Raw genomic sequence first — 224,998 nt, forward strand, 5'->3', positions numbered from 1 at the left:
CGTCGGCTGCGTTATCATTCTTGTGAATTTCGCGATCCGTGCCTCGTTCGGCGTGTTTCAAATCCCCATCGCGGCTGAATTCAACTGGATGCGTTCCGAATTCTCGCTTGCAATTGCGATCCAGAACCTCGCTTGGGGGGTCGGCCAACCCATTTTTGGCGCTTTGGCGGAAAAGATCGGTGATCGTAAAGCCATTATTATTGGCGCGTTCATCTATGCGGCAGGGCTGGTGCTGTCGTCGTTTGCCGTCACGCCAGAAGCGCATCAAATGCTCGAAATCCTTGTGGGCTTTGGGATTGCCGGTACGGGCTTCGGAGTCATTCTTGCGGTTGTCGGGCGCGCAAGCTCTGATGCGAACCGCTCCATGTCGCTTGCGATCGCCACCGCGGCTGGTAGCGCAGGCCAGATTGTCGGCGCGCCGACTGCGGAATTTCTCCTCTCGATGATGCCATGGCAAAACGTTTTCATCATTTTTGCAGCCGCGATCCTCGCGGTACTGATGTTGCTGCCGTTCATGCGCGCACCGCAAACCGCTGGCCGCGCGGAACTTGAGCAAAGCATGGGCGCGGCTCTGCGCGGTGCGTTCAAAGATCCGACCTATACGATGATCTTTCTGGGGTTTTTCAGCTGCGGTTATCAACTTGCTTTCATCACCGCGCATTTTCCCGCCTTCGTGACCGAGATGTGTGGCCCGATCTTGCCGGGCGGTGCGCTGCATGCGGCTGGTATCACGACCACCTCCGCGCTGGGCGCGCTCGCAATCGCGCTTATCGGCGCGGCCAACATCGGCGGCACGCTTTTCGCAGGATGGCTGGGCAATCGCTACTCCAAGAAATACCTGCTCGCGGGCATTTACACAGGACGCACGATTATCGCTGCGATCTTCATCATGCTTCCCATCACGCCCACCTCTGTCATCGTCTTTTCGGTCGCGATGGGCTCGCTCTGGCTCGCCACTGTACCGCTCACCTCGGGTCTCGTCGCGCATATCTACGGTCTTCGCTATATGGGTACGCTCTACGGCATCGTCTTCTTTAGCCACCAACTCGGCAGCTTCCTCGGCGTGTGGCTCGGAGGCCGCATGTATGACATCTATGGCAGCTATACCGCTGTTTGGTGGGTCGGTGTCGGCGTGGGTGCATTCAGCGCAATCATCCATCTGCCGATAAAAGAACGCCCCTTGGAACGCCCCCTCGCGGCATAGTGCTTCTTCGGTCTTGAAATACCTCGGGGGTCTGGGGGCTGGCCCCCAGCCTCAGCCTGTGTAGCGCCCCAGAACATATCGGCTTACCATCAGGTCCAAATGGGCGCCTCCGCCGTTTTTGAAAAGTGTGATCTCGTCATTTGAGTGACGCTCGAAGCCATCTTCTGAGTAATAATCCGCTATCAAATCGGACCGCTCGATCGCGCCGCTCTCAAGCGGGATTTGCACTTCGCCGATATGCCCGATGGTCGTATCGAAACTGTCCACGAACACGCGCGCGCGCTGGAGAGCGACGTCATCTGCCTCGCGCATGTCTGGGCGGTATGCACCGATCAGATCGACGTGTTGACCCGATTGCAGCCATTCGCCCTTAATCACAGGAGTAGTGCTCATCGTGGCGCTGGTTATGATGTCAGCGTCGCGCACCGCCGCTTCCAAATCATTGGCAACCGTTGCCTCACGATCTTGCGCAAACGCATCTGCGTTCGCACGGGTTCTGCTCCAGACGGTGAACTCAGCATCCCCGAAACCAGCGCTATAGGCATCATGCAAAGAGCGCGCGACGGTGCCGGAGCCGATGATCAAAACTTTGCGGCTCTCGGGGCGGGCTAGCCGCAAAGCGCCCAGCAAGCTATCGCCAGCGGTTTTCCATTTGGTGATCAGATGAAAATCGATGATTGCTTCAAGCCGCCCGTGTGCGTCGTCAAACAAGGACACAGCGCCGTTGATCATCGGCACGCCCGCGCTCGGATTGCCAGGAAACACGGTGGCGCATTTGACGGCAAGGCCAAGCCCGTCGATCCACGCCGAGCGGTTCAAGAGCGTGTCCTTGCCGCGATAAAGGAAGGTATCGGCGATCTCCGCTTTGGGCAGTGTGTGCCCTTGTCTAAGCGCCTCTGTCAGCCCGATCCAATCGAGGTTCGCCTCGCCATCGTCAAAACCGATCTGAATACTCATGTCGCGTCTTCCTCGCTCAGTAGCCCCGCCTTGACCAAGCGCTTGGCCCAGCCTTGCGGTCCCTCGAATAGATGGGTTTGCCAGCCGCGCGCCGCGGCGGCCTCGATGTTATCGGCCCGATCATCGGCAAAGAGCAAGCGTTCAGGCGCAACGTCGCAATCGGCCTCAAGCTGCGCATAGATACCCGCGCCGGGCTTGATCACTTTCATATGGCCGGAAACGTAAGAGCGATCAAATTCGCTTAGAAAATCGTATTTGGTTTGGGCATAGGCGAAACTTTCGACGCCGAAATTGGTTAATGCGAAAACAGGCACGCCTTTCGATCGCAGTTGGCGCAGTAAGCGCACGGAAAGGGGGATTGCAGGGCTGGCCATTTCAATCCAATTGTCATGCCATTGGCGGATTTCGCTACGAAAGTCTGGGTAGCGATCTGCCGTTTCATAGATCACATCCCGAAAATTCTCACCGCGATCAACACGGTCATTCATCGCATGCAAATCGACGGTATCAAACATCACCCGGCGGCGTGCCTCGCCTATCACGCGGTCATAATAGCGCTCTGGCTGCCATTCGATCAGCACGTTGCCGATGTCGAAAACAACAGCATCAACGCTCATGCGCCTTTTCCTTTAGCAGCTCTTAATGCGCGTTCAAGCGAATCCAAGAAGCGGGATTTGTCTGCTTTAGAGAAGGGTTTCCCCCCGCCACCAGCACCCAGTGGATTTGCTTCGCGCAGGTCCGACATCAAATCACGCATCGCTAGCCTTTGCCCGATGTTGGCGGTCGTGAAACGATCTCCGTTGTGCTGCAACACTTCTGCGCCGGCCTCGACGCATTTTGCGGCTAAGGGGATGTCGCCTGTGACCACTACATCGCCCGGACCGCAGCGATCCGCGATCCACATGTCGGCCACGTCAGGGCCGGCATCGACGATGATATTCTCCACCAAAGGGTTGGGCGAGGGGCGCAAGCCACCATTCGAGACGACATACATCGTCGTGCCGTGGCGCGTTGCCACTTTCTCTGCCTCAGCCTTGACCGGGCAGGCATCGGCATCGAGGTAAACGCTCACGCGTAGAGCGCTTCGGCGTGGAACGTCACATGATCTTCCATGAAGGTCGAGATGAAGAAATAGCTGTGATCATAACCGGGCTGCATGCGGAAATTCATGTTTTGGCGACGTTTCGCAGCGGCCTGTGCCAAGGTTTCGGGCTTGAGCAGATCGAGGAACTGATCCTTGGTGCCCGTGTCGATCAACATCGGCCCGTCAAATCCCTTTTCCTTCATCAAGAGCGCCGCGTCATGCTTGGTCCATGTGCTTTCATCGCGGCCCAGATAAGCGCCAAGCTGCTTGCGGCCCCAATCCGAAGCGGTGGGATTGCAGATCGGCGCAAGCGCGGAAACAGAGCGGAAACGCCCTTCAAGGTTCATCGCGAGCGTCAGCGCGCCGTGACCGCCCATGGAATGCCCCATGATGCCTTGGCGCTCCATATCCACCTCGAATTGATCCTCGATCAGCGTGGGAAGTTCATCGGCGATATAGCTCCACATCTTGAAATGCGGTGCCCAAGGTGCCTCTGTCGCGTCGACGTAGAAACCAGCCCCTTGGCCCAGATCATAAGCCTCGTCATTGGCGACGCCCTCCCCGCGCGGGGAGGTGTCGGGGAAAACCATCGCGATGCCTTGCTCGGCGGCCCAGTTCTGCGCACCGGCTTTGACCATGGCATTTTCATGTGTGCAGGTCAGGCCAGAGAGGAACCAGAGCACGGGTACCGGGCCATGTTCGGCCTCGGCAGGCATGAACAAACCGAAGGTCATATCGCCGCCGCAGACCTCGGAATTATGGGTGTAAACGCCTTGGGTGCCGCCAAAACAGGCATTCTCGGAAACGGGGGACATGGTGCTCATGGGGGCAGGCTCCTTAAAGGGGTTGAAATCCGCTGACCCAGCCGATCACCAAGGACACGGTGACAATGCTGATTGCGGTCGAAACGAGAATGGCGGCCGACACACGTTGCGGCGCTGCGCCGTAGTGCTGCGCAAGCATGTAGACATTTCCTGCCACTGGCAATGCGGCGGCGGCGATGATCACGCCTGCGGAATAGGGATCGAGTGGGAACAGCCAGATTGCGGCCACCGCGACCAGTGCGGGATGCAGGACGAGTTTGCAAAACGAGAGCCACACGGCGACTTCGATCCGCTCAGTGGATTTACCAGCAAGCGATGCGCCGATCGCAAAGAGCGCGCCGGGCGTGGCGGCGGCGCCCAAAAGTGTGACGAACCCGTTGACAGGCGTGGGCAGGGCTACGCCCGTGGCGGACCACGACAGGCCTAGAACGATGGAAGCGATCATCGGATTTTTAACGAGTCCAATGCCGATAGTCTTGAAAACCGCAGGCTCGAAGCGGCCGTCTTTTGCGATGGACATCAAGATGACGATCAGGCTGGAAAAGACCACAAGATCAATCGCCAGCACCAGCATGACAGGGCCGATTGCCTGCTCTCCGAGCAGCAGCACCAACATGGGCACGCCCAAAAAGCCGGTATTGCCGATAGCGGCGCATTGCGCTTCGATGGCGGTGGTCTTGATGCCTTGATTGCGCAGCAGCGCGACGATGGTAGCGATGCCATAGACAAAGGCCGTGCCCCACAGATAAGCGGCCACCAAACGCCCGTCCCAGATATCCGCCAAGGACAGGTTCGCGGAAAAACGGAATAGCATTGCCGATAGCGCGAAGTAGAAGACGAATTTCGTTAGATAGGCTGTCGCTTCGGGGGTGAAAAATCCCGTGCGTCCCGCGCCGTAGCCCAGAGCAATGACCGCGAAGAACGGCAGCGTTTGAAGGAAGATATCCAGCATCGCACATAGGGGTAGCGCGGCGGGATCGGCTGGGCAAGGCGCAAGCGTGCTTTATAAAAGCGAAATTGCGCACCTAGCCGCTACCGATCAACACGCCCGCGGCAAGGACCAAAGCGCCGCCCAGAACAACCTGAAACGCAGCGCGAAAGAACGGCGTTTCCATGTATTTGTTCTGAATCCATGCGATTGCCCATAACTCGATGAAAACGACGATGATGGCGATCACCGTGGCGGTCCAGAAATCGGTGATGAGATAGGGCAGCGCGTGGCCAAGGCCGCCCACAGTGGTCATCACGCCCGATGAAATGCCCCGTTTGATCGGCGATCCACGCCCGGACAATTGCCCGTCATCGCTGGCTGCTTCTGTAAAGCCCATCGAAATGCCTGCGCCGACAGAGGCGGCGACTCCGACGAGAAAGGTTGTCCAGGTGTTCTGCGTGGCGAACGCCGTCGCAAAGATTGGAGCGAGCGTCGAAACCGAGCCGTCCATGAGGCCCGCAAGTCCGGGCTGTATCCAAGTGAGCAGGAACTGGCGTTTCGCTGCGCGCTCCTCACTTGCCTCTGTGTCATCGTCGAGGTGCTTTTCCTCAAGCTCTTGGGCATAGGTTTGATGTCCCGCTTCGGCGGCAGCCAGATCACCCAGAAGTTTGCGCGTGGAGGCATCGGTGCAGCGCTTGGCGGCTTCGAGATAGAACCGCTCGGCGTCGCGCTCCATGTTTTCCGCTTCAAGGCGAATCCGCTCGAGCGTGAGGTTCTTCACCAGCCAGACGGGGCGGCGTGCGTAATAGCCAGCAACATGTTCGCGGCGGATCAGCGGGATCACATCGCCGAAACGGTTGCGGTGCAATTCGATCAGGCGTTGACGGTGACCGTCCTCTTCAACCGCCATTTCGTCAAAAACGACGGCGCTGGCTGGAAAATCCTTACGCAGAATTTCCGCGTAGGAGCGGTAGATGCGTGCGTCGTCCTCTTCGGAGGAAATGGCGAGGGCAAGGATGTCTTGCTCTGACAGATCGCGGAACCGGCGGCGTTGATATAAAAAGCGCATATGAGAGTCACCTATTTAGAACAATTCTAAATATAGAAACTCTTGCCTGGAAGGGCAAGGTGGCTTGCTTCGCCTGTGCCACAAACGCTAGCATTGATCGATCTCAGGAGCGCATGATGAACTTGCAAAATACCAACATTCGCAAAGGGCGAAAATTCGATCAGGCGTTGCAAGGCGCGCGCGAGGTGTTTCTGGCCGAAGGCTTCGATGCGGCGAATATGGATCACGTCGCTAAGGCGAGCGGCGTGTCGAAAGCCACGCTTTATAGCTATTTCCCCGATAAAGAGAGCCTGTTTATCGTCGTTGTTCAAAGCGAATGCGCGCTGCAAGCAGATCTGGCGATGCAGCAAATCGATCAGGGTGCGAAGCCTGCGGTCGTGCTGCGCGGTGCAGCGCGGCATCTGCTCGGCTTTATGACGTCGGATTTCGGTCAGCGCATGTTTCGCATGTGCATCAGCGAGGCAGAGCGGTTTCCCGAGCTTGGAGAGGCCTTCTACGAAAGTGGCCCGCTTGTGGTACGTCAAAAACTTAGCGAATATTTGGAAGCGGCTACAGCGCGCGGCGAGTTGGATATTGCCGATGTGACAATGGCTGCAGATCAGTTCGCCGAGTTGTGCAAAGCCGACGTTTTTGCGAAAATTCTATTCGGCGTGCAAACGAGCTTTGCGGCGGAGGAGCTAAGCCGCGTCATCGATGCCGCCGTTTCGACCTTTCTGGCGCGCTACGGCGTTAACGGCGCAGCGTAAAGCGCAGGCATCGGCGTGACGTCCACGCCGTGCGGCATGGTCGTCAACATGCGTCCGCGCGGTGTGTCGCGGTAATTGTAGCCAAGCCGCACCAGCCGCTGTTGCAAATCCGTACCGCAGGTCGCGTGCTGCAATTCGGGACCGATCAGCGCCAAGGCCTGACGCGCGATGATGGAGTTTGAAAAATGATAGATCATAGCCTGCCTTTCAATCGGGTTGGTTTGGCTTACGCTGGACCCTGAATATGGCAAAGTCTGTCCCGAAACGGGGCATTATCATGCCAAAGGGAAACGCTTAGGCACTCGTCTATCAGTCGAAACTTTAGAAAGGATTAAAGCCCGGCGTCCGCTGCGATCTGCTTGCGCGATTTGCGCGCGCGCTCTGTTGCGGATTTCAGTTGGCCGCAAGCTGCCATAATATCCTCGCCGCGCGGTTTGCGAATGGGCGACGCATAGCCGGCCTTGTAGATAATATCGGCAAAGCGGTGGATGCGATTACCGGACGAGCGTTTATAAGGTGCGCCGGGCCATTCGTTAAAGGGGATCAGATTGATTTTTGCGGGGATGCCTTCGATCAGTTTCACGAGGCGGTGCGCATCTTCTTCACTATCGTTCACGCCGTCCAGCATCACGTATTCAAAGGTGATGCGTTCTGAATTGGACACGCGTGGGTAGGCGCGCAGGGCCTCAACGAGAACTTCGATATTCCAGCGTTTGTTGATTGGAACCAGTTTGTCGCGCACCTCGTCGGTGGTCGCGTGAAAACTGATCGCAAGTTGGCAGCCGATTTCCTGTGCCGTGCGCGCAATTTCCGGCACAACGCCAGACGTGGATAGCGTGATGCGGCGGCGCGAAAGCTGGATGCCCTCGGGGTCCATTGCGATCTTCATCGCATCGCGCACGTTCTCGAAATTATAGAGTGGTTCGCCCATGCCCATGAGCACGATATTGCTCAAAAGGCGGGTTTCATCCTTGGGTGCGCCTTGCTCTGGCCACTCGTCAAGGTCGTCGCGTGCGATCATGACTTGGCCGATAATCTCGCCTGCGGTCAGGTTGCGCACCAGTTTTTGTGTGCCTGTGTGGCAGAAGGAGCAGGTCAATGTGCAGCCGACTTGGGACGAGACGCAAAGCGTGCCGCGTCCCTCTTCGGGAATATACACCACCTCAACCTCATGGCCGCCCGCGATCTTCACGAGGTACTTGCGCGTGCCGTCTTCGGAGACTTGACGCGTCACGACTTCGGGCACGGCGATCACGAATTTCTCAGCTAATTCAAGGCGGAAAGCCTTGGAGAGGTTGGTCATCTCCTCAAAGTCGCGCTTGCCCCACTGATAGATCCACTGCCAAATCTGGCCGACGCGCATCTTGGCCTGCTTTTCCGGCGTTCCGGCGTCGATCAAGGCCAGACGCATGCCCTCTCGGGTCAAACCGACGAGGTTGGTCAAGCCTTCCGGCATTTTGCGCGGAATGGTAAGAAAATCTTGCGCGATCGGAGCAGATGCCGTCATGGGTTTACGCCTTTAAGTGGGTTGGCTTGCCTATACACCGGATTCGCCCGAAATTGAAAGACGCCGCACCATCCAGTGCGACGTTCTGCAAATCAGGAAAGGGCAGTGCTTACTGGCAGCGCTTCTCGGATTCTTCGACGGAGGCGGTGAACCCCAGCAACGAGAAGGTGTCCTTCGTCTCTGTGCCGCGTCCGGAGCGAGCGGTCAGAACGGCGCTGCTGCCGCGCTTCATCGCTGTGATGATCTTGGCATCATCGGCGGACGTTGCGGGCCAAGCCCATTCGCCGTCTGTGAATAGTTCAAATTCTGCACCGTTCACATTCATGTTGACGGTCGATCCGCTGGCAAAGGGATAGCCGCCGGTGAATGTCACTTGCCCAGACACGCCAGAGTCGGGGCGATTGAAGACAAAGAGCAGAATATCCCCGCGGCGCACCGCCACGACGCGTCCACCGCGTGTGTTGACGGTTTCCTTGGGTGAGGACACGCTCCAGCATTCCTTGGGGCTAGCTTCAACAAAAACGCTCCAATCCGTGTTCGCGCCGACGCGATTTGTGCTCGGTGTCTGAGCAAAGGCAGTACTAGCCGCAAAGGTCAACGCTGCCGCAAACCCTATGCGCGTGATCCATGAATTCATCTGTCCAGCCTCCAGCTGTCCTTAGCCTCAATCTCGGTCCGTGCGCATATGTCTGTAACCGACTGTTCTCGCGCGCGGCATTTTCTTCTCGACAAAACCACACTAGCCTGAAATCCACCACAGGTGAATGCCCGCTTGGCATTTTTTCGCCGTTCAAATTTAGGAGAGCAGTATGACCGGACCCGTCCCTTTGGCTGAAATCTGGCGTGGAGAGTTTCTGGAAAGTCTGCATTTGGGTCATGCGGTCATTTGCGATGGCGCTGGCCAGATCGTGCAGGCCTGGGGCAATCCTGATCAAGTGGTGTTGCCGCGTTCCTCCTCCAAGATGTTGCAAGCGCTTCCCTTGATCACTTCGGGAGCCGCAGACGCGGCGGGCCTTGGCACCGAACAATTGGCCTTGGCTTGTGCGTCGCACCAAGGCGCAGCGATTCACACGCAGCGTGTGACGCGGTGGCTGGATGATCTGGGCCTTGGCGAGAGCGATCTGCGCTGCGGTCCGCAATTGCCTGACGATTTGCCGGCAAGGATGCAGATGATCAAGACCGACACCAGCCCGTGCCAGATTCACAATAATTGCTCTGGCAAACATGCAGGGTTCCTGACGTTGGGCAAACATTTGAAGGCGGGGCCGGAGTACATTGATCCGTCTCATGCTGTGCAAAAGGCCTGCCTTGACGCTTTTGAGGATGCCACGCAACTGACTTCCCCGGGCTATGGGATCGATGGCTGCTCTGCCCCCAATTACGCAACGACACTGCATGGAATGGCGCGCGCGATGGGGTTTTTCGCCTCTGCTCACACGCGCTCCGACAGTGTCAGCACGGCGGCGGTGCGCCTGCGCGAGGCGATGGCGCTGCATCCTGAATTGGTGGCCGGCGAAACCCGCGCCTGCACGGAATTGATGCGCGCGATGAACCATAAGGTCGCGATCAAGACTGGTGCGGAGGCATTCTTTGTCGCGATCGTTCCCGAAAAGCAGATGGGCATCGCGCTCAAGGTTGCGGATGGCACGACGCGCGGCGCGGAATGCGCGATCGCGGCCCTTTTAGTGCGCCTTGGTGTTCTAGACGCGGATCATCCCACGACGCTGAAACGCATGAACGCCCCGATCATCAATCGGTGTGGGACGCTCACGGGGTATATCCGGCCCGCACGCGGCCTTGTGGCTTAAGCGCTTGTCGCAGCGCTGAGCGCGGCGTCCATCAGTTTCTTGATGCTGCGCTCGGAAGTATCTGCGACGATGCGGCCGATCTCTTCCTTGCCCTTTAGAACGACAAGCGTCGAGCGGCGCGGTATCTTCATGCGCTCCGCCATTTGCGACGTGCCGTAGGTGTCCCAATCGACGTTGATGAAGGTGATGTTTTCGTCGTAGGCGGGGTTTTGTTGCTTGAGGCTTGTCAACACGCGTTCCTGCGCACGGCAGGTGCCACACCAGCTTGCCTTGAAATCCAGAAACACGGTGTCGCCCGCCTCGATACGTTCCTTGAGCAGGCCCGGCGTGTAATCGAGTGGCGCTGCAAAGGCTGGCAATGCTGGCAACGCCAGTGTGGCTGCGCCGGATAGGATCATAGTTCTGCGGTTCATGTGTAAGCTCCCTTGAAGGTTGGACTTATAGTACGACGGATAGGTCTTGTAGCCAGATCGGCATGATGTCGAGGAGCCAGCTTTCAATGACGTAGTGCCATTTGAAGAACAGCATGAGGCCCACTGCGATAAAGATTGCCCCGAGCAGCGGGCGCGCAGAGACGGCAAGGCGGCGCATCGCCGCTTGGCGCTTTTGCAAGGCGGATCGCGCACCATAGCCAAGGGCGAGGATGATCGAGGAAACGCCAAGTGCGAAGAAGATCATGATGAACGTTGCGCGCAGCAGGCTCTCGCCTTGGCTGGCCAGCGAAATCGCACCGCCAAGTGTGGGGCCGACGCAGGGGGACCAGACCGCGCCAAGCAGCATGCCGCCGACGAATTGCCCGCTGACGGAACCGGTGTCGATTTCGTCGATACCGCTGTCGGCGCGCGCAGCGACCCCCGCGGTCGCGGTGGAAAATACGGCAGAGGCACGTGGCACCAATAGAACGATACCGAACAGCACCATGAGGATTGCGCCTGCCTGTGCGATGCTGTCTGCGTTCAGCCCGATTGCGCGGCCAAAGGCGGTGACGGCGACGCCGAGCACGACAAAAGACAGGCTCATTCCCGCGGCGAGGGCGAGGGGACCCCAGCGGCTTGCTTGCAAAGCTGTCGCCAGAACGATGGGCAGCACCGGCAGAACGCAGGGGTTGATCAGGGTCAAAAGCCCCGCGCCATATGCAAAGACGAGTTCCATAGAAGCGAGTTAGAGCGCTTTGATCGCCCCTGTCACCCCAAGAAGCACTGCCGCGCGTTCAACTCCCCGTGGGTTTTTGTTTCGAAAGCTGCACAAGAAGGATGCCAATGGTGATGACGGTGACACCGATCACATCCATGATTCCGAGCGCTTCGCCTAGTAGCAGCGCCGCAATGGCCACACCGAAGAACGGATTGAGAAAATGAAAAGTCGAAGCGCGCACAGCGCCGATGCGCTCGACGAGGCTGAACCATACGAAAGTGGCAAGCAGGCCCGGCACCAACGTTGTATAGGCGAAGGCCAGTGTGAGTTTTAGCGATGGCGTATAGGTCAGCGTTTCGCTCGCTGCGGAGACGACGCCGAGGATGATTGCGCCGACGAACATTTGCAGGCCGACGATCATCAACAGATTGCCCCCCGAGGACGCCCCGCGCATCGTTAGTGTTGCCACGGCAAGCGCAAGCGCACCTGCGACGCAAAGCGCCATGCCCAAAATGCTGGCCTCGCCGCCAAAGCGTGCACCCATGATGATCACCACGCCAACCACGCCAAGCACCAGGCCGATCACGCCTTGGGTTGGCAGGCGATCCTTGAGAAACAGCCAGCCCGCGCCAGCCACGATGAGCGGCATGCTCGAAGCGATGATAGAGGCAAGAGAGGCTTCTACAGTTTGCATCGCGACGAAGTTCAAGCCCAGATAAAGCGCGTTCTGGCACAGGCCGAACACGAAGACTGCGCGCCACTGCGCCCGCGTCAGGTTCCAATGCTGCCCAAGCGCGCGTGCGATGGCGACGCCGATAAGCCCGGACAGGAAAAACCGCAAGCTAAGCGATGCCAATGGCGGCGCGTCCTGCACGATGATACGAGCAGAGGTGAAGGCACTCGACCACATTAGGGCAAAAGCCAGTCCCATCAGCATTGCGCGAATATCCATCGTCTCGTCTCCAAAGTGAAAAGGGCCGCTCAATCAGAGCGACCCTTTCCGAAAATCATTGCAAGAGCAAGATTAGCCGTTCACGCTGTCCTTCAACGCTTTGGCAATTGTCATTTTAACGACCTTGTCCGCTTCTTTCTTGATCTGCTCGCCCGTTGCTGGGTTGCGGACCATACGCTCAGGACGCTCACGGCAGTAGATTTTGCCGACGCCTGGGAGTGTGACCGCGCCGCCGCCGGAAACTTCGCGGGTGATCAGCGCACATACTGCGTCAAGCGCTGCGCCGGCAGCTTTCTTGTCTGCGCCCATCTCATCAGCGAGTGCAGCGACCAGTTGAGTTTTTGTCATCGGTTTTGCCATGTTCATGGTCTCCCTTTACTGCCCGCATATTGGGCCTCTAAGGCGGTATGTAACGGTATCTTGATCCTGAGCACAACGGATAGTGGCGCAAAAAATTGGAAAAATCAGGTGTTTTGGCGAGTTTCCGCAGGGTCAAAGGAACGCAGTCTCGTGAAAAGAGCGTAATTTGCGACTATGGATGCGTTCCAGCGGCATTTCACTCAGTGTTTCCATCGCCTTTATCCCGATCATCAAATGGCGTGCAACCTGCGTTGTATAGAAGTCCGAGGCCATGCCTGGAAGTTTCAATTCGCCATGTAGCGGCTTGTCCGAAACACACAGGAGCGTGCCGTAAGGAACGCGAAAGCGAAACCCGTTCGCCGCGATCGTTGCGCTTTCCATATCAAGCGCGACAGCGCGCGATTGCGACAGTCGCTGAACGGGCCCCTCTTGTTCGCGCAATTCCCAGTTGCGATTATCGACGGACGCCACAGTGCCCGTACGCATGATCTGTTTCAGGTCATACCCTTTGAGTTCAGTGACCTCTGCCACCGCGGCTTCCAGTGCAATCTGGATCTCGGCCAGAGCTGGCACAGGTATCCAGACCGGCAGGTCATCGTCGAGCACGCGGTCTTCACGCAGATACGCGTGGGCGAGCACAAAATCCCCAAGGCTTTGCGAATTGCGAAGGCCAGCGCAATGTCCGACCATGATCCACGCATGGGGACGCAACACAGCAATGTGATCTGTTGCTGTTTTCGCATTTGAGGGACCGACACCGATATTTACCAAAGTAATGCCTCCGCCATCTGGTTTTTTAAGATGATAGGTCGGCATTTGAGGTGTCTTGATCGTCGGTTCTATATGCCCGTCTGCATCAGTGATTTCAATGTTACCTGTGCTGACAAAGCTGGTGTAGCCGCTTTTCGGGTCTGCAAGCTGCGTGCGCGCGTAGGCCTCGAATTCGGAGACGTAAAACTGATAGTTGGTGAACAACACGTGGTTCTGGAAATGGATCGGATCAGTCGCCGTATAGTGCGACAGACGTGCCAGCGAATAGTCGACGCGCTGGGCGGTGAAGGGTGCAAGGGGTTCGCGGCCTTCCTTGCCGACTTTATAGGTGCCGTTCACGATATCGTCGTTTGTCGTGCTCAGGTCTGGCACATCAAAGACATCGCGCAATGTAAATTCGGCGGCGCCATCTTGGGGGACTGAAATGCTGGCATCATTGGCAACAGCAAAATGCACTGGGATGGGCGTTTCAGAAATACCGATACCCACGGCAACATCGTGGTTTTCAATCAGCAGCCCGATTTGTTGTTCAAGATAATTCCTAAATAGGTCGGGCCGGGTGATTGTTGTCGCGTGCGATCCGGGCGAGGAGACGTGTCCAAAGCTCAAACGGCTATCTACTTTGGCAAAGCTGGTCGTCGTGATCCTGATCTGCGGGTAAAATGCACGGTAGCGATGACCAGGGTGTCCATTTTGCATCGTTTCCATGAATTTCTTGCACAAGAAATCGGTTGATTGCTCATAAATCTTGATAAGCTGGGCAACCGCTTTTTTGGGGTCGCGAAACGCCTCGGGATGGGGGGCGTGTGGTGTGAGGATGGATTGGTGATTCATGTTAACCTCAAGCGCCGCCGCTTTCAAAGAGCGGGGTCAGTTCAAATTTAGTGACATCCACAAGGCCCAGATCGGAAATCCTGATTTCGGGGATCACGACAAGGGCAAGCAGTGAATGCTGCATGTAGGCGTTGTTCAATGTGCAGCCGCAGTCCTGCATGGCCTGCACCATAGCGTCCGCTTTACGCGCGACTTCTTTTGCAGGTCGATCGGACATAAGCCCTGCGATGGGCAGTTCAACCAGCGCAAGTTCGCGGCCGTCTTTCCAAACGGTTATGCCGCCGCCGACGTCGGCAAGGCGGTTCGCCGCCGCCGCCATCATGGCGCGGTCCGTGCCGACGACGATCATGTGGTGGCTGTCGTGCGCAACAGTTGACGCCATGGCCATCGGCCCTTCATATCCGAAACCGGAGACGAAGCCGTTGACGACACCGCCTGTGGCGCGATGCCGCTCGACAAGGGCGATCTGGCAGATATCGCCTTGGCCAGCGGTTTCGACCAAGCCGTTCTGCACAGGCAGGTCTGCCTTGAGCGCTTTTGTCGGCGCTTGGTTTTCCACTACGCCGATCACATTGGCGCGCACTGTGTTGGCCCCTTCGGGCGCTTTGATTTCAAACGCTGCTGCGTTTTTCAAAGCCCCCATGTTGACCGTGCCGCGCGCGTGGCGGGGCCAGTCGTAGTGGGGGCAGTCTACCTCGCAAATGCCCATGCGCGCAACGGTTTGGCCGCGTGCGATTACGTGCTCGACGGGGAGTGTTTTCAGATCAGATGTCAGGAACACATCGGCGCGCCGACCGGGCGCGATAGAGCCAAGCTCGCGCTCCAGCCCGAAATGCGTGGCGGTGTTGATCGTCGCCATTTGCAGCGCGATCACAGGGTCGCAGCCACATGCGATCGCATGGCGCACAACGCGGTTCATGTGGCCCTCATTCACGATGGTGCCGGAATGACTGTCGTCCGTGCAAAGGATGAAGCTGCGCGGATCGAGGCCTTTTTCGGTGACGGCTGTGATCTGGCTTTCCACGTCATACCACGCAGAGCCAAGCCGCATCATGTGGCGCATCCCTTGGCGCACGCGCGCGATTGCATCGGCCTCGCAGGTGCCCTCGTGATCATCCGCAGGGCCGCCAGCGGCATAGGCGTGAAACGCATGTCCCAAATCGGGGGAGGCATAGTGCCCACCAACAGTCTTTCCCGCATTCTGCGTTGCCGCGATTTCAGCGAGCATTTGAGGATCCCCATTCACGACACCCGGGAAATTCATCATTTCACCTAGGCCAATGATACCGGGCCATTGCATCGCTTCTGTGACATCCTCTGCTGAAATCTCAAAACCCGTCGTCTCGAGGCCCGGAGCAGAGGGTGCGCAGGACGGCATTTGTGTGAAAATGTTAATCGGCTGCATTAAGGCTTCGTCGTGCATCATGCGCACGCCTTCAAGCCCAAGCACATTGGCGATCTCATGTGGGTCGGTGAACATGGATGTTGTGCCGTGGGGGATAACAGCGCGCGCAAATTCGGCGGGGGTAAGCATGCCGCTCTCTATGTGCATATGTCCGTCGCACAGGCCGGGGATCATGAAGCGTCCATTGGCCTCAATCACCTCGGTGTCAGTACCGATGCAATGGGAGGCGTCTGGCCCGCAATAGGCAAAACGGCCATCCGCAATCGCAAGGTCGTGGTTTTCTAGAAGCTCGCGGGTGTGCACATTGACCCATGTGCCGCCCTTGATCACAAGGTCCGCCGCTGCGCGCCCCGCTGCAACGGCGACCAGTCTCGGCGCACTTTGCGCCCATGTTTTGAAATGTGTTTGGCTCATGTGCAAAGTTGACACGAGCCAATGCGATGTTCAAGCATCTGATTTAGCGCAAGCAGGAAGGCACATGATGAACTATGAGACGGTAAGCGCAGATGACTTTGGCGCGTCCCTGTGCGGTCTTGGGCTTAACATCCTAGTGCGTGATGTACTGGTTCAAGCGGAATTCTTGCACGCAGTCTTTGGTATGAAGGTGCACCGTGCCAATGCGGATTTCGCGATCATGACTTATGGCGATCAGCTGTTCCAGATCCACAGCGATGGCACATATCATTCCCACCCGCTACCAAGCCTATTGCCCGATGCAGGCGCGCGCGGCGCCGGCGCTGAATTTCGCCTCTACGCCAGCGATCCCGATGTCGCCGTCGCCAAGGCCGAATCGATGGGGGGACATATCTTGCAAGCACCGAGCAACAAGCCACACGGGCTTCGCGAGGCCTATATACTGTGCGAAAATGGCTATGCGTGGGTGCCCTCGCGTGTCCTGACGCCTGAAGAGAGGGAAGTAAAATGAGCACCACACGCCCCAATATGGATTACTGGCAGGAGCGGGTCGATCTTGCCGCCGCATTCCGCTGGACCGCGCGCCTGAATATGCACGAAGCGGTGGCGAACCATTTCTCCTTTGCCATCAACGGTGATGGCACGCAGTTCTTGATGAACCCCAACCAGATGCACTTCAGCCGGATCAAAGCATCTGATCTGATCGTGGTCGATGCGAATGATCCAGAGACCTTGAAGGGTCCCGATGCGCCTGACGCGACCGCTTGGGGATTGCATGGTGGCATGCACCGTCATTGCCCACATGCGCGTTGTGCGATGCACGTGCATTCGCCCTTTGCGACGGTGTTGGCGTCTTTGGCGGATAGCCGCTTGCCGCCGATCGATCAGAACTCTGCAACGTTTTATGATCGTGTGGTCATAGATGAGAATTACGGTGGTCTCGCCTTCGAGGAAGAGGGGACGCGCTGCGCGCAGCTTTTTGATGATCCGAAGAAAAAGGTCATGGTGATGGGCAATCACGGCATTATGATAATCGGCACGACCGTCGCCGAAACCTTCAATCGCCTGTTCTATTTCGAGCGCTCTTGCGAGACCTATATTCGCGCTTTGCAAACGGGCCGGCCCTTGCGCGTTCTGCCCCACGCAATCGCGGAAAAGACCGCGCAGGAACTTGAGACATATCCAGAGCAGGACGCACGGCACTTGGCCGAGCTTAAGGCGATCCTTGACAGCGAGGGAAGCGATTACGCGCGTTAACGGGTTCGGGTGAAATACATCTTGAAAGCAACGCCCCGCGCGCGCAGATAGGGCGGATGACACATAAACATCTCCTTTCGCTTGGCCACGGATACTCCGCAAGCGCGCTTGCGCCGCATTTGCTTGCGCAGGGATTTTCCATCACGGGAACCACGCGTTCAAGCGATAAAATCGCGGCGCTCGAGGCGGCGGGCGTTACGGGCGTTCTCTGGCCGGGCGGCGATCTGGACGCAGACATCACGCGCGCGACGCATCTCCTTATCTCCCCTGCGCCCACTGGCGATGGCGATCCGGTTCTCGCCGCGTTTCGCGACCAGATCACGGCCCAAGCGCCCAATCTGGAGTGGGCCGGGTATTTATCGACCACAGGCGTTTACGGCGATGCGCAGGGCGGCTGGGTCGATGAGACAAGCCCGCTGAAACCCTCGACCAAGCGCGGCCAGATGCGCGTCGATGCGGAGGCTGAGTGGCAATCCATCGCGGGTCTGCCGCTTCATATTTTCCGTCTTGCCGGCATCTACGGTCCGGGGCGCGGTCCTTTTGCCAAAGTGCGCGCAGGCACGGCGCGGCGCATCCTCAAAGAGGGTCAGGTGTTCAGCCGCATCCACGTGGAGGATATCGCAAGAGTGCTGGCCGCGTCCATCGCGCAGCCCCGCCCGGGCGCTGTCTATAACCTGTGCGATGATGATCCCGCCCCGCCACAGGACGTGATCGCCCATGCGGCAAAACTGCTTGGTCTGCCGCTTCCTCCCGAGGCGGATTTCGAGAGCGCCGATATGACCCCCATGGCACGCAGCTTTTATGCAGAAAGCAAACGTGTACGCAATGACCGTATCAAGGACGAGCTGGGGGTGCGCTTGCGGTATCCTGATTACCGCAGCGGCCTTGCGGCCTTGCTCGCGCTAGAGAGCGCGCCGCGCTAAACTTGACAGTTCGGGGCGCGCCAAGGCATCCAGCGCCTGCATCACTGCTGCGCGGCAGGTGGTTCCGGCAAAATCCTTGCCGAAAAGCGCATCGGGGGCGTTCGGCAGTTTTAGGACCAACTTGCGCCAGCGATGCACGATTAGCGCGCGCAGCGTCGCGATCTCGATCTGGCTGAGGGATTTGAAGCCGCTCGCGTCAAAATCGATCGCGTTCAAACGCGCTGATAGCTCTGCAAAGGCGTCTATTAGAGCGCTGGGCACCAAGGTTTTGCTCAGCCAATCGGGCACGTCGCCGATAACGCCTTGCACCACAAATGCGCCGGTGGCCTTGCTGCGTAAAATGCCATTTGCAAGGTAGACGCCGGGGGCGACAGTGACATAGCCCTCCTTGCTGCGCTGCGCGGCTCTTTGGTGTTCTTCGCTGGAAAGAACTGGGGGATAGCATAGCACATGCCAACGTGGGTCTTCGCTTTGTGCGCTTGCGTAAATTCTGCGGCTGGCGCTGGCGCTTTGTGTGCGCCCCGAAGCGCTCAGGTGGTGCAGGGCTTCGCGTCCGCGCTTTGTTGTCTCCAGCCAGCCCTCGTTGCGCAAGCGATAAAGCGCGACGCGCATCGCTTCCGGGCGCACCCCTACGGGCGAGAGGATATCGCCAAGCACAGGACCTGAAATGACGTCGCCGGGATCCAGCGCAAGATCGCCGAATATGGTGACAATCAGTGACCAAACGCGCAGAGAATCCTTTTCAGTGAGGATCTGGATCGCGCTTTGAAAAGCATCCTGCTTCATCTTGCCTCTTAAACTCTCCCCGAAGGGCCGGGTCGCAATATGCGATTAGACCGACATGCAGATATATTTCATCTCTAGATAGTCTTCGATTCCGTGATGGCTGCCCTCGCGTCCAAGGCCGGATTGCTTGACCCCGCCGAAAGGCGCGACTTCGGTCGAAATGATGCCCGTGTTCACGCCGACGATGCCGTATTCAAGCGCTTCGGCTACTTTGTAAACGCGGCTGAGGTCTTTGGCGTAGAAATAGGAGGCAAGCCCGAAGATTGTATCGTTGGCCAGCGCTATCACCTCGTCTTCGTCCTCGAACTTGAACAGAGGCGCGAGGGGTCCGAAGGTTTCTTCGGTAGAAACCGCCATCTCTTTCGTTGCACCTGTTACGATCGTTGGGGCAAAGAAGTTGCCATCCAGCTCTGCGCCATTGTCGCCCAGAATGACTGTCGCGCCTTTGGCTTTCGCATCTGCGATATGCGCGCGCACTTTGGTGGCTGCCTTGGGATTGATGAGGGGGCCAAGGTCTGTGCCATCCTCGAAACCGTCGCCGATCTTCATCGCACCGACGCGCGCAGCGAGCTTTTGCGCAAAGGCGTCATAGACGCCCGCTTGCACGTAAATGCGGTTGGCACAGACGCAGGTCTGGCCGTTGTTGCGAAATTTGCACATGATCGCGCCCTCGACGGCGGCGTCCAGATCGGCGTCATCGAACACGATGAAGGGCGCGTTGCCGCCCAGCTCCATCGAGCATTTCATCACTTGATCTGCCGCCTGGCGCAACAGGATACGGCCCACTTCGGTCGAACCTGTGAACGTCAGCTTGCGCACTGCGGGGTTTTCGCAAAACTCTTTGCCGATCTCGCTCGATAGGGTCGAGGGCAGGATATTCAGAACACCCGCAGGAATACCTGCACGCTCGGCCAACACGCCCATCACGAGCGCGGAAAGCGGGGTATCCTCAGCGGGGCGCGCGACCATGGCACAGCCAGCGGCGATTGCTGGCGCGGCCTTGCGCGCGATCATTGCGTTGGGGAAATTCCACGGCGTGATCGAGGCGGCAACGCCGATGGGCTGTTTGATGACCGTGATGCGTTTGTCAGGCTGATGGCCCGGAATAGTCTCGCCGTAGATGCGCTTGGCCTCTTCTGCGAAAAACTCAATAAAGGAGGCACCATAAGCGATTTCGCCTTTGGCTTCGGCCAGTGGTTTGCCTTGCTCTGCGGTCAGGATAATGCCCAGATCGTCTTGGTTGGCCATCATTAGATCGAACCATTTGCGCATGATGCCCGATCGTTCCTTGCCGGTCTTCTTGGCCCAGTCCTTTTGTGCGACTTGCGCCTGTGCAATCGCGCCGGCGACCTGTGCGCGGCTTAGATCGGCGACCTTGGCGATCACATCGCCGCGCGCGGGGTTGATTACATCAAACGTCGCGCCGTTTTCGCCGTCGACCCACTGCCCGCCGATATAGGCTTTGGTCGCCAGCAGGCTGGGGTCTTTGAGCAGCGAGGCAAGGTTCGTAGGTGTGTCGAGCATGATATTCTCCCAAAGCATGATTGCGGCAGGCAAAGCATGCGCGCACGATCTTGTCCAGAGTGTCGGATTTGGAATGGTCTGCGCCGCGAACTGGCGTGCTACGCTGCGCGCAGCTATGCGATGCGTGTTGCGGGCGATGGCGTCGCTCCGTTCGAAACCCGAACGATCCCGCATAACTCCTGTCCTGAACGCCGGGACCTCTCTTTGATGCGTCAAAATGGAGGTCACACCATGACTGCACGTCCCGATTTCTACCGTTTTCACAACGGCGAAAAAGCCCCCCTGCAATTTTCTGATGCCGAGTATGAAGCGCGTCTAAGCAAGCTGCGCAAGATCATGTCCGATATGGACGTTGATGCGGCTGTCTTTAGCTCCATGCACAACATTTCTTACTATTCTGGCTTTACCTATTGTGCGTTCGGCCGCCCCTATGCGCTGGTTGTCACGCAAGAAACCTCCGTCACTATTTCCGCCGGAATCGACGCTGGCCAGCCTTGGCGGCGTTGCTTTGGTGACAACATCACATACACGGATTGGCAGCGCGACAACTACTGGCGCGCGATCAAGTCCGTCGCTGGGACAGGCAAGTCCATCGGCTTCGAGAGCGATCATCTGAGCCTGCTGCAAAAAGCCAAGCTCGACAGTTTTCTTGCGCCCTCTCAGTCTGTTGACCTCTACGAGGCGACAATGATCCAGCGTATGCACAAATCGGACGCTGAGTTGACCCTGATCCGCGCGGGCGCGGCTGTTGCCGACGTTGGGGGCTTTGCGATCAAGGATGCGGTGCGCGTTGGCATTCGTGAAATCGACGTCGCTATGGCAGGCCGCGATGCGATGGAAGTGGAAATTGCGAAACGATTTCCCGACGCGGAGTACCGCGATACATGGGTTTGGTTCCAGTCCGGCATCAACACGGACGGCGCGCATAACCCTGTCACTTCGCGCAAGCTGGAACGGGGCGATATCCTCTCGCTCAATACCTTTCCGATGATTTCTGGCTATTACACAGCGCTGGAGCGCACGATGTTCGTGGGCGAAGTGGATGATGCTTCCTTGAAAATCTGGGAGGCAAACGTGGGCGCGCATGAGCTGGGTATTTCCCTGCTCAAGCCCGGTGCAAGCTGCGCGGAGGTAACGAACGAGATCAACGAATTCTTTGCCGAGCGTGATCTGCTTCAGTACCGCACGTTTGGTTACGGTCACAGCTTTGGCGTTCTGTCACACTACTATGGCCGCGAAGCGGGACTGGAATTGCGCGAAGATATCGGCACGGTTTTGGAAGCGGGTCACGTGATTTCGATGGAGCCGATGTTGACTATCGCGAGCGATCAGCCGGGCGCAGGCGGGTATCGCGAGCATGATATCCTGATCATTCACGAGGACGGCAACGAGAACATTACGAAGTATCCGTATGGACCGGATTTCAACGTGGTAGGTTGATTGGAAAAGGTAGTGTGCGTGATATCACGCACACCACTGCGCTTACATATTCGGGAAGTAATCTTCGCACTCGCCATCGCGGTAGACATCCGCCGTGCAGCAATGCAGGCCGCCGCCGAACGCATAGGCATCGCGTAGCTCGACCTCGACCACTTCCATGCCCAGCTTATCCATTTGCTCGGCCTGATAGACCTCGGATTTTTCGACGCAGACTGTCTTGGGATCAAGCACCAGCACGTTCATCGAAAGCCATGTGGATGAATAGCACAGCGGCGGTGGGGCGTTGTGCGCGGGCTGTGCGGCATCGACAATTTCCCAGCCGTTCCGCTCGAACATTGCGCGTTGATCCGCAGGCAAGCGGCGCTGCGGGTTGTTCAGGATCAGACCCGGGCGCAGTGGCGTGAAAGTCGCGTCGATGTGAATCGGATAGGGATCACCGGGGAAGTTCACCGTGTGAACACGGTGATCAGGAAAGTGACGGCGCAGCCACTCGATGCCTTTTTCGTTGGTCGTGAAACCATGCTGCACCACGAGGTCTTTACCAAAGCGTAACACGTCGGCGGCGTCGAAAAGTGGCTCTTCTTCAGTTGTTACGAAAAACTTCGCGGCAGCCCATTCAAGTCGCTTTGCATCGCCGATCTTTTCGGACAGGTAGTCAGGGTGATAATCCGCGTCCGTCAAGCGCGGCTTAGGCGCGCTTTCGTGGCGAAACTTGGGGTCTTCGTTGAAATATTGCTGCATGAGTGGGCGGTAATTCAGATACTCGAACCAGCGGCAGCGATAGGACATCGTCGCCTCCAGCATTTCACGGCCAACGGTTAGCAATACATCGCGGGGCGGCATACAGCCGAACTGGCTTTGCGTGTGAAAATCAGGCGTTGTCGCGGGCAGCGAATGGTCAATGCAGGTCGGGCGATCCACGCGCAGGCCGCGCTTTGCCAGCATGCCTGCAAAATTGTCCAAGAGCTCGTTTGCGCGATCAATCGTCTCTTGTGGGCGGCGTCCCCATTGACCGCGCATATCGCTGTCCTCGGGCACTTTTGCGTCCAGTGCGGGTTCTGCAGGCGGAATGTGGCAATCATCGGCGCGGCCCACGATTACATGCCGTAGCGTGTCCCATTCATTCCAGCTTTTGACTTCGGTTTTGTCTGGTGACCAGCTCATTGCGCGCGTTCCTTCTTGTTTTAACGGGCCTATTTAGCCATCCGACTTCCCATCCGCCATGACATTTGCGACAGTTACGGAAAATCTTGCAGCAATGTAGATGTAAGCCACATTCACATTGCCTATATCTTAAGTAACGCATTGTAAAACGGGAGAATTTTTATGTCAGATTTTGCAAGCCAAGTGGCCGAGTCGCAAAAACAGGTGGCCGAGGCACAATCCAAAATATCAGAACTCAGCAGCCGGATCGAAGTTGCGCGCCAAAAAATGAAGGCGGGCGATGACGCGATGATCGACATCGAGAACGCCAATCTTGAAGACGTTCATGCCCACACGGACGTGATGAACGCCAATATAGCTGAGCTGATTATGGGGCTGGATGATGTCACGGCGGCGTTCTCAAAAGACTTTGACGAGATGCGCAACAAGACGGGTTGGGAAAGCTTTGTCGGTATTTTTGCGGGTGCGAAGTCTGACGCAATGCGTCAGGATCGCGTGCGCTCTGCTTCGATTGATGACAAATTGCAGGACCTGATTTCGAAGTCCGATGTGATTACCAAATTGCTAGAGGGTCAGTTGGCGGTTTTGAATGATCAAAAGACCAAGGTTGAAGTGAATTTGTCTGAAACGCTGGACGAGCGTGAATTCACTGTGGGTGAGTTGGAGGATGTGAAGTCCCAGATCATGGCGATGGACCCAAAGATTATCGCGCTTGAGGGCAAGATCGCGGTGGAGCAAGATGCCGCCGCGCGCACCAAGCTGGAAACAGAGATTGCGGATCTGAACGCCAAGTATAACGAGCTGGTGCAAGAGGAGCAGGTCAAGCTCGCGAAATCCCAAACGCTGGAGCGGTATATCGAAAAGGGCAAAACCTGGATCGATTCATTGCAGAACCAAGCAGCGACGCAGATGGTACTGATCAACAAGCTGCAAACAGACACGAAGCAGCGGGTTGTTTTGTATGATGCTCTGACCAAGTCCTTGAAAACCGCGCAGCAGCAGGATGTAGCGCACCGCATCAATGAAATTGGCGTTGAGACAGATCAAGAAGCGCAAACCGCGATGGCCGCGATTGGCACGGCGACGAACCAGCGTATGGCCGACATGATGGAAGCGCATGAGGATCACATGGTCTTTGCTCGCGATGTTTTGGAAGCCAAGGCGAAGGCGGACGAGCGTTTCGCACGCCGCTTTGCGCAGATCGTCGAGAAGCATGATAGCAATGCGTATGGTGGGTAAATGAGCGATACCGTCGACGTCAGCGGCGATCATGCAGGGCTCCTCGATACTTTCGCGTCTCGTCGCTATTTTCGTAAATTCGAGAGGATCACCCAGCACTTGATGCGGGTCTCTGCGGTGATGCAGGCGGAGGGGCGGTTGTCCAATGCGGACGTTGAAGTCATCACGCGCTATGTGAGCAAACTCTCGTTCACGTTTCGCGCGCTTTCGATGAAATATCTGCTCGTTGGGCGCGATACGGGACAGTTCTTTGGCTCGCTCTCTATGGACACACGCGAAAGCGGGTTTCCAGTGCACCGCGAATTGCTGACCATGGCGAATGATGCGGCACAGGCGGAAAAGCATCTGGCGAATATGCCCTCGGTCGAGCAATACAAAGAACAAATGGTGCGCCGCATTGTTGGTGATCAGGAATTACCGACAAAGCTGCAATTCGCATTGTCCCAGCGGCTCTATTACGAAGAACTCGCGCGCGGGGAGTTGTTCTGGGCGCAGAATGATCCAGAGTGCCTTTGGGTCGAAAACCTAGCCAATGGGCGGCGCAAATTTCTGATCCATTGGGCCGTCTATGACAGTCAAGTGAACCTGCCGGTGGTCTATCTGATGGAGCTTGAGGACAGCGGCAAAACAGCCCTACCCAAGGATCAGTATCGCTGGCCAGAAGCGCAAGCGCATCTTATGGGACAAGCGCTCGCTGGGCTGAAACTGCTCACGATTGCAAAAGGCTTTGACGAGAGTTTTCAAGATCTACACCCCAAAAGCCTGCGGCGGTTCCACCTTGGGCCAATGTATTCCCACGGTTACACCCGCCAAACCGGCCCTTTACGGGAGGTCTTGGAGGAGGCTCGCTCGCCCGAGGGCGAGGATTGGGCGCTCGCGTGGACGCGCGAAGAGCTGGAGAGTGAGCGCGTCGAGCAAGAGCGCGCAGGCTGGTTCGGCACGGTGGATCGCGAGGTGTTTGCGCTCGATCCTTTTGCGGGTCGCGGGGCAGACACGGGGGCCACGCGGATGGAGCGGAGCATTATTCTGCCTCAGCGCCCCTATCAGGTTTTGGAAGAGAAGAACCCGCCGGGATTTTCATCTGTGCGTAAATTTGTGGTGGGCGCTGGCGGGCGCGTGCTCAGTTATCGTTGAGCTTCTTGGCCGACCGTCCCTTCGGGGAAAGTTTAATTCGGAAGATGAAGATATTTGGAGTGATTTAGATGAGCGTGACAGCGGATCAAATGGAGCTGCGTGAGGCGGATATTCAGAAACATTACAGCGCGGCATTGGCGCTGTTGCAGGGGTTTGACCATGCGCCGCGTGTCGCGAAGCCGCGCGAGGCGGCGGTTGAGAAATCTGCGGGGCTTGGCACGCGGCGACGGTTCAGATCGACAACACCGGGTTTGGTGACACGCTCGACTGCCCGCGCTGAAGGGGTTCAGTTGCTCGCAAGGATCGAAGGAGCTGATGAGGGCGATGCGTTGGTCTCGCCTTTGCAGGCGAGCGTGATGAATGCACTGCGCCGTGCTTTGGCGATTTCGATGGCTGTGGCAGAGAATTACGCAGAGCAGGTTGGCTTGTCTGATTTGAAACGTGCCAACCTGGAAGGGGGCGTTGCAGCTGCCAGAAAGGCGGAGTTTTCCGAAATGCTGACGGCGGAAGCGCTGATTTCTCTTTATGTATTTGCATCTGCATCTTCGTTTTTACTGTCCTCTCATGCGAGCGAGGTGTCTGTGATTTTGGGCGAGGTTGAAGAGGTGCTGACTGACAATGCGCCGCTGGCTTTGCATGGCGCTTTATGGGAGCTTGATCAGAACATCGAGCATCACGCGGATGATGATCCTAAGTTGATCGCGGTCGCCCTCGCCTATGCCGAAGGCTTGATGGACAAGGTCGCCGCGCGCACGGGAAGTGCGGGGCGTTTGGAGGCGTTTACATCGGCGACTTGGAAGGTCGAGGCGGACGATTTCGTGGTGAACGGCTTTACACCTGCGTCGAAGGGGAAGTCGTCAAAGTTGACGATGATGTTTAAGAAACCCAACGAGGTCGTTGGCAACCACATCGCTAAATATCAGTCGATGAAGCTGGCAAAGATGCTCATGGCATATGATTTCGAGCGCCGTTTGAACCCGTTTGCGGACCTTGGTGGGTTCATCTTTACCTTTATGGGCGACGGCGCACCGGGGACGGGGAAGACCACGCTGATCCAGATGATGGCGGGGCTTATTTCGGGTTATTGCGAGACGGCGGGATATCCGTTTCGCTATCAGAACCTTTCGACGGATAATATCGACAGCTACCAAGGTAAATCGGGTCAGAACGCGAAGGCGTTTATCAACAATATCATCGACCCGTCTGTGATCGGCTTTGGCACGATTGACGATATTGATCAGCTTGCGGGCAAGCGGGGGGATCGTCAGTCTTCGGCAGGGCAGCTCGAAATTACCGCGGTGCTGATGGAAAGTTTCGCAGGCGCGAACACCGTTGTGCGCGGGAATTGTACGTTCGGCATGTTCTCGAATTACCCCGAGAATGTCGACGATGCTTTGCGCCAACGCGCCGGTGCGCGCTTCCTCGTGGATGGACCGCAAACGCGCGATGACTATATCGACATCCTTTATCTGTTGATGGGCAAGAACCACGATATTCCGCTTGGACAGCATGATGTGTTCGAGGCGCAAGCGATCCAGAAGGCAGTTGCTGCGTCCTTTGCCAGTCATGGGCGGCCGCATGAGGAAGGGTTGGCAGTGGTCTTTGACTCTGTGCAGTCGCAGTTCGGTGAGTTGGATACGATTGCGAAACTTGGCACCTATTTGAAGGGTATTCAGGAGGCGGATGAACGCTTCACAGGGCGTGCGATCAAGAACATCACGGACGCCGTGAAAGTGCGCGCGATGGACTTTGAATTGCCCGATGAATGGATGGAGGAGCCTGATCTGTTCCTGTTCAAAGATTACGACGCCAAGAAAGGCATGATTTCCGAGCTACGCAAGCCGATCACGGTGGACATGGTCGTGCAAGAGATCAACCGCTACGCTGATAGTGAGTTCCGCTATGCTGATAAATCCGACGAGATCGCGATTGACGGGATGGTGCGGGATTATGAGCGGACGGAAATTGCGAAGAAGCGGTATTTGGATGGGGTGAAGGCCGGCTAGGAAACGCTCTGGAAGAGCGTTTCGAACCTGAATGGGCGAAGCCCAATGGAGGTGAGATGAAAAGAACGAGAGATATTCTTGGCTGGCTCTTTCTGGTGACGCCTGTGATTTGGGTGGTGCATTGGTGTATGTCAAAACAGGTTAAGGTATGATGTTTTGCCGAGCACGTTTTCAGCAGAGTAGCACCTTCGCCTTGGGGGCAAACGGGTGCTTTCTGCGATGACAAATCAGCCAATCGACGCTTGGGATGTAGCTACTTATCCCAAGAACATCCTTGAGTTGCTTGCTAACACAAAGCCTGTTCTTGACGCTTACTATTTACGCAAAACAGAATTGGACAACGCGGACGATCCCGATAGCTCGTCAGCGATTGTTCGTGAGAACGAGCTCGCCGTGCGATTTCACAGCTTTATCGAGGATGACCTCATGAGGTGCCTTGGTTCGGAGCTGATCAGAGGTTGGCACTATTGTCGTTTGACTGATCAAGAAACGCAGGCGATGGAAAATGGGACCCTAATATCGGCTTCGAAAGCAAGTCTGAAGCAACGGCTGGAAAATCTACCTGAAGAATTCCGGTTGAGTGGCCAAGACATTGAACTAATCTGTACCCAGAGCCCGTTAAATGACGAGCAGCAAAGAAAGGTCAGGTCACACCGTTTCTTTATGGTGTCTAAACCACTAGCGCTTGTCGATCCGAGCGTGAGGCCTCTGACAACTTACTGGGGCGGGGAGATTACATACTTCTGGCTGCAATCGGAGTGTTTGAAAGAGAACCTTTCAACTATAGGAGCGCCGCGGATCGTGGAGTGCCATGTTCCGGTGAGGGGTACCCATCTTGCGTATCGTGCAGCGATAAGCATTGTAGAAACCTATTGCAATGTCTCGCAAGCCGGTTCCCCATTTGATTTCCACGCCTCGCCCAAAGGGAAGTCACTGGAGATCGTCAGGGTTCACTCCGAGGGTGATCCGGTATTTGACAAGTTACGCGGGAAGGAAGCAAAATGATCCGCCTCATCCAACGCGGCCTTATGTTTGGCAATCTCATCCACATCGCCTCACCGGCGCTGATCGAACGCTATAACCGTGCGCTAAAGCATCTGACGAACCATCAAACCAAACTCACTGATTTTCACATAGATATCTCTGGCTACTCGCCCGAGATCGGCGATGAGTTGGACGACCCTCTCTACCTCAACCATGCGGGGGTGAACCGGCAGTTTATCTTGCTCACGACCGATCAAAAACACGCGCCGCTGCTGAATGCGAAATTTTCGACCTCGCGGGAGATACTCAAGAAGTTCATCCAAAAGAACGAACCGCAGCTTTTTGCACTCACTGCGCGCGATGCGGTAGCGGGGGAGTTGGTGAATTCGGTTTACAGCGTCGATGGGCCTGCGAAGCTCTTTGATATTCGACGGGTCAAAATCGAGGCGGACACGACGAGCGGCACAGTGGCCGAGGCGCAGGCGCTGGCGGATAATGTGGACCGTTTCATGCGTGAAGAGGACGCTTGGTTCGATGATCTGCTGATCGCGGACATGATCACATCGGCCAAGCGCACGGGTGACGTAACGCGCAATCCTGTGCGCCTTGATCTGATGGAATTCGAGCAACGCAATTTCTGGACGGCGCATTTTGGCGGGCTTTATGTGTTCCAAGGAATGGATCATCCGGCGGTGATCTCTAGCGACGCGAAAGAGGCGCTGGGCGCATTGCCGATCAAATATGTGTTCGACACAAAGGACCGCAATCAAATTGCGAAGTTCCTGGAATATAATGATCTGGTCGAGCCAATTGTGAAGGCACGCGGCATAGATGCGGCGGCGATCCTGCGTCAGAAGATGGATTTCATTGTGATTGATATCGCGCAGGAAAGCGGGATTGATCTGGCAGGGGCGACGCGGCGCGATATACGCGCTTTGGCACGTCTTCACGCCACTGATTTGCCGGAGGAATTTCATGGCCTCGCCGATCTGCTGCGCTGGGCGGAGGAGGGTGGCAAGTGGCCGAGGATCACTTCGGATCATCCCGCGTATTTCTACACGCTGCGCAGTGCCGACCACGGCGATCGGGACTTGGTTAATATGCTGCTATCGCAGCTTAGCCCCAAGGATATCCGCCAGTTGTTCATTTGCCACAAGGAATTGTTCTATACGCTTTACGCGACGTGGCATGATACCAAGAAATCCTATGTGGCAGATTTTCTGGATCGCGAGTATCAAGTGGATAAAGCTGGTGCGCGCGAGGCGCTGTTCGGGCATGAGCCCGAGATGGCGCCGTCAGCGCCGGCCAAGCGCGAGGGGCCTTGGAGCGTCAGCGCACAAAAGATTGCTACCGTTGGCCCTTGGGGCGCGGTGAGGGGGAGGTGATATGTTAGCACTGGCACGTTTACTGGTTTTCGGGTTTCTGGTGCTCTCGGTAGTCTACGTGTGTCTTTCGCTCTATTCGCGCTCCGTGCGGAGCGACAAGCTGGAAGCGGAATGGGACGAAGAAATCAAGGACGGCGATCGCGAGGCGTTTGTTCAAGAAGGGCTGCAGGAATATGACGGCTCCTTGCGGCGCAAGCTGATCTTGGGGGTCTACGTGATCCCGATCGGTATTGTTTCGTTCATCATTTATGCCACGAATTTTATGTAAGGGAGCCTGAGAGATGGGCTATATCAAATTGGCGTTCTGGATCAGCTTTTGGGTACTGGTCGCGGCGTTTTTCCACTACACGCTGCCGCAACACGATGTGGCGCGGATCACAGACACCTACGAAAAGCGGGTCGATTTCGGCGAGAATTCGATCTTCTGGGCGAGCGCGGATGTGGGCAGTGACGGCGCGGCGGTGAACCGTGATGTGTTCTTTATTCAGGCGAAATACCCCAATGATAAAGTCATGGTATACCGCAACGAGGACACGGGCTGGGGCTGGCCGCCCTATTTCAAGTTCGACACATCGAATTTGCAGGCAGAAGCGTCTGATTTGAAGTCCGTGGCAGCTGATCCGCAGTGGGTTGTGATCAAGCATTACGGCTGGCGCAACGAGTTCATGACCATTCACCCCAACGCTATAAGTGTCCGCGCAGTTGACAGTCCGGATGTGCGGATCATTCCTTGGCTGAACATCGCTATCCTGATCGTGTTTTTTGCCTTTGTGTGGGCGATTTGGGTGCGTTGGCGGCGGTTTCGCGAGGCGCGCATCGATCCTGTGATGCAGGAGATGGGCGACAGTTTGGCGGATGCAGGAGACAGCATTTCGCAGAAGCGGCGAAAATGGCTCGGACGGTGATCCGAATTCCCTAGAAAATTTGCAAGTTCCGGTCTCAGGGGGCCGGGAGTTTAACGGGCAAGATGAAGCGGGGCATCGAAATTTCCGACATAATGTGTTTGCGTGGCGATTCACTCTCCGCCCTGTTCGAGGATGATGTTTCTGCCAAAGAACAGCAGGGCACGGCGGTGCAGACCTGTGAAGGACTCATGTAGAAGCGTCAAAACCGCATCATGGATCGCATCGCTGTCATGCTTTGCGGGGGGGGGGGCGGCCAAGCCAGATCGAACTGTGCCGTCTCGTCAATGCAGGCGGTGAAAACGGTGGTGCGCTTCGGGGGATGCCTTGGACATGACACTAAAGCGAGCATTTGCGTGCTGGCGGCAGGGCCGAACGATGCGGATATCCGGGTGAACGTTCCGTTCGGGCCTTGGCCCCTCTTTCCATTTGCGCGAACACGGCATCGACGTGCAGCGCGATATCGCGAGTGTTGTCGCGAACCTGCATGATCATCCCGCGTCGGGCTATGACATCACCCTGCGCCAAATGCCCATTGGGCGGTCTCGCCTGTTCGCTATCAGTTTGGGCGAAAAGGTGTCCTTGCGTCGCCCACGGTCGAGGCCACCGCCTATCATCCGGTTGGCAGCGTTGCGATGGAGCCGACAGGGGTCCCTCGACAGTCATTTGAGGTTGAAGGGCGTGTAGTGGCTTTATGTGGCGGATGCCTCGGTGATGTCGAGCGTGACCTCCGTCAACGCTAATGTGTCTTCGATGATGGTCGGATGGCGCGTCGGTGGATTCATCGCGCAGGAACACGTTTTCCTGCGAAAAACGACTATTCGCCAGAATAATCAGGGCGTCTAAATCCTTTTCAAAAGGATTTTCTATATGTCGCCGGTTTGCAGCAAGATTTGCTTCCAGATCGCAGTTTCATCGACGAGCGCCCATTCACGGCGCACTCCGCGCGGACCAAATTCGGCGTGCGCGATGCCCATCACGAATACTTCTGCTCCAGTGGGCGCACCAAACATACCGTGACCATCGTGCGTGCCGTGCAATGAGAACCGGACGGCTGCACGCGGGGAATTGAGCGGGTCGTCGTTGCCGATGACGTGATCAATGCTGACCTTGGCCGATGGAAATGCGGCGCGCAGGCCAAGCCAGAATTTGTCTGCTGCTGCATGGCCATGGGCAGCTGTATGGCTGGGGTAGGCGAGTTCAACCGCACGGTCATATGCGCCGGTGATGACGGAAAATTCGGTACTTAAAATGCGCTCTAGAATGTCCGCATAAATCTTGCCCCACTCATTGTCGTTGCCCCGCCCTTGGTAGGGGCCGACGATGTCATTGGCGGGGGTATAAGGGCGCACGCAATTCTCTGGCCCCCCTTCGCGGGCAATCAATTCGCGGGTCCATTCGGGGATATCGCGGCCCATTTGACGCACGACCGCGCCTTGATCGCGCACTAGCCATTCATCTTTGATGGTGTTTTCCTTGCACCAGCAGTCCGCCAGAATGCGGTAGGCCAGTGTGCGCCCGGTCGGTGCGCCGTACATGCCGGGATGTGTGTGCGTCGCAGTGCAGAGCAGGCGGTGCGACGACAGAAAACTATCATCCCCCGTCATGCACCAGATCACATCTTCTCCCGGCAATTCACGGTCAGGAAATTCAGCGAGCGTAGCCTGCGTAGCGGCGATGATGCCTGCATTGCCTTGCACGACGGAAGCAGAGGAGCGCACAATCAAATCCTCGCCGTAATAATCATGCAGCGAGTGGATTTCGCGATCTTCCCAGATTTGTTTGGTGATGCCTATGATGTAGTCTGGCACATCGGCCCAGCGTTCGTCAAATCCGGGAAGAAAGGGCATTAGCGTTTTCCGTAGTAGAGTCCCACCACATGTTCGGCCTGCGCAAAGAACAGCCAACGTGAGACGAATATGCCCGCAACGTGGCTCAAGACGGCGACGAGTGCAAGCATATGCCCGAAGGGCAGCAGCAGCGCGATCACGGGGATTACGAACCCAAGCCCAAGCGCGATAATGCGCAGCTTTTGCGCGTGTTTGCGCCCGACAACATGGATGAATTCGCGCATCAGATAATTGGTGCCGGTGTGGGGCGGCTCGAAGGCTTTGACCTTGCCGATGTGGCCGAGGCCCGTCGCGCTTTCCAATGTGGAGCCGGATTGTGCGAGGCGTTTGTCACCCAAGAGCCAATAGGCGATTTGGACGATCCCTGCGACGATCAGCAGGGGCAGGGCGATCTGCACTTGCCCTGCAAGCAGCGCGCCGCCTGCGAGGGAAAAGGCCATAAACAGTAGGCTTGTGAGTGGCATGTGCCAGCGCGGAACGGTTTTGAGCTGTGCGTAAATCATCGAGGTGGTGTAGACGGTTGCAAGCGATAGTACCGCGCCAATGCCGCCGATCAGGCCCCAATGTTGATCCATGAAGACGCGGCCAAAGCCGTAGATCGCCATGACGATCAGAGCGGCGACGGCGCAAATTCCTTCGCGTGAAAGCCAGCTGGAACGCCACTGGCTGAACGCTTTCAACGCGCGTTCGGGGTGGCCGAGATGGAAGGTGGAGAACAACAGACCACCGACTGCGAGCACATAGGCGATTGCGAAAAAGACAAAGGCGATAAAGCCGGTGGAGCCGGGCATGTTGATGCCGAGGAACGCAAGCAGGCCAAAGCCGAGACCAGAGAGCGTGGTGAAAAGGATAATTGATGGTGCTGGGTGCATTACTTCGCTCCTCCGGCAGAGTTGCCGGGCAGTTTGTCGAGCGCTTTGTCGAGCCATCCGAGAAAGCCGCCTGCGTCTTTTGCAACAGGCTCTAGGTAGGGCGCGAGGATGTTGAACTCTTCCATCGTGTCCTTGGGGCGTGGGGGCAGGTATTGGTTCACAGGTTTGGTGCCCATCTCTGGCATCAGATCAAAGCCACCGCGCTCGGCGACAAGGATGCTTACGTCGGATGTTTCATCTGCAAGATCACCGAAGTGACGCGCGCCTGACGGGCATGTACGCACACAAGCAGGCTGGCGGTCTTCTTCGGGCAGGTTTTCGTTGTAGATACGGTCCACGCAGAGGGTGCATTTCTTCATCACCTTCTCGGAGGCATCCATTTCACGTGCGCCGTATGGGCAGGCCCATGCGCACAACCCGCAGCCGATGCAATCTTGCTCGTTCACCAGAACGATACCGTCCTCGACGCGCTTGTAGCTCGCGCCAGTCGGGCAAACGGTGACACAGGGCGCGTCTTCGCAGTGCAAGCAGGATTTGGGGAAGTGGATCAGCTGGGCAGCCCCTTCATCGGGCTGAACCTCATAGCTGTGAACGCGGTTGAGGAAGGTGCCTGATGGATCACCGCCGTAAGGATCTTGATCGCTAAGCGGAGCGCCGTAGTTTTCGGTGTTCCAGCCTTTGCAGGACACAACGCAGGCATGACAGCCTACGCATGTATCAAGGTCGATGACGAGGCCGAGTTTCTTTTGGGTGCTGGTGGGCAGTGTGGTCATGATCTGGCCTCTGCGTTTTGTGGTGCGGGCAGGACTGGGGCGCTGCCCCAGACCCCGGAGTTTACGGGCAAGATGAAGGGAGGGGTCATTTCTTTGTCTGCCACTTCAATTCTTTGGGGCCAGTGCCGACCGGTGACTTGATCGGCGGGAAGGCGGGTTGGCTTTCGCTTGGGGGCGTTGCCGCCTTGGCGATTTTGACCCGCAGGTCGAACCATGCGGCTTGGCCTGTGATTGGATCGGAGTTTGACCAACGCAGGCCATCGCCCTTTGGCGGCAGCAATTCGTGGATAAGGTGGTTGAGCAAGAAGCCTTTGGTGACTTCTGGCGCGTCTTCTTCCAGTGCCCACGCGCCTTTGCGTTTGCCGATGGCGTTCCATGTCCAGACGGTATTCGCATTCAGCGCGGCCATTTCCATGACAGGCACTGTGATAGAGCCATGCGTAGAGGAAACCGTCGCCCAGTCTTCATCCTTGAGCCCATGCTTCTGCATCAGGTTTGTTGGCAGATAGAGCGGATTGTGACCGTGGATCTGACGCAACCAAGCGTTCTGGCTGCCCCATGAGTGATACATCGCCATAGGGCGCTGCGTTAGCGCGTGGACGGGATACTCATTCACATCGACTGCGCTGTCCTCGAACGGTGCGTACCAGATCGGCAGTGGGTCCATGGTTTTCTTGACGCGTTCGCGCAGATGCTCTGGTGGTTGGCGCTCGCCATGTCCTTCGGCCGCGCGCTGGAATTTGCGCATGGGTTCAACGTAGAGCTGGAACAGATAGGGTTCAGGCTTGTCGATGATGCCCATACCAACGGCCCATTCTTGATAGGCCATGTTCCAGGGTTTGTAGTAGTTCGCGCCTGCCGGAATGTGCTCCACAAAGAAGCCGCCGTTTTCGATATAGGCATCAAGCTGCGCCTCGTTCGGATCGCCGCGACCGTTTTGCAGACCTTTTTCACCCATGCGCCACCCCGCAAGTGGGCCAATGCCCGGCTTGCGGATGTGGTTGGTGATGTAATCGGCATAATCGGCATATTTCTGGCTGCCGTCCTCGTTGATGAAGCCCGGCAGATCAAGACGCGCGCCAAGTTCGCAGAGTACGGATTGGAAGCCGCGCACATCGCGATCAGGTTCAATCACAGGCCAACGGATTGCGTCGGCGGCTGCATCCGCTTCGCAGATCGGGCGATCAAGGAGCGAGATGCAGTCGTGACGCTCAAGGTATGTCGTGTCTGGTAGGATCAGGTCCGCGTAAGCGACCATCTCGGAGCTATAAGCATCCGAATAGATGATCCGCGGGATTACATATTCGCCTGTCGCCTCATCCTTATCCGTCAGCATGTCGATCACGCCGCGCGTGTTCATCGAAGAATTCCACGCCATGTTCGCCATATACATGAACAGCGTGTCGATCTTGTAGGGATCACCCGCATGCGCGTTGGAAATAACCATATGCATCATGCCATGCGCAGACATGGGGTTGTCCCATGTGAACGCCTTGTCGATGCGCGCGGCAGTCCCGTCTGGCTTGAGCGCGAGGTCCTCTGGGCCGTGTACGAAGCCGAGGTGTGGACCATCGAGCGGCTTGCCCGGTGTCACGCCATAATGCGGCTTTGGGTGGATTGTTGCAGGCTTGGGGTAGGGGGGTTTGAAACGGAAACCACCCGGGACTTCGACCGTGCCGAGCAGGATCTGCAAGACATGCAAAGAGCGGCAGGTTTGGAAGCCATTCGAGTGCGCAGAGATACCGCGCATGGAATGGAAACTGACAGGGCGTCCCGTCATCGTCTTATGCTTTTCACCGCGGAAATCGGTCCATTCCTGATCGAGTTCAAAGCTTTCTTCAAACGCGACGCGCGCGATTTCGTTGGCGATGCCGCGAATGCGTTCTGCTGAAATACCGCAATGCTCGGCCACAGCTTCGGGCGCGTATTCCTCGGACATGTAACGCTCTGCCATCAAGTGGAAGACAGGTTTATGCGTCACGCCTGCATGGCGATGCGTTGCCGACAGATCAGGGCGCACACCCTTTTGATCAAACGGTGTCAACTTGCCTGTATTGCGGTCGATCACCAGCTCTTTGCCAGCCTCGTCGCGCATCAAAAGGCCTGTCTCGCTATCTACCAAAACGGGGGCGTTGGTATATTGCGCGAGGTACTCAAGGTCAATTTTACCAGCCTTCATCAACTCATGCACAAGTGCTAGGATAAACAACCCGTCCGTGCCGGGCGTGATGCCTACCCATTCGTCCGCGACCGCGTTGTAACCAGTCCGGATCGGGTTCACGCCAATGATCTTGGCACCGCGTTTCTTGATCTTGCCGATGCCCATTTTGATCGGGTTGCTGTCATGATCCTCGGCAACGCCGAACAGCATAAACAGCTTGGTGTAGTCCCAATCGGGCTGGCCAAACTCCCAGAACGCACCGCCCATCGTGTAGATGCCAGCGGCGGCCATGTTTACGGAACAGAACCCGCCATGCGCCGCGTAGTTCGGTGTGCCGAAATGCTGCGCCCAGAAGGATGTGAAGGACTGCGACTGATCACGACCCGTAAAGAACGCCAGTTTCTCGGGGTTCTCTGCGCGAATAGGGGCAAGCCATTCGGTCGCGATTGTCAGCGCCTCTTCCCATGAAATTTCCTCAAACTCACCCGACCCACGTGGACCGACACGCTTAAGTGGCGCTTTCAAACGCGAGGGCGCGTTGACCTGCATGATGCCCGCAGAGCCTTTGGCGCATAGAACGCCTTTGTTCACAGGGTGGTCTTTGTTGCCCTCGATATAGGCGACCTTTTGTTTTCCATCGGGGCCCTCTTTCATATGCACGTTGATGCCGCAGCGGCAGGCACACATATAACAGGTGGTTTTGCGCACCTCGTCGGAGACGTGGGGTGACAGGTCCAGTGTGGGTTGGTCTTTGGGCATGTCAGATATCTTCCTTGTTGGGCGGGCGACTTTTAGTGTGGGTCAACGCTGTCGTCATGACAAGGTTAACCGCAGGAGACCGAAGGCTGACAGTGCGCAAAGCAGCGTCAGGCAGAATGGGCGATAATAGGGTTCGAAACGCGGCGTGAACAGTTTCATGCCAGCATATACGCCGACAATGGCGGGGATGGAAAAGATCAGGCCGCGCCAGATGGCTTGCAGGTTCATTACGTCGAACCAGAATTGCCAAACAAGCGATGTGGCTGAGCCAAGAAACAGAAACAGCGCTAAAGCAGCGCGCATTTTTCGTGCGGGGGTGTTGCTGGAGAGAACATAAATAGCAATCATCATACCTCCGACGCTGGCAAGGCCGGTGACGATACCGGCGAGCAGGCCAGAGACATATAGGCCTGCGCGCGTTTCCAGACCCGGAATGCGAATGCGGGCAAGCAACAATGCGGCTAGCGCGATGATCACGCAAAGCGCGACCAGTTTAGAGGTTTCCGCGTCAACATTCGTTGTCAGGGTTAGACCAATGGGGGTTCCAACTGCGGACATTATGACCAGCCCCCAGACGATTTTTCGATCTGCTTCCTGCCAGCCGCCGCGTGCCATCAGCACGCTTGCGGCGAGTTCCAGCCACCAGCAGATCGGGATTAGTTGCACGGGGGGCAGGATCAGTGCCGCGCTGGCCATGACGAGTGCGGAGAGTGCAAATCCGGAAAAGCCGCGCACGATGCCCGCGGCGAAACAAATGACCGCCAAAAGAGCGATTTCCGAACCGCTTAGGCCGAGCAAGTCTGTCATACGCTCTGCGCTTGAAGGGCGGTCACAGCAATCATCGCCAGAACATCGCCTGCACTACATCCACGCGAGAGGTCATTGGCGGGTTTGGCAAGGCCTTGCAAGACGGGGCCAATCGCGACCGCGCCGCCGAACCGCTGTGCGAGTTTGTAGCCGATGTTGCCCGCATCAAGGTTCGGGAAGATCAGCACATTTGCCGCACCTTTTAGGGCACCGTTTGGCGCTTTGGAGGCGGCGACAGAGGGCACAAGTGCTGCGTCCAGCTGCAATTCGCCATCCACGATTAGATCTGGGCGTGCGGCTTTGAGAGTCTCGGTCGCCTCTTGAACTTTGGTGACGCGCTCATGTTTGGCAGAGCCATGGGTGGAGAAAGAGAGCATGCCGAGTTTCGGCTCGGAGCCAACAAGGGCTGCAAAACTATCGGCGGCTTGGGAGGCGATGCCAGCCAGTTCTTGCGCATCGGGGTCGATCACCATGCCACAATCGGAAAAGACCATTGCGGGGCGATCGAGGGGATGGCCCTCAGGCAAGATCATCAAGAAGAAGGACGACACGAGCGGCGCACTTTTGGCTTTCCCGATTACTTGTAGTGCTGCACGAACCGTGTCCGAGGTGGTTGCAACCGCGCCGCCAATCGAGCCATCTGCGCGGCCTGTTTCAACCAGCAAAGCGGCGAAAACCAATGGGTCACGCGCCGCTTTTCTTGCCAAGTCTAGCGAGAGTTGCTTGTGGGCGCGCAGCTCTACAAACCGCGCGGCGAGGGCTTCGAAAATTCTAGAATTTTCGGGGTCGTGCACTTCGATACCGGCTGGGTCGCTCAAATCAAACGTAGCCAGTGTGGCCTGAATATCAGCCTCAGGCCCGACAAGATGCGCTTTTTTGATAAGCCCCGCGTTTAAAGCGGCGACAGCTGCTTCGACGATACGCGGATCACTGCCTTCGGCGAAGGCAATGGATTTAGGGGCCGCCGCCGCCCGCGTCATAAGGGACGCGAGCGGCGGGAGCTTGTTTGCTTGATCCAGCAAAGCGGAGTGGTGTGCATTGCCAGACATAAGGGTTTAGACCGACTGCGGAACCATGTCGTCCGCGCTGATGCCAGCAACAGAAACGGGCTTTTTCATCGCATCGCGGCGGAAAGGATCACCAAGTTCCTGATTGATCATCGCCTCGATGAGGGTTGTGATGCCATTCTCCATTTGATCTTTGATCGCTTGGCTCAGGGCGTCTGTCAGCTCTTCTTGGGTACGTGCAACGACGCCTTTGAGGCCACATGCGTTCGCGATACCGGCGTAGGACACATCTTCGTCCAGCTCTGTGCCAACGAAGTTGTCGTCAAACCAGAGCGTCGAGTTACGCTTTTCCGCGCCCCACTGGTAGTTACGGAAGACAACCTGTGTCATCGCAGGCCAGTCGCCGCGACCAATCGCCGTCAGCTCGTTCATCGCAATGCCGAATGCGCCATCGCCAGCAAAACCGACAACCGGAACATCTGGGCAGCCGATCTTTGCGCCAGCAACCGCAGGCAGACCGTAACCGCATGGACCGAACAGTCCGGGTGCAAGGTACTTACGACCCGCATCAAAGTCAGGGTAGGCGTTGCCGATAGCGCAGTTGTTGCCGATGTCGGACGAAATGATTGCCTCACGTGGTAGAGCCGCCTGAATTGCACGCCATGCCATACGCGGCGACATCCAGTCAGGCTTGGCGGCACGTGCGCGCACGTTCCAGTCTGTGCCCGGATCGTCGTTCTCGTCTGTCATGGATGTCAGCTCTTGCGCCCAAGACGACTTTTTCTGCGCGATGTTGGACTTGCGTGCATCGCGGCCCGCGTCGCCTGCATCGTCAGACAATTGCGCCAAGATGCCCTGCGCCACTTTCGCAGCATCGCCAACGATACCAACTGTGACCTTTTTGGTCAGGCCAATGCGGTCAGGGTTGATGTCGACCTGGATGATCTTCGCGTCTGCTGGCCAGTATTCAATGCCGTACCCGGGCAATGTAGAGAACGGGTTAAGGCGCGTGCCAAGGCACAGCACAACGTCCGCGTCTTTGATCAATTCCATACCCGCTTTTGAACCGTTGTATCCCAGCGGACCTGCGAAGAGCGGGTGTGACCCCGGGAACGCATCATTGTGCTGGTAGCCAACGCAAACGGGCGCTGTCAGGCGCTCTGCGAGCAGCTTGGACGCTTCAATGCCACCCTTGGATAGAACAACGCCTGCGCCGTTCAGGATGACCGGGTTCTTTGCTGCGGACAAAAGCGCCGCCGCTTCTGCAACAGAGTTCGTGCCGCCAGATGAGGCTTCAAATTCGATTGGGTCTGCGATTTCTACATCGATCACCTGCGTCCAGAAATCGCGTGGGATGTTCAGTTGCGCAGGACCTGAAAGTCGCTTCGCCTGAGAGATCACACGTGTCAGCACCTCGACAACGCGGGAGGGGTCGCGCACTTCTTCCTGGTAGGCAACCATGTCTTCGAACAATTTCATTTGCTCGACTTCTTGGAATCCACCTTGGCCGATCGTCTTGTTCGCTGCCTGCGGCGTGACGAGCAGCAAAGGTGTGTGGTTCCAATACGCTGTCTTAACGGCCGTCACGAAGTTGGTGATGCCGGGACCGTTCTGAGCGATCATCATGCTCATCTTGCCTGTGGCGCGCGTGTAGCCATCTGCCATCATGCCTGCGCTGCCCTCGTGGGCGCAGTCCCAGAATTTGATGCCGGCTTTGGGGAAGATGTCCGAGATCGGCATCATGGCAGAGCCGATGATCCCAAATGCGTGCTCGATACCGTGGCGTTGCAGAACCTTAACAAAGGCCTCTTCGGTGGTCATCTTCATGGATGCGCTCCTAAAGCTATCTTATGGAATGAAAAGCGCCCGCAACTAGGGCAGGCGATTTAGCGCGACTTTACGGATTGTGAGAGATTCCAGATAGGGCCAGTTCGCGAGCTCGGATAGGGCCAGCGCAGCTCAGGTGAGACTTAGCGTCTCATTAACGTACCAATGCCGCTGGCAACGCGCGCGACCCCTTCGGGAATCCTTGCCAGCGGGATAGAGGAATAGGCCAGCCTGTAGTAGTTGTTTTCGACGGCATCCCGGCGAAAGAACGAATGACCCGGCTCGATCAACACATCTTGGGCGCGCAGGTTCGTGGCAAGCTCTTGGGTGTCCACGTTTTCAGGGGCGCGCATCCAGAAGCTCGATCCGCCGAACACGCCGCGCCCTGCGATGTCCAGGCCATGATGGTTGAGCGCATGCTCCATTCCGCTGCGCCGCTCTTTGAACGTCTTGCCCATCTTGCGCACCAGCGCATCGTAATGCCCGAGCGAGAGGAAGTAGGCGGCGGTGCGCTGAATGTGCCCCGGTGGGTGGCGCAGCACAGAGGCGCGCAGCGCGCGGGCTTCGCGGATGAAAGGCTCCGAGCCGACAAGATAACCAAGGCGCAAGCCAGGAAACAGCGATTTGGAAAAGCTGCCGATGTAAATTACCCGTCCCTCTTCATCGAGCGATTTGAGCGCAGGCAGAGGCGCATCAAGAAAGGACATTTCGAATTCATAATCATCCTCGACGATTACGGCCTCAAGTTCTTTTGCGCGCGCCAGCAAGGCTTTGCGCCGCGTGTGAGGCATGGTGGCAGAGGTCGGACATTGATGACTGGGCGTGGCGAAAATGACGTCCGTGCCGTCCTCGATCAGGTGGGGCTGTAGCCCGTCGCGATCCACGGGGACTTGGGACAGGTGGCACCGTGATTGCGTCAGAATATCGCGAAGCGCGTGATAGCAAGGGTCTTCGATCGCGGCGGTGCGCCGCTGCGTCAGCAGAATTTGCGCCGTCAGCCAAAGCGCGTTTTGCGCACCGACCGTGATCAGCACTTCTTCGGGGCGGGCCACGATCCCGCGCCGCGGTAGCGTATGGCGCAGGATGAATTCGATCAGTTGTGGATCGTCCTGATCATAATAGTCCGCCGTCAGTGCACCGAAATCACGCGCGCCTAAGGCTTGCAGTGCGCAGAGCCGCCAATTGGCATGATCGAACAGCGTTTGGTCGACCTGGCCATAGATAAAGGGATACCTATATTTTGCCCAATCGGCGGGTTTGGATGGTGTCGAGCCGCCTGTGAAGCGCTGCCCGATGGCGCGGGTCCAATCGACGCTATCATTGCGCTCGGCTGCGGGTTCGAAGCGGGGTGGCTCGGGTGCGTTTTGCGAGACGAAATAGCCCGAACGCCCTTTGCTGGTCAGATAATCATTGGCCTGCAATTCGGTGTAGGCCAGCGTGACGGTAATCCGGCTAACCCCGAGGTGGAGCGCAAGTTTGCGCGAAGAGGGCAGTTTCTCGCCCTTGCGAAACCGCCCCGAAAGGATGCCCTGCGCAATCACTTGCTGGATTTGCGCTTGCAAAGTGCCTTGCGCATCAGGGTTCAGGAAAAATGTATCGATCGAAATAGCCATGACCAAGAGGATAGTCTGGCTATAGAGGCAAAGACAACTGGACATATGGATCGAAGCTGAATTGTTTGGTGTGTATTTTGTATACAACGAGTAAAAATGCACTGCATTTCTTGCCGATACTCAAAAAAAGAGGCGGTCGAGATTAGCCTCTTTCATTGTGCGCTGAGCCGCGATGAAAATAGAAACCATCGCTGGCTTTGCTCGGTACCAGATAACACCGCGCGGGGCCCACAAGAAGAGACCGCATGAATGATTTTTTGACGCGTGCCGATTATGAAGCCTTTGCTGGCAATATTGATTTTCCACGCATGATTGTCACGACCAGATGTCACGCGGAGGCGCTGACATGAGCTGCATCGGATTCCTTGGCGCAGGCCATATTGCAGCGCCTATGATGCGTTTCCTAGCGGGCAAAGGGCATGATGTGCTAGTGTCCAAGTGTGGTGCTGTCGTCGCGTCCGAGTTGGCGGCCTCGGTCGGGGCGAAGGTTATGGGCAACCAGCAGGTGGTTGATAGGGCTGAGATCGTGTTCCTTTGCCTGCGCCCAGCAGTCTGGCAAGAGGTGGTGAGTGGGCTGAATTTTTCGCGCGGACCAGCAGGTAATTTCGGTCATGGCGAACGTCCCCTTCGTATCGCTGTTAACTGCAATCGCGCCTGCACGTGATATTTATGTTACCATCCTGATCGGATTTCTGGTGCGGGGTGGATGTCCGCTTCCTGCTTTCCCGAAAGTGGAGCCATTGCGCAGTCTGTTCAGCCCTGAAAACCCCGTGATCCCCTTAAGCGCGGAGTCGCAGATTGCCGATCATTTTGCAGCCTCGGCACTGCTCTCTGCGGCGCTCACTGTGATGTAGGATGGCGCGGACTGGCTTGGTGGGCAAACGGGTAGCCGCGCCGACGCTGATGCTTATGCGGCGTCCTTGGTCGCGGGTTTCATGCGCGATATTCCCAAAGACGGTCGGGGGCGCATCCTTGAGGCGCGCTCTGCTTTGGCATCGCCTGAAACGCTGAACCGTGCAGCCGTCGATGCGATGGAGGTGGCGGATACACGCGCGACTATATGCAAAGTGATGCAAGAGCTAAGCGATAAGATGAAGGGTGGGTCATGAGGTTCAATACCGTCTGAACTGTCCGCTATGGTGGCGGTGCGCCCGGGGTATCCACTTAACGCGCGATGCGGCAATGCTGCCCGTTCTGAGATGTGGCACACCCCTGACGCAACCGATGAGCGCTAGCGAGATCAGTGGGATGAACGTGATGATCTACCAGATGGCGCGGAGCTATGGGGTTCTTTGGCGGACATGGAATAGGCTTGGCAGAACCAAGACGTGGATGCGCTGAATCAAATGTATCACCTCTTGCTAATCGGCCCTTCGGGGAAAGTTTATTACGGAAGATGAAGGCACGCGGTTTCGCTCAAGTTTGTGCGCTGCGGCGTGCAACGCTATCTTGCCTGTGCACGGTCGTTTTGGCGCGCAGGCGTGGCTGGTGTAGCGCGAAAAGAAAGCGGGAGCGGAACTATTACGCTCCGCTCCCGAGTAATTCAGGTCAGTTGTGGGAAGGTTTATACCTTCCCTTTCCATGGAACCAACCATGTTTCCAAAGCACGCACACCCACGTCGATCAAAAAGCCAATGACCCCGATCAGGATGATGCCGACGAGAACAATGTCTGTTAGCTGGAACTTGGATGCGACGACGATCATCTTGCCAAGGCCAACTTCGGCCGCAACAAGTTCCGCCGCAACGACCGTTCCCCAGCACACGCCCATCGCAACGCGCGCGCCTGTGAATATCTCAGGCAACGAGTTGGGCACGATGACCTTGCTCAGGATTTGCCACTTGGACGCCCCTAGCGAATAGGCCGCGTGCACCTTGGCGATGGCCACGCCCGATACGCCCGAGCGCGCGGCGATGATCATTATCCAGAGCGCCGCGAGGAACAGCAGGATAACTTTGGATACTTCGCCGATGCCGAACCAGATGATCATCAGGGGGATCAAGGCCAGTGGCGGTACGGGGCGCATGAATTCCACGATGGGATCGAACCAGCCGCGCGACCAGTTGGTCAGGCCCATCGCATAGCCCAGCGGGATGCCGATCAGCGAGCCGAGTAGGAAGCCCCAAAGCACGCGCGACACCGACTTCCATGTGTGCTCCCACAGGGTGAAGCCCTGATAGCCTTCCTTGTTGAGGCGGATGAAACGTTCCATCACGACCTCGGGGGCAGGTAGGTAGAGACGCGCCATGCGCAGGCCCGTCGCTGGCGCGAAGGTAGGCGTGCCCTTGTCAGTCAGACCGACCGTGCCTTCCGGGATGTCGATCTTTTCGCCTGGCGCAATGGGTATGCCGTTGATCGCCGTAACGGTCGAGCCGCCCTTCTTGGAGACCTCGTCATTGCTCCACACGTTCAGCACTTTGAAGCTGTAGCGCGCCGCAGTTAGCGTGTCGTTCTTTGCGAAACCATCACCCGGTTCGACCTCTGGCGCGTCCGGCTCGCGGCCCGGATTTCCCTCTGCATCAACGGTTTGCTGGATATCTTCGCGGTATACGCGCACGGTAACGGTGGCGTCATCGCTTGTGCCATCCTCAAGCGTGGCGGTGTAGGTGAAGGTGGCGTCGCCCTGAAACGGGCCGGGCAATTTAGGAAGCGGGATCGCGGAATTGGTGAAGGCGACCCAAAGCCAGAATACTGTTGCGACCGAGATGATCGATGCGATGCGATTGGCCTTCACGGCGCTTTCATCGCCGAATGTCACCGTCTTGAGCGAGTTGAAACCCTCGCGTTGAAAATATTTAGACAATAGCCGGGACAGGACCAGATAACTGCCGAAGAAAGCGACGAGATAGAGTGCGAATATAATGAAACCGCTCATGATGCGTCCTCCGTCCGGCCCATGATTTCTTCTTCCATGCTCCAGATCATTTCGAGAATTTCCTCGCGCGTACTGGCATAATCTTTATGCTTTTTCACTTCGCGCAAATCATTGCCCACGCCAAGATCGGCAAAGGGCAGGCGGTATTCCTTATGAACGCGGCCGGGGCGCGGGGCCATGACCAACAAACGCTCTCCCAAAAGCAGCGCCTCTTCGACGGAGTGGGTGATCAGGATGATCGTCTTGCCGGTTTCGCGCCACAGATCAAGCACGAGGCCCTGCATCTTTTCGCGCGTCAACGCATCCAGCGCGCCGAGCGGTTCGTCCATGAGGATCACATCGGGATCATTGGCCAAGCAACGGGCAAGGGCGACGCGTTGCTGCATACCGCCGGAAAGTTCGTAAATCGCCTTTTCTTTGAAATCCCCGAGGCCGACGACCTCGAGCAGATGCTCGACGTTTTCTTTGCTCTCTGCGCGGCTGACGCCCTTCATGTCGGGTCCAAAGCTGACGTTTTCGCGCACTGTCATCCACTCGAAGAGGGCACCTTGCTGGAACACCATACCGCGATCGGCGCTGGGTCCGATGACCTTCTTGTCGTTCAGAATGATGTTGCCCTCGGTCGGGGCAAGGAAGCCGGCGACGATGTTCAAAAGCGTGGTCTTGCCGCAACCCGAGGGACCAAGCACGCTCATCAATTCGCCGGATTTAATGTCAAGGGACACGTTTTGTAACGCTTGTACATGCCCGCCATTGGGCAACTCAAACCGCATGGAAACATTGTCGATCAAAAGTTCAGACATCTGTTCCTCTCCGCCCCTTTTGGAGCTGCTATTCGGGAAAAAAGAAGGCGGGCACTTTGTTCAAGCGCCCGCCTCAGATGGTTAAACCTTACTTGATTGCTTCAAGTGGGCCCGTGTTTACGTTGTCGGCATAAGATGCTTTTGCCGCGTCAATGGAACTGGCTGCAACGAAGACGTCTGCCACGCCCTTCATGAACTCTTGCGCTGTGCCACCAAGCCATGCGCCGCTCAACTGCTCTTCAACAGTCGGGAAAACGAATGTGGCCAAGCTGGAGGCCGCATCGGCTTCGGACATTCCCGCGTCTTTTGCGATCACGGGAAGCATTTTGGATTGCATGGCCTCATCCGCCCACATCGCGTTTGCGTCTGCGGTGACTTTCAGGAACTTCGCGACCATGTCTGCGTTCTCTGCAACGTAGGATGTTGGTGCCGTCGTCGCGTCAAATACCAGAATGCCGAGTTCCATCTTCTCTGCGCCCGTCAAAAGAATATTGCCGCTTTCTTTCATGCGCTTCAAAGCACCGCCCCAACCGCAAGCCATGTCGACTGCGCCCTGCGCAAGTGCCGCTTGGCCTTCTGCCGGTGCCATATCCACAACTGTCAGGCCATCAACGTCAACGCCAAAGTGCGCCATCTGCTTCAAGAAGCCGTAATGTGCCGCTGTACCAAGTGGAACGGCGACCTTCTTGCCGGCCAATTCACCCGCAGAATCTTTGTCGATCTCAAGAGCCGCAGAGACGACGCAGTTGTCATTATCTGCGTAGGAGACTGCTACGTCGACAACCTGAAGGTCTTGACCTGCAGATGTTGCAACAACGAAGGGCGGGATGCCCTGCGAGACGGAAAGCTGAACGTCGCCCGAAGCCATGGCAGCAGACATTGCTGTGCCTGTGTCAAAGGACACCCACTTTACTTCGGTGCCGAGGGCTTCGTCGTACATGCCTTCCGCTTTTGCGAACTGGAATGGCATTGGCCACTCTAGAAAGTAACCGACTGTCAGCCCGCCGTGGCCGTCGGCCATAGCTTGCGCACCCGAAAGCATCGCGACGCCGGCGACGGCACTCATCAGTTTGGATTTAAATGTCATGTTGTAATCTCCCAATTGCACGCCATTCGGCGCGTTCGACCGGCATTTTTGCCGTTTTCGTTGAAAACACGCGAGTTGCGCGTCTTTGCACTGCACAGAGCAACGCAAAATCGTGTTTGTTGCAAATCGTTTTTTGCAACGCCCGCTGCTCAGCAAGCCACGTTTGGCACTGCCAAGCAACTCACTATTTGCAGAAAAGCGCTTGGAATCCAGATGTGTAACGGGCGGCAGCGGCCTTTTGCAGCGTAAGTTGTGCATCGTTTGGACCTAATGAGCGTGATCAACTGGCCCTATTCGAACCTTAGATTTGCATATGAATTGATCACATCATGCCCCTGATTCACTGGGGTGTTCCTGTGCGCCGACGGATCGGCGCCAGCTAAATAGGATGATGGCGATGGACGGTACATTCAAAGATAATGACTACTCCAGAATTGTGGACGCGGATCGTGCACATGTCTGGCATCATTTGATCCAGCATAAAGGTTTTGAGACCGGCGAGCCGCGTATCATTATCGAAGGCAAGGACATGAAGGTCTGGGACCAGCACGGCAAAGAGCATATCGATGCGGTGTCGGGCGGTGTTTGGACCGTCAACGTCGGTTATGGCCGCGAGAGCATCGCGGACGCCGTGCGCGATCAGTTGGTCAAGATGAACTTCTTTGGCGGCACCGTCGGCTCTATCCCCGGCGCGCTTTTTGCCGAAAAGTTGATTTCCAAAATGCCGGGCATGAGCCGCGTATATTACGCGAACTCCGGTTCTGAAGCGAACGAGAAGGGCTTTAAGATCGTCCGTCAAATCGCGCACAAGCGTTATGGGGGCAAGAAGCACAAGATCCTCTACCGTGACCGCGACTATCACGGCTCAACTCTTGCGACGATGTCTGCAGGCGGCCAAGACGAGCGCAATGCGCAGTACGGCCCCTTCGCGCCAGGTTTTATCCGCGTTCCGCACTGCATGGAGTACCGCAAGCACGAGCAAGCTGGCGCACCTGATGAGGGTTACGGCGTTTGGGCGGCGAACCAGATCGAGGAAGTCATCTTGCGCGAAGGCGCTGACACGGTTGGCGCGCTTTGCCTTGAGCCAGTGACCGCTGGCGGCGGCGTGATTACTCCGCCCGAAGGCTACTGGGAGCGCGTTCAGGAAATTTGCAAGAAGTACGATATCCTTCTGCACATCGATGAAGTCGTTTGCGGCGTTGGCCGCACGGGCACATGGTTCGGTTACCAGAACTACGACATCAAGCCAGACATCGTCACAATGGCGAAGGGTGTTGCCTCCGGTTATGCTGCTATCTCTTGCTGCGTGACCACGGAGGAGGTGTTTGACATGTTCAAGGACGATTCATCAGATCCTTTGAACTACTTCCGCGATATTTCCACGTTCGGCGGCTGCACCGCAGGCCCAGCGGCGGCGATTGAGAACATGCGCATCGTCGAGGACGAAGGCTTGCTACAGAATACCCTGAATATGGGTGAGCACATGATGAACAACCTTCATGTGCTTATGGAAAAGCACGCAGTCATCGGCGATGTGCGCGGCAAAGGTTTGTTCATCGGGGCCGAACTGGTTTCGGATCGCGGCACGAAAGATCCATTGAACGAGAAGATAGTTGGCGCTGTCGTTGCGGATTGCATGGCGCAGGGCGTGATCATCGGCGCGACCAACCGCTCGATTCCTGGTAAGAACAACACGCTCTGCTTCTCGCCTGCGCTGATTGCGACGGCGGATGATATCGACCACATCACTGATGCCGTCGATCAAGCGCTGACCCGTGTCATGAACTAAGTTCGCGACTTGGTTCTTGATTGAAAGGCCGGAGTAAAATCCGGCCTTTCTTAAATTTTGCGCGCCACCACATAGCGCGAGGGCGGGCTCGCGGGGTGATTGCCGCACTCCACGATCTCGAAGCCTGCGGTCTCTATCATCTGGTCATAGGCCGTGACGGAAAAGCTCTGCACGAAGGGCGCTTTGCCAAGCAATTGGGCCAATGGGATCAATTTAAGCACCAGCTTGATTTTAAAGCTTGCATCACTCAGGCAAGGGGTTTTGCTGATCAATAGGCCGCCCGGGCGAAGCGCTTGGTGAGCGGCATCCAGCGCCGCGGGAATATCGGTAAGCAGATGCAACAGGTTGAACGCCAACACTGCATCAAGTCCTTCATGCGCGTGAATACCCTCCAAAGCGGGATGTGCCTCAAAGCTCAGGTTTGGCAGGCTCGTCTCGGACACTTTGGCGCGTGCGATCTTGATCATCTCGCTGGAAATATCCGTTCCGTGATACATGCCGACGCTTTGCGCCAGAAGCAGCGCGGTGGAGCCGGTGCCGCAGCCAATCTCCAAAACCGTATCCTCGGCGCGAAAATGGCTGCGCGTGCGCTCCAGCGTGTAGGTATATGCGGCCATGTCCCGGATCGGATCATTCGCATATTTCGCCGCTGCCTTATCCCAAAAGCGTGTTTGATCAATCATGTGGATCTCCTTCACGAGCACCCTAATTCATGCGCATAACGTGGGGAATTGCCGAAATTTGTCTTTATGGTATACGTTTTCGCATGAATTGGCAGGCGATCTCCTTCGATTGGAACCAGACGCGCGCGTTTTTGGCAGTGCTTGAGACGGGCTCGCTTTCGGCGGCGGCGCGCGAATTACGTCAGACGCAGCCCACAATAGGCCGCCAGATTACGGCGTTGGAGGCCGAATTGGGCGTTACCCTGTTCGAGCGCGCGGGACGCTCTCTCAAGGTGACGCAAACCGGGCTTGATCTGGCTGAGCACGTGCGCGTGATGGCGGATGCGGCAGGGCGCGTTTCGATGCTGGCGTCGGGGCAATCGCAGGCTGTCGAGGGGGTCGTGCGGATCACCGCGTCGGATGTGTTTGCAGCCTACCTTTTGCCGCCGATCGTCGCCAAACTGCGCGTTCTGGCGCCCAAGATTACCCTCGACATCGTCGCAACGAACGACATCAGCGATCTGGTGCAGCGCGAGGCCGATATCGCGGTGCGTCATGTGCGACCCGATGCCCCCGATCTGATCGCGCGTATGGTGCACGATTCAAAAGCGTCATTCTATGCCGCCAGTAGCTATCTTGCGCGGCGCGGTAAACCGAAAGACATCGCTGCCCTCGGCGCGCATGATTTTGTTTGCTTCGGGGATATCCCGCAAAGCATTAGCTACTTTGCGCCACTTGGCATTCCCGTCGAGCCAAGCAACTTTCGCGTCGTTTCCGCCAACGGATTGGTGGCTTGGGAAATGGTGAAGCAGGGTTTCGGGATTTCGCCCATGTCCGTCGATGTCGCTGCAATGACGTCGGGGGTCGAGCAGGTCTTGCCAGACATGGAGCCGTTTTTCTTTCCCACATGGCTGGTCACGCACCGCGAGTTGCACACTTCGCGCAGGATCAGGCTGGTGTTTGATCTGCTTGCCGCAGAGCTGCCCAAAAGCATGTCTTGACGCCCTGAAAGCCGCGGCGCAGCATGGCATATGTCAGACGCACCCATCTATCATATTGATCCGGCAAAGTTCTGGGCCGATCCCTATTCAGACCTTGCAAATATGCGCCGCGATGCACCCATCGCCTACGTGCCTGAACTGAACGCAACCTTACTGACCAAGCGTGATGATGTGTTTGTGCAGGAGAAGCGAACAGAGGTGTTCAGCTCTAAGCAACCGGGCGGTTTGATGACTCTTCTCATGGGCGAGAATATGATGCGCAAGGACGGCGCGGCGCATATGGCCGAGCGTCGGGCGATCTTCCCCACCGTTTCGCCGCGCACGGTGCGTGATGTCTGGAAAGCGCAGTTCGAGGCGGCGACGGGCGCTGTCTTGGACCGGATCGGCGCGAGAGGCAGTGGCGATCTTGTGACGGATTTTGCACTGCCGGTTGCCGCAGAAGCGCTTAAGGCGATCACGGGGCTGACCGATATGCCCTACCTCGAAATGGACCGCGTGAGCCAAGGGATGATCGACGGTATTTCCAATCACGCGGGCGATCCGGCGATTGAGGCGCATTGCCACGACTGCACGGCTTCCATTGACGCGCATATTGATGCTCGGATGCCGACCCTGAAGGCCAAGCCTGATCTGTCCTTGCTCAGCGTCGCGATGAAGGCTGATATGCCTGAAGAGCAGATTCGTGCGAATATCAAACTCGCCATATCCGGCGGTCAGAACGAGCCGCGCGATGCAATCGCAGGCACAATTGCGGCGCTGTTGGATCACCCGGACCAGTTGCAAATGGCATTGAGTGGCGATGTCACATGGCTTGCCGTGTTCGAGGAATACGCGCGTTGGATGTCACCTATTGGCATGTCTCCGCGCCGCATCGCGCGCCGTGACACGATCAATGGCGTCACGTTTGAGCCAGAGGATCGCGCGTTCCTGATGTTTGGCTCCGCAAATCGCGACGCAGATATCTTTGACGCACCCGAACGTTTCGACGTAACGCGCGACACGGCTAAAGCGGTTTCCTTTGGCGCAGGCCCGCATTTCTGCGCAGGCGCTTGGGCCTCGCGTTGCCTGATCGCCGAAGTCGCTCTGCCGATGTTTTTCGAGCGCCTCAAAAGTGTCGCGTTGAGTGAGCCCGCCATCTTCGGTGGCTGGGCGTTTCGCGGGCCGCTTTCGGTCAAGGCCAAGTGGTTGGTACAATAAATCTATTTGCGCCTCGGACATTGTGCAGTAGCGACGGGGCATGAATTATGACCTCCTTCTCGGGCTGATCCTGTTTGCGTTTGTGTCCTCGATCACGCCGGGACCGAACAATTTGATGCTTATGGCGTCTGGCGCGAATTTCGGGTTTCGCCGCACGATCCCGCATATGCTTGGCGTCGGGATCGGTTTTTCCGTTATGATTGTTCTGGTTGGCGCGGGGCTTATTCAGGTCTTCGATCTTTATCCGGTGCTGCACACTGCGCTGAGAATTGTAAGTGTGCTCTACCTCTTATGGCTGGCCTGGAAGATCGCGAACGCGGCCCCGCCAGAGGGGGAAGCCAAAAGTGATGCGACGCCCTTCACCTTTATTCAGGCGGCGCTTTTCCAGTGGGTGAACCCTAAAGCCTGGACCATGGCGCTTACTGCGATCGCCGTTTACACGGCCGATCAAAGCCTTGGTGCCGTGACGCTCGTCGCTTTGATCTTCGGCCTCGTGAACCTGCCCAGTGTATCCTCATGGACGATACTGGGGCAGCAAATGGCCCGGTTTCTGACCAGTCCCGCCAGACTGCGTCTGTTCAATTGGGCGATGGCAGGGCTGCTCGTTCTTTCGCTTTATCCTGTGGTGCTTGGCTGAAGCAACATGTGAATTTGCGTCAGCAAATCATCGGCCACGGTGTTCGGATCATCATGAAAGATCAGCGCCGAGGTTGTCGTAGTTGTATCCTAGAAAGCTCAAAATGCGGTCTTCATAGGGGTGGGATGTTACTGTGTGTTCCTTGCTTGACTGTAACCCGAGCATATTCCGGCTTGGCGGATTGATCTTGCTTTATTGCATCCGCGCTACAGCCGCGCCATATAGGCGTCTAGTTTCCAGTGAATGTGAGCGCGCGCAATGAACTATCTCGATTTCGAAAAACCACTTGCAGAGATTGAAGGCAAAGCCGAAGAGCTGCGCGCGATGGCGCGTTCAAACGAGGAAACGAATGTCGAGGAAGAAGCGGTCGCTCTTGATAAAAAGGCTGCCGACATGTTGGTGGAGCTTTATGCGGGCCTGACACCTTGGCGCAAATGCCAGGTTGCGCGTCACCCCAAGCGTCCTCATTGCAGTGATTATATTTCTGCTGTGTTCTCCGAATTTACCCCCCTCGCCGGAGATCGCGGGTTTTCCGACGATCATGCGGTCATGGGCGGACTTGCCCGTTTCAAGGATCGCCCTGTTGTGGTGATCGGCCAGGACAAGGGCAGTGATACCTCCAGCCGGATCGAGCGTAATTTTGGCATGGCCCGCCCCGAGGGTTATCGCAAGGCGATCCGCCTGATGGAGATGGCGAGCCGCTTTAACCTGCCCGTGGTGACGCTGGTGGACACGCCCGGTGCATACCCTGGCAAAGGCGCGGAAGAGCGAGGCCAGTCCGAAGCAATTGCCCGCTCGACCGAGATGTGCCTGCAAATTGGCGTGCCTTTGGTGAGTGTGATTATCGGCGAGGGTGGCTCTGGCGGCGCGGTGGCCTTTGCGACGGCCAACAAACTCGCGATGCTGGAGCATTCGGTTTATTCTGTGATCTCACCAGAGGGCTGCGCATCGATCCTTTGGAAAGACAGCGAGAAAATGCGTGAGGCGGCAGAAGCCTTGCGCCTGACCGCGCAGGACTTGCAGAAACTGGGCGTGGTCGACCGGATTGTCGATGAGCCACTTGGCGGCGCTCACCGTCACCGCGAGGTGGCGATGGCATCCGTCAGCGATGCGATTGCTGCAATGTTGGATGATCTTGCCGGCATGGACGGCAAAGCGTTGATCAAAGCGCGCCGCGACAAGTTTTTGGCGATGGGCTCAAAGGGGTTAGCGGCGTAAGGCTTAGCTTATGAAGTGGCCTTTTCGGTTTGGCTTTTTTGCTTACGATGATTGCCGCCTTGCGGCAATATTCCGTGCAAGGGCGCGCGATGCTGCCAAACTATCAGGATCATCCGTTTCATAGTGCCAACGTTGATTTCAAATCCGACGGCAAAGACGTCGGTTTCAAGATTATTAGCAATCTAGATAATGTTGATAGCTTAACCCGTCTTGGTTACGCATTTGCGCTTGCCAAATTTCCCGACGCCCAAAGCTGTTTGTCTGAACCGAGTGTGCCTCTTGGTATTGAGTCTCGATTAAATCTGAGGGCGATCAAGCGACATAGACAGGCAGCCGTGTGCTTCTTCAATATCGCTTATGAATTCAAAAGCCGGGAAAAGGTTGCTGCATGGTTGTTGAGCCGCTTAGTAGATATCACACCCGATGCGCACAGAACGTATAACGTCGAAACAAGATTGGGTACGTCAGACACGAAATACCTAACATTGACCCTCCCAGAGTTACGCCAACAGCATTGCCTACTTAACTTATACCAATGCGTCTTTGGGTTGCGTCAGGCCGTCTACATGGACATATCAGCAGAGGGTAAAATCGTGCTACTCAAAGTTTTCAAACCGCGGGTATCTCTTAACTAGCTGGATGAATAGTCGCTAGAGAGCCATCAAACTTCATACGTCGGATGAAACGTCCCTGCAGGCGAGAGCGTGAAAATCTCGTAGCCTGTCTCGGTCACGCCTATTGAATGCTCGAACTGCGCCGACAAAGATTTGTCGCGCGTCACAGCTGTCCAGTCATCCGCCAGAACCTTGGTCTCGGGGCGGCCCAAATTCACCATAGGTTCAATTGTAAAGAACATGCCCGGCTCCAGCACAGAGCCTGTGCCCGGGCGACCGTAGTGCAGAACATTGGGTGGGGCATGGAACACCCGCCCCAAACCATGCCCGCAAAAATCGCGCACGACGGACATACGGTGGCTCTCGACAAAGCTCTGGATCGCCGCGCCGATATCGCCAAACGTATTGCCCGGCTTCACCGCTTCGATCCCTTTGAACAGGGCATCATGCGTAACTTGCAAAAGGCGCTCTGTTTTGCGCGACAGCTTGCCCGCGACATACATGCGCGACGTATCACCGAACCAGCCGTCCACAATCACGGTGACGTCGATATTCAGAATGTCGCCTTCTTTCAGCTTCTTATCCCCGGGAATGCCGTGGCACACCACATGGTTCACCGAAATGCAGCTAGCGTGTTTGTAGCCTTTGTAGCCAATCGTGGCAGACGTGGCACCAGCCGCCGTCACACGATCTTCGATGAACTTATCAAGCACACTGGTGGTCTGACCTACCGTGACCAGCTCGGCTACTTCATCAAGGATTTGCGCGGCCAATTTACCAGCCGCCGCCATGCCTGCAAAATCCGCGTCCTCGTAGATGCGAATACCTTCTTTGGTCATGCGGCCTTTGGATGATCCGAACATGGCGATGCTCCTTGCGTGCGTTGCTTAATGCTTATGTAATTCGGAACGCCGCGGGCTTCTAGGGGGCAGGGCGAATTGGCAGAGGTTTGCCGATCCAAACACCCTCTGGCGTGATCTTGGTGTCAAAGCAGATCGCTTCGACCCCCGCCTTGCGCGCATCTACAAACGCCTTCGCGTAAGCAGCATCAATATCACCCGCCAAGGCCATTTCCGTGCAATCCGTGCGCTGCACCAGATAGAGCATCACCGCGCGGTGTCCCTCAGCCACCATCACGGACAACTCTGCCAGATGCTTGGCTCCGCGTTTGGTGACGCTATCAGGGAACTCCGCGAGTCCAGCCTGACGGCACAGGGTCACGCTTTTCACTTCAACATATGTATCCGGCCCACCGCCTTGCAAAAGGAAATCAATGCGACTGTTTTCACCGTATTTTACTTCGGGGCGCACGGTCTCGTAATCGCCAAGCCCCGCAATCTCATGCGCCTCTAAAGCGGTCTTCAACGCGCGGTTTGGCACAGAGGTGTCAATACCTGTGAAATGTCCGTTCTCGTGATCCACCAAGCGCCAGCCGAATTTCAGCTTCTTTTTCGGATCATCGTTCGGCTCCAGCCAGATTTTCATACCCTCGTCCGCTAGCCCCATCATCGAGCCGGGGTTGGCACAGTGCGCGGTAATTTCGCGGCCATCTTCAAGGCGTGCATCAGCCAGAAAGCGTTTATAGCGGCGGATCAGCCGCGCGGGGATCAGAGGGGTTTGAAAGCGCATGAAGCATTGCCTATACGAGGACCAAGTGCCCATCAAGGAGAGCCGCAAATGAGCAACCCCACAGCCGCCATGTTGGTGATTGGTGATGAAATTCTTTCAGGCCGCACGCGCGACGCGAATATGCACTATCTCGCCGGGGAGTTGACGACCCACGGCATTGACCTGCGCGAAGTGCGCGTTGTGAGTGATGATGCGCCTGCGATTGTCGCTGCCGTGCGCGCGCTCTCGGATGGCTATGAGCATGTGTTCACCAGCGGCGGCATCGGCCCGACGCACGACGACATCACTGCCGATTGCATCGCCGAGGCGTTCGGCGCGTCGATTGACGTGCGCGAGGACGCGCGCGCGCTGCTCGCGGCGCATTATGAACGCCAAGGCAGTGAATTGAACGAAGCGCGTTTGCGCATGGCGCGTATTCCCGAAGGCGCGAGTCTGATCGACAATCCCGTCTCCATTGCGCCGGGCTTTACCCTCGAAAACGTGCATGTGATGGCGGGCGTCCCTTCCGTGTTCAAGGCTATGGTGGCAAGCGTTTTGCCGACCCTCACGGGGGGCGCGCCGCTGCTGAGTCAAAGCCTGCGCATTGACCGTGGCGAGGGGGATATCGCGGGTCCGTTGGGTAAGCTTGCGGCGGACTTTCCTGATCTTTCCATCGGCTCTTATCCGTTTCAAAAGGACGGTGCATATGGCGCGAACATCGTGATCCGTGGCCATGACGGCGCGCAGATTGACGCCGCTATCGTGCGCCTCGCGGCGGAGATGGGGGCGTGAGCGCATTGCCTGCGATTGATACACTTTACGAGGTTTGTGCTCGAACTTGGCCCGCCGTTCGGGAACAGCGTCTTGGACCTTGGATAATCCGTGATGGCGGCGGTGGCGGGCAACGTGTGTCTGCCACCACCGCAGTGGATGCGTTTGATCCAAGCGATCTTGCGCAGGCGGAAGTGGCCATGTGCGCGCTGGGTCAATCCAGCCTGTTCATGGTGCGCGAGGGCGAGGTGGAATTGGACGCGATGCTTGCAGCCAATGGGTATGCCATCAAAGACCCGGTCAATTTCTACGCCTGCCCCGTCGCGCATCTGACCGATCTGGAAATCCCGCGCGTAACGGCCTTTACGATGTGGGAGCCTTTGCAAATCATGCGCGACATTTGGGCGAGCGGCGGCATTGACGCGGCGCGCGTTGCGGTGATGGAGCGTTCTGCCTGCACGAAGACCGGGCTTTTGGGGCGCTGGAACGATCACCCGTCAGGGACTGGCTATGTCGCTATTCATAATCAGGTTGCCATGGTGCATGCGCTTGAAATTTTAGAGCATCAACGCGGCATGGGCGTCGGCAAATGGATGATGCGCCGCGCGGCTGTTTGGGCGAGTGAGCAGGGCGCGCAAATGATGTCGGTGATCTGCACCAAAGAAAATGCCGCAGCAAACGCCCTTTACACCTCGCTCGGCATGGAGCTCATTGGTAGCTATCATTATCGTATCAAGCTCGATTGAAGGACCGATCTTATGAGTAAAATTACTGCCCTAGATTTGCCGATGGTAGAGCCGCTACCTGCGCCGACGCAGAAGTATTTCGATATTTGCCTGGACAAACTGGGGATGGTCCCGAATGTGCTTCAGGCGCATGCCTTCGATATAGACAAGTTGAACGCCTTCACGGGGCTTTATAACGATATCATGCTGGCTGACAGCGGTCTGAGCAAGTTGGAACGAGAGATGATCGCGGTCGCGGTGTCCTCGATCAACAAGTGTTTTTATTGCCTGACAGCGCATGGTGCGGCTGTGCGGCAGCTTAGTGGTGATCCGATGCTGGGCGAGGCGCTGGTGATGAACTGGCGCGTGGCTGACTTGGATGCACGCCAAACTGCGATGCTGCGTTTTGCCGAACATGTCACCAAGGAAAGCCACACGATTGAAGAGCAAGATCGCCAAGCGCTGCGCAACGTCGGGTTCAGCGATCGCGATATCTTTGACATCGCCAATGTCGCCGCATTTTACAACATGTCTAACCGCGTAGCGAGCGCGATAGATATGCGCCCGAACGACGAATATCACGCGCAATCTAGATGATCCTGCGCGCGCTCACGGTTTTTTTGGCGGTCCTTTCGCCCAGCCTTTCCGGCGCGGTCGAACTGACGCTGCCTGCCTCTGCGCGCCAAACGGCAGGGCAGGAATTGGGGATCGCCAGCTATGCGCTGCCCATCGCGCCCTATGATGGGGCGGAAATTCCGGCTCGCATGTTCGAGGGATTTGTGACGCGGCAATCCTGGCGCGTCGAAAGGGGTGGGGTCACGCCGCTGCAATTGATACAGCCGCTGCGTGATGAATTAAAAGCCAATGGCTACACGCTTTTGTTTGAGTGCGCCGATCGCACCTGTGGCGGTTTTGATTTCCGCTTTGGTACGGATGTGATTGATGCGCCTGACATGTACATCGATCTGGATGATTACCGTTTTCTTGCGGCCCTCAAAGGCGAGGCAGACGCGCCCAAGGTTGCCCTGTCCTTGATGATCAGCCGCAGCGCCGCAGCCTCCTATATCCAGATCATCCAGATCGCCGTGGACGAGCGTGCGGGCATAAGCGTTGCCAAAGGCGGTGAAATTACGGCAAGCACGCGCAGCGGTTTACCCGGAGCTCCGCTAGGCGTGCAGGCAAGCATCGCCAAGCAGCTTGATGTGGCGGGGCACGTTATTCTCAGTGATCTGGAATTCAAGACAGGCTCCTCTGAACTCGGGGATGGCCCTTTTGCATCGCTCGAGGCGCTGGCACGCTATCTGGCGAGCAATGCCGAGCGCCGCGTTGCGCTGGTTGGTCACACCGATGCTGTAGGCGGCCTCGATGGCAATATCGCGCTTTCCAAGAAGCGCGCTGCTTCCGTGCGCGCGCGCTTGATCGATGCACATCGCGCTGTGGCCGCGCAGCTTTCCGCAGAGGGGGTCGGATATCTAGCCCCCGTCGCGAGCAATCTGAGCAAAGCGGGCCGCGATGCCAACAGGCGGGTCGAAGCGGTTGTGATTTCTACAGAGTAGGGTCGTCGCACGTGCTGGTTCGGGCCCTCCTTGAGGGGATGTCACCCACAGCGAAACCACATGCGCCTCAAGGTCGGGTCCTTAAGGGGCCACGCCAAACAATGCGTCTGGCAGGCCAGAGAGAACACCGCTTGCCAGCATCACTAAGATAAGGGTGTATAGCCCGCGATGCGTCCATCGCGCGATAGTGTCTTGCCAAGGTGGGATGCTGGCGAGCGGTTTTGGTCTGTTATCGAAACGCCACCACCAGACCAGCCGCCCGTGTAAGCAGCAAAACAAATATTGCAACAGGAAGGTGAAGGCGTAGCGCTGTGGCTTTCGTTGCCGGGTCTAGTGAAAACCCGGATCTGAAACCTGATCCAATCAGGATAAGGATCAGCAAGGCGCTTAGCAAATGGATTGCAACGGAAACAGTGCCGTAGTTTTGCTTGGTGCTTTTCATATCTGGCCTACCCCGTATTTATAGATCGGGACGCAGCGCTATGCGCATTGCGAACATGATTGCGAAGCCTTGGATGCGGTGATGTATGCGTCGAGGCGGTCCTCGTTTTGCGCGATATAGGAAACTCCGGATTCCAACCGGAGAACTCTGTGTAGGTGACTTTGCCGCTGCTGTCGCAATCCACGCCGTCAAGGCTAGAGGACCGGAATTGCTTGATATCCCCCGAATGGATCATTCCGCGTCCCGCGCTGTCCTTGGATGCGAAGATTGTTTCGCCAACCACCTGGCCCGCAGTGCCGGGCGTATCGTCGCTTTGAGCAAAAGCAGGAAGGGACTAAAGGGCTGCAAAGCCAGCCAAGGTCATTGTGTGGATCAAGAGTCTCATTGCTTTTCTCCCTGTGTAACAGTCGCTTTAGTTAGATTACCCGATAATAATTTACATAGAAATTATTCATATGAAATATAAATACAACACGCCTTACTCTATCGGTCGGCAGTTGAATCTAGCAACTTCTGCTAGCAACGCGCTGGTGAGTAAGCTGTTGGAACCGCACGATCTTAGTCTCGCACAATGGACTGTTCTCTCAAGCCTTTGGCAGAACGGAGAATTGAGCGTCAAAAGCCTAGCAGAAATCAAAGGCAATGCGCCTCCTGCTACGTCCCGTATTGTGGACAGGATGTTGTCGGGTGGACTTGTCGAACGGAGCCAGAATCGCCATGACCGCCGCGCAGTGACTGTAGGGTTGAGCCAGAAAGGCGAGGACCTTCGTCACCTCCAGAGCATCTATGAAGAGGTCAACGTTATCCTACTTGAGCCTCTATCACCTGAAGAGAGCGAAAATTTTTTCAAGCTACTAAACAGTGTCGAACAAGCCGGACGCACTTGGCTTGCACAAAGCAAGGTGGGCGATGATTAAAGTAGTCTTTGCGCAGGAATCGGGGGCGTTTTCACCCACCTAGCCGCGTGCGCATGGCCTGATAGATGACCGCCGTCGCGACATTCGCAAGGTTGAGTGATCGCACGCGCGGGCTAAGCATGGGGAGGTGGAACACACGGTCCTCTAGCCCATCGAGGATCGCCTTCGGTAGACCTGCGGATTCGCAGCCGAACACGAGATAGGCATCATCTGGATAGTCGGGGGCGTATAGGCTCTCGCGGCCGTGCTCTTCGAAGAAATGCAGCTTTTCACGGGGCGGCTTTTCGGCCTCCAGAAAGTGCCGCCAGCTGTCATATTCGGTGAGGTCCACGTGCTTCCAATAGTCTGTTCCAGCACGGCGCACGGATTTTTCATCAAGCGAGAAGCCCAAAGGTTTGATCAGGATCAGCTCAAGATTAAGCGCCACGCAAGTGCGTCCGATCGCACCTGTGTTGTAGGGTATTTCAGGAGTCACCAAGACGATTTTGAGGCAAGGATCAGGCATAAAATTAATCAACTTTCTCGGGTTCCGGGCGGCGCAGCGAGGCGGGAGGCAAAATTGCTAGCTTGCTAGCATTTTAAGGCCCTGCGTTACATCAGAGCGCACGGCAAGGCGCAGGCCCGGCTCGTCGCCAGCTTTTAGCGCAGCGACAATGAGGCGGTGGAAATGCGGTACTTCCTTGCGCCGCAGGCGGCCATAAAGCGCGCGCATGGTTGGCCCGAGTTGTAACCAGACCTGTTCGGCCATGGCTAGCATCGCGGGGGCCTGTGCGCGCAGATAAAGCGTTCGGTGGAATTCGAGGTTTGTGCGAATATAGCCCACTGCATCTTGCCGCGCGATCTGCTCTGAGATGGAGGTGTTGATCATTTGCAACCGCTCGATCAGCGCCATGTGCGCACGTGGCAAGGCGCGACTGGCAAGCTCCACTTCGATCAGAGCGCGCAGAGCCGCTAGTTCTTCGATCCGCTCGTTGCTGAGTTCGGGTGTGGACACTCGGCCAGAACTGGACAGCGACAACGCACCCTCGGCGACAAGGCGGCGCACAGCCTCGCGCGCGGGTGTCATTGAAACTTCGAATTCCTCGCCGATGCCGCGTAATGTCATCGCTTGGCCAGGGGCGATATCACCGTACATGATGCGCGTGCGCAGTGCGCGGTAAACGCGGTCGTGATGCGAGGGTGTTGCGTCGGAGGGGCGTGGATTTATCAACATGCCAGCGTTGTGATCACAAAGTGCTGCCGGGTCAAGCTAAAGGCTCAGAAGCGATAGGAGTGCAGGCTGCTGCCGTGTGTGCGCAGCCAATTGCGTGGCGCGGCGTAGGGTCCGTGAAGGCGCGTTACCGTGTCCCAGAAGGCGCTGGAGTGGTTCATTTCGGCCAGATGCGCGACCTCATGGGCGGCCACGTAATCCAGCACTTCGGGAGGGCATAGAATGAGCCGCCAGGAATACATGAGCGCGCCGGCGCTGGAGCACGATCCCCACCGCGAGCGCGTGTCGCGAATGGTGAGGCGCGTGTAGGGTTTTCCCAGCTTGCCCGCATAGTAATCCGAGGCCTGCGCCAAACGATCGCGCGCGCGCAGCTTCAGAAAGGCTTGCGCGCGCGCGCCGATTTGCTCGGGGTGGCCGGGCACAATCAAGGCGTCCGTATCTAGAATGACACGGCGCCCTGCGCCGGATCGCACGATGCGTTCGATCCCCTCAATAGGAAGCGCCGCGCCGATTGTAACGTCTCTGTCACTGCCGCGTTTGTCCAAATGGCCCCTGAGCCAGACCTCTTTCTCGCGGGCAAAGGCGATTCCCTCCGCTTCGCTTACACGGCGTGGCAAGGTCAACGTTACACGCCCGTCAAGCTGGCTGATGCGCAGGCTGATCCGCTTGGCGCGGGCCGATTTGCGTAAAACAATGGGGATCGGAGGGTTGCCGGATAGAATATGCTGCCCCATATGCGCCTCAGTTTGGTTAATCGCTGCAAAGCCTTTGACACTCTGCGAAGGTTATGGCAGTTGCCGACAACCGATCCTACGACCAATTCATGAGGAAGTTCCATGCCCAAGGAAGAATGGGGCGTCAAGCGCCTGTGCCCGACCACGGGTAAGCGATTTTATGATCTCGGCAAAGTCCCGATTGTTAGCCCGTACACAGGCGAAACCATCGAGATGGAGAATGGCAAAAGCCGGATGATTGCTGCGGACGCTGAAGATGCTGCGACGAAGAAAGCCAAAGACGCCGAAGTGGACGACACGGATGACGTGGTGCTGGACGACGACGAAGATGTCGATCTGGACCTTGGTGACGACGTTCTGGAAGATGACGATGACGATGACACGGTTTCGCTCGACGAGATCGCGGACGTCGCATCGGACGACGACGACAGCTAAAGCGCTGTTTTGGTGTCGGGGCCGAGTGATTTGCACTTGATCCCGATGCAAACCTTCCCTAGACACCGCGTGCAACAGATACGCTGTGTCTGTTTCGGGGCCTTAGCTCAGCTGGGAGAGCGCCTGCATGGCATGCAGGAGGTCAGGAGTTCGATCCTCCTAGGCTCCACCATTACTTCCTAGTTCCTTACAAACCGACGCATTGCCGGGTAGGCTCCGCCTGACTTTTCGCGTGACTGCGTCTTGGTGCTTGGTCCCGAGTTCGATTTTCCTAGGCCCCACCAAACACCTTCCGCAATTCCCGAATTTATTGTCCTTGTGTGGTTAGTGCTGGTCCTGCATTTGCACTGATTGCGCGGTTCATTGCGTGCAATGCGTTAAAGGCGCTTCGCTGTAAAGATAGGGATTTTCCCTAGATCTTTGCGCCATAAAGTCTCCATGCTTCATGATCACTGCAAGAAACCTAAAAGCCGAGCGACGGAAACTGCGGTGCGGCGCGTTTATGCTTCAGCCAACAAAGAGATGTCATGAAGCAATTTATCCTGATCCCCGTATTTTTTTGCCTTTCTGGTTGCGGCGCTGTCGCTGTGACGGGTGTGAAAGAAATCAAAGCCAGTAGTGACTGGGCAAGTCTTGCTGTGTTTGACGCCGACAAAGACGAAGCGGTTTCCTTAAGTGAATTCCAGACTTTGAGACAAGTCACGTTCGATCGCTTTGATGAAGATCGCAACGGTGTTTGGAGCGGCGCACAGTACCGTGCGGTGATCGCACAAATGCCTTCGAACAAGCGAATCGGAAAAGGTGATTTGATCGGTGTGCTGCGCGAACCTTTGACATTTGCCGATACGAACGGGGACGGGGCGGTGTCTCGTCAGGAATTTCAAACTGGCTCGATACGTTTGTTCACGCTTCTGGACAAGAACGGCGATGGCGCTTTGCAACGCAAAGACTATAGCAAGGTCCGCTTTTGACACGGTCTCAATAGGATCGCGAGATACTTCGCAAAGGAGCAGCACGAGATGCACCTCAAGAACAGCCTGCACTTGCTTGCAAGCCTGGCCGCAAGTGCAGTCCTAGCCAGCGTAGTTGCAAGCCCGGTGCAAGCGCAGTTTGCTCGCAAAGGCCCGATTGCGCAGTTTGATGCCAACGGCGATGGACAAGTTACGTTGCCTGAACTTGAAATTGCGCGTGCGCGATTGTTTGCTTGGGCCGATACCGACAAAAGCGGTACCCTTGATCGAGGTGAGTTCTTGCAAATTGAGCAAGGTCGCGCGTCGGGACGCGGTGGCAAGCGGCCGGTTGAGAAATTTGAAAACTCCGATGAGAACTTTGATGACCGCGTGAGCAGAACCGAATTTGGCAAGGGTGCCCGGCGGATGATGCACGCCATGGATCAGAATGGGGATTTCAAGCTGGATCAAAGCGATTTCAAACGGCGTAGACGGCAATAGGCTTCCCTAGCCACCACTCACCTATTGCCCAAGGCGGCACCGCTAGAGGTTTATCCAGCGGTGCCGCACTTTTCCTTTCTAAGGATGAATTGCCTGCAACTATTGCCCCGCATCTACCGGAACCGAGCGGGTGTTCGAGCGGATGGCTATTTCGCGCCAAACATCAGCGTCCACGTCGTATTGGAGCCTGTTCCCGCGCGCCCCAAGCCAAATTCGTCTGAAATTGGGTTCACGTTGTTGCTCTGATGACCCGGTGAACTGATCCAGCCGTTGATCGCCAGATTTTCGTTTGTCTGGCCTCTGGCGATATTTTCGCCGGTTGCAGTTCCGGTATATCCCGCTGCGGCGGCTCTGCTGGCCATGGTTGAGCCGTTCAAGCCGGTATGTGAAAAGTAGCTATTCGTAACCATGTCAGCGGAATGGGCTTGCGCTGCTGCATCCAGTTGCGCGTTATATGCGACGGGGGCTACGCCGGATGCGGTTCTGACCGCGTTGATCAATGTTCCGAAGGATGCGTCATTGTTTGGATTGGCCTGAAACCCGTCGCCGCCGCTTATCGTGCTCGGAAATGGCCCGCTTTGACCGGACCAGTCGACAGGACCCGCAGCCGCTGCTTGAATCTGGGCTGCTGTGACATCCCCGACCGACCCTGCGATGCTGCCTTGGGAGGCTAGCATCAAGGCGGGTGTGGTTGTGGTTCCACCCGACTCGCCGTTGCAGGCGGTTATTGAAGCAGACAATCCGAGAGTGAGTGAAATTTTTAAAAATGTATGAAGCATGTGAGGCTTTCGCAATCCAAAAACTGAAATAATTCTTCGAGTGTCCTTACCGCGCGGGCTTGTGTAAAGAGAATTGTTGCCGCATGCGCACGCATCCGCCGGACAGTATGCGAAAGAGCGGGTTTTCGCGTGGGGTTCGGTCTAGATGCGCAGTCTGACACTGCAGCAAAAGCAAAACCCCCGCAGCGCAGGGCCACGGGGGTTTCAAATTCAAAAGCATTCTAGCTCACAAAGTTATGCTTAGAGCATACCTTCACGCTGTAGCTTCTTACGCGCCAATTTACGGGCGCGGCGGATAGCTTCAGCTTTCTCGCGCGCTTTTTTCTCGGAGGGCTTCTCGAAATGTTGCTTGAGCTTCATTTCACGAAAAACGCCTTCACGCTGGAGCTTTTTCTTCAGGGCACGAAGCGCCTGATCGACATTGTTGTCACGAACACTAACCTGCATGTGGTTTTCACCACCTTTCTAGTTTGAAGTTGCAAGGATTTGCAGGAAGTCGCCATATAGCAAAGCGCCCCTATATTGTCTAGTATCGCCGCAAGACGTGAGAGGGATGCCAATGGCCATGTTGAAAACCACTGTGAAAGACCAATTGCTTGATGCCGCCTTGATCCATGTGGCCTTTGATGGCTGGACAGAGGCAACATTTACTGCGGCGGTTCAGGACGCTGGGCTGGAAATAGGCGTGGCGCGCTCTGCCTGCCCGCGCGGTGCACTTGATCTAGCAATTACGTATCATCTACACGGCGATGCGGACATGCTTGTGCGATACGCGCAAGAAGACCTAAGCGCTCTGCGGTATTCAGAAAAAATTGCGACTTTGGTGCGGTTTCGCCTGGAGGCAGCGACTGACAAGGAAGCGGTGCGCCGCGGCACAACCTTGTTCGCATTGCCCCATCATGCAGCGGATGGTGCCAAGCTGATTTGGGGCACGGCGGACGCGATCTGGATTGCGCTGGGCGACACATCGCGCGATTCGAACTGGTACTCCAAGCGCGCAACCCTAAGCGCGGTCTATAGCGCGACAGTGCTGTTCTGGCTTGGTGATCAGTCCGAGGATCACGCCGACACGTGGGCATTCCTTGACCGCAGAATCGCGGATGTGATGCGCATTGAAAAAGTCAAAGCGCAGGTAAACGCCTCGCCTCTACTAAAGCCGTTGCTTGCAGGGCCTAAATGGGCGCTTGGCTTGTTGAAAGCGCCGCCGGAACATCCACGCGATGATTTGCCCGGGTATCTGTCGGGTGCATCCAAAACACGTTAATTTCTTTGAGAGGACAGCCCATGCGCGCCGTTGAAATCACCAAAGCGGGTGGACCCGAAGTTCTGCAACTTTGCGAGCGGGCGATGCCCGAGGCGGGTCACGCGGATGTCGTAATCAAGGTGGCTTATGCCGGAGTGAACCGACCCGATGCGTTGCAGCGCGCAGGCCTTTATGCGCCGCCCCCGAACGCAAGCGATTTGCCGGGGCTAGAGGCTGCGGGCGAGATCGTCGCAATCGGCGCGGGCGTGAGTGAATGGACCGTCGGCGATCAGGTCTGCGCGCTCTTACCCGGCGGGGGGTATGCGGAGTTCGTGGCAACGCCAGCGGCGCATTGCCTGCCGGTTCCTGACGGGATGGATTTGAAAGAGGCAGCGTGCCTGCCCGAGACGTATTTTACCGTCTTTTCCAATGTCTTCCAGCGCGGTGGCTTGAAAGCGGGCGAGCGGTTTTTGGTGCATGGCGGCTCATCAGGCATTGGCACGACGGCGATCCAGCTATGCAAGCTGTTTGGAGCGCGTGTGTTTACGACGGCTGGCTCCGAGGCGAAATGCGCCGCCTGTCTGTCATTGGGCGCCGAGCGTGCGATAAATTATCGCGAAGAGGATTTCGTGGAAATCCTGCGCGCTGAGGGCGGCGCGGATCTCATCCTTGATATGGTCGGGGGTGATTATCTGCCGCGTAATGTGAAAACACTGGCGGATGACGGGCGGCTCGTGCAGATCGCGTTTTTGCAAGGTCCGAAGGTAGAGTTGAATTTCGCACAACTGATGATGCGGCGTTTGACTATCACGGGATCGACCCTGCGCCCCCAGAGCGATTTGGCGAAAGCACGGATTGCGCAAGCGTTGGTTGGGCAGGTTTGGCCGCTTTTGAATGCTGGGCGTTTGGGGCCGGTGATGGATAGCACATTTGATCTGGCGGACGCCGCTGATGCGCATGCGCGCATGGAGAGCAGCGGGCATATCGGCAAAATCGTTTTGAATGTCGGCGCTTCCTGAGAGAGCGGGACGCTCCGCGGGAAGTTTATTCAGGAAGATGAAGCGGGGGGCGTTAACCTTAATGATCTGTTATCTCACCGGATCGAAAAGCGCATCGTTCATGGAGCAATCCTTGATCGTGTCGCGCCCGCAGGGGACGGGGTCGAGGGACTTGGACAAGCAGATGCGCGCCTCTTGGATGCGGCCTGCTTTGCAAGTGATCGTGAGCATGTTGGCCTTGAGGGTGGGGTTTTCTTTCAGAAATGCTTCTTCGATAACCATGGCAGGGACTTTGACGGGGTTTTCGAGTTTGCGAAACAGCGCGGGGCGGGTGATTTTGCCGTAGGCTTCGCGCGAGAGGGCGAAGTAGTCGGTGGCGGAGAGCCCCGTGCATGTGCCGTGTTTCTTCCATTGATGCCAGGCAAGGCCGGATGTGCCCATGATATCGGACATGCCATTGGTCATGGAGCGCGAGGGCTGGTGTTGCGGCGTGTTGCAAAAGCTGGGCCAGCCGCGATGGAATTGGGGCCAGAGGCCATGTAGCGTCCAGCCGAAACTTTTTGCAGGCTCACATTGTTCTGAGCCTCGTACATCACCCTCCAGTGCGCACCATGTGGGTGTCCAGCTGAGCGCAAGCACGTAGTAGTCGAACTCACCTGCTTTATCGCCCTCGGCGCGCAGCGTGCCTGCGATCAACATCAGTGCCAGGGTCAGTCTGCGCATTGCCTCTTCCCTCTTTACTCAATCACTACTATATAACCCTTAAGTTCCCCCACAATGGAAACCCGCACCCCTCAAAAAGGTGCCGCCTATTTCAGGCGACAAGATAGATATGTTTGAAGGAGAGTTCCCATGGCCAAACCGATTATGGCAAAAGCAACCGCCGTTTGGCTGGTGGATAACACGACGATTAGTTTCAAGCAGATCGCGGATTTCGTCGGCATGCACGAGTTGGAAGTGCAGGGTATCGCCGACGGTGATGTGGCTACAGGCGTGAAGGGGTTCGACCCCGTTGCCAACAACCAGCTGACGCAGGAAGAGATTGATTCCGCACAGAGTAGCGCGATGCACAAGCTCTCGCTGAAATACAACGCGGCTGCGCAGGGCGAGGAAAAACGCCGGGGCCCGCGCTACACCCCCCTGTCCAAGCGTCAGGATCGCCCTGCGTCTATTTTGTGGCTGGTGAAGTTTCATCCCGAATTGACCGACGGTCAGGTGGGCAAGCTGGTCGGCACGACCAAGCCGACGATCCAGGCGATCCGCGAGCGCACGCACTGGAACATCAACAACATTCAGCCGATTGATCCCGTTGCCTTGGGTCTGTGCAAGCAGTCCGAGCTGGACGCCGCCGTGCAAAAGGCTGCAGCCAAGAAAGCCGCGAACGGCGAAGTGATGAGCGACGACGAGCGCCGCAAGCTGGTGAGTACGGAGCAGTCGCTAGGCATGGACGCCGAGCCGAAGATACCAACTGCGATCGAGGGTCTGGAGACCTTCACGCTGGGTGGTTCGGACGAGGACAAAGAGCCTGAGACGGGCGACATTCTGGATGCAGAGAGCTTCTTCAAGACGCCAGTCGAGAGATCTGACGAGGATGAAGACGCGAAATAGACTGCATTCGATTTCGATTATTGATCTAGCCCTGCCTCAGCACTCTGAGAGCGGGGCTATTTTTTTGGCGCAAATTTATAGTTAATACTACTAGCCTGTTGCTCGGCGTGAATGGAGCAGTGACATGGTAGATAGGCCGAATGTGGTTCTTATCTTGGCAGACGATATGGGCTTTGCCGATTTTGGAATAACGGGATCGGAGATCAAAACGTTGAAGCTCGTTGATCGCCCATTGGCCCAAAGGGTTCGCGCAACAAGGCACGCGACATGCCGCCTGTCATGTGGTCGACATCCTGCCGACTATTCTGGAGGTCACGGGCGTTTGCGCAATTGTTGAACTTGGAGAGACAGAGGTTCATGCGGTGCAGGGCGAGTCGTTACTGACCTTACTCAAAGGCGCCGATTGGCAGCGTGAACAACCGATTTTCTTTGAACATGAAGGCAATAGTGCGCTGCGCATGGGGCGATTCAAACTGGTACGCCAGTATGGGATGAAGTGGGAACTCTATGATATGGAACTTTATCGCACAGAGCTTCGCAATCTGGCGGCAGGCGCGCGCGATCAAGTCAGGGACATGGCGTATCTGTAAGATGCCTGGACGCATGAAACCGGCGTAATCGCGTGGGAGCATGTTTTGCCAAAGCGGCTGAAAGCGTGAAACATGGCCAGTGTGGATGGGTAGCAACGGCGCAGTTTTTGCCTGTTTTAAATATTTCTTGCGGGCAGATCATTTTCTATCTTGTATGAATCCCAAATTGCCTTAAAGCGCGATTTATAGACGCCAACGCACGCGCCTCTGGCCGGTATGTCTACCCCTTCTTCCGGGTTTATGTAGCGACGGTAACGTCTCCTTTTGAATTTAGCTGCGCCGCTTGGTGCAGATCTCGCTTGGAGATGACCATGAAAGCTACTGACCCGGGCGCGTTCCGTGCCCAAACCCCTGTGCTATGCGACCGTGCGTCGGACTTTATTGCGCGCAATACCTTCGGGCGCCCGACACTCGTGCTTGATCTGGACCGCGTGGGCGTTCAGTACGATGCGCTTAAAGCAGGGCTTGGCGCGGCGGATGTGCATTATGCTGTCAAAGCCAATCCCGATCCGCGCATCATTGCGGCGCTTGTCGCCAAGGGCAGCCACTTTGATTGCGCCAGCCGCCCAGAGCTGGAGCTTTGCCTTGCCCAAGGCGCGCGCGTGGATCAGCTGTCTTTCGGCAATACGATCAAACGCGGCTCGGACATTGCCTATGCCGCTTCAGTGGGTGTGACGTTGTTCGCCGCCGATGCGCCCGAGGAACTGGAAAAGATCGCGGCAAACGCGCCGTGTGCGAGGGTCTACCTGCGGGTGATCGTGGAAAACTCTCAAGCGGATTGGCCGCTAAGCCGCAAATTTGGCGCGGCGGCGGGGCATATTCCCGCGCTCTTGCGCCAGGGCCGTGCGCTTGGATTGCAGATGGTTGGACTGTCGTTTCATGTGGGATCGCAAACGCGCAAAGCAGCGTTCTGGGGGCCGGTTCTGGATCAGATTGTGCAGGTCTGGGACACGGCGCAGAGATCGGGCTACGGGCTGAACTTGCTCAACATTGGTGGCGGATTTCCCGCTTTCTATGGCGAGGCGGTGGATGCGCCGACCCATTATGCGGCGAACGTCATGCGCCAGGTACATGCGCGTTTCGGCGATGTGAAGGTGATCGCAGAGCCGGGGCGCGGCATGGTCGCTGAGGCAGGGCATATCGTGGCCGAAGTACTGCTGGTGGCACGTAAATCGCCGCTGGATCTGCACCGATGGGTCTATCTCGATATCGGGAAGTTCTCCGGCCTTGCTGAAACCATGGATGAAGCAATCCGCTATGAATTCATCACCGCCAAGGATGGTATGGCGAGTGGGCCGTGCATCCTGGCCGGTCCGTCCTGCGATAGCGCGGATGTGCTTTACGAGAAAACGCCGGTCAATTTGCCTAACGCTTTGTGCGCTGGGGACCGTGTGATCATTCGCAATTGCGGGGCCTATACGACTACCTATGCTTCTATCGGGTTTAACGGATTTCCACCACTGGACGTCGTGGTGATCTGAGAAGGGATGTGTCGATTTGAATGGCGTGTGGCCTGTCTTGAATGGTCTGCTCTGCGATCTCGGCACTTAAAGGCTCTGTCGCCGCGGGAGGGGCGGCAGGGCTTTTTTATATGGGTTTGCGCGCATTCATGGCAGCGGTGATCGTTCCGTCATCGAGATAGTCGAGTTCACCGCCGATCGGCACGCCCTGCGCCAGCGAGGTGAGCGTGGCGCGCCCGTCGAGGATATCCGCAATGTAATGCGCCGTCGTTTGACCATCGATTGTCGCGTTGAGCGCGAGAATGACCTCGGTGATATGTTCACTGGTTACGCGGTCCACGAGGCGCGGTATGCGCAGCTCGTCTGGACCAATGGCATCGAGCGCGGATAGCGTGCCGCCAAGCACGTGGTACTTTCCCTTGAATACGCCGGAACGTTCCATCGCCCATAGGTCGGACACGTCCTCGACCACACACAGGATACCGTTTGCGCGCTTTTCGCTCTCGCAGATATCGCAGATATCGGCCGTTCCGACATTGCCGCAGTTCAGACATTCGCGTGCGGTGACGGCGACGGTTTGCAGCATATCCGCCAAAGGCGTGAGCAAGAGCGCGCGTTTGCGGATCAGATGCAGCACAGCGCGCCGTGCGGAACGAGGGCCAAGCCCGGGGAGCTTGGCCATCAACTCGATGAGCGTTTCGATGTCTTTTGTACTGCTCACCTGTCGATCCTTGTTGCCGGTGGCGTGAGCCTCCGGCGGGAGTTTAATTGGCAAGATGAAGCTGCCACGCACAGAAATTTAAAACGGCAGTTTCATATCCGCAGGCAGGCCAAGGCTCTCTGTCAGCTTGCCCATTTCAGCGGCGGATTTTTCAGCTGCTTTTTGCTGGGCGTCCTTGACGGCAGCGAGTATTAGGTCCTCAACGACTTCCTTGTCATCACCGTTGAAAATCGAAGGGTCGATATCAAGCGCAGTCAGTTCGCCTTTGGCGGTTGCCGTCGCCTTGACGAGGCCCGCGCCGCTGATCCCCGTGACGGTTATACTTGCCAAGTCTTCTTGCAACTGACCCATCTGGTCCTGCATTTCTTTGGCTTTTTTCATCATTCCGGCCATATCGCCGAGGTTGCCCAGTCCTTTGAACATGCGTCTCTCCGTCTAGGTTTTGCGCGCCTCGTTGGGCGCGGTGTAAAGGATCATTCCTACACATATTGCAGCGACGGCGGCGATGAACAAGGTGGGCGAGCCAATACATCCCTCAATGCGCGCGGATGCGAAGGCGGCACCGGGGTCGAGGATGGTCAGGAAGGCGACATAAAAGGACCAGATTACCACCAGCGCCAGTGCGCCCCATTGGCTGCGAAAGCGGATCGCAATGGCCGAGGTAAGAAAAAGAATAAGGGGGATAGGCGTGCTTGCCAGCGCGATTGCTTCGCCAAGCATCGAGATTGGCGCTCCGTCCCAATCGGGTTTGATGTGCGAGCAGATGCCGATCATCGCCTAGTCCTCTTCAAAGGGGTCCCATTCGTCCTCGACCTCTGGCAGGGCTTCTTCGAACGCGGCATTGGCGATCTCTTGAGCCGTTTTGATTGCGATGATCTTTGCCGAGGGGAAAGCCTCGAAAACGGCTTTGACCAAAGGATGTTCGGCTGCCTCGACCTTGAGCGCGTTATCTGCGGCATCGTTCTTTTCTGTGATCGTCTCTGCGCCGCCTTCATTCACCAGCGTCACAGCCCAGCGGTTACCGGTCCAGAGTTGAAGGCGTTGCCCGAGGCGCTGGGCGAGATCGCCGGGTGCTTTGGCGTGGGGCACAAATTCGATGCGTCCGGGTTGGTAGCTGACCAGTCGCACACCGCCCTCAACATCGACGAGCAGTTTCATATCGCGGTTGGAGCGGATCAATTCGACCACATGCTCGAACGTAGGAAAGCGCGCGAGCGCATCGACGTCGAGATGTTGCGCCGTCGCTGCGCCGCCGCTGGTGCCGGAAGATGTGCTTGCCCGAGACTGCGCGCCGGTGACAGTCGTGCCGCCCGCGCTCATCCCGCCGCCACTACCGCCGGATGGGGAGGGTGGGGGCGGTGTGTCTTGCAGCTTGCGAATCAACTCTTCGGGGCTGGGAAGCTCGGCCACATGCGTGAGGCGGATGATCGCCATTTCAGCGGCCATCATGGAATTGGGGGCGCTCGCGACCTCATCGAGCGCTTTGAGCAGCATTTGCCACATCCGCGTCATTGCGCGCATGGGCAGATCGGCGGCCATTTGCAGGCCGCGCGCACGCTCATCGGGCGACACGGTTGGATCGTCTGCTGCATCGGGCGTGATTTTCACGACGCTGATCCAATGGGTGATTTCGGCCAGATCGCGCAGTACGGCCATGGGATCGGCACCAGCCGCGTATTGCGAGCCGAGTTCGGTCAGGGCGGCCGCCGCATCGCCGCGCATGACCATTTCGTAGAGGTCCAGAACACGGCCGCGATCGGCGAGGCCAAGCATCGCGCGCACCTGCTCAACCGTGGTTTCACCGGCGCCATGGCTGATCGCTTGATCCAAGAGGGACGTTGCATCGCGCGCAGAGCCTTCAGCGGCGCGGGTGATCAGCGCCAAAGCATCCTCGGAAATTTCAGCATTCTCGCCCGCGGCGATACGTTTGAGCATGCCGATCATATCTTCGGGCTCGATCCGGCGCAGATCGAAGCGCTGGCACCGGCTCAGAACCGTTACGGGAACTTTGCGAATTTCGGTCGTGGCGAAGATGAATTTGACGTGTGCGGGTGGCTCTTCCAGCGTTTTCAACAAGGCATTGAACGCAGACGTCGAGAGCATATGAACTTCGTCGATGATGTAGATTTTGTAGCGCGCAGAGGCGGCGCGGTAATGCACGCTTTCGATGATTTCGCGGATATCGCCGACGCCTGTACGCGAAGCGGCGTCCATCTCCATGACGTCGACGTGACGCCCTTCCATGATTGCTGTGCAATTCTCGCACACGCCGCAAGGTTCGGTCGTGGGGCCGCCCGTACCATCGGGGCCGATACAATTGATCCCCTTGGCGATGATCCGTGCGGTTGTGGTTTTGCCTGTGCCGCGAATGCCCGTCATCACAAAGGCCTGCGCAATGCGATCCGCCTCAAACGCGTTTTTCAGCGTACGTACCATCGCGTTCTGGCCGACCAGATCGACAAAGGTCTCAGGGCGATACTTGCGGGCAAGGACGCGATAGGCGGTGTTGGACGTGTCTGTCATATGCGCTTTCAGATTCGATCAGTGGCGAGGGTAGGCTGCACGCTTCGCCCCGTCTAGCCGATTGCGTGAAAGGACGCTACTGATAGGACAGGCTAGGAGGGGATACGTGATGCGTTTGCGCAAAATGCAAAGGGATCCAGCGCTTTGTGCGACAGGGTTGATCGATGGCTGACCTGGTCATCCATGTATTAGGGGTGGTTGGCGGATCGCTTGCGATTTCGCAGATGCCGGGACGCGGTGGCGATTACGCTGCAGACCTCGATTTCATTCGTGACTGGAAGCCCTCGCTGGTGATCACCGCCACGACGCGCGGGGAGTTGGCAGATGTAGGGGCGGAAAGCCTTGGCGCGGATATTCTGGAAAGTGGCGCGCGCTGGCTGCATTTGCCGATCACTGATTACGGCGTACCGGATGCGTTGTTTTTGCAGGCCTGGCCTGCTGCGAGCGAGGCGGCTCTAAGCGCGCTGCGCGGCCGTGGCCGGGTGTTGATCCATTGCAAGGGCGGCTGCGGGCGCTCTGGCATGTTGGCGCTCCGTTTGATGGTGCAAAGCGGCGAAGAGGCTGTGCAGGCGTTGCTACGCCTTCGCAAACTGCGCCCCTGCGCCGTGGAAACAGACCCGCAGCTGCGCTGGGCTGTCACGGGTATTTTGCCGCAAGGGGACTAGGTGAGAGGTTGGACATCGACCCAAGTGGGGCTCGTTGTGGCTGCTTCCTTCCGGATCTGACCAGGTTGGCGAGGCACTTGCCCGCGCCAACCCCTCAAGTCGCAATATACGAGTCGTGCGAGCAGGATGCAAGATGCGCCGTCAAAAACGAGACGCCCCACTAAAAGCAGTGCTTGTAACCCCTCGGCAATCAGACCTAGCTTGCGCGCAAATTTAGGGAGCTCTGGATGAAACTTGCTGAGACCGTGACATTTGGAGGCTCAGGCCTTGAGCGCGCAGCGCATTTGCGCGCGGATACCGCAGCACTAAGTACATATCGCACGAATGCCGCATCCCAAGCGATTGTGTTTTGGCGTGGCAAACCCCTTATTCGACGCGGCGCGCGGGATGCTTTGGCGCGACTGTCGATGAGCGAGCACATTATTGCCTCGCGTGCGAGCGAGGCAATTTTTCTGGGTCTGGAAAACGGCTGTGCTATTTTTGCCCATGATTTGTCTGATTGGCAGCCCAGCGGCGTGGATGAAGAGGCGCTGGGTGCCTTTTTCGATCCGAGCGAGCAGCGTCACCCCGACCTGCCCCAAAGCGATGTTTTTGCCGAGTTGCGCGCGAATATGACACGCCTGACACCGCGCGATGCGGAACTGGCGGCAAGCGCGCGCGCACTTTATAGCTGGCATGCAAGTCACCGTTTCTGCGCCAAATGTGGCGGGGCGAGCGAGATGTCGATGGCAGGCTGGCAACGTGGTTGCGGCGCTTGCGGCGGTCAGCACTTCCCGCGCACGGACCCCGTGGTTATCATGCTGATCACGCACGAAAATTCGGTTCTTATGGGTCGCTCTCCGGGGTGGCCGGAGGGCATGTATTCCTTGCTTGCGGGCTTTGTGGAGCCGGGCGAGACGCTTGAAGCGGCGGTGCGGCGCGAAGTACTTGAGGAGGCGGGCATCACTGTCGGGCAGGTCGACTACCTCGCCAGTCAGCCCTGGCCGTTTCCCAATTCGTTGATGTTCGGCTGCAAGGGCGCGGCGCTCGACACGGATATCACGATCGATCCGGTCGAGATCGAAGATGCGATATGGGTAAGCCGCGAAGAGATGATGCTGAGTTTTGCAGGGGAAAATCCTAAAATTTTACCTGCAAGAAAGGGCGCAATCGCACATTTCATCCTGAAGCACTGGCTCAGTGATAGACTTGAGTAATATCTCTCCGCTATAGTTTGTCGAAAGTTAAAAAGAGGCGAGCAGGCCCATGAAATTTTCGACCAAAGAAGACATCGAAGCCCCGATCGAGGACGCCTTTGCGCTTTTCACGGATTTCGATCAGTTCGAGCGCTCTGCACTGCGGCGTGGCGGGGATGTGCAGCGCACAGACAAACTGCGCCAGAACGGGGCAGGTATGAGCTGGGCTGCGCAGTTCAAATTGCGCGGCAAAATGCGTAAAATCGCGGCTGAGATGACGGAGTTCACCGCGCCCGAGAATTATTGCCTTGAGATGCAGGGCAATGACATTGTTGCATTTGCGACGCTTGATTTGATGCCACTATCGAAAAGCCGCACGCGCGCGTCCATGGCGATCGAACTGAAGCCCAAAAGCCTGTCAGGGCGTTTGATGGTTCAAACGTTGCGCCTTGGAAAAACCCGTCTGGACAATCGGTTCAAGGCGAAAGCGGCCGATTTTGTGCGGGTGCTTGAGCGCGAGTATAAATCACGCACTGCGGGTGTTTGAGCGGCGAAACCTAGCCTAGCTGTCGCGTTCCCGGGCACGTGGATAGGTGCCCAGAATGGTGACTTCACTGGTGAAATAACTTAGCTCGTCCAATGCGCGTTTGACGTTGGCATCTTCTGGATGACCCTCGATATCGGCATAGAACTGGGTGGCGGTGAAATGACCACCGACCATGTAGCTTTCCAGTTTTGTCATGTTCACGCCATTAGTCGCAAAACCACCCATTGCCTTATAAAGCGCGGCGGGAATGTTTCGCACGCGAAACACGAAGCTGGTCATCATTCCGTGTTCGCCGCGCCGCTCCAGATGGGTTTTGGGTGACATCACCAGAAACCGCGTGGTGTTATGGCCATGATCCTCAATATCGCGTGCGAGCACGTTCAGGCCATATATCTGCGCTGCGATTTCGCTGGCGAGCACACCGCTACGTCGATCACCGCTTTGCACCAGTTCGGCGGCGGCGCCTGCGCTATCGGCGGCAGATTCGCCTGCGATCGCGTTTTTTGCAAGAAAAGACGCGGCTTGCGGCAGCAATACCAGATGCGCGCGTACCGTTATGATATCGCTTAGGGGAACGCCCGGCAGCGCCATAAGGGCGATGCGCACGCGTGTGAAGGCTTCGTCGATAATGTGCAAACCCGAGCTTGGTAGCAGGCGATGAATGTCGGCGACGCGCCCGTAGGTCGAGTTCTCCACAGGGAGCATCGCAAGTGCAGCGGCCTTGCTGTTCACGGCCTCGATTACATCTTCGAAGGTCCGGCAGGGCAAGGGTTCATAGTCCGGATAATTCTGCGCGCAGGCCTCGTGTGAATAGGCACCAAGCTCTCCCTGAAATGCGATCTTCTTGGCCATGGGCGCGTTTCCTCTAAAATCTGTGCAAGTTGGGCGTTTAGTCGCGCCTTCTACACCTTGCCATGAGCGCGCGAAAGCCATAGATAGCCGCGCAACGATATCCAACAGGACACGCGCGATATGTTTGACACGATGACATTTACAAAGGTGCTTGGCGGCTTTTGCGGCGCACTTCTGATCTTCCTTCTCGCCGGTTACGGCGCTGAGAATCTTTATCACACGGGTCCGAAAGGTCACGGAGAAGATCATGTACAGGGCTATGTGATCGAAGTCGAAGACGACGGCGCAGACGCTGCCGAAGACGAGGGTCCCGATCTGCTCACTTTGATCGCTCAGGCGGAAATCGACAAGGGCGAGCGCGTCTATGGCAAGTGCCGTGCCTGTCACAAGCTGGAGGACGGTGCCAACGGCACGGGTCCACATCTGTTTAACACGGTAAACCGTGATAAAGGTTCGATTGACGGATTTACCTATTCGAGCGCTATGGCAGAAATGCCCGGCAATTGGGGCTATGTAGAGCTCGACGCCTTCCTCGAGGATCCCAAGGGTTACGTGCGCGGCACCAAGATGAGCTTCTCTGGCCTGAAAAAGATCGAGGATCGCGCAAACTTGATCGCTTATCTGGAAACCATCCAGTAACGCAAACCGCTTTGATTTGAATAGAAAGAGCCGCTCTGCTGTTTTGCAGAGCGGTTTTTTTGTGCCTGTCGTTAAGCGAAGGGTGCGCATCGGCTTTTATCACGACGAGTTCATCCATTCAGCGCTTGAATGTGACAAGCGCAGCGCTTTAGCTATGTATAAGTGGTATGGCCAGCACAGCAGCAGCTATCGGGAGGTATAATATGTCGAGCAAATCCCCAATTCGCGAACTTGTTTTGAAACGCCGTGACGTCATGCTCGGCATGGCGGCTAGTGGCGCTGGAGCTGCGATGGGCTTCCAACCCGGCTTTGCCCGCGCAAGCGATGGCACCTCGGAGTTGGTGAAGAGCCACGGCTATTCTTTCTTCGGCGATCTGAAATATCCTCCTGATTTTACGCATTTCGATTACGTGAACCCCGACGCGCCCAAGGGCGGAGAGATTTCGATGTCCGCGCGCGGAACCTTCGACGGTATGAACCGCTGGGCAAGCAAAGGGCGTCCCGGTCTTTATTCGGGCCTTGTCGCCGAAGCGATGCTGGCGCGCGCGCCCTTTGATGAGGCGGTTCCGGCGGATTCGATCACAGATTCTTATTGCCACCTTGCTAAGTCGGTCGAATATCCCAAATCGAAAGAATGGTGCGTTTTCCACATCCGCCCCGAAGCGCGGTTTTCCGATGGCACGCAACTGACGGCGCATGATGCTGCCTTCACGCATAGCCTGTTCCTCGAGCAGGGCATTCGCAGCTTTGCACGTTCGGTCAAACAGCGCATTTCCAGCGTGGAAGCGATTGATGATCTGACCCTGCGCGCGACCTTCGTTGATGGCATATCGCGCCGCTCGCTGATCTCTCAGGTGGGCAGTACGCCTGTGTTTTCAAAGGCCTGGTATGAGAAAACGGGCGAGCGACTGGACGAGCCGTCCTTGCTCACACCGCTTGGAAGCGGCCCCTATGTGGTCGATGATTTCGACATCAATCGCTATATCATCTACAAACGCAATCCTGATTACTGGGGCTGGCATCTGCCCGTGAACGTGGGCCGCCACAATTTTGATCGTGTCCGCGTCGAGTATTTTCTGGACGAAACCGCAGAATTTGAAGCATTCAAAGCGGGCGAATATACCTTCCGCCAAGAGGGCAGCACAAAACGCTGGGCGACGGGATATGATTTCCCAGGCGTTCAAAGTGGCAGCATCAAGCGCGAAGAACTGCCGGACGGCCTGCCACCCTCGCCTGTGGGTTTCGTGTTCAACATGCAGCGCGCGCCCTTTACCGATATCCGCGTGCGCGAGGCGCTGAGCCTTGCGTTCAACTTCGAATGGGTCTCTGCGTCCTTGCAGTACGGGCTGACAACACAGCGCCATTCCTTTGTGCAAAACACCCCGCTCGAAGCGAAAGGCCCGCCGAGCGGTTTGGAGAAAGTACTTCTGGAAACGCTGGGTGATCTGGTGCCGGCCGAAATGATGCGAGATGATGCAGTGCGTGCGCATACCTCAAATCCTGATACGGTCTCTGATCGACGCAACCAGCGCAAAGCCTTGAAACTGCTTCAAGATGCGGGCTGGAGCGTCGGAAGTGATGGTAAATTCCGCGACGCGGATGGCACGCTGGTCGAATTTGACATCATGCTTTCGTCCAGCACCAGCGACACCGCAGAGGCGATCATCACCACCTATGTTCAGACCTTGAACAAATGGGGGATCACCGCTGGGATGGATAAGGTCGATTCAGCGCAATATCAGGGCCGTTTCCTAGATAAGGACTTCGATATGATGTACACGCGCAACCATGCGTTTATGTCTGCGGGCACGGGGCTTAACCAGCTTTATGGCTCTGAAACGGCCATCGTTTCGTCGTATAACCCCCAATCACTGCAAAGCCCGTTGGTGGACGCGATCATAGAAGGGTCGTTGCAAACCAGTTCGCGCGAAGAGGAAGAGGCAGCGCTCATGGCGCTCGATCGTGCCTTGCGCTACCTGCGGATTCAGATCCCGAGCGGCTATGTCGCAGAGAATTGGGTCGCGTCCTACGACATGTACGAACATCCCGAAAACCTGCCGCCCCTTGCCTTGGGCGCGCTTGATTTCTGGTGGTTCAATCAGGACAAATACGAGGCGCTGAAAGCCTCCGGCGCGCTGAGGTAATTTGCTTTGGGTGCCTATATTCTTCGACGGCTTTTGCTGATCATTCCGACGCTGCTCGGGATTATGATCGTGAATTTCACGCTGGTGCAGTTCGTGCCGGGCGGCCCTGTGGAGCAGGTTCTGGCCCAGATGCAGGGTGGCGGCGATGTGTTCGAGGGGTTTTCCGGCGGCGGCAATGATGTGGCTGAAGAAACCTTTGGATCGGATAGCGAATATATCGGCGCGCGGGGGCTGCCCAAGGAATTCATCGAAGAGCTGGAAAAAGAATTCGGGTTCGACAAGCCGCCAGTCGAGCGGTTTTTCAACATGCTTTGGAACTACATGCGCCTAGATTTTGGAGAGAGTTATTTCCGCTCTATTAGTGTCATTGATCTGGTGCTGGAAAAGATGCCGGTGTCTATCACGCTGGGGCTTTGGTCCACTTTGATCGCCTATCTGGTCTCGATTCCGCTGGGTATTCGCAAGGCGGTGCATGACGGCACCAGCTTTGACACCTGGACCTCTGCGGCCATCATCGTGGCCTATGCGATCCCTGGATTTTTGTTCGCGATCCTGCTGCTTGTTCTGTTCGCGGGCGGGTCTTATTGGCAGATTTTCCCTCTGCGCGGCCTCACGTCGGAAAATTTCGAAGAGTTAAGCCTGTTGGGCAAGATCGGCGATTACCTCTGGCACATTGCGCTGCCTGTTTTCGCCTCCACGATTTCCGCCTTTGCGACGCTGACCTTGCTGACCAAGAACAGCTTTCTCGACGAGATCAAGAAACACTATGTGATGACCGCGCGTGCCAAGGGGCTTAGCGAAAGCCGCGTGCTTTATGGTCATGTCTTTCGCAACGCGATGCTGATCGTGATCGCGGGGTTTCCTGCGGTGTTTGTATCGGTGTTCTTTGGCGGCTCTATTATTATCGAAACGATCTTTTCACTTGATGGGCTTGGGCGGCTTGGCTTTGAGGCCGCCGTTTCGCGCGATTATCCGGTGATGTTCGGCACGCTGTTTATCTTTGGCCTCATCGGCCTTGTGGTAAATATCCTGTCAGATTTAATGTATGTGCTGGTCGATCCGCGTATCGACTTTGAAAAGCGGGAGGGCTAGCGCCATGGCACTTTCGCCGCTCAATCAGCGCCGCTGGCGCAACTTCAAACGCAACCGCCGCGCGCTTTGGTCATTGATCATTTTCTCGATTCTGTTCGGGTTAAGTCTGTTCGCTGAGTTCATCGCAAACGACAAACCCATCATGGTGAGCTATCGCGGCGAATTGCATGCGCCTGTGTTCAGTTTCTATCCCGAAACCGCCTTTGGTGGGGATTTCCAAACAGAAGCGGTCTACCGCGATGTTGAGGTAAAATGCCTGATCAAATCGGGTGGTATGGATGCGTGCTGGGACGATCCAGACGGGGTGATCGAGAGCATCGACGCCGGAACGTTCAGCGCAGATGGATTTCAGCAAGGCTGGCTGCTTTGGCCGGTGATTCCCTATGCCTATGACACGACCGTTGATCGCGCGGGCGCAGCGCCGCTGCCCCCTAACGAGCAGAACCTGCTGGGCACAGATGACACCAAGCGCGATGTGCTGGCGCGGGTGATTTATGGTTTCCGATTGTCCATCATGTTCACGCTAATCGTGACCACTTTGGCCAGTGTCGTCGGCATTGCCGCGGGTGCCTTGCAAGGTTATTTCGGCGGCTGGGTCGATCTATTGTTCCAGCGGTTCATCGAGATTTGGGGTGCGGTGCCCTCACTTTATATCATTATCATCATGTTCGCGATTTTGGGGCGGGGGTTCTGGCTACTGGTGTTCCTTATGGTGCTCTTTGGCTGGATGGCGCTTGTGGGCGTGGTGCGCGCGGAATTCCTCCGGGCGCGCAATCTGGAATATGTGCGCGCGGCCAAGGCGCTTGGCGTCAGCAACACGGTCATCATGTTCCGCCACATGTTGCCCAACGCGATGGTCGCGACCGTCACCATGCTGCCATTCATCGTGACAGGCACGATCAGCACGCTCGCGGGCCTTGATTTTCTGGGCTTCGGCCTGCCATCCTCATCGCCTTCGCTGGGTGAAATGACATTGCAGGCCAAACAAAACCTGCAAGCGCCATGGCTCGCCTTTACCGCCTTCTTCGCCTTTGCCATCATGCTCTCGCTACTTGTTTTCATCTTCGAGGGCGTTCGTGATGCATTCGATCCAAGGAAGACCTTCTCATGAGCCTTTTGGAGGTCAAAGACCTGAAAGTCGCCTTTCGTCAGGACGGCCAGCTTAGCGCGGCGGTGCGAGGCGTCAGCTTTACCGTTGATCGCGGCGAAACGGTCGCGCTGGTCGGGGAGAGCGGCTCTGGCAAGTCGGTGACGGCGCTGAGTACTGTATCGTTGCTTGGCTCCAGCGCGGTGACGGAAGGCTCGATCACCTATGATGGGCAACAGATGGTCGGCGCGAATGAGGCGCTGCTGCGCAAAGTGCGCGGCAACGACATCAGCTTCATTTTCCAGGAACCTATGACATCGCTTAACCCGTTGCACACGCTGGAAAAACAGCTTGGTGAATCGCTTGCCTTGCACCAAGGCGTTGTCGGCGACGCTGCGCGCGGGCGGATCATCGAGTTGATGGAAAAGGTTGGTATTCGCGATCCTGAGAGCCGTTTGAACTCCTATCCCCATCAGCTTTCCGGCGGTCAGCGTCAGCGCGTAATGATCGCGATGGCGCTGGCGAACGGGCCTGATCTTCTGGTCGCGGATGAGCCGACGACAGCATTGGATGTGACCATCCAAGCGCAGATATTGGAACTGCTCGCGGGGCTGAAAAAGACCGAGAGCATGGGGCTTTTGTTCATCACACATGATCTTGGGATCGTGCGCAGCATCGCGGACAAGGTTTGCGTTATGAAAGCGGGCGAGATTGTCGAGGCAGGGCCGACCGAACAGGTGTTCAACGATCCGCAGCATGAATATACCAAGACTCTGCTTAGCGCCCATGCGGTAGGCACGCCCGATCCTGTGCCAAGCGGTGCGAAAGAGATTGTCAGCACCGATCATCTTAAGGTCTGGTTCCCGATCCAGCAGGGTTTTCTGAAACGCACGGTGGGTCACGTCAAAGCGGTGAACGATGCAACGCTCAATGTGCGCGCTGGTGAAACTCTTGGGATTGTCGGCGAAAGTGGCTCTGGAAAGACCACGCTGGCGCTGGCGATGATGCGGCTGATTGCTTCCGAGGGCGGGATTACCTTTGACGGGCAGGACACGCGCCGCTGGGCCACGCGCCAGCTTCGCGCGGCGCGCAAGGATATGCAGATCGTGTTTCAGGATCCGTTTGGTTCGCTTTCGCCGCGCATGACGGCCGAGCAGATCATCGCCGAAGGCCTTGGCGTGCATGGCACGGATGGCATGAAAACGCCGCGCGACATGGTTGGCGAGATCATGGCCGAGGTCGGCCTCGATCCTGAAACCATGCACCGCTATCCGCATGAGTTTTCCGGCGGGCAGCGCCAGCGTATCGCCATCGCGCGCGCGATGATCCTGCGGCCCAAGCTGGTGGTTCTGGATGAACCTACCAGTGCGCTGGACATGACAGTGCAGGTACAGATCGTAGAACTGCTACGCGGGCTGCAACAGAAATACGGGCTGGCCTATCTGTTTATCAGTCACGATCTTAAGGTCGTGCGCGCCATGTCGCATAAGGTCTTGGTGATGAAACAAGGCGATATCGTCGAGATGGGCGAGAGCGAGGCGCTGTTCAAAGCGCCCCGTCATGAGTATACGCGCGCGCTGCTGAGCGCTGCGCTGGACCACCGTGCAAGCGGTTAGATCGCCGAACTATGGCCCGCGTGGCTGAGATCATAGGCATCGAACTGGCGCGCGATCAGGCGGGTCAAAGGCCGCGCTTCGAGCGGAACGAAAAGCCCGTCGCTGTTGACGGTCAGCAAACCCTCGAACGCGCGATTGGTTTCTTCGAACAAGGTGTCGAGCGCGGCGGCGGGCATGTCGAAGCGCTGCATGATCTCGCTGCGTGAAATGCGAAAATCGCACATCAATGCCTCGATCAGGCGGGCTCGCATCTTGTCGTCGCCGCCAAAGCTATGGCCGCGCGCGATGGGAATGCGCCCCTCGCGTACCGCTGCGGTATATTTCGATGTAGAGGCGTCGTTCTGCGCATAGCCCTGCGGGTAGCGCGAGATAGACGAGGCTCCGAGGCCGATCAACACATCGGAGGTATCTTCGGTATAGCCTTGGAAATTGCGCCGCAAGCGACCTGCGTCGAGCGCTTTGGTTAGCCCGTCTTCCTTGGTTGCGAAGTGATCGATCCCGATTTCGCGGTAGTTGTCCCACAGGAATAGACGTTGCGCGGTTTCGAACAAATCGAGGCGTTCTTGCGGTGTCGGCAGTGCGTCGGAGGGGATCATCGACTGGCGACGGGCCATCCATGGCACATGTGCATAGCCATAAAGCGCGACGCGATCAGGATTGAGTGACAGGAGCTTTTGCACGCTTTCGGTGATCTTGCCTTTGGTCTGATGCGGCAAACCATAGAGGATATCTGCGTTCAGAGATTGTACTCCGCGCGCGCGGATCATGTCGATGGCATTGCGCGTGACGTCATAGCTTTGCTCGCGGCCGATACATTTCTGGATTTCCGGATCGAAGTCCTGCACCCCGATAGAGGCGCGGTTCATGCCTGCTGCGGCCAGCGCATCAAGGCGCGCACCGTCGATTTCGTTCGGATCGATCTCGACCGAGAACTCACCGCCCGGTGCCATGGGCGTCACGGCCAGAATTTCTCCAGCCAGATCGGTGATCATCTCGGCGGACAAAAGCGTTGGTGTCCCGCCGCCCCAGTGCAGCCGCTCGAGCGTGACCCCCTCGGGCAAATGCGCTGCAAGTGTAGCGATCTCTTTCTTGATGGTCTCAAGATAGGCGATGATTGGTGCGGTGCTTTGCGTGCCTTGCGTGCGGCAGGCGCAGAACCAGCAAAGCCGCCGACAAAACGGGATGTGAACATAAAGCGAAATCTGGCTGTGCGGCTTGATTTCGGAGATCCAACGCGCGACCTGCGTATCGCTGACCTCGCCGTTGAAGTGCGGAGACGTGGGATAGCTTGTATAACGCGGTACTTTCGCGTCAAAAAGACCCAGCCGTTCAAGTTGGTTTCGCATTGTCATGTTTTAAGCGATAGGTTGTGTTAGTTAGTGTTTCTTTGATTCAGATCAATGGATGTATTTTGATATGCCGCAAGCGATAGCCGTCGACCTTCAGGACTGTGGGGATTGCCCCATAAGACATCGTGCCGTCTGCGCACGTTGTGAAACCGACGAATTGGAGCGGTTGGACCAGATCAAGTATTACCGCTCTTATGAAGCGGGCCAGACGATTGTGTGGTCGGGCGAACCGATGGATTTTGTCGGTTCACTGGTACGTGGAATTGCTACGCTGTCGCAGACGATGGAAGATGGGCGCACGCAAATGGTTGGCCTTTTGTTGCCCTCCGACTTCGTGGGGCGCCCCGGGCGCCGCGGCGCGGCTTATGATGTGGTTGCGACCACAGATCTGGTGATGTGCTGTTTCCGTAAGGTGCCTTTTGAGGAAATGATGGCCCGCACGCCACATATTGCCCAGCGTTTGCTGGAAATGACGCTGGACGAGCTGGATGCGGCACGCGAATGGATGCTGGTCTTGGGCCGCAAGACTGCGCGTGAAAAGATCGCATCGCTGTTGTCGATCATCGCGCGGCGTGATGCCACGCTGAACCTGCGTGCGCAGGATGCCAAGATTGTATTTGACCTACCGCTCACGCGCGAAGCGATGGCCGACTATCTTGGCCTTACGCTTGAAACGGTCAGCCGCCAGATTAGCGCGCTCAAGCGTGACGGCGTCATCGTGCTGGAGGGCAAACGCCACGTGACCATCCCCGACTTCGAGCGTTTGCTGGATGAAGCCGGAGATGACAGTGACGGTGGTTTTCTGTCTTAGGCCTGCGGTCTAGTGCATCATGAAGATTGGCAGTTTTGCCTCTTCTAACATGTCACGTGTGGCACCGCCGAGAATCGCCTCGCGAAAGCGCGAGTGGCCATAGGCCCCCATCACGATCATATCGGCGTCCTTGTCATTGGCATGGCGCAGCAACACGTCGCAAACACGTGGCAGGCTTTTGCCGAGCACGTCGATTTCCGCTTTCACGCCATGGCGCGCTAGAAATACTGACAAAGGGCCGCCCGGATCAGATCGATCCTGTCCGTGGCGCGGTGGATCGATCACCGTGACGCGCACCGATCGGGCCTGTTTCAGAAACGGCAATGCTGCGCGCACGGCATTCATCGCCTCGGGGCTTTCATTCCAGGCGAGGATCACACGTTCAGGCGTGGGATTAGCGGCAACGCCAGCAGGAAGCACCAGCACGGGGGATTGGCCCCCGAACAGTGCGCCCTCCAGAATACCCTCCGCTTCGAGCTGCGAGTTTTGCCCGCCGTAGGGCGTTGGTAAAACTGCAAGGTCGCTGAAACGCGTGCGCATTGAAACGCTGCGATTGATGTTGCCTATCGGGTTCACCGAAGTTTCGACGCTCCAGCGCGCATTGCTTTTTTCAAGCATGCCGCGCGCCGTAGCTGCGATGGATTTTGCATCATCGCCAGCGGCTTGCATGGTGCGCTGCATCATTACGGGATCGACGCCGCCGTACTGGAAACCCGGGGTCAGACGATCAATGCCGTGACACACAACGTCCAGATGGGCGTCAAAAGTTTCCGCCATTTCTGCGAGCGATTGCAGGAAATCCGGCTTGGTCTCTGGATCGGCGAGATGGGTGATAAGTGTCGCGAAGGCCATGGTTTACTCCCTTGGTTCATTTCGCGGGCATTATGGCGCTCTTTTTTCGTGGGTTTCTTTGACGTCCGTCAACAAATCTATCCCAAGCGCTTGACCCAGATCAAAGAACGGCCAGCCGCAATCTCGCAAAAGGGCAGCAGTCTAAGAACATCTGCGTATTATTCGAATCGCGCGGGCAAGACGAAGGGACGAAAAATGATGAACTACATCAAGATGATCGTGCTTGGTTTAATCACGCTTTTGGCGATGATTGCAGCCAACTACGCACGAGACCTTGCCTACATGGTTCACGCGATCATCGTTATGTTGGTTGCGGGGGGTATGTTCCTGTGGACGGTGCGCCAAACGGGCGATGAGCCGGCAGGGTCAATGGAACACGAATATATGGACGGGGTGGTGCGCTACGGCGTTATCGCGACGACCTTCTGGGGCATAGTGGGTTTCCTTGTGGGAACCTTCATCGCGTTTCAGTTGGCGTTTCCGTCCTGGAACTTTGATTGGGCGGAAGGCTATGCCAACTTTGGCCGCTTGCGTCCACTGCACACATCTGCGGTGATTTTCGCATTTGGCGGTAACGCTTTGATTGCGACGTCCTTCTATGTCGTGCAGCGTACCAGCGCCGCGCGCCTTTGGGGCGGTAATATGGCGTGGTTCGTCTTTTGGGGTTACCAGTTGTTCATCGTTTTGGCGGCGACGGGCTATTTGCTTGGCTCGACACAGTCCAAAGAATACGCAGAACCCGAATGGCATGTGGATCTTTGGCTCACGGTCGTCTGGCTCGCTTATCTTGCGGTCTTCCTCGGAACGATCATCAAGCGTAAGGAAAAGCACATCTATGTGGCGAACTGGTTCTATCTGAGCTTCATCATCACGGTTGCTATGCTTCATGTGGTGAATAACCTCTCGATCCCGGTAAGCCTGTTTGGCTCCAAATCGGTTCAGGTCTTTTCGGGTGTTCAGGATGCGATGGTGCAGTGGTGGTATGGCCACAACGCGGTTGGCTTCTTCCTGACAGCGGGCTTCCTCGGCATGATGTACTACTTTGTGCCCAAGCAGGCAGAGCGTCCGGTCTTCTCGTATAAACTGTCGATCATCCACTTCTGGGCGCTGATCTTCCTTTATATTTGGGCTGGCCCACACCACTTGCACTACACAGCTCTTCCAGACTGGGCGTCCACCCTTGGTATGGTCTTCTCGATCGTGCTCTGGATGCCAAGCTGGGGCGGCATGATCAACGGTCTGATGACGCTTTCGGGCGCTTGGGACAAGCTGCGCACCGACCCTGTGATCCGTATGATGGTGATATCGATCGGCTTCTACGGCATGTCCACATTCGAGGGTCCGATGATGTCGATCCGCGCTGTGAACTCGCTGTCGCACTACACTGACTGGACAATCGGCCACGTACACTCTGGCGCGCTTGGTTGGAACGGTATGATCACCTTTGGTGCTTTGTACTTCCTCACACCAAAGCTTTGGAACCGTACACGCCTTTACAGCCTGTCTTTGGTAAGCTGGCACTTCTGGCTCGCCACAATCGGGATCGTTCTTTACGCCTCCTCGATGTGGGTCACGGGTATCATGGAAGGTCTGATGTGGCGCGAAGTCGATGCAAACGGTTTCTTGGTAAACTCGTTCGCCGACACGGTTGCCGCAAAGTTCCCGATGTACGTAGTCCGCGGTCTGGGCGGTGTGATGTATCTCGCTGGCGCACTGATCATGGCCTACAACCTCTGGATGACCGTCAAACGCAGCCCGGCAGTTGAATCTGATACTGCCGAAACTCACGCTGCCGTAGCGGCCGAATAGAAAGGAGCAGACCTATGGGAATTCTCGACAAACATAAGATCATCGAGACCAATGCGACCCTTCTGCTGGTACTCAGCTTTCTGGTCGTCACGATTGGCGGATTGGTGCAAATCGTACCGCTCTTTTATCTGGAGAACACCATCGAGGATGTAGAGGGCATGCGCCCCTACACTCCGCTGGAGCTCACCGGGCGCGATATCTACATTCGTGAAGGGTGCTACGTGTGCCACAGCCAGATGATCCGTCCTATGCGGGACGAGGTCGAACGCTATGGCCACTACTCGCTGGCGGCAGAATCCAAGTACGACCACCCCTTCCAATGGGGCTCCAAGCGCACAGGTCCAGATCTGGCGCGTGTTGGGGGGCGTTACTCGGACGGATGGCATCAGGACCACTTCCGCGATCCACAATCCGTGGTACCGGAATCGGTGATGCCGAAATATGACCAGCTGGAGCGCAGGCTCATTGACGGTGAATATATCGGCGATCTGCTGCGCACCCATGCCTTCGTGGGCGTGCCCTATACATCGGACATGATCGAGACAGCGCAGGCCGATTTTGTGGCGCAAGCTGACCCTGACAGTGACTATGACGGGTTGCTTGAGCGCTACGGCGAGAACGTGAATGTGCGTAACTTTGATGGAGCGCCCGGACTTTCCGAAATGGACGCTCTGATCGCTTACATGCAGGTGCTGGGCACGATGGTCGATTTCTCGACGTTCACGCCTGACGCCAGCCGATAGGAGAAGCCGATATGGAAACCTATTCCTTCCTGCGCGAGTTTGCTGACAGCTGGATGCTTTTGTTCCTGTTTACGTTTTTCTTGGGCATTGTGTTCTGGGTGTTTCGCCCGGGCTCCAAGAAGACTTACACTGAAACGGCAGACATCCCGTTCCGGCACGACGACAAACCCATCCTTGATGAGGAGGCCCGGAAATGAGCAAGAAACCTATCAAGAAAAAGGAAGATCCGGATACCACTGGCCATAGCTGGGACGGTATCGAGGAGTTCAACAATCCCTTGCCGCGCTGGTGGCTGTGGACCTTCTACGCCTGTATCGTTTGGGCCATCGGTTACACGATCGCCTATCCTGCCTGGCCGATGATCAATTCGGCGACGGCCGGTGTGCTGGGGTATTCGACGCGCGCCGAAGTCGCACAAGATATCGCGGCGGTCGATAAGTCGAACGAGGCGATCAATACCAAACTCGCTTCGGTCGAATTGGCGGCGATCGCGGCAGACCCGGAGTTGGAGGGCTACGCAAAGTCCGCAGGCGCTGCGGTGTTCCGCACGTGGTGCGCGCAGTGTCACGGTTCCGGCGCGGCGGGTGTTCAGGCTTCGGGCTATCCCAACCTGCTGGACGATGACTGGCTTTGGGGCGGCACTGTCGAGGACATCCATGCCACCATCAGCCATGGTATCCGCAACGAGACGGACGACGACGCCCGTTTCTCGCAGATGCCTGCCTTTGGCGAGATGCTGGAGCCAGAGGAAATCGCCCAAGTGGTCAATTTTGTAATGAGCCTGTCGGGCACGCCGCAAGACGCCGCAATGGTTGATGCTGGTACATTGGTCTATGAGGACAACTGCTCAAGCTGCCATATGGACGACGGCACAGGGGACCGCAGCCAAGGCGCGCCCAACCTGACGGACGCCATTTGGCTCTATGGTGGCGACTACGACAAGCTGATCCAAACGGTCGAATATAGCCGTTACGGCGTAATGCCTGCCTGGACCGAGCGCCTGTCCGAAGCAGAGCTTCGTGCGGTGTCGACATATGTCCATGGCCTTGGCGGCGGCGAAGCCTCCGAATAACGCGGCCCTTCTTTAAACAAACCAAAACGCCCGAAGCGAGCCAGCTTCGGGCGTTTTTCTATTTGCGCAGCGCAGCCTTTGCCCAGCGTTTGCCGCGCCAAGGCCAGCCAGTGCTCGCGGCGCGAACGCCTGCAAGGCTTGGAACGCGGTAAACGATGGGATCAATCATCGCACGGTGCCTTTGCGGCGCTCAATCGAGGCTTGATCGCTGGGTGTGCTCCAATGGTGCGGCTTGTGCCAACGCGGCGCATCGCGTTTGTTCTGGTGGCTCGCCCGCATGAAGCTATCTGCAAGAATATGTAACATTCTGTTTCCCTTTCAGTCTTTGTATGTTCAAGATAGTCCACAAATGCACGTTAAATCCAGTCAGGAAGAATTTTCATATGTTAGCTGAAGTTTAGGATGGAGTGGCGCAACCTTCCCCCGATGTCAGCACTGCGCGCCTTTGCGGCCTACGCGCAATACGGCTCTTTGCAGCAAGCGGGCGATGCGTTGAACGTCACTCATGCCGCGATCAGCCAGCAGATCAGAAACCTTGAAACCCGGCTCGGCCTCACGCTCTTGGATCGCAGTGCGCGTCAGGGGCGGCTCAGTGCCGAGGGCAAAGTGCTGGCCGATGTTGTGCTGGCCGGTTTTGACGCGATGGCCGAGCAGGTCGCGCAGCTTACGGGCGACGAGGAGGCGCGCCCATTGACAGTGACGACGACGCCCAGCTTCGCGGCCAATTGGCTGGTGCCGCGCCTTGCAGATTTCCGCATGAAACATCCGGAGATCGACGTGGTGATCGACGCCAACCCTGCGCCCGTCGCGCTTGGTGGCTCAGGCCCCGACGTGGCGATCCGTTTCGGGCAAGGCGATTGGGCAGGCACAGATGCGCTTTTGCTGATAGCGACGCGCCGCGTCGCAGTGGCTGCGCCCAGCTTCGTGCGCGCGGATCGCCCGGCCAGTCCCGTCGATCTTGCGCGTTTTCCGATTTTGCAGGAGGTCGGCACCTCGGAAAGCTCGCTTTGGCTGGCCAAACACGGGGTGCCGGAAGCCTGGCAGGGCGGGCGCATCATCTTGCCGGGTAACCTGACGATTGATGCTGCGCGCATGGGGCAGGGGATTACCGTGACGGCGGAAATCTGGGTGAGATCCGATCTTGAAAGCGGACGTTTGGTTAAACTTTTCGAGGATGACGAGGATTTCGGTTATTACATTGTGACGCGCGCGAATGCGCTGCGGCCCTCCGCGCGCGCTTTCGTGAAGTGGCTCGACGCCCAGGCCTCTCATCAACGTGCTTAAAAGTGACTTTAAGAATCGCCATTTGACTTAGGTCAAAGAGTTGCGCGGCGCAGCCTGTGACAAGCACTGCAATGCTAACGCTTTGAACGGGGTGATTCCGTGAGCTCTACCGACAATGAACCCGCACCAAGTCTCTACGCAGCACACGAGCCGATCTTTCCGCGCCGTGTCACTGGATGGTTTAGAAACCTGAAGTGGATCATCATGATCTTCACTTTGGGTATCTATTATGTGACGCCTTGGATTCGCTGGGATCGTGGCCCGAACCTTCCCGATCAGGCGGTTTTGATCGATCTGGCCAATCGCCGTTTCTTCTTCTTCTGGATCGAAATCTGGCCGCATGAATTCTATTTCATTGCCGGTCTTCTGATCATGGCAGGCCTGGGCCTGTTTTTGTTCACTTCTGCTATGGGTCGCGTCTGGTGTGGTTATGCCTGCCCGCAGACCGTCTGGACCGATCTGTTCATTCTGGTAGAGCGCTGGATCGAGGGTGATCGCAACGCACGCCTTCGGCTGCACAACCAGAAGAAATGGGATTTGCGCAAAGCGCGATTGCGCCTGACCAAATGGACAAGTTGGATGATTATCGGGCTTGCCACGGGCGGTGCCTGGGTTTTCTATTTTGCCGATGCGCCCACATTGCTGGTCGATCTGGTGACGGGCAACGCCCATCCTATCGCCTACACCACCATTGCGGTTCTGACGGCGACGACCTTTTTCTTTGGTGGGATCGCGCGGGAGCAGATTTGCATTTACGCCTGCCCATGGCCACGTATCCAAGCGGCGATGATGGACGAGGACACACTTGTCGTCGGCTATCGCACGTGGCGCGGTGAGCCGCGTAAGCACTCCGAAGAAGTCAAGGCGGGCGAGCCACAGGGCGATTGCATCGATTGCATGGCCTGCGTCAACGTCTGCCCCGTGGGCATTGACATTCGCGACGGTGAGCAGCTCGAGTGCATCACATGTGCGCTGTGCATCGATGCGTGCGATGATGTGATGGCCAAGATCGGCAAGCCGCGCGGCTTGATCGATTACATGGCGATTTCGGATGAAACGAACGAGCGTGCGGGCAAGCCGATCAAACCTGTGATGAAACATATCCTGCGCCCGCGCACGATCATGTATACGGCGCTTTGGTCGCTCGTGGGTTTCGGTCTGGTGTTTGCGCTGTTCATTCGCGCCGATATCGAAATGTCCGTCGCCCCCGTGCGTAACCCGATTTTCGTGACGCTCTCTGATGGTTCCATCCGCAACACCTATGATGTGCGCCTGCTAAACAAGCACGGGGAAGATCGCCCATTCCGCTTGTCAGTCGTCGGCGATCCTGCGCTGCGCATCCAGTTGGAGGGCACACCCTACGAGAGCGTGAATGTACCCGCGGACACCAGTTTCTTGCAAAAAGTCTACGTGATCGCGCCTGCCGGCTCTGATCCTGCTAATTCGGAGCGCACGCAATTCCGCCTTTGGGCCGAGGATACGTCCAACGGCGAGCGTGCGCATAAAGACACCATTTTCAACGGAAGGGATAACTGATGACCAGTTCCAAACCACTCACAGGTCGCGGCGTTTTTGCGATATTCGCATCCGCCTTCGCTGTGATCATCACGGTTAATCTGACACTGGCCTATAATGCGGTGAGCACCTTTCCTGGGCTCGAGGTCAAGAACTCCTATGTTGCGTCGCAAAAGTTTGACGAGAGGCGCACGGCGCAGGAAGGCCTTGGCTGGAGCGTGCGCGCAGATGCTAGCGGCGGGATCGTCATGCTTGATATACGCGATGCGCAGGGCCAGCCTGTTCAGGTCGCACACCTTGATGCGACTGTCGGCCGCGCGACGCATGTTAAGGATGATATCTTTCCCGAGTTTGCCTTTGACGGCTCGGCCTATGTCGCCCGCGCCACGCTTGGTGCAGGTAACTGGAATGTACGCATGAAAGCGATCGCCATCGATGGCACCGAGTTCAGCCAGCGCGTCATTCTGCATATCAAGGATTGATGCTTTGAGCGCCGTTTCCGCCTGTCCTGCCTGCTCTGCTGCGCCAGCCGCAGAAGCCTTGGCCGCGGCGCAAGCGCCGCGCGAAGTCAATTTGGCGCTGTCCTTGCCCGGCATTCATTGCGCCGCTTGCATTTCATCGGTGGAGCGCGCGCTCAGTGCTTTTCCGGGTGTGCACGGCGCGCGGGTGAACCTGACGCTGAAACGCGCGCAGATCGAAGCGGACCCCGAAGTCACCGCAGAGCAATTGGCGGCCAAGCTCGAAACCCTTGGCTTCGAGGCGCATGAGCTTGACTCAGGTGCGCTCAGGGCGACGGAAACCGATCAGGCAGGGCGCGATTTGTTGATGCGTTTGGCCGTGTCCGGTTTTGCCTCGATGAACGTGATGCTCTTGTCGGTGGCGGTCTGGTCTGGAGCCGAAGCGGCGACGCGCGATTTGTTCCATTGGCTATCGGCTGCGATCACCTTGCCCGCGATCGCGTTTTCGGCGCAGCCTTTCTTTCTACATGCCTATAGCGCGCTGCGTGCCGGGCGCTTGAACATGGATGTACCCATTTCGCTGGCGATCGCATTGGCGCTGGTAACCTCACTTTGGGAAACCAGCCTTTCGGGCGAGCATGCCTATTTCGACGCGGCATTAACGCTGACGTTTTTTCTTTTGGCGGGTCGGTATCTTGATCACCGCGCGCGTGCTGTTGCGCGCTCTGCCGCCGAAGAGCTCGCCGCGCTCGAAGTGCCGCGCGCCTTGCGGTTTGAGGACGGCGCGCCAGTGCAAGTCAGCGTGTCCGAGCTTCGGATTGGTGATGTGATCTTGGTGCGTCCCGGCGGTCGTATGCCTGTGGACGGGGTGATCAGCGAGGGGCGCTCGGAATTGGACCGCGCGCTTTTGACGGGCGAAACTCTGCCGGTTCTGGCCGAGCCGGGGCAGGCGGTCAGCGCGGGCGAGGTCAACCTGACCGGGCCTTTGAACATCCGCGTCACGGCCGTGGGCGAGGACAGTTCGCTCTATCGTATGGCGCAACTGGTGGCGGTCGCGGAGAGCGGTCGCTCGAACTACACCTCGCTTGCCGATAAGGCTGCGAAACTTTATGCGCCCGGGGTTCATATCCTGTCGGCGCTCAGTTTCCTCGGTTGGCTGATCTATTCGGGCGATATGCGCATGGCGCTGAACATTGCTGCGGCGGTCCTGATTATCACATGCCCTTGTGCGCTGGGCCTTGCAGTGCCCGCGGTCACCACGGCCGCCTCCGGGCGGCTGTTTCGTAAAGGCCTGCTGATCAAGGACGGCACCGCGATGGAGCGCTTGGCCAAGGTCGATACGGTGGTTTTCGACAAGACCGGAACGCTGACCCAAGGCCAGCCCAAGCTGATCAATCTGATGGATCATGACGCGCGCGCGCGCGGCGTCGCCTTTGCGCTGGCCAGCGGCTCTGCGCATCCTTTGGCGCAGGGCGTCGTTGCGGCGATGACGGCGACAAAGCTAACACCAGCCCAATTGACGGATATCCGCGAAGTGCCAGGCTATGGCACCGAAGCATATTGGAACGGCGCACGCGTGCGACTTGGCCGTGCAAGCTGGGTCGGGGCCGAGCAGGGGGAGCGAATTGCCACATGGCTTCAGATTGGCGGTGAGAATCCCGCGCCATTCTATTTTGAGGATGCGCTGCGCCAAGGCGCGCAAGAGTTGATTGATGATCTCAAGGCCAAGGGCATCGCGATGCATCTGATTTCCGGCGATGCGCTTGCGCCCGTGCGCGCCTTGGCCAATACGCTCGGTCTGGAAAACTGGAGCGCAAACGCGCTCCCTGTGGAAAAAGCGGATTTTATCAACGCGTTGAAAGCCAAAGGTGCGCATGTGCTAATGGTGGGCGATGGCTTGAATGATACAGCGGCGCTTAGCACGGCGAACGTGTCGATTTCGCCAGCGTCTGCGCTCGATGCGGCGCGGGTCGCGTCCGATATCGTTTTGCTGGGTAACACGCTGGCACCCATCGGCGGTGCGATCACCGTCGCGCAAAAGGCGACGTTGCGGATCAAGGAAAACTTTCAAATCGCGACGCTCTACAATATCATTGCGGTCCCCTTCGCGATCGCGGGTCTGGCGACACCGCTTATCGCGGCTCTGGCCATGTCCAGTTCGTCCATCACGGTGTCGCTGAACGCTTTGCGCCTCGGGAGAGAGAAATGAACGTATTGGCTTATCTGATCCCGATTTCACTGATCCTTGGCGGCGTCGGGTTGGCGGCGTTCATATATTCCGTCCGCACCAAGCAATATGACGACCCTGACGGCAATGCCGCGCGCATCCTAAGCGATGAGTGGGACGATAGCCCCAAGCCTTAGCCTTTAAGAACTGGGCGCGATCATAAAGCATTGCACGTTGCGTGCTTGAAGGCGGCGGCAGGCCAGATCGGCGCTTTCTCGGGTCATTCCAACGAAATTCGCATCATACCCCGACTTTCGCTCCGTTACGGTGCGCCGCGCACCGTTCAACGTGCTCATTTCCGCAAGAGCGGTTTTCAGCAATACGCGCTCTGCACGATACCGGTTCGGGTATTTTCCAATATTGATTCCCCAGTGGCGGCCACCTGAGGTAGACAGGCGCGTGACGACTTCGGGGTTCGGCCTTGCCTTGGTTTCAGGTTTTGGTTGGGTCAGTGAGGCCATCATCAAGGCCTTTGGCCGGGCTGCCGGTTTGGGCGATTGCAAGACGGCTGCGGTCGATGCGGATGCCGCGTTTGTCACCTGAACGTCGGAGGCAGAGTTAACCTGCGCTTCGAACAGCGCTTGGCGCACATCATCCTTGAGCGACACCAGAACGGGTGCCCCGTCGACAAGAGATGACCGTGCCTTTGGTCTCGGGCTTTGCTTTACCGCGCGCACGACGCGAATGGTTTTGGCCGTTGCGCGCGAGCCTCCATAGGCAGGTTTTGCGGGTTTTCTCAGGGCTACTTGGCTGGGCGCGCGTTTGAAGCCCATGTCGAGCAGTTCTGCGACCCGTGCGTTGCGTGTTGCGGTCGAGCGACCCCCGAAAACCGTAGCGATAATCCGCTCGTTCCCGCGCTCTGCCGAGGCGACGAGATTGAAGCCGGCGGCGCGGGTGTAACCCGTCTTGATACCATCGGCGCCCTTGTAATTGCTTAGCAATCGGCGGTTCGTGTTAGGGACCGTCTTGATCCCTGCATCGGTCGTGATGCGCGAGAACAGGTTGTAATATTCGGGGTAGTCGTACAGCATGTGACGCCCGAGGATAGACATGTCGCGTGCGGTAGACAAATGGCCCGCTTCGGTGAGACCATGTGCGTTCTTGAAGGTAGTTTTCGACATGCCCAGCGCTTTTGCAGTGCGCGTCATACGCCGTGCGAAAGCCGCTTCGGACCCCTCGAGGATCTCGCCGATGGCGGTCGCCGCGTCGTTGGCCGACTTGACAGCTGAGGCGCGGATGAGGAAGCGGAATTTGATCCGTTGTCCGGCGCGCAGCCCGAGCTTGGAGGGTTGCTCTGCCGCCGCATTTGCCGAAATTGTCACGGTAGTGTCGAGACCGATCTCGCCGTTCTCGATTGCTTGGAATGCCACATAAAGCGTCATCATTTTCGTCAGAGATGCGGGGTGCAATCGCGTATCAGCGTTGCGTGCATGCAAGACCTCACCGCTTCGCGCATCCATCACGAATGCTGCGTAGGGTGCTGCTGAAACGCTCAAAGGGAGCGCGACGAGCAACCATACAAGTGAGATGACCAATAGCCCTAGTCGGGCCGGCGATGTGTGCCGTACCTTCACGATTTTCTGCCTTTTAACTGCCTCGGTGTCGCCGGTTTCCGGCTGACTTAGTCTTGTTATGGTTAAAGGCTAACATATAACTTTTAATAAATAAAGCATTCAAAACAAAGGAATTTTTCAAACTTCAGCAAGGAAATTTCGCTACATATAGCGGTTGCCGCAGCGCCTACCCCAAGACAGGCGATTGTGGAAGCGATTTGGAAATTCTGATCTGTTGCTTCGTCGTAAACGCCGCGCAAGTGCGCGCAGCGCCTGCGAGAGAAGCGCGCATTTCTCGAGATGAAAGCACTTGGCGGGGTCTGCCCTCTTTTCTATCGGCGCATTGGGTATATATAGAGAGTCCGAACCCATAGAATAACGAGATTCTGTCGAACCATGCGCACACAGCCGATCATCGCTACTGGCAATTCTGATGACGACTCTGACGGCAGCGTCGTTGTCGATGTTCGTCCCAAAACGCAAAAGCCGCCGCTTTATAAGGTGCTCTTGCTCAATGATGACTATACGCCGATGGAATTCGTGGTGCATATCCTCGAACGCTTCTTCGGTATGACGCATGCGCAGTCTTTTGAAATCATGTTGACCGTGCACAAAAAGGGTGTCGCTGTCGTAGGCGTTTTCAGCCACGAAATCGCCGAGACCAAGGTTGGTCAAGTGATGGATTTTGCGCGCCGCCATCAGCATCCGCTGCAATGCACCATGGAAAAAGAATAGGCATAGCGATGAAACATGCGCGTTTGGACCTGGCGCGCGGCGCTAATCTTTTGCCAGAACTGGACGGGCCGGTTGGCGTGTTCGGCGCGATCGAGGTTGATCGCCTACGCGGTCTTGAGGGCATGGATTTGTATTGTGAAAGCGGCTCGTTTGTGACGAGTTCTGCATTGAAATCTGCCGGATTTGAAGTAACGCAGCAACTTGGTTGTAAGGCTAGCAATGCGATTGTTTTCTTGCCGCGTGCCAAGGCAGAAGCCCTGCACTTGATCGCAAGAGCCGTTGCCGCCGCACCCGAGGGGTGGATCATCGTGGACGGTCAAAAGACCGACGCGATCGAAAGTATCGCAAAACAGATAGCACGTGACGTCCCTATCGCGGGCAGTTATTCCAAAGGCCATGGCAAAACGATATGGTTCGAAGCGGCAAAAGCGACATCGTTTTGCAAATGGCAGGCCCAGCCACAAACGATTGAAGACGGTTTTGTCACCGCGCCGGGCGTGTTTTCTGCGGATGGCATTGATCCTGCCTCAGCGCTGCTGGTGGAGCATCTTCCTAAGGATTTGTCGGGCCATGTCGTTGATTTGGGTGCCGGATGGGGATACATTTCATCGCAACTCCTTGGGCAGGCGCGGGCTGTTAAAACCTTGCATCTGGTTGAAGACAATGCCGCTGCTCTCGACTGTGCCAAACGCAATGTCGCCGATCCGCGCGCGCAATTTCATTGGGCTGATGCGCTTGATTGGCGCACGCCTGAACCGATTCAAACGGTGATTATGAACCCACCGTTTCACAAAACGCGCAGCAGCGAACCGGCGCTAGGCGTGGCTTTCATTGAAGCGGCGGCACGTCTGTTAAAGCCGGGCGGTACGCTGTACATGGTGGCTAACGCGCATCTACCGTATGAATATACGATCGAGCAGGCCTTTTCCAAAGTAGAACTGCTCGCGCGCACGACCCGTTTCAAAGTGTTTAAAGCTGAGCGCAGTCGTGATAGATCGCGCTGACGCGCGCGCGGTGCGATCACCTGGACCTACCCTTTTTGGAGAGTGCTTATGTCTTTTTCGATTGATGGCAAAACGGCAATCGTTACGGGTGCGGCCAATGGGATCGGTCTCGCGATCGCGCGTCATTTTGCTAACCAAGGCGCGAACGTGATGTTCGCAGACATGGACGATGTACGCCTTTCCGAAGAATTGGGCGATGTTGCGGAAGACAGTAACATACGCTACTTTTCCGGTGATCTGCGCGAAAAGCTGACTATCGCAAACCTGCTGTCGGGCACGATAGACGCCTTTGATAGCGTTGATATTTTAGTTAACGGATCGCGTCAGATGCTGACGACCTCGCCGCTGGATGCGGATGACGATTCTGTCAACACGCTGCTTCAGCAGAATCTTTTGACGAGTCTTCGCCTGTCGCAACTCGTTGCGCGCCGAATGATCAAACAGGCAGAGGGGCGTGAAGAAGGCCCCGTAGGATCAATCATTAACCTATCCTCCATTGCCGCGCGCCGCGCGCGCCCCGAGTTGCTGGCCTATTCGATATCGACCGCTGCGCTTGATCAAATGACGCGCTCGCTCGCGGTTGCGCTTGCGCCGGAACGCATTCGCGTCAATGCGGTCGCATTCGGCTCTGTGATGAGCGCGAGCCTGAAAGAGATACTGCGCGAGCACCGTGATTACCGTGCAGTCATCGAAAAAAACACACCCCTTGGCCGGATCGCGGCACCGACCGAACTGGCAGAAGCCGTTCAATATCTGGCCTCGGACGGTTCGGGTTTCGTGACGGGGCAGATATTAACGGTCGATGGTGGGCGCACTTTACTTGATCCTGTGGGTGCCCCTGCACATTAACTAATTTGCCTAAAGCGGAGGAGATATCCATGACGCCAGAATCCATGACATCAGAGATGAATGCAGAAAAGCAGCGCGCTTCGGCTTGGTTTGAAGAGTTGCGTAATCAGATTGTTGCGGCGTTTGAGGGCTTGGAAGACGGTCACGACACTGGCCCGCTCAGCAATAATGCCGCCGGGCGGTTTGAGGTCAGCAAAACTAAACGTACCTCTGATGATGGTAGTGATGCTGGCGGTGGCTTGATGAGCGTAATGCGCGGCGGCCGTGTTTTCGAGAAGGTAGGCGTCAACATTTCGACCGTCTATGGAGTGCTGGGCGCGCGCGCGCAAAATGCGATGGCCGCGCGCAAGGGGATTGATGGCATGGCTAACGATCCGCGGTTTTGGGCGTCGGGCATTTCGCTTGTCGCGCATATGCAAAATCCCCATTGCCCTGCGGTTCATATGAACACGCGCATGTTCTGGACGCCGCATGCTTGGTGGTTCGGGGGCGGTTCTGATCTTAATCCATGCCGCGAGTACGACGAGGATACAGCGCACTTTCATGCCACGCAGAAAGAGCATCTTGATCAGCATGGCAGCGAGCACTATCCGAAGTTGAAAGAATGGGCGGATGAATATTTCTTCATCCCTCACCGTGGCCGCGCGCGCGGGGTCGGTGGCATCTTTATGGATGACCGCTGCACGAATGATTGGGAGGCAGATTTTGCGCTCACCCAGGATATCGGTCGTGCTTTCCTGCCGGCCTTTTTGCCGCTTGTCGAAAAGCGCCGCGTGCAAGCCTGGAGCGATGAGGACAAAGATGCGCAGTTGGTACATCGCGGGCTCTATGCCGAATATAACCTCGTGTACGATCGTGGAACGAAATTTGGTCTCGAAACAGGGCACGATGCGAACGCAGTGTTGATGAGTTTGCCGCCCTTGGCAAAGTGGGTTTGAGTATCAATAGTAGCTTTGCACCAAGCCGCTCGCGATCAGCGTCCAGCCATCTGCGACCACGAAGAACGCCAATTTGAACGGTAATGAAACGATCGCAGGCGGCACCATCATCATGCCCATGGACATTAAGATGGCGGCGACGACCAGGTCGATGATTAGAAATGGCAGAAACAGCAAAAAGCCGACCTGAAACGCGCGTGCGATTTCCGAGAGCATAAAGCTGGGAACGAGGACAGAGAGCTGCGCATTGGCCTCAGGATCACCGCCTTTCAAGTCAGGCCGTAGGTCTGAAAGCGCTGCGAATGTATCAGGGTTAATACGCGCTGCCATAAATTCCCGAAAGGGAATCATGGCTTCGCGAAACGCTATCTTCAATTCCAGTGTGCCATCACCGTAGGGTGCAATTCCGTTAACCCAAGAGGCAGTGAAAACGGGCTCCATCACGAAAAACGTGAGAAAAAGCGCGAGGCTGACCAACATCATGTTCGGAGGTGATTGCTGAAGTCCCAGTCCTTGCCTCAAAATTGAAAGAACCGTGATCATGAAGGGAAAGCAGGTGATCATGATCAAAATTGCCGGTGCGAGGCTAAGAACTGTAATAAGCGCGATCAACTCAAGGCTGCTTTGCGTGAGGCTCCCGTCTTCAATCAAACTTTCTGCCAAGGATTGTGCAGAGGCATCACAAGGCAAAAGCGCCACAATGGCAAGTAGGCCAAATAATTTTGAAACAGCTGTCACATTTTGCTCATTTCAGGTTCAACGATTTCCGTTATCCGCACGGCGAGCATTGCGGGTGACCCATCTTCAGCCTCCTCGAGTTGCCCCCGCCCGACGAGCCGGTCGCCAATGAACAGTTCGACAGGTGCATCCACGGTGCGATCGAGCGCCAGAACCGAATTTTCCCCCAAATTCAAAAGCTCGCGAATACAGGGTCGTGCTCTGCCGACGCACACCGTGATTTCAACGGGTACATTGCTGAACGGTGTCGATCTTGTCGTGCTTTGTTCGGCGTCAGATGACATTTGCGCGCTCCAATTCCGGTTGTTGCAAGAAGGCTTGAATGCTTGCTTGAATCTCGAGGATAGCCTGACTCACATCGACTTTTCGTTGGGCGTCAGCGCACGAAATAAATGCTTGCCCGTCACTCAGAGTGTCTTTTGCGATGAGCGAAATTTCGGATAGGGCACGTGTCGCGTTGAGAAGAGTCGCAACCGTAGCTTCGTCCTGCTCGGATACAACGAGCGAGATCTCATTTGGCAGATGATCCTTGAGCAGGGTTTCAATCTCGCTACTGATCAAGGTTTGCAACGCGGTGTTTGAAAGGCCGGGAAGCAAGGTTGATGCGACTTCGTTCAGAACGGGCCTTAGAGACGCTAGAACCGCGGATTGCGCTTCAATGAGCGTAAATTCGATTTGCTCGAGGTTGTGCGCGAGGGATGTCGAAAGATGTGTTTTTGAATCCTTGTGTGCCTGAAGCGCATCGTCCCAACCGGCCTTATATCCGGTTTCGTATCCTTCAAGAGCGTCGGATGTCGATGGTCCTGATGCCGGGATCGCGCTTGGCCCTATGGAAAAATCTTCGAATATCATAGCTGCGCTCATGAGTTCATACGCTCCTTTTGCTCAAGCCATTGGCGAAGAATGTCGACGGTTTCTTCTTGTCGTGTTTCGATCATCTCCCTTAAGCGCTGGATCGGATTGTCGATTTCTTGTGGCAGCGTCTGTTCTGCTGGTGTGAGCAATGTGTCGTTTTGGTCATCAAAAACGGTTACGATTCCTTCAGCCGCAGAACCGTAGTCGATTTCTCCGGCAAGAGCAGTTTTTGAGGGTGACCGACTGTACGTACCGAGTGGCGGTTCCAGGGACGGCAGAATGACATCTCTTGGTGCGTTGAGGATGGGACGCACGACGAGTAGGGCGATGACGATGCCGACGACTGCTAGAATCGCCATTTGAAGCAGAGTCATCAGATCAATGGCCATGTTGAAAAGCGGTGGAGAAACAGGACCAGTGCCTTGGGGCACTTGCGGTGAAAAGGCCATGGATTGAACAGAAAGGATGTCTCCGCGTTCAGCATCAAAGCCGATCGCCGATTGGACCAAAGTAGTGAACTGGGCAAGTTCTGCTTCACCCCGTGCAAGGAAGGTGCCGGGTGCGTCTTGATCTTGGGTTCCGTTCACCAAGACTGCAACAGACAGGCGCTTGACAGCACCAGGTGCCTTTATGATCTCTCTTTGGGTTTCCGAGACTTCGTAGTTTATTCGTTCTCTGGTTTCATTGGTGTTGCTTTTGGAATTGTCGTGAGCTGTCGCCTCGCCGTCTGGCAAATTGGAAGCAACAGTAATGCCACCATTGGCTGATCCCTCGGCAGTGTCTGAACGCTCTTCGCTATCCGTACTGATCACGACGCGGCTTTCGGGATCAAAAACGCGTTCGGTAATCTGCTCACTCTGCATCACTGTTTCGACGTTGACCTCGACGATGGCATTGCCCAAGCCGACTCGCGCCTCCAAAAGACGTTCGATCTTTGATTTCAAGGACGCAGCGAGAGTGTCGCCGCTGCTTCCCGCTTCTTGTGTATCCTTAACGCCGATTAGTCCGCCTTTTTCATCTACGATGGAGACGTTTTCAGGTGAAACGCCAGCAACGGCCGAGGCAACTAAATAGCGTAGCGCTTTGGCTTGCGCTGCATCGATTCCCGCACCGGCGGGAGTAATGAACACCGATGCCGTTCCTTTGGACACGCGATTGAATGCCGACGACTTGGTCTGTGCTATATGGACGCGCGCCATTGCGATTTGGCCTGAGGTGACGATCGTTCGTGCCAGCTCGCCTTCTTTGGCGCGAAGGTAGGCCGCATCAAACATTTGAGAGGTAGTGCCGAACCCGGAGAGCGAATCAAGAAGTTCATATCCCTTCGTGCTGTTTGCCGGCAGTCCTTCGCTCGCGAGCGTCATTCGTAGCTCATCCCGTCTTTGATGAGCCACGAAAATTGTGCCGCCCTTTATCTCATATGATTCGCCGCGTTGCTCCAGTGCGCGCACTACTTCACCTGCCTGGGGTGCTTCGAGCCCCGAGTAAAGCAGTGACATCGCTGGCTGCGTCGCCATACGAAAGAGGACGAACAATGTAGTTAACAGGGCTATTGAACCGAGTATTACCACCGATTTTCGTGACGTTTCCAAATCATTCCATCGCGACAAAACAGAATTCACGCATCAACCTCCTGAGCACCCGGCACCTTCTCGTACCGTCAACAGTGTTGTGGCACCCCAAACTTAATAATCGGTTAGTGACTCGCGTTTAGATTGACCCTGAGTGGAAAGCTGGAGGTATCATGGCAAACTCAGAGCTTGCAGAATCGGGAACACCTGAGAAATCTGGTAAAATTGGGCCGATCTTGGTCCTAAGCGTCGCGCTTTTTGCAGGTGCAGGCGGCTTTTATGCTACGTTCTCGGGCCTTTTGCCGATCAGCGGCGTGGCCAAAGCCGAAGGTGGCGGCGACGACAGTGCACCGCTGAAAGTCTTGGGAACGAACACATATGTTTCTTTGGATCCGTTGATCGTCAACATTCGTTCGTCTTCAAAATATCAACTTTTGAGGTTTGTCGGTCAGTTGGAAGTCAAACCAGAACACGCGGCAGATATTGAAGCGCTGAAACCACGCCTCATGGACGTGATGAACACTTACCTAAACGCGCTCGAAGCTGCGCGATTCGAAGATCCTATTGCGTTGATCAAGCTACGCGCGCAGCTTTTGCGCAGGATGCAGATCATTACAGGTCGAGATCGCATCGAAGATTTGCTCATCATGGAATTCATTCTACAGTAACAGGGGTTTAGAAATGGCCATTATGTCTGATTTAATTTTGCTCGCGGCGGCTCTCGCTGCTGGTTTCTACTGCTTTGTACTTTCGCGCAGATTGGCTGCTTTTAAAGATGCAGAAAGCGGGATCGGCCAAGCGGTGACGTCGCTTTCGACACAGGTCGATGAATTGAGCCAATCGATTGAACAAGCCAGGCAGGCCGCCACCAGATCGAACAAGTCATTGTTCGATCTGACAAACAAAGCAGAAAGCGTGGCCCAGAGGTTGGAGCTCCTGGTTGCTTCGATGCACGATATTCCCGATACGCCCAATGGATGGCCGGCTGAGCCAAAATCGGAAAACCCCGTTTTTTCATCGCGTACGGCGCGCACGGCGGGAATTTAGCTATGAAAGCTTCCAGATCACCGGGCATGGGGGCCATGACGGTTATCGCCGCGCTCCTGTTTGTCTCGGCAGCGCTGCGTTTGTTGGGTGTCTCAAACGTAGCGTTCGCATTGGATGGTCAGGGCGAGAGCCAGAGTAATGCCAGCATTGCGGTGGATTGGCCGGAACAGGATGGAAACCTAGGCGTTCTCTTAAGCAGTTTTCAATCGCGTGAGCAAAGGGTCAGAGCCGAAGAACAGCGTATTTCCAAACGATCGGAGCAGCTTATTCAAGCAGAAGCCTCTATTGCGAGCCAGCTTGCCAAACTTGAAGAGGCGGAGCTTCAATTGCGAAAATTGCTATCAATTGCTGATTCCGCTTCTGAAGATGATGTGGCGCGCCTGACGTCTGTTTACGAAAATATGAAACCAAAAGCGGCAGCAATCGTTTTTGAGGAAATGGCACCGGAGTTTGCAGCCGGATTTCTTGCACGAATGCGACCTGATGCTGCAGCTTTGGTTATGGCAGGGCTTAACCCGCAAACCGCCTATGCCGTCAGTGTCGTTTTGGCGGGACGCCATATCGACGTCGAAAAAAACAAACGAGATTGACCGAAAATTTACACCCTATGTGCGACATATCACATGCAGTCGCTTCAGGAGGTCAAGATGGTTGGTGTTATTGGCATTATCGTTGTTTTTGTTATGGTATTTGGCGGTTACTTGGCTGCTGGCGGCAAGATGGGAATCATACTCAAGTCGCTGCCATTTGAAATGACGATGATCGGCGGTGCCGCCGTCGGGGCTTTCCTGATTAGCAATAGTGGCACGGAGGCGAAGCGCGCCGTGAAAGACATGGCAAAGGTGTTTAGAGGCGTAAAATGGAAGCCTGAAGACTATAAAGACCTCCTGTGTTTGCTTTTTCAGCTAATTCGCTTGGTGAAACAGAGTCCGATGTCAGTTGAAGAACACATCGAAGATCCCACGAACTCCAGTATTTTTTGTATGTATCCCAGAATTCAAGCGGACGCCGAAGCCACATCGTTGATCTGCGACACATTAAGATCTGCCTCGATGAATTATGATGATCCCCATCAAGTTGAGGAAATCTTGGAGAAACGGATGGAGGCGAATTTGCATCATTCCATGCATTCGAGCCATGCTTTGCAAATTGTTGCGGACGGACTGCCTGCTCTAGGAATTGTCGCGGCGGTCTTGGGTGTGATCAAGACGATGAGTTCGATCGATCAGCCTCCGGAGGTTTTGGGGAAACTGATTGGTGGTGCCTTGGTCGGGACATTTCTAGGCGTTTTCCTTGCATACGGAATTGTTGGCCCATTTGCAGCGAGACTAAAGACGGTCATTGAAGAGGATGGACAGTTTTATCAGCTAATAAGAGAAGTTCTGGTTGCAAATCTTCACAATCACAGCGCGAATATTTGCATTGAGGTTGGTCGACAGAACACTCCGACATCGTATCGCCCACCCTTCAACGATCTTGAAGAGGCTCTCAAAGACCTCAAGAAGGACGTAGCCTGATGCGTGTTTTACTGTCGGGAATACTGCTCTATGTTTTTACTACGCTTGAAATCTGCGCCCAAACCGTTGGCGTGCGCACAGCTGAGCATGAAAATTTTACGCGAATTGTACTGGATGTTTCGGAACTAGATTCAGCTCAAGTGAGCCAATCCGGTAAATTCCTTAGGGTAACTGTGAGCGGGAAAAGAATAGATACCTTGAGTCATGACTTTTTTAAAAGAATTTCAAAAAATGTAATTTCAGATTTTTCAATTCTTCACGCAGGTGATGGTTTTCAGATAACCCTAAATTGTGAATGTTCCTTTACAACGTTCAAAGCGAATGCCACGATGATTGCAATTGATATTTTTGATGAAAAAAATTCTTCAATTCAGGAAGAAGAATTAAAAGGTGTGATTTCAAAGCGCACTTCAAAAGGAAGTCAGATTTTTGATAGACCCGAACCTACAAAAGAAGAAAAGTACGCAGAAATTTCACCTACACCTACACCAAAAAACTCTTCGCATCTGCGGCTTCTGGATGCGTTGGCGAAAATATCGGGGAAGTTAGATTTAGCACCGCCGATAAGAAAACAATTGAATTTGTCGAAAGAAAGTGATGGCCAGATCATTTTCCGCTCGCTCCCTATGCAAAAAATTTCAAATACTCAGGAGATTGAAGGCGCTGCAAATGCGGTCTTGTTGAGTTGTGATGCAGCTTTAGGGTTCAATCCTGCGAATTGGCCACAGTACAATGACCCTAGAACGATATTGAGCTCTACGCGAATAGCATTGGGTGATCGCGCAGATGATTTTGGTGCAAATACCGCTCGTCACCTTGCCAAAACCTATTTGAGCTTGGCTATGGGGGCAGAAGCAATATCGCTGTTGAATGGGATTTCAGAGCCATTGCAGAAGGACAGGGCTCTTATAGCGATTGCGCGTGTTATAGATGGGGATCCTGCATCCAGCTTAAGATCTGTAATAGCGCCTTTTGCGCATTGCTCCGATACAGTCATTTGGCGCCTGCTTGGTGCAAGCGAGCTTTCAGCGAAGGACGCTGATTGGGGCAATGAAGCTTTGAAACAAGGACGCGAGGAATTCGATCGTTGGCCCCTTGCCATGAAGAACACGTTTTCAGCGCGTATTGCTGAAAGTTTTTTGACTATTGGATCACCTGAGACTGCGGCATTTTCGATCCGGCGCGTTACCCCTAGCACTGACGATTTGTCCGGTGAGCAGGGGATTGTAGCAGCAAAAATTGCTCAAAAGACTCAAGATTCGGAGGCGGCCAAGGCGATCTTGGAACCAATTTTGTCCAAGGATAAAGATCAAGCGCCTTTGGCTGTGATAGCGCTTGCTGATATCGCCAGTGCTCGGAAGGATGTTCTGGATCCGGCGCAGAAAGCCGCGCTGGAAAGCTATAGTGCCGAGTTGAAAGGTACGGATTTGGAAGTTGATCTTATTCGTGCAAGAATTAGTGCCGAGATACAGCAAGAAAATTTTGCAGCTGCAGTCGAACTGCTTATGCCATACAGAAATTTGGCTCGTGCAAGTCAATTTGAGCTTGTCCTTGATGAATTAGCAGAGGGCCTCCTAAATATTGATCCTGATGTGAACTTTCTGAGAGAAGTGGTCAGCCTGCCATCGCATAACTTCAAAGAGGTCGCCAAACCAATCCAGGAACAGCTAAAAAAGCGCGTCACAAAGTTGGGTTTTGATGATTTGGCGGATCAGTTGGGGCGCAGTATTGGAGAAGGAGAAATACTAGGGCCACGGGCCTCTCTGGACATAGTCGATTCTGAAAAGACCAGCCATCGGGAACCAACGACACAGTTAAATCCATCGACTAACCAGCAAGCGAGCAGTGTGGCAGCTCAAGAAAATGAGGAAATGACGTTGGATGGGCCCGGTACTCCCCTTGCACCGGAAAAGCTGCAGGAACTGGCGCAGCTCAAACCAATTTCAAAAGCGGTGAACGAGAGCCATAATGTACTTTCCGAGATTGCAGATCTGAAGGCCGAACTGGAAACTTTAGGTTTCTAACGGCACTGGTGCCTGCTGTCAGAGCGGGCCGCAAAGTTCCAAAACTGCGCTTTACCCGATCAAAACCGCATAAGCACCTTGGCTTCTTGGGCTTTCAAGCTTGTTCTCGCGCTGGGTCCGAAATTTGCCAGATCACTGCGAATTTCCGGGAATAGTGCGAATAGCTCCTCGCGCGCTCGAGGCGCAAGGCAATCTACACCGCAAGCGCCCGGATGAAAGCTCTCGGTTGCGACGCCTTGGGCGAAAATAATTTCATGCTGTTCAAACATGATGTGGATGTATGTTACGGCCTCTATTTCTTCCCTGCGTACGTTTAGACCATCGATCAGATGAACTGCGGGGATCAGTACTTCGCTTGCACCGAATAAGAGCTCGGCCTCATAGCCTTTGAAAAGCATCCTGTGCTGGGGTGAAACAACCAGATCTGCGCTGGCACCCGGGAAAGTTTTTTGGGCAAAGCGGATTGGAGCAAAATGATCCGTAGCCGGGACCGTCGATTTCCCGATCCAGCAGATGCGCTGGACACCGTTGTCCTGTGTCACAACGCTATCGCCGATTTTTAATGTGTCGATATCGCGTGCGCCGTAAGGGGTCGCAATTTCGGTTCCGGCTACGAAGCAAATAATGTTCTCGATATTGGTGAAGTTGACGATGGTTCCGTCAAGCAAAGTGACGGTACCCGACAGTCCCCCGTTCACGTCGTCGGGGTCGGTGATGGTCAGTGAATCGCGATCGTGCAAACCATTCAGCGCGAGCGTATCGCCATCGGTTTCATCGCCTTCGCCGCCTGTGATTGTAATCACATCGGTATCGATCTCGCCAAGATCGACAATGTTAAAAAAGTCGTCACCATCGCCGCCGGTGACGGTATCGCCTTGGCCGACATTGATCGTATCATCGCCATCGCCCGCCGTGATCAGATCGCCAGCGATGCCGCCCGAAATTGTGTCGTTGCCATCGCCGCCAAAAAGGGTATCGACGCCGCTGCCGCCTGTAACGATATCATCGCCACCGCCCGCATCGACGTTGACACCGACGGTGTCGAGAGCGGCGTTGATCGTGTCGGCATTATCTGTTGCCGTGACGTTCTCAATCTCGGTGAAAGCGGCTTCATCGGTGGACACAGCGCCGGTCAGGGTGCCTGTTTCATCGCCGGAAAAGACGATGGAGACGCCCTCGGCAGTGACGCCGGAGGCATCCAAAGTGTCGCCGAGTGTTTCGAGATCGGCCTCGCCGTCGATGTCGTCATCGCCGAACCCGTCGCTTAGAACAAACGTGTCATCGCCGAAGCCACCTTGCATGGTGTCATCGCCAGCGCCGCCTTGCAGGGTATCGTCGCCGAAGTTGCCTATAAGACTGTCGTCGCCCGCGCCGCCACCCAGAGAATCGTCATCCGCGCCGCCATCCAGCGTGTCAGCGCCGATGCCGCCGAGCAGTGTATCGACGCCTGCGCCACCTTCCATGAAATCATCGCCTGCGTCGCCGGAAATACTGTCATCGCCTGCTTGACCCAAGAGGTTGTCATCGTCTGCGCCACCAAAGATCGTGTCTGCGTCATCGCCGCCGAAGACCGTGTCATCCCCTGCGCCCGCGTCGATGTTGTCCACGCCTTCGTCGCCGAAGATTGAATCGTCACCTGCGCCTGCAACAACGGTGTCATCGCCCGCACCTGCTTCGATGATGTCATCGTCTGTGCCGTTTTCCGCATCGCCGGCATCGACGATATCGCCTTCGGGATCGCCCATATAGCTGCCATCGATCAACTCGCCAGCAGAAGTACCCTCGACGATGTAATCCGCGAGTGGAATGCCGATCGCCGCGAGGGCTTCTGGAACGGGGAAGGCTATGGGCAACACGCCGATCAAGGTTAAGGTTTCTCCGCCGGGGAAGGTTAGGATCGTGTCGCCTGTTCCATCGCCGTTTGTGTCGGAAATTTCGACGTCGGCGGTGTTCACCATGGCGCCATTGGCATCTGTCATGGTGCTCACATCGAGCTGATCAAAGCCGATCCACGAGCCATCACCCGCCAGTGTTGGAGCGGTAAAGCCGGTGACGGAATCATCGCCAGAGCCATTGTCGAGCGTTAAAATATCCGTGCCGGAACTGAGCTGGATGGTTTCGATTTCTTCGAATTCGATCACACCGGTGCCGTCGGTGACCGTGCCGCTTTCCGCGTCGAGCCTAGTGAGATCATAGGTCAGCGCACCACCGACGCTGCTCATGTCGAGCACGTCACCAGCCGCATCATCTATCTCGCCGCCAATGATCGTATCGCTGCCGAAATCATCCTCGAGCGCAAATGTATCTGAGCCATCACCGCCGCTCAGGACATCATCGCCGATCTGGCCGTTCAATATATCATCGCCCGCGCCGCCGATCAGGCTGTCATCGCCAAGGCCGCCCACAAGGCTGTCCTCGCCCGCGTCGCCGCTGAGGGTGTCTGCACCTGCGCCGCCGTCGATAGTGTCACCGCCTGAGCCACCCTCGACCGAGTCGTCCCCCGCGCCTGCGATCACGCTATCGTTGCCTGCGCCTGCACGAATAAAGTCGTCGTCTCCTGCTGCGCCAGGCAGTTCGGCGTCATTGTTGTCGACGCGGTCAAAATTGGGATCGCCAAGGTATGCGGCATCGATTGTGTCATCGCCCGCCGTTCCATCGACATAGCCGTCTGGGCCGTCAGGAATGCCCATTGCTATAAGCTGGGCAGAGCTTGAAACATCGCTCGCAAGAACGCCGATCAAGGTCAGGGATTCGCCGTTGGGGAAGGTCAGGATCGCATCACCCGTACCGTCGCCCACGCTATCCGTGACGATGACATTGCCGGTGTGGGTGGCGTTGCCATCGAAGTCGAGCAGGCCGGTGACATCAAGCTGGTCGTTGCCGGAAAACGTACCGGCGCCCGTGTCGGTCGGCGCGGAAAAACCGCTGACCGTGTCGGAGCCGCCAAAGGTATCCAGAACCAGCGTATCGTCGCCGCTGCCAAGGATGATCGTCTCGATATCGACGAAAGTACCAGTGTTGGTACCGTCCGTGAAGGTGCCGGCCTCGGGGTTGGCATTGCTCAAATCAATGGTCAGATCGTTGGTGATGTTGGACAGATCCATCGTATCGCCAACGGTTTCTTCCTCTTCCTCGCCCTCGATGATGTAAGAGCCGAAGTCGGCAGCGACGTTGAAGACATCATCACCGAAGCCGCCCCAAAGCGTATCTGCGCCGGTGCCGCCTGTGATGGTATCGTTGCCGAAGCTACCGCGCAGGAAATCATCGCCTGCGCCGCCAACAATCGAATCGTTGCCAATATCGCCGTTGATGGAGTCATTGCCAGCGCCGCCGATGATTGTGTCGTCGCCTGTGCCTGCTTCGACTGTGTCATTGCCAGCGCCGCCGTCGATGCTGTCGTCATCTTCGTTGCCGTATAGGGAATCGTCGCCGATACCGCCTAAAAGCGTGTCCTCGCCCATGCCGCCATAAAGCGTGTCCGAACCAGCTCCGCCCTCGATCCTGTCGTCGTCGTCACCCGCATCGACCGAGTCGTTGCCCGCGCCAGCGAGGATCGTATCATTGCCAGCGCCACCCTGAATCGAATCGTCCTGCGAGCCATCTAGCGCATCGCTGTTATCGACCCGATCGCCGTCGGGATCGCCCAGATAAGTGGCGTCAATCAGGTTATCCGTGTCGTCGCCTTCGACGATGTAGTTCAATGGCGTTGCGGCCGCGGGGATGCCGATCGCCTCGAGCTCGGCAGGGGAGTCGACAGCGCTCGGGGGAACACCGATCAACGTTATGCTCTCGCCGCCGGGGAACGTCAGGATCGCATCGCCGGTGCCATCGCCATTGGTGTCTGATACAATGACATCGTCAACGTCGACAGGCGTTGTGCCACCATCCGAGGTCAGGCCGGAGACGTCGAGTTGATCGATCGTGGTGCCATCGCCCGAATCAGAGAGGTCAAAGCCGGAGACCGTGTCGTCGCCGCCGCCATCGGCCAGAACAAGCGTGTCCGCGCCAGAACCAAGAGTGATATTTTCGATTTCGACGAAGCTCGCCGTGTCGATCCCGTCACTTACGCTACCCGTTTCGGGATTGCTGGCTGTTAGATCGAGCGTGAGATCATCGGTGACGGCGCTTAGATCAAGCGTGTCGCCACTGGTTTCGCCGGTTTCACCGCCGCTAATCGAATCCGCTCCGAAATCATCGTTAAGAACGAAGGTATCGTCCCCGCTTGCTCCGGAAAGCGTGTCCGCTCCGGTGCCGCCATCAATGGTATCAGCGCCAAGGCCTGCATCAACGATATCATCGCCCGCACCTGCTTCGATGCTATCCGCATTGGAGCCGTCGCTATGATCAAGGTTGTCGATATCATCGCCATTGGGATCACCCAAATACGCGGCGTCAATTGTATCCGCGCCAGCTGAGCCTTCGACGATGAAATTCGGTGTCAGATCCAGCACCAGATTGTCGAGTGCAAGTCCCGTATAGAGCAGGGTATCTGTGTCGAAGGTTGAAGCAATACTCAACGTCGAGGACGAGGAAGTTGCTGTAAATGTAAAGGATTCCGTCTGCCAGTATGGGGCGCTCGCACCTGTGCTGTCGATCGGAATAGAAAGGACCTGTGTGCCGATTGTAACTTCCAGAACACTCGCGGCAGGGTTGTTGGTCGTGCCATCAGAGTTGTTGACGTAGAAATCGAAGTTGAAGGTGTAGGTTTCGCCCGCAACGATGGGTGTGTTGAGCGTCGTTTGCATCGATTCTGAGTAACTAGGGGTGGCATACATTGTGATGTAGCCGCTGCCTGACGACGCGTTTAGATCAGCTTGGTTGTATGTTCCCGCCCATTCAAATCCACCATCTGTCTGAAGGTCTGTTGTGCCGGAGATGTTCGTCCAACCGCTCGCAGTTTGTGTTGCAGTCGTTGCCGTATTGGTCTCGAATATCCCATTGGTAATATGGTTGGGCATCACACACTCCGCATTGTTCACACGGCGCTACAAAAACCTTAAGGGGTTTTTACAGGCCAGAAATCATTGTTGCCGCAACTCTGCGACAAGACAGACTTACGGGTCAAAAACGGTGGGAATGTGACGTTGTTGTGAACAGAAAGCTAAGTCTGGCCTCTATTTACGTGCGATTTTACGAGCAGGCTTTTCAAGTCTTGAAAAGGCAAAAAGCTGAACAAAATAGACGTTTCGTGGTTTGCGAGAGGCAATATAACGCGCTGAATTAAGGCAGGAAAGTTAGCCTGCGCTCCAATTATCATCGCAATGTTGCTCATAAATACGAGTGGTGATCTTCACTTGAAGTGAGCCAGATACGCCGCTGTTCAAGCGTCGAAAGCGGCCCTGGCAGGGCCGCCTCAACTTCTTTGTGTGCGCGTTGCGTGAGCCTTACAAGCGCGTTGGTGTTTATCCCTGAAGCGCGGCCCACATTTCCAGATCGCGCTCCGCGGTCCAGATGCGAGGCGTGTCGATGCCACGTGCTTCGTCGTATGCGCGGGCGACGTTGAAGGGCAGACAATGCTCGTAGATCGCGTAATCGGCGAACTTTGGGTCGCAGACTGCGCGCACCGCGTCCCATGCCTCCTTGAGCGAGCCACCGCGCGCAGCAACGCGCGCAGCTGGCAGGTACGTACTTTCCACGAAGTCACGTGTGCTCTCAATCGCACGCTCAACCGCGTCTTTACCGATTAAAGCACTACCGCGACCGGGCGCAATTGCGTCCACGTCGAAGGACGCGATGTTATCCAGCGTTTCGCTCCAATCGCTAAAGTGACCATCGCCGCAATAGCACGCAGAGTGATCTTCGACGATATCGCCCGTGAACATCACATTTTCGTCCGGCACATGAATCACGATATCACCCGCTGTGTGCGCACGGCCCAGATGCATCAGATCAACGCGGCGATTGCCCAGATAGACCGTCATGTCATCGTTGAACGTGGTTGTGGGGTAGGTGAGGCCCGGAATGCTCTCGTGCCCCTCAAAGAGACGCGGGAAGCGTTGGAATTCGCTGTCCCAATCTTCTTGGCCGCGCTCGACTACCATCGCGCGGGCGATATCGCCCATTACAATCTGATTTGCGCCATAGGCTGAGGCACCAAGCACGCGAACAGCGTGATAGTGCGTCAGAACGAGGTGGCTGATGGGTTTATCAGTGACTTCGCGCACCTTTTCGATGACTTTGTTGGCAAGGCGGGGGGTTGCCTGCGCTTCCACGATCATCACGGACTCGTCGCCGATGATAACGCCGGAGTTTGGATCACCCTCGGCGGTGAAGGCCCAAACGTCACGGCCCACCTCGTCAAAGGTGATTTTTTTCTCAGACATGTCGCCTTGTGATGCGAATGCTTTTGCCATGATGTGCGTTCCTTATTTTGAAGGCCAAGTGACGGCAGGAAGAATAGTCCCGACGCAATCGCCAAATCCGATTTTATATCCGTCACCCTTTGCGGCACCGCGCAGTGTCACTGTATCGCCATCCTCAAGAAATCCGCGTGTCTCGCCGGTTTCTAATGTGAAAGGTTCCTTGCCACCGTTGCCGAGTTCCATGAGAGAGCCGAACTCGGAGCGATCCGCGCCAGAGATCGTGCCAGAGCCAAGCAGATCGCCTGGCGTCATTGCGCAGCCGCTACTGGCGTGATGGGCGAGTTGTTCAGCCGCAGAGTAATACATGTGATTGTAGTTGGTCTTGGCGATTGAGCTGGCTTTGGGCGCGCCTGTAGGCTGTATCAAGACCTCTAGCTCGATATCGTATAGCCCATCTTTGGAGCCGTCGAGGTAGGGTAAAAGCGTGAAATCACGCTCGGGGGTTGGCGTGCGGAATTGCTCAAGCGCGGCGGTTGTCACGATCCAAGGGCTGATTGATGTGCCGAACGCTTTGCCCTGAAACGGGCCAAGCGGCTGATATTCCCAGCCTTGAATATCGCGTGCAGACCAGTCGTTCAGCAGCACGTAGCCAAAGATCATATCGTCCGCTTCATCAACGGTGATGGGCTTGCCCAGATCGCTACCTGTGCCGACAATCGCCCCAAGTTCTAGCTCGATATCGAGACGCTTTGACGGACCAAAGACGGGCATCTCAGCATCGGGTGCTTTGGTCTGGCCGTTGGGACGGTGGATTGGTGTGCCCGAGACGACAACAGAGGAAGCGCGCCCGTTGTAGCCAATCGGGATATGCAACCAGTTCGCAGGCAAGCTGGGCGAGCCGCGCAAGATCGCGCCCATGTTTTGCGCGTGCTGACGACCTGCGTAAAAGTCGGTGTATTCTGCGACAAGGAAGGGCATGTGCATTTGAGCGTCTGCGCGGGGTACCAAGAGGTCCGTGACCAGTGCTTCGCCTGAAAAGCCTTCGGTCAAGATTGTTGTCAAACGCGCGCGCAGAGCGTCCCAAGTGGCGCGACCCTCTTCCATAACTTCATTCCAAAACGGCACGTCAAAGAGAGGTTCGCTTGTGATGTCGATCAGACCCGCGTCTTCAGCGGCGCGGCAATCAAGGATCATATCGCCAATCGCAACGCCGCAGCGTGGATCAAGCGCATCCGTCGAAAACATGCCGTAGGGCAGGTTGTTCAAGGGGAAATCAGTGTCTGCAGAGTTGGCCGAGGCCACCCATGATTTGTGCAAAGTCATATATCGTCCTTTTGGCGGGCGTGTATGGATCCACGCTCGTTACATTAGCGTTGCTTTACTTCTTACCGGAGGTGCCGTCGAATTTCTTTTCTATATCGGTCCAGCAATCAATGTAATCGTCTTGTAGCGGTGCCTCGCTGGCTGCGAAGGGTGTCAGGTGCTGGGGGAAGCGTGTTTCGAACATGAAGGACATGGTATTGTCCAGCTTCTCCGCCTTCAGGTCCGCATTGGACGCCCCTTCAAAGGCATTCTTGTCCGGTCCATGGGGGATCATCATGTTGTGCAGGCTCATCCCGCCCGGGATAAAACCCTTGGGTTTGGCATCATATTGACCGTAAATGTTGCCCATCATCTCGGACATAATGTTCTTGTGATACCATGGCGGGCGGAACGTATCCTCGGCCACCATCCAGCGCTCGCGGAACAGAACAAAGTCGATATTTGCAGTGCCTTCAACGCCAGAGGGTGCCGTGAGTACGGTAAAGATCGAGGGGTCAGGGTGATCGAACAGGATCGAACCTACAGGACAATACGTACGCAGGTCGTATTTATAGGGCGCATAATTGCCATGCCAAGCGACCACATCAAGGGGTGAATGGCCGATCTTGGTTTCATGGAATTGCCCGCACCATTTGATTGTGACGGTTGAGGGTGCATCGCGGTCCTCGAACGCTGCAACGGGGGCTTTGAAATCGCGCCGGTTTGCCATGCAGTTCGCGCCAATGGGGCCGCGGCCAGGCAGGTCGAATTTCTGGCCGTAGTTTTCGCACACAAAGCCACGTGCGGGACCCTCTAACAGTTCAACTCGGTAGAGCAGGCCACGCGGGATGATCGCGATTTCCTTGGGTTCAACGTCGATGACGCCAAGCTCGGTGCAAAAGCGTAAACGCCCCTCTTGCGGAACCACCAACAGTTCGGAATCGGCTGAAAAGAAATACGCGTCTTTCATGCTCTCGGTAACCAGATAAATGTGGCTCGCCATGCCGATCTGAGTGTTCACATCACCCGCCGTGGTCATCGTGCGCATACCCGTCAGCCATGTCAGCGCCTGATCTGTATGCGGCACGGGGTCCCAGCGATACTGGCCAAGACTGATAACGTCCGGGTCCACATAGGGCGCGGACTTCCAGTAGGGCAAATCGATCTTGGTATAGCGGTGCGAGTGTTTCACGGAGGGGCGAATGCGGTAGCACCAAGTGCGCTCGTTCTGGTGGCTCGGCGCTGTAAAGGCTGTGCCAGAGAGTTGTTCGCCATAAAGTCCGTAGTTACATTTCTGCGGACTGTTCATGCCTTGAGGCAAAGCGCCGGACAGGGCTTCGGTTTCAAAATCATTACCGAAACCGGGCATATAGCCTTGGGTGATGCCCATAGGCGTTGCGGCGCTGGTCATTGTGGAGGGCGTGACTTGGCGTTTCATGGCAGGTTCCCGTGTGTACAAGTTGCGACCTGAAGTATTAGTTGATTTTGTAACTAACAACCTTCAAAACTGGCGAATGAGCGAAAAAGACGACTTTGATTTACAGCTATTCCTGCCCTATCTGCTGAACCAAGCAGCAGAGGCGTCGAGCCTTGCGTTCAACCAGATTTACAAAAATCGCTATGGCATGCTGCGCACCGAATGGCGCGTACTCTTCCATCTTGGGATCTACGGCACGCTTACGGCGAAAGAAATCGGAGCGCGCGCGAAATCGCATAAAACCAAGATCAGCCGCGCGGTCGCGGCGCTTGAAGGGCGGCGCTATCTGAAACGCGCGCGGCGCGAGAACGACAGGCGGGTCGAGGCGTTGGAGCTGACCGCGCTGGGCACCTCTGTCTACAATGAGCTTCGCGAAGAAGCGCGCCGCTATGATAGCGCACTCTCAGATCAGATGAGCGCGGAAGAACGCGATGTTCTGCGCAAACTACTGCTGCGTCTGAGCCGTTCCTAGAAGTCTACCGTGACGCCCGGCAAGTTCAGGGATTTCAACAGATCGCGCAATTCCTGACGGGCCGCGACGTTCGAGATGTTCATCTGTTTTACGCCCACATCCTTAAGATCAAGCAAGGTCAAACCACGTGGAAAAAGCTCTCTGAAAATTACCCGCTCGTTAAAACCGGGGGCGACGCGAAAACCGATGCGTTTGGCAAGCACCTCGATTGCGGCCTGCATTTTCTTTTTGTTCACCATGTTCTGTGCACCCATGCGATTGCGTAGCACGATCCAGTCGATTGGTGGTAGCTTGGCCTGCGCGCGAAGCTGGCGAGCATTCCAGACCATTTCGGAATAAACAGATGGCCCTTTGATTTTGACGCCGTCCGTGTCCGTGTGGGCGAGCAAATCGAAATCGACAAAACTATCGTTCAGCGGTGTGATCAATGTATCCGCCAGCGAATGCGCCACTTGGCTCAGCCGTGTGTGCGAACCGGGACAGTCAATCACGATGAAATCGCTATCAGGCTCCAGCGTGGCAACCGCAGCCGAGAGGCGATGATCATAAACATTTTCGCCGGGGCGCAGGTTGCTTTGATCAATTTCGGGCAACTCGCGGTAATCGGGGCAGGGAAGTTCAATGCCTTGTGACTCCAGAAACGCCGTGCGATTTGCAACGTAACGCCCGAACGTCTTTTGGCGCAGGTCCAGATCAAGTACGCCAACCTTATGCCCCATGCGCGCAAGCGCCGTTGCCACGTGCATGGAGACGGTGGACTTGCCAGCCCCGCCTTTTTCGTTCCCAACTACAATAATATGCGCCATATCTTCGGCCCCCCGAGCCCCGTTCTTGTCTTTGGATTAGAGCATGCGTCAAGCGAGGGGAAGGGGCGCCTGCGATGCAATTTGAAAGCGTAGTATCGGGAACCCTTAACCTTTGAGTGGCTCACGCAGGATTTCGCGGAACCTGCCGTCGTTGTCCTGCCCTGCTAGCGTTAGTGTGTCGAGCGTGTAGGGTATCGGTAAAGTCTGTGCAAAATGGCTGTGCAGCATGGCTTTGACGGGCGTGTGCAACTGATCCTTGATGTTGCCCGTCAGGGTGACGTGAAATTTGAAGTCCTCCATCACATGCGGGTAGCCCCATTGCGCGAGGTTTGCCTTTTGGCGCTCTGAAAGGCGTTGGCTTCTGCGCCGTTGAAGAACGTCATCGCTAAGTGGTGCGCGAAACGGATCAAGCGATTGCACCGTTTGCGCCGCGAGAGACTTCAATGCACTGTCATCTCCGTCACATGTCAGGGCAAAAAAACGTCCAATCTGCGAAAGTGTGAGGGCCGCGAGAGTAATGGGGGCGTGTGCGGCGCAAAGGCCCTTGAACGCGTGGGAGAGATCACCCTCCCGTATGCCATCTGCCAAGTGAAACGGAGCTTTGAATGTGGCATGCAGCCCGTATTTACGTGGCCGTTCCGTCAGCTTGGCAAGGTCAATGCCCTTGATTTCGGGATGCTGAACTGTTTGTCCTGCTGCGATATCCCAACCAAGCCATGCGGCTCCGTGCGTTGCCAAGGGTCCTTCGAATGTGTGATAAATTGCATAACGCTCAAACATCACACGCCCTTTCTCGTTGCGAGATAAACCCCAAGAGATGCCGCCCCTAGACCGATCCATGCCAGCAAGGGCATGACTTCCCCCAGTAATATCCATGCGGTCAGTGCAGCCAAAGGCGGCACCATGAAGAACAGCGCGGACACGCGGCTCACATCGCCTGCGCGGATCATGGCGAGCAAAAGACCTACGGCGATCACCGAATTGCCGATCACCAGATAAGCGAGTGCTGCGATGAAGGCAGGCGTCCAATCCACATGAAAATCGTTTTGTAAGGCCAGCGCGGGCATTATCCCGATGAAGCCTGCCGTGTAGCCAATGAGGTTCGCGGTCACTGGATGATGGCTGAGTCCGTGGCGCTTTTCCCAGAGCGAGCCGCTGGTAATTCCGAGTAGCGCAATCGCCGCGAAGGTCAGGCCAAGCATGCTTGGCGGTTCAATCGTAGTGCGTGATCCGATTACCAAGAGCGTGCCAAGCAGGCCTAGCGCAAGGCCGATCCAACTGCGCCGCGTGATAGTTTCAGTGGTCCAAAGCGGAGCGAGCAGGGCAACAAGGATGGGTTGAAACGACATGAGCAGCGCCAATGTCCCCGCGCCAATACCCGCACTGAAGGCATAGTAATTCATCCCGAAATACACCGCTTGGATCAGAAATCCGACAAACGCCAGATGCGCCCAATCTGCGCGCGTCCTTGGCAGTGGCGGGCGTAGAATTGCAAAAAGCACCGCCATGATGAGGATCACGCAGCCAAAGCGCAGTGCCAGTAGCGTCATGGGGTCCGTATAAAGCAGCCCGATCTTGGCGACCGAATAGCCGACAGACCAGAGCGCAAGGAAGATGAATGGTGCGAGAGTTAGCCAGAGAGGGCGTGTGGGCATAGGGTGGATCTCGCTCGTTGCGCGCGTGCCTAGTCGTGCGCCGAATGTTTTCACATGTCCATAGATTGACGAAGATTCCTCGCTCTACTACTCGGGCGTGTATGAAAACACCTTTGATTTTGTTTGCTGTTTCCATGTTTTTGAGCGCCTTCGGGTATTTCATCCCTGTATGGTCAGATGCCTTGTTGCTTGGTGTGCCCTGCGCCGTGGCAAGCCTTTGGCTGATCTGGCGCGCTTGCTTCGGAGGCAACGCCTATCTGGTGGACGAGCCCAAGCCAAAGCGCGTCACCAAGCGCGGGCAAAGGTCAAAACCGAGAGTGGATTTAAACCACATCCAAGCATCCGCTGAGGCCGAGATAGGCGCGCGAAAATGGGTGATTGTAGATGGCTCGAACGTCATGCACTGGATCAACAATGAGCCGAATATCAAACCGCTTCTCGATGTGCTTGAGCGGCTTGAACACCATGGCTACACAGCGGGTGTGATGTTCGATGCAAGTGCCGGGCACCAGCTTCAAGGGAAATACGGCCATGATGGCACGTTCAGTCAGCTTTTGGGACTGCCCCTAGATCGCATTATGGTGGTGCCCAATGGCACTGTGGCGGACCGGTATATTCTGAAAGCGGCACGCGATTTTCGTGCCAAGATCGTGACCAATGACCGATATCGCGATTGGGCAGACAACTTCCCAGAGGTGAACGAGCGCGGTTTTTTGATCACGGGCTGGTATCGTGATGGCGCGTTGTTCACGTCTTTGGGGCCAAAACCAAATAGGTCTATGCGCGTCAGATAACGCAAACCGCAGCGCTTGGGTGCGCGTGTGCTAAATGGATTTATAGTAGTGACTGCGTGAGCGCTAGGCTTGGCCTTCGAAGGAGCTATGCTGGCAAACAAGACCTCCGCTGCGCGCGATAATGTCCAGTTTGGTTTACCGTTCGACAAACGGTGGTTTTGGGGAATGACATGAAGGTCTACTACAAGCCCCTGATCGTGGAGTTCCCTGTTGCTGTAGGCTATTTTTAGTTTATCAATATTCCTGATAATTTGCGGAATTAACTTATGGCTAAGTATACGATTAGAAATGATAAAAATGAACCAAAAGGGTTGTTCACAAGCGATGGTAAGTTGGCTCTAGGAGTAGCTGTTGGGGCTTTATCAGTAATACTATCTATCGTTGCGTTTGAGTTTTTTTGGGGTGCCCGTAAGGCATCAGATTATTTTGAAGTTGCACCGCTGATTATTTCACTTCTCGTTGCAACTGCGTCGATCTACTTTGCGGCGAGTGCTTTGCTGGAGCAAAGAAAAACTCGCCAAGCTGGGACTGACCCAGTTCTGGTAGCACATCTGGGTCAACGGGCAGATGCCCGCGAGCTTATCACCTTCAATATTTCTAATGTGGGGGCTGGTGCTGCTCTGAACGTCTGCATCGACGTCGACGAACCAAAGGACGATTTGGCTCAGAGGAACTTAATAACTAATGTTTTCAAACGGCACCATCCTTTTGCCGTAATTCTTCAAGGTAAATCAATCGAGTTCAGTTTGGCGCTTAGTTGGGATCTTCTAGGAGAAAATCCCTTGCCGCCGTTCGCTGCTCGGCTGACCTATGAAGACTTAGCAGGTGGACAATACGAGAGCCTATTTTCAATAGACGTTTGTGAACTGGATGGGCTTGGGACGAACAGGTCTCCCCAAATGAGAATGGTTAAAGCGCTTGAGGAAATAGCGAAGAAGAGTTGATTACGCTTTTGTCCTGGTCAGTGACCGTCCAGCCTGTTCCAAAAACCCTCCTTTTTGGCACATGCCCAAACCACATCGATTGACGCTACCAAAAACCCCGTTCAAAAACTAAGCAGTTGTTGGGAGTTTTTTGACCCTAATGTGCTGCAAACATTAGATGCAATGCAGGGCTTTGGAAAAATGGGCGCGAAGCTGACGCTCGCCACCATTTTTATGATCCCCTCACCACTCAAAAAGCCCAAAACGAAAAACGCCGCCCCCAGAAGGAGCGGCGTTTCTAAAAATTCCGTAGGAGCTGTGCTTAGAAGCCCAGACCTTCGTATTTCTTCTTGAACTTGGAAACACGTCCGCCAGCATCCATCAAGCGCGTGCCGCCACCTGTCCATGCGGGGTGCGCAGACGGGTCGATGTCGAGCGCGAGTTGGTCGCCCTCTTTGCCGTATGTGGATTTCATCTGGTGGATCGTACCATCCGTCATCTTCACGTTGATGATGTGGTAATCTGGGTGAATATCTTTTTTCATCAGTGCGCTCCTTAGCCTTTGAGTGGCTTGTAAGTTGTATCTTCAGCGATACGTGCGGATTTACCGCGACGCGAGCGCAGATAGTACAGCTTGGCGCGGCGAACGCGGCCACGGCGCACTACTGTGATGCTGTCTACGTTGGTGGAATGCAGTGGGAACACACGTTCCACGCCCTCACCAAAGGAAATCTTGCGAACTGTGAAAGACCCGGCAACGCCTTTGCCATTCTTGCGCGCGATGCACACGCCTTCATAGTTCTGAACACGGCTGCGCGTGCCCTCGGTTACTTTATAGCCCACACGAATTGTGTCTCCGGCTTTGAAATCGGGAAGGTCTTTCCCGAGTGCGGCGACCTGTTCGGCCTCCAATTGTGCGATAAGATTCATGTCTTATCTCCTATGTATGCTCGCGGTTGTTCCGCAAAGGTTTATGCGTCCTCAGAGCTCTCGGTCTTCATCCGGGTCCCTGCCGTGCAAAGCACACCAAGCCCGCCAGAGGTCAGGTCGTCTTTCTTTCGTTAGCCTTTCGGCCATGGCCTGCCGCCATTCGGATATTTTCGCGTGATGGCCGGACTGAAGTATTTCCGGTATCGCGCGATCCTTCCAGACCGCAGGTTTCGTATACTGAGGATGCTCTAGGAGACCATGCGAGAACGATTCGTCCTGCGTGGAATCGTAGTTCCCAAGCACGCGCGGTATAAGCCGCACCGTTGCATCAATCAAGGCCTGTGCTGCAATCTCGCCCCCTGTGAGGATAAAGTCACCAAGCGATACTTCTTCGATGTTGTATTCCTCGATAACGCGCTCATCGACGCCCTCGAAACGCCCACAAAGGAGCGTGATACCGTCGCAGCCTGCGAAGCGCCGCGCCATTGCTTGATCCATTGGTTTGCCGCGCGGGGACAGGTAAACAACAGGCCAGTTTCCTTTGGCGGATTCAGCAGCTGTGTCCAGCGCTTTACCCAGTACATCGGCACGCAGAACCATGCCTGCGCCACCTCCCGCGGGGGTGTCATCCACATTGCGATGCTTGGTTTCGCCAAAGGGGCGTAGATCAATCGTATCCATCTGCCACAGCCCCTCTTGCAAGGCCTTGCCTGTAAGGGATGCACCTAGAACACCGGGAAAGCTCTCTGGGAAAAGCGTCAGAATTTGCGCACGCCAAACGCCCGCAAGCTCAGGGTTTTCCGTCATCAACTCGCGCGGTTTGAACGTCTGGCGGATCGCCTTGCGACCATGGGAGCGGGGGGTGTTACTCATATCAAACCACTTTCAATCCAAGCTGACCGAGCAGATCGGCGGCTTGGCTTTTGGAAATAATTGCGCCTTTGAAGCGGCGCGCATCACTCATTTGAAGGCCACCCAGATCGCAGGTGCGTAAATCGGCACCTTGGAAGTTGGCATCGGTGACGATGGTGTCGCGCAAAGAACAGCCTTGCAAATTGGCATCCCTAAAATCACCGCCGGACAAATCGGCCTGATCAAAGTTAACGCCCGATAGCTTGGCATCGCGCAACATCAGGCCGCGCAGTTCCGCAAGGCCCAGATTGCATTGATCAAAACCCAGATCAGATACGCCAATCTCTGCCATGTTCAGTCCGATCATCTTGCATCCTTTGAAATCGACATCTGCCATTTTGCTGAACGCAAAACTCGCATTGCTCAGATCGCATTTTTCAAAGCGAACCTGTGAAAAACGCGCGGAGCGAAAGGTGCTGTCGATGGCGCGGCAGTTGGTGAATGTGACCTCATCCATCACGCAATGATCAAAGCGCGTGGTGCGTAGCTCGCATTTTTCGAACGCCCATTCGATCAAATCACACTCGTCGAAATCAACGCTGTTGAGCTGGCAGGCAACCAGCCGCACAGAAGCGCCTGCCGCGGCGATCCCAGCTATATCCTTAGAAGTTAGGCTTTGCTCAGTAATGACGCGCGGCTCGCTCATATCAATCGAATAACCCTTCGGGCGGATCGGTGATGATGCGCCGCGCTTTGAGATCAACGGTCGGCACGGCGGCAATCGTAAACGGCAGTAGCACGGCGGTTTTCAGGTTCGCGCCGTGCACCTCCAGCAAATCGCCCGCGCCGTGGTTCTGTACGTTCTTCACATGGCCAAGGGTCACGCCGCCGGTATCAACAACCTCAAGCCCCTCCAAGTCCGTGTGATAGTATTCATCGTCCGGCAATGCAGGAAGCTGCGCGCGGCGCGCGAATAGTTTCTCGCCGCTCAGTGCATCGGCTTGTTCTTTCGAGGAAACACCGGACAGTCGCACGGAATAGCCGTTTTTCACTGGCCCCAGCAGCGTCAAAGCAACGCTGCGACCATCCTCTAGCGTCAAAGGGCTGTAATCGGCAATCGCAGATGGCTCGGCGCAAAAGCTCTTGATGCGCACATCTCCGCGCACCCCGAAAGAGCCACCGATGGACCCCACACAAATCAGATCATCACTCATTCCGAAACTCCCCCAGAAACGCCGCGGCACACGCCGCTTGTCATTGCCCCGCCCGCATCAAGGCATTTGTCCAGCGCAGCATTGCGCTCGGACATGACGCCAAGCACGAAGGCCACGCCAAACATGATGGGTAGGCGAATGAGGCGGAACATAGCAAATAGTCCTCAACAGAAAAGCAAAAGACGGCGCAAATACTGCGCCGCCCCTATTATCAAAGCTGACGAGCGATTTACTCTGTCGCCGCTGCTTCTTCTTGTGCAGGTGCTGCAGCCGCTTCGGCCGCCGCTGCTGCTTTTGCAGCTTTCTCTTCAACGCGCGCAACGGCTTTCTTGCCGGGTGTGCCCTTCGTTGGGTTTGCGCGGTCTTTCTTAGGCAGCAGGTCAGCCGCTTCGAGCATGCGCGAAACACGGTCGGTCGTCTGTGCGCCCTCGCCAAGCCAGTACTGGATGCGCTCGACGTTCATTTTTACGCGCTCTTCGCTGTCTTTTGGCAGCAGCGGGTTATATGTGCCCAGCTTTTCGATGTAACGGCCATCGCGCGGCATGCGGCTGTCCGCTGCGACGATGCGATAGAATGGACGCTTTTTGGAACCGCTGCGCGCGAGACGAATTTTCATAGCCATGGTGTAGTTCTCCTAGTGTTTTATCTATGTCAGGTCGGTGAAATCACGGACCCTATGATTGGTGTCGTTTGTGGTGATGGATCACTTCCTCAATCACGAAATTGAGGAATTTCTTGGCAAATTCGGGGTCCAGATCGGCCCGGTTTGCAAGGTCTTCCAGCCGCGCGATTTGCGTGGACTCGCGCGCGGGATCGCTTGGCGGAAGCGCATGCTCCGCCTTTAGCTTGCCCACAGCTTGTGTGTGTTTGAACCGCTCGCCCAAGGTATAGACGAGGATTGCATCAAGGCGGTCAATGCTCTCGCGGTGCTCTTTGAGCACTTCGGCGGCTTTGGAGACGGCATCAGTCAATGGGCATCCCTTTCGGTTTGAACAGCGGGTCCGCGTAGTTGGCAATTTCCATCTCGATCCCATGAGCGATCTGGCTGGAGCGCAGTTTTTCGGGGCTTGGATGGCGATAAACGGCGTCGCTGCCATCAATCGTCGCGGCCTCTTTATCCTTAACCGCGCCAAGACGTTCGGCAAGGCGGATGGAGTCGAGGTTCTTGGGGTCGATGTAGGACACAGCGCTCTCCCAGCCCTGAACCTCGTAGAAATACTTACGCGTGGCATGCGCGGCCTCGAGCGCGTAGCCATTCCCCGCGACCTCGGGCCAGATGATCCAGGCGATTTCGCGCTCGGGCCATTTCGCAGGCTGCCAGCCGCCGGCCATGCCCAGCGTTTTGCCGCTTTCGCGGTCATGGATCATCCACATGCCAAAGCCGCGAATTTCCCAATGGCCGATTTCTGCCGCATAAAGCATCCACGCCTCGTATGCGTTCAATGGCCCGCCCATAAACCGCGCACGGTAGCTGGTGAACGTCGCTTTGAAGTTCGGGTAATCCACTGCCTCAGGACCGCGCAGAACCAAGCGTTTGGTTTCCAGAACGGGGATGCGTTTGGTTGGCATTATGCGGCCTCATTGGTGTGGATATAGGCCAGCATATCGCCATTGTGGACTGTCGCGCGCGCACCGAGGCGTTCGGCCAATGCGATCGATCGCGCGTTGTCCTTGTGAATATAGCTCGCCAGTTCCTGCAGGTTCAGCGTATCAAACGCAAAGGCGCGCGCCATTTGCGCCGCTTCATGCGCTATGCCGAGACCTTCGTTTTCTTGCGACACCAGAAAGCCAAGTTCGATCTGCGCATCTCCCGGCTCAAGGCCGAGGATCACGAAGCCTAGCAGATCAGCGCTATCCACATCCTCGACCGCCCAGCCGCCGTGACCATGCAGCACCCAGCCAGAAGCCAGTTGCACGAAATCCCACCACGCATCATCACGGCTCATCGGGCCGCCTATATATTGACCGCGATCGCCGCAAACAATGTCTGCATAGCGGGGGAAATCTTCGACGCGCGGCGCGCGCAGCAAGAGTGCATCGGACATAAGCGTCGGGATTTGCGAAGACACGCTGGCCGCGATCGCAGAGGGGATGCCTGTTGGGGCCTGCTCGCATGTGTTGCTCATGCGTATGCCCCCATTCCACCATCATCCAATTCTGCGGGCGCAGGGTGGCGATAGAGATGATCCAGCCCCATTTGCACATTGTCATATGCGCGTTCGAACGTCGCGCCAAGGCGCTCCGCAAGGGCGATAGAACGTGCGTTGTCCGGCACGATGTTTGATGTGAGCGTGGTAAACCCAAGCTCCGTATAGGCCCATTGGCGCACGGCAAGCGCCGCTTCAAAGGCGATGCCTTTTCCTTCGAAACCCTCAAAGACGACCCAGCCGATTTCGGGTTCTGGCCAGCCTTCGGGATTCCAGATGCCGCAGATGCCTGCAGGCTTGCCGGTCTCTTTGTCCTCGATGCTCAGGTAGCCATAGCCGTGGATGTGCCAATGCCCGATGTTGAGCGCATACCAGCGCCACGCATCATCGCGCTTGGTATATCCGCCAAAGCCCTCCGAGCGCACTTCGTCCATCAGAAACGCGATCAATGGCTCTGCATCGGCCATTTCAGGGCCGCGCAAAATCAAGCGCTGTGTTTCAAAACGAGGGGCGTTGGTGAGAGCCATGGTTATTTCTTTTTCCCGAAGCCGGACAGACCGGGAGGCAAACCCATGCCGCCGCCCATTCCACCAAGACCGCCGGGCAGCTTGCCGCCCATGGCCTTAGCCGCCGCTTCCATCGCTTTAGGGTCAATCTTAGAGGGGTCCATGCCCGCTGGCATACCACCACCGCCTTTGCCGCCCATCATGCCCTTCATCGCTTGCTTAAGCATCCCGCCTTTGCCCATCTTCTTCATCATGTCGCCCATTTGGCGCTGCATTTTGAGAAGTTTATTCAACTCGGACACTTCCATGCCGGATCCTTTGGCAATCCGTTTTTTACGGCTCGCCTGAAGCAAAGCAGGGTTGGCACGCTCGCGCTTGGTCATCGACTGGATCAGGGCGATCTGCTGTTTGAGGATGCGATCATCAATGCCAGCGCCCTCCATTTGCTTGGCCATCTTGCCCATGCCCGGCATCATTCCCATGATCCCTTCCATGCCGCCCATCTTTTGCATCTGCTCCAGCTGGCCCTTGAGGTCGTTCATGTTGAACTGACCTTTTTGGAAGCGCTTCATCATGCGCTCGGCTTGCTCGGCCTCGATGGTTTCTTGCGCTTTCTCGACCAGAGCAACGATGTCACCCATGCCAAGGATGCGGCCCGCTACGCGCTCTGGCTCGAATGTCTCAAGGGCGTCCATCTTTTCGCCCATGCCGACGAACATAATCGGCTTTCCCGTGACCGCGCGCATCGAGAGTGCTGCACCGCCGCGACCATCACCGTCCATACGGGTGAGGACAACGCCCGAAATCCCGATCTTGCCGTCAAACTCCTGCGCAACTTCAACGGCGACCTGACCAGTGAGACCATCGACAACAAGCAAAGTCTCGCGCGGGTTTACCGCATCGCGGACATCTTCGACCTCTTTCATCAAGGTCTCGTCGATCTGCAAACGGCCCGCCGTGTCGAGCATGTAAACGTCGTAGCCGCCCAATGTTGCCTGTTGCTTGGCGCGCTTGGCGATCTGAACGGCGGATTCGCCTGCCACAATGGGTAGTGTGTCAACGCCGATTTGTTGACCAAGAATAGCCAGCTGCTGCTGCGCCGCTGGGCGGTAAATATCAAGCGAAGCCATCAGCACGCGCTTGCCATTACGTTCTGTCAAACGCTTGGCGAGCTTACCTGTCGTCGTCGTCTTACCGCCGCCCTGCAGACCCACCATCAGAATCGGGGCAGGGGCGTTGTCGATTTTCAACTCGCCCGGTTCGCCTTCGCCGCGCAGAACGTGGATCAATTCGTCATGGACGATCTTAACGACCTGCTGGCCCGGCGTAATGGATTTGGTAACGGACTGGCCTGTGGCCTTTTCCTGCACCGCTTTGACGAAATCGCGTGCGACGGGCAGGGAAACGTCGGCCTCCAAAAGTGCGACTCGCACCTCGCGCAGGGCGGTTTTGACGTCATCTTCGGATAATGCGCCTTGCTTGGTCAGGCGGTCAAAGACGCCGGAGAGGCGGTCGGATAGATTTTCAAACATGCCTATAGATCCTTTAGCCAACTGCAAGTTAGGCCCAATGTAGGAAGGCCCGGCGAATGTTCCAAACGAGAAACGCACCAGTGGGCGCAACGCGCTGACTGATGGCGATCCTCATGTCATTGAGGACCGGAAGGGTTTTCGGCTTCCGGATGTGCTCTGGCGTGTAGGCTTTGGGCGCGGTGGAGTCAACAGGGACCCGGTTCACGCCGCTGCGCAGCGTTGCAATTTCGAACCCTTGAAGCGAAGATGCGGTAACGCGTGAGTATGCGCACACCTTACGGGCATGGTTAGGGCAGGATTTATGGACAATTGGGATGAAGTGCGGACTGCTTATCAGGTTGCGAAAATGGGCACGGTCAGCGGTGCGGCGGAGGTGCTCGGGGTGCATCATGCCACGGTGATCCGCCATGTGGACGCGCTTGAGACACGCCTCGGGGTAAAGCTGTTCCAACGCCATGCGCGTGGCTATACGGCGACTGAAGCTGGCGAGGACCTGTGCCGCGTAGCGCAAGCGACGGATGAGCAGTTCAGCCAACTCGTTGGTCGGGTTAAAGGCAAGGGCGATGAGGTCTCGGGCGAATTGGTGGTTACATCGCTCAATGGGCTTGCACCGCTGATGTCGCCGACGCTGACCGCGTTTCAGCAGAAGTTTCCCGATTTGACCTTGCGTTACCTCACGGGCGAGCGATTGTTCCGCCTTGAATACGGCGAGGCGCATGTGGCCATTCGCGCGGGAGCCGCGCCGGACCAGCCAGATAATGTGGTGCAATCCTTCGTCAGTCAAAGCGTCGCGCTTTATGCGTCCCAAAGCTATGTAGACGTCCATGGTATGCCGGCCGATGAAAGCGAATATGCGCGGCATCGCTTTGTGGGGCATGATTTGGATACTAGCCGCGCGCCGTTCTTTAAATGGCTGGGTGCGAACGTACCGCGCGCGAATGTGGTGTTCCGCTCGACCGATAACCGCGCCATGGAACTGGCGATTTGCGCCGGGGCCGGCATCGGATTTATGACGGAAACGGACGCGGCCTCGCACGGGGATATGGTGCAAATATCCGCGCCACGAGAGGAATGGCGTGCGCCGCTCTGGCTTGTGACGCATGTTGATCTGCACCGCACGGCCAAGGTGCAAGCCTTTCTGACCTTTGTGAAAGAGCGCGCAAAAGACTGGAGCGCATGATGAGCGAAGCCCTGCGCGGCCACGGTGCAATGCTATTGTTCTCGATGCTCGTGGCGGGATCGTTTTCGCTTGGCTCCATGGCCGCGCCAAGCGTTGATCCAGAACTGGTGACGGTGCTGCGCTTTGCCATCGCGGCGCTGATCCTTGGGGGCATATGCGCGCTGCGAGGCGAGTTGACGCGCACAGCCTTCGTCGCGATCTGGCGCTACGGGCTGCTTGGTGCGGTTTTTGCCACTTATTTCGTTTTAATGTTCGAGGGGCTGAAAACCGCGCCGCCCGTGTCGGCGGCGGCGGTCTTTACGTTGACGCCGCTGGTGACAGCATTGGCGAGTTTCGTAATCTTGCGCCAGATCACTACACGCCGGATCGCCCTTGCGCTTGGTATCGGCGCGAGCGGCGCGCTTTGGGTAATTTTTCGCGCGGAGTGGTCGGCTTTCACCGCGTTTCGCATCGGGCAGGGCGAATTCATCTATTTCTGGGGATGCGTGCGCCACGCAATCTATATTCCACTGGTGCGGTTGCTCAATCGCGGCGAAAGCGCGATGCTGTTTTCGCTCGGCACGACCTGCGGCGGTGTGCTAGCTTTGCTGCTCTGGAGTGCGGATAGTCTGATCACGACCGATTATGCCGCTTTGCCGCAAATCGTCTGGATCACCATCGCCTATGTTGCGATTTTTGCAACTGCGGCAACCTTCGTTCTGACGCAATACGCCTCCCTGCGCCTGCCGGGGGCGAAGGTGATGGCCTATACATATCTTACGCCCAGCTGGGTGATCCTGTGGGAAATCGCGTTGGGGCACGGCGCGCCGAGAGGGTTGATTTTGATCGGCGTGGCCTTGACCATTCTGGCCTTGGCGGTTTTGCTGAAACATGAAGAAACTGGAGGGCGCGATGGCCGATTACGGCAAGCTGATTGATGCGGAGACTTGGGGGTTCATTAAGAAGACCAATGGCTATTACCCCCCTGAAACAGCCACTTACGGGATCGAGGATCAGCGCCGCATCTACGATGAAATGTGCGCCGCGTTTCGGGTTGAGTATCCTATTGGTGTGAGCGCTCTGGATCGCGATTATGGCGGGGTGCCGTGCCGCCACTACACTTGCGGCGGCAGTGAAGTGGCGGTGATGTACTTTCATGGCGGTGGTTTCGTTGTGGGCGGATTGAACAGTCACGATGACGTTTGCGCCGAGCTTTGCGCGGCCAGTGGCCATCATGTGGTGTCTGTCGATTATCGCCTCGCGCCAGAGCATAAACACCCTGCGATGTTCGAGGATGCGTTGGCTGCCACGCGCGCTGTGTTTGCTGAAATGGGCCTGCCTTTGGTTTTGTGCGGCGATAGCGCGGGGGGTAATTTAGCGGCCTGCGTGTCGCACATGGTGCGTGGATCGGAGTTGGATGTTCGCGGACAAGTTCTGATCTATCCGGGACTTGGCGGGGACTACAACAAGGGGTCGTATATGGAATACGCCGATGCTCCGATGCTGACGCGTGATGATATTGTGATCTACAAGCATGTGCGTTTGGCGGGGGAAGAACCTGTGGGCGACCCGAGCTATGCGCCGTTACACGATGCGTCGTTTGCAGGTTTGCCGCCCACCGTGATCAACACGGCTGAGTGCGATCCATTGAGCGATGATGGTGTGGATTATGAAGCAGCATTGAAAGCGGCCGGCGTGCCAGTGCATCGCGTCGATGAGGCAGGATTGGTGCATGGGCATTTGCGCGCGCGGCATATGTCTGCGCGCGCAAGCGCGAGTTTTGAGCGCATTAAAGAGGCCGTCACTGCGTTAGCTGCGCAGCGTTGGCCATACTAGGGGCACGACTTTTCGAGAAAAACCGGAGCGTCACGCAGGGAGGAAAGGTTTCGCTTTCATGCTTGCAGGGATTGGTGCGCCAAGGCGTGTTAAAATCGTCGGGGCGAGTTGCAGTTGATGCAGATGCGTCTCTGCTTCTGGTCCCTTTGAATCACCAAAATAATAGAGTGCGACGTCCTGTTGCAAAGGGTCGCGCCCCCCATGATGGCCGCGCGCGTCCTGCCCGTGATCCGCCGTCACCATGACCTCATACCCCATTGCGCGCCAACGCGGGATAAAGGGTGCGAGCATTTCGTCCATCACGAAACATGCGTGATCCATTTCATGGCTTTCGTGTTGAAAGCGGTGACCCATCGAATCTAGCGTGCAAGTGTGCAGGATGCCGTAGTTCAGATCGAAACGCCCCGCGAGATTGGTGAGCGTCGCGAAGATGTCGAGGTCTGACGGTGTCATCTGATTGGCTGCGCCATAGCCCGTCATGGTGTGAAAGCGACCATGGTTGATTGTAGTGCTTTCGGGTTCGTCGTATTCAATGTCGCGCACGAAATCAAAAGGGTGGCGATTAAAGAACTCGGACCAGAAAGAATGTGTCACCGCTCCCGTGGTGCCGCCAGCTTTTCTGATTTCAGAAAACAGATCAGGCTTGTCGATGCGAAAGACATTGCCGTTACCCGTGCAGCCATGTTCCTGCGGCGATACACCCGTGTGGATAGAGGCATAGCAGCTTGCTGAAATCGAAGGCAGCACAGAAGACATCGTCCATTTTTGCGCGGCACCATTATCGACCCAGCCTTCCAGATTGCCGAACAGGCGTGACCAGTTACGAAGGGGGACACCATCGAGGATGATGAGGAGCAGTTTGCGATCCATGGGAGCCTCCGGCGGGAGTTTTTTTTGGCAAGATGAAGGCGTTTAGTTTCCAGCGCTTTCCATTTTGCGGGTTGCGATAACGTTTTCCAGCCAGCCGAGTTTCATTTCTGGCACGGAACTGAGCAGGAGGTCGGTGTAATCATCAAAGGGCGGGCTGAGCACTTCGGATTTCGTGCCATAGCGCACAACTTTGCCTTGGTACATCACCGCGATGCTGTCAGCAATTGCGCGAACTGTGGCCAGGTCGTGGGTGATGAAGAGATATGCCACGTCTTCGCGTTTTTGCAAGTTCAGCAGGAGTTTCAGGATGCCGTCCGCAACCAGTGGATCAAGCGCCGAAGTGACCTCGTCGCAGATGATCAGCTTGGGCTTCGCGGCCAGCGCGCGCGCGATGCAGACGCGCTGTTTTTGTCCGCCTGAGAGTTCAGCGGGATAGCGATCAATGAACCCATCCCCCATCTCGATCTCTTCGAGCAGTTCTGCAATGCGTTTGCGTTTCTCTGCGCCTTTCATGCCGAAATAAAATTCCAGCGGGCGGCCAATGATGGTCCCAACCGTCTGGCGCGGATTCATCGCGGTATCGGCCATTTGATAGATCATCTGGAGTTCGCGCAGATCTTCGCGCGAGCGGGAAGGTTGATCAGGGCTAAGCGTGCGATCCACAAACTCGATTGAGCCGCCGCTAGGGGGAAGGAGGCCGGTGATTACCCGCGCCAGCGTGGATTTGCCAGAGCCGGATTCGCCCACGATCGCTAGTGTTTGACCGGGGGAGATATCAACGCTCACATCGTGCAGAACGTCGAACTTCGTGCCGCGATAGCGCGCTGTAATGTTGCGCACCCGCAGGATAGGTTCTTGCGGAGCTTTTTCTTCGTGATTGATCGAGCGCACAGAAACCAGCGCTTGCGTATACTCTTCTTGTGGGTGGTTGATGATCTGATCAACCGGGCCGTATTCGACCATTTCGCCCATTTTCAGGACCATGATGTCATCGCTAACCTGCGCCACCACAGCGAGGTCATGGGTGATATAAAGCGCGGCAACGCCAGTATCGCGGATCGCGTCCTTGATCGCGGCAAGCACGTCGATTTGGGTGGTTACATCGAGCGCTGTGGTCGGTTCGTCGAAGACCACGAGATCAGGCTCGGGGCAAAGCGCGAGAGCGGTCATGCAGCGTTGTAGCTGTCCTCCCGAGACTTGATGTGGATAGCGCGAACCGATGTTGTCGGTATCGGGCAGGCCAAGTTTGGCGAACAAAAGCCGCGCCTTGGCTTCGGCATCCGATTTGCTGAATTTGCCTTGGCTGACGGCGGCTTCGATCACTTGCTCCATGATCTTCTTGGCAGGGTTGAAGCTGGCAGCCGCGGATTGCGCCACATAGGTGACTTCCGCGCCGCGCAGCTTGCGTAAATCGCCGATGCCACCTTGAAGGATGTCGCGTCCGTTGACCCAGACCTCGCCGCCTGTAAGCTCTACGCCACCGCGTCCATAGCCAAGCGCGGACAGGCCAATGGTGGATTTGCCAGCGCCCGATTCACCGATAAGGCCAAGGACTTTGCCTTTTTCCAATTCAAAATCGACGCCATGCACAATCTCGATCTTATGGGGTTTGGCATCTGGCGGATAGACAGTCGCGCCGATTTTGAGGCCACGTACTTTGAGTAGGGGTTCGCTCATTATCCGCGTCCTCCTTTGAGAGAGGTTGTTCTGTTGAGGACCCAGTCCGCGACGAGGTTCACAGAAATCGCGAGCGTTGCGATTGCAAAGGCAGGGACGAGAGCGGCAGGGATGCCGTATACGATTCCGTCCTTGTTTTCTTTCACGATGCCGCCCCAATCTGCGCCGGGAGGCTGAACGCCAAGGCCAAGGAACGAAAGGGTTGAGACGAAGAGCACGGCAAAGATGAAGCGCAGGCCCATTTCAGCGACCAGCGGAGAAAGCGCGTTTGGAAGGATTTCTCGAAAGATGATCCAGTTGCGCCGCTCACCGCGCAGGGTTGCGGCTTCTACGTAGTCCATAACGTTGATATCCACCGCGACCGCTCGTGACAGGCGGTAAACGCGGGTTGAATCGAGCAGACCCATGACGATGATCAGAACCGGGATCGTGACGGGCATGACCGACAGAACCACCAAAGCGAAGATCAAAGAGGGGATAGACATGATCAAATCCACGAAGCGTGAAATTGCTTGATCTACCCAGCCGCCCATGACTGCGGCTAAAAGACCAAGACAAGAGCCAAGCGTGAAGCTTAGGATTGTCGCCGCCGTTGCAATGAAGATTGTCGTGCGCCCGCCGTAAATCATCCGGCTGAGCAAATCGCGCCCGATGCTGTCGGTGCCGAGCCAATGCTTTGTAGAGGCAGGCTCCCAAACATCGCCAACGGCTTCGGCCATGCCGTAGGGCGCAATCCAAGGGGCGAAAATGGCGATGAAGAAATAGAGGCCAGTGAAGAACAGACCGATGAGGGCGGATATGGGGATATTCTTGAACATGTCAGACGTCCTCGCGGCGTGAGCGCACAATTATTGCCGGGTGCCGGAGTCCGCGTGTTTTCTTCGCTAACAAGCCCGCTCCGCACGAAATGAGTTTTCTATGTAAACTCATTTTGGGTGCCGCAAACGCGGGTTGGCGAGAATGGATACGATGTCAGCAACCATGTTGAGGCAGATATAGACGGCCGCAAACACGAGGCCGCAGGCCTGCACCACAGGCACGTCACGCTTGGCAACGTGATCGACCAAATATTGCCCCATACCGGGGTAAACGAAGACGACTTCGACTACGACAACGCCCACGACAAGGTAGGCGAGGTTGAGCATGACCACATTAACAATAGGCGCGATGGCATTTGGAAAGGCGTGACGCGCGATAACCTGAAAGCTGCTGAGCCCTTTAAGTTCCGCCGTCTCGATATAAGCCGATTGCATCACATTCAGGATCGCCGCGCGGGTCATGCGCATCATATGCGCGAGTACAACGAGTGTTAGAACGGTGACGGGCAGTGCGATCGCATGGAGCTTTTCACCAAGGCTCATAGAGTCGTTGATCATTGCGACAGAGGGCGCCCAACCGAGTTTGACGCCGACGAAATACATCAAAACGTAGCCAATCAGGAATTCGGGGATCGAGATGGATGCGAGCGTGACGCCGGAAATCAGCTTGTCAGGCCAGCGGTCTTTGTAGCGTACAGCCAGCAGGCCCAGGAAAATGGCAAGGGGCACGGAAATGACGGCGGCCCAGAAGGCAAGGAAGAGCGTATTGCCAAGGCGGCGACCCATGGAAGTCGCAATGTCCTGTCCGTTGGTGAGGGCAACCCCGAGATCGCCTTGGATGGCGCTACCGAGCCAGCTGAAATAGCGGCTCAAGGCAGGCTCGCTCAGGCCTAATTCTTCGCGTAGATTGGCCAGCGCCTCTGGGGTCGCAGATTGGCCTAGAATAGATTGCGCTACGTCGCCGGGCAGAATTTGCGTGCCGACAAAGATGAGGGCAGACGCTGCGAGGAGGAGGAGGAGTCCCAGCGCCAAGCGCTGGGAAACCAATTTCAAAATCGGGTGCATATGCTGAGCCCCGACCTATGCAAACCACAACTTGCGTGTGACCTGACCGTTCATCAGCTCGCCGTTGGGATCTACATCCCAACCGACCAGCTTGTCGCTGACGCCGTCGATGAAGTCGTTGAACATCGGGCAGATGAGACCGCCCTGATCGCGCACGAGCATGCCCATTTCAGAATAGAGCGCCTTGCGCTTTGTTACGTCCAACTCGGCCTTTGCTTCGATCAGCTTGGCATCAAACTCCGGGTTGTTGAAGTTTGTGTCGTTCCAGTCCGCGCTCGACAGATAGGCCGTCGAATACATCTGGTCCTGCACAGGGCGACCGCCCCAATAGGAGGCACAGAAAGGCTGGACGTTCCAGACTTCGGACCAGTAGCCATCGTTCGGCTCGCGCTTGATTTCGAGCGGAATGCCAGCTGCGGCTGCCGATTGCTGGAAGAGCTGCGCTGCATCGACCGCACCGGGGAAGGCACCGTCAGCCGTGCGCAGGATAATGGGCGAGCCATCATGACCGGACTTGGCGTAATGCTCCTTGGCCTTGTCGATATCATATGTGCGCTGCTCGATCGAGCTGTCGAACAAAGGATATGCCGCGTTGATGGGCATGTCGTTGCCAACAGAGCCGTAGCCGCGCAGGATTTTCTCGACCATCTCTTCACGGTTGATCGCGTATTTGAGCGCGAGGCGCAATTCGTTGTTGTCGAACGGCGCGGTGTCCGTGTGCATGATGAACACATAGTGACCACGGCCCGGCGTGGATTGAACCGATACCCCAGGCGCGCGCGCCAGAAGGCCGGCGATCTTTGGCTCGAGACGGTTAATCAGTTGAACCTGACCCGACTGAAGCGCAGCGGTACGCGCCGTGGCGTCGTTGATCGCGAGGATTTCGACCGAATCGAAATGCGCGTCGTCGCCCCAGTAGTTTGCGTGCTTGGAGTACATGTGACGTACGCCCGGCTCGTTGACTTCCATCTTGTAGGGGCCTGTGCCGATGCCGGCCGCAGGATTGTCCATGCCGCCGCCCGGCTGAATGACCAGGTGGTAGTCGGACATCAGATAGGGCAGGTCTGCGTTGGCATCTTTTAGCGTGATCGAGAACGTGTCACCGTCGACCTTCATGCTCTCGATGTTCTTCATGACGCCGAGGGCACCAGACTTGGAATCCTCGTTCGAATGACGTTCCATCGTTTTCAGAACGTCATCGCCGGTCATCGTCTTGCCGTTATGGAATTCGACACCCTGGCGCAGCTTGAACATCCATGTTTTCGCGTCTGGTGTGCTTTCGACGCTTGTTGCGAGGCGCGGTTCGATCTCGCCCGTGGGGGAAACCTCAACCAGCGTGTCGCCGAATTGACGGCCGTTGTGATAGGGGACCTGACTTGCCCAGGTCGCGGGATCGAGCGAGTTGGTGCTCTCGCCGCCGGTGGAGCCGATCTTCAGATCGCCGCCCTTTTTGGGGCCGTCTGCATATGCGGCGCTCGCGAACATTGTGCTGGCGGCAGCGGCACTGACGCCCAGAGCTGAAGCCTTGCCCATGAAGTCACGGCGTGAAAGTTTGCCGGCGCCTGCGCGCTTGGCCAGATAGTCGAGTTGATCTTGCATAGAAGTCTCCCAGTTTCGATTTCTTTATCCGCCGCTCCTGGATCGGGCAGGCGGTTTGCAGAGTTACGTCGTTAACGTTGCGGATTGTGTCGCAGCTATCAAGGTCTATTTCCATTTTTAGAGGGTTGCACCGCTAGAGGTTGTCCCGAAGAATGCTACGTTGCACGTCTTTTTCGAACACAAGTACGTTATTCTCGTAGGCTTCCATTCGTCCGCTCAGGTGAAAATGTGTCGCGTCCGCGTACATTTCGGACATGGCCTCGGTGCGCAGGGCGATTCCGTCACGCTCCAATTCGTCGCTCCAGTGGGTCCTGGCATTGGCGCTCAGGGGATCATCGGGATTGATGAAATACCACTCGCGCGCAATAGAGCCGTTGATGAGGCCGTGATCGCTATCTTTGACTTTGCCGAAATCATCCACGATTTCCAGTGTAACGATGCCTGTGGTCCAGTCGGTTGTGGTTTTGCGGCTGTTTGATGCTTCGCGGATCGTTTCGGTCTGCCAAGGGGTGTCCGCTTCGGGCTTTTCGAAGGTCCATTCGTCAGTGTTACCGCTCGGGCGCATGGGAATGCTGATGGCCCCTTTTGAGAGCGTGAGCGTGGTCACTTCGGGGGAGGGCCAGATCAGTGGCCAGTAGGCGGTGGAAATCGCGATGCCAAGGCGATGCCCCGCGGGCAGGCGATAGGCGATGTGATCAAGATCAAGCATGACCTCTTCCGCCCTATCAGGCGTCATCGGTTGCGGCGCAGAGTGGCTGCTGCGGTGCGTCAGGTTGAGGACACCGTAGGTGATCCGTGCGCTCGCGCCATTGGGTTGAATATCGAGCAGTCGGACGGCGATCTGGCCTTGTGGTCTGTCACAGCTAAGCGTGAGTTTGATTTGCGGCGCGCCGACGATATCGCGGCTTTCCAGCAGCGGCTCGGTTTGAAAAACAGCCGACAAGGCGTCGTCGCCGCGTTGATCATCGGGAAGTTCGGGGCCGAGCCAGATCGCGCAATATTCGCCCGAATGCGCGCCGCAGGTTTGTGGTGAATTGATCGTTTTGGAGAGTGACGCAGGCGTCTTTTGCAGGCCCGTGTCAGACAAATGCCACGTCTCGCGCGGCAAGGTCGAAGGTTTGTCATTGATTGCCAGCCATCTGCCGGGCCGCTCCGTGTACCATGATTTTGGCGCTACGGACTCCATGAGGTAGGGGCGGTAGAGCGGATCGTTTTGAACGCCCGTGTCCTCTTCTTTGAGCCAGTGATCCCACCAGCGCAGCGCCTCTTGGAGAAAGCCAATGCGTGGCTCGGGAATGGCAAAATGCGGGTATTTGTGAACCCAAGGACCGATAATGGCTTTTGCAGGCGCGGTGAGGTTTTCGATCAGCGCGGGGGGCGCGTTTTTGTAGGCATCGCCCCAACCGCCAATGGCGAGAGTGGCGGCTTTGATCGCCGAGTAATCTTCGCAAACAGAGCCATGCTCCCAATAGGTATCGCGGCGCTGATGTTCGAGCCATTTAGCGGCAAGGAAGGGTTCGTTTTCCAAGCGATCCATCCAGATTTCGCGCCAGTCATCGGGACGTAGTATCGGGTCGGGCGCTTTGGAGGAATAGGACCACATGGTGCCGCCCCAGCCAAGGTTCTCGTTGAGCAGGCAACCGCCTTTGTAGTGGATGTCGTCTGCATAACGATCAACTGTGGAGCACAGCGTGATGATCGCTTTTAGGGCTTCGGGCTGGAGCGCAGCAACTTGCAAGGCGTTGAAACCGCCCCAGCTGATGCCCATCATCCCGACTGTGCCGGAGCACCACGGTTGAGCTGCAAGCCAGTTGATCGTTTCGACCGCATCGGAGAGTTCCTGCGGGCTATACTCGTCCTCCATCACCCCTTCGCTGTCACCGTTGCCGCGCATGTCGGCGCGGATGCACGCATAGCCGCGCTTGGCGAAATAGGGATGGGTCAGGCAATCGCGCCCTGTAGTTCCATCGCGTTTTCGATACGGCAGGAACTCAAGGATCGCAGGGACCGGTGCCTCGGCGGCGTCTACCGGAATCCAAGTGCGTGCGGATAGGCGGGTGCCATCGGCCATGGTAATCCCGAGGTCGGGATTTTCGGTGATGTCGCGCAGGATGTTCGATGTCATAGCCCATGGTTCAACGCCGCGCCGCGCGAGTCAAGCTGATCTGGATGTGCATGCAGAGCATGCGCTTGACGAGCCGCTAACGCGGCGGTTTGGGGCGCTGCCCCAAGCTCCGAGGTATTTCGGGACCAAAGAAGAGTGGACAAGAAAAAGCCCGGCGCGAGGGCCGGGCGAATTCGTGACAAGTTGTCAGTGTGTTCAGTGCAATTTAGCGGAAACTTCGCCGATTGCATCGTCGATGAGGGCTGTTGCGTCCTTTGCCGTCATCTGTTTGGCGATCACGTCGTTCGCAGCGGCGATTGCGACGGTTATGGCCGCATCGCGGACTTCCTTGACGGCGCCGGCTTGTGCAGAAGCTATCTGGTCTTCGGCAGCAGCAAGGCGGCGTTTGATCGAGAGTGCGAGATCTTCTTTGGCCTGATCGGCTGCAAGGCTTGCATCCTTCTTGGCGGCAGCGACAATGCGATCGGCTTGTTCCTGCACTTCTTTCTGCTTGCGCTCGTACGATGCAAGAAGGGCTTGTGCCTCTTCGCGCAGTGCCTTGGCTTCATCGATGTCATCACGGATGCCGATGGCGCGTTTGTCGAGCAAACCACCCAGCAAGGCGGGCACTTTGAAGTAGAACAGAACGCCAATAAACGTGAGGAAACCGAGCAGAACAACGAAGTCGGTGTTGGCGAGTGAGAAGAACGGGCCGGATGCAGCAAGTGCAGGCTGGGCCGAAACGCTCAAGAGGAGTGCGAGTGCTTTGATGCGCATGGCCTTATCCTTTCAAGCGGGCAGCGACAGCCGCGCCCACGTCTTTTGCCGAAGCCTTGCCACCCAACGCGGAAACCAGTTCGGCTGCGGTGTCTTTGGCAACTTCCTCAACGCTTGCGAGCGCGCCTGCACGGATTTCGGCGATTGCCGCTTCCGATTCAGAAGTCTTCGCGGCGATTTCTGAATCTGCCTTGGCAATCGCCACATTCAGATCAGCTTGAATCTCTGCTTTCGCACTGGCGACGATGTTCTGTGCTTCTGCACGCGCATCGGCGAGGGCCTTGTTGTAGGCGTCTTCTGCCTCGAGCGCTTTGGCTTTGAGGTTTTCGGCCGCGGCGATGTCGTTGGTAATCGTTCCCTGACGTTCTGCCAGAACCGATGCGATGCGGGGCAGCGCGATGCGGGACAAGACAAGAAAGATCACTACAAGAGTGAGAACGAGCCAGAAAATCTGGTTTGGAAACCATTCAAAGCAAAGTTGCGGCATACCGATGGCAGAGCCATAGGAATCCACGCATGAGCTGACGGCACCTGTAGTTTCGGTAGCCATGTTCGTCCTCCGTCGGAACTTTTCTCTACATCGGGCGGCCTTGGGTTAACAGGGCCGCCCGCGCGTAAGGATTAAGATCGTGTCGGTTTAGACTGCGAACATCAGCAGAAGAGCGACGAGGAATGCAAAGATGCCCAGTGCTTCTGCGAACGCGATACCGATGAACAATGTTGCTGTCTGCGAAGCAGCAGCGGATGGGTTGCGCAACGCGCCTGCAAGAAAGTTTCCTGCTACGTTGCCTACACCGATTGCGGCTGCGCCGGAACCGATTGCTGCGAGGCCTGCGCCGATGTGTGCGAGATCGCCTTCCATAATAATTCTCCTTACGATTGGAAGTTTGATAGAGTTGTAAGCTACCCGATTGCCGGACAGATCACGTTGGTTAGTGAGACGGGTGCAATGCGTCTTTCAGGTAGACGCATGTCAGGATGGTAAAGACGTAGGCCTGGATCGCGGATACCAGCACTTCTAGGCCGTAGATCGCAACAACGCCGAGGATCGACAGGGGTGCAACGGCTGTCAGCGCGGCGAAGCCTGCGAAAACCTTAAGAACTGCGTGTCCTGCCATGACGTTGCCGGCCAAACGAATGGAATGGCTTACAGGGCGTACAAAGTAAGAGATGATTTCGATCAGGGCCAGAACGGGACGCAGCGCGAGCGGCGCGCTGGAGACCCAGAACAGGCCCAAGAAGCCGACGCCATTCTTAATGAAACCGATCGCTGTTACCACGAAGAACACGCCGAAGCCAAGGATCGCTGTTACCGCGATGTGCGATGTGGGCGAGAAGGACATAGGGATGAGTGCGAGGAAGTTGGAAAACAGGATAAAGATGAACAGTGTGAAGATGTACGGGAAATACTTCAAACCGTCCTTGCCTGTCACGTCCTCGACCATTTTGTAGACGAACCCGTAGGCCATTTCAGCAATCGATTGTGCGCGTGATGGAATGACTGCGCGGCGCGATGTGCCCAGAACCATCAGGCCGAAGATGCAAAGAACTGCAAGCCCGAGCCAGAGGGTCATGTTCGTGACTGTGAACATGCCGATGGGGCCGTCACCGAACAAAGGCTTGATGATGAACTGATCCATTGGATGGAATACGAGGCTGCTGCCTTCTGCCGCTTTGTCTGCCATGTTCTCAGCCCTTCTCTTCGTCCTTGGCCACTGGGGCCGCTTGTGCGCTCTGGAATTCCTGTGCGGTGCGCATCATCGTCTTGACGCCCGCCGCGAAACCCAAAAATGTAAACAGCACCAGAAAAATCGGGATCGTGCCAAGCAGCACATCAAGCCCGTATCCGATGCCAAAACCGATCCCGAGACCGGCAACTAGCTCTGTCACCATGCGCCACCCTTGTTGGGCTTGGCTGTAGTGTTCTTCCTGCGCGGGCTTTGGCGTATTCGTCGCTTTCACCTTTGCAATCTTTGCGTCCAATTGCTTAAGACGCTCACGTTGGTCAGGCTCACTCAACCGCTCAAATCCCGTTTTGAGGTTTAGAGGAGTGCTATGCTTGGCAGCGCACTGAGTCAAGCGAGATACGTGCTTGGATAAGTTGCTGATTTATATGGAAAATGACGGAATTTTCAAGGCTGCGGCAGCTGGGCGCAGGTGCGAAACAGGCTGAAAACAACCCGTCTCAATATTCAACCATTTGGTTGACGAACCCGCCTGCTTTGCGTTTATGCCTTTATGAGCCAAACCCTTGATACCACCTTCGCCGCCTTATCCGACCCAACACGCCGCGCGATCCTATCGATGCTGCTGGAGGATGACATGGCTGTGACCGATGTGGCCGAACCGTTCGAGATGTCATTGGCAGCAGTGTCCAAGCATCTCGGGATATTAACCAAGGCGGGTTTGATTTCACAGGAAAAGCGCGGACGAGTGAAATGGTGCAAGCTGGAGCCAGATGCGCTGAAGGGGGCGTCTATCTGGATGCAGGGCTTCGGCCAGTTCGAAGAGCTGGATATGGACGCGTTCGAGCGGTTTTTGGCGGTGGAGTTGGAGGGGTGAGGACTCCGGCTAGAAGTAGTCATGTTACGCTCGAACAGGTCTCAATCCAGTTAAGCGAGGCGAAGGTCGGCTTTGATGAGGGTTTTTCGATGCGGGCCATTGCGCGAGTTTTCGGCGGTGGCTACGATGAACATCGACGCGTTTTCAACATATTGGATCGTTTGGAGCAGCAGAATACTCCACCCTGATGAGGCACATGAGGGAGCATGTATTGTGCATTTTGACGGACATTTCGTCATTTGGTGGCCTTTCGTGGTGGCGCTCGGGTCTGTGGCTTTTGCTCTTGGTCTGCCCAATCAGACGTCCCCCCCCCTTTTTCAACCGCAGACTCGAGGCTGTGCGGTGCGCCTTGAGATAGATCGCATCCATTGCCCGGCAGTCGAAACGAAGTTTCGATGAGAGGAGAGAGATTGTCTTGTTGTCCGGAGTTTCTGCTGCCAACCCAGTCATGATCCGCGCAAATACATCCATATTGCTCCAACGCTTCCAGTGGTTGTACACTGTCTTGGGTGGGCCATAGTCTCCAGGTGCATCAGATCAGCGTAAGCTGTTGAGATTGAATAATATAATGCCATTCAACATGCGCCGGTTATCAACGCGTGGTCGACCTCGGCTTTTGGGAAAGAACGGCCGAAGCCGCACCATCTGCGCTTCTGTCAGCCAATAAAGATTACTCATCTGCCCCCAAATCGCTGAGGTTCGTGAATTATGCCAACAGCGCAACATCAAGCCGATTAACGGGTCCTGACCTTAGGAGCTGCGAACTCTCTTCGCAGTTATCATGCAAGGCGCATCTCCAATTGAAGTTACATTCGGTTTTAACGATATGTATTGCATAAGTTGAAAAAGCCTGAGCCTACGCGGTGCCTGGAGTGTGTCGTCTGCGCGATAATTTTGGACGATTTGGCAGAGATAGCGTCGCGTTGGCCCTCGGGGACTGGCTGATCACCCGCCCGTTCGCGATGACCGATAACCGAGCAGCGCGCAAGCGCAGCGCTTCGATGGGGTTACTTGCGTCAAGAATAACCAATGATGCCTTGGCACCGATGTGTAGCCCGTAGTCCGGCAAGCCCATCGTTTTGGCGTTGTTTACCGTGACCATATCAAAACAGGTTTGCATTTCTTCAGGGCTTGTCATTTGCGCTACATGCAGCCCCATAAAGGCTACATCCAGCATGTCCGCAGTGCCAAGGGAATACCAAGGGTCAAGTACACAATCTTGCCCCCACCCGACATTGATCCCCATCGCCAACATTTCCTTTACCCGCGTCAGGCCGCGCCGCTTTGGAAACGTGTCATGCCGCCCTTGTAGAACGATGTTAATCAGCGGGTTTGGGATCACATTAATTTCGGATTTCGCAATAAGTGGCAGTAGTTTTGAGACGTAATAGTTGTCCATAGAGTGCATTGACGTCAGATGAGACCCCGCAACACGCCCCTGTAAACCCAAGCGATGGGTTTCATGAGCAAGCGTTTCAATGTGACGTGAAAACGGGTCATCAGATTCGTCGCAGTGCATATCTACTTGTAGACCGCGCGCGGCTGCAATTTCACACAGCTCTTTCACCGATGCAGCACCGTCCGCCATTGTGCGCTCAAAATGCGGAATACCCCCGACAACGTCGACTCCCATATCCAAGGCACGGATCGTATTTTCGCGTGCAGTTGGATCGCGGTAAAAGCCGTCTTGGGGGAAGGCGACGAGTTGCAGGTCGATGTAGTCTTTGACCTGCTCTTTGACCTCGAGCAGTGCCTCGACGCCCAAAAGCCGATCGTCACAGGTATCGACATGACTGCGTATGGCCAAAAGTCCCATGCTCGCGGCCCAATCGCAATAGTTCAACGCGCGTGCGATGATATCGTCTTGGGTCATAACCTGCTTAAGTTCGCCCCAAAGCCCGATTCCCTCCAGCAGCGTGCCAGATGTGTTGATCCGTGGCAGGCCGTAGGACAGTGTCGCATCCATGTGAAAATGCGGATCGACAAAAGGCGGAGTGACCAAATCGCCAGTCGCATCAATCAGCTGCCCCGCCTCTGCTGTCTCAAGTGACCCTACTGCAGTGATCTTGTCGCCCAAAATTCCAATATCGGACACGCGGCCATCTGGCAGTGTGCCACCTTTGACGATCAGATCAAACATTAGCGTTCTCCTTTGTTGAACGGGACCATAAGCGCCGCAGGGACTTGGGCGCGGCGTGACATCAAAATAAGTGCCAGTATAGACAGGATATAGGGCATCATCAGGAAAATCTGGTAGGGCACATGTGTGCCCAAACTTGTTTGCTGCACGCGAATTTGCAACGCATCAAACGCCGCAAAAAGAATAGCGCCAAGCAACGCTTTACCAGGTCGCCACGATCCGAAGACCACCAATGCAATACAAATCCAGCCACGACCATTGACCATTTCGAAAAAGAAACTGTCAAATGCCGACATGGTCAAAAATGCCCCGCCGACTGCCATAAGGCCGCTCCCTACCATCACGGCGCCCATCCGGATTGCTGTGACAGATAGACCTTGGGCAGCCACCGCTGCAGGGTTTTCACCAGCAGCACGGACCGCAAGCCCAAGCGGGGTGCGGTAGAGAACCAAGCTCACGACGCCCACAAGAATAAATGCGAGATACGTCAGTGGAGTTTGCGAAAATAGTGCCGGACCAAGTAAAGGAATGTCTGATAGAATCGGGATTTCATAGGGCTGGAATGCTGCGATTTTTGGTGGGCTTGTGACCTCGGGCAGTGCTAGCCGATATGCGTAATAGGTCGACGACGTTGCAAGCAGTGTGATTCCAAGACCCACAACGTGCTGAGATAGACCGAACGGAACCGTGAGCGTGCTGTGTAGCAGACCAAATAGCATACCCACCAGCATCGCGACGCACACGCCGGTCCAAAGCGCTGTACCGGAATAAACCGCCATCCAACCTGCGAATGCACCCGCGACCATGATGCCCTCAATCCCAAGGTTCAACACACCTGCGCGTTCGCAAATCAATTCGCCCAATGTGGCAAAGATCAACGGGCTGGCGATGCGAATGGCTGCCGCCCAAAAGCTTGCCGTGAAAAGGATATCAATGATTTCCATGATCCTATTCCCTCACCACACGAAACCGCGTTAGCAAGATGGCCAACACCATAAGAAGAAGTGCTGTCGCAAGCATGATGTCGGCCAAATACGTTGGCACATCTGCGGCGCGGCTCATGCTGTCGGCCCCGACAAAAATGCCAGCAACAAAAAGGGCCGCTAAGACCACACCAAGCGGATTGAGCAAAGCCAGCATCGCCACGATGATCCCAGTGTAGCCAAACCCTGGCGACAGATCGAGCGTCAGGCTGCCTTTCAGTCCCGCCACCTCAGAAAATCCTGCGAGTGCAGCAAGACCACCTGACAAAAGCGCTGTTTTCAAGATTACGATGTTGACGGGAATGCCTGCGAAGGCTGCGGCTTCTTTGTTTAAGCCAACGGCTCGCATCTCGTAGCCTAATGTGCTGCGGGTCTGGATGATCCAAATGCAAACGGCTGAAAAAATCGCGAGTCCAAACCCCCAATGTAGGCGCAATCCATCTACAATGCGCGGTAATCGCGCCTCTGGTATCAGCCGTGCAGATTTTGGCCAGCCCATGCCCATCGGGTCTTTAAGGACACCTTCGAGCAGCATTGAGATAAACAACAAGAAAATGAAGTTAAACAACAATGTCGTTACAACTTCGTCTACACCAAACCGCGTTTTCAACAACGCCGGAACCAAAAGAACGATCGCGCCAGCCAAGATTGATGCAATAATGATAGTGGGCAAGATCGCCATGCTCGGCCAAGGTAGAGTGCCTGTCCCGAGTAAAACGGTCATAAGAGCGCCAGCATAAAGTTGTGCTTCTGCTCCGATATTCCAAAACTTGGCGCGAAATGCGACGGCGACAGCAAGGCCCGTGAATATCAACGGAGTCGCGCGGTTGAGCGTTTCCAAAATCGCAAATGTTGATCCAAAAGAGCCTTTTAGGATCAATCCAATGACATTGAAGGGGTTCGCGCCTGCAACCATCGCTAGAAGGGATGCGATCACAATGGTCGTGGTAAGGGCAATCGCAGGCGGAGTTAACTTGCGAGCCAATGTTGGCTTTTTTATCGGTTCAAGACGCATCGGGGATATCCACTTCAAATCCTTGACCCGCCATCCAAAGTCCCAACTGTGCTGGCGTCATATCGCCACGCTTAAACTCTGGCGACAGTCGTCCGTCTGCAATGACATGTATCACGTCTGACAGCGCCATCACTTCGTCCAGATCCTCAGAAATCAACAACACCGCTGCACCGCGTTCGCGCGCGGCGAGAAGCTGGCTGTGCACATAGTTGACCGCGCCGATATCAAGGCCACGCACTGGTTGATTGGCGAGGATAATTTGCGGATTAGCCTCAAGCACGCGACCAAGGATCAGTTTTTGCATGTTGCCACCAGACAACAGGCGGATAGGTGTATCCGATCCGGGACAGCGCACATCGTATTTGTCGATGATTGCATCGGCAAAAGCCCTAGACTTACTCCAATTCAGCCAGCCGGATTTGCTAAAATCCGCAGATGTGTATCGTTCCAGAATGGCGTTTTCCACAAGGTCAAAATCCGCGATCGTGCCCGTCTTGTGGCGATCTTCGGGGATGCGCGCGATACCGCTTTGTACCGCGATGCGTGGCGTCCATTTCTGAGCGGTTTCAGATCCCAAAACAACTTGCCCTTCGCTTGGGCTCAATACACCTCCAACGACATCAGCCATCGCAGCCTGTCCGTTGCCAGATACGCCGGCAAGACCGATGATCTGCCCCGCCTTTAAGGTCAATGACACTGATTTCAAACCAGGGGTGCTGCCAATATCGGGCGTGGTAACAGTGCGCAACGCCAGCAGCGGCGCACCCGGTTTTGCAGGCGAGACGTCAGGCGGTGTCGCCTCAGTCCCCATCATCATCGCTGCCAGCGCGTTCTTATCGGTGTCTTTTGTTTTCACACCGCCTGCCATTTTGCCGTGTCGTAACACCACGACCCGATCCGCGATGGCCATCACTTCGTGTAATTTATGCGAGATGAAGATAATCGAAAGGCCTTCTTTGATCGCAAGTCGAAGGGTCGCAAACAAATCGTCCGTCTCTTGTGGGGTCAACACAGCAGTTGGCTCATCAAGGATCAAAATCCGCACATCGCGGTATAGCGCCTTGAGGATTTCAACTCTTTGACGTTCCCCCACAGACAGCGTTCCGACATACGCATCAGGTGAAACGGCAAGGTGGAACTTCTTTGATAATGCCAAAATTTGCGCTTTTGCTGCAGCGCGGCCCAAGCTGAATTTCAGCAACGAATGGACACCCAAAGTGATGTTTTCTTGCACCGTCAGGTTATCGGCCAGCGTAAAATGTTGATGCACCATCCCAACGCCAGCGTCCAAAGCCGCCCGCGAATTGCCGGGTGGCAATGTCTCACCGAACACACGTACAGTTCCGCTATCGGCTGTATACTGACCGAATAAGGTATTCATGAGCGTGGTTTTTCCCGCGCCATTCTCACCCAACAGGGCAACAACTTCGCCCACGTTCACGGAAAGGCTGACCGCATCATTTGCGGTCAGCTCTCCAAACCGTTTTGTAATTTCGTTGAGGGAGAGTGCCTCAACTGCCTCTTTGGTCATGATCAATTACGACGAAGACGGTTCGTCGTCGTTAATTGTGACGACGAAATCGCCTGACATAATCTCAGCCTGACGCTGTGCTACAAGCGCGAGTGCCGCTTCTGGAACTTTGCCTTCAAACGTACCCAATGGCGCAAGACTTGAACCACCTTGGTTCATGAAAGAAAAGATTCCGTAATCCGCAGCCGTAAATGTACCAGCCTGCACCTCGGCGATGGCCTTATCCAACGTCGGCTCAAAGTGCCAAATTGCTGAGGCGACGACAGTTTCAGGATAGTCAGCCTGCGTATCGATAACGTTGCCAATGGCAAGGACACCCTTTTCCTGTGCGGCGTCAGACACACCAAACCGTTCAGCATACAGAACGTCGGCACCGTTTTCGATCATCGCAAAGGCGGTTTCCTTTGCTTTGGGTGGATCGAACCAGCTTCCGATAAAGGTCACTTGAAACGCGATATCAGGGTTCATCTCAAGCGCACCTGCCATAAAGGCGTGCATCAGGCGGTTTACTTCAGGGATAGGGAAACCGCCAACCAAGCCAATGTCGCCAGTTTCTGTCATCGCACCTGCAATAATGCCAGACAGATATGCTGCATCTTGAATGTAATTGTCGAAGACAGCGAAATTTGACAGCCCGGCATCTACTTTAAAGCTGGATCCCATCAAAAAGGCCACGTCCGGGTACTCTGCGGCGACTTCGCGCGCTTCTTGTTCTGCACCAAAAACTTCTCCGACAATCAGAGTGTTACCTGCTTCTGCATATTCGCGCATCACGCGGGCATAGTCGGTATTGCTGACATTTTCGGAGTATGAGTAGGCAATATCGCCGCGATCCTGTGCTGCCAGTGCTGCTTCATGAATACGGCTGACCCACTGCTGCTCAACGGGCACAGTATAAATACCGGCCATTTTGATCGGCTCTGCAGCCATTGCACGTCCGGCTCCGAGTATCAGTGATGTTGCTGCAGTTGTCGCTATGAAATGGCGGCGGTTAAGGTGCGTTGGTTTTTTCATTGAACTATCCCTCTTGAGTTTCATCATAATAGCGCCTCGTTTGACCATTCGGTCAAGAAATGTTTTGCCGAACAGAACTGATAGCGGGCACAGCCTTTTGCTTATCGAGGTTTTGACTCGGATAGCTTAAAAATTTGGCAGAGTGTGCTCCGATGTACCCGTCAATTGGCGTATTGCTGGATTTGCGCATGCCAAGAGGTTCATGGTCGGACCCATAAAGGAAGTCATTCGCGCAAACGCCGCATCAGCTCTCACCGCGCCGGCACAAGGCCGCAAAGCGTCATTGACGTGTTTAGTATTGCTTCCCCCTGAGCGCAGGCAAGCCAACCCCCGTGCTCTCGAACCCTCCATCGGACGCAATCACTTGCCCAGTCACGTAACTCGCCTCGGGTGAGCACAGGAACGTAATCACCGAGGCGATCTCGTCCTCTGATCCGTAGCGGTTGAGCGGGATCGCGTCGTGATAGGCGTCGATGATCTCTTGAGTGTGGACCGCCATCGCCAGTTTGGTGCGCACGGGGCCGGGGCAGACGCAGTTGGCGCGGATGCCAAACTCGCCCAACTCTGCTGCCTGTTGTTTGGTCAGATGGATCACGGCGGCCTTGGATGTGCCATAGGCCACGCGCAGGGTCGAGGCGCGCAGGCCAGAGATAGAGCCGATGTTGACGATTGCGCCTTTGGTAGCTTTGAGCGCGTCGGTGGCGGCCTGTGACATCAAGAACGTGCCGTCGAGGTTGATCGACATGACCGCCTTCCAACGGGCGAAATCCGTTTCCTCAATCGGCCCAAAATCAGCGATGCCTGCGTTGTTCGCCAGCGCGTCGATCTGGCCGAAGTGGGCAAGGGTTTCGGCGATGATTTTCGGGGCCTGTTCGGGCTGCGAAATATCATAGTTGAGCGGCAGGACGTTATCGAGGCTCTTCGCGCTTAACGCTAGCTCATCGCCGTCCCAATCCACCATCGCAACGCTCCAGCCTTTGGCGAGGAATTGTTTGGTTGTGGCAAGGCCAATGCCGCGCGCGGCACCTGTGACGAGTGCTGTTTTCATTTTGGACCCTTTGATTGTTCGTGCTCGAACCGCTGGCGCGCGATGGCTTCATTCGCTTGCGCTTTGACGTCATCGCGCAGGGATTGCTCGACGTAATTGAGATGGGCGATTACCGCGTCGCGCGCGCCTTGCGGATCGCGCGATTGCAATGCTGCGTTGATCTTGGCATGCTGCGCCAGCAGTACATCGCGGGTGGTGCGTTGTTTGAACATGATCTGGCGGTTATAAAACACGCCCTCGCGCAAAAGTTGATACATGGAGCGCATCATGTGCAGCATAATCACGTTGTGGCTCGCCTCGATAATGGCGAGGTGGAAGTCGGCATCTAATTGCGCTTCGTCCTCGGGAGAGCGTTTGACGTAGGTGCTCTCCATCTTGCGGTAAACCGCGTCGATCACTTGCAGGTCTGTATCGGAGGCAAGGCGCGCGGCGCGCTCTGCGGCCAGCCCTTCCATATCGCGGCGGAATGAGAGGTAGTCGAACACTGCCTCATCATTGCGTGCGAACAGGCGGGTGAGGGCAGGAGAAAAAGCGGAGCCGAGAACGTCGGCCACGAAGATGCCCGCGCCTGCTTTGCTCGCGAGGAGGCCGTCGTTTTGCAAGCTGGCTATAGCGTCGCGCAAGCTCGGGCGCGATACGCCGAGGCGTTCGGACAGTTCGCGCTCTGACGGGAGGCGTTCACCCGGTCGCAGGATGCCGCGCAGGATCAGGTCTTCAATCTGACGGATGACGGCGATTGAGAGTTTTTCTGGCTCGACGGGTTTGAATGGCATTCGATCGCTCGCGCATGATTGGTCAGGTTATATGACCGAAGGTACGGCGCGGCAAGTATTGAGGGCGGGGGCCAGCCCCCGTGCCCCCGAAGTTTTTTTTGGAAAGATGAAGCTAGGCCTGTTTCGGAAGGAACGCTTCAATTGCAGCGGTTGCGATGACGATGGTAGTGCCCGTATCGGGGTTATGTACATTCAGGCCACCGTGGGTGGCGCTGATGGTCGCAGTGCCGCGGGGGAGGGCGGATTTGAGTTGCTCGGTGTTGAGTTTTTCCGGCTCTTGGACGCCGATGGTGACCTTCACGCGCATGTCTGTGTGTGGAATATTGCGGGCAGCGAGCATGGGGATGGCGGAGTGGCGGATTGCGTCCTCGATCGCGCGAGCGGCGGCCTTGGTGTAATCCATCCCGTATTGATCGTTGCCAGAGCCCATTTCGATAATGAAGCGCTGATCATTCATTGTGCTGGCTCCAGATCAAGGGACACGTTGATGGCTACTGATGCGATGACGGTCGGGTTGCCATTAGGGCGGGGCACGTCGAGACCGCCTTTGACCGCGTTGATGGTGACTTGACCATAGGGGAAGATGTCTTTGAGCGCGTCTTTGTCGAGTCTGTCAGGTTGCTGCACGCCCACTTCCACGTCGATCAGCATCGCTTCCTTTTCCAAACCGAAGAGTTCCGCGAGGTTGATGGAATTGTGCCAAAGCGCATCTTGCAACGCGCGTTTGGCCGCCTGTGTGTAGTCTTGGCGGCGCAAGGATGCGCCTTGGCCAAATTCTGTAAGGAGGCGTTGTTTCATATCATTCAATTTCCTTGATTAAAGCCAATCGCGCCAGCGAAAAGCGGCATAAAGCGCGGCACCGATCAAGACTGATGCGATGCAAAGCCCTGCAAAGGCCCAGTTGGCGTCAACTCCGGGCATGCCCGCGACATTCACCCCGAAAAGACCTGTCAGGAACCCCAGCGGTAGGAAGATCGCAGCCATGACCGATAGGACGTAACTGTTGCGGCCCAATTTCATAGCAGTCTGTGCATCGAGGTGTTCTTGGATGGCGGCAAGGCGGTCGCGCGTTGCATCCAGTGCTTCAACCGTGCGCGCCGTGCGATTGGCGGACTCGCGTAGATGGTTGGATTTATTGGAATGCAAAATGATAGTTGTGTCTGTGACCAAACGATCAAGCGCTTCACGCTGCGGGCCAACAAAGCGGCGCAACTTGATGATGGATTGACGCAACTCTAGGCATTCTTTGCTGGTATTGGCGCCCGCATCAAGCGAGCTTTCCTCCAGCGCATCCACCATTTCCTCGAACTGCAATGAAACGTTTTCAATGCGATAGGATAAGCCATCAACCAGCGCAGTTAAAAAGGCGCTTGAAGTGGAAGGTGCGGTGCCTTCTTCAGCGTCTTGCCTTAGGGCATCGAGGGCCATCAGACGACGTTTGCGCACTGAAATCACGCGTGCCTTTGTCACCCAAAGGCGCAGCGACACCATATCTTCAGGATCCGCTTCCGGATTGAGATTGACACCTCGCAGGGTCACGATCAGTCCATCACCAAACGCATCGACACGCGGCCGCGTTTCGGGGGCAAGCACGGCGGCGGCGATCAAGGGGTCAACCTGCGTGACGAGCCAATTCTCCAAGTCCGGTTCGGTTAGATCAAAGTGGGTCCAACGCCAGCTTTCGGGCAAAGGCTTTGCGTCAAGGTCTACTGATCTGGCTTTACCATTTTTGTCGATGTCAAAACATGCAAGTGGGTCTGGCAGTGCCAAGGTTTAAAACTCCACCCCGATCTGCGCCTTCACGCCTGATCTGAAGGGATGCTTCACCAGTTCCATCTCGGTCACCAAATCAGCGATCTCGATCAGATCATCCTTCGCATTGCGGCCCGTCATTACAACGTGGGTCATCGGTGGTTTCTCTTCCACCAAGAACGTCACCACATCGTTCACGTCGATATAGTCATAGCGCAGCGCGATATTGATTTCGTCCAAAAGCACCATTTTGTTGCTCTCGTCGCGGATCAATTCCTTGGCCTTTTCCCAAGCGGCCTGCGCCATTTCTGTGTCGCGGTCGCGATCCTGCGTTTCCCAAGTAAAGCCTTCGCCCATCGTGTGGAACGAACAAATGTCGGAAAATTTTCCGAGGATCAGATCACGCTCGCCCGTGCTCATCCCGCCTTTGATGAACTGCACCACAGCGCATTGCATATCATGGGCGATGTGGCGGAAAATCATGCCGAAGGCAGCAGAACTTTTGCCTTTGCCCTTGCCCGTGTGAATCACAATCAGACCTTTTTCATCGGTCTTTGTAGCCATGATCTTGTCGCGTGCGGTCTTCTTCTTGGCCATTTTCATCGCGTGACGTTCTGAATCGCTCATGTGCTGCCTCTTTCGCGCTAGGTTTGAGAGAACATAGGTGCGATGGGCGCGCGCGAAAAGGGCGCTTGAACAGATCAAGCGCCCTTTTTGCAGGTTTATTCGGCAGGGATCGCAGCGACGGGCGCTGTGCTGAAATGCTGGCGGTTGAGACGGAAGACCATTGCAATGGCGATCAATTGCATCGCGATGGCAACTGCGCTCAGCATCCAATAACCTGAGCCGAACTTCGTGATTACATCGGCACCAACGAGGCCCTTGTTGATGAAGAAGTGACCCATCACAGAAAGTGCGACAAAGGGGCAAACGAGTGCGTAGGACCCAACGGAGGTTTTCGCACCAATTACGAAGTCGCTCCAGTAACCCTGCACCTTGAGAACGGCGAGGCCAAGACCAAGAAAGGCAAACTGCACACCAAGCAGCTTGGCGGTTAGCATCAGAGTCTCAGCGGGCGGTGCATGCACTTCGAATGTGGTGTGCAAGCCGTGGTTTTGACGCAGCACCATGATGCCGAGCACGGTCATCAATGGCACGGTAATCATCAGGGTTGGTGCAACTTCACGCGCCGCGCCGTGGCGGATCATCCCAAGGATGCCTGCGAAGATGGCAAGCGTCGCGTAAATGGTCGCGATCACGCCGATGAATGTTGACAGGATTAGCGATGTCGCGACGGTCGCCTTGATCGTGCTCATTGCCGCGGGGGCGGACATGCCGACGGCAACCATGGCAAGGGCGAAACCGGGAAGCGCCTGAGCGAAAGAGCCATTGGCTGTCTCGTCAAAGCTGCCATCTGCGAGGACATCGCCGATGAAGCTGGCGATCATGCGCAGGGCGATTGCAGCGATCAACGCAAAGACGATCAGCGCCACAGGGAAGAGGTATTCGATGACGTCCCAAAGACCGGGAACGAAGACGAGGCCGACGATGAAAAGTGCGTTAACGCTCATTGCGAGGGCGAGGGGCATTGCGAGCTGCGTTGAGGCGGCGTTGGATTTTGCGAATTTGGCGTAGCCGTCGGATTTATTGAACGTTGTGAATTGCTTTAGATTCCAGATCAGTGACTTCAGGTTGAGGATGGTAAAGCCGGCGATGCCGACGGCTGCGATGATGATCGCGCTTTGCATCGCGAAGCTGCCGGTCTGGAAGGCGCTGAGAATGTCTTCGAACACGGGAACGGGGCGGCCTTGATGCGGAACCCAGAACATCAGGAACATGAAAAAAGTGACGCTTAATCCGCCCGCACCAAGCGAGGCGAGAAAGTAAAGCGGCGCATAGTTCTGCGCGGCAACGGAAGAACGGGTCTGCATGGGATATCCTTTCACAGTGATTCATATTCTATTTAATGAATATGATTGCATGCGAAAAATGAAATGTGAAGCGTGAAAGGCGCAGGTCAGCTATGCGCGCCCTGCAAAAGGCGCGGTTCCAATTTCGGATTTTCCTTGTTTTATTGACCCAAAAGCCCTGAAATGCGCGCACGCGCAGAATTGGAACGTGGCGTCCAAAGTCCACGATCAATCGCTTCCTGGAAGCGTTCAGCCATCTCGACTAGCGCGGACGGGTTGTGATCGGCGATAAATTCTCGGGTTTCTTCGTCCTCTAGGAAGGCGGACTCGACCAGATCAAAGTGGTGGTTTTTCACAGCGCCAGTCGTGGCGGCAAAAGCGAAAAGGTAGTCGACTGTCGCCGCCATTTCAAATGCACCTTTGTAGCCGTGACGTTTGACGCCGTCGATCCATTTGGGGTTCACCACGCGCGAGCGCACAACGCGGCCGATCTCTTCGTCCAGCGTTCTGATGACTGGGCGCTCAGGGCGCGAATGATCGTTGTGATAGATCGGTCTGTCTTGGCCTTGCAGGGTGCTGACAGCAGCAGCAGCCCCGCCCTCAAATTGGTAATAATCATCGCTATCAAGCAGGTCATGTTCGCGGTTGTCTTGGTTCTGCACGATGGCTTCGGTTTGCTTGAGACGGGTTTCGAAACCAGCGCGATCCCGTTTGCCTTCGCTTCCCACGCCATATGCGTAGCTGCCCCACTCCAAGTAGGCTTCGGCGAGGTCGGCTTTGTTGGCCCAAAGACGTTCATCGATCATCGCTTGCAAACCCGCGCCGTATGCGCCGGGTTTGGAGCCGAAGACGCGCGATGTGTTTCCTTCGGATTTTGCCCGCGCAGCGGCAGGGTTTTGATCGGGCGATTCATCTAGCGCCATGACCGCTTTGGCGGCACTATCCATGAGGGAGATAAGCTGCGGAAATGCATCGCGGAAGAAGCCGGAAATCCTAAGTGTCACATCCACGCGAGGGCGGCCAAGCACGCCTTCGGGGAGGACTTCAAAACCTGTCACACGGCGGTTGGCGCTGTCCCATTTCGGCTTGACCCCCATCAGCGCGAGGGCCTGCGCGATGTCGTCGCCGCCCGTGCGCATGTTTGCAGTGCCCCATGCGGTTAGCAGCATCGTGCGGGGCCAATCACCGTGGGTTTGCAGATGTTTTTCGATGAGCAGGTTTGCGGATTTCCAGCCCAAGGCCCAAGCGGTTGGTGTTGGCACAGCGCGGCTATCGACAGAGAAGAAATTGCGCCCCGTGGGGAGCACGTCGAGGCGCCCGCGCGTGGGCGCGCCAGACGGGGCAGGGGCGATGAATTTGCCCTCAAGCGCGGTAAGCAGGCCGTTCATTTCAGATGGACCGCAACTGCGCAGGTTGGGCATTACTGTGGCGTGAAAGCCTTCTAGAACGAGCGCGGTGGCTTTGAAATGTTCGGGTGTTTCGGGCCAAGCGATGGCGTGCTGCGCGAGCATTTCGAGGCGTTCAATCGTATCGCCATTCGAGCGCCATGTATCCGTGCCTATGCTTTCGAGAAATTTATGTCGCGGCCCTGTGTATGGCGTTCCCATATCGCAATCGAGTGGATCAATATCGACGCCGCAATCAATGGCAAGTGCGCGGATCAGGGAGGCATCGCCGCCTTTACCATCCCCGCGCGGGACGCGGACCAAAGCGATGGCGAGGTCGCGTTCTAAGTCGCATTCTGGCGAAGAGCCGAAGATGTGCAAGCCGTCTCGGATCTGCGCTTCTTTCAGCTCGCACAGGTAGGAATCTAGCTTGGCCAGATCGCCGTCTTCATCATTGCCAGTCAGCCCTGCGTCTTTGTCGAGACCTGTTGAGGACGTCATGCTCAGGATTTCACGGCGAAGGTATTCGATGCGGCGCGGATCGATGCCGGCGGCTTCATAGTATTCGTCTACCAGTGCCTCTAGGTCCTTCAAAGGACCGTAAGTTTCGGCGCGCCCTAAAGGCGGCGTGAGGTGGTCGATGATCACTGCCTGCGAACGGCGCTTGGCCTGAGTGCCCTCACCTGGATCATTGACGATGAAGGGATAGATATGCGGCGTGGGGCCAAAGACGGCCTCGGGCATGCAATTTTCGCTAAGCGCAATCGCCTTACCGGGGAGCCACTCCAAATTGCCGTGCTTGCCCATGTGAACGATCGCATGCGCGCCCTGCACAAAGCGCAGCCACATGTAGAAGGCGAGATAGTTGTGTGGTGGCGCGAGATCGGGGGAATGATATGTGTCGGTCGGATCAATGTTGTAGCCGCGTGCGGGCTGGATACCGACAACAGTGTTGCCGTATTTCAGGATGGAGAGTTTGAAGCCCTCGGGCGTCATGAACGGATCTTTTTCAGGCGCGCCCCAACGGGTAGTGATCTGTTCGCGCACCTCAAACGGGAGTGCGTTGAAGTGCTGTTTGTAGATATCCAACGGCAACACTTCGCCGCCCTCTTTGTTGGCGCGATCCGTCAGCCAGTTTGTTGGGCCAGCCATGATCTGCTGCATCAGTGCATCGCTGTCTTGCGGCGGATTGACGACTGAATAGCCGGATTTTTGCAACTCATGCAGCACATTTACGGTCGCCGCAGGCGTATCCAGCCCGACACCGTTGGCGAGACGCCCGTCCTTGTTTGGATAATTTGCTAGAACCAGAGCAACTTGACGGTTTTTAGGCGACGCTGCGCGTAATTTGGCCCAGTTCGCGGCAAGTTTAGCAACAAATCCAATACGATCCCCTTGGGCGCGATAGGTTGCGATGGGACATTCTGTGGCCTTATCGAAGTAGGCTTCGCCCTTAAATGAGACCGCTCTTGAAAGGATTCGTCCATCAACTTCTGGCAGAGCCACGTTCATGGCGATGTCACGGCCAGAGAGACCTGTAAGGCCGGATGCCCATGCTTCCTCGGTCGAGCCTGATAGCACGGTTTGAAAAATTGGCGCATCGTTTGCCACTGGCATCGTGAGTGGATTTACAGGGCTGTTGTCGCCTGCGTGCGGCGAGCCGACGGCGAAGGACGTGCAATTCAGGATGACCGAGGGCGGCGCGGCGCTGAACACTTGCTCTAATGTGGCCACGCTGACGGGGTCCTTGAGCGATGCAACGAAGAGAGGCAGAGGGTTAAGGCCCTCGCTCAGCAGTGCTTTGGTGAGGCGATTGATAGGGTGCAAGCCTGCCCCCTGAACGAGAGCGCGATAAAAGATGATAGGGACGACAGGCGCGCCATCTTTCCAGCCCTCTTGGGCTGCGGACAGGCCGGAAATGCCTGCGCCGGGCCAATAGACGCCTGCACGCAAAAGCGGCGATGCGGAACTGGGTTTGTCTGCGCCATCCAGCATGGATTTGGCGTAGCGCAGCAAGTTTTGCGCGTTATCGGGCCCACCCTCGACGCAGTAAGCCCAGAAGGCATCGTAGTCTTCATCTGGGATGGTGCTAAGGCGGCGCAACTCTTCGTCAGGTTTATCATCGCCCGGCAGCAGCGCTAAAGGAACGCCCGCTTCGTGCATGCGCGCTGCATATTGCTCGGACCCGTATTTCCAATAACCGACACCGCCAAGAACGCGCGCAATCACCAGTTTGGATTTGCTGGCGCACTCGTCAATATGCAGATCGACCGACATGGGGTGCATCAGGTGCATCATGCTGGCAAGGCGCAGTGATGGTGGCTTTTCGATATGCGCGCGCGCATCCGAGAGTGCGGCGAGTTCTGTATCAGCGGCAGAAATGATCACCACATCCGCAGGGGTTTGCCCTAGATCAACGGGTTCTTTACCATCATCAATGGAACCGGGCGTGGCGGCGAGCAGGTGCATGGGACAAACCTATCAGTTGTGCGCAAGCTGCGCTTGGTGCATTGCGGGGCAAGTGAAAAGGACAAACAGATGAACACCAACAAACCCGACACGTCGAATTTCGGCAACAGCACGTATAACAAGCATGATGATCACAAAGGTCACGCCCCCCGCCGTGCACGCGGCAAGAAGCGCCTGACCAAGGAAGAAATGCTTGAGCAGATGAAAAAGAACGCTGAGACCAAAGCCTAGGCTCACAACAGTTTTTCCATAAAGACGCTTTCGGGGGCCTCGACGTAGCTCCCGAAGGGGCCGCAAAATGTGAATCCGTGACGTTGATAAAGGCGATGGGCGGCGTATAACACGTCGCCCGTTTCTAATTTGAGTGCAGGCAGGTCTAGTCCGCGTGCCGTGTCCTCGATTTGACGCAGCAGCGCGGCGGCGACGCCTTTGCCGCGCGCGGCCTCGGAGGTGAACATTGATTTCACCTCGCCATATCCATCCTTTATCGCCAAAGCCCCTGTGCCGATCACTGCATCCCCCTCGCGCGCGGCAAAAAGGTGGATGTTGTCCGCCGCAAGCGCATCGAGCTCAAGGAAATGACAGGCATCCGCAGAGAATAGCGAGAGCATGAGCGCATGGCTCTGCTCCAGCAATTCTTTCGTACCGCTAGCGTGGGGGGTGCTCGGCTCGACGATAATCATCAGGCCATGAGTGCCTTTTCGATAGCGGCGCGGTCCAGGCCTGTTTGCCCGATAACCACAAGGCGCGTGATGCGTGCATCACTGCCGAAGGGCTTGTCGAAATAAGTGTCTACGCGCGGACCAACGGCCTGAAGCGTCAGGCGCATGGGCTTGCCTGTCACGGCGGCAAATCCCTTGAGACGCAAGATGTCATGCGCGCGGATTACGTCAGCGAGTTGTTCGGCGTAGGCGCTCGCATCGGTGATTTCACCGCGTTCGAACACGAAGCTCTCAAATGCGTCGTGATCATGCTCATGATGGTGATGATCGCTGTGATGATCATCGTGGTGGTCGTCGTCATGATCATGGTGGTGATGGTGCACTTCGTGACGCGATTCCATGTCTCCCTCTGCGCCGATGCCTTGGCCAAGGAGCACATCCACAGGCAATGCGCCCATGGTGGATTTGACGACCTGCACGCCTTTGCGGCTGGAGGCCTTTAACTTGGCCGCGAGCGCCTCGGACTCCTCTGCGCCCAAAAGATCAGATTTATTGACGACAATCATATCTGCACAGGCGATTTGATCCTCGAACAATTCGGACAGCGGCGTCTCGTGATCGAGGTTCTCATCCATAGCGCGCTGGGCGTCCACCGCCGCGACGTTATGGGCGAAACGGCCCTCGGAGACGGCTTTGCCATCCACCACGGTCACAACACCATCGACGGTGACTTGCGTGGAAATCTCGGGCCAGTTGAAGGCTCGGATCAGCGGTTGAGGCAGGGCAAGGCCGGAGGTTTCGATCACAATGTGATCGGGGCGGTTTTCACGCGCCAGCAGCTTTTCCATCGTGGGTACAAAATCATCAGCCACAGTGCAGCAAATGCAACCGTTGGAAAGCTCCATGATATCATCCTCGGTGCATGTTTCATCGCCGCATCCCTTTAGGATGTCACCGTCCACGCCCAGATCGCCGAACTCATTAATGATCAGCGCGATGCGCTTTCCATTCGCGTTTTGCAGCATGTGACGGATCAGCGTGGTCTTGCCCGCGCCGAGAAAACCGGTGATGACAGTGGCAGGAATTTTAGCAGGCATGTGTAAGTCTCCAATCGAGGGACGAATGTGCGAATGAGGGCCGTTTATGGGACTGCGCGTTATAATTTGCGACACATGTGCCGCTGTTGGCGAAGCGCCGCAAGGGGCGGCCTTCGCGGAAAAGTTGCGAGGACGGGTTCCCGCGGGAGTTAGTGTTGAAACAACGTCGTGCATGAACCAATGTGATCGGCCCGTTTCCTTGGCTTTGCGCGCCGAGGGCCACGATATCTATTTGTTTCATAGCGTCGATCCCGCGCGCGACCTGGACGATGCAGTTGCGCTGATCACGCTCTATGCACAGGCCGAGGGGGGCACCATCACAGATGCCCGCCCCGCGGGCCGTTTGCGGCATTGCCTGACAGGTCGAATTCCCGGACCCGCGCCGCGCTAGGGGATCAACCCTCATTGGACCTTGTCCAAAACCAGGCACAGAGGAAGCCGAGGATGCTCCAACCCGCTAACGCCGTGCCAAAGCTTAGTGCCGCGAAACGCGCAGACAACTCTGGGGGGGCAACGCCGAAATAGGTATCCAGATACGGTGCGCCGATGATGTGCGGCGCAAGGAGTAGGGGGATGCTAAGCAGCGCCATCCAGCCTTTGCCAAACGCGATCAAGGCCAGCGCTAGGGCGCTCGCGATGATTGTCGCGGCCCACCATGCTTGGCGCGGTCCCACCTCTGACCCGATGGCACCGGGCAGAACTGGCGGCTGGCCGATGCCGGGCGCAAGTTGAACCGCGATAAAGCCTGCAACGCCCCAGATAAGGCCTGTGCGCGGCGTAAGTTTGTGGCCCTTGCCATCCGCCAGCACCATCAGGGCGAGCAGGATCAGACCATAGCCGGTGTACGTCACCATGTTGAACGCAACCGTCATACCATGGCGCGCGAAATCATTACCTAAAGCGGGCTGGGCGCGATCAGACTGGGTCGATCCATCCGTGGCGAAATGCACGCGTTCGCCGGTTTCATACAGCTCTCCCTCCATCAAGTGCGGGATAACAAACGAAAACTGCAACAGAGCGGCAATCAGCCCTGCAGCAACGCCAGCGAGCAACGCGCTGGACAGCAAATTTTTAGTCATTTGAAGCTAAAAAGCTGTGCTTAGTGGCAGGGGAATGCCATCGCGTGACGCTGGTCGTGCGCCGCGTCGTGCAAAACTGTCGCTTGGGCGATGCCGGACGCCATCAGCAAGAACACGCCTGCGAGAACTGCGATCGCAAGGCCCATTGCAGAATTGTCGGAGCGTTCGATGGAAGCTGTTTGAGTCGTCATGTTTCTTCTCCTTTGAACCGTCACACCCGACGGCCGTTTTGGTTTCACTCATGCAAGGCAGGTCTCCTGGCTCGCGGGTCGATGTGTTTTGGCGTCTTCCCAAACCCGAAAGAGGTTCAGTGACTTGTTGCCTCACACTCACCGCTTACAGTCGCGGGGGCGGCTGTGGCTTAAGGCTCCTGATTGGATCACCCCGTCCACATTCCCATTTTATCCGTTGAGCGCTTTGCGCCGCTACACGGATACCATACATGGACTCAGATGGCCTTGAATCGCTGCGCAGGTCAAGGCTGATTGCGACATACACACTGCCCAATGCGAACCGCACTAAACTGCGCATATGCGCTGAAATACGCGATATTTTGTCGATAACTCGCGTAGCACGCCCAGATGCAGCGCCGCTCGCGTTGACAGGCGCGGGCGCGCTGATCACAGTCTTCGCTCAGGGAATCACTGACGAGATCGGCGAAATTGCGCTTTTCCAAACTCAAACTGCAAGGCTTCAAGAGTTTCGTGGACCCCACGGATTTGATCATTGCCGACGGTTTGACAGGCGTCGTTGGCCCCAATGGTTGCGGTAAATCTAACCTGCTTGAAGCACTGCGCTGGGTGATGGGCGAAAACCGCCCCACTGCGATGCGTGGCGGTGGTATGGAGGATGTGATCTTTGCAGGTGCTGCCACACGCCCTGCGCGCAATTTTGCCGAAGTCAGCTTGCAGATTGATAACTCCGAGCGCCTTGCGCCTGCGGGCTTCAACGATCTGGACACGCTGGACGTGGTGCGCCGGATCACGCGTGATGTGGGCAGCGCGTACAAGACCAACGGCAAGGATGTGCGCGCGCGCGACGTGCAGATGCTTTTTGCCGATGCCTCGACCGGATCGCACTCCCCTGCGCTGGTGCGGCAGGGTCAGATCGCCGAGTTGATCAACGCCAAACCAAAGAACCGCCGCCGTATTCTGGAAGAAGCGGCAGGTATTTCAGGGCTGTACCAGCGCCGCCATGAAGCGGAGCTGAAGCTAAAAGCAGCGGAGACGAATTTGGCGCGCGTTGATGATGTGGTCGAGCAGTTGGCGGGGCAGCTTGCGCAGTTGGCGCGCCAAGCCCGCCAAGCGGCGCGCTATCGCTCGATCGGGGATGAGTTGCGCCAAGCAGAGGGGCTGCTTTTGTATCGCCGCTGGCGCGAAGCTGATGAGGCGCGTTTAAGTGCCGAAGAAGAGTTGCGTGCGCGTTTGAGCGCCGCTGTGCAGGCGGAAAGCGCGGCGCGGTTGGCATCAAAGCAGCGCGTTGAGAAAGAAGATGTGTTGCCGCCGCTGCGTGAGGAAGAGGCGATTGCAGCGGCGGTTTTGCAGCGTCTTCAAGTGCAGCGCGATACGTTGAACGATGAAGAAGCACGTGCGCTTCAAACGATTGAGACGCTGCAAAAACGGATCGCCCAGCTTGATAAAGATATGGAGCGCGAAGGGGCGCTGAACCGCGATGCGGGCGAGACGATTGAACGGCTGGAATGGGAAGCGCGCGAATTGGCCAAGGCCTCTGAGGGGCACGAGGATCGCCTTGAAGGGGCAGCAGAGGAAGCGCGCTCTGCGGCGGCGATTTTGCAGGATCGCGAGGCGAATTTGTCTGAGCGTACCGAAGATGTGGCGCGTTTGGCGGCCCGGCATCAGTCGGCGTACCGCGTGCTCACCGATAGCCGCAAGATGCTGGAGCGCAGTGAGGGCGAGGCAGAGCGCGCGCGCGTGGCTGTTGAGACATCGCGTGCGGCCTTGATCCAAGCCGAGACGGATATGGCGGCGGCGGCGGGTAAAGAGACGGCTGCGATTGCCACGGCAGAGCGCGCGGATGCGGCGCTGACGGCGGCAGAGGTGGCGCGGACCGAAACCCAAGCGCGCGAGTCGGATGCGCGCGCAGAGCGATCCGAGGCCGAGGGCGAAGCGAATGCGCTGCGCGCTGAGGTGACGGCGCTGGCGAAATTGTTGGAGCGGGATACGGCGGAGGGCGGCCAGATTTTGGATCGCTTGCAGGTTGAGCAGGGTTTCGAGAAGGCGCTGGGCGCAGCCTTGGCCGATGATCTGCGCGCGCCTGAAGTCGAGAGCGACGGACCTTCCGGCTGGTGCGTTTTGCCGAGCTATGAGGCGCGCCAGCGCTTGCCCGAGGGCGTGACATCGCTGGCGCGCCATGTCTCCGTTCCGGACGTTCTGGAGCGCCGCGTGAGCCAGATCGGCCTTGTGGACAGCGACGACGGGCAGCGTTTGCAAGCGGCCTTGAAGCCGGGGCAAAGGCTGGTCTCGCTTGAGGGTGATTTGTGGCGCTGGGATGGATATCGCGCTTGGGCCGAAGATGCGCCCTCAGCAGCGGCTCTGCGTTTGGAACAGCTTAATCGCCTTGAGGTTCTCAAGCAGGAAATGGAGCGCGCCAGCACGCGCGTCGATGCGGCGCAGCGCGCGCACGAGGCTTTGACGAACCGTTTGGCCGAGCTGACCCGTGCGGACCGCGATGCGCGCGAGGCGCGCAAAGAAGCGGATCGTTTGGTGAATGATGCCGCACGCGCGTTAAGCCGTGCAGAGGCGGATCGCAACCTGGCCGAGGGTAGGTTGGAAAGCCTTGGCCTTGCCGTGACGCGCCATGAAGAAGACGCGATGGCTGCGCGCACGCAACTGCATGAGGCAGAGCAGGCGGTCGCAGGCCTTGGTGATCTGGACGCGGCGCGTGCGGGCGTCGAGGACATCAAGATGGCGGTGGAAGCGTCGCGGATCACGATGATGTCGCGCCGCTCAAGCCATGACGAGCTGCGCCGCGAAGGTGATGCGCGACTGAAACGCTCGCAAGAAGTCACGAAAGAAGTCAGTGGTTGGCGGCATCGTTTGGAGACGGCGGAAAAGCGGATTGCGGAACTGGCCGAGCGCAAGGCGGCCTCCGAGGTCGATCTCAAAGATGCGAGCGCCGCTCCAAGCGAAATTGCCGCTAAGCGCGAAGAATTGAGCGACGCGATTAGCGGCGCCGAAACGCGGCGTAGCGCGGCGGGGGATGCTTTGGCTGAGGCGGAAAACGCACTGCGCACTGCGGTCGAGTCTGAACGCGTGGCCGAGCGCGCAGCGTCCGAAGCACGCGAGGCGCGGGCGCGCTCGGAAGCACGCAGCGATGCGGCGGGCGAAACTGTGGCTTATGCAGCCGAGCGAATTTCCGAAGAGACGGAGACGTCGCCCGCTGATTTGCTCAAAACGCTGGAGATTGACGTCGACAAAATGCCTGCATCCGGCGCGGTTGAGGCCGATGTGAACCGCCTGAAACGTCAGCGCGATGCACTGGGCGCGGTGAACCTGCGCGCCGAGGAAGACGCGAAGGATGTACAGATCGAGCATGACACGCTTGTTGGCGAAAAGGCCGATCTGGAAGAGGCGATCAAGACCCTGCGCGGCGGGATCGCCAGCTTGAACCGTGAAGGGCGCGAGCGTTTGTTGACTGCCTTCGAGCAGGTGAACAGCAATTTTGCGCTTTTGTTTACGCACTTATTCGGCGGAGGTGAGGCCAACTTGGTACTTGTCGAAAGTGACGATCCGCTGGAAGCGGGTTTGGAAATCATGTGCCAGCCGCCGGGCAAAAAGCTCTCGACGCTGTCGCTTTTGTCGGGTGGTGAGCAGACGCTGACGGCGATGGCGCTTATCTTTGCGGTATTTCTCGCCAACCCAGCGCCGATCTGCGTGCTCGACGAAGTGGATGCGCCGCTGGACGATGCGAATGTAACGCGCTTTTGCGATTTGCTGGACGAGATGTGTCGCAGGACTGACACGCGGTTCTTGATAATTACGCATCATGCGGTGACGATGGCGCGGATGGATCGCTTGTTCGGGGTTACCATGGCGGAGCAAGGCGTGAGCCAGCTTGTGTCTGTTGATCTGAAGAATGCGAAAACGCTGGTGGCGTGATAGGTTGGGGGCCAGCCCCCAAACCCCCGAGGTATTTTGGGGCCAAAGAACGGGGGACACCCGCTTTAGGTTAAGAGGTATTGCAATGCCAAGAGTGTTGCGATGCCGCCGAGAATCGCGCCGACGACGTTCTTCCAGACGAGACCGAGCGCGAGTGTGACCAGGGCAGCGCTGATGCGAGGCAGATCGTAGTTGCCGCCCATCGCCGCAGGCCAAAGTACTGCTGGTGCGATGATCGCGGGCAGGATGCCGACGGCGGTGTAGCGCAGGTGGCGCATCAGCCATGCGGGCAGTTGGCGGTTCCCAACGAGGCCCGTGAAGGCGAAGCGCAGCGCGAAACTACCCAGGCCAAGGCCGATAATGACGATCCAGAGTTCGGTTCTGTCGATCATGCTTTTGCCTCCGCTGCTTGTTCTAGGCGCGCGCCGACCATCATGCCGCCGATACCCGCCAAGAGAACGCCGAGGTTGTAGGGCACGGTGAAGAACATCAGCGACAGGATCGCTGCTGCGCTCGCAGCGCCCACATGCGCGCGGGTGCGCAGGGCAGGCGCGATGATGGCGAGAAAGGTGATGGGCACCGCGAAATCCAGAGCAAAAGAGGCCGGGATCGCTTCGCCGATCAGCGCGCCGACCAATGTGAAGACCCACCAAAGCGGGCACACAGGTGTCACGGTGCCGAAGAAATAGGCGATCTTTTCCCGTGGGGTCATGTCCGGCGTGTCTTCGAATTTGGTGATCGAGACCGCGTAGCTTTGATCTACGGTGAAATAGGCGGCAATCGCGCGCTGCCACAAAGGCGCGCCGCCGATGTGCGGCGTAAGGGAGGCGGAATACATCGCCATGCGCAGGTTCACGGCAAGCGCGGAGGCGAGCACCACCAGCGTCGGGGCTTGCTCGCCCATCAGTTGCAGCGCGGTGAATTGCGCAGCGCCCGCGATCACTACGACAGAAAAAGAGAGGGTTTCAAAAACGCTCAACCCTGCTTCGGTGGCGAGCACCCCGAACAGCATCGCGAAGGGGATGATCACCAAAATAAACGGTGCACCATCGCGAAAACCTGCGCGATAGGCGGATTTGATGCTGGAGGATGCCATGGGTGGCCTTTACATTATTGCTTTCAGATGCAGCTATCTTGCAGAGAACGCATTGGCAATCGTGCGCGAAATTTTCGAGAAAGGAACCGGCGACGTGACAGGCTTTATCATCGCTCCCGACCCTGGCTGCGCGCGTTTGACGCGCCGTGTGACCGGGGTCGATCAAACCGGCACAGAGGTGGAGCAGAACGTCGTCGAAGAACGGCCTTTGACCATCTATCTGAATGCGCAGGAAATCGTGACGGCGATGACCATTGGCGATTACCCCGAGTATCTTGCACTAGGTTTTTTGCGCAACCAAGGCATGCTTGAGGGGGCAGGGGCGGTCACGCGGATCGATTATGATGCAGAGCTTGACGTGGTCGTCGTGCGCACAGACCACGCGACCGACCATGAGGAAAAGCTGAAGAAGAAGACGCGCACCTCCGGCTGCGCCGTGGGCACGGTGTTCGGCGATATGATGGAGGGGCTGGAGGGGCTGAGCTTGCCGAAGGCAGAGATGCGCACCTCTTGGCTCTACGCGCTGGCGGCGCAGATCAATACGACGCCTTCGCTTTATCTCAGTGCAGGTGCGATACATGGCACTGTGCTTTGCCACAGGGATCAACCGCTGGTGTATATGGAGGATGTAGGGCGTCATAATGCGGTCGACAAGATTTCGGGCTGGATGCTTCAGGAAGGGGCGCGTGCGGATGACAAGATGCTCTACACCACGGGGCGGCTCACTTCGGAAATGGTGATCAAATGCGCGCATATGGGAATTCCTGTGCTTGCCTCGCGATCCGGCTTTACTGCTTGGGGTGTAGAGATTGCACAGCAGGTCGGGTTGACCTTGATCGGGCGTCTTCGCGGCAAGCGGTTCCAATGTCTGGCAGGGGCGGAGCGGATCATATGGGACGCCGATCTGGACGCGATCAAGGACGAGCCGAAGAGATCCGGACGAAAGGGCAGCGCATGAAACAGCCTCTCGGTGTGATCCTCGCAGGAGGGCAGGCGCGGCGCATGGGCGGGGGCGACAAGGGTCGCCTGATGCTGCAAGGGCGCAGTTTGCTGGAGCACGCGCGCGCGCGGCTTGAGCCACAGGTGGACGCGCTGGCGCTCAATGCCAATGGCGATCCTGCGCGCTTTGACGATCTTGGACTGCCTGTGATCGTCGATAGCATCGCGGGGTTTGCAGGGCCGCTGGCCGGTGTGCTTGCAGGGCTGGATTGGGCGGCAGAGAAGGGGGCCGATTTGATCGTGACCGCTGCGGCTGACACGCCGTTTTTTCCCTGCGATCTGGTGCCACGGTTTTTGCAAGCGGGCGAGGGGATGACGCATCCTTTGGTTTTGGCCGCGAGCCCTGATCCCGAGCGGGCGCGCAATCGCCATCCGACTTTTGGCCTTTGGCCTGTCGCATTGCGCGATGATCTGCGGGCGGCATTGGAAGGCGGATTGCGCAAGGTCGTTCAATGGACGGATCAACACGGCGGTCGCGAAGCCCTGTTCACCAACCAGCCGTTTGATCCGTTTTTCAACGTCAATACCCCTGAAGATCTGGCGCGTGCAGAGGAGCTTTCATGAATATCTACGGTGTCGTCGGCTGGAAGAACGCGGGCAAGACCGGGCTGATGGAGCGGCTCGTGTCCGAGATATCATCGCGTGGCTTCAGCGTTTCGACCGTCAAACATGCGCATCATAGTTTCGACGTGGATCACCCCGGCAAGGACAGTTATCGCCACCGCGCGGCTGGCGCGCGCGAGGTGCTGCTGGCGTCGCGCAACCGTTTTGCGCTGATGCACGAGCTTGAGGGCGAGGAAGAACCCAGCCTGAGCGCATTACTGGGCATGCTTGCGCCCGTCGATCTGGTGCTGGTCGAGGGCTACAAGCGCGACAAACACCCCAAGATCGAAGCGCATCGCGCCGAGACGGGCAATCCTTTGATCGCCGATGAAACCGTGCGTGCCTTTGCGGCGGATAGCGCGCTTGAGCGGGGTCGTCCTGTGTTCGATCTGGATGCGACGGCGCAGATCGCGGATTTTATTCTGCGCGACCTTGGCCTGCCCGAGCGCAAGGTATGAGCGGATTCGACACGGTCATCGTCGCAGATTGGGCATCGGGAAAATCATCGGGCCCAAGCCCGCGTAAAGACGCGATCTGGATCGGCGTCGCAAGCGCCAGAAAACTCGAACCGCCGCTCTATTTCCGCTCGCGCATCGCGGCAGAGGCCTGGCTGCAAGAGCGCCTGACGGGCGAAGTCGCGCGCGGCCATCGCGTTCTGGCCAGCTTCGATTTTCCCTTCGCTTATCCGCGCGGTTTTGCCGCCAAAGTGACGGGGCAGGACGATCCTTTCGCGCTTTGGGCATGGCTTGCCGCGCGCATCACGGACACGCAGGCGGGCGAGAACAACCGCTTTGATGTCGCGGCTGACATCAATCGCAGCTTTGGCGGGAATGGCCCGTTTTGGGGCAATCCTTTGAAGCGCGAGATTGCGGGATTGGCGCGCACCAAAGCGGACTACGACCTTTATGGCCTGCCCGAGAAACGCACTTGTGAGGAGGGTATTTCAGGGCTGTTCACCTGTTGGCAATTGGCGGGCGCAGGCGCGGTCGGGGCGCAGGTCTTGATGGGATTGCCGATGCTACATCGCCTGCGCGTGCATTTTGGTAGTGCCATTTCCACCTGGCCCTTGGAGACGGCGGATACGCCGATTGTCCTAGCGGAAATCTGGCCATCCTTGATTGGCCCTGCAGTGAAAGAGGCCGAGGGCAGAGGCGAAATCAGAGATGCGGCGCAGGTGCGTTTGCTGGCCAAAGCGCTGGCCAGTATGCCCGCGGGTGAATTGGCTGGAATGATGGACATTCCGCACACGCCCGAGGGCGCAATTCTGGGCGTAGGCCATGAGGAGCGCCTTTGCGTCGGTGCCACCGCGTTCGACGCACCTGTACTGGCGGATGATTGTTTTGCGCTGCCTGCAGGGGTCGCGTGGACACCTGTGGACGAGGCCTTGGCAATGCTGCGCGCCCGCTTGAAACCGATTGCGAGCGTGCGGGATTGCGGCGTGGGCGATGCAGCCGCGTTGATACTGGCGCAAGACGTGCGCGCGCCGCGCTCTAATCCGCCAGAGCCGAACACGGCTGTGGATGGCTATGGATTTGCCTTTGCATCGCTTGGTGCGCCGCCGCATGAACTGCCGCTTTTGGCGGGGCGCGCAGCGGCGGGTGTGCCGTTCAAGGGCGCAGTCCCTGCCGGCTGCGCTTTGCGCGTGTTGACCGGCGCGGCTTTGCCGAGCGGCGTCGACACGGTCGTGCTGGAGGAGGACGTCAATACCGACGGCGCGCGCATTGCGTTCAACGGCCCGGTCAAAGCCCTTGGCAACACGCGCAAGGCGGGTGAGGACGTGGCGGCAGGTGACACGGTGCTCAAAGCGGGCCGCAAGATCACCCCCGCGGATGCGGCATTGCTTAGTGCGGTGGGGCTGCGCGATTTGCCTGTGTTCGCGCGTTTGCGCGTCGGCGTGCTGTCCACGGGGGACGAGTTGGTCGAGGCGGGGGCGCAGGCCAAGGCGGGGCAAATCTTCGATGCCAACCGCCCGATGCTGTTGGCGCAGCTTGCGCAATGGGAGTTCGAGGCGGTCGATCTTGGCCGTGCGCCTGATGATCGTGCGGTGTTGCGCCGCATGCTGGATCAAGGCGTGCAGGCTTGCGATGCGATCCTGACCTCGGGGGGGGCGTCGGCGGGGGATGAAGATCACATGTCCGCGCTTTTGGCTGATAGCGGCTCGCTCGCCCTGTGGCGGATCGCGCTTAAACCGGGGCGTCCGCTGGCGCTTGGCCTTTGGCACGGTACGCCGATTTTCGGACTGCCGGGCAATCCTGTCGCTGCCTTGGTCTGCACTCTGATTTTTGCGCGTCCTGCGCTGAACCTGCTGAGCGGTGCAGGCTGGTCGGAGCCGCAAGGCTTTATGGTGCCCGCAGCATTCGAGAAACGCAAGAAACCGGGGCGACGCGAATTTTTGCGCGCGCGAATCCGCGAGGGCCGCGTCGAGACGTTCAAATCCGAAGGATCAGGGCGGATCAGCGGGCTGAGCTGGGCCGAAGGCCTGGTGGAATTGCCGGACGGCGCGGCTGAGGTCAAGCAGGGTACGCTTGTGCGCTATATTCCGTTCACATCGTTCTAGACGGTCAGTCAAACGTCCCGGCTACGCGGCCCAAAAGCATGAACGCGCGTGCGGTGCGTGTGCTGGACAGCGCCGCGATTTCGGTGTCCGATGCGATTTCCTCGAACTCTGCAAAGCTCTTGTCGAAGCGGCGCAAAAAGTGATGTGCGGCGTCGCGAAAAATCGTGTCCTGTTTCATGCGCGCGGCTGACAAGGCCAGCGAAGAGCGGTCCCTGATCCCGCCAAGCGCAGCAATGGGGCGGCCCCGTTCGCCCGCGGCAAAACTCCGCCAGACTTCGGGGCGCGCAGCGTCGGGGCGCAAGTCGTCCATGTAGATGCCATCCTGACTGAGCAGGGTCAGAACGTCTTGTGCCGCTTGAATCAACTGTGCGGCTTTGCGATCTTTGAGCGCTTTGCGCAGCGCGTCGAAGCCTGCCTTGTCCTCGGCGTCCTCGGGAAAGTTAAGCGCGCGAATGAAAGCTTCGCGCTCCAGTGGTGGCTCCATATCTATCGCCTGCGTGCCAAGCGCGAGGCTGGGCTGCTCAGAGGGATCGGAATTGGCCGGTTCGATCGGAGCGGGTTTGCGGACGGGAGACGTGTCGCGCTTGGTGGAAAAGGTCGCCAGCGTCGTTTCTGTCTTGCGCTGCGCTGCCGCGATTTCATCGAGCTTGCGCGTCACGGACGGCTCGGAGGCCAAATTGCGCCCCTGACTTTGGGCAACGTAGGCTTGGCGAATGCCGTCGATCGCAGCTTGTAAACGCTGGCTTTCCTCGCGCATCACGCGGCTGGAGCGTGCGGCGGTGGCGGCGACCCAGATCATCGCAACAGGCATGAAAATCGCCAGCATCGTCATCAAGAACCGCAGGCCGCCCGTGCCATCAGGCGCGGCGTCGCTTGGCAGTGTCAAAAAGAAGATCGCAGCGCCAAGCAGCCACAGCACGCTCAGCGCGGTCGCAATAATTTCAATCCCCGTGATAGAGGATTTCGATGGACGATCGTAGATGCCCAAAGGGGTCGATTTACCGTCAGAGCCGTCAGCCATGCTCACTTCTTTCGCTCTTGATACAAGTAACTTCAAATAAATTCGATTTTAAGCACTTCGTAGGATTTGGTGCCGCCGGGGGTACGCACCTCGACACTATCACCGGTTTCCTTACCGATCAAAGCGCGCGCGATGGGCGATTTAATATTCAACAACCCGCTTTCAATGTTTGCTTCGTGCTCCCCGACAATCTGCCATGTCTTTTCTTCGTCGGTGTCTTCGTCGACCAGTGTGATGGTCGCACCGAACTTGATCGCGCCTTTTAGTGTCTTGGGATCGATCACTGTAGCAAGGGACAGTATCCCCTCAAGCAGCTTGATGCGGCCCTCGATGAAGCTGTGTTTTTCACGCGCAGAATGGTATTCGGCGTTTTCTGACAAGTCGCCATGCTCGCGGGCTTCCGCGATTGCGGCAATGATTGCCGGGCGCTCGACAGTCTTGAGCGATTTTAGCTCGACCTCGACCGCTGTGTGCCCCGATTTGGTCATCGGTATCTTTTCCATGGGCTAACCCCGCCTTGCCTTGGCTGTCTTGCGACAGAAAAACGCCGGACAAACCGGCGCTCTCGTTTCCTACGTTTTCAGCGGTTAGATTGCCCCGAGCGGCGGGGCAATTGCAAGCGATGATGCGCATATCGGCAGAAACGAGCAGGCGGATTGGTTTTTGTGCCGAAAGAGCGCATTTTACGCGCGGTTGCAATTGACCCTGCAAGGCGGGACTTGCTACCCATTTGCAAATTGAAATGTAAGCTCTGGAGAGGGGTCGCCCATGTCTGATGTGACGCGCGAAACGATGGAATATGACGTTGTGATCGTGGGCGCAGGCCCAGCTGGCCTGTCCGCCGCGATCCGCTTGAAGCAGCTTGATGCCGATTTGCAGGTCGTGGTGCTGGAAAAAGGCTCTGAGGTCGGTGCGCATATCCTTTCTGGTGCGGTGCTTGATCCGGTTGGGTTGAACGAGTTGATCCCAGATTGGAAAGCCAAAGGCGCGCCATTGAATGTGCCGGTGACGGAAGACAATTTCTACGCTTTGGGCGAAGCGGGTGCGATGCGCATCCCGAATTTCCCGATGCCGCCATTGATGAACAACCATGGCAATTACATTGTTTCCATGGGCAATGTCTGCCGCTGGATGGCGGAGCAGGCCGAAGAGCTTGGCGTCGAGATTTTCCCAGGCATGGCGTGTTCGGAACTGGTTTATGGCGACAAAGGCGAAGTCAAAGGCGTCGTCGCGGGTGTATTCGGTTTGGAAGCCGATGGCTCGCTCGGGCCCAATTCAGAGCCGGGTATGGAATTGCATGGAAAGTACGTGTTTCTGTCCGAGGGCGTGCGGGGATCGCTGGCGAAAGAGGTGATCGCGAAATACGATCTCTCTAAAGGGAAGGAGCCGCAGAAGTTCGGCCTTGGCATGAAAGAAATCTGGGAAATCGATCCAGGAAAGCACAATGAGGGGTCGGTCACGCATACCATGGGCTGGCCTTTGGGTAGTAACGCAGGCGGTGGGTCATTCATCTATCACCTTGAAAACAATCAGGTTTATGTCGGTTTCGTGGTTCACCTGAACTACAAGAACCCGCATCTGTTTCCCTACATGGAATTCCAACGTTTCAAGCATCACCCGATGATCGCGGACCTGCTCAAAGGCGGCAAGCGTATTTCCTACGGCGCGCGTGCGATCTCCGAGGGTGGCTATCAATCCATGCCCAAAATGGTCGCACCCGGTGTGGCGATGCTGGGCTGTTCGGTTGGTATGGTTAACGTGCCGCGCATCAAGGGCAACCACAACGCGATGCTCTCTGGTATAGCCGCGGCAGAGGCGGCGCATGATGCGATCAAGGTGGATCGCTCTGGCGATGAATTGAGCGCGTATGAGGCAGATGTGCGCGAGGGCGCAATTGGCAAAGACCTTAAGAAGGTGCGCAATGTCAAACCGCTGTGGAGCAAGTACGGCCTTGTCGCTTCGCTTGCTGTGGGGGGCTTTGATATGTGGACCAACACGCTTGGATTTTCGCTGTTCGGCACGCTCAAGCACGGCAAGAACGATGCGGATGCGACCGAAGAAGCTAGCAAACATGAGCCGATCGAGTACCCCAAGCCCGATGGTACGCTTAGTTTTGATCGCCTGACGAATGTTGCGTTCAGTTTTACAAATCACGAAGAAAGCCAGCCTGCGCATTTGCATCTGAAAGACCCCTCCGTGCCGATTTCGGTTAACCTGCCAAAATATGCGGAGCCGGCGCAGCGCTATTGTCCAGCGGGTGTTTATGAGGTGGTGGATGATAAGTTTGTGATCAACTTCCAGAACTGCGTGCACTGCAAGACCTGCGATATCAAAGACCCGAGCCAGAATATTAATTGGGTCACGCCGCAAGGCGGAGACGGACCGAATTATCCCAATATGTGATCTCTGGATCAGATCGGGTGCAAAGGCAGGCCTACGCCTGCCTTTTTCCGTTCAGCATCTGCTCGAGCGCGTCCTTGTTGCGGTTGCTCACCGGCAAAGTTCGCCCGTCCGATAGCGTGACCTCGTAGCGCCGACCGGATTTGGCAAGGCTGGCCGAATGTTTGCACGACACCCAGTGGGAGCGGTGCGTCTGTGTCCCTGGCATGCCGTCAAGTAGATCGACAGCATCGCTTAGGCGCATGAGGAGCATATCACTGCCAAGGGTCGTGGTCACTTCGACGTAGTGATCCTGCATCGACATGGAGATAATTTGCGCCTCGCGCAGCCTATCGGGGAGCCTTTGATACAGGCGCGGGATCATCACGGCGGCGGGCTTGATCGTCGCATCATCCGCGATTTGTGGCTCTTTGTCTTTAGGTAGGGAGTGAGGTTTGAGCTCAATTTCGGGCTGCGCACGAAAACGTGTCCAGATCAAATGCTCGAGCCCAGCGATCAGTAGCGCCATAATAGACACCTGTGCCCAAAGCGTTGGAAAGTTGACGGTTTCCAGATGGTCGGGGCGAAACAGCATGTTTATCGCGACGATAAAAGAGGTGCCGGGCACTGCACCGACCAAAGCACCCAGAAACAGGCGGAAAACGATGTGAACTCTGGCGAAAGCGGGGCTGTCGCGGATCGCGATCATGCAGGCTTCGATGATGTAGCCTATAACGCTGATGCCAATCGTCCAAAAAGCGACGCGATTCCAAAAGGTTAGATCATCGCTTGTGGCGAAAGGCCCGAAAAAGACGCAAACGAAAATAGCCAAGCCAAAGACCAGAATACGTTCGTCTCTTGGGGTTCGGCTAGCTTTTTCACGCATCGTGGAATTGCTTTTCTGTAGTTTTCGCGAAGAATCCCAGAGTTACACGTAGTTTGCCTTCGGATACAGGGCTTTGAACGTATTAATGAAGACGTGAGTGAAGGCAGGGTGCGTCCCCAAATGCAACCTGCGATAAAATTTTTAAAATAGTTTTAAACAGTCTCTGAGAGGCAGTGCTACTATTGTGCTGCCTTTCTTTTTTGGCTTGGTCAGGAAGAGGCGGTTCAAATTGCGCGGTGATCTGCCACCGATCTGAGGTGAAAGCGTTGCCTTACGTGGTGCTAGCCCCTAGATTCACTCCAAAGCTATACCAATAAGGAGCGTGCCAAGTGCCCATACGCATTTTGCGGCAAATGAGTCTGATAACGGCTCTTGCCGTCACTGGAATGCCAATCGCGGCTGAACCCGCATCGGGCGCTTACCTCGCGGCGCGCTCTGCTGCTGTAACCGGAGATTATGCCGCTGCCGCGCGTTATTACACGCAAGCGCTCGCACGCGATCCATCTAATCCTGAAATTCTCGAGAACGCCAGTTTCGCGCTGCTCGCCCTTGGCGACATCGATCGCGCTGCAGCGGTGGCGAGCAAGCTGATCGCCGATGGCCACGGTAGTCAAGTTGCGCAAATGGCGTTGATCGCGCAGCAGGCCGCAAAGGAAAATTACGCGGACGTGTTGGGGCGTATTCTGGACGACAAGGGTGTCGGTCCGCTGGTCGACGGCTTGCTGCGTTCATGGGCACAGGTCGGCATTGGCGAAGTCACCACGGCGCTGAGCAGTTTTGATGCGGTCGGCGGAGAGCGTGGTCTGCAAGGATTTGCGCTTTATCACAAGGCGCTCGCTCTTTCGCTGGTCGGGGATTTCGAGGGCGCGGATGCGATCTTTATGATGCCCGAATCCGGTGCGCTGCGCCAAACGCGCCGCGGCGCTATTGCGCATATCGAAGTGCTGAGCCAATTGGGCCGCACTGCGGATGCACTGGAAACGCTAAGCCAGTCTTTCGGCTCTGACCTGGACCCTAAATTGCAAAACATGCGCAAAACGCTGGAACAGGGCGAGAAGCTTGGCTTTAGTCAGGTCGCCAACGCGCGTGATGGTATGGCAGAGGTGTTTTTCACTGTTGCGAGCGCGCTTCGTAACGAGGCGAGCGAAGATTACACGCTGCTCTACTCGCGGGTCGCGGAATATCTGAATCCAAAACACATTGATGCGATCCTGCTCTCGGCAGGTTTACTCGAGCAGTTGGAGCGCTATGATCTAGCGAGCGCAACCTACAAAAAGGTCAGCCGCGACGACCCAGCCTTTCACGCTGCCGAACTTGGCCGCGCTGAAGCGCTGCGCCGCAGCGGCAAACCTGATACTGCGATTGAAGTTCTGGAAAGTCTGGCGCAAACTCATGGTGATTTGCCGCTTGTGCATTCCTCACTGGGGGATGCGCTGCGCCAGTTGGAGCGTTTCGAAGACGCGATCGTCGCCTATAACGCGGCGCTAGAGCGGTTTGACGAAGAGTTCAGTGGCCAGTGGTTTATCTATTACGCCAGAGGCATTTCGCACGAGCGCCTCGGCATCTGGGAAAACGCCGAAGCTGATTTTCGCAAAGCCCTTGAGCTAAATCCAGAGCAGCCGCAGGTTTTGAATTACCTTGGCTATTCGCTGGTGGAAAAGCAGATCAAGCTGGATGAAGCCTTGGACATGATCGAACGCGCGGTCGCGGCTCGCCCTGACAGCGGATATATCGTCGATAGCCTGGGCTGGGTATTGTTCCGCCTTGGGCGCTATGAGGAAGCAGTCGGTCATATGGAGCGCGCGACGGAATTGATGCCGATCGATCCGATCGTGAACGATCATTTGGGCGATGTGTATTGGTCGGTGGGTCGCTACCTAGAGGCGCAATTCCAATGGAAACGTGCACTGTCCTTTGTCGATTATGGCGACGCCAGCCAAGAGGCGGACCCGGATCGTATCCGGCGCAAATTGGAAGTTGGCCTTGATCAGGTGCTCAAAGAAGAGGGCGCACCGCCCCTCAGATTGGCCGATGAAGGGTAGTGTGGTTTCGCGCCTCGCACGCGCGAAGATCAATCTGACGCTACACGTGACGGGACAAAGGCGCGATGGCTATCACTTGCTTGATAGCCTCGTGTGTTTTGCGGGTGTTGGCGATCAAATCACGGCTCAAAGCGCGGATCATTTAAGCCTGAGCGTTGAGGGTCCACTTGCCAGCGGCGTGCCGACGGATGAACGCAATCTTGTCTGGAAGGCGGCGGAATTGTTCGGCCACGATAGTGGCGCGCATATTTCATTGACCAAGAACCTGCCTAATGCCGCGGGTATCGGCGGCGGCTCTGCGGATGCGGCGGCGAGCTTGCTGGCCTTGGCCGAGCTCTGGGATGTTCCCTTGCCGGAAAATGTGCTTGATCTGGGTGCTGATGTGCCCGTGTGCCTTGCCCCGATGGCGCTTCGTATGCACGGTATCGGTGAGAAACTATCGCTGGTTCCAGCCTTGCCGCCACTTTGGGCCGTGCTGGTCAATCCTGGCGTGGCTTTGGAAACACCGCCTGTTTTCAATGCGTTGACAGTGAAAGAGAACCCGGAGATGGAGTGTGTCCCGGACCTTCAAAGCGCTGCTGAGTTTGCCGGGTGGTGCGCTTTGCAGCGCAATGATTTGCAAGCACCCGCGATAGGTCTTGTCCCCGTCATTCAGGACGTTCTGAACGCTCTCGCACCTTCGCTTCTGGCACGTATGTCCGGATCGGGCGCGACCTGTTTCGGGCTGTGTGCCTCTGCGGAGGACGCGGAAATTCTAGCCAATTTTATCCGCGCGAATCACCCGGATTGGTGGGTCGTGGCGACAACACTTAGTTGATGCGCGCCACCACGTAGCTTGCGAGATCGCGCAACATGTCACGCACGGGATGCGCTGGCAGCTGATCAATCGCGGCGATGGCTTTGTTGGCCCATGCCAGCGCTTCGAGCCGGGTCTCTTCCAGCGCGCCGTGTTTGTGCAAAAGCGCGATTGCGGTTGCCAGATCACCTTCGTTCTGACGACCTTTTTCGATCGTGCGTTCCCAAAAGGCGCGCTCGTCAGTATTCGCTTTTGCAATCGCCTTGATCAGCGGCAACGTCAGTTTACGCTCGCGAAAATCATCACCGACGTTCTTGCCGGTTGCATTCGGATCGCCCTGCATATCGAGCAAATCATCGACGATCTGAAAAGCAACTCCAAGCGCATCGCCATAATCGAATAGCGCCTTCACATGTGCTTCATCTGCGCCCGCGATCACACCGCCGACTTCAGTGGCGGCCGAGAAAAGTGCAGCGGTTTTACCGCGCACCACCTGCAGATAGATCGCTTCGCTGGTCGCGAGGTCTTGCGAGGCGGAGAGTTGCAGCACTTCACCCTCAGCAATTGTCGCTGAAGCGTTGGCAAGAATGTCGAGAACCCGCAGCGAGCCGGTTTCGACCATCAGTTGAAATGAGCGCGAGAACAGGTAATCGCCGACCAGAACCGACGATTTGTTGTCCCAGAGCAGATTCGCAGTGGGGCGCCCGCGCCGCTGGCTACTTTCATCAACCACATCGTCATGCAAAAGCGTCGCCGTGTGAATGAATTCGACCGTTGCCGCCAAATGCACATGGTATGGCCCTGAATATCCACACAAATGCGCAGCAGCGAGGGTCAGCATCGGGCGTAGCCGTTTTCCGCCTGCCTCGACCAAGTGCGCGGTGACTTCGGGAATGCGCGGCGCGTGTTCGGACGCCATGCGTGTGCGGATGAGCACGTTGACCGCGTCCATATCGGCGGCCAGATAGGCCGCCATTGCATCGTGTGGCTTTACTGTAAACTCGTCCAAGCTCATCACACTCCCGTTCCTGCCCTCGACAAAGGGGGGCACCGCGATTAGATCATATCTATGCAAGAATTGATGCGCACCAACGACATAACCCTAACGGCCTTCGTTCGCGCCCTCCTTGACGAGGCGGGTATACCGATGTTTGAGTTGGACGTAAATATGAGCGTGTTAGAAGGTTCCATCGGAATCCTACCCCGGCGCATGATGGTTGCTACGCGCGATTATGATCGCGCAATACGGATTCTATCGGACAACGAAGTTGACCTTCCGTACTGAGCGCTTTGCGCCACACGAGCTGAGCATCGATGCCTTTTTGGGTGGAGCGCTGCAAATTGCCCAACCTGTTAAAGGATATCGTGCAGGCGTTGATCCTGTTTTGCTTGCGGCAAGCGTTTGTGCGCGTGCGGGCCAGCGCGTGCTGGAACTTGGATGCGGCGGCGGTGTTGCTTCCCTTTGCCTTGGCGCGCGCGTCGCGGGGCTGGTGCAGCAGGGGATTGAGGTGCAGCCTGCCTATGCCGCTTTGGCGCAGCAGAACGCGCGCGCCAACGGCATCGCGCTTGAGGTGACTTGCGGCGATCTCACCGATCTGAGCGAGCCGTTGCGGTCACGTCAATTTGATCACATTATTGCAAATCCTCCTTATTTTGATCGCTCACGCAGCATTGCGGCGGCGGACCTTGGGCGCGAAACCGGCCTAGGGGAAACCACGCCGCTTAGCGCATGGATAGTCGTTGCCGCGAAACGTCTTGCGCCCAAAGGGCAAGCGCATTTCGTGCAGCGCGTCGATCGTTTGCCTGAAATTCTGAGTACGCTGCGTGCACGTCTCGGCTCGATCGAAGTCCAACCCTTGAGTGCGCGAGCGGGTCGTGCGCCGCATTTGGTGTTGGTGCGCGCGAAAAAGGACGGGCGCGCCGATTTTATTTTGCACGCGCCCATCGTGGTGCATCGCGGCGCGGCACACGGCGAAAATGCCAAAGATTACAACCTGCTGATCGAAGCGGTGCTGCGCCAGGGCGCGGCTTTGCCTTTTGGTGGAACTGCGTAAATTGCGCGCAGGTTTAAGTTTTTGCTAACCACATGATGCAACTGCGGCGTGACATACCTAGATTTGTGTGGTGCACTGACGTTGCACATCCAGCCCAAGGAGGATTTCGATGAGCCTGAGTTCGCATCTGGAACAGCTGAAGAAGAAACACTCAACCCTGTCTGAAAAAGTCGAAGCAGCACAACGCTCGCCCGGCATTGATGACCTTCATGTCGCGGATCTCAAAAAAGAAAAACTTCGACTTAAACAAGAAATTACGCGCCTTTCGAGTTGAAGCGTAGTTTCCTTTAAGTGACCTTTAACCGGCGCGAGAGTGATCTCAGCGCCGGTTTTTTATTCGGGGTTACGCTGTGCCCTGCAAAGACATTACGGTTAGATCATCCGCTACCTGCGCCTCAATCGCGAGCGCAGCAGCCTGCGCGCCTGCGGCAGTGGTGAAGTAGGGGATTTTACCATAAAGCGCGACAGAGCGAATTTCGCGGCTGTCGTCCACCGCTTGCGCGCCCTCGGTTGTATTGATGACCAAGGCGATTTCCTCGTTCTTGAGGGTGTCGACGATGTTCGGACGGCCTTCATAGACCTTGTTCACGATGGAGCATTCAATGCCAGCATCGGCCAGCCAGCTTTGCGTGCCGCGCGTCGCGGTGAAGGTGAAGCCGAGAGAGGCGAGCAATTTCGCTGCCTCCAAAGTCTTCGCGGTTTTGTCGTCGTCGCGGATCGAAACGAAGACTTTACCCTCGCTTGGGAGCACAACGCCTGCCCCCATTTGCGCCTTAAGGAAGGCACGGGCAAAGGAGGTGTCCCAGCCCATGACTTCACCCGTGGATCGCATTTCAGGGCCGAGAATCGTATCGACACCGGGGAAGCGCGCGAAGGGCAGGACCGCTTCTTTCACGGAGAACCATGGCATGTTGTAATCGGCCAGCGTCATTTGATCTGGCATCGGCTGTGAGCCGGGAATTGCATCGCTGGGGTACGCGCCGCGTTTCGGGAAATTACTCAGCGGCTCGCCAGCCATCAGGCGCGCCGCGATAGATGCAATCGCGCTGTCAGTGGCCTTGGCGACAAACGGTACTGTGCGCGAGGCGCGCGGGTTCACTTCGATCAGATATATCTCATCGTCTTTGATCGCGAATTGTACGTTCATCAAGCCAACTACGTTCAAGGCCAAAGCAAGCGCATGTGTCTGCTCTTCGATCCGCGCGATCACGTCTTTGGAGAGCGAATAGGGCGGCAAGGAACAGGCGCTATCGCCAGAGTGAACACCTGCCTCTTCGATGTGCTGCATGATGCCCGTGACATGGACTTCTTTGCCATCGCAAAGCGCATCTACGTCAAGTTCGACCGCACCTGAAAGATAACTATCAAGCAGAACGGGGCTGTCGCCGGACACGACGACCGCTTCGGCGATGTAGCGTTCCAGCTGGGCCATATCGCGCACGATTTCCATGGCGCGACCACCAAGGACATAGGACGGGCGAATGACCAGCGGGAAGCCGATGTTGTCCGCGATTGCGAGTGCCTCTGCATCTGTGGAAGCGATGCCGTTGCGTGGCTGTTTCAGGCCAAGCTGGTTCACAAGTGCTTGGAAACGCTCACGATCTTCGGCGAGGTCGATCGCGTCGGGCGTTGTGCCCAGGATCGGAATGCCCTCGGCTTCCAGCGCATTGGCGAGTTTCAGGGGTGTCTGTCCGCCGAACTGAACGATGACGCCATGCAGGGTGCCGTTCTCAAGCTCTACGCGCAGGATTTCCATAACGTGCTCGAACGTGAGCGGCTCAAAGTAAAGGCGATCAGAAGTGTCATAATCCGTCGAAACTGTTTCGGGATTACAGTTGATCATGATCGTCTCATAGCCCGCCTCCGTCAGCGCGTAGCAGGCGTGGCAGCAGCAGTAATCAAACTCGATGCCTTGGCCGATGCGGTTGGGACCGCCGCCAAGAATAACGACCTTGTTGCGATCAGAAGGGCGTGCTTCGCATTCAACGTCGCCAAACGCGGGTGCCTCGTAGGTAGAGTACATATAAGGTGTCTGCGCCTCGAATTCGGCGGCGCAGGTGTCGATGCGTTTGAACACGGCAGTAACACCAAGTGCGTGGCGTGATTTGCGCACGTCTTTTTCCTTGAAGCCCGTCAGTTTGGCAAGGCGGGCATCGGTGAAGCCCATCATTTTAAGGTGGCGCAATCCGGCCTCATCGCTCGGAAGACCATCGCTTTTCACACGTTCTTCGGTGTCCACAATTTCGCGGATACGGGCGAGGAACCAAGGGTCAAACATGGTGACAACGTGGATTTCATCGTCCGTAAGCCCGTGACGCATGGCCTGCGCGATGGTGCGCATACGGTCTGGCGTTTGCTTGGAGATCGCTTTGATGACGGCGGATTTTTCTGGCGCGCCTTCAATGTCGATTTCGTCGAAGCCGGTCAGATCAGATTCCATCGACGCCAATGCCTTTTGTAGGCTCTCGTGGATGGTGCGGCCAATCGCCATGGTTTCCCCAACAGACTTCATTGCCGTGGTGAGATAAGGTTCGGAGCCTGGGAATTTCTCGAAGGCGAATTTCGGGATTTTAGTGACGACATAGTCGATGGTCGGCTCGAAAGACGCAGGCGTTACTTTGGTGATGTCGTTGTCGAGTTCGTCCAGCGTGTAGCCAACCGCCAATTTCGCGGCGATCTTGGCAATCGGGAAACCTGTTGCTTTGGACGCAAGCGCGGAAGAACGCGACACGCGTGGATTCATTTCGATGACAACCATGCGCCCATCTGCGGGGTTCACGGCCCACTGCACGTTTGATCCGCCGGTTTCCACGCCTATTTCGCGCAGAACCGCGATAGAGTGGTTGCGCATGATTTGATATTCTTTGTCCGTCAGCGTGAGCGCGGGGGCAACTGTGATCGAATCGCCTGTGTGGACACCCATTGGGTCGATATTTTCAATCGCACAAACAATGATCGCGTTGTCGGCGCTGTCGCGTACGACCTCCATTTCGAACTCTTTCCACCCAAGTAGCGACTCGTCCACAAGGATTTGGTTCACAGGGGATGCGTCCATGCCGGAGCGACAGAAGAACTCATAATCTTCGCGGTTATACGCCACGCCGCCGCCTGTGCCGCCCATGGTAAAGGCGGGGCGGATGATCGCGGGCAAGCCGACGTAGTCGAGCGTTTCAAGCGCGATGCGCACGCCCTCGGCAAGATCGGCTTTGCCATTCTCGCCAATCGGTGCAGTCACAATCGTCGCTTTGGGATTTTCGATGCCGAGGCGATCCATGGCATCGCGGAACAGTTTGCGATCTTCTGCCATTTCAATGGCTTCGCGTTTCGCGCCGATCATCTCGACGCCATATTTCTCCAATATGCCCATTTCTTCAAGGGCAAGGGATGTGTTCAACCCGGTCTGGCCGCCCATGGTTGGCAGCAGCGCGTCGGGGCGCTCTTTCTCGATGATTTTGGCGACCATCTCGGGCGTGATCGGCTCGATATAAGTTGCATCGGCGAGGTTCGGATCAGTCATGATGGTCGCGGGGTTCGAGTTGACGAGAATAACGCGATAGCCTTCTTCGCGAAGAGCCTTGCAGGCCTGTGCGCCGGAATAATCGAATTCGCAGGCTTGCCCGATGACAATTGGCCCCGCGCCGATGATCATGATGGAGGAAATATCGGTACGTTTGGGCATGGGCAGACCTCTTTTTCGGCGCGCGCCTGATAAGTGGCAGATCAGAGTCGCGGCAGCGTGCAAATTGTCGTGGGTTATAGACAGGGTAGGCGCAGGTTCAAGGGGCATATCTGCAAGCCCGGACACCACACTTGACTTTCGCGCGCCCGCGCGGTGTATCGGCTCTGATTTTATACGCCTTTGCGAAGGAAAACGCCATGCACGCCTACCGCAGCCATACTTGCGCCGATCTGAATAAATCCAATGTGGGCGAGACCGTGCGTCTCTCCGGTTGGGTCCACCGCGTGCGCGATCATGGCGGGCTTTTGTTTATTGATTTGCGCGATCATTACGGCATCACGCAGGTCATGGCCGATCCCGATAGCCCTGTATTTTCCCAGATCGAAAAGGTGCGTTCGGAGTGGTGTATCCGTATTGATGGCAACGTCATGGCGCGCGACGAGAGCTTGGTGAACGCCAAAATCCCAACGGGCGAGGTTGAGGTGTTCATTCGCGACATCGAAATCTTGGGCGCTGCATCCGAATTGCCGTTGATGGTGTTCGGTGATCAGGAATATCCCGAGGAAACGCGCCTGAAGTATCGCTATCTCGATTTGCGCCGTGAAAAGCTGCAAAAGAACATGAAACTGCGCTCTGACGTCGTTTCCTCGATGCGCAAGCGCATGTGGGCGCAGGATTTCCGCGAGTTCCAGACGCCGATCATCACTGCCTCCTCGCCCGAGGGCGCGCGCGATTTTCTGGTTCCGTCGCGCCAGCATCCAGGCAAGTTCTACGCGCTGCCCCAAGCGCCGCAGCAGTTCAAACAGCTAATCATGGTGTCGGGGTTCGATAAGTATTTCCAGATCGCACCGTGTTTTCGCGATGAAGACCCGCGCGCAGATCGCTCGCCGACAGATTTCTACCAACTCGATTTAGAGATGAGCTTTGTCGAGCAAGAGGATGTCTTCAATACGATCCAGCCTGTTGTTGGCGGTATTTTTGAGGAATTCGGTGGCGGGCGCAAAGTTGATCAAACGTGGGAGCAGATTTCCTACAAGGACGCAGCGCTTTGGTATGGCACGGATAAGCCTGACCTGCGCAACCCGATCAAGATGCAGGTTGTGTCAGAGCATTTCGCCGGTTCTGGCTTTGCGATTTTTGCGAAACTGCTTGAGCAGGACGGCACAGAAATTCGTGCGATCCCAGCACCAACAGGTGGGTCGCGCAAGTTCTGTGACCGCATGAACGCGTTTGCCCAGAAAGAGGGTCTGCCGGGGATGGGGTATATCTTCTGGCGGGATCAAGGTGAAGGCATGGAAGCCGCTGGACCGTTGGCCAAGAACATCGGACCTGAGCGCACAGAGGCGATCCGCCAGCAGCTTGGCCTTGGTGTTGGCGATGCAGCCTTCTTCCTTGGCGGCAAGCCATCAGCTTTCGAGAGCGTTGCAGGGCGCGCCCGCACCGAGATCGGCAGAGAGCTGAAGTTGATCGACGAAGATCGTTTCGCATTTGCTTGGATCGTGGATTTCCCGATGTACGAGAAGGACGAGGAGACAGGCAATATCGACTTCTCTCACAACCCGTTTTCGATGCCACAGGGCGGACTTGAAGCGCTGAACGGTGATCCTTTGGACGTGCTGGGCTACCAGTATGACCTAGCCTGCAACGGTTACGAGTTGATTTCCGGCGCGATCCGGAACCACCAACCTGACATCATGTTCAAAGCCTTCGAACTTGCGGGCTACGGCAAGGATGAAGTCGAGAAGCGCTTTGGTGGTATGGTCAATGCGTTCCAATACGGCGCGCCGCCCCACGGTGGTTGTGCGGCTGGCGTTGATCGCATCGTGATGCTGCTTGCGGATGAAGCGAACATTCGCGAAGTCATCATGTTCCCGATGAACCAGCGTGCGGAAGATCTGATGATGAATGCGCCCTCGGATGCGATGAGCGATCAGTTGATGGAACTTGGACTGCGGGTCATTCCACAGGACTAAAACTTCCAGCCCCGACAAAAGAAAAGCCCCGCAGCGAGAACTGCGGGGCTTTTTCGTTTCTGCGTTAAGCGAGGTTAACGGCGACGATCGCGGCGCGCGGACATGGGTTGGAAGGCTACGCCTACGTGCGCTTCGCAGTAAGGTTTGCCGGCTTTCACAGGCAGGCCGCAGAACCAGAAATCATCTGTAGCAGGATCGCCAACGGGCCACTTGCAGGTCCGCTCGGTCAATTCCATCAAGCTGATCTTCTTGGCCTTCTTTTCCACTTCACTCACTTTGGCGAGCGCCTCGGGGCTGATCTCGTTCGCGGAGGGCTGCGGCGGCAAAGGCTGGCCCGCAGGAATAATCGCGCGGCGCGCAGCAGAGCGTGGCGGGGGCGCTGTGGTCACCACGTCGGTCACAGGCGCGCTTGGCTTGGGGGCCGCTTCGACCTTGGGCGCGGCCTTTGGCTTTGGCTCGGCTTTGACAACCTTGGGTTTGGCATCTGGTTTGGCTGCGCCTGTGGTCGTGCGGTTCGACAGGCCAAGGCGATGCACTTTGCCGATCACGGCATTGCGCGTGACGCCACCGAGTTCTTTTGCGATCTGGCTGGCGGATTGACCCTCGCCCCACATTTTTTTGAGTGTCTCAACACGTTCGTCGGTCCAGGACATTCTGGCTTCCTTATGTAAAAAAGCGGCCCGCTTGCGCGCCGCTCCTGATATCTTGGTGCTTGGCCCTATTCTAATCACGCGTGGCTGAGATACAAGTCAAACGAATCAGCAGTAGATCAGGGGCAAGCAATGGCACAAAACGCGCCGCTAAACACACCCGAAATGGGGACGCGCCGTTTTGGCCGTGTCAATTGGCTCGGGCTCGAGACGCTTGTGCGCCGCGAAGTGCGCCGCTTTCTGGCGGTTTGGACGCAAACCTTGCTTGCGCCGTTGGTAACAGCCGGGCTTTTTCTTTTGATTTTCAACCTCGCCATCGGCCCGCGCCGCGGCGATGTGATGGGCGTGCCGTTCATCGAGTTTATCGCGCCGGGCATCTTGATGATGACGGTGATCCAGAACGCCTTTGCCAACGTCAGCTCGTCCATCGTGATTTCCAAGGTGCAGGGCAATATCGTCGACACGTTGATGCCGCCACTTGCGCCGCTCGAATTGGTGATCGGCTATCTTGCGGGTGGGATTGGACGCGGGATGTTCGTGGCTTTGGCGATCGGTCTCGGGCTCCTTTTGTTCTTGGGGATAGGCGTGCAGCATCCCGTTATGGCGTTGGTGTTCGTCGTGCTTGGCTCTGCCTTCCTTGGCGGGCTTGGGATTATCGCAGGGGTGTTCGCCAACAAATTCGATCAAATGGCGGCAATCACCAATTTCATTGTCACACCGCTCGCCTTCCTGTCTGGTACGTTTTACTCGGTCACGGTTCTGCCGCCTGTTTTGCGCGAATTGACCTATCTGAACCCGATTTTCTATCTCATCGACGGGCTGCGCTATAGCGTGATTGGCGTGTCGGACAGCGATCCGTGGATGGGCATGGTTATTTGCGCAATCGCCGTGATCGCCGTTTCGGCGATATCCTGGCAGATGTTTCGCACGGGCTACCGCCTTAAACCTTAGCGATGCGCGCCTCGCGCCATGCTAAGAGCGCCGCACCTGCAATAATGATTCCCGCACCCAGAAACGACGTGGCACCGGGGATCACATTGAAGATCATTGCGTCATACGCTGCGGCAAACAGCAAGGTGGCGTAGCTGAAAGGCACGACAAAGGACGCATCCGCGCGCGCGACGGAATTCAAAAAGCAGGTCTGCGCCAGTGCCATGAAAACCCCTATCCCGGCGAGTGCGATCCATTGGTGCAGGCTTGGCGGTTCCCACAGGGTCAACACCGCGAGCGTTGCGATGATCAAGCCAATCGCGTTGTTGACCAGTAATATCTGAAACGGTCGCTCGCGCCGCGAGAGCCGCTTGATGAAGATGACTTCGAGGCCAAGCATCAACGCCGCGCCAAGCGCCAGCAGCGCCCCCGGTGCAATCGCACCTGAGCCGGGCCGCAGCAGGATTAGCGCGCCGATCATGGCGATGCCCGCCGCGCTCCAACGCACGGGGCCGACCTTTTCTCCAAGCAGGAATATTGCGAAGATCATTGCGAACACAGGGTTGAGAAAGCTGATCGCCGTTGCGTCCGAGAGTGGGATAAAAGCGACCGATGCAAACATCAACGTCACCCCCACCGCGCCGCATGTGGTGCGCAGCACGTGCAGTTTCAGATGCACAGGGCCGAAGTGGGGCCGCATGAGCAGCGCTGCGCTACCCAGCGTTAACGCGGCAAAGAGGAAACGCGCATGCGTGATCTGGATAGGATGCAGCGGCGCACCAAGCGCTCCTGTTCCGATCGCCTTGGCCAGCAATGTGGTCGCAGCGATGAAAGCAGTGGCGCAGATCATTAGTGCCATGGCTAGGCGCGGGTTGGGGGTGGGCAGATCGTCCATCCGCTAGACCTGCTTTGAAAACGGCGGCGCTGCAAGCCTCCTTCGCACTTGCGCTTTGCGTGCGTCGCTGTATGAAAGCAGCCATGGTCAAAACAGCTCATAACCGTCTCCGACGACTTTAGCGCCGCGTTTAACTGCGTTTGATCCGCCTGCATGACGGCCACGTTTTTCATGCCTCACCCAAATTGTTGACTTGCCCGAGCCGCTGAGGCACTCAAAGGGCTTCATAATGTCCAAGGATACGTCCATGATCCCTTCTGTTTTGCCGACCTATTCACGTGCGCCGCTGTCTTTCGTCAAAGGCGAAGGGAGCTGGCTGTTTGAGGCGGATGGGCGACGTTTTCTTGATCTGGGCGCAGGCATTGCCGTCAATGCGCTGGGTCACGCGCATCCCAAGCTGATCGAGGCGCTTACCACTCAAGCAAACGCGCTGTGGCATGTGTCCAATCTTTATCAAATCCCGCAGCAACAAAAGCTGGCGGATATGCTCGTTGATTTGACTTTTGCAGACACAGTTTTCTTCACTAATTCCGGCACGGAAAGTTGCGAGTTGGCCGTCAAAATGGCGCGCAAATACTGGTACGAAAAAGGCGCGCCCGAGCGGGTTGAGATTATTACTTTCGAGGGCTCTTTTCATGGGCGCTCTTCTGCTGGTATCGCAGCTGCGGGTTCGGAAAAGATGACCAAAGGCTTCGGCCCGCTGCTTCCCGGTTTCAAACATCTGCCGTGGAACGATCACGATGCGCTGAACGCGGCCATCAACGGTCAAACCGCAGCAATCATGATCGAACCCGTGCAAGGCGAGGGCGGCATTCGCCCGCTGCCCGATCAATGCCTAAAAGGCCTGCGCGATCTGTGCGATGAACACGGCATCTTGCTCATACTTGATGAGGTGCAATGCGGCGTTGGCCGCACGGGCAAGCTCTTTGCGCATGAATGGGCGGGAATCGAGCCTGATATCATGATGGTCGCCAAAGGCATCGGCGGTGGCTTCCCCCTAGGTGCAGTGCTCGCCACCGAAAACGCCGCCTCCGGCATGACGGCTGGCACGCATGGCTCCACCTATGGCGGCAATCCTCTGGGCTGTGCAGTTGGCTGCGCTGTGCTTGAAACGATTGCCAAGCCTGACTTTCTCTCTGATGTCTCCCGCCGCGCCGGTACCTTGCGTCAGAGCCTGGAGGGCCTCATTGCGCAGCACCCAAATGTCTTCGAGAGCGTGCGGGGCGTAGGCCTGATGCTTGGTCTCAAATGCAAAGCCGCTAACGTTGATGTGGTAAACGCAGGCTATGCGAATGAGGTGATTACAGTTCCGGCAGCAGATAATGTCATCCGCCTGTTACCTGCCCTCAATATCACAAACGAGGATATCGCCGAGGCCATCAAACGCCTCAGCGCCGCCGCCAAACAGATCGAGCAAACCTCCTGACTTCTTCGGTCTAAAAATACCTCGGGGAGCGCGAGGGGCTGGCCCCTCGTTCCTCCGGCAGAAAAAAGAAAAGCATATGAACCACTTCCTAGACATCCATAAGACAGATCCCACCGCTCTCAGTGGCATTATCTCCCAAGCCCGCTCGATGAAAGACGCACGTGTCGGCCTGCCCAAAGCCACGCTCGACGCAGAACGTCCGCTCGCGGGTCATATGGTCGCGCTGATTTTTGAGAAACCCTCTACCCGCACGCGCGTGTCCTTCGATGTTGGCGTGCGTCAGATGGGTGGCGAAACGATGGTGCTGTCTGGATCTGACATGCAGCTTGGTCACGGCGAAACAATCGCCGATACCGCGCGCGTGCTCTCGCGCTATGTAGACCTCATTATGATCCGCACATTTGATGAAAGCGTGCTGCTGGAGATGGCGGAATATGCAGATGTGCCAGTGATCAACGGCCTTACGGATCGCACACACCCTTGTCAGATCATGGCGGATGTCATGACCTTTGAAGAACATCGCGGCCCGATCAAAGGCAAGAAAGTCGTGTGGTGCGGCGATGGTAACAACGTCTGTGCGTCCTTCTTGCATGCGGCGGGGCAGTTCGGTTTTGACATGGTGTTCACCGGTCCACACCAGCTTGATCCCGAGGATGACTTTGTCGGCCAGGCGCGTAAGGCGGGGGTGAGTGTTTCGATCGAACGCGATGCGCATAAGGCTGTGGAAAACGCCGATCTCGTGGTTGCAGATACATGGGTGTCGATGCACGACAGTCAATCTGCCAAGGAGCGCCGCCACAACATGCTGCGCCCTTATCAAGTGAACGAGGCCTTGATGAAGAGCGCCAAGCCTGATGCGTTGTTCATGCACTGCTTGCCCGCGCACCGCGAGGAAGAAGCGACAAGCGCTGTCATGGATGGTCCAAACTCGGTGATCTTCGACGAGGCGGAAAACCGTCTTCACGCGCAAAAGGCGATTATGCGGTGGTGCTTGGAAAAGTGACCGGACTTTTGGTTCGCGGCTAGGTCGCGAACCAGTACAGAACGGTAAAGATGACGGCAGACATGAACGCGGCCGCTGGCACGGTGATGACCCATGCGGCGATGATAGTCATGAAATGCGAGCGGCGCACCAGTTTGCGGCGGCGCCGCTCGATCGGGGCGATGGTTTTCACCTCCGGCAGGGTGCCTGGCACTTTGCGCAAACGGCGCTCCATATGCCACTCGCGGTAAAAGCCGACACCGAAAATACCGCCGACCGCGATATGAGTCGAACTGACGGGCAATCCGAGCCAGCTTGCGATGATCACGGTGATCGCAGCAGAAAGCGCGACGCAATAGGCGCGCATCGGGTTCAGTTTGGTGATCTGGCTACCGACCATACGGATCAATTTGGGACCGAACAGGAACAGACCGAACGAAATGCCGAAGGCACCGATCACCATGACCCACATGGGGATCGCGACATTGGATGAAAAATCGCCAAATTCAGAGGCATGTACGATCGCAGCTAAAGGCCCGACCGCGTTGGCGACATCGTTTGCACCATGGGCAAAGCTAAGCAAAGCGGCAGAGAAGACCAAGGGAATGCCGAACAGGACCTTGAGCGATTTGTTACGGTTCTCCAGCCCTTCGGATTGGCGATGGATCAGTGGACGGGTGATGAAATACGTAACGATACCAATCGCAAGGCCGATCAAGAGCGCGGTTTGCAGATCGATCTTCACGATCCGCTTTAGCCCCTTCATGGACAGGTAGGTGGCGAAAACGCCAGCCATGATGCCGATAAGGACTGGGACCCAAACGCGCGCGGCTGCGATCTTGTCTTCGCGGTAGATGATGTTGTGCTTTATGAACGCAAGGAACATTGCCGCGACGACACCGCCAAGCACGGGCGAAATGACCCAGCTTGCTGCGATTGCGCTCATCGTGGGCCAATTGACGGCGGAAAGCCCCGCAGCGGCGATACCCGCGCCCATAACGCCGCCCACGACGGAATGGGTGGTGGAAACAGGTGCGCCAACGTAGGTCGCAAGATTGACCCACATAGCGGCGCTGATCAACGCTGCCATCATGGCCCACATGAAGACCTGACCATCTTCCACGGCCTTGGTGTCGATGATGCCCTTTGAAATGGTAGATACGACATCGCCGCCCGCGAGCAGCGCGCCCGCGCTTTCGCAAATTGCAGCGATGGCAATCGCGCCGCCCATAGACAGAGCATTGGCACCAACCGCAGGGCCCATGTTGTTGGCGACGTCATTCGCACCGATATTGATCGCCATATATGCGCCAAAAGCTGCGGCAGCAGCGACGATAAGCGTATGTTCATCCCCGCCGAACCAAAAGATCACGGCAAGGCCCGCCAGCAAGATAAAGGCGAAGGACACCCCAAGGCCGATCATCGGGCGCGACACGTAAGCGGTCGCCATTTCTAACTGGCTGATCCGGTTCAGATCGCGATCAAGGGTTTTCCACTGGCTACCAAGGGGATCTTCGGCCATTTTATTCTCTCTCGCACTTGAAAACGTCGTCAAGCGCGGGGGTAGAGGCGAAAACGCTTCATGACAAGGGACAGGTGCGTCAAAGATGTGACTTGGTGGCTCTTAACCTGGTGTCAAAAGGCTTTGAGGATGTCCTTTAAACCGGGTTCGTCGACCATTTCGGCGGCATCCACAGGGCGGACCCATTTACGTTCCCGCTGCGCAACCTCTGGAAAATCATCCTCGAGGCGCTTGACCTCGATCGCAAAAACTTGGGTCGCGCAAGATACCGTTGCTCCGCCGTCCAAGCGTTTCAGATAGTCATAAGACCCGACAGGTTCCGGCCTGATATTCGCGGGTTTGACGCCGGCTTCTTCCCAAGCCTCTTGGGCAGCGGCGGCGCTGGCATCAAGACCGTCGATGGGCCAGCCCTTTGGTAAAATCCAGCGTTTCGTGTCGCGGCTGGTAATCATCAGGACCTTGCGATCCGCGCCTGAACCTTGATAACACACGGCCGCCACTTGCACGCGATCAGGGCGCTGCACCATCGGCTGCACGTACTCTGCCCAAGCCCTTTTAAAAATATCTACCATAATCACCTGCCAAATCTGTTTCTTGTTTTTAGGGTGAGAACCTTAACAGATTGTTCAAAAAACACAAATATCAGCTTTTTCGCGGCTTTCTGCGCAGTGTCGGGTCGGCCTCGCGGGGGTTTTCCGGCCATGGATGTTTTGGATAGCGCCCGCGCATGTCCTTGCGCACATCTGCGTAGGATGTGTCCCAGAACGCGGGAATATCCGTGGTGGTTTGTACGGGGCGGCCTGCGGGCGACAAAAGCGTAACGCGCAGCGCTTGGCCTGCAACAACGGGGTGTTTCACGGTGCCAAACATTTCTTGCAGGCGCAGTTCAATCTCGGGCGTGCCGTGGGAGTAGTCTACGGGAATGCGCCGCCCAAGCGGCGTTTCCACGTGCGAGGGGGCGGCGGCATCAAGGCGCTGGGTTTGCTCCCAAGTGAGGCGTGATTTCAATGGCTCCAGCAGGCTCAGGGTCTTGAATTGCTCGGCGGTTTTAATGCCAGAGAGGTATGGCAGCAGCCAGACCTCGGCGTTCTCCAACAGCGCGTCTTCGGACATATCTGGCAAATCTTCGCCTGATTGGCGCAAAAGTGCGGCGCGTGTTTGAAAACGGCGCTCCGCAGCGGAGAGGTTCAAGCCCAACGTGCGCACGCCCTCCAGCATAGCTTTGGCAATGTCTTCCTCGGGCGCGTCTTTCCAGATGCGTTCATCCAGCGCCAATGCGCCCAGCTTCTCAACCGAGCGCGTGGTGACGCGGCGGTCACGCTTGGACCAGACACATTCATTTTGCCACGCGATTCGATCACCATAAAGCGCGCGAATATCGGGGAGTGTGATCTGCGCGGCTTGGCGTATGCGTGCCTCTCGTGGATTGCCGTCAGTGTCCGTCACCACGATATAGGGCGCGCTGCTGAGGCTGTCGTCCTCCTCGAAAGCCGCGCCCTTGCCGCCCGAAAGGACATAGCGCGGCGCGCTTCCCTTGCGTCGCTGACCGATGCGGTCGGGATAGGCGAGAGCCGTGATTGCACCCAGAGAGAGAGGCGCGGCACCGTTGTTTGACGTGAGTTTACGCAGGCGCTTGATCTCTTGGCCGATCCTTGCGGCGACCTCTTTGGGCAGGCTCCGGTCCTTGAGCGCGCGCAGGCGCAACGACAGATCAGCGCCCGCGTTGCGCCCCAGCGGGTCGCGTTCATTGAGGAGCGCAGCCAGTTCAGCGGCTTGGGGGCCTGCGGTGGTGAGCATGTGACCAAGGCGAGGATGCAGCGGGAGGCGCGCTAGGGCGTTGCCATGGGGGGTAATGCGGCCATCCTTGGTGAGCGCGCCGAGGTCGTTGAGCAGGCTCTGCGCTTCGCTGAGGGCGGCGGGTGAGGGAGGCGTGAGGAAGGGCAGGTCTTCGGGCGGCGCGCCCCAAAGGGCGAGTTCGAGCGCGAGGTCTGTCAAGTCAGCGGTTTCGATTTCCGCAGGCGCATAAGCAGGCAGGGCCCCGTTCTCGCCCTTAGCCCAAAGGCGATATGCGGTTCCAGGTGCGAGGCGGCCTGCACGGCCTGCGCGCTGCTCCGCTTCCGCGCGCGAGGCGCGCTCTGTGACCAAGCGCGCCATGCCCGTGCCGGGATCAAAACGCGCGCGCCGCGCAAGGCCACCATCAACAACGACACGGACATCTTCGATTGTCAGGGAGGTCTCGGCGATAGAGGTCGCGAGCACGATTTTACGTTTGCCGCCTACCTCGGGCTGGATCGCGGCGCGCTGGTCCTGGAATTTCATTGCACCGAAAAGGGGATGTAGGGCCACGTTGGGGCCAATGCGTTTGACGAGTAGGGCCTCGGTTCTTCGAATTTCGCCCTCGCCTGGTAGGAAGGCGAGGATGCCGCCGCTCTGCTCATTTAGGGCAGTCTCAATCAGATCGGCCATGGCATTTTCCAGGCGCAAGCCCTTGGCGCGGGGGCGGGGCAGAAAGATATGCGCGACTGGGAAACTGCGCCCCTTGGACGTGATAATCGGGGCATCCCCCAAGAGTGCGGCAACGGGGGCGGCGTCGAGCGTGGCGGACATGACGATCAGCGCGAGGTCTTCGCGCAGCGCCGCGCGGCACTCGATACAGAGCGCGAGACCGAGATCGGCGTTGAGAGAGCGTTCGTGAAATTCATCGAAGATCACAGCGCCCACACCCGGAAGTTCGGGATCGGATTGGATCATGCGCGTCAGGATGCCTTCGGTCACGACTTCGATCCGCGTGTTCGGCCCGATCTTGCGCTCGCCGCGCATCGCATAGCCTACGGTTTCACCAACGGCATCTCCAAGCTGGGCTGCGAGCCGTTCAGCCGCTGCGCGCGCGGCAAGGCGGCGAGGCTCCAGCATCACGATTTTGCCAGTGACATGGCCGGATTTGAGCAGCGCGAGCGGCACACGGCTGGTTTTGCCTGCACCAGGGGGTGCCTGCAACACCGCCATGCCGCGCGATTTTATCGCATGGATCAGTTCTGGCAGGACATCGTCGATGGGCAAAAATTCGTGCATCCGCTACATATCGTCCAAAGCGCGGGGCTAGACAACGCCTGCTTGCTCGGGGAAAACCGCAGGTGAGTTTTCGAGAGGCTGCATCATGGATATCCCAACGCTCGCCGCGTCCGTTTTGAACGGCAATCGCCGTGCCCTGTCGCGCGCTATCACTTTGGTGGAAAGCGCGCGCTCTGATCACCGCGTGCAAGCGGCTGAACTGCTGGAGGCGTTGGCCAAGAGCGAACGTCAAGCGTTGCGCATCGGTCTGTCCGGCACGCCCGGTGTCGGAAAATCCACGTTTATCGAGAGCTTTGGCATGATGCTGATCGCGCAGGGTTTGCGGGTTGCGGTTTTGGCGGTCGATCCCAGCTCTGCGCGTTCGGGTGGCTCGATTTTGGGGGATAAGACGCGGATGGATCGCCTTTCGCGGCAAGAGGCGGCGTTTATTCGCCCCTCGCCCTCGCAAACGCATCTGGGCGGTGTCGGTCGCCGCTCGCGCGAGGCGGTGGCGGTTTGCGAGGCGGCGGGATTTGATGTGGTACTGATCGAAACGGTCGGTGTAGGGCAATCCGAGACTGTCGTGGCGCAGATGGCGGACCTGTTTGTACTGCTGCTTGCGCCAGCTGGGGGCGACGAGTTGCAGGGCGTCAAGCGCGGGATCATGGAAATGGCCGATCTGATCCTTGTGAACAAGGCCGACGGCGATTTGAAATCGGCTGCAATGCGCACCATGGCGGATTATGCGGGGGCGTTGCGGCTTTTGCGCAAGCGTGCGCAGGACCCCGAGGGGTTCCCCAAAGCACTGGCGGTTTCGGCCTTGGAAGAGAACGGTTTGCAAGGCGCATGGGATGAGATGTGCGCGCTGAATGCGTGGCGGCAAGATGAGGGCTTCTTTGAGCGCACGCGCGCAGAGCAGGCGCGGTTCTGGTTCGAGGAAGATGTGCGTCAGGCTATGTTAACCAGATTGCGCGAGGCAGGGCCTTTGCGCGATGCGATGGATGATTTGGGCGATCTGGTTGCGCGCGGGGACGTGACGCCCGCGCTCGCGGCGCAGCGCATGCAGGAGTTGCTCGGGGGGTAGATTGGGGGCCGGCCCCCATCTCAGCAAGCTGAGATCCCCCCGAAGTTTATTTAGGAAGATGAAGGGGTTTAAGAGGTCAGCTTGCGGGCATCGCGTGCGAGTAGAGCGACGAAGCCTGCAATCGTGTCGTTGTTTTTGGGGTTGGAAGCGTTGCCATCAAGAGCGCGTTTGAGCACGCCTTGCACGATCGCGAGGAAGCGGAAGTAGGAAAAAACCAGATAGAAGTTCCAATTGTCTGGAACTGTTGTGCCGCGACGTTCGCAATATTTGGCGAGGTACTCAGCTTCTGTTGGGATGCCGAGGGCTGTGCGATCAATGCCAGCGAGGCCTTTGAATTCGGCAGCATTGGGCAAGCGCCAGTGCATACATTGATAGGCCAGATCGGCGAGGGGATGACCGAGTGTGCTCAGTTCCCAATCGAGGAGCGCGAGGATTTGCGTGCTGTCTTTGGCGTAGATCATATTGTCGATACGGTAATCGCCATGCACGATCGCGCTGGCCCTGTCATCCTCGGGCATGTTCGCGGTGAGCCAGTCCATGACGTAATCCGCATCGTGAAGCGCGCGGGTTTCGGCGGCTTTATACTGTTGCGTCCAGCGTGAGACCTGTCGCTCAAAGTAGTTGCCGGGTTTACCGTAATCTTCGAGGCCGACACTGGCGGGATCGACAGAGTGGAGCGCAGCGAGCGTGGCATTCATCGCGTCGTAGATGGCCGCGCGCTCGGGCTCGGCCAGATCAGGCAAGGCGGGATCCCAGAAAATGCGGCCATCAAGATAGCCCATAACTAAGAACTGCGTGCCCATCGGGCTTTCATCGCCAGAGAGGTGGAGCATTTTTGGAACGGGAACATCCGTATCCGCGAGGGCCTGCATCACGCGGAATTCGCGATCGACGGCATGGGCGGATTTCAGAAGCTTGCCGGGAGGTTTGGCGCGCAGCACATATTTGGAAGTGCCGGAGGTGATCAGATAGGTGGGATTGGACTGCCCATCAGAAAATTTATCCACGCTGTCGAGCGCGCCGAAGTCTACCACATGCTCTTGCAGGTAGCGTTGCAGGTCCGCGTGATCGTATGTGTGCATGTCGTTACGTTCCGTCAGTTGGCATGGACAAGGTTACCCGCAGTAAGCAATCCTTTGCCCAAGCCCACAACCGTTACCTTGCGAAAGGACGCCCCCGATATGAGCATGAACCTAGGACTAAACCCAAAGCACGCCCCGCTTTTGCAAGCTGTGCGCGACATGATCCGCGACGAGATCATGCCGCTTGAGGACGAATATCACGGCGAGATCGGCAAGGGGGATCGCTGGACGTATACGGAGCGGCAGGCGGAGATACTGGAGGGCTTGAAGGCAAAGGCGAAGGTGGCGGGGCTTTGGAATTTCTGGCTGACGGATAGTGAGAGGGGCTTTGGTCTTACGACAGTGGACTACGCCTATTTCGCCGAGGAGATGGGGCGCACGCCACTGGGAGCGGAGGTGTTCAACTGCTCCGCGCCCGACACGGGTAACATGGAGGTGTTCGAGCGCTATGGCACGGATGCTTTGCGTGCAAAGTGGTTAACGCCGCTGCTCGATGGGCAAATCCGTTCGGCCTATTTGATGACGGAGCCGGATGTTGCAAGTTCGGATGCGACGAATGTATCGCTGTCCTGCGTGCGCGACGGGGACGAGTACGTTTTGAACGGCGAGAAATGGTGGGCGAGCGGGGCCGGTGATCCGCGTTGCAAGGTCTATATCGTGATGGTGAAAACCGGCGATGACGATGCGCCCAAACACCAACGCCACTCGATGATTGTGGTGGATGCCGCCAGTGCGGGGATCGAGATTTTGCGCCCCATGCAGGTATACGGCCATGATGATGCGCCGCACGGGCATATGCACATTCGTTTCACGGATGTGCGCGTGCCTGCGGAGCAGCTGTTGCTCGGCGAAGGGCGCGGTTTCGAGATTGCGCAGGGGCGCCTTGGTCCCGGGCGCATTCATCACTGCATGCGCTCGATCGGGCAGGCGGAATCGGCTCTGGAAATGATGTGCAAGCGATCCTTGGAGCGCGAGGCGTTTGGCAAACCTTTGGCGCAGCTGGGTGCGAATTTCGACATTATTGCAGAGTGCCGTATGGATATCGAACAGGCGCGCCTAATGTGTCTAAAGGCTGCATGGATGATGGATAAGGGCGATGGCCGCGCGGCTGCGCCCTATATTTCGCAGATCAAGGTTGTTGCGCCGAATGTGGCGCTGAAAGTGATCGATCAAGCGGTGCAAATGTTTGGCGCGCAAGGCATTTCCCAAGATACGCCGCTGGCGATGGCCTGGACATGGCAGCGCGCCTTGCGCTTTGCGGATGGGCCCGACGCAGTACATCGCCGCCAAGTTGCGCGGGCGGAGTTAAAAAAATACACACAGGAACGCATGTAACACCCTCAACTCAGCCTGAATCGCTTGACGCCTATCGCTTATCTCCATAAGAGCAGCCAAGAGATTTATATGCGCTCGAAAGAGTCGCACCAATTTTTCGTTCGCAGGGATGTGCCTGCAACGCATGAACACGAGGAAAAGCCCATGGCTCGCCGCTGCGAATTGACCGGAAAAGGCCCGATGTCGGGTAACAATGTCAGCCACGCCAAGAACCGCACACGTCGCCGGTTTTTGCCGAACCTGAATGATGTGACGCTTCAGTCCGAAATTCTGGGCCGTGGTATCAAGCTCAAGATTTCTGCGGCTGCTCTGCGTTCTGTAGATCACCGTGGTGGCTTGGACGCGTTCATGGCGAAAGCGAAAGACACGGAGCTGTCTGATGGCGCGTTGAAAGTGAAAAAAGAAATCGCGAAAGCGCTTACAGCAGCTGCTTAAGCCTTTTTCGGTCCGTTAGAATAAGAACACCCCGTAGCACCTGCTGCGGGGTGCTTCGTTTTGCCTGTTGAACCTGTCTTGGCACGCGCTTAAACCGAATGTCATGACACGATCCTCGCATTTCCTTAGCGCTTTACTTGTGGCGCTTATCGCGTTGACGGCGCAAAGCGCGGCACTCGCGCGCACTATGCCGGATGCGGCAGGGCAGATAGTGCTTTGCACGGGTAACGGACCCTTGATGGTCTATGTCGATGAGGAAGGTCAACCAACCGAGCCGCCGCATCTGTGCCCCGATTATGCGCTCTCTCTTATTGTAGCCTTGGACGTTGTAATATCTGATTTCGCGCCTGTTGGTGTCTGGCAGAGGCAGTGCCGCGAGCATGTGAGTGAGCAGCACATAACTGTGCGCCTTGGCGCGCGCAAAGCGCGTGGACCGCCTGTTTTGATCTGAAGTCCAATCGATTTTTATATCTCAAAACAGATACAGATAAGGAGAGACGAGATGTCTTTCACCTCCAAACTACTGGCCGCTGCCGCGGCTGTCACTTTCGCTTTGCCGGCCCTCGCGGATGGTATGATGATTAATGACGCCTATGCGCGCACTGCGATGAAAGGTGCCAAATCCGGTGCGGCCTTTATGCAGATCATGAACCACACAGATAGCGATGACCGTCTGATTGGCGCGTCCTCCGAGATTGCCAAAAAGGTTGAATTGCACACGCATAAAGACATGGGGGACGGCGTGATGAAGATGATGCACGTGAAGGAAGGCTTTGCCATCCCAGCGGGGGGCATGCACGCGCTGGCGCGCGGCGGCGATCACGTGATGTTCATGGGGCTGACGCAGGATATGATTGCGGGCGAAAGCGTCGAGGTGACGTTGATGTTTGAAAAAGCCGGCGAGATCGTGGTGCAAATTCCGGTCGATCTGGAGCGCCGCGACCATGGCGGTATGGATCACGGCACGATGGGCCATTCCAAGAGCGAATAAGCGGTGCAGGGGGCTTTGCCCCCGCGCCAAGGCGCTCCCCCAGAGTTTATCTGGCAAGATGAACGGGGGGCGTGGTTAACAAAGGGCGAGCGGGAGATGACAATGCAAAGTGACATGCCGGTCTTCTACTCGTTCCGCCGCTGTCCTTATGCGATCCGTGCGCGGCTGGCGATCTTGGCGGCGCAGCAGCAGGTGGAACTGCGCGAAATCAGTCTCAAGAACAAACACGCCGCGTTTTTACGCGCTTCGCCGAGCGGGACGGTGCCGTGCCTCGTTGCTCAAGGCAGCGTGATTGACGAAAGCCTTGAGATCATGCTTTGGGCGCTGCAGCAGAATGATCCGCAGGGTTGGCTTGATATGCCCACTGCGGGTTGGGCGCTGATCGCGCACTTTGATGGCGCGTTCAAGGTTGCGCTGGATCGCACCAAATATGCGGTGCGCTACGCGGGCAGTGACCCTGAGAGCCAGCGTGCCATTGCGCATGGGATATTGAGCGAATTGGAAGCCGAAATGGGCGCGTGGATCTTCGAGCGGCCCAGCATTGCGGATTATGCGATCCTGCCGTTCGTGCGCCAGTTCGCTTTTATCGACAAGCCGCTGTTTGATACGCAGCCCTGGCCGAAGCTACACGACTGTCTCGGCCGTTTTCTGGGCTCGGCCGAGTTTCAGGAGGTCATGGGCAAACATGCGTTTTGGCAGGTCAGCGATGCGCCGACACCATTCCCGCCGCTTGAGCGGTAATTCAGAGCGCTAAGAGCACATCTGCTGCGCGCGCACTCCGAATTCCTTGTAGCGTTTCCAGAAGACTTCATGGCTGTAGCGATCCGACTGACGGATTTCCTGGCTGCGATGCGGGTCCTTGAAAAACGTTGCCGCCAGGCGTTGATCGGACGAGCTAAGCTGACCACGCGCGGCTTTCTGGATGCAGCTGCACAGGCGCCGATTCGCAGCCTTGCGGTCTGATTTCATACATGCGCGCTGCAACGTTCCTGCGTCCAGGGGGGCGGGCACCACAGGTGCTAGTATTGCTGCCAAGGCAACTGTCAAAATGATGTGTTTCATGTCTCTGCCTTTTTGCCGGCATGGGCGCGGGTCTTGATGCCCATCGTCTCTCATGCTGGTTACTCTCGCGTTAATTATAGGGCAAAAACAGTAAAGTTTCAATTCCTGCGCTGGATCGGCGAGGCTTTGCCAATGGCCTAGCCAGAAAGGGGTGCAGGCAGCGCTTGACCAAGGCGCGAATCCAACTCATATCCAGCATATGACAGAGCTGAACAAAATCCGTAATTTCTCGATCGTGGCACATATCGATCACGGGAAATCCACCCTCGCCGACCGCCTTATTCAAGAGACGGGCACGGTGAAGGATCGCGATATGAAAGAGCAAATGCTCGATGCGATGGATATCGAACGCGAACGGGGCATCACCATCAAGGCCAACACGGTGCGCATTGATTATACTGCGGATGATGGGCAGGCTTATGTGCTGAACCTTATCGACACGCCCGGTCACGTGGATTTCGCCTATGAGGTCTCCCGCTCCATGCGCGCGGTCGAAGGCTCTCTGCTGGTCGTCGACAGCTCGCAAGGGGTCGAGGCGCAAACGCTGGCGAACGTCTATCATGCCATGGAAGCGGATCATGAGATTGTCCCGATCCTGAACAAGATCGACCTGCCCGCGTCCGATTGTGACCGCGTGGCAGAGCAGATCGAAGATGTAATAGGTATCGATGCGTCCGAAGCCATACAGGTCTCCGCAAAGACCGGGCAGGGCATTCACGAAACGCTCGAAGCGATCGTGACGCGCCTTCCCGCGCCCAAGGGCGAGCGCGACGCGCCGCTCAAAGCGATGCTGGTTGACAGTTGGTATGATGCCTATCTGGGCGTGATTGTTCTGGTGCGTATTATCGACGGAACCTTGAAAAAAGGTGAACGCATCCGGATGCTGTCGAACGATACGGTGCACCACGTGGACCGCATCGGTGTGTTTCGTCCGCAAATGGAAGTCATTGACGAACTTGGCCCCGGCGAAATTGGTTTTCTGACGGCCTCTATCAAACAAGTGCGCGACACGCGCGTGGGCGACACGATCACCCATGAGCGCAAAGGCACAACAGATGCGCTGCCCGGTTTCAAACCTGCGCAGCCTGTGGTTTTCTGTGGCCTTTTCCCTGTCGATAGCGCCGAATTCGAAGACTTGCGCGACGCGATTGACAAACTGGCGCTGAATGATGCGAGCTTTAGTTTCGAAATGGAAACCTCTGCGGCGCTGGGCTTTGGCTTTCGTTGTGGCTTTCTCGGCCTGCTGCATCTCGAGGTTATTCGCGACCGGATCGAGCGTGAATATGACATTGATCTGATCACGACCGCACCCTCGGTGATTTATCATATCCACATGAAAAGTGGCGAGATGATGGAGCTTCACAATCCCGCCGACATGCCCGACATGACCTTTGTCGATCACATGCAAGAGCCACGTATCAAGGCGACGATTTTGGTGCCGGATGAATATCTTGGCGATGTCCTGAAGCTATGTCAGGACCGTCGCGGAATTCAGCAAGACCTGACCTATGCAGGCACGCGTGCGATGGTGGTTTATGATTTGCCGCTGAACGAAGTGGTCTTTGATTTTTATGACCGCCTTAAATCTGTGACCAAGGGCTACGCGAGCTTCGATTATCAGATTTTGGGATATCGCGAAGATCATCTGGTCAAAATGTCGATCCTCGTGAACGATGAACCTGTCGATGCGCTTTCCACGATGGTGCACCGGGACCGCGCGGAAATGCGTGGGCGGGCGATGGTGGAAAAGCTGAAAGATCTTATTCCGCGCCATATGTTCAAGATCCCGATCCAAGCGGCGATTGGTGGCAAGGTCATCGCGCGCGAGACATTGTCCGCGATGCGCAAGGACGTAACCGCGAAATGCTATGGCGGCGATGCGACCCGCAAGAAGAAACTGCTGGAAAAGCAAAAAGCGGGCAAGAAGAAGATGCGCCAATTCGGCAAAGTCGATATCCCTCAGGAAGCGTTCATTTCCGCGCTCAAGATGGACGGGTAGCGCACTTGTGTTGATCGTTATGCGCCTTTGATATTGCGCTCCATCAAACGCTGGAACAGGCGCGGCGAGAGTGCGTTGATCCACCACGACAGCCGCGCGATGCGTCCGACTGGAATGAAGGGTCGCCCTTTGGCATATCCGGCCAGAATGATCTTGGCCGCAGCATCGGGCGTCATATAATCCAAGCCGTCACGCGCCGATCCGGGGCGCAGCATACCATCGTTCATAGGGGCCGCATTGCCGATATTGGTTGCCACGAAACTTGGCGCGGCGATTAAGGTGCGCACACCGTGCTCTGCCTCTTCCGAGCGCAGCGAAGCGAAAAACCCCTGCAACGCATGTTTGGACGCAGCATAGGCGGCACGATGATAGAGTGGCGAAAATCCGGCGACGGATGAGATGGCCAGATGCGTGCCTTTGCTGGCGCGCAAGGGCGCTAGAAACCCGCGCGCGAGGGCAGTGGCCGCGAAATAATTGATTTCGAAAAGGCGGCGATGTGCGGTGTCTTTGGTGTCCTCGAAGCTGGCGATCTGCGAGACGCCTGCGTTGTAGATCACCAGATCAATGCTGGTGTGCGCGTCGAGGATTTCTGCGACGGTATCGTCCAAAGCAACGCCATCCGTCAGGTCGACTTGGTAGGCGCTCAATCGGTCATTCAGTTCAAGCGCGCTGATATCAATATCAAGCGCGACCACATGCCAGCCCTGCGTAATAAGCCGCGCCGTTAACGCGCGGCCGAGCCCGCCTGCGCCGCCGGAAATCACGACGGTTTTCATAAACCCACGCTTTCGCGCCACAGATCGAACACTTCGCTGGAGGTTTTGTCAGGGATATAGCCAAAATCCCTTTTCAGCGCGTCATTCGCAAGGACGGGGCGGTATTGCAAGAACCTCACTTGCTCGGGACCATAGCGGGACAGGCCCAGCGGTTTGGCGAGGGCTAGCGCGACCTTGAGCACCCATGCAGGCAAGCGCAGAACGGGTTTTTTCAAGCGCGCAGCAATTTCTGTAACGCCAAGCGCGCCGTCGCCTGCGACGTTGTAGATGCCTGCCGGTCCGTCCGTTGCTGCACGCATCACTATGCGTGCCAGATCACGGGTCCAAATGAACACGAAGGGGCTTTCGCTGCCTTTGATCGCGAGCAAGCGAGGCTTGTGAAACAGAGCGGTGATCTGATTGTCCGTTCCGGCACCAAGGACAGTGCCGACGCGCAGCACGACTTGCTCTAGCTGCGGCGCGTCGCTGCGCGCCTTGGCCAGCATTTCCTCGACCTGTCGTTTGTGATCGGCATAGGCGAATTCACGGTTCCCGCGGCATGGATCGCTTTCGCACAAGGGCACCGGATTGTCGGCGTGATAGCCGTAGGCAGCGCCCGAACTGGTCACTACAAAGCGGCGCACGCCGTGTTTGATGCAGGCGTCGAGCACGTTGCGCGTGCCTTGCACATCGACCGCTTGGGCGACTTGGCGCCCCATCCCTGGTGGCGGCGTGACGATTGAGGCAAGATGCACGACGACGTCGGGTTTGATATCGTTGATCACGATTTCCACGTCCTCGCCCGTGACGTCGAGCAGGCGAAACGCAATACCGTGCGGCAGGTCTTTGCCGGAAAGATCGCTCGCGATGATATCGTTGAGGCCCGCCGACACCATCTCGCCAATAAGGGCGCGGCCGATCATGCCTGATGCCCCTGTGATCAGAACGCAGCTCATCGCGGGGCCTTTGTGCGTGCCCAGTATTTCGCGAGGGCAATGCCGGAAATTGCGTGCCAGATACCCCAGAAGGCGGCGACGACGGCCATGCCGCCAAGCCCGCCGAAGAAGCCGAAGATCAACACCAACCCGAGACCGGAATTTTGAATGCCGGTTTCGATGGTGATCGCGCGGCGGTCATAAGATGTGACGCCTGCGAGCGTCGCCAGTGTGAACCCTGTTCCAAGCGCGATCGCGTTATGGGCGATCACCAATGCGATGATGACCCCTGCGAGGCTTAGGAAACTTGCCCAGTTCGCCCCGATTGCGACAAGGATGAAGGCGACAAAGATAGTCATGGACAGCCATTGAAGCGGTTTTCGAATGCGCGCGGTGAGGGCTGGTTTTGTGTGGTTGAGCCAGATGCCAAGTGCGAGCGGCAGGATCAGCATGAATCCGACTGTGATCGCTACCGAAACAGGGTCGATCTGGGTCGCTTGCAAAATTGCGCACGTGGGGGCGTAAAGGCTGCCCCAAAAGGCGATGTTGAGCGGCGTGAGAAAAATCGCGCCAACAGTGGCGAGTGCGGTCATGGAGACGGAAAGCGCAGAATTTCCGCCTGCGCGGTGGGTGATGAAATTCGAGATATTTCCACCCGGGCAGGCCGCGACAAGGATCAGGCCAAGCGCGACGGAAGGCGTCGGAGCGGCAAGGAAGACGAGGCAAAAGGTGAGTGCGGGCAGAAACAGAAACTGCGAAATCAACCCGACGATGAGCGGCTTGGGGGCGCGCGCGAGCGCCTTGAAATCGCGCGGAAGCAGATCGATCGCGATGGAAAACATCACGATCGCTAGGATCGCGTTCAGCGCCAACAAGGAGCTGGCGCTGAAAGTGAGGGCGACATCATCGATCATGGTTTCGCCCCGCCCAGTTTTCTGATCCAGCCTGTGACGGCTTTGCGGTAGGTCGCCTTATCTACGTAATACGCCATGCGCGCGAGGTTGAGATAATTCATCCCGCCCGTGGCGCGCTGGAACCCTTTGGCTTTCTCTGACTGGAGGCCCTTGGCGCTTTGCGTACCTGCTCTCAGGGCTTTGATGTAGCGCACGACCATCTCGGCCTGCTCATGGCGCCCTTGCCAGCCAAGGCCGCTGGCCTCGACCATGCCGAGCACGAAAAGATCATCGCGGCCCGGGTGCATGGCGTTGAGGAAGAGATGCGGCGCATCGCCTTGCCAGTTAAGGTGCTGCTTTTCGATGAACGGATAGTCGAGCCTGTAGCCTGTAGCCGCGAGGATCATGTCGTACTCTCCGCTGGTGCCATCGGTGAAATGCACGGTTTTCCCGTCCATGTGATCAACGTCAGGGCGGATTTTCAAATCACCGTGGCCTGCATGATAAAGAACGAGTGAGTTCACGACAGGATGGCTCTCGTAGAGTTTGTAATCGGGCTTGGGAAAGCCGTATTTCTGCGGATTGCCGACGAACCATTTGAGGATGGTCTGATCAATGGGCCGCTTGAGCCACATGGGCAATTTGATCGCGCCGCCCATGGTGTCTGCGGGTTTGCCAAAGACGTATTTTGGTACGAAATAGTAGCCTCGGCGCATGGACAGGTCAGTGCTTTTGCCATGGTGAATTGCATCGACGGCGATATCACAGCCGGAATTGCCCGCGCCGATCACAAGCACGCGTTTGTCGGTGAATTGCGTGGGGGCGCGGTAATGGGAGGCGTGAATCAACTCGCCTGTGAAAGCGCCCTTGAAGGCGGGCATGTTCGGCGCGCTCAGGGTGCCGTTGGCGATCATCACGCCTGCGAATGTTGCGCTGTGTTCGCCGGCTCCGTCGCGCCATGTGACGCGCCAGCCCTCTCCTGAACGGCCGAGTGGTTCGCAGGTTAGAACCTCTGCACCAAAGTGGTATTTTTCGTAGAGATCAAAATGCTTGGCGAAGTCGTGAAAGTATTGCTTTAGCGCATTGTGCGAGGGGTATTCGGCAACGTCTTCGCGCATGGGAAAGTCGGTGAATTCAGTCATGCGTTTTGAGGAAATCAAATGCGCGCTGTCGTACATGGTGGAGCGTGGCCCGTCGATATCCCACAGGCCGCCCACGTCTGAATGAAGCTCGAAGCCCTGAAACGCGATATCGTGCTGGGCCATCAATTTGGCCGCTGCAAGGCCCATCGGGCCTGCGCCTATGAGTGCGATTTGTTTAGATGTGCCTGTCATGCGTGTCCCCTTGTGCGTCAGATTGGCAAAGGTTTTCGCAAAAGGCGAGAGGGGATGTGCGACTTGTTAGATGAGGCTGTGCTTGGGGCGGGGTAGGGGCGCTGCCCCCGTCTCGGCAAGCCGAGCCTCCCCCGAGGTATTTTGGGACCAGAGAAGTATAGGGCCGCGCGAGAGTTTGGCGTGCGTGGCCCCGATGTGTTTAGCCAATAATGGCGTTCAACGTGGCCGAGGGGCGCATCACAGCGGCTGTTTTGGCCGCGTCGCCGTGATAGTAACCGCCAAGGTCAACAGCGGGGCCTTGGGCGGTGGCGAGTTCGGAAAGGATCGCAGTTTCATTTGACGCCAGCGCCGTCGCGATAGGCGCAAAGTGTGCAGCGAGTTCTGCGTCATCCGTTTGCGCCGCGAGCGCTTCGGCCCAGTAGCGCGCGAACCAATAGTGGCTGTCGCGGTTGTCCGGCTCGCCTACTTTGCGGCTTGGTGAGCGATTGTCGTCAAGGATGCCTTGTGTCGCGGCATCAACGGCTTGTCCTAGAACGCGCGCTTTCTCGTTGGAGCGTGCGTCGGCGAGGAACTGTAGGCTTTCCCCCAATGCGCAGAACTCACCAAGGCTGTCCCAGCGCAGATGGTTTTGCTCCATAAGCTGCTGAACGTGCTTGGGGGCAGAGCCGCCAGCGCCGGTTTCAAACAAACCACCACCTTGCATGAGTTTCACGATGGAGAGCATCTTGGCAGAAGTCGCCAGTTCGAGGATTGGAAACAGGTCGGTGAGGTAGTCGCGCAGCACGTTGCCGGTGATTGCGATGGAGTTTTCGCCTTTGGTGATTGTCTCCAAGGACGCGCGCGTCGCGGCGCGGGGTGCCATGATCTGGAACTTGTCGGCAACGCCCTGCGCCTCAAGGATCGGTGTGACGTATTTGATCAATTCAGCGTCATGGGCGCGGTCCGCATCAAGCCAGAAGATTGCTTCAAATCCTTCCGACCTTTGACGCGAAATCGCGAGGTTCACCCAGTCTTCAATGGGTGCCTTGCGCGTGGAAGCAGAGCGCCAGATGTCGCCTTCCTCTACCTTATGCTCGTGCAGGACCGTGCCATCATCAAGGATCATGCGAACCGTACCGGCGGCAGGCATTTCGAATGTTGTGGGGTGCGAGCCGTACTCTTCCGCCTTTTGCGCCATAAGGCCGATGTTTTGCACAGTGCCTGCGGTGGCCGGGTTCAGTGCGCCGTTTTCTTTGAAGAACTTCACCGACTCGTCATATACGGGCGCGTAGGAGTTGTCGGGAATAACGCAGTTTGCATCGGATTCGCTGCCATCAGGGCCCCAGCCTTTTCCGCCAGCGCGGATCAATGCGGGCATGGAGGCGTCGATGATAACATCGGAGGGGACATGCAGGTTGGTGATGCCCTTGTCGCTGTCCACCATGTAGAGCGGCGGGCGTTTTTTCATGCAGGCGTCAATCGCAGCCATAATTGCAGGCTGGTCTTTGACGCGCGCAAGCAAATCACCCATGCCGGAATTGGGGTTCACCCCGAGGTCGGCCATTTCAGCGCCGAAGATGTCGAAGACCGGAGCGAGGAACACCTTGACCGCATGACCGAAGATGATCGGATCAGACACCTTCATCATCGTAGCTTTCATGTGCAGCGAGAAGAGCGTGCCGTCTGCTTTGGTGCTGTCGATCTCTGCGGCGAGAAATCTATCCAGCGCGGCGGCGCTCATGAAGGTGGCATCGACAACTGTGCCAGCGGGGTAGGAGAGGCCCTCTTTCAGGACAGTTTCGCCGGTTGCGGTTTCTAACACGATCTTGGCAGTGGCCTCAGTGGGCAGAGTCGCGGATTTCTCGTTGGAGAAGAAATCGCCGCCTTCCATTGCCGAGACGCGGGTTTTGCTGTCGGCCGTCCATTTGCCCATGCGGTGCGGGTTGTTCTGCGCGTAGCTTTTTACCGCTTTGGCGGCGCGGCGATCGGAATTGCCCTCGCGCAGGACCGGGTTCACGGCAGAGCCTTTGATCGTGTCGTATTTCGCACGGATCACTTTTTCTGCGTCTGTGGAAGGTGTCTCGGGGTAGTCGGGCAGGCCGAAGCCTTGGGATTGAAGCTCTTTCACGGCGGCGACCAGTTGCGGCACGGAGGCGGAGATGTTGGGCAGCTTGATCACGTTGGCTTCGGGCGTTTTCACCAACTTACCAAGTTCTGCGAGGTCGTCGGACTGGCGTTGAACCTCGCTCAGATACTCAGGAAAGGTCGCAAGAATACGGCCCGCGAGGGAGATATCTTTGGTCCCCACGGACACGCCGGCGGCTGCGGCGAATTTCTGGATGATCGGCAGGAAGGAGGCGGAGGCCAGTTCTGGCGCTTCGTCGACCTTGGTGTAAATGATGTCGGGTGTGTTGTTGTTGGACATGGGAAACCTCTTGGATTGCCGTGGGCTGGATTTGAGGTGTCCTTAGTGGATGGCGCATGAGTCGTCTATAGTATACCGTTGTATACGTTGACGCAGCGGGTCAGCTTTTCTTGCTGTCATCCTCGATATTCAACGCTGCTTGTCCGCTATCACCCAGCGGGACTGACGCGAAAGGACCACCATGGCACATATGGGCAGGTTCATGGGGGTCGAGGAGGCCATCCTTTGCGAACATCGAGTGGGCGAATTGCTCGGCATTGTCCTTGGGGCGAAATCCGAGAAATGAGGCAGCGGCGTTGTCCACGGGCGCGCGATCATTGCGCGAAACGCCATAGCAAATCGTGAATCCCGTGACGGGTGTATCGACAGAGCGCTGCACGAGTTGGATCAGATCATCATAGCTGAGCCATGATCCGACCGAACGCGTGTTGCCGACCTTGGCGCAGCTGTAAATGCGCAGGCAAACCGCTTCGATGCCGCGTTTTTCCCAGACCATGCGCGCAAGGTCTTCGGCGAAGCACTTGGACAGCCCGTAATAAGTGTCGGGGCGGTGGGGGACATCCGTGCCAATGAATTGGGTCTTGGGGTACATGCCGACGGCATGGATGGAAGAGGCATAGACGATGCGGCGCACGCCGTTGCGGTGCGCAGCCTCCCAGATGTTATAGGCCCCGATGATGTTGGAGTGCAGGATCGCATCGAACGCAGCTTCGTCCCCGATCGCGCCGAAATGTATGATCATATCAGCGTCTTTGCTCAGCGCTTCAATTGCGCCCAGATCGCCAAGGTCTGCCTTGATGTATATCTCACCCGGGTAAAGCCCCCCGATGTCCTCGGCCAGATCGCTGGAGACCAGTGTTTCACACATCTTGGAGAGCGGTTCGCGCAGGTACGAGCCAAGGCGTCCAGCGGCCCCTGTCAGAACGAGTTTCTTGAGCTTAACAGTCATCAGATGATCGCCTTTTCTTCAAATGCGCGCCCTTGCAGGATCCGCTCGAACCCGAAGGGCGACATATCCAGCGAGCGGTATCCGCCGTAGGTGAGCCATTCAGCTGTGGCGCGCCCCATGGCGGGGCTTTGTTGCAGGCCATGGCCAGAAAATCCGTTGAGGAAGATGAAATTCGTGAGCTCAGGGTGGGGCCCTAGAACAGCGTTCTGATCAAGTGTGTTGTAGGCATAATGCCCTGCCCATTCGGTTACGACTTTGATTGCTTCGAACTGGGGGATGCGCGATGCGATAATGGGCCAGACGTGGTTTTCCCAGCGACTGTGATCCATGTTGAAATCTGTGGGATCGACGGCGATGTCGTCCTCCGGATTTGGGGCACTGCCCGCAAGATAGGTCTTGGGCCCGTCTTGGCGGACATGCACGCCAGAGGGATCAATCGTCAGGGGTAGATCCTGATCGAGTGGTTGCTCGGCGCTGAAAATCCATGTGAAGCGTTTGCGCGGCTCGACAGGTAAATTGATCCCCGCCATTTTCGAGGTGAGCGCCGCGCGTGGACCTGAGGCGTTCACGACCTGGCCACAGGCGATCACTTCACCGCTTTCCAGCGTCACGGACTGCACCTTGCTGCCCTGCACATCTATTGCTGCAACGCGGTTGGTGACATATTCTACGCCGCGATCTTTGGCGGAGCGGCGCCACCAGTCGAATACCGTGCCTCCGTCCCAGTAACCCTCGTCCTTGAGGTTGATAGAGCCGAGCAGAATGTCATCGACATTGTAGAACGGATAGCGCGCTTTAATTTCGTTTGCGTCTAAAAGCTGGGTCTCTGCGCCTGCCTCCAGCTGTACTTTCTGATTGGAGCGCAGCACATCGGCAAAGCCTTCATTATCGGCCAGATACATATACCCGTAGTTTTGGATATCCAGCTCAGGCACGCGTGTATCACCGCCCATGTAGCCGCGCAGGTTCTTGATGAATTCGGCAGCGAACTGGCTGATCTGCACGTTGATTTTGTTGGAAAACTGCTGGCGCATGCAGGAGTTCGTGTGCGCAGTCGAGGATTTGGCGTAGCTGCTGTCCATTTCCACGACCAGAACAGAGCCGTTGAAATCGGGGTTGTCCGTCAGAAACCAAGCGGTCGAGGAGCCCATCATCGCACCGCCGATGATGACCACATCGTAGCTGGATTTGGAGGGCGCGCTCATGTTGCTTTCTCCACCGGCCCACCTTGTGCTTCCCATGTCGAAAAACCCTCGCGTAGATGTGCCGCATCAAAGCCCATCTGGTTCAAGGTATTCACGGCGAGCGCAGAGCGCCATCCGGAGGCACAGTGGAACACGAACTGCTTGTCCTCGCCGAAGATGGTTTTGAAATAGGGGCTATCGGGGTCGATCCAGAACTCCAGCATGCCGCGCGGTGCATGCACGCTGCCAGGGATAAAGCCGCCTCGCTGGCGTTCTCGGACATCGCGGATATCGACGACGACCACGTTCGGGTCATCGAGCATGGCGATCAGATCAGGGGTTTCAATCTCGCGGATCTCCGCACGCGCATTGGCGACCATTTCTGCCGCAGTGGTTTTGAGTTTAGCCATGTCTTGTCCCCTAGATAACGCCCTTGCCAGAGAGCGCATCAATGCTGGCGCTGTCCATCCCCAATTCTTCCAAAATGGCGCGCGAATGCTGGCCGAGTGCGGGGATCGCGTCCATGCGCGGCTCTGCCCCGACGCCGCCGGGGGGGAGGAGTGCGGGCATGGGGCCAACAGGCGTGTCTACTTCGCGCCAGCGACCGCGTGCTTTAAGCTGTGGGTGCGCCCAAAGCCCTGCCATATCGTTCATGCGCGCATTGGCGATGCCAGCGGCGCTGAGTTTAGTTATGACTTCCTCAGCGCTCCACTTGGAAAAGGTGGCCATGATGATCGCGGTCAGGTCGAGTTTGTTTGCCGCGCGCGCGTGATTGCTATCGAAGCGCGGGTCGGTTTCAAGCGCTGGAGCCTCAAGGATGTCACGGCAGAACGTGGTCCATTCACGGTCATTTTGCAGACCCAGCATCACTTCTTTGCCGTCCCCTGCCATGAACGGGCCATAGGGAAAGATCGTTGCATGCGCCGCCCCTGCTCGGGCGGGTGGCTCAGCGCCGTCTGTGGCGTAATACATCGGGTAGCCGATCCATTCCGCCAGCGCTTCCAGCATCGAAATATTGATTTCAGCGCCTTTACCCGTCTTGCCCCGTTGGAGCAGGGCCGCGAGGATGTTGGTGTACGCGTACATGCCAGCGGCGATATCAGCGACGGAAATGCCTGCCTTGCTGGGTTTCGTGTCCGTACCCGTGATCGACAGAAAACCCGCTTCGGCCTGCACCAAAAGATCATAGGCCTTGCGGTCTGTTTCCGGTCCATTGGGGCCGTAGCCGGAAATGTTGCAAATGATCAATTTGGGGTGCTTAGCGTGCAAGGTTTCAAAGCCAAGCCCCATGCGGTTTGCCGCGCCGGGGGCGAGGTTTTGAACGAGGATATCTGCGGTGTCGATTAGCTTGCTCAGCACCTTCATTCCATCCTTTGATTTCAAATCCAGCGTGAGGCTTTCCTTCGAGCGGTTGCTCCAGACGAAATGCGAGGACATGCCGCGCGCGCGCGTGTCGTAGCCGCGTGCGAAATCACCCTTGCCGGGGCGCTCGATCTTGATCACCCGAGCGCCCAGATCAGCGAGTTGCCGTGTTGCAAAGGGCGCGGCAACCGCATGTTCCAGCGCGATCACCGTGATACCATCAAGGGGCAACATCTAGAACGACCTTGGCAGGCCAAGCATATGCTCGGCCACGTAGGACAGGATCAGATTGGTCGAAATGGGTGCGACTTGGTAGAGGCGCGTTTCGCGGAACTTTCGCTCGACGTCGTATTCCGATGCAAAGCCAAAGCCTCCGTGGAACTGGATGCAGGCGTTCGCGGCCTCCCAGCTGGCCTTGGCCGCGAGGTATTTCGCCATGTTGGCCTGCGCACCGCAAGGCTGCCCCGCGTCATAGAGGCGGCAGGCCTCAAAACGCATAAGGTTGGCCGCTTCAATCTCGATATGTGCTTCTGCGATGGGAAATTGCACACCTTGGTTTTGTCCGATGGGACGGCCAAAGACTTCGCGTGTTTTGGCGTATTCCGTCACCTTTTCGGTGAACCAATAGCCATCCCCGATACATTCCGCTGCGATCAGCGCGCGTTCGGCGTTGAGACCATCCAGGATATACTTAAAGCCCATTCCTTCCTCGCCAATCAGGTTTTCGGCGGGGATTTCGAGATTGTCAAAAAACAACTCGTTGGTTTCGTGGTTTACCATGTTGGGAATCGGTTTCACTGTCAGCCCGTTGCCAATGGCATCGCGCAGATCAACGATGAAAATGGACATACCGAGGGACTTTTTCGTAACCTCTGCCAGCGGCGTTGTGCGCGCGAGCAGGATCATTAGATCGGAGTGTTGCACCCGAGAAATCCAGACCTTTTGTCCGTTGATCACGTATGTATCGCCGCGTTTTTCGGCTTTGGTTTTGATCTTGGTCGTGTCGGTGCCTGTGGTGGGCTCGGTTACGCCCATGCTTTGCAAACGTAGCTCGCCTGAGGCAATGCGCGGTAGGTATTTCTGTTTCTGCGCGTCCGAGCCATGGCGCAAGAGCGTGCCCATATTATACATCTGCCCATGGCACGCGCCGGAATTACCGCCCGAGCGATTGATCTCTTCCATGATCACGCTGGCCTCGGTCAATCCCAGGCCCGATCCGCCGTATTCCTCGGGGATCAGTGCGGCCATCCAACCTGCTTTGGTGAGCGCATCGACGAAGGCTTCGGGGTAGCTGCGCTCGTGGTCGATCTGGCGGTGGTATTCCGGTGGAAATTCAGCGCAAAGCGCGCGAATGGCGTCGCGGATATCTTGGAATTGATCGTTCATGTGTATGGTCCTAGAGTTGCTGTGCCTTCCATCGCTAATGCGCCGTCATGGCGCTTGATCCACAATTTGACCGTGCCATCGGGATTAGCTAAGCCATGGACAGAGAAGGGGTTTGTGTCGAAAACTGGTGCGAGTGCGCGAAATTCGAAGGCATTGATCTGCGCATCAGGCATCTTGCGCCGTAGCACATCGAGCATGAAAGTGGCCAGCAAAGGGCCGTGAACGACGAGGCCGTCATACCCTTCCGTGCCAACGCAAAACGGCTGGTCATAATGGATGCGGTGGCCATTGAAGGTCAGAGCCGAATAGCGGAACAGAAGTACAGGGTCTGGGTCGATTTTTCTAGAAAAATCGCTGTATTCCGGCGCGAGGTGCAGTGCGGGTGATACGGCGTCTTTCGCAGGTGCTGCGCGGTAAACGATGTCATGTTCTTCGCTTAGGCACAGCAAGTCGCCGTCAAACACTTCGTGCAGCACGGTCACGAAGACCAGATCGCCGCTGCGGCCTGACTTATGCGACATAGTTTTGATTTCGGAGCGTTTGAGCAGGGCTTGGCCAATTTTCATCGGTGCGAGAAAGGTCAGCCGACTACCCGCCCACATGCGGCGGGGCAGGGGCACGGGCGGCAGGAACGTGCCAAGCGCGGCATGGCCGTCGTAGCCGCGGTCTTGCAACTTGTGCAAGGGGAGGAAATGCAGCCAGTGCCAAAGCGGTGGCAGCGCATCGCCGATGCTATATTCGGCATCGTTGCGATCCAGCGTCGCGGCCAATGCGTTCGCGGGAAAAGCAGCGATCAGATCGCATTGCTCTTCGCTGCGCCCTTGCCAATCGCGCAGATGATCAATGTTGATTTCGCTCATCAGATCGCCCCTTCTCTTCGCTTGCTACCGCTGTCGCAGCAGGTTGAGCAGACTGGCCCCTGCAAAGCAAGCGGCGCCCAGGCAAACAATCGTAGGGCCCGTGGGGGTGTCGTAAAGATAGGCCAGTTGCAATCCGCCAATGGCACAAAACGCGCCGATTCCGGCGGCGATCAAGGCCATGCGCTCTGGCGTGTTCGCGAAGGGCCGCGCGGCGGCAGCGGGAATGATCAAAAGCGCAGCGATCAGCAAAACGCCGACGACTTTGATCGCAACCGCCACAACAAGCGCCAGCGCGATGGTCAGCACCATTTGCTCTCGACGCGGATTGATGTCGGCGGCATAGGCAAGATCGGCACTGAGGGTCGCGGTCAACAGCGCCGACCAACGCCACCAGAGCAGCGCCATCACCAAGGCCGCGCCGCCCCAGATGATTGCGAGGTCAAAACGGCTCACCGCAAGGATGTCGCCAAACAAATAGGCCATTAAATCAATGCGCACGCCTTGCAAGAGCGAGACCGTGACGAGGCCAACCGCTAGCGCGGAATGCGCCATGACGCCAAGCAATGTGTCCATCGCATAACCGCGCCCCGACAGAGCGGAGACGGCCCAGCCCATAAGTAAGGCCAGGGCCAGCACGCCTGCAAAAATCGAAGTGCCGAACGATAAGGAAAGTGCGATCCCGAGGATGGAGGCATGGGCCGTCGCTTCGCCGAAATAGGCCATGCGCCGCCAGACCACAAAGCAGCCAAGCGGGGCGGCGGCAAGCGCAACACCAAGTCCGGCAAGGGCCGCGCGGATGAAGAAGCTGTCGAGCAGGCTCATCAGGCGTCCTCATGTTCGTGTGGATGATTGTGGTCAGGGACGTGTTTGTGGGTGTGGGTATGGCCGTGATCATGCGCGTGGTGGTGGTGATCGTGATCGTGGCGATAGAGCGCGAGCGCGCCTTGTGTGCCCGAACCAAAGAGCGCGCGATATTCCGGCGCGCTGGCCACCACCTCGGGCGTGCCTTCGCAACATACATGCCCGTTCAGGCAAATCACACGGTCCGAGGCGGCCATGACGACGTGCAATTCGTGGCTGACCATTAATACAGCGCAGCCAAGCGTGCTGCGCAGTGTCTCGATTTGCTGATAGAATGCGGCAGAGCCGGGTTGATCGAGACCCTGTGTCGCTTCGTCGAGGATCAGCAGTTCCGGGTTGCCGAGCAGCGCGCGCGCCAGCAGGACGCGCTGGAATTGACCGCCCGACAGATCAGCCATCTGGCGCGCGCCAAGCGTGCTCGCTCCAGCTTGCGCCAAGGCCTCTTGGGTCTGTTGCGGCGATACTTTGCAAGGCAGTGATAAAAAACGGGCGACGCTCATTGGCAAGGTTGGATCGATGTGCAGTTTTTGCGGGACATAGCCGATGCGTAGCCCCGGCTTGCGGGTCACTTCGCCTTTGGCAATTTCGGTGGCTCCGATCAGTGCGCGCAAAAGCGTTGATTTGCCCGATCCGTTTGGACCGACAACGGTGACGATTTCCCCCGATGCAATATCCAACGTCACATTTTTTAGCACTGCGGCTTTGCCGCGGTGCACGCTTAGCCCTTTGGCGCAGATCAGTTTCATAGTGCGGCGCTTTCTGCGCAATTGGGGCACACGCCCTCGGCTTCGAGCACCGTGCGCTCGATCTGGAAGCCCGCTATGCGCGCACTTGTGCCCAGTTGCCCGCGCGTAGGCTGCGTCTGCGCTTCAGCCACCCCGTCGCATTTGCGGCAAATCAGGAAGGCAGGGTCATGGGCTTCGCCGGGGTGGGCGCAAGCAACAAAAGCGTTTAGGCGTTCGATCTTATGAGCAAAGCCGTGCGAAACGAGGAAATCCAGCGCGCGGTAGGCGACGGGCGGTTGCGAGCCGTGGCCCTCGGCGCGTAATTTATCAAGGATATCATAAGCCCCAAGCGCGCGGTGCTCGTGTAGTAGCATCTCCAGCACGCGGCGACGCACGGGGGTGAGTTGCAGCCCCTCGGCGCGACAATGCGCTTCGATCTGCGCCAGATTCCCTGAGATGCAATGGGCGTGATTATGCTTGGAAAAACCGATTGGGTCCATGGCGTGCGCTTCTTCGTTGGAATGAAATTGTTATATTATAACATTTTCCGATTGACGATAAGCGTTATAATATAACATATGCACATCAACGCAACACGAAAGGATCAAACTCATGCGTAAAATTATTTTCTTGCCTCTGGCATGTTTTGCAATGCCGCTTGCAGCCGAGCCGATCCGCGTTGCTGTTGATATCGCGCCAATCCATTCGCTTGTGGCCCGGGTGATGCAAGGAGTAGGTGAACCTGATCTGATCGTTGCGCCTGATGCTTCGCCACATACCTACGCACTACGTCCATCACAAGCGGCAGCCTTGGAGCGCGCACAACTCGTTTTCTGGACAAGTGCCGAGTTGACGTCTTGGTTGCAAAACCCACTGGAAACTCTGGCGAGTAATGCGGTGATTTCTGAAATGATGCTGATCGACGGAACGGTGCATCACGCTTTTCGTGAAGGCCATGAGGCGCACGAGGGTCACATGGAGCATGATGCGCATGAAGAAGATAGCCATGACAAGGATGAGCATGGCCATGGCGGTGGGCATGATGAAGAACATGAACACGCGCACGACAAGGAGCACGGGCATGATCACAGCGATGCGGCCTTTGATCCGCATGGCTGGCTAGATCCGCAAAACGCAGTGCTCTGGGTGCAGGCGATAGCTGACGCGCTCTCGAGCGCCGATCAGGAAAACGCGGCGATTTATGCTGCCAACGCCCAAGCTGCGCAGGTGGAACTCACGGCGCTTAGTGCAAATATTACCGCTCAGATGGAGCCGTTTCAGGCGTCATCTTACATGGTGCTCCATGATGCCTTCCAGTATTTTGACCGTCGCTTCGGCCCCGCATTTGCAGGCGCTATTGCGCTGGGCGATGCGGCGGCCCCCAGCCCTGCGCGGATATCCGGTGCGCGTCACGCCTTGGAAGAGTCTGGCGCGACGTGCCTGTTCAAAGAGCCACAGCAAAGCGCGCGTCTGGTGGAGGTTGTGCTTGAGGGCAGTGATGCAAATCTCGGAGAGCTTGATGCAATCGGGGCCAGACTTTCGCCCGGCCCCTATCTGTATACGCAGCTTCTGCAAGGTCTTGCCGATAGCTATTCCGGCTGTTTGGCAGATTAACCGGCGATCATTTCTGAATTGCGCACGATCACTTCGGCCTGCTTGATGGATGCTATGTCCACCAGTCGGCCCTTGTAAACGGTCGCGCCTTCGCCCTTTGCCTTGGCCTCTTCCATCGCCGCGAGGATTTCGCGGGCCTCATTGACGGCCTCGGTGGAGGGGGTAAAAACCTCGTTGGCGAGGGTGATCTGCTTGGGGTGGATCGCCCATTTACCGACCATTCCGAGTGTGGCCGAGCGGCGCGCTTGTGCGCGGAAACCTTCGTCGTCGGAGAAATCACCGAAGGGGCCATCGACAGGCAGCACGCCATGCGTGCGGCAAGCGGCAACAATAGCGGCTTGCGCCCAGTGCCACGGGTCGGACCAGTGTTTCGCGCCCTCGTGCATCATATAGTAGTTTTCCTGTGTGCCGCCGATTCCCGTGGTTGCCATGCCCATGGAGGCGGCGAAATCGGCTGCGCCAAGGCTCATCGCTTGCAAGCGCGGCGACGCGGCGGCGATCTCTTCCACATGTGCGATGCCTGCTGCGCTTTCGATGATCACCTCGAAGGAAATCCGCTTGCTGCGTCCTTTCGCAAGCTCGATCGCGCTGACCAACGCGTCCACCGCGTAAATGTCCGCGGCGCAGCCCACTTTAGGGATCATAATCTGATCGAGACGCTCGCCCGCTTGCTCGAGCAGATCAACTACATCGCGATACCAATAGGGCGTGTCGAGCCCGTTGATGCGCACGGAGAGCGTCTTGCTGCCCCAGTCCACATCGCTGATTGCCTTGATCACATTGGCGCGCGCACTGTCCTTATCGGAGGGCGCGACCGAATCCTCGAGGTCGAGGTTGATCACATCAGCCGCGCTTGCTGCCATCTTTTCGAAGATCGCAGGACGCGAGCCCGGGCCGAACAACTGGCAGCGGTTGGGGCGTGCGACGGGCGTTGGTTGGATGCGGAAGCTCATGGCGACCCTTTCAGGTAATTTAATTACGTTTTTCTTGCCGTCAGAGATATTTCGTTGCGAAGCTCTGCGCAAGCAGATTTCTGCGCCTGCATAGTCGAGCGCTGCATTGCAGAGATGTCAGTTTGTGCAGGGGGACAAGAAAGTTCGAAAGATTCTTCGATAAATTTAAGAATTTGTGCAAGAAATTACGAATACTAGTGCGAGTATCGAGGAAAAAGAAAGAAAATCGTGATCAAGTCGCTCCAATCTAAGCGCCAAGACATTTAGATTCTGAGGGGACCACCATGATCGAGACACCATATCTGCTCTTCCTGGGCGACGCACCTGACCAGCTTTCCGCCAAAGTGGCGCAGGGCATCAAGGATTGGCGTCCCGAAAATTCCGTTGGCCAATTGCGCCTGCCCGGCTGTGGTACCGATATCGGCCTTCAGGACATGACCCTCGCGGAAGCAAAGGCTGCCGGTGCCAAGACGTTGGTCATAGGCGTTGCCAATCGCGGCGGTATCATTAGCCAGGCATGGAAAGACGTTTTGATCGAGGCGCTGGAAATGGGCTATGATCTGGCTTCCGGTTTGCATAACCTGCTGCGCGATGAAGGTGATCTTGTCGCTGCGGCGCAGATGCACGGCGGGACCTTGCACGACGTGCGCGTTCCTACGGTTGGCTATCCCATTGCCAACGGAATCAAACGTACAGGCAAGCGTTGCCTTGCAGTTGGGACGGATTGCTCAGCGGGCAAGATGTATACGGCGCTGGCGATGGATGCGGAGATGCAGGAACGCGGTCTTAAATCTACCTTCCGCGCGACGGGGCAGACGGGAATTCTGATCACAGGGCATGGCGTGCCGCTCGATGCGGTGATCGCCGATTTCATGGCGGGTGCGGTCGAGTATCTTACGCCGGATAATGATGAGGATCATTGGGATATGATCGAGGGGCAAGGCAGCCTGTTCCACGTTTCCTATTCTGGTGTCACCATGGCGCTGGTACATGGTGGCCAGCCCGATGCGCTGATCCTGTGTCACGAGCCGACACGCACGCATATGCGCGGCCTGCCGGGGTACTCGCTGCCAACGCTTGAGGTGCTGCGCGATACCGCACTGCCGCTGGCCCAGGTCGCAAATCCCGCGTGCAAGGTGGTAGGCATTTCGGTCAACACGCAGCACATGTCCGAGGACGATGCGGTTGCCTACCTCAAAGACGTAGAAGAGCGCATGGGCCTGCCTGCGGTTGATCCTTACCGCCACGGCGCGGGTCGTCTTGTGGATGCGTTGGCGTCAATTTGATGCAAATCGACATCAGCTACGATGTGTTCAAGCTCGCGCAGGTCTTCACGATCTCGCGCGGGTCTCGGACGGAGGCCAAGGTGCTTACGGTCAAACTGAGCGATGGCGCGCATATCGGCTGGGGTGAATGCGTACCCTACGCGCGCTACGGCGAGACGATGGAGAGCGTAGAGGCGCAAATTCGCGGCCTGCCTGCTGATATGTCGCGCATGGCGCTTTATGATTTGCTGGAGCCGGGGGCGGCGCGCAATGCGGTGGATTGCGCGCTGTGGGATTTGGAAGCGAAGCGGACGGGTCGACCGGTTTGGGATCTCGCGGGTCTGCAAAAACCCGGACCTGAAATTACGGCCTACACGCTCTCGCTTGGCACGCCCGAAGCGATGCAGTCACAGGCGCGCGAAAATGCGCACCGCCCACTGCTGAAGATCAAGTTGGGCACGCCCGATGATATGCCCCGCCTTGAGGCCGTGCGCCGCGGCGCGCCTAAATCGCGGATCATCATTGACGCGAACGAGGGCTGGAGCGCGGACGTCTACGCAGAGCTTGCGCCGCATCTTGTCGGCCTTGGCGTGGAGTTGGTCGAGCAACCGCTGCCCGCTGGCAAGGATGATGCCTTGAGCGAAATCGAGCGGCCTTTGCCCGTTTGCGCCGACGAATCCTGCCATGACCGCGCAAGCCTGCCTGCGCTCAAGGGAAAATATGACGTGGTGAACATAAAGCTGGATAAGACCGGCGGATTGACCGAAGGCTTGGCGCTGAAACAAGAGGCAATTGCGCAAGGCTACGGTGTGATGGTCGGCTGTATGGTCGGATCATCGCTCGCTATGGCCCCTGCGACATTGCTTGCGCAGGGCGTCTTGTTCACGGACCTTGACGGCCCGCTCCTTCTGGCCGAAGACCGCGACACGCCCCTTCACTTTGACGCCGCTGGCGTCCATCCACCCAAACCTGAACTTTGGGGATAGGAGACACAAAATGACACGTACCGTATATGTAAACGGCGAATACCTGCCCGAGACCGAAGCCAAAGTCTCGATCTTCGATCGCGGGTTCCTGATGGCGGATGGCGTCTATGAGGTCACATCGGTTCTGGGTGGCAAGCTCATCGACTTTGACGGCCATGCAATCCGCCTTGCGCGTTCGCTGAACGAGTTGGACATGAATAACCCGATTTCCAAGGAAGATCTGCTCGTGGTTCACCGCGAGTTGGTGCGTGTCAACGAGATTGACGAAGGGATGATCTATCTGCAAATCACCCGCGGCGCGCCGAGTGATCGTGATTTCGCTTTCCCTGATCCGGACACGACGCCCTGCACGATTGTACTGTTCACCCAAAACAAGCCCGGCCTCGCCAATTCGCCTGCGGCCAAAGTTGGCATGAAGGTGATTTCAATCGAAGATATTCGCTGGGGACGCCGTGATATCAAGACGGTTCAACTGCTTTATCCCTCCATGGGCAAGATGATGGCGAAAAAGGCGGGGGCGGACGACGCCTGGATGATAGAGGATGGATTTGTCACCGAGGGCACGTCCAACAACGCCTATATCGTCAAGGGCAACACTATCATAACGCGCGCGCTCTCGAACGATATTCTGCACGGGATCACGCGCGCTGCAGTGCTGCGGTTCGCGCAAGAGGCGCAGATGGATGTGGAAGAGCGCAACTTCACCATCGAAGAGGCAATGCAGGCGGATGAGGCGTTCATCACATCTGCCTCCACTTTCGTCATGCCTGTGGTTGAAATTGACGGTGCGATCCTTGGGGATGGCACGCCGGGCCGTGTTGCGCCGCGTCTTCGCGAGATTTATCTCGAGGAAAGCCTCAAGAAAGCGATCTAAGTCGCACAAACGGCCTTAAATTGGGCGAATTTTCCAACACAAAGCTCACGGTTTCCGTGAGCTTTGTCGTTTCAGTGCTCTACTTCGGTAAAGATTGCTCGTTTGCGTTAATCAAGGGCGTTCAACTGACGACCTAAATGCTCTTGAAAAATGACGTTTAACCAAGCGCCTCTGTCATTCGCCACCGCCTCTGCCGGAACTCCTTCAGGGCCATAAGTGCGTAGCGTTCTTCAATGCTGCGGGTTTTTTGCGTGGCGCTTCCCCCTTGCTAATCGCGCAAGTAATGGGCTTTGATAGCATAATTCGCTACGGCGAGCGTGTTTGAACGAGTACTGAAAAGAGGTCGGGTAATGAGAAAACTCTTAGGCGGTGTGCTTTTGGCAGCGGGTGTCGGTGGTCTTGGCTATTGGGGCGCGAAGGATCAGGCGCTGGATATCGAGAGCTCGATCGGGCTGCATGCGCAAACAGCTGTGGCGGGTGCTGTGCACGGCGTGCAGGCAAATGTGGACGGTCGCGACATTCGTGTTTCGGGGCTGGCAAATAGTGAAGCGGAGCGCGCGGCGCTGATCTCCGCGCTGAACGATGTTCAGGGACGCCGCGTGGTTATTGATGCGCTCGAGGTCTTGCCGATGGCCGATCCATTTACGATCGCCGCGACGCGTAAGAATGGGCAAACGCTTTTGCAGGGAAATGTGCCCTCCGAGGCGATGCGCGCGGCCTTGCGCGAGAGCGGCGCGAGCGGTGTAGAGGGATTGACCCTTGCTTCCGGCGCACCGGAGCGCTGGGAAGCGGCGATTGGCGGCGCGCTCGGCACGCTGACGCAAATGCAGGACGGCGCGGCCTCGCTCACGGGAACGACGATGCGTTTGACGGGTCTGGTTGACACGCCAAGCGATCGCAATGCCCTGATAACCGCGCTGACGCTGCCCGAAGGCTACA

General features: G+C 56.9%; 226 protein-coding genes, 1 tRNA gene, 1 other RNA gene, 1 pseudogene and 1 riboswitch (2 of these 230 running past the window's edge). Of the genes and pseudogenes, 99 read left to right on the top strand and 130 right to left on the bottom strand.

Annotation, left to right across the window (positions count from 1 at the left end; translation table 11 throughout):
- Positions 1–1,204: the 3' portion of an MFS transporter gene (locus tag B9P63_RS00860; protein WP_085307034.1), read on the top strand. The gene continues 38 nt to the left of window position 1, outside the view; the window shows 1,204 of its 1,242 coding nt (coding positions 39–1,242); its start codon lies off the left edge, out of view; its stop codon occupies positions 1,202–1,204.
- 51 nt (positions 1,205–1,255) lie between these two features.
- Here the strand turns inward: B9P63_RS00860 and B9P63_RS00865 are convergent, their stop codons facing one another.
- From B9P63_RS00865 to mbfA, 6 genes are all read right to left on the bottom strand, one after another.
- Positions 1,256–2,161 carry an ornithine cyclodeaminase family protein gene (locus B9P63_RS00865; RefSeq protein ID WP_085306661.1) on the bottom strand — a complete coding sequence of 302 codons (906 nt, stop codon included), beginning with the start codon at positions 2,159–2,161 and terminating at the stop codon, positions 1,256–1,258.
- Positions 2,158–2,778, bottom strand: a complete 621-nt coding sequence (locus B9P63_RS00870; protein WP_085306662.1) for an HAD family hydrolase — start codon at positions 2,776–2,778, stop codon at positions 2,158–2,160. The genes B9P63_RS00865 and B9P63_RS00870 overlap by 4 nt, the downstream gene beginning before the upstream one ends.
- Positions 2,775–3,233 carry a YaiI/YqxD family protein gene (locus B9P63_RS00875; RefSeq protein WP_085306663.1) on the bottom strand — a complete coding sequence of 153 codons (459 nt, stop codon included), beginning with the start codon at positions 3,231–3,233 and terminating at the stop codon, positions 2,775–2,777. Before B9P63_RS00875 ends, B9P63_RS00870 begins: the two co-directional genes overlap by 4 nt.
- Positions 3,230–4,060 (bottom strand): S-formylglutathione hydrolase, encoded by an 831-nt coding sequence (gene fghA / locus B9P63_RS00880; RefSeq protein WP_085307035.1) that lies wholly within the window; start codon positions 4,058–4,060, stop codon positions 3,230–3,232. Before fghA ends, B9P63_RS00875 begins: the two co-directional genes overlap by 4 nt.
- Positions 4,061–4,082: 22 nt before the next feature.
- A complete protein-coding gene (locus B9P63_RS00885; protein ID WP_085306664.1) occupies positions 4,083–5,021 on the bottom strand; it encodes an AEC family transporter in 939 nt (312 codons plus the stop codon).
- 73 nt (positions 5,022–5,094) lie between these two features.
- Entirely contained in the window at positions 5,095–6,069 is a 975-nt protein-coding gene (gene mbfA / locus B9P63_RS00890; RefSeq protein WP_085306665.1) for an iron exporter MbfA, read from the bottom strand.
- A gap of 116 nt (positions 6,070–6,185) precedes the next feature.
- Here mbfA and B9P63_RS00895 point away from each other — a divergent pair, with 116 nt between their 5' ends.
- Positions 6,186–6,815 carry a TetR/AcrR family transcriptional regulator gene (locus tag B9P63_RS00895; RefSeq protein WP_085307036.1) on the top strand — a complete coding sequence of 210 codons (630 nt, stop codon included), beginning with the start codon at positions 6,186–6,188 and terminating at the stop codon, positions 6,813–6,815.
- On the opposite strand, the gene B9P63_RS00900 is transcribed toward B9P63_RS00895, so the two are convergent.
- The 3 genes from B9P63_RS00900 to B9P63_RS00910 form a co-directional block, all read right to left on the bottom strand.
- Positions 6,791–7,012 carry a hypothetical protein gene (locus B9P63_RS00900; protein WP_085306666.1) on the bottom strand — a complete coding sequence of 74 codons (222 nt, stop codon included), beginning with the start codon at positions 7,010–7,012 and terminating at the stop codon, positions 6,791–6,793. The genes B9P63_RS00895 and B9P63_RS00900 overlap by 25 nt on opposite strands.
- 134 nt (positions 7,013–7,146) lie before the next feature.
- Positions 7,147–8,322, bottom strand: coding sequence for a dual-specificity RNA methyltransferase RlmN (rlmN, locus tag B9P63_RS00905; RefSeq protein ID WP_085306667.1), 1,176 nt, complete (start codon positions 8,320–8,322; stop codon positions 7,147–7,149).
- Positions 8,323–8,431: 109 nt separating this feature from the next.
- Positions 8,432–8,959 carry an invasion associated locus B family protein gene (locus B9P63_RS00910; RefSeq protein WP_085306668.1) on the bottom strand — a complete coding sequence of 176 codons (528 nt, stop codon included), beginning with the start codon at positions 8,957–8,959 and terminating at the stop codon, positions 8,432–8,434.
- Positions 8,960–9,131: 172 nt separating this feature from the next.
- On the opposite strand from B9P63_RS00910, the gene B9P63_RS00915 reads away from it, so the two are divergent.
- Positions 9,132–10,130: an asparaginase gene (locus tag B9P63_RS00915; RefSeq protein WP_085306669.1), complete on the top strand. Its 999-nt coding sequence runs from the start codon at positions 9,132–9,134 to the stop codon at positions 10,128–10,130.
- Here the strand turns inward: B9P63_RS00915 and B9P63_RS00920 are convergent.
- The 6 genes from B9P63_RS00920 to ade all read right to left on the bottom strand — a co-directional run bounded on the left by B9P63_RS00920 (position 10,127) and on the right by ade (position 16,000).
- Positions 10,127–10,543, bottom strand: coding sequence for a thioredoxin family protein (locus B9P63_RS00920; RefSeq protein WP_085306670.1), 417 nt, complete (start codon positions 10,541–10,543; stop codon positions 10,127–10,129). The genes B9P63_RS00915 and B9P63_RS00920 overlap by 4 nt on opposite strands.
- A gap of 25 nt (positions 10,544–10,568) precedes the next feature.
- Positions 10,569–11,282: a cytochrome c biogenesis CcdA family protein gene (locus B9P63_RS00925; RefSeq protein WP_085306671.1), complete on the bottom strand. Its 714-nt coding sequence runs from the start codon at positions 11,280–11,282 to the stop codon at positions 10,569–10,571.
- 58 nt (positions 11,283–11,340) lie between these two features.
- Positions 11,341–12,216, bottom strand: a complete 876-nt coding sequence (locus tag B9P63_RS00930; protein WP_085306672.1) for a DMT family transporter — start codon at positions 12,214–12,216, stop codon at positions 11,341–11,343.
- Between the two features lie 72 nt (positions 12,217–12,288).
- Entirely contained in the window at positions 12,289–12,576 is a 288-nt protein-coding gene (locus B9P63_RS00935) for an HU family DNA-binding protein (protein WP_085307037.1), read from the bottom strand.
- A 132-nt stretch (positions 12,577–12,708) separates the two neighbouring features.
- Positions 12,709–14,181 (bottom strand): AMP nucleosidase, encoded by a 1,473-nt coding sequence (locus B9P63_RS00940; RefSeq protein WP_085307038.1) that lies wholly within the window; start codon positions 14,179–14,181, stop codon positions 12,709–12,711.
- A gap of 7 nt (positions 14,182–14,188) precedes the next feature.
- A complete protein-coding gene (gene ade / locus B9P63_RS00945) occupies positions 14,189–16,000 on the bottom strand; it encodes an adenine deaminase (protein WP_085306673.1) in 1,812 nt (603 codons plus the stop codon).
- A gap of 67 nt (positions 16,001–16,067) precedes the next feature.
- On the opposite strand from ade, the gene B9P63_RS00950 reads away from it, so the two are divergent.
- The 3 genes from B9P63_RS00950 to B9P63_RS00960 are packed head-to-tail and all read left to right on the top strand — an operon-like array spanning position 16,068 to position 18,180.
- Positions 16,068–16,511: a VOC family protein gene (locus B9P63_RS00950; protein ID WP_085307039.1), complete on the top strand. Its 444-nt coding sequence runs from the start codon at positions 16,068–16,070 to the stop codon at positions 16,509–16,511.
- The gene (locus B9P63_RS00955; protein WP_085306674.1) at positions 16,508–17,257 is read left to right on the top strand and encodes a class II aldolase and adducin N-terminal domain-containing protein; all 750 of its coding nucleotides are present in this window, start codon (positions 16,508–16,510) and stop codon (positions 17,255–17,257) included. The genes B9P63_RS00950 and B9P63_RS00955 overlap by 4 nt, the downstream gene beginning before the upstream one ends.
- A 56-nt stretch (positions 17,258–17,313) precedes the next feature.
- Positions 17,314–18,180, top strand: a complete 867-nt coding sequence (locus B9P63_RS00960) for an SDR family oxidoreductase (protein ID WP_085306675.1) — start codon at positions 17,314–17,316, stop codon at positions 18,178–18,180.
- Here B9P63_RS00960 and B9P63_RS00965 read toward each other — a convergent pair.
- The gene (locus B9P63_RS00965) at positions 18,160–18,966 is read right to left on the bottom strand and encodes a PaaX family transcriptional regulator C-terminal domain-containing protein (RefSeq protein ID WP_085306676.1); all 807 of its coding nucleotides are present in this window, start codon (positions 18,964–18,966) and stop codon (positions 18,160–18,162) included. The genes B9P63_RS00960 and B9P63_RS00965 overlap by 21 nt on opposite strands.
- 45 nt (positions 18,967–19,011) lie before the next feature.
- Positions 19,012–20,490 carry an NAD-dependent succinate-semialdehyde dehydrogenase gene (locus B9P63_RS00970; protein WP_085307040.1) on the bottom strand — a complete coding sequence of 493 codons (1,479 nt, stop codon included), beginning with the start codon at positions 20,488–20,490 and terminating at the stop codon, positions 19,012–19,014.
- 231 nt (positions 20,491–20,721) lie between these two features.
- Between B9P63_RS00970 and B9P63_RS00975 the strand changes: the two genes are divergently transcribed.
- Complete coding sequence (locus B9P63_RS00975; protein ID WP_085306677.1) at positions 20,722–21,930, top strand: aminopeptidase P family protein; 1,209 nt, start codon at positions 20,722–20,724, stop codon at positions 21,928–21,930.
- A 42-nt stretch (positions 21,931–21,972) separates the two neighbouring features.
- Here the strand turns inward: B9P63_RS00975 and B9P63_RS00980 are convergent, their stop codons facing one another.
- Positions 21,973–23,094, bottom strand: coding sequence for a serine/threonine protein kinase (locus tag B9P63_RS00980; RefSeq protein ID WP_085306678.1), 1,122 nt, complete (start codon positions 23,092–23,094; stop codon positions 21,973–21,975).
- Positions 23,095–23,256: 162 nt separating this feature from the next.
- On the opposite strand from B9P63_RS00980, the gene B9P63_RS00985 reads away from it, so the two are divergent.
- From B9P63_RS00985 to B9P63_RS01015, 7 genes are all read left to right on the top strand, one after another.
- A complete protein-coding gene (locus tag B9P63_RS00985; RefSeq protein WP_095532972.1) occupies positions 23,257–24,333 on the top strand; it encodes a hypothetical protein in 1,077 nt (358 codons plus the stop codon).
- Entirely contained in the window at positions 24,334–25,467 is a 1,134-nt protein-coding gene (locus B9P63_RS00990; RefSeq protein ID WP_085306680.1) for a hypothetical protein, read from the top strand.
- Positions 25,468–25,535: 68 nt separating this feature from the next.
- Positions 25,536–27,473 (top strand): ATP-binding protein, encoded by a 1,938-nt coding sequence (locus tag B9P63_RS00995; protein WP_085306681.1) that lies wholly within the window; start codon positions 25,536–25,538, stop codon positions 27,471–27,473.
- A 219-nt stretch (positions 27,474–27,692) separates the two neighbouring features.
- The gene (locus B9P63_RS01000; protein WP_085306682.1) at positions 27,693–28,478 is read left to right on the top strand and encodes a hypothetical protein; all 786 of its coding nucleotides are present in this window, start codon (positions 27,693–27,695) and stop codon (positions 28,476–28,478) included.
- Positions 28,475–29,842, top strand: a complete 1,368-nt coding sequence (locus tag B9P63_RS01005; protein WP_085306683.1) for a DUF6638 family protein — start codon at positions 28,475–28,477, stop codon at positions 29,840–29,842. Before B9P63_RS01000 ends, B9P63_RS01005 begins: the two co-directional genes overlap by 4 nt.
- Position 29,843: 1 nt before the next feature.
- On the top strand, positions 29,844–30,110 hold the full coding sequence (locus B9P63_RS01010; RefSeq protein ID WP_085306684.1) for a hypothetical protein: 267 nt from the start codon (positions 29,844–29,846) through the stop codon (positions 30,108–30,110).
- 13 nt (positions 30,111–30,123) lie between these two features.
- Complete coding sequence (locus B9P63_RS01015) at positions 30,124–30,747, top strand: DUF1523 family protein (protein WP_085306685.1); 624 nt, start codon at positions 30,124–30,126, stop codon at positions 30,745–30,747.
- 110 nt (positions 30,748–30,857) lie between these two features.
- Here the strand turns inward: B9P63_RS01015 and B9P63_RS19085 are convergent, their stop codons facing one another.
- The 9 genes from B9P63_RS19085 to pdxR form a co-directional block, all read right to left on the bottom strand.
- Complete coding sequence (locus B9P63_RS19085) at positions 30,858–31,004, bottom strand: hypothetical protein (RefSeq protein ID WP_176219072.1); 147 nt, start codon at positions 31,002–31,004, stop codon at positions 30,858–30,860.
- A gap of 606 nt (positions 31,005–31,610) precedes the next feature.
- Positions 31,611–32,594, bottom strand: a complete 984-nt coding sequence (locus B9P63_RS01020; protein ID WP_085306686.1) for a nuclear transport factor 2 family protein — start codon at positions 32,592–32,594, stop codon at positions 31,611–31,613.
- A complete protein-coding gene (locus tag B9P63_RS01025; RefSeq protein WP_085306687.1) occupies positions 32,594–33,466 on the bottom strand; it encodes a dimethyl sulfoxide reductase anchor subunit family protein in 873 nt (290 codons plus the stop codon). Before B9P63_RS01025 ends, B9P63_RS01020 begins: the two co-directional genes overlap by 1 nt.
- Entirely contained in the window at positions 33,466–34,239 is a 774-nt protein-coding gene (locus B9P63_RS01030; RefSeq protein WP_085306688.1) for a 4Fe-4S dicluster domain-containing protein, read from the bottom strand. The genes B9P63_RS01025 and B9P63_RS01030 overlap by 1 nt, the downstream gene beginning before the upstream one ends.
- An 85-nt stretch (positions 34,240–34,324) precedes the next feature.
- Positions 34,325–37,159, bottom strand: coding sequence for a molybdopterin oxidoreductase family protein (locus B9P63_RS01035; RefSeq protein WP_085306689.1), 2,835 nt, complete (start codon positions 37,157–37,159; stop codon positions 34,325–34,327).
- 54 nt (positions 37,160–37,213) lie between these two features.
- On the bottom strand, positions 37,214–37,966 hold the full coding sequence (locus tag B9P63_RS01040) for a sulfite exporter TauE/SafE family protein (RefSeq protein WP_085306690.1): 753 nt from the start codon (positions 37,964–37,966) through the stop codon (positions 37,214–37,216).
- Complete coding sequence (gene pta / locus B9P63_RS01045) at positions 37,963–39,015, bottom strand: phosphate acetyltransferase (RefSeq protein WP_085306691.1); 1,053 nt, start codon at positions 39,013–39,015, stop codon at positions 37,963–37,965. The genes B9P63_RS01040 and pta overlap by 4 nt, the downstream gene beginning before the upstream one ends.
- Before the next feature lie 6 nt (positions 39,016–39,021).
- Complete coding sequence (xsc, locus tag B9P63_RS01050) at positions 39,022–40,800, bottom strand: sulfoacetaldehyde acetyltransferase (RefSeq protein WP_085306692.1); 1,779 nt, start codon at positions 40,798–40,800, stop codon at positions 39,022–39,024.
- A 143-nt stretch (positions 40,801–40,943) separates the two neighbouring features.
- Entirely contained in the window at positions 40,944–42,413 is a 1,470-nt protein-coding gene (gene pdxR, locus B9P63_RS01055) for a MocR-like pyridoxine biosynthesis transcription factor PdxR (protein ID WP_085306693.1), read from the bottom strand.
- Positions 42,414–42,759: 346 nt separating this feature from the next.
- On the opposite strand from pdxR, the gene B9P63_RS01060 reads away from it, so the two are divergent.
- Both B9P63_RS01060 and B9P63_RS19090 read left to right on the top strand, forming a co-directional pair.
- The gene (locus B9P63_RS01060; protein WP_176219073.1) at positions 42,760–43,077 is read left to right on the top strand and encodes an NAD(P)-binding domain-containing protein; all 318 of its coding nucleotides are present in this window, start codon (positions 42,760–42,762) and stop codon (positions 43,075–43,077) included.
- 271 nt (positions 43,078–43,348) lie between these two features.
- On the top strand, positions 43,349–43,522 hold the full coding sequence (locus B9P63_RS19090; RefSeq protein ID WP_176219074.1) for a hypothetical protein: 174 nt from the start codon (positions 43,349–43,351) through the stop codon (positions 43,520–43,522).
- 455 nt (positions 43,523–43,977) lie between these two features.
- Here the strand turns inward: B9P63_RS19090 and B9P63_RS01065 are convergent, their stop codons facing one another.
- The 3 genes from B9P63_RS01065 to B9P63_RS01075 form a co-directional block, all read right to left on the bottom strand.
- On the bottom strand, positions 43,978–45,288 hold the full coding sequence (locus B9P63_RS01065) for an ABC transporter permease (protein WP_085306695.1): 1,311 nt from the start codon (positions 45,286–45,288) through the stop codon (positions 43,978–43,980).
- Positions 45,285–46,091, bottom strand: coding sequence for an ABC transporter ATP-binding protein (locus B9P63_RS01070; protein ID WP_085306696.1), 807 nt, complete (start codon positions 46,089–46,091; stop codon positions 45,285–45,287). The genes B9P63_RS01065 and B9P63_RS01070 overlap by 4 nt, the downstream gene beginning before the upstream one ends.
- Before the next feature lie 88 nt (positions 46,092–46,179).
- Positions 46,180–47,178: a taurine ABC transporter substrate-binding protein gene (locus B9P63_RS01075; RefSeq protein WP_085307041.1), complete on the bottom strand. Its 999-nt coding sequence runs from the start codon at positions 47,176–47,178 to the stop codon at positions 46,180–46,182.
- Between the two features lie 397 nt (positions 47,179–47,575).
- Here B9P63_RS01075 and B9P63_RS01080 point away from each other — a divergent pair, with 397 nt between their 5' ends.
- Entirely contained in the window at positions 47,576–48,967 is a 1,392-nt protein-coding gene (locus B9P63_RS01080) for an aminotransferase family protein (protein WP_085307042.1), read from the top strand.
- A 50-nt stretch (positions 48,968–49,017) separates the two neighbouring features.
- On the opposite strand, the gene B9P63_RS01085 is transcribed toward B9P63_RS01080, so the two are convergent.
- On the bottom strand, positions 49,018–49,650 hold the full coding sequence (locus B9P63_RS01085) for a class I SAM-dependent methyltransferase (protein ID WP_085307043.1): 633 nt from the start codon (positions 49,648–49,650) through the stop codon (positions 49,018–49,020).
- A gap of 83 nt (positions 49,651–49,733) precedes the next feature.
- Here B9P63_RS01085 and B9P63_RS01090 point away from each other — a divergent pair, with 83 nt between their 5' ends.
- From B9P63_RS01090 to B9P63_RS01110, 5 genes are all read left to right on the top strand, one after another.
- Positions 49,734–50,630, top strand: coding sequence for a LysR family transcriptional regulator (locus B9P63_RS01090; RefSeq protein WP_085306697.1), 897 nt, complete (start codon positions 49,734–49,736; stop codon positions 50,628–50,630).
- A 30-nt stretch (positions 50,631–50,660) separates the two neighbouring features.
- Complete coding sequence (locus B9P63_RS01095) at positions 50,661–51,827, top strand: cytochrome P450 (RefSeq protein ID WP_085306698.1); 1,167 nt, start codon at positions 50,661–50,663, stop codon at positions 51,825–51,827.
- Positions 51,828–51,867: 40 nt separating this feature from the next.
- On the top strand, positions 51,868–52,464 hold the full coding sequence (locus B9P63_RS01100) for a LysE family translocator (protein ID WP_085306699.1): 597 nt from the start codon (positions 51,868–51,870) through the stop codon (positions 52,462–52,464).
- A 258-nt stretch (positions 52,465–52,722) separates the two neighbouring features.
- Positions 52,723–53,682: an acetyl-CoA carboxylase carboxyltransferase subunit alpha gene (locus tag B9P63_RS01105; protein WP_085306700.1), complete on the top strand. Its 960-nt coding sequence runs from the start codon at positions 52,723–52,725 to the stop codon at positions 53,680–53,682.
- Between the two features lie 29 nt (positions 53,683–53,711).
- Positions 53,712–54,317, top strand: coding sequence for a hypothetical protein (locus B9P63_RS01110; RefSeq protein ID WP_139816180.1), 606 nt, complete (start codon positions 53,712–53,714; stop codon positions 54,315–54,317).
- 26 nt (positions 54,318–54,343) lie between these two features.
- Here B9P63_RS01110 and map read toward each other — a convergent pair whose 3' ends face one another.
- The gene (map, locus tag B9P63_RS01115; RefSeq protein ID WP_085306702.1) at positions 54,344–55,159 is read right to left on the bottom strand and encodes a type I methionyl aminopeptidase; all 816 of its coding nucleotides are present in this window, start codon (positions 55,157–55,159) and stop codon (positions 54,344–54,346) included.
- Positions 55,160–55,217: 58 nt separating this feature from the next.
- Entirely contained in the window at positions 55,218–55,925 is a 708-nt protein-coding gene (gene sfsA, locus B9P63_RS01120) for a DNA/RNA nuclease SfsA (protein ID WP_085306703.1), read from the bottom strand.
- A 48-nt stretch (positions 55,926–55,973) separates the two neighbouring features.
- Between sfsA and B9P63_RS01125 the strand changes: the two genes are divergently transcribed.
- The 5 genes from B9P63_RS01125 (at position 55,974) to B9P63_RS01150 (ending at position 60,315) form a co-directional block, all read left to right on the top strand.
- Positions 55,974–56,696, top strand: a complete 723-nt coding sequence (locus B9P63_RS01125) for a competence/damage-inducible protein A (protein WP_085306704.1) — start codon at positions 55,974–55,976, stop codon at positions 56,694–56,696.
- Positions 56,693–57,421 carry a GNAT family N-acetyltransferase gene (locus tag B9P63_RS01130; protein ID WP_342743541.1) on the top strand — a complete coding sequence of 243 codons (729 nt, stop codon included), beginning with the start codon at positions 56,693–56,695 and terminating at the stop codon, positions 57,419–57,421. Before B9P63_RS01125 ends, B9P63_RS01130 begins: the two co-directional genes overlap by 4 nt.
- A gap of 12 nt (positions 57,422–57,433) precedes the next feature.
- A complete protein-coding gene (locus B9P63_RS01135) occupies positions 57,434–57,997 on the top strand; it encodes a peroxidase-related enzyme (protein ID WP_085306705.1) in 564 nt (187 codons plus the stop codon).
- Complete coding sequence (locus B9P63_RS01140; protein ID WP_085306706.1) at positions 57,994–58,956, top strand: OmpA family protein; 963 nt, start codon at positions 57,994–57,996, stop codon at positions 58,954–58,956. The genes B9P63_RS01135 and B9P63_RS01140 overlap by 4 nt, the downstream gene beginning before the upstream one ends.
- Before the next feature lie 897 nt (positions 58,957–59,853).
- Positions 59,854–60,315 (top strand): MarR family winged helix-turn-helix transcriptional regulator, encoded by a 462-nt coding sequence (locus tag B9P63_RS01150; protein WP_085306708.1) that lies wholly within the window; start codon positions 59,854–59,856, stop codon positions 60,313–60,315.
- A gap of 31 nt (positions 60,316–60,346) precedes the next feature.
- Here B9P63_RS01150 and B9P63_RS01155 read toward each other — a convergent pair whose 3' ends face one another.
- From B9P63_RS01155 to B9P63_RS01165, 3 genes are read right to left on the bottom strand one after another with little or no spacing between them, the layout of a single operon-like run.
- Entirely contained in the window at positions 60,347–60,820 is a 474-nt protein-coding gene (locus B9P63_RS01155) for a tRNA (cytidine(34)-2'-O)-methyltransferase (protein ID WP_085306709.1), read from the bottom strand.
- Positions 60,821–60,877: 57 nt separating this feature from the next.
- On the bottom strand, positions 60,878–61,528 hold the full coding sequence (locus B9P63_RS01160) for a GntR family transcriptional regulator (RefSeq protein ID WP_085306710.1): 651 nt from the start codon (positions 61,526–61,528) through the stop codon (positions 60,878–60,880).
- Between the two features lie 44 nt (positions 61,529–61,572).
- Positions 61,573–62,259 carry a M48 family metallopeptidase gene (locus B9P63_RS01165; RefSeq protein WP_085306711.1) on the bottom strand — a complete coding sequence of 229 codons (687 nt, stop codon included), beginning with the start codon at positions 62,257–62,259 and terminating at the stop codon, positions 61,573–61,575.
- A gap of 102 nt (positions 62,260–62,361) precedes the next feature.
- Between B9P63_RS01165 and B9P63_RS01170 the strand changes: the two genes are divergently transcribed.
- The 4 genes from B9P63_RS01170 to B9P63_RS01185 all read left to right on the top strand — a co-directional run bounded on the left by B9P63_RS01170 (position 62,362) and on the right by B9P63_RS01185 (position 64,145).
- Positions 62,362–62,694, top strand: a complete 333-nt coding sequence (locus B9P63_RS01170; RefSeq protein ID WP_085306712.1) for a TIGR02300 family protein — start codon at positions 62,362–62,364, stop codon at positions 62,692–62,694.
- A gap of 96 nt (positions 62,695–62,790) precedes the next feature.
- Positions 62,791–62,866, top strand: a tRNA-Ala gene (locus B9P63_RS01175).
- 355 nt (positions 62,867–63,221) lie between these two features.
- Positions 63,222–63,665 (top strand): EF-hand domain-containing protein, encoded by a 444-nt coding sequence (locus B9P63_RS01180; RefSeq protein ID WP_085306713.1) that lies wholly within the window; start codon positions 63,222–63,224, stop codon positions 63,663–63,665.
- 48 nt (positions 63,666–63,713) lie between these two features.
- A complete protein-coding gene (locus B9P63_RS01185) occupies positions 63,714–64,145 on the top strand; it encodes an EF-hand domain-containing protein (protein ID WP_085306714.1) in 432 nt (143 codons plus the stop codon).
- 146 nt (positions 64,146–64,291) lie between these two features.
- On the opposite strand, the gene B9P63_RS01190 is transcribed toward B9P63_RS01185, so the two are convergent.
- Complete coding sequence (locus tag B9P63_RS01190; RefSeq protein WP_176219075.1) at positions 64,292–64,822, bottom strand: CAP domain-containing protein; 531 nt, start codon at positions 64,820–64,822, stop codon at positions 64,292–64,294.
- A gap of 342 nt (positions 64,823–65,164) precedes the next feature.
- Positions 65,165–65,371: a 30S ribosomal protein S21 gene (gene rpsU, locus B9P63_RS01195; RefSeq protein WP_085306716.1), complete on the bottom strand. Its 207-nt coding sequence runs from the start codon at positions 65,369–65,371 to the stop codon at positions 65,165–65,167.
- A 112-nt stretch (positions 65,372–65,483) separates the two neighbouring features.
- Here rpsU and B9P63_RS01200 point away from each other — a divergent pair, with 112 nt between their 5' ends.
- Both B9P63_RS01200 and B9P63_RS01205 read left to right on the top strand, forming a co-directional pair.
- Positions 65,484–66,188: a COQ9 family protein gene (locus B9P63_RS01200; protein ID WP_085306717.1), complete on the top strand. Its 705-nt coding sequence runs from the start codon at positions 65,484–65,486 to the stop codon at positions 66,186–66,188.
- A 20-nt stretch (positions 66,189–66,208) separates the two neighbouring features.
- Positions 66,209–67,186: an NAD(P)H-quinone oxidoreductase gene (locus B9P63_RS01205; RefSeq protein WP_085306718.1), complete on the top strand. Its 978-nt coding sequence runs from the start codon at positions 66,209–66,211 to the stop codon at positions 67,184–67,186.
- A 69-nt stretch (positions 67,187–67,255) separates the two neighbouring features.
- Here the strand turns inward: B9P63_RS01205 and B9P63_RS01210 are convergent, their stop codons facing one another.
- Positions 67,256–67,888: a ribonuclease T2 family protein gene (locus B9P63_RS01210; protein WP_085306719.1), complete on the bottom strand. Its 633-nt coding sequence runs from the start codon at positions 67,886–67,888 to the stop codon at positions 67,256–67,258.
- A 129-nt stretch (positions 67,889–68,017) separates the two neighbouring features.
- On the opposite strand from B9P63_RS01210, the gene B9P63_RS01215 reads away from it, so the two are divergent.
- From B9P63_RS01215 to B9P63_RS01225, 3 genes are all read left to right on the top strand, one after another.
- Entirely contained in the window at positions 68,018–68,773 is a 756-nt protein-coding gene (locus tag B9P63_RS01215) for a DUF1013 domain-containing protein (protein WP_085306720.1), read from the top strand.
- 221 nt (positions 68,774–68,994) lie between these two features.
- A complete protein-coding gene (locus B9P63_RS01220) occupies positions 68,995–69,363 on the top strand; it encodes a sulfatase/phosphatase domain-containing protein (protein ID WP_085306721.1) in 369 nt (122 codons plus the stop codon).
- A gap of 305 nt (positions 69,364–69,668) precedes the next feature.
- Positions 69,669–70,844 (top strand): type III PLP-dependent enzyme, encoded by a 1,176-nt coding sequence (locus B9P63_RS01225; protein ID WP_085306722.1) that lies wholly within the window; start codon positions 69,669–69,671, stop codon positions 70,842–70,844.
- A gap of 106 nt (positions 70,845–70,950) precedes the next feature.
- Here B9P63_RS01225 and recR read toward each other — a convergent pair whose 3' ends face one another.
- The 4 genes from recR to B9P63_RS01245 all read right to left on the bottom strand — a co-directional run bounded on the left by recR (position 70,951) and on the right by B9P63_RS01245 (position 74,067).
- A complete protein-coding gene (recR, locus tag B9P63_RS01230) occupies positions 70,951–71,544 on the bottom strand; it encodes a recombination mediator RecR (protein WP_085307045.1) in 594 nt (197 codons plus the stop codon).
- Between the two features lie 78 nt (positions 71,545–71,622).
- Positions 71,623–71,967 carry a YbaB/EbfC family nucleoid-associated protein gene (locus B9P63_RS01235; protein WP_085306723.1) on the bottom strand — a complete coding sequence of 115 codons (345 nt, stop codon included), beginning with the start codon at positions 71,965–71,967 and terminating at the stop codon, positions 71,623–71,625.
- 12 nt (positions 71,968–71,979) lie between these two features.
- The gene (locus tag B9P63_RS01240) at positions 71,980–72,318 is read right to left on the bottom strand and encodes a hypothetical protein (protein ID WP_085306724.1); all 339 of its coding nucleotides are present in this window, start codon (positions 72,316–72,318) and stop codon (positions 71,980–71,982) included.
- A 3-nt stretch (positions 72,319–72,321) separates the two neighbouring features.
- Positions 72,322–74,067: a DNA polymerase III subunit gamma/tau gene (locus B9P63_RS01245; RefSeq protein WP_085306725.1), complete on the bottom strand. Its 1,746-nt coding sequence runs from the start codon at positions 74,065–74,067 to the stop codon at positions 72,322–72,324.
- 164 nt (positions 74,068–74,231) lie between these two features.
- On the opposite strand from B9P63_RS01245, the gene B9P63_RS01250 reads away from it, so the two are divergent.
- Positions 74,232–74,732, top strand: coding sequence for a phosphatase domain-containing protein (locus B9P63_RS01250; protein ID WP_085306726.1), 501 nt, complete (start codon positions 74,232–74,234; stop codon positions 74,730–74,732).
- Here the strand turns inward: B9P63_RS01250 and ffs are convergent.
- An RNA gene (ffs, locus tag B9P63_RS01255) (signal recognition particle sRNA small type) lies at positions 74,731–74,829 on the bottom strand. The two genes, B9P63_RS01250 and ffs, sit on opposite strands and share 2 nt — an antisense overlap.
- A gap of 130 nt (positions 74,830–74,959) precedes the next feature.
- On the opposite strand from ffs, the gene nudC reads away from it, so the two are divergent.
- Both nudC and B9P63_RS01265 read left to right on the top strand, forming a co-directional pair.
- A complete protein-coding gene (gene nudC / locus B9P63_RS01260) occupies positions 74,960–75,928 on the top strand; it encodes an NAD(+) diphosphatase (protein ID WP_085306727.1) in 969 nt (322 codons plus the stop codon).
- A gap of 49 nt (positions 75,929–75,977) precedes the next feature.
- Positions 75,978–76,454: an SRPBCC family protein gene (locus tag B9P63_RS01265; protein WP_085306728.1), complete on the top strand. Its 477-nt coding sequence runs from the start codon at positions 75,978–75,980 to the stop codon at positions 76,452–76,454.
- A gap of 15 nt (positions 76,455–76,469) precedes the next feature.
- On the opposite strand, the gene B9P63_RS01270 is transcribed toward B9P63_RS01265, so the two are convergent.
- Positions 76,470–77,306, bottom strand: coding sequence for a prephenate dehydratase (locus B9P63_RS01270; protein WP_085306729.1), 837 nt, complete (start codon positions 77,304–77,306; stop codon positions 76,470–76,472).
- Positions 77,307–77,426: 120 nt separating this feature from the next.
- Here B9P63_RS01270 and B9P63_RS01275 point away from each other — a divergent pair, with 120 nt between their 5' ends.
- From B9P63_RS01275 to B9P63_RS01295, 5 genes are all read left to right on the top strand, one after another.
- Positions 77,427–77,945 carry a c-type cytochrome gene (locus tag B9P63_RS01275; RefSeq protein ID WP_085306730.1) on the top strand — a complete coding sequence of 173 codons (519 nt, stop codon included), beginning with the start codon at positions 77,427–77,429 and terminating at the stop codon, positions 77,943–77,945.
- A gap of 203 nt (positions 77,946–78,148) precedes the next feature.
- The gene (locus tag B9P63_RS01280; protein WP_085306731.1) at positions 78,149–80,089 is read left to right on the top strand and encodes an extracellular solute-binding protein; all 1,941 of its coding nucleotides are present in this window, start codon (positions 78,149–78,151) and stop codon (positions 80,087–80,089) included.
- A 6-nt stretch (positions 80,090–80,095) separates the two neighbouring features.
- Positions 80,096–81,181: a microcin C ABC transporter permease YejB gene (locus tag B9P63_RS01285; protein WP_085306732.1), complete on the top strand. Its 1,086-nt coding sequence runs from the start codon at positions 80,096–80,098 to the stop codon at positions 81,179–81,181.
- Positions 81,182–81,185: 4 nt separating this feature from the next.
- Entirely contained in the window at positions 81,186–82,292 is a 1,107-nt protein-coding gene (locus B9P63_RS01290) for an ABC transporter permease (protein WP_085306733.1), read from the top strand.
- Positions 82,289–83,884, top strand: coding sequence for an ABC transporter ATP-binding protein (locus B9P63_RS01295; protein WP_085306734.1), 1,596 nt, complete (start codon positions 82,289–82,291; stop codon positions 83,882–83,884). The genes B9P63_RS01290 and B9P63_RS01295 overlap by 4 nt, the downstream gene beginning before the upstream one ends.
- Here the strand turns inward: B9P63_RS01295 and hemN are convergent.
- Entirely contained in the window at positions 83,881–85,236 is a 1,356-nt protein-coding gene (gene hemN / locus B9P63_RS01300; RefSeq protein ID WP_085306735.1) for an oxygen-independent coproporphyrinogen III oxidase, read from the bottom strand. The two genes, B9P63_RS01295 and hemN, sit on opposite strands and share 4 nt — an antisense overlap.
- A gap of 64 nt (positions 85,237–85,300) precedes the next feature.
- Here hemN and fnrL point away from each other — a divergent pair, with 64 nt between their 5' ends.
- Positions 85,301–86,044, top strand: a complete 744-nt coding sequence (gene fnrL / locus B9P63_RS01305; RefSeq protein ID WP_095532981.1) for a transcriptional regulator FnrL — start codon at positions 85,301–85,303, stop codon at positions 86,042–86,044.
- 9 nt (positions 86,045–86,053) lie between these two features.
- Here fnrL and B9P63_RS01310 read toward each other — a convergent pair whose 3' ends face one another.
- The gene (locus tag B9P63_RS01310; protein ID WP_085306737.1) at positions 86,054–86,896 is read right to left on the bottom strand and encodes a universal stress protein; all 843 of its coding nucleotides are present in this window, start codon (positions 86,894–86,896) and stop codon (positions 86,054–86,056) included.
- Between the two features lie 195 nt (positions 86,897–87,091).
- On the opposite strand from B9P63_RS01310, the gene ccoN reads away from it, so the two are divergent.
- From ccoN to ccoP, 4 genes are read left to right on the top strand one after another with little or no spacing between them, the layout of a single operon-like run.
- Positions 87,092–88,705 carry a cytochrome-c oxidase, cbb3-type subunit I gene (gene ccoN / locus B9P63_RS01315; RefSeq protein ID WP_085307046.1) on the top strand — a complete coding sequence of 538 codons (1,614 nt, stop codon included), beginning with the start codon at positions 87,092–87,094 and terminating at the stop codon, positions 88,703–88,705.
- Positions 88,706–88,719: 14 nt separating this feature from the next.
- Entirely contained in the window at positions 88,720–89,448 is a 729-nt protein-coding gene (gene ccoO, locus B9P63_RS01320) for a cytochrome-c oxidase, cbb3-type subunit II (RefSeq protein WP_085306738.1), read from the top strand.
- An 11-nt stretch (positions 89,449–89,459) separates the two neighbouring features.
- Positions 89,460–89,645, top strand: a complete 186-nt coding sequence (locus B9P63_RS01325; protein ID WP_085306739.1) for a cbb3-type cytochrome c oxidase subunit 3 — start codon at positions 89,460–89,462, stop codon at positions 89,643–89,645.
- The gene (gene ccoP / locus B9P63_RS01330; protein WP_085306740.1) at positions 89,642–90,520 is read left to right on the top strand and encodes a cytochrome-c oxidase, cbb3-type subunit III; all 879 of its coding nucleotides are present in this window, start codon (positions 89,642–89,644) and stop codon (positions 90,518–90,520) included. The genes B9P63_RS01325 and ccoP overlap by 4 nt, the downstream gene beginning before the upstream one ends.
- Before the next feature lie 165 nt (positions 90,521–90,685).
- Here the strand turns inward: ccoP and B9P63_RS19095 are convergent, their stop codons facing one another.
- A complete protein-coding gene (locus tag B9P63_RS19095; protein WP_176219076.1) occupies positions 90,686–90,826 on the bottom strand; it encodes a hypothetical protein in 141 nt (46 codons plus the stop codon).
- A gap of 120 nt (positions 90,827–90,946) precedes the next feature.
- Between B9P63_RS19095 and B9P63_RS01335 the strand changes: the two genes are divergently transcribed.
- The 5 genes from B9P63_RS01335 (at position 90,947) to ccoS (ending at position 96,141) form a co-directional block, all read left to right on the top strand.
- Entirely contained in the window at positions 90,947–91,804 is an 858-nt protein-coding gene (locus B9P63_RS01335; protein WP_245830518.1) for a LysR family transcriptional regulator, read from the top strand.
- 99 nt (positions 91,805–91,903) lie between these two features.
- Complete coding sequence (gene ccoG, locus B9P63_RS01340; protein WP_085306742.1) at positions 91,904–93,340, top strand: cytochrome c oxidase accessory protein CcoG; 1,437 nt, start codon at positions 91,904–91,906, stop codon at positions 93,338–93,340.
- The gene (locus B9P63_RS01345) at positions 93,340–93,801 is read left to right on the top strand and encodes a FixH family protein (protein WP_085306743.1); all 462 of its coding nucleotides are present in this window, start codon (positions 93,340–93,342) and stop codon (positions 93,799–93,801) included. The genes ccoG and B9P63_RS01345 overlap by 1 nt, the downstream gene beginning before the upstream one ends.
- Before the next feature lie 4 nt (positions 93,802–93,805).
- Positions 93,806–95,986 (top strand): heavy metal translocating P-type ATPase, encoded by a 2,181-nt coding sequence (locus tag B9P63_RS01350; protein ID WP_245830519.1) that lies wholly within the window; start codon positions 93,806–93,808, stop codon positions 95,984–95,986.
- Complete coding sequence (gene ccoS / locus B9P63_RS01355; RefSeq protein WP_085306745.1) at positions 95,983–96,141, top strand: cbb3-type cytochrome oxidase assembly protein CcoS; 159 nt, start codon at positions 95,983–95,985, stop codon at positions 96,139–96,141. Before B9P63_RS01350 ends, ccoS begins: the two co-directional genes overlap by 4 nt.
- 3 nt (positions 96,142–96,144) lie before the next feature.
- On the opposite strand, the gene B9P63_RS01360 is transcribed toward ccoS, so the two are convergent.
- Positions 96,145–97,578, bottom strand: a complete 1,434-nt coding sequence (locus B9P63_RS01360) for a D-alanyl-D-alanine carboxypeptidase family protein (protein ID WP_085306746.1) — start codon at positions 97,576–97,578, stop codon at positions 96,145–96,147.
- A 375-nt stretch (positions 97,579–97,953) separates the two neighbouring features.
- Between B9P63_RS01360 and clpS the strand changes: the two genes are divergently transcribed.
- Genes clpS through hemF form a run of 4 tightly spaced genes read left to right on the top strand, consistent with a single transcriptional unit; the run spans position 97,954 to position 101,083 of the window.
- Positions 97,954–98,292: an ATP-dependent Clp protease adapter ClpS gene (clpS, locus tag B9P63_RS01365; RefSeq protein ID WP_085306747.1), complete on the top strand. Its 339-nt coding sequence runs from the start codon at positions 97,954–97,956 to the stop codon at positions 98,290–98,292.
- A gap of 8 nt (positions 98,293–98,300) precedes the next feature.
- Positions 98,301–99,296: a class I SAM-dependent methyltransferase gene (locus B9P63_RS01370; protein WP_176219077.1), complete on the top strand. Its 996-nt coding sequence runs from the start codon at positions 98,301–98,303 to the stop codon at positions 99,294–99,296.
- A 48-nt stretch (positions 99,297–99,344) separates the two neighbouring features.
- Positions 99,345–100,145, top strand: coding sequence for an SDR family NAD(P)-dependent oxidoreductase (locus B9P63_RS01375; RefSeq protein ID WP_085306749.1), 801 nt, complete (start codon positions 99,345–99,347; stop codon positions 100,143–100,145).
- A gap of 44 nt (positions 100,146–100,189) precedes the next feature.
- Positions 100,190–101,083, top strand: a complete 894-nt coding sequence (gene hemF, locus B9P63_RS01380) for an oxygen-dependent coproporphyrinogen oxidase (protein WP_085307047.1) — start codon at positions 100,190–100,192, stop codon at positions 101,081–101,083.
- Positions 101,084–101,086: 3 nt separating this feature from the next.
- On the opposite strand, the gene fliP is transcribed toward hemF, so the two are convergent.
- Genes fliP through fliF form a run of 4 tightly spaced genes read right to left on the bottom strand, consistent with a single transcriptional unit; the run spans position 101,087 to position 104,298 of the window.
- Complete coding sequence (gene fliP, locus B9P63_RS01385; protein WP_085306750.1) at positions 101,087–101,821, bottom strand: flagellar type III secretion system pore protein FliP; 735 nt, start codon at positions 101,819–101,821, stop codon at positions 101,087–101,089.
- Positions 101,818–102,105 (bottom strand): FliM/FliN family flagellar motor switch protein, encoded by a 288-nt coding sequence (locus B9P63_RS01390; protein ID WP_085306751.1) that lies wholly within the window; start codon positions 102,103–102,105, stop codon positions 101,818–101,820. The genes fliP and B9P63_RS01390 overlap by 4 nt, the downstream gene beginning before the upstream one ends.
- Positions 102,095–102,673: a FliH/SctL family protein gene (locus tag B9P63_RS01395; protein ID WP_139816183.1), complete on the bottom strand. Its 579-nt coding sequence runs from the start codon at positions 102,671–102,673 to the stop codon at positions 102,095–102,097. The genes B9P63_RS01390 and B9P63_RS01395 overlap by 11 nt, the downstream gene beginning before the upstream one ends.
- Positions 102,674–102,681: 8 nt before the next feature.
- Entirely contained in the window at positions 102,682–104,298 is a 1,617-nt protein-coding gene (gene fliF, locus B9P63_RS01400; protein ID WP_085306753.1) for a flagellar basal-body MS-ring/collar protein FliF, read from the bottom strand.
- A 122-nt stretch (positions 104,299–104,420) separates the two neighbouring features.
- Between fliF and B9P63_RS01405 the strand changes: the two genes are divergently transcribed.
- From B9P63_RS01405 to B9P63_RS01425, 5 genes are read left to right on the top strand one after another with little or no spacing between them, the layout of a single operon-like run.
- Positions 104,421–104,915: a flagellar basal body-associated FliL family protein gene (locus B9P63_RS01405; RefSeq protein ID WP_085306754.1), complete on the top strand. Its 495-nt coding sequence runs from the start codon at positions 104,421–104,423 to the stop codon at positions 104,913–104,915.
- 13 nt (positions 104,916–104,928) lie between these two features.
- Entirely contained in the window at positions 104,929–105,294 is a 366-nt protein-coding gene (locus B9P63_RS01410) for a DUF6468 domain-containing protein (protein ID WP_085306755.1), read from the top strand.
- A gap of 2 nt (positions 105,295–105,296) precedes the next feature.
- Positions 105,297–105,884, top strand: coding sequence for a MotE family protein (locus B9P63_RS01415; RefSeq protein ID WP_085306756.1), 588 nt, complete (start codon positions 105,297–105,299; stop codon positions 105,882–105,884).
- A gap of 57 nt (positions 105,885–105,941) precedes the next feature.
- A complete protein-coding gene (motA, locus tag B9P63_RS01420) occupies positions 105,942–106,811 on the top strand; it encodes a flagellar motor stator protein MotA (RefSeq protein WP_085307048.1) in 870 nt (289 codons plus the stop codon).
- The gene (locus B9P63_RS01425; RefSeq protein ID WP_139816184.1) at positions 106,811–108,835 is read left to right on the top strand and encodes a tetratricopeptide repeat protein; all 2,025 of its coding nucleotides are present in this window, start codon (positions 106,811–106,813) and stop codon (positions 108,833–108,835) included. Before motA ends, B9P63_RS01425 begins: the two co-directional genes overlap by 1 nt.
- 59 nt (positions 108,836–108,894) lie before the next feature.
- Here the strand turns inward: B9P63_RS01425 and B9P63_RS01430 are convergent, their stop codons facing one another.
- The 4 genes from B9P63_RS01430 to hmgA all read right to left on the bottom strand — a co-directional run bounded on the left by B9P63_RS01430 (position 108,895) and on the right by hmgA (position 117,877).
- Entirely contained in the window at positions 108,895–113,793 is a 4,899-nt protein-coding gene (locus B9P63_RS01430) for a Hint domain-containing protein (protein ID WP_085306758.1), read from the bottom strand.
- Between the two features lie 444 nt (positions 113,794–114,237).
- The gene (locus B9P63_RS01435) at positions 114,238–115,188 is read right to left on the bottom strand and encodes an MBL fold metallo-hydrolase (protein WP_085306759.1); all 951 of its coding nucleotides are present in this window, start codon (positions 115,186–115,188) and stop codon (positions 114,238–114,240) included.
- Positions 115,189–115,200: 12 nt separating this feature from the next.
- The gene (gene fahA, locus B9P63_RS01440; protein ID WP_085306760.1) at positions 115,201–116,460 is read right to left on the bottom strand and encodes a fumarylacetoacetase; all 1,260 of its coding nucleotides are present in this window, start codon (positions 116,458–116,460) and stop codon (positions 115,201–115,203) included.
- A 55-nt stretch (positions 116,461–116,515) separates the two neighbouring features.
- On the bottom strand, positions 116,516–117,877 hold the full coding sequence (hmgA, locus tag B9P63_RS01445) for a homogentisate 1,2-dioxygenase (protein WP_085306761.1): 1,362 nt from the start codon (positions 117,875–117,877) through the stop codon (positions 116,516–116,518).
- 76 nt (positions 117,878–117,953) lie between these two features.
- On the opposite strand from hmgA, the gene B9P63_RS01450 reads away from it, so the two are divergent.
- The gene (locus tag B9P63_RS01450) at positions 117,954–118,388 is read left to right on the top strand and encodes a MarR family winged helix-turn-helix transcriptional regulator (RefSeq protein WP_085306762.1); all 435 of its coding nucleotides are present in this window, start codon (positions 117,954–117,956) and stop codon (positions 118,386–118,388) included.
- Here the strand turns inward: B9P63_RS01450 and B9P63_RS01455 are convergent.
- From B9P63_RS01455 to B9P63_RS01465, 3 genes are all read right to left on the bottom strand, one after another.
- Entirely contained in the window at positions 118,385–119,194 is an 810-nt protein-coding gene (locus tag B9P63_RS01455; RefSeq protein ID WP_085306763.1) for a division plane positioning ATPase MipZ, read from the bottom strand. The genes B9P63_RS01450 and B9P63_RS01455 overlap by 4 nt on opposite strands.
- Positions 119,195–119,299: 105 nt before the next feature.
- Positions 119,300–119,974, bottom strand: a complete 675-nt coding sequence (locus tag B9P63_RS01460) for a DUF1045 domain-containing protein (RefSeq protein WP_085306764.1) — start codon at positions 119,972–119,974, stop codon at positions 119,300–119,302.
- Positions 119,974–120,849 (bottom strand): DMT family transporter, encoded by an 876-nt coding sequence (locus B9P63_RS01465; protein ID WP_085306765.1) that lies wholly within the window; start codon positions 120,847–120,849, stop codon positions 119,974–119,976. Before B9P63_RS01465 ends, B9P63_RS01460 begins: the two co-directional genes overlap by 1 nt.
- A 101-nt stretch (positions 120,850–120,950) precedes the next feature.
- Here B9P63_RS01465 and B9P63_RS01470 point away from each other — a divergent pair, with 101 nt between their 5' ends.
- Entirely contained in the window at positions 120,951–121,643 is a 693-nt protein-coding gene (locus tag B9P63_RS01470; RefSeq protein WP_176219078.1) for an NYN domain-containing protein, read from the top strand.
- A 266-nt stretch (positions 121,644–121,909) separates the two neighbouring features.
- Positions 121,910–122,587 (top strand): hypothetical protein, encoded by a 678-nt coding sequence (locus B9P63_RS01475; protein ID WP_085306767.1) that lies wholly within the window; start codon positions 121,910–121,912, stop codon positions 122,585–122,587.
- A 301-nt stretch (positions 122,588–122,888) separates the two neighbouring features.
- On the opposite strand, the gene rpmE is transcribed toward B9P63_RS01475, so the two are convergent.
- From rpmE to ffh, 12 genes are all read right to left on the bottom strand, one after another.
- Entirely contained in the window at positions 122,889–123,110 is a 222-nt protein-coding gene (gene rpmE / locus B9P63_RS01480) for a 50S ribosomal protein L31 (protein ID WP_085306768.1), read from the bottom strand.
- 11 nt (positions 123,111–123,121) lie between these two features.
- A complete protein-coding gene (gene rplS, locus B9P63_RS01485; RefSeq protein WP_085306769.1) occupies positions 123,122–123,496 on the bottom strand; it encodes a 50S ribosomal protein L19 in 375 nt (124 codons plus the stop codon).
- A gap of 51 nt (positions 123,497–123,547) precedes the next feature.
- On the bottom strand, positions 123,548–124,369 hold the full coding sequence (gene trmD / locus B9P63_RS01490; RefSeq protein ID WP_085306770.1) for a tRNA (guanosine(37)-N1)-methyltransferase TrmD: 822 nt from the start codon (positions 124,367–124,369) through the stop codon (positions 123,548–123,550).
- A gap of 1 nt (position 124,370) precedes the next feature.
- Positions 124,371–125,054 (bottom strand): pentapeptide repeat-containing protein, encoded by a 684-nt coding sequence (locus tag B9P63_RS01495; protein WP_085306771.1) that lies wholly within the window; start codon positions 125,052–125,054, stop codon positions 124,371–124,373.
- A 1-nt stretch (position 125,055) separates the two neighbouring features.
- On the bottom strand, positions 125,056–125,562 hold the full coding sequence (rimM, locus tag B9P63_RS01500) for a ribosome maturation factor RimM (protein ID WP_085306772.1): 507 nt from the start codon (positions 125,560–125,562) through the stop codon (positions 125,056–125,058).
- Positions 125,559–125,714 (bottom strand): hypothetical protein, encoded by a 156-nt coding sequence (locus tag B9P63_RS19100; protein ID WP_176219061.1) that lies wholly within the window; start codon positions 125,712–125,714, stop codon positions 125,559–125,561. The genes rimM and B9P63_RS19100 overlap by 4 nt, the downstream gene beginning before the upstream one ends.
- A gap of 77 nt (positions 125,715–125,791) precedes the next feature.
- Complete coding sequence (gene rpsP, locus B9P63_RS01505) at positions 125,792–126,184, bottom strand: 30S ribosomal protein S16 (RefSeq protein ID WP_085306773.1); 393 nt, start codon at positions 126,182–126,184, stop codon at positions 125,792–125,794.
- Positions 126,185–126,236: 52 nt separating this feature from the next.
- Positions 126,237–126,533: a chorismate mutase gene (locus B9P63_RS01510; protein WP_085306774.1), complete on the bottom strand. Its 297-nt coding sequence runs from the start codon at positions 126,531–126,533 to the stop codon at positions 126,237–126,239.
- Complete coding sequence (locus B9P63_RS01515; RefSeq protein WP_085306775.1) at positions 126,526–127,131, bottom strand: GNAT family N-acetyltransferase; 606 nt, start codon at positions 127,129–127,131, stop codon at positions 126,526–126,528. Before B9P63_RS01515 ends, B9P63_RS01510 begins: the two co-directional genes overlap by 8 nt.
- Positions 127,131–127,688 (bottom strand): GNAT family N-acetyltransferase, encoded by a 558-nt coding sequence (locus B9P63_RS01520; RefSeq protein WP_085306776.1) that lies wholly within the window; start codon positions 127,686–127,688, stop codon positions 127,131–127,133. Before B9P63_RS01520 ends, B9P63_RS01515 begins: the two co-directional genes overlap by 1 nt.
- On the bottom strand, positions 127,685–128,236 hold the full coding sequence (locus tag B9P63_RS01525) for a GNAT family N-acetyltransferase (RefSeq protein ID WP_085306777.1): 552 nt from the start codon (positions 128,234–128,236) through the stop codon (positions 127,685–127,687). The genes B9P63_RS01520 and B9P63_RS01525 overlap by 4 nt, the downstream gene beginning before the upstream one ends.
- Before the next feature lie 2 nt (positions 128,237–128,238).
- Positions 128,239–129,747, bottom strand: a complete 1,509-nt coding sequence (gene ffh / locus B9P63_RS01530) for a signal recognition particle protein (protein ID WP_085306778.1) — start codon at positions 129,745–129,747, stop codon at positions 128,239–128,241.
- A 301-nt stretch (positions 129,748–130,048) separates the two neighbouring features.
- On the opposite strand from ffh, the gene B9P63_RS01535 reads away from it, so the two are divergent.
- The 3 genes from B9P63_RS01535 to B9P63_RS01545 are packed head-to-tail and all read left to right on the top strand — an operon-like array spanning position 130,049 to position 132,742.
- Positions 130,049–130,927 carry a LysR family transcriptional regulator gene (locus B9P63_RS01535; protein WP_085306779.1) on the top strand — a complete coding sequence of 293 codons (879 nt, stop codon included), beginning with the start codon at positions 130,049–130,051 and terminating at the stop codon, positions 130,925–130,927.
- Positions 130,927–131,844 (top strand): DMT family transporter, encoded by a 918-nt coding sequence (locus tag B9P63_RS01540; RefSeq protein ID WP_085307050.1) that lies wholly within the window; start codon positions 130,927–130,929, stop codon positions 131,842–131,844. Before B9P63_RS01535 ends, B9P63_RS01540 begins: the two co-directional genes overlap by 1 nt.
- Positions 131,798–132,742, top strand: a complete 945-nt coding sequence (locus tag B9P63_RS01545) for an alpha/beta hydrolase (protein ID WP_245830520.1) — start codon at positions 131,798–131,800, stop codon at positions 132,740–132,742. Before B9P63_RS01540 ends, B9P63_RS01545 begins: the two co-directional genes overlap by 47 nt.
- A 30-nt stretch (positions 132,743–132,772) precedes the next feature.
- Here the strand turns inward: B9P63_RS01545 and B9P63_RS01550 are convergent, their stop codons facing one another.
- The 11 genes from B9P63_RS01550 to B9P63_RS01600 all read right to left on the bottom strand — a co-directional run bounded on the left by B9P63_RS01550 (position 132,773) and on the right by B9P63_RS01600 (position 143,671).
- Positions 132,773–133,612: an alkaline phosphatase family protein gene (locus tag B9P63_RS01550; RefSeq protein WP_085306780.1), complete on the bottom strand. Its 840-nt coding sequence runs from the start codon at positions 133,610–133,612 to the stop codon at positions 132,773–132,775.
- A 42-nt stretch (positions 133,613–133,654) separates the two neighbouring features.
- Positions 133,655–135,289 carry an ABC transporter ATP-binding protein gene (locus tag B9P63_RS01555; protein ID WP_085306781.1) on the bottom strand — a complete coding sequence of 545 codons (1,635 nt, stop codon included), beginning with the start codon at positions 135,287–135,289 and terminating at the stop codon, positions 133,655–133,657.
- A complete protein-coding gene (locus B9P63_RS01560) occupies positions 135,289–136,107 on the bottom strand; it encodes an ABC transporter permease (RefSeq protein WP_085306782.1) in 819 nt (272 codons plus the stop codon). The genes B9P63_RS01555 and B9P63_RS01560 overlap by 1 nt, the downstream gene beginning before the upstream one ends.
- 108 nt (positions 136,108–136,215) lie before the next feature.
- The gene (locus tag B9P63_RS01565) at positions 136,216–137,172 is read right to left on the bottom strand and encodes an ABC transporter permease (RefSeq protein WP_085306783.1); all 957 of its coding nucleotides are present in this window, start codon (positions 137,170–137,172) and stop codon (positions 136,216–136,218) included.
- A 15-nt stretch (positions 137,173–137,187) separates the two neighbouring features.
- A complete protein-coding gene (locus tag B9P63_RS01570; protein ID WP_085306784.1) occupies positions 137,188–138,771 on the bottom strand; it encodes an ABC transporter substrate-binding protein in 1,584 nt (527 codons plus the stop codon).
- 133 nt (positions 138,772–138,904) lie between these two features.
- Positions 138,905–140,896, bottom strand: a complete 1,992-nt coding sequence (locus B9P63_RS01575) for a CocE/NonD family hydrolase (protein ID WP_085306785.1) — start codon at positions 140,894–140,896, stop codon at positions 138,905–138,907.
- A gap of 195 nt (positions 140,897–141,091) precedes the next feature.
- A complete protein-coding gene (locus tag B9P63_RS01580; protein ID WP_085306786.1) occupies positions 141,092–141,652 on the bottom strand; it encodes a F0F1 ATP synthase subunit B in 561 nt (186 codons plus the stop codon).
- A 4-nt stretch (positions 141,653–141,656) separates the two neighbouring features.
- On the bottom strand, positions 141,657–142,202 hold the full coding sequence (locus B9P63_RS01585) for a F0F1 ATP synthase subunit B' (protein ID WP_085306787.1): 546 nt from the start codon (positions 142,200–142,202) through the stop codon (positions 141,657–141,659).
- An 87-nt stretch (positions 142,203–142,289) separates the two neighbouring features.
- A complete protein-coding gene (locus B9P63_RS01590; RefSeq protein ID WP_011048925.1) occupies positions 142,290–142,514 on the bottom strand; it encodes a F0F1 ATP synthase subunit C in 225 nt (74 codons plus the stop codon).
- 70 nt (positions 142,515–142,584) lie between these two features.
- Entirely contained in the window at positions 142,585–143,337 is a 753-nt protein-coding gene (locus B9P63_RS01595) for a F0F1 ATP synthase subunit A (protein ID WP_085306788.1), read from the bottom strand.
- A 4-nt stretch (positions 143,338–143,341) separates the two neighbouring features.
- The gene (locus tag B9P63_RS01600) at positions 143,342–143,671 is read right to left on the bottom strand and encodes an AtpZ/AtpI family protein (RefSeq protein ID WP_085306789.1); all 330 of its coding nucleotides are present in this window, start codon (positions 143,669–143,671) and stop codon (positions 143,342–143,344) included.
- 219 nt (positions 143,672–143,890) lie between these two features.
- On the opposite strand from B9P63_RS01600, the gene B9P63_RS01605 reads away from it, so the two are divergent.
- The gene (locus B9P63_RS01605; protein WP_085306790.1) at positions 143,891–144,214 is read left to right on the top strand and encodes an ArsR/SmtB family transcription factor; all 324 of its coding nucleotides are present in this window, start codon (positions 143,891–143,893) and stop codon (positions 144,212–144,214) included.
- A gap of 282 nt (positions 144,215–144,496) precedes the next feature.
- Here B9P63_RS01605 and B9P63_RS01610 read toward each other — a convergent pair.
- The 14 genes and pseudogenes from B9P63_RS01610 to cobN form a co-directional block, all read right to left on the bottom strand.
- A pseudogene (locus B9P63_RS01610) lies at positions 144,497–144,892 on the bottom strand (transposase); the annotation flags it as partial.
- 178 nt (positions 144,893–145,070) lie between these two features.
- Positions 145,071–146,354 (bottom strand): amidohydrolase family protein, encoded by a 1,284-nt coding sequence (locus tag B9P63_RS01615; protein ID WP_085306791.1) that lies wholly within the window; start codon positions 146,352–146,354, stop codon positions 145,071–145,073.
- Positions 146,354–147,298: an ABC transporter permease gene (locus tag B9P63_RS01620; RefSeq protein WP_085306792.1), complete on the bottom strand. Its 945-nt coding sequence runs from the start codon at positions 147,296–147,298 to the stop codon at positions 146,354–146,356. Before B9P63_RS01620 ends, B9P63_RS01615 begins: the two co-directional genes overlap by 1 nt.
- Positions 147,299–147,302: 4 nt before the next feature.
- Positions 147,303–148,352 (bottom strand): ABC transporter permease, encoded by a 1,050-nt coding sequence (locus B9P63_RS01625; RefSeq protein WP_085306793.1) that lies wholly within the window; start codon positions 148,350–148,352, stop codon positions 147,303–147,305.
- On the bottom strand, positions 148,342–149,883 hold the full coding sequence (locus tag B9P63_RS01630; RefSeq protein ID WP_085306794.1) for an ABC transporter ATP-binding protein: 1,542 nt from the start codon (positions 149,881–149,883) through the stop codon (positions 148,342–148,344). Before B9P63_RS01630 ends, B9P63_RS01625 begins: the two co-directional genes overlap by 11 nt.
- Positions 149,884–149,889: 6 nt before the next feature.
- Entirely contained in the window at positions 149,890–150,897 is a 1,008-nt protein-coding gene (locus B9P63_RS01635) for a BMP family protein (protein WP_085306795.1), read from the bottom strand.
- A gap of 292 nt (positions 150,898–151,189) precedes the next feature.
- The gene (locus B9P63_RS01640; protein ID WP_085306796.1) at positions 151,190–151,945 is read right to left on the bottom strand and encodes an SDR family NAD(P)-dependent oxidoreductase; all 756 of its coding nucleotides are present in this window, start codon (positions 151,943–151,945) and stop codon (positions 151,190–151,192) included.
- Positions 151,942–152,718 carry a FadR/GntR family transcriptional regulator gene (locus B9P63_RS01645; protein ID WP_085306797.1) on the bottom strand — a complete coding sequence of 259 codons (777 nt, stop codon included), beginning with the start codon at positions 152,716–152,718 and terminating at the stop codon, positions 151,942–151,944. Before B9P63_RS01645 ends, B9P63_RS01640 begins: the two co-directional genes overlap by 4 nt.
- A 112-nt stretch (positions 152,719–152,830) precedes the next feature.
- On the bottom strand, positions 152,831–153,175 hold the full coding sequence (locus B9P63_RS01650) for a Lin0512 family protein (RefSeq protein ID WP_085306798.1): 345 nt from the start codon (positions 153,173–153,175) through the stop codon (positions 152,831–152,833).
- The gene (locus tag B9P63_RS01655; RefSeq protein WP_085306799.1) at positions 153,172–153,516 is read right to left on the bottom strand and encodes a Lin0512 family protein; all 345 of its coding nucleotides are present in this window, start codon (positions 153,514–153,516) and stop codon (positions 153,172–153,174) included. Before B9P63_RS01655 ends, B9P63_RS01650 begins: the two co-directional genes overlap by 4 nt.
- 18 nt (positions 153,517–153,534) lie before the next feature.
- Positions 153,535–154,488: a zinc transporter ZntB gene (locus tag B9P63_RS01660; RefSeq protein ID WP_095532974.1), complete on the bottom strand. Its 954-nt coding sequence runs from the start codon at positions 154,486–154,488 to the stop codon at positions 153,535–153,537.
- 3 nt (positions 154,489–154,491) lie between these two features.
- Complete coding sequence (gene cobO / locus B9P63_RS01665; protein WP_085306800.1) at positions 154,492–155,097, bottom strand: cob(I)yrinic acid a,c-diamide adenosyltransferase; 606 nt, start codon at positions 155,095–155,097, stop codon at positions 154,492–154,494.
- Positions 155,098–155,192: 95 nt separating this feature from the next.
- Positions 155,193–156,401, bottom strand: coding sequence for a TsoY family (seleno)protein (locus B9P63_RS01670; RefSeq protein WP_085306801.1), 1,209 nt, complete (start codon positions 156,399–156,401; stop codon positions 155,193–155,195).
- Positions 156,402–156,541: 140 nt separating this feature from the next.
- Positions 156,542–160,234 (bottom strand): cobaltochelatase subunit CobN, encoded by a 3,693-nt coding sequence (cobN, locus tag B9P63_RS01675; protein ID WP_085306802.1) that lies wholly within the window; start codon positions 160,232–160,234, stop codon positions 156,542–156,544.
- 69 nt (positions 160,235–160,303) lie between these two features.
- On the opposite strand from cobN, the gene B9P63_RS19105 reads away from it, so the two are divergent.
- Entirely contained in the window at positions 160,304–160,465 is a 162-nt protein-coding gene (locus tag B9P63_RS19105) for a hypothetical protein (RefSeq protein ID WP_176219079.1), read from the top strand.
- A gap of 2 nt (positions 160,466–160,467) precedes the next feature.
- On the opposite strand, the gene B9P63_RS01685 is transcribed toward B9P63_RS19105, so the two are convergent.
- Both B9P63_RS01685 and cobW read right to left on the bottom strand, forming a co-directional pair.
- Positions 160,468–160,917, bottom strand: a complete 450-nt coding sequence (locus B9P63_RS01685; protein WP_085306804.1) for a GNAT family N-acetyltransferase — start codon at positions 160,915–160,917, stop codon at positions 160,468–160,470.
- Positions 160,917–161,993: a cobalamin biosynthesis protein CobW gene (cobW, locus tag B9P63_RS01690; protein ID WP_085306805.1), complete on the bottom strand. Its 1,077-nt coding sequence runs from the start codon at positions 161,991–161,993 to the stop codon at positions 160,917–160,919. Before cobW ends, B9P63_RS01685 begins: the two co-directional genes overlap by 1 nt.
- A gap of 46 nt (positions 161,994–162,039) precedes the next feature.
- Here cobW and B9P63_RS01695 point away from each other — a divergent pair, with 46 nt between their 5' ends.
- Positions 162,040–162,384, top strand: coding sequence for a DUF1636 family protein (locus B9P63_RS01695; protein WP_095532975.1), 345 nt, complete (start codon positions 162,040–162,042; stop codon positions 162,382–162,384).
- Positions 162,385–162,388: 4 nt separating this feature from the next.
- Here the strand turns inward: B9P63_RS01695 and B9P63_RS01700 are convergent, their stop codons facing one another.
- Positions 162,389–163,072 carry a CbtA family protein gene (locus tag B9P63_RS01700; RefSeq protein WP_085306806.1) on the bottom strand — a complete coding sequence of 228 codons (684 nt, stop codon included), beginning with the start codon at positions 163,070–163,072 and terminating at the stop codon, positions 162,389–162,391.
- Positions 163,073–163,092: 20 nt separating this feature from the next.
- Positions 163,093–163,263 (bottom strand): CbtB domain-containing protein, encoded by a 171-nt coding sequence (locus tag B9P63_RS01705; protein WP_085306807.1) that lies wholly within the window; start codon positions 163,261–163,263, stop codon positions 163,093–163,095.
- Positions 163,264–163,302: 39 nt separating this feature from the next.
- A riboswitch (cobalamin riboswitch) is annotated at positions 163,303–163,528 on the bottom strand.
- Positions 163,529–163,734: 206 nt separating this feature from the next.
- Between B9P63_RS01705 and smc the strand changes: the two genes are divergently transcribed.
- On the top strand, positions 163,735–167,190 hold the full coding sequence (gene smc / locus B9P63_RS01710) for a chromosome segregation protein SMC (RefSeq protein WP_085306808.1): 3,456 nt from the start codon (positions 163,735–163,737) through the stop codon (positions 167,188–167,190).
- Between the two features lie 65 nt (positions 167,191–167,255).
- Here the strand turns inward: smc and B9P63_RS01715 are convergent, their stop codons facing one another.
- Together B9P63_RS01715 and B9P63_RS01720 are read right to left on the bottom strand one after the other, a co-directional pair.
- Positions 167,256–167,582: an AzlD domain-containing protein gene (locus B9P63_RS01715; protein ID WP_085306809.1), complete on the bottom strand. Its 327-nt coding sequence runs from the start codon at positions 167,580–167,582 to the stop codon at positions 167,256–167,258.
- Positions 167,579–168,286 carry an AzlC family ABC transporter permease gene (locus B9P63_RS01720; protein ID WP_085306810.1) on the bottom strand — a complete coding sequence of 236 codons (708 nt, stop codon included), beginning with the start codon at positions 168,284–168,286 and terminating at the stop codon, positions 167,579–167,581. The genes B9P63_RS01715 and B9P63_RS01720 overlap by 4 nt, the downstream gene beginning before the upstream one ends.
- A gap of 94 nt (positions 168,287–168,380) precedes the next feature.
- Between B9P63_RS01720 and fdhD the strand changes: the two genes are divergently transcribed.
- Genes fdhD through B9P63_RS01740 form a run of 4 tightly spaced genes read left to right on the top strand, consistent with a single transcriptional unit; the run spans position 168,381 to position 172,445 of the window.
- A complete protein-coding gene (gene fdhD / locus B9P63_RS01725; RefSeq protein ID WP_245830536.1) occupies positions 168,381–169,244 on the top strand; it encodes a formate dehydrogenase accessory sulfurtransferase FdhD in 864 nt (287 codons plus the stop codon).
- Positions 169,241–169,849 (top strand): molybdenum cofactor guanylyltransferase MobA, encoded by a 609-nt coding sequence (mobA, locus tag B9P63_RS01730; RefSeq protein ID WP_085306812.1) that lies wholly within the window; start codon positions 169,241–169,243, stop codon positions 169,847–169,849. Before fdhD ends, mobA begins: the two co-directional genes overlap by 4 nt.
- Positions 169,846–170,346, top strand: a complete 501-nt coding sequence (mobB, locus tag B9P63_RS01735; protein WP_085306813.1) for a molybdopterin-guanine dinucleotide biosynthesis protein B — start codon at positions 169,846–169,848, stop codon at positions 170,344–170,346. The genes mobA and mobB overlap by 4 nt, the downstream gene beginning before the upstream one ends.
- Positions 170,343–172,445: a molybdenum cofactor synthesis domain-containing protein gene (locus B9P63_RS01740; RefSeq protein ID WP_085306814.1), complete on the top strand. Its 2,103-nt coding sequence runs from the start codon at positions 170,343–170,345 to the stop codon at positions 172,443–172,445. The genes mobB and B9P63_RS01740 overlap by 4 nt, the downstream gene beginning before the upstream one ends.
- A 4-nt stretch (positions 172,446–172,449) precedes the next feature.
- Here the strand turns inward: B9P63_RS01740 and B9P63_RS01745 are convergent, their stop codons facing one another.
- Positions 172,450–173,466, bottom strand: a complete 1,017-nt coding sequence (locus B9P63_RS01745) for a hypothetical protein (RefSeq protein ID WP_085306815.1) — start codon at positions 173,464–173,466, stop codon at positions 172,450–172,452.
- A 32-nt stretch (positions 173,467–173,498) separates the two neighbouring features.
- Positions 173,499–173,969: a transcription elongation factor GreA gene (greA, locus tag B9P63_RS01750; protein ID WP_085306816.1), complete on the bottom strand. Its 471-nt coding sequence runs from the start codon at positions 173,967–173,969 to the stop codon at positions 173,499–173,501.
- Between the two features lie 265 nt (positions 173,970–174,234).
- On the opposite strand from greA, the gene B9P63_RS01755 reads away from it, so the two are divergent.
- Positions 174,235–175,869 carry an electron transfer flavoprotein-ubiquinone oxidoreductase gene (locus B9P63_RS01755; protein WP_085306817.1) on the top strand — a complete coding sequence of 545 codons (1,635 nt, stop codon included), beginning with the start codon at positions 174,235–174,237 and terminating at the stop codon, positions 175,867–175,869.
- Between the two features lie 31 nt (positions 175,870–175,900).
- Here B9P63_RS01755 and B9P63_RS01760 read toward each other — a convergent pair whose 3' ends face one another.
- The gene (locus B9P63_RS01760) at positions 175,901–176,731 is read right to left on the bottom strand and encodes a LytTR family DNA-binding domain-containing protein (RefSeq protein WP_085306818.1); all 831 of its coding nucleotides are present in this window, start codon (positions 176,729–176,731) and stop codon (positions 175,901–175,903) included.
- Between the two features lie 353 nt (positions 176,732–177,084).
- On the opposite strand from B9P63_RS01760, the gene B9P63_RS01765 reads away from it, so the two are divergent.
- Complete coding sequence (locus B9P63_RS01765) at positions 177,085–178,773, top strand: tetratricopeptide repeat protein (RefSeq protein WP_176219086.1); 1,689 nt, start codon at positions 177,085–177,087, stop codon at positions 178,771–178,773.
- A gap of 1 nt (position 178,774) precedes the next feature.
- Complete coding sequence (locus B9P63_RS01770) at positions 178,775–179,590, top strand: 4-(cytidine 5'-diphospho)-2-C-methyl-D-erythritol kinase (protein ID WP_425439729.1); 816 nt, start codon at positions 178,775–178,777, stop codon at positions 179,588–179,590.
- Here B9P63_RS01770 and B9P63_RS01775 read toward each other — a convergent pair.
- Entirely contained in the window at positions 179,583–180,584 is a 1,002-nt protein-coding gene (locus tag B9P63_RS01775; RefSeq protein ID WP_085306821.1) for a polyprenyl synthetase family protein, read from the bottom strand. The genes B9P63_RS01770 and B9P63_RS01775 overlap by 8 nt on opposite strands.
- A gap of 54 nt (positions 180,585–180,638) precedes the next feature.
- On the opposite strand from B9P63_RS01775, the gene B9P63_RS01780 reads away from it, so the two are divergent.
- The 3 genes from B9P63_RS01780 (at position 180,639) to B9P63_RS01790 (ending at position 181,897) form a co-directional block, all read left to right on the top strand.
- Positions 180,639–180,854, top strand: coding sequence for a putative signal transducing protein (locus B9P63_RS01780; protein ID WP_085306822.1), 216 nt, complete (start codon positions 180,639–180,641; stop codon positions 180,852–180,854).
- On the top strand, positions 180,838–181,623 hold the full coding sequence (locus tag B9P63_RS01785; RefSeq protein ID WP_245830521.1) for a tRNA1(Val) (adenine(37)-N6)-methyltransferase: 786 nt from the start codon (positions 180,838–180,840) through the stop codon (positions 181,621–181,623). The genes B9P63_RS01780 and B9P63_RS01785 overlap by 17 nt, the downstream gene beginning before the upstream one ends.
- A gap of 109 nt (positions 181,624–181,732) precedes the next feature.
- Positions 181,733–181,897 carry a YdcH family protein gene (locus tag B9P63_RS01790; protein ID WP_085306824.1) on the top strand — a complete coding sequence of 55 codons (165 nt, stop codon included), beginning with the start codon at positions 181,733–181,735 and terminating at the stop codon, positions 181,895–181,897.
- A 69-nt stretch (positions 181,898–181,966) separates the two neighbouring features.
- Here B9P63_RS01790 and carB read toward each other — a convergent pair whose 3' ends face one another.
- On the bottom strand, positions 181,967–185,302 hold the full coding sequence (gene carB, locus B9P63_RS01795; protein ID WP_085306825.1) for a carbamoyl-phosphate synthase large subunit: 3,336 nt from the start codon (positions 185,300–185,302) through the stop codon (positions 181,967–181,969).
- A 197-nt stretch (positions 185,303–185,499) separates the two neighbouring features.
- Here carB and aspS point away from each other — a divergent pair, with 197 nt between their 5' ends.
- Entirely contained in the window at positions 185,500–187,275 is a 1,776-nt protein-coding gene (gene aspS, locus B9P63_RS01800) for an aspartate--tRNA ligase (protein ID WP_085307052.1), read from the top strand.
- A 74-nt stretch (positions 187,276–187,349) separates the two neighbouring features.
- On the opposite strand, the gene B9P63_RS01805 is transcribed toward aspS, so the two are convergent.
- On the bottom strand, positions 187,350–187,928 hold the full coding sequence (locus B9P63_RS01805) for a GcrA family cell cycle regulator (protein WP_085306826.1): 579 nt from the start codon (positions 187,926–187,928) through the stop codon (positions 187,350–187,352).
- A gap of 129 nt (positions 187,929–188,057) precedes the next feature.
- On the opposite strand from B9P63_RS01805, the gene B9P63_RS01810 reads away from it, so the two are divergent.
- Positions 188,058–188,876, top strand: a complete 819-nt coding sequence (locus B9P63_RS01810; RefSeq protein WP_085306827.1) for an ABC transporter permease — start codon at positions 188,058–188,060, stop codon at positions 188,874–188,876.
- On the opposite strand, the gene B9P63_RS01815 is transcribed toward B9P63_RS01810, so the two are convergent.
- Positions 188,866–189,750, bottom strand: coding sequence for a DMT family transporter (locus B9P63_RS01815; protein ID WP_085306828.1), 885 nt, complete (start codon positions 189,748–189,750; stop codon positions 188,866–188,868). The genes B9P63_RS01810 and B9P63_RS01815 overlap by 11 nt on opposite strands.
- A gap of 247 nt (positions 189,751–189,997) precedes the next feature.
- Between B9P63_RS01815 and B9P63_RS01820 the strand changes: the two genes are divergently transcribed.
- Positions 189,998–191,176, top strand: coding sequence for an aspartate aminotransferase family protein (locus B9P63_RS01820; RefSeq protein WP_085307053.1), 1,179 nt, complete (start codon positions 189,998–190,000; stop codon positions 191,174–191,176).
- A 76-nt stretch (positions 191,177–191,252) separates the two neighbouring features.
- Complete coding sequence (gene argF / locus B9P63_RS01825) at positions 191,253–192,179, top strand: ornithine carbamoyltransferase (RefSeq protein ID WP_085306829.1); 927 nt, start codon at positions 191,253–191,255, stop codon at positions 192,177–192,179.
- A 19-nt stretch (positions 192,180–192,198) separates the two neighbouring features.
- On the opposite strand, the gene B9P63_RS01830 is transcribed toward argF, so the two are convergent.
- The 3 genes from B9P63_RS01830 to hrpB form a co-directional block, all read right to left on the bottom strand.
- Positions 192,199–193,680 (bottom strand): inorganic phosphate transporter, encoded by a 1,482-nt coding sequence (locus B9P63_RS01830; RefSeq protein ID WP_085306830.1) that lies wholly within the window; start codon positions 193,678–193,680, stop codon positions 192,199–192,201.
- 113 nt (positions 193,681–193,793) lie between these two features.
- A complete protein-coding gene (locus B9P63_RS01835; protein WP_085306831.1) occupies positions 193,794–194,252 on the bottom strand; it encodes an NUDIX hydrolase in 459 nt (152 codons plus the stop codon).
- A gap of 70 nt (positions 194,253–194,322) precedes the next feature.
- Positions 194,323–196,752 (bottom strand): ATP-dependent helicase HrpB, encoded by a 2,430-nt coding sequence (gene hrpB / locus B9P63_RS01840; RefSeq protein ID WP_085306832.1) that lies wholly within the window; start codon positions 196,750–196,752, stop codon positions 194,323–194,325.
- A gap of 85 nt (positions 196,753–196,837) precedes the next feature.
- Between hrpB and meaB the strand changes: the two genes are divergently transcribed.
- On the top strand, positions 196,838–197,815 hold the full coding sequence (meaB, locus tag B9P63_RS01845; protein WP_085306833.1) for a methylmalonyl Co-A mutase-associated GTPase MeaB: 978 nt from the start codon (positions 196,838–196,840) through the stop codon (positions 197,813–197,815).
- A 68-nt stretch (positions 197,816–197,883) separates the two neighbouring features.
- Here the strand turns inward: meaB and B9P63_RS01850 are convergent, their stop codons facing one another.
- A complete protein-coding gene (locus tag B9P63_RS01850; protein ID WP_085306834.1) occupies positions 197,884–198,897 on the bottom strand; it encodes a phosphotransferase family protein in 1,014 nt (337 codons plus the stop codon).
- Positions 198,898–198,996: 99 nt separating this feature from the next.
- Here B9P63_RS01850 and B9P63_RS01855 point away from each other — a divergent pair, with 99 nt between their 5' ends.
- The 5 genes from B9P63_RS01855 (at position 198,997) to B9P63_RS01875 (ending at position 202,399) form a co-directional block, all read left to right on the top strand.
- On the top strand, positions 198,997–200,232 hold the full coding sequence (locus B9P63_RS01855; RefSeq protein ID WP_085306835.1) for an acyl-CoA dehydrogenase family protein: 1,236 nt from the start codon (positions 198,997–198,999) through the stop codon (positions 200,230–200,232).
- A 144-nt stretch (positions 200,233–200,376) separates the two neighbouring features.
- Entirely contained in the window at positions 200,377–200,667 is a 291-nt protein-coding gene (gene rpmB / locus B9P63_RS01860; RefSeq protein ID WP_085307054.1) for a 50S ribosomal protein L28, read from the top strand.
- 103 nt (positions 200,668–200,770) lie between these two features.
- Positions 200,771–201,118: a hypothetical protein gene (locus tag B9P63_RS01865; RefSeq protein ID WP_085306836.1), complete on the top strand. Its 348-nt coding sequence runs from the start codon at positions 200,771–200,773 to the stop codon at positions 201,116–201,118.
- A 51-nt stretch (positions 201,119–201,169) separates the two neighbouring features.
- Positions 201,170–201,658, top strand: coding sequence for a copper chaperone PCu(A)C (locus tag B9P63_RS01870; protein ID WP_085306837.1), 489 nt, complete (start codon positions 201,170–201,172; stop codon positions 201,656–201,658).
- Positions 201,659–201,760: 102 nt separating this feature from the next.
- On the top strand, positions 201,761–202,399 hold the full coding sequence (locus B9P63_RS01875; RefSeq protein WP_085307055.1) for a glutathione S-transferase: 639 nt from the start codon (positions 201,761–201,763) through the stop codon (positions 202,397–202,399).
- Positions 202,400–202,408: 9 nt separating this feature from the next.
- On the opposite strand, the gene B9P63_RS01880 is transcribed toward B9P63_RS01875, so the two are convergent.
- On the bottom strand, positions 202,409–202,720 hold the full coding sequence (locus B9P63_RS01880) for a hypothetical protein (RefSeq protein WP_085306838.1): 312 nt from the start codon (positions 202,718–202,720) through the stop codon (positions 202,409–202,411).
- Positions 202,721–202,919: 199 nt separating this feature from the next.
- Between B9P63_RS01880 and lepA the strand changes: the two genes are divergently transcribed.
- On the top strand, positions 202,920–204,719 hold the full coding sequence (gene lepA, locus B9P63_RS01885; RefSeq protein ID WP_085307056.1) for a translation elongation factor 4: 1,800 nt from the start codon (positions 202,920–202,922) through the stop codon (positions 204,717–204,719).
- 17 nt (positions 204,720–204,736) lie between these two features.
- On the opposite strand, the gene B9P63_RS01890 is transcribed toward lepA, so the two are convergent.
- The 14 genes from B9P63_RS01890 to B9P63_RS01955 all read right to left on the bottom strand — a co-directional run bounded on the left by B9P63_RS01890 (position 204,737) and on the right by B9P63_RS01955 (position 218,867).
- A complete protein-coding gene (locus B9P63_RS01890) occupies positions 204,737–205,495 on the bottom strand; it encodes an SDR family NAD(P)-dependent oxidoreductase (RefSeq protein WP_085306839.1) in 759 nt (252 codons plus the stop codon).
- Entirely contained in the window at positions 205,492–206,430 is a 939-nt protein-coding gene (locus tag B9P63_RS01895) for an SDR family oxidoreductase (RefSeq protein WP_085306840.1), read from the bottom strand. Before B9P63_RS01895 ends, B9P63_RS01890 begins: the two co-directional genes overlap by 4 nt.
- Positions 206,427–207,323 carry a bile acid:sodium symporter family protein gene (locus B9P63_RS01900; RefSeq protein ID WP_085306841.1) on the bottom strand — a complete coding sequence of 299 codons (897 nt, stop codon included), beginning with the start codon at positions 207,321–207,323 and terminating at the stop codon, positions 206,427–206,429. Before B9P63_RS01900 ends, B9P63_RS01895 begins: the two co-directional genes overlap by 4 nt.
- Positions 207,320–208,636, bottom strand: a complete 1,317-nt coding sequence (locus B9P63_RS01905) for a flavin-containing monooxygenase (RefSeq protein WP_085306842.1) — start codon at positions 208,634–208,636, stop codon at positions 207,320–207,322. Before B9P63_RS01905 ends, B9P63_RS01900 begins: the two co-directional genes overlap by 4 nt.
- Positions 208,637–208,835: 199 nt before the next feature.
- Complete coding sequence (locus B9P63_RS01910) at positions 208,836–211,040, bottom strand: NADP-dependent isocitrate dehydrogenase (protein WP_085306843.1); 2,205 nt, start codon at positions 211,038–211,040, stop codon at positions 208,836–208,838.
- Between the two features lie 100 nt (positions 211,041–211,140).
- Positions 211,141–211,989: an NAD-dependent epimerase/dehydratase family protein gene (locus tag B9P63_RS01915; protein WP_085306844.1), complete on the bottom strand. Its 849-nt coding sequence runs from the start codon at positions 211,987–211,989 to the stop codon at positions 211,141–211,143.
- On the bottom strand, positions 211,989–213,194 hold the full coding sequence (locus tag B9P63_RS01920) for an NAD(P)/FAD-dependent oxidoreductase (protein WP_085306845.1): 1,206 nt from the start codon (positions 213,192–213,194) through the stop codon (positions 211,989–211,991). The genes B9P63_RS01915 and B9P63_RS01920 overlap by 1 nt, the downstream gene beginning before the upstream one ends.
- Positions 213,191–213,583, bottom strand: coding sequence for a rhodanese-like domain-containing protein (locus tag B9P63_RS01925; protein ID WP_085306846.1), 393 nt, complete (start codon positions 213,581–213,583; stop codon positions 213,191–213,193). The genes B9P63_RS01920 and B9P63_RS01925 overlap by 4 nt, the downstream gene beginning before the upstream one ends.
- A gap of 10 nt (positions 213,584–213,593) precedes the next feature.
- Positions 213,594–214,769, bottom strand: a complete 1,176-nt coding sequence (locus tag B9P63_RS01930; RefSeq protein ID WP_085306847.1) for a CaiB/BaiF CoA transferase family protein — start codon at positions 214,767–214,769, stop codon at positions 213,594–213,596.
- Positions 214,770–215,921 carry an acyl-CoA dehydrogenase family protein gene (locus B9P63_RS01935; RefSeq protein WP_085306848.1) on the bottom strand — a complete coding sequence of 384 codons (1,152 nt, stop codon included), beginning with the start codon at positions 215,919–215,921 and terminating at the stop codon, positions 214,770–214,772. It abuts the gene before it with no gap.
- A complete protein-coding gene (locus B9P63_RS01940; protein WP_085306849.1) occupies positions 215,918–216,781 on the bottom strand; it encodes an HTD2 family dehydratase in 864 nt (287 codons plus the stop codon). Before B9P63_RS01940 ends, B9P63_RS01935 begins: the two co-directional genes overlap by 4 nt.
- A 24-nt stretch (positions 216,782–216,805) precedes the next feature.
- Positions 216,806–217,603, bottom strand: coding sequence for a metal ABC transporter permease (locus tag B9P63_RS01945; protein WP_085306850.1), 798 nt, complete (start codon positions 217,601–217,603; stop codon positions 216,806–216,808).
- Positions 217,603–218,388, bottom strand: a complete 786-nt coding sequence (locus B9P63_RS01950; protein WP_085306851.1) for an ATP-binding cassette domain-containing protein — start codon at positions 218,386–218,388, stop codon at positions 217,603–217,605. The genes B9P63_RS01945 and B9P63_RS01950 overlap by 1 nt, the downstream gene beginning before the upstream one ends.
- Positions 218,385–218,867, bottom strand: coding sequence for a transcriptional repressor (locus B9P63_RS01955; protein ID WP_085306852.1), 483 nt, complete (start codon positions 218,865–218,867; stop codon positions 218,385–218,387). Before B9P63_RS01955 ends, B9P63_RS01950 begins: the two co-directional genes overlap by 4 nt.
- Before the next feature lie 112 nt (positions 218,868–218,979).
- On the opposite strand from B9P63_RS01955, the gene B9P63_RS01960 reads away from it, so the two are divergent.
- Positions 218,980–219,981 (top strand): zinc ABC transporter substrate-binding protein, encoded by a 1,002-nt coding sequence (locus tag B9P63_RS01960; protein ID WP_085306853.1) that lies wholly within the window; start codon positions 218,980–218,982, stop codon positions 219,979–219,981.
- On the opposite strand, the gene B9P63_RS01965 is transcribed toward B9P63_RS01960, so the two are convergent.
- A complete protein-coding gene (locus tag B9P63_RS01965) occupies positions 219,978–220,934 on the bottom strand; it encodes an L-malyl-CoA/beta-methylmalyl-CoA lyase (protein ID WP_085306854.1) in 957 nt (318 codons plus the stop codon). The two genes, B9P63_RS01960 and B9P63_RS01965, sit on opposite strands and share 4 nt — an antisense overlap.
- Before the next feature lie 284 nt (positions 220,935–221,218).
- Here B9P63_RS01965 and dgcN point away from each other — a divergent pair, with 284 nt between their 5' ends.
- The 4 genes from dgcN to B9P63_RS01985 all read left to right on the top strand — a co-directional run.
- Positions 221,219–222,220 (top strand): N-acetyltransferase DgcN, encoded by a 1,002-nt coding sequence (gene dgcN / locus B9P63_RS01970; protein ID WP_085306855.1) that lies wholly within the window; start codon positions 221,219–221,221, stop codon positions 222,218–222,220.
- Entirely contained in the window at positions 222,220–223,185 is a 966-nt protein-coding gene (dgcA, locus tag B9P63_RS01975) for an N-acetyl-D-Glu racemase DgcA (RefSeq protein WP_085306856.1), read from the top strand. Before dgcN ends, dgcA begins: the two co-directional genes overlap by 1 nt.
- Positions 223,186–223,195: 10 nt before the next feature.
- Positions 223,196–224,059 (top strand): D-amino-acid transaminase, encoded by an 864-nt coding sequence (locus B9P63_RS01980; RefSeq protein WP_085306857.1) that lies wholly within the window; start codon positions 223,196–223,198, stop codon positions 224,057–224,059.
- Positions 224,060–224,409: 350 nt separating this feature from the next.
- Positions 224,410–224,998: the 5' portion of an OmpA family protein gene (locus tag B9P63_RS01985; RefSeq protein WP_085306858.1), read on the top strand. Its footprint extends 854 nt past the window's final position; 589 of the gene's 1,443 nt are visible here — the first part of the coding sequence; it begins with the start codon at positions 224,410–224,412; its stop codon lies beyond the right edge, outside the window.

The organism is Planktotalea arctica, from assembly GCF_002105285.1.
In the GTDB taxonomy this organism is placed as follows: domain Bacteria; phylum Pseudomonadota; class Alphaproteobacteria; order Rhodobacterales; family Rhodobacteraceae; genus Planktotalea; species Planktotalea arctica.

Bases quoted from the DNA above. Each gene is read 5' to 3' on its own strand.
- B9P63_RS00865 (WP_085306661.1), bottom strand. From the start codon at position 2,161: ATGAGTATTCAGATCGGTTTTGACGATGGCGAGGCGAACCTCGATTGG.
- B9P63_RS00870 (WP_085306662.1), bottom strand. From the start codon at position 2,778: ATGAGCGTTGATGCTGTTGTTTTCGACATCGGCAACGTGCTGATCGAA.
- fghA (WP_085307035.1), bottom strand. From the start codon at position 4,060: ATGTCCCCCGTTTCCGAGAATGCCTGTTTTGGCGGCACCCAAGGCGTT.
- B9P63_RS00885 (WP_085306664.1), bottom strand. From the start codon at position 5,021: ATGCTGGATATCTTCCTTCAAACGCTGCCGTTCTTCGCGGTCATTGCT.
- mbfA (WP_085306665.1), bottom strand. From the start codon at position 6,069: ATGCGCTTTTTATATCAACGCCGCCGGTTCCGCGATCTGTCAGAGCAA.
- B9P63_RS00895 (WP_085307036.1), top strand. From the start codon at position 6,186: ATGAACTTGCAAAATACCAACATTCGCAAAGGGCGAAAATTCGATCAG.
- B9P63_RS00900 (WP_085306666.1), bottom strand. From the start codon at position 7,012: ATGATCTATCATTTTTCAAACTCCATCATCGCGCGTCAGGCCTTGGCG.
- rlmN (WP_085306667.1), bottom strand. From the start codon at position 8,322: ATGACGGCATCTGCTCCGATCGCGCAAGATTTTCTTACCATTCCGCGC.
- B9P63_RS00910 (WP_085306668.1), bottom strand. From the start codon at position 8,959: ATGAATTCATGGATCACGCGCATAGGGTTTGCGGCAGCGTTGACCTTT.
- B9P63_RS00915 (WP_085306669.1), top strand. From the start codon at position 9,132: ATGACCGGACCCGTCCCTTTGGCTGAAATCTGGCGTGGAGAGTTTCTG.
- B9P63_RS00920 (WP_085306670.1), bottom strand. From the start codon at position 10,543: ATGAACCGCAGAACTATGATCCTATCCGGCGCAGCCACACTGGCGTTG.
- B9P63_RS00925 (WP_085306671.1), bottom strand. From the start codon at position 11,282: ATGGAACTCGTCTTTGCATATGGCGCGGGGCTTTTGACCCTGATCAAC.
- B9P63_RS00930 (WP_085306672.1), bottom strand. From the start codon at position 12,216: ATGGATATTCGCGCAATGCTGATGGGACTGGCTTTTGCCCTAATGTGG.
- B9P63_RS00935 (WP_085307037.1), bottom strand. From the start codon at position 12,576: ATGGCAAAACCGATGACAAAAACTCAACTGGTCGCTGCACTCGCTGAT.
- B9P63_RS00940 (WP_085307038.1), bottom strand. From the start codon at position 14,181: ATGAATCACCAATCCATCCTCACACCACACGCCCCCCATCCCGAGGCG.
- ade (WP_085306673.1), bottom strand. From the start codon at position 16,000: ATGAGCCAAACACATTTCAAAACATGGGCGCAAAGTGCGCCGAGACTG.
- B9P63_RS00950 (WP_085307039.1), top strand. From the start codon at position 16,068: ATGAACTATGAGACGGTAAGCGCAGATGACTTTGGCGCGTCCCTGTGC.
- B9P63_RS00955 (WP_085306674.1), top strand. From the start codon at position 16,508: ATGAGCACCACACGCCCCAATATGGATTACTGGCAGGAGCGGGTCGAT.
- B9P63_RS00960 (WP_085306675.1), top strand. From the start codon at position 17,314: ATGACACATAAACATCTCCTTTCGCTTGGCCACGGATACTCCGCAAGC.
- B9P63_RS00965 (WP_085306676.1), bottom strand. From the start codon at position 18,966: ATGAAGCAGGATGCTTTTCAAAGCGCGATCCAGATCCTCACTGAAAAG.
- B9P63_RS00970 (WP_085307040.1), bottom strand. From the start codon at position 20,490: ATGCTCGACACACCTACGAACCTTGCCTCGCTGCTCAAAGACCCCAGC.
- B9P63_RS00975 (WP_085306677.1), top strand. From the start codon at position 20,722: ATGACTGCACGTCCCGATTTCTACCGTTTTCACAACGGCGAAAAAGCC.
- B9P63_RS00980 (WP_085306678.1), bottom strand. From the start codon at position 23,094: ATGAGCTGGTCACCAGACAAAACCGAAGTCAAAAGCTGGAATGAATGG.
- B9P63_RS00985 (WP_095532972.1), top strand. From the start codon at position 23,257: ATGTCAGATTTTGCAAGCCAAGTGGCCGAGTCGCAAAAACAGGTGGCC.
- B9P63_RS00990 (WP_085306680.1), top strand. From the start codon at position 24,334: ATGAGCGATACCGTCGACGTCAGCGGCGATCATGCAGGGCTCCTCGAT.
- B9P63_RS00995 (WP_085306681.1), top strand. From the start codon at position 25,536: ATGAGCGTGACAGCGGATCAAATGGAGCTGCGTGAGGCGGATATTCAG.
- B9P63_RS01000 (WP_085306682.1), top strand. From the start codon at position 27,693: ATGACAAATCAGCCAATCGACGCTTGGGATGTAGCTACTTATCCCAAG.
- B9P63_RS01005 (WP_085306683.1), top strand. From the start codon at position 28,475: ATGATCCGCCTCATCCAACGCGGCCTTATGTTTGGCAATCTCATCCAC.
- B9P63_RS01010 (WP_085306684.1), top strand. From the start codon at position 29,844: ATGTTAGCACTGGCACGTTTACTGGTTTTCGGGTTTCTGGTGCTCTCG.
- B9P63_RS01015 (WP_085306685.1), top strand. From the start codon at position 30,124: ATGGGCTATATCAAATTGGCGTTCTGGATCAGCTTTTGGGTACTGGTC.
- B9P63_RS01020 (WP_085306686.1), bottom strand. From the start codon at position 32,594: ATGCCCTTTCTTCCCGGATTTGACGAACGCTGGGCCGATGTGCCAGAC.
- B9P63_RS01025 (WP_085306687.1), bottom strand. From the start codon at position 33,466: ATGCACCCAGCACCATCAATTATCCTTTTCACCACGCTCTCTGGTCTC.
- B9P63_RS01030 (WP_085306688.1), bottom strand. From the start codon at position 34,239: ATGACCACACTGCCCACCAGCACCCAAAAGAAACTCGGCCTCGTCATC.
- B9P63_RS01035 (WP_085306689.1), bottom strand. From the start codon at position 37,159: ATGCCCAAAGACCAACCCACACTGGACCTGTCACCCCACGTCTCCGAC.
- B9P63_RS01040 (WP_085306690.1), bottom strand. From the start codon at position 37,966: ATGACAGACTTGCTCGGCCTAAGCGGTTCGGAAATCGCTCTTTTGGCG.
- pta (WP_085306691.1), bottom strand. From the start codon at position 39,015: ATGTCTGGCAATGCACACCACTCCGCTTTGCTGGATCAAGCAAACAAG.
- xsc (WP_085306692.1), bottom strand. From the start codon at position 40,800: ATGAAGATGACCACCGAAGAGGCCTTTGTTAAGGTTCTGCAACGCCAC.
- pdxR (WP_085306693.1), bottom strand. From the start codon at position 42,413: ATGGCTATTTCGATCGATACATTTTTCCTGAACCCTGATGCGCAAGGC.
- B9P63_RS01060 (WP_176219073.1), top strand. From the start codon at position 42,760: ATGAGCTGCATCGGATTCCTTGGCGCAGGCCATATTGCAGCGCCTATG.
- B9P63_RS19090 (WP_176219074.1), top strand. From the start codon at position 43,349: ATGCGCGATATTCCCAAAGACGGTCGGGGGCGCATCCTTGAGGCGCGC.
- B9P63_RS01065 (WP_085306695.1), bottom strand. From the start codon at position 45,288: ATGAGCGGTTTCATTATATTCGCACTCTATCTCGTCGCTTTCTTCGGC.
- B9P63_RS01070 (WP_085306696.1), bottom strand. From the start codon at position 46,091: ATGTCTGAACTTTTGATCGACAATGTTTCCATGCGGTTTGAGTTGCCC.
- B9P63_RS01075 (WP_085307041.1), bottom strand. From the start codon at position 47,178: ATGACATTTAAATCCAAACTGATGAGTGCCGTCGCCGGCGTCGCGATG.
- B9P63_RS01080 (WP_085307042.1), top strand. From the start codon at position 47,576: ATGGACGGTACATTCAAAGATAATGACTACTCCAGAATTGTGGACGCG.
- B9P63_RS01085 (WP_085307043.1), bottom strand. From the start codon at position 49,650: ATGATTGATCAAACACGCTTTTGGGATAAGGCAGCGGCGAAATATGCG.
- B9P63_RS01090 (WP_085306697.1), top strand. From the start codon at position 49,734: ATGAATTGGCAGGCGATCTCCTTCGATTGGAACCAGACGCGCGCGTTT.
- B9P63_RS01095 (WP_085306698.1), top strand. From the start codon at position 50,661: ATGTCAGACGCACCCATCTATCATATTGATCCGGCAAAGTTCTGGGCC.
- B9P63_RS01100 (WP_085306699.1), top strand. From the start codon at position 51,868: ATGAATTATGACCTCCTTCTCGGGCTGATCCTGTTTGCGTTTGTGTCC.
- B9P63_RS01105 (WP_085306700.1), top strand. From the start codon at position 52,723: ATGAACTATCTCGATTTCGAAAAACCACTTGCAGAGATTGAAGGCAAA.
- map (WP_085306702.1), bottom strand. From the start codon at position 55,159: ATGTTCGGATCATCCAAAGGCCGCATGACCAAAGAAGGTATTCGCATC.
- sfsA (WP_085306703.1), bottom strand. From the start codon at position 55,925: ATGCGCTTTCAAACCCCTCTGATCCCCGCGCGGCTGATCCGCCGCTAT.
- B9P63_RS01125 (WP_085306704.1), top strand. From the start codon at position 55,974: ATGAGCAACCCCACAGCCGCCATGTTGGTGATTGGTGATGAAATTCTT.
- B9P63_RS01135 (WP_085306705.1), top strand. From the start codon at position 57,434: ATGAGTAAAATTACTGCCCTAGATTTGCCGATGGTAGAGCCGCTACCT.
- B9P63_RS01140 (WP_085306706.1), top strand. From the start codon at position 57,994: ATGATCCTGCGCGCGCTCACGGTTTTTTTGGCGGTCCTTTCGCCCAGC.
- B9P63_RS01150 (WP_085306708.1), top strand. From the start codon at position 59,854: ATGAAATATAAATACAACACGCCTTACTCTATCGGTCGGCAGTTGAAT.
- B9P63_RS01155 (WP_085306709.1), bottom strand. From the start codon at position 60,820: ATGCCTGATCCTTGCCTCAAAATCGTCTTGGTGACTCCTGAAATACCC.
- B9P63_RS01160 (WP_085306710.1), bottom strand. From the start codon at position 61,528: ATGTTGATAAATCCACGCCCCTCCGACGCAACACCCTCGCATCACGAC.
- B9P63_RS01165 (WP_085306711.1), bottom strand. From the start codon at position 62,259: ATGGGGCAGCATATTCTATCCGGCAACCCTCCGATCCCCATTGTTTTA.
- B9P63_RS01170 (WP_085306712.1), top strand. From the start codon at position 62,362: ATGCCCAAGGAAGAATGGGGCGTCAAGCGCCTGTGCCCGACCACGGGT.
- B9P63_RS01180 (WP_085306713.1), top strand. From the start codon at position 63,222: ATGAAGCAATTTATCCTGATCCCCGTATTTTTTTGCCTTTCTGGTTGC.
- B9P63_RS01185 (WP_085306714.1), top strand. From the start codon at position 63,714: ATGCACCTCAAGAACAGCCTGCACTTGCTTGCAAGCCTGGCCGCAAGT.
- B9P63_RS01190 (WP_176219075.1), bottom strand. From the start codon at position 64,822: ATGCTAGCCTCCCAAGGCAGCATCGCAGGGTCGGTCGGGGATGTCACA.
- rpsU (WP_085306716.1), bottom strand. From the start codon at position 65,371: ATGCAGGTTAGTGTTCGTGACAACAATGTCGATCAGGCGCTTCGTGCC.
- B9P63_RS01200 (WP_085306717.1), top strand. From the start codon at position 65,484: ATGGCCATGTTGAAAACCACTGTGAAAGACCAATTGCTTGATGCCGCC.
- B9P63_RS01205 (WP_085306718.1), top strand. From the start codon at position 66,209: ATGCGCGCCGTTGAAATCACCAAAGCGGGTGGACCCGAAGTTCTGCAA.
- B9P63_RS01210 (WP_085306719.1), bottom strand. From the start codon at position 67,888: ATGCGCAGACTGACCCTGGCACTGATGTTGATCGCAGGCACGCTGCGC.
- B9P63_RS01215 (WP_085306720.1), top strand. From the start codon at position 68,018: ATGGCCAAACCGATTATGGCAAAAGCAACCGCCGTTTGGCTGGTGGAT.
- B9P63_RS01225 (WP_085306722.1), top strand. From the start codon at position 69,669: ATGACCATGAAAGCTACTGACCCGGGCGCGTTCCGTGCCCAAACCCCT.
- B9P63_RS01235 (WP_085306723.1), bottom strand. From the start codon at position 71,967: ATGTTCAAAGGACTGGGCAACCTCGGCGATATGGCCGGAATGATGAAA.
- B9P63_RS01240 (WP_085306724.1), bottom strand. From the start codon at position 72,318: ATGATCGGCATCTGCTCGCACATCAAACCCGATTGGGACGGAGCGCCA.
- B9P63_RS01245 (WP_085306725.1), bottom strand. From the start codon at position 74,067: ATGACAGACACGTCCAACACCGCCTATCGCGTCCTTGCCCGCAAGTAT.
- B9P63_RS01250 (WP_085306726.1), top strand. From the start codon at position 74,232: ATGGCTGACCTGGTCATCCATGTATTAGGGGTGGTTGGCGGATCGCTT.
- nudC (WP_085306727.1), top strand. From the start codon at position 74,960: ATGAAACTTGCTGAGACCGTGACATTTGGAGGCTCAGGCCTTGAGCGC.
- B9P63_RS01265 (WP_085306728.1), top strand. From the start codon at position 75,978: ATGAAATTTTCGACCAAAGAAGACATCGAAGCCCCGATCGAGGACGCC.
- B9P63_RS01270 (WP_085306729.1), bottom strand. From the start codon at position 77,306: ATGGCCAAGAAGATCGCATTTCAGGGAGAGCTTGGTGCCTATTCACAC.
- B9P63_RS01275 (WP_085306730.1), top strand. From the start codon at position 77,427: ATGTTTGACACGATGACATTTACAAAGGTGCTTGGCGGCTTTTGCGGC.
- B9P63_RS01280 (WP_085306731.1), top strand. From the start codon at position 78,149: ATGTCGAGCAAATCCCCAATTCGCGAACTTGTTTTGAAACGCCGTGAC.
- B9P63_RS01290 (WP_085306733.1), top strand. From the start codon at position 81,186: ATGGCACTTTCGCCGCTCAATCAGCGCCGCTGGCGCAACTTCAAACGC.
- B9P63_RS01295 (WP_085306734.1), top strand. From the start codon at position 82,289: ATGAGCCTTTTGGAGGTCAAAGACCTGAAAGTCGCCTTTCGTCAGGAC.
- hemN (WP_085306735.1), bottom strand. From the start codon at position 85,236: ATGACAATGCGAAACCAACTTGAACGGCTGGGTCTTTTTGACGCGAAA.
- fnrL (WP_095532981.1), top strand. From the start codon at position 85,301: ATGCCGCAAGCGATAGCCGTCGACCTTCAGGACTGTGGGGATTGCCCC.
- B9P63_RS01310 (WP_085306737.1), bottom strand. From the start codon at position 86,896: ATGGCCTTCGCGACACTTATCACCCATCTCGCCGATCCAGAGACCAAG.
- ccoN (WP_085307046.1), top strand. From the start codon at position 87,092: ATGATGAACTACATCAAGATGATCGTGCTTGGTTTAATCACGCTTTTG.
- ccoO (WP_085306738.1), top strand. From the start codon at position 88,720: ATGGGAATTCTCGACAAACATAAGATCATCGAGACCAATGCGACCCTT.
- B9P63_RS01325 (WP_085306739.1), top strand. From the start codon at position 89,460: ATGGAAACCTATTCCTTCCTGCGCGAGTTTGCTGACAGCTGGATGCTT.
- ccoP (WP_085306740.1), top strand. From the start codon at position 89,642: ATGAGCAAGAAACCTATCAAGAAAAAGGAAGATCCGGATACCACTGGC.
- B9P63_RS19095 (WP_176219076.1), bottom strand. From the start codon at position 90,826: ATGTTACATATTCTTGCAGATAGCTTCATGCGGGCGAGCCACCAGAAC.
- B9P63_RS01335 (WP_245830518.1), top strand. From the start codon at position 90,947: ATGTCAGCACTGCGCGCCTTTGCGGCCTACGCGCAATACGGCTCTTTG.
- B9P63_RS01345 (WP_085306743.1), top strand. From the start codon at position 93,340: ATGACCAGTTCCAAACCACTCACAGGTCGCGGCGTTTTTGCGATATTC.
- ccoS (WP_085306745.1), top strand. From the start codon at position 95,983: ATGAACGTATTGGCTTATCTGATCCCGATTTCACTGATCCTTGGCGGC.
- clpS (WP_085306747.1), top strand. From the start codon at position 97,954: ATGCGCACACAGCCGATCATCGCTACTGGCAATTCTGATGACGACTCT.
- B9P63_RS01370 (WP_176219077.1), top strand. From the start codon at position 98,301: ATGAAACATGCGCGTTTGGACCTGGCGCGCGGCGCTAATCTTTTGCCA.
- B9P63_RS01375 (WP_085306749.1), top strand. From the start codon at position 99,345: ATGTCTTTTTCGATTGATGGCAAAACGGCAATCGTTACGGGTGCGGCC.
- hemF (WP_085307047.1), top strand. From the start codon at position 100,190: ATGACATCAGAGATGAATGCAGAAAAGCAGCGCGCTTCGGCTTGGTTT.
- B9P63_RS01390 (WP_085306751.1), bottom strand. From the start codon at position 102,105: ATGTCATCTGACGCCGAACAAAGCACGACAAGATCGACACCGTTCAGC.
- B9P63_RS01395 (WP_139816183.1), bottom strand. From the start codon at position 102,673: ATGATATTCGAAGATTTTTCCATAGGGCCAAGCGCGATCCCGGCATCA.
- B9P63_RS01405 (WP_085306754.1), top strand. From the start codon at position 104,421: ATGGCAAACTCAGAGCTTGCAGAATCGGGAACACCTGAGAAATCTGGT.
- B9P63_RS01410 (WP_085306755.1), top strand. From the start codon at position 104,929: ATGGCCATTATGTCTGATTTAATTTTGCTCGCGGCGGCTCTCGCTGCT.
- B9P63_RS01415 (WP_085306756.1), top strand. From the start codon at position 105,297: ATGAAAGCTTCCAGATCACCGGGCATGGGGGCCATGACGGTTATCGCC.
- motA (WP_085307048.1), top strand. From the start codon at position 105,942: ATGGTTGGTGTTATTGGCATTATCGTTGTTTTTGTTATGGTATTTGGC.
- B9P63_RS01425 (WP_139816184.1), top strand. From the start codon at position 106,811: ATGCGTGTTTTACTGTCGGGAATACTGCTCTATGTTTTTACTACGCTT.
- B9P63_RS01430 (WP_085306758.1), bottom strand. From the start codon at position 113,793: ATGCCCAACCATATTACCAATGGGATATTCGAGACCAATACGGCAACG.
- B9P63_RS01435 (WP_085306759.1), bottom strand. From the start codon at position 115,188: ATGGCAAAAGCATTCGCATCACAAGGCGACATGTCTGAGAAAAAAATC.
- fahA (WP_085306760.1), bottom strand. From the start codon at position 116,460: ATGACTTTGCACAAATCATGGGTGGCCTCGGCCAACTCTGCAGACACT.
- hmgA (WP_085306761.1), bottom strand. From the start codon at position 117,877: ATGAAACGCCAAGTCACGCCCTCCACAATGACCAGCGCCGCAACGCCT.
- B9P63_RS01450 (WP_085306762.1), top strand. From the start codon at position 117,954: ATGAGCGAAAAAGACGACTTTGATTTACAGCTATTCCTGCCCTATCTG.
- B9P63_RS01455 (WP_085306763.1), bottom strand. From the start codon at position 119,194: ATGGCGCATATTATTGTAGTTGGGAACGAAAAAGGCGGGGCTGGCAAG.
- B9P63_RS01460 (WP_085306764.1), bottom strand. From the start codon at position 119,974: ATGTTTGAGCGTTATGCAATTTATCACACATTCGAAGGACCCTTGGCA.
- B9P63_RS01465 (WP_085306765.1), bottom strand. From the start codon at position 120,849: ATGCCCACACGCCCTCTCTGGCTAACTCTCGCACCATTCATCTTCCTT.
- B9P63_RS01470 (WP_176219078.1), top strand. From the start codon at position 120,951: ATGAAAACACCTTTGATTTTGTTTGCTGTTTCCATGTTTTTGAGCGCC.
- B9P63_RS01475 (WP_085306767.1), top strand. From the start codon at position 121,910: ATGGCTAAGTATACGATTAGAAATGATAAAAATGAACCAAAAGGGTTG.
- rpmE (WP_085306768.1), bottom strand. From the start codon at position 123,110: ATGAAAAAAGATATTCACCCAGATTACCACATCATCAACGTGAAGATG.
- rplS (WP_085306769.1), bottom strand. From the start codon at position 123,496: ATGAATCTTATCGCACAATTGGAGGCCGAACAGGTCGCCGCACTCGGG.
- trmD (WP_085306770.1), bottom strand. From the start codon at position 124,369: ATGAGTAACACCCCCCGCTCCCATGGTCGCAAGGCGATCCGCCAGACG.
- B9P63_RS01495 (WP_085306771.1), bottom strand. From the start codon at position 125,054: ATGAGCGAGCCGCGCGTCATTACTGAGCAAAGCCTAACTTCTAAGGAT.
- rimM (WP_085306772.1), bottom strand. From the start codon at position 125,562: ATGAGTGATGATCTGATTTGTGTGGGGTCCATCGGTGGCTCTTTCGGG.
- B9P63_RS19100 (WP_176219061.1), bottom strand. From the start codon at position 125,714: ATGTTCCGCCTCATTCGCCTACCCATCATGTTTGGCGTGGCCTTCGTG.
- rpsP (WP_085306773.1), bottom strand. From the start codon at position 126,184: ATGGCTATGAAAATTCGTCTCGCGCGCAGCGGTTCCAAAAAGCGTCCA.
- B9P63_RS01515 (WP_085306775.1), bottom strand. From the start codon at position 127,131: ATGCCAACCAAACGCATCCCCGTTCTGGAAACCAAACGCTTGGTTCTG.
- B9P63_RS01520 (WP_085306776.1), bottom strand. From the start codon at position 127,688: ATGAGCAACACATGCGAGCAGGCCCCAACAGGCATCCCCTCTGCGATC.
- B9P63_RS01525 (WP_085306777.1), bottom strand. From the start codon at position 128,236: ATGGCTCTCACCAACGCCCCTCGTTTTGAAACACAGCGCTTGATTTTG.
- ffh (WP_085306778.1), bottom strand. From the start codon at position 129,747: ATGTTTGAAAATCTATCCGACCGCCTCTCCGGCGTCTTTGACCGCCTG.
- B9P63_RS01535 (WP_085306779.1), top strand. From the start codon at position 130,049: ATGGACAATTGGGATGAAGTGCGGACTGCTTATCAGGTTGCGAAAATG.
- B9P63_RS01540 (WP_085307050.1), top strand. From the start codon at position 130,927: ATGAGCGAAGCCCTGCGCGGCCACGGTGCAATGCTATTGTTCTCGATG.
- B9P63_RS01545 (WP_245830520.1), top strand. From the start codon at position 131,798: ATGAAGAAACTGGAGGGCGCGATGGCCGATTACGGCAAGCTGATTGAT.
- B9P63_RS01550 (WP_085306780.1), bottom strand. From the start codon at position 133,612: ATGGATCGCAAACTGCTCCTCATCATCCTCGATGGTGTCCCCCTTCGT.
- B9P63_RS01555 (WP_085306781.1), bottom strand. From the start codon at position 135,289: ATGAGCGAACCCCTACTCAAAGTACGTGGCCTCAAAATCGGCGCGACT.
- B9P63_RS01560 (WP_085306782.1), bottom strand. From the start codon at position 136,107: ATGTTCAAGAATATCCCCATATCCGCCCTCATCGGTCTGTTCTTCACT.
- B9P63_RS01565 (WP_085306783.1), bottom strand. From the start codon at position 137,172: ATGCACCCGATTTTGAAATTGGTTTCCCAGCGCTTGGCGCTGGGACTC.
- B9P63_RS01570 (WP_085306784.1), bottom strand. From the start codon at position 138,771: ATGCAAGATCAACTCGACTATCTGGCCAAGCGCGCAGGCGCCGGCAAA.
- B9P63_RS01575 (WP_085306785.1), bottom strand. From the start codon at position 140,896: ATGACATCGAACATCCTGCGCGACATCACCGAAAATCCCGACCTCGGG.
- B9P63_RS01580 (WP_085306786.1), bottom strand. From the start codon at position 141,652: ATGCGCATCAAAGCACTCGCACTCCTCTTGAGCGTTTCGGCCCAGCCT.
- B9P63_RS01585 (WP_085306787.1), bottom strand. From the start codon at position 142,202: ATGGCTACCGAAACTACAGGTGCCGTCAGCTCATGCGTGGATTCCTAT.
- B9P63_RS01590 (WP_011048925.1), bottom strand. From the start codon at position 142,514: ATGGAAGGCGATCTCGCACACATCGGCGCAGGCCTCGCAGCAATCGGT.
- B9P63_RS01595 (WP_085306788.1), bottom strand. From the start codon at position 143,337: ATGGCAGACAAAGCGGCAGAAGGCAGCAGCCTCGTATTCCATCCAATG.
- B9P63_RS01605 (WP_085306790.1), top strand. From the start codon at position 143,891: ATGAGCCAAACCCTTGATACCACCTTCGCCGCCTTATCCGACCCAACA.
- B9P63_RS01615 (WP_085306791.1), bottom strand. From the start codon at position 146,354: ATGTTTGATCTGATCGTCAAAGGTGGCACACTGCCAGATGGCCGCGTG.
- B9P63_RS01620 (WP_085306792.1), bottom strand. From the start codon at position 147,298: ATGGAAATCATTGATATCCTTTTCACGGCAAGCTTTTGGGCGGCAGCC.
- B9P63_RS01625 (WP_085306793.1), bottom strand. From the start codon at position 148,352: ATGCGTCTTGAACCGATAAAAAAGCCAACATTGGCTCGCAAGTTAACT.
- B9P63_RS01630 (WP_085306794.1), bottom strand. From the start codon at position 149,883: ATGACCAAAGAGGCAGTTGAGGCACTCTCCCTCAACGAAATTACAAAA.
- B9P63_RS01635 (WP_085306795.1), bottom strand. From the start codon at position 150,897: ATGAAAAAACCAACGCACCTTAACCGCCGCCATTTCATAGCGACAACT.
- B9P63_RS01640 (WP_085306796.1), bottom strand. From the start codon at position 151,945: ATGAAAACAGCACTCGTCACAGGTGCCGCGCGCGGCATTGGCCTTGCC.
- B9P63_RS01645 (WP_085306797.1), bottom strand. From the start codon at position 152,718: ATGCCATTCAAACCCGTCGAGCCAGAAAAACTCTCAATCGCCGTCATC.
- B9P63_RS01650 (WP_085306798.1), bottom strand. From the start codon at position 153,175: ATGAATGATCAGCGCTTCATTATCGAAATGGGCTCTGGCAACGATCAA.
- B9P63_RS01655 (WP_085306799.1), bottom strand. From the start codon at position 153,516: ATGAAACAACGCCTCCTTACAGAATTTGGCCAAGGCGCATCCTTGCGC.
- cobO (WP_085306800.1), bottom strand. From the start codon at position 155,097: ATGAGCGATTCAGAACGTCACGCGATGAAAATGGCCAAGAAGAAGACC.
- B9P63_RS01670 (WP_085306801.1), bottom strand. From the start codon at position 156,401: ATGCAGACCCGTTCTTCCGTTGCCGCGCAGAACTATGCGCCGCTTTAC.
- cobN (WP_085306802.1), bottom strand. From the start codon at position 160,234: ATGCACCTGCTCGCCGCCACGCCCGGTTCCATTGATGATGGTAAAGAA.
- B9P63_RS19105 (WP_176219079.1), top strand. From the start codon at position 160,304: ATGAACACCAACAAACCCGACACGTCGAATTTCGGCAACAGCACGTAT.
- B9P63_RS01685 (WP_085306804.1), bottom strand. From the start codon at position 160,917: ATGATTATCGTCGAGCCGAGCACCCCCCACGCTAGCGGTACGAAAGAA.
- cobW (WP_085306805.1), bottom strand. From the start codon at position 161,993: ATGCCTGCTAAAATTCCTGCCACTGTCATCACCGGTTTTCTCGGCGCG.
- B9P63_RS01695 (WP_095532975.1), top strand. From the start codon at position 162,040: ATGGGACTGCGCGTTATAATTTGCGACACATGTGCCGCTGTTGGCGAA.
- B9P63_RS01700 (WP_085306806.1), bottom strand. From the start codon at position 163,072: ATGACTAAAAATTTGCTGTCCAGCGCGTTGCTCGCTGGCGTTGCTGCA.
- B9P63_RS01705 (WP_085306807.1), bottom strand. From the start codon at position 163,263: ATGACGACTCAAACAGCTTCCATCGAACGCTCCGACAATTCTGCAATG.
- B9P63_RS01715 (WP_085306809.1), bottom strand. From the start codon at position 167,582: ATGATCGACAGAACCGAACTCTGGATCGTCATTATCGGCCTTGGCCTG.
- B9P63_RS01720 (WP_085306810.1), bottom strand. From the start codon at position 168,286: ATGGCATCCTCCAGCATCAAATCCGCCTATCGCGCAGGTTTTCGCGAT.
- mobA (WP_085306812.1), top strand. From the start codon at position 169,241: ATGAAACAGCCTCTCGGTGTGATCCTCGCAGGAGGGCAGGCGCGGCGC.
- mobB (WP_085306813.1), top strand. From the start codon at position 169,846: ATGAATATCTACGGTGTCGTCGGCTGGAAGAACGCGGGCAAGACCGGG.
- B9P63_RS01740 (WP_085306814.1), top strand. From the start codon at position 170,343: ATGAGCGGATTCGACACGGTCATCGTCGCAGATTGGGCATCGGGAAAA.
- B9P63_RS01745 (WP_085306815.1), bottom strand. From the start codon at position 173,466: ATGGCTGACGGCTCTGACGGTAAATCGACCCCTTTGGGCATCTACGAT.
- greA (WP_085306816.1), bottom strand. From the start codon at position 173,969: ATGGAAAAGATACCGATGACCAAATCGGGGCACACAGCGGTCGAGGTC.
- B9P63_RS01755 (WP_085306817.1), top strand. From the start codon at position 174,235: ATGTCTGATGTGACGCGCGAAACGATGGAATATGACGTTGTGATCGTG.
- B9P63_RS01760 (WP_085306818.1), bottom strand. From the start codon at position 176,731: ATGCGTGAAAAAGCTAGCCGAACCCCAAGAGACGAACGTATTCTGGTC.
- B9P63_RS01765 (WP_176219086.1), top strand. From the start codon at position 177,085: ATGAGTCTGATAACGGCTCTTGCCGTCACTGGAATGCCAATCGCGGCT.
- B9P63_RS01775 (WP_085306821.1), bottom strand. From the start codon at position 180,584: ATGAGCTTGGACGAGTTTACAGTAAAGCCACACGATGCAATGGCGGCC.
- B9P63_RS01780 (WP_085306822.1), top strand. From the start codon at position 180,639: ATGCAAGAATTGATGCGCACCAACGACATAACCCTAACGGCCTTCGTT.
- B9P63_RS01790 (WP_085306824.1), top strand. From the start codon at position 181,733: ATGAGCCTGAGTTCGCATCTGGAACAGCTGAAGAAGAAACACTCAACC.
- carB (WP_085306825.1), bottom strand. From the start codon at position 185,302: ATGCCCAAACGTACCGATATTTCCTCCATCATGATCATCGGCGCGGGG.
- aspS (WP_085307052.1), top strand. From the start codon at position 185,500: ATGCACGCCTACCGCAGCCATACTTGCGCCGATCTGAATAAATCCAAT.
- B9P63_RS01805 (WP_085306826.1), bottom strand. From the start codon at position 187,928: ATGTCCTGGACCGACGAACGTGTTGAGACACTCAAAAAAATGTGGGGC.
- B9P63_RS01810 (WP_085306827.1), top strand. From the start codon at position 188,058: ATGGCACAAAACGCGCCGCTAAACACACCCGAAATGGGGACGCGCCGT.
- B9P63_RS01815 (WP_085306828.1), bottom strand. From the start codon at position 189,750: ATGGACGATCTGCCCACCCCCAACCCGCGCCTAGCCATGGCACTAATG.
- B9P63_RS01820 (WP_085307053.1), top strand. From the start codon at position 189,998: ATGATCCCTTCTGTTTTGCCGACCTATTCACGTGCGCCGCTGTCTTTC.
- argF (WP_085306829.1), top strand. From the start codon at position 191,253: ATGAACCACTTCCTAGACATCCATAAGACAGATCCCACCGCTCTCAGT.
- B9P63_RS01830 (WP_085306830.1), bottom strand. From the start codon at position 193,680: ATGGCCGAAGATCCCCTTGGTAGCCAGTGGAAAACCCTTGATCGCGAT.
- B9P63_RS01835 (WP_085306831.1), bottom strand. From the start codon at position 194,252: ATGGTAGATATTTTTAAAAGGGCTTGGGCAGAGTACGTGCAGCCGATG.
- hrpB (WP_085306832.1), bottom strand. From the start codon at position 196,752: ATGCACGAATTTTTGCCCATCGACGATGTCCTGCCAGAACTGATCCAT.
- meaB (WP_085306833.1), top strand. From the start codon at position 196,838: ATGGATATCCCAACGCTCGCCGCGTCCGTTTTGAACGGCAATCGCCGT.
- B9P63_RS01850 (WP_085306834.1), bottom strand. From the start codon at position 198,897: ATGCACACATACGATCACGCGGACCTGCAACGCTACCTGCAAGAGCAT.
- B9P63_RS01855 (WP_085306835.1), top strand. From the start codon at position 198,997: ATGAGCATGAACCTAGGACTAAACCCAAAGCACGCCCCGCTTTTGCAA.
- rpmB (WP_085307054.1), top strand. From the start codon at position 200,377: ATGGCTCGCCGCTGCGAATTGACCGGAAAAGGCCCGATGTCGGGTAAC.
- B9P63_RS01865 (WP_085306836.1), top strand. From the start codon at position 200,771: ATGACACGATCCTCGCATTTCCTTAGCGCTTTACTTGTGGCGCTTATC.
- B9P63_RS01870 (WP_085306837.1), top strand. From the start codon at position 201,170: ATGTCTTTCACCTCCAAACTACTGGCCGCTGCCGCGGCTGTCACTTTC.
- B9P63_RS01875 (WP_085307055.1), top strand. From the start codon at position 201,761: ATGCAAAGTGACATGCCGGTCTTCTACTCGTTCCGCCGCTGTCCTTAT.
- B9P63_RS01880 (WP_085306838.1), bottom strand. From the start codon at position 202,720: ATGAAACACATCATTTTGACAGTTGCCTTGGCAGCAATACTAGCACCT.
- lepA (WP_085307056.1), top strand. From the start codon at position 202,920: ATGACAGAGCTGAACAAAATCCGTAATTTCTCGATCGTGGCACATATC.
- B9P63_RS01890 (WP_085306839.1), bottom strand. From the start codon at position 205,495: ATGAAAACCGTCGTGATTTCCGGCGGCGCAGGCGGGCTCGGCCGCGCG.
- B9P63_RS01895 (WP_085306840.1), bottom strand. From the start codon at position 206,430: ATGAGCTGCGTTCTGATCACAGGGGCATCAGGCATGATCGGCCGCGCC.
- B9P63_RS01900 (WP_085306841.1), bottom strand. From the start codon at position 207,323: ATGATCGATGATGTCGCCCTCACTTTCAGCGCCAGCTCCTTGTTGGCG.
- B9P63_RS01905 (WP_085306842.1), bottom strand. From the start codon at position 208,636: ATGACAGGCACATCTAAACAAATCGCACTCATAGGCGCAGGCCCGATG.
- B9P63_RS01910 (WP_085306843.1), bottom strand. From the start codon at position 211,040: ATGTCCAACAACAACACACCCGACATCATTTACACCAAGGTCGACGAA.
- B9P63_RS01915 (WP_085306844.1), bottom strand. From the start codon at position 211,989: ATGACTGTTAAGCTCAAGAAACTCGTTCTGACAGGGGCCGCTGGACGC.
- B9P63_RS01920 (WP_085306845.1), bottom strand. From the start codon at position 213,194: ATGAGCGCGCCCTCCAAATCCAGCTACGATGTGGTCATCATCGGCGGT.
- B9P63_RS01925 (WP_085306846.1), bottom strand. From the start codon at position 213,583: ATGGCTAAACTCAAAACCACTGCGGCAGAAATGGTCGCCAATGCGCGT.
- B9P63_RS01930 (WP_085306847.1), bottom strand. From the start codon at position 214,769: ATGTTGCCCCTTGATGGTATCACGGTGATCGCGCTGGAACATGCGGTT.
- B9P63_RS01935 (WP_085306848.1), bottom strand. From the start codon at position 215,921: ATGAACGATCAATTCCAAGATATCCGCGACGCCATTCGCGCGCTTTGC.
- B9P63_RS01940 (WP_085306849.1), bottom strand. From the start codon at position 216,781: ATGAGCGAAATCAACATTGATCATCTGCGCGATTGGCAAGGGCGCAGC.
- B9P63_RS01945 (WP_085306850.1), bottom strand. From the start codon at position 217,603: ATGAGCCTGCTCGACAGCTTCTTCATCCGCGCGGCCCTTGCCGGACTT.
- B9P63_RS01950 (WP_085306851.1), bottom strand. From the start codon at position 218,388: ATGAAACTGATCTGCGCCAAAGGGCTAAGCGTGCACCGCGGCAAAGCC.
- B9P63_RS01955 (WP_085306852.1), bottom strand. From the start codon at position 218,867: ATGGACCCAATCGGTTTTTCCAAGCATAATCACGCCCATTGCATCTCA.
- B9P63_RS01960 (WP_085306853.1), top strand. From the start codon at position 218,980: ATGCGTAAAATTATTTTCTTGCCTCTGGCATGTTTTGCAATGCCGCTT.
- B9P63_RS01965 (WP_085306854.1), bottom strand. From the start codon at position 220,934: ATGAGCTTCCGCATCCAACCAACGCCCGTCGCACGCCCCAACCGCTGC.
- dgcN (WP_085306855.1), top strand. From the start codon at position 221,219: ATGATCGAGACACCATATCTGCTCTTCCTGGGCGACGCACCTGACCAG.
- dgcA (WP_085306856.1), top strand. From the start codon at position 222,220: ATGCAAATCGACATCAGCTACGATGTGTTCAAGCTCGCGCAGGTCTTC.
- B9P63_RS01980 (WP_085306857.1), top strand. From the start codon at position 223,196: ATGACACGTACCGTATATGTAAACGGCGAATACCTGCCCGAGACCGAA.